Origin of the sequence: Winslowiella arboricola (assembly GCF_025527015.1) — a bacterium.
Lineage (GTDB): Bacteria > Pseudomonadota > Gammaproteobacteria > Enterobacterales > Enterobacteriaceae > Erwinia > Erwinia arboricola.
This window is the reverse complement of sequence record NZ_JAODIM010000042.1, coordinates 288,356-519,041: the sequence shown is the minus strand read 5'-3', so window position 1 is coordinate 519,041 and position 230,686 is coordinate 288,356. Positions and strand designations below refer to the sequence as shown.

221 protein-coding genes, 3 tRNA genes, 10 pseudogenes and 1 riboswitch (1 of these 235 only partly in view) are annotated in these 230,686 nt (G+C 52.8%); of the genes and pseudogenes, 105 read left to right on the top strand and 129 right to left on the bottom strand.

Annotated features, from left to right (window positions below):
- A protein-coding gene (locus N5923_RS16780; protein WP_267142614.1) for a hypothetical protein crosses the window boundary here: on the bottom strand, positions 1–165 show its 5' portion. The gene continues 108 nt to the left of window position 1, outside the view; the window shows 165 of its 273 coding nt (coding positions 1–165); it begins with the start codon at positions 163–165; its stop codon lies off the left edge, out of view.
- Positions 166–350: 185 nt separating this feature from the next.
- On the opposite strand from N5923_RS16780, the gene yedA reads away from it, so the two are divergent.
- Positions 351–1,256 (top strand): drug/metabolite exporter YedA, encoded by a 906-nt coding sequence (gene yedA / locus N5923_RS16775; RefSeq protein ID WP_267142613.1) that lies wholly within the window; start codon positions 351–353, stop codon positions 1,254–1,256.
- A gap of 8 nt (positions 1,257–1,264) precedes the next feature.
- Here the strand turns inward: yedA and N5923_RS16770 are convergent, their stop codons facing one another.
- A complete protein-coding gene (locus N5923_RS16770; RefSeq protein ID WP_267142612.1) occupies positions 1,265–1,732 on the bottom strand; it encodes a very short patch repair endonuclease in 468 nt (155 codons plus the stop codon).
- A gap of 102 nt (positions 1,733–1,834) precedes the next feature.
- Between N5923_RS16770 and N5923_RS16765 the strand changes: the two genes are divergently transcribed.
- Positions 1,835–2,554, top strand: coding sequence for an alanine--tRNA ligase-related protein (locus tag N5923_RS16765; protein WP_267142611.1), 720 nt, complete (start codon positions 1,835–1,837; stop codon positions 2,552–2,554).
- Here the strand turns inward: N5923_RS16765 and N5923_RS16760 are convergent, their stop codons facing one another.
- The gene (locus N5923_RS16760) at positions 2,555–3,352 is read right to left on the bottom strand and encodes an AraC family transcriptional regulator (protein WP_267142610.1); all 798 of its coding nucleotides are present in this window, start codon (positions 3,350–3,352) and stop codon (positions 2,555–2,557) included.
- Positions 3,353–3,918: 566 nt separating this feature from the next.
- On the opposite strand from N5923_RS16760, the gene N5923_RS16755 reads away from it, so the two are divergent.
- The 8 genes from N5923_RS16755 to N5923_RS16720 all read left to right on the top strand — a co-directional run bounded on the left by N5923_RS16755 (position 3,919) and on the right by N5923_RS16720 (position 11,914).
- A complete protein-coding gene (locus N5923_RS16755) occupies positions 3,919–4,749 on the top strand; it encodes a DeoR/GlpR family DNA-binding transcription regulator (protein ID WP_267142609.1) in 831 nt (276 codons plus the stop codon).
- A 74-nt stretch (positions 4,750–4,823) separates the two neighbouring features.
- Positions 4,824–5,807, top strand: coding sequence for a substrate-binding domain-containing protein (locus N5923_RS16750; protein ID WP_267142608.1), 984 nt, complete (start codon positions 4,824–4,826; stop codon positions 5,805–5,807).
- A 3-nt stretch (positions 5,808–5,810) separates the two neighbouring features.
- Entirely contained in the window at positions 5,811–7,316 is a 1,506-nt protein-coding gene (locus tag N5923_RS16745) for a sugar ABC transporter ATP-binding protein (RefSeq protein WP_267142607.1), read from the top strand.
- Entirely contained in the window at positions 7,309–8,298 is a 990-nt protein-coding gene (locus N5923_RS16740) for an ABC transporter permease (protein WP_267142606.1), read from the top strand. The genes N5923_RS16745 and N5923_RS16740 overlap by 8 nt, the downstream gene beginning before the upstream one ends.
- Before the next feature lie 16 nt (positions 8,299–8,314).
- Positions 8,315–9,364 carry an ABC transporter permease gene (locus N5923_RS16735; RefSeq protein ID WP_267142605.1) on the top strand — a complete coding sequence of 350 codons (1,050 nt, stop codon included), beginning with the start codon at positions 8,315–8,317 and terminating at the stop codon, positions 9,362–9,364.
- Complete coding sequence (gene alsE, locus N5923_RS16730; RefSeq protein ID WP_267142604.1) at positions 9,364–10,056, top strand: D-allulose 6-phosphate 3-epimerase; 693 nt, start codon at positions 9,364–9,366, stop codon at positions 10,054–10,056. Before N5923_RS16735 ends, alsE (N5923_RS16730) begins: the two co-directional genes overlap by 1 nt.
- Positions 10,053–10,964: an allose kinase gene (gene alsK / locus N5923_RS16725; protein ID WP_267145248.1), complete on the top strand. Its 912-nt coding sequence runs from the start codon at positions 10,053–10,055 to the stop codon at positions 10,962–10,964. The genes alsE (N5923_RS16730) and alsK overlap by 4 nt, the downstream gene beginning before the upstream one ends.
- On the top strand, positions 10,961–11,914 hold the full coding sequence (locus N5923_RS16720) for a ribokinase (RefSeq protein WP_267142602.1): 954 nt from the start codon (positions 10,961–10,963) through the stop codon (positions 11,912–11,914). Before alsK ends, N5923_RS16720 begins: the two co-directional genes overlap by 4 nt.
- Positions 11,915–11,965: 51 nt before the next feature.
- On the opposite strand, the gene N5923_RS16715 is transcribed toward N5923_RS16720, so the two are convergent.
- The 7 genes from N5923_RS16715 to N5923_RS16685 all read right to left on the bottom strand — a co-directional run bounded on the left by N5923_RS16715 (position 11,966) and on the right by N5923_RS16685 (position 18,975).
- The gene (locus N5923_RS16715) at positions 11,966–13,564 is read right to left on the bottom strand and encodes a lytic polysaccharide monooxygenase auxiliary activity family 9 protein (RefSeq protein ID WP_267142601.1); all 1,599 of its coding nucleotides are present in this window, start codon (positions 13,562–13,564) and stop codon (positions 11,966–11,968) included.
- A 120-nt stretch (positions 13,565–13,684) separates the two neighbouring features.
- Entirely contained in the window at positions 13,685–14,644 is a 960-nt protein-coding gene (locus N5923_RS16710; protein WP_267142600.1) for a lytic polysaccharide monooxygenase, read from the bottom strand.
- 200 nt (positions 14,645–14,844) lie between these two features.
- A complete protein-coding gene (locus tag N5923_RS16705; RefSeq protein WP_267142599.1) occupies positions 14,845–15,825 on the bottom strand; it encodes a nucleoside hydrolase in 981 nt (326 codons plus the stop codon).
- A 383-nt stretch (positions 15,826–16,208) separates the two neighbouring features.
- Positions 16,209–16,895: a D-allulose 6-phosphate 3-epimerase gene (gene alsE, locus N5923_RS16700; protein WP_267142598.1), complete on the bottom strand. Its 687-nt coding sequence runs from the start codon at positions 16,893–16,895 to the stop codon at positions 16,209–16,211.
- A 45-nt stretch (positions 16,896–16,940) separates the two neighbouring features.
- On the bottom strand, positions 16,941–18,203 hold the full coding sequence (locus N5923_RS16695; RefSeq protein WP_267142597.1) for a PTS ascorbate transporter subunit IIC: 1,263 nt from the start codon (positions 18,201–18,203) through the stop codon (positions 16,941–16,943).
- Between the two features lie 28 nt (positions 18,204–18,231).
- Positions 18,232–18,498, bottom strand: a complete 267-nt coding sequence (locus N5923_RS16690) for a PTS sugar transporter subunit IIB (RefSeq protein WP_026111566.1) — start codon at positions 18,496–18,498, stop codon at positions 18,232–18,234.
- A 33-nt stretch (positions 18,499–18,531) separates the two neighbouring features.
- The gene (locus N5923_RS16685; RefSeq protein ID WP_267142596.1) at positions 18,532–18,975 is read right to left on the bottom strand and encodes a PTS sugar transporter subunit IIA; all 444 of its coding nucleotides are present in this window, start codon (positions 18,973–18,975) and stop codon (positions 18,532–18,534) included.
- 315 nt (positions 18,976–19,290) lie between these two features.
- Between N5923_RS16685 and N5923_RS16680 the strand changes: the two genes are divergently transcribed.
- Both N5923_RS16680 and N5923_RS16675 read left to right on the top strand, forming a co-directional pair.
- A complete protein-coding gene (locus N5923_RS16680; protein ID WP_267142595.1) occupies positions 19,291–20,313 on the top strand; it encodes a LacI family DNA-binding transcriptional regulator in 1,023 nt (340 codons plus the stop codon).
- A 56-nt stretch (positions 20,314–20,369) separates the two neighbouring features.
- A complete protein-coding gene (locus tag N5923_RS16675; RefSeq protein WP_267142594.1) occupies positions 20,370–21,023 on the top strand; it encodes an epoxyqueuosine reductase QueH in 654 nt (217 codons plus the stop codon).
- Positions 21,024–21,079: 56 nt separating this feature from the next.
- Here the strand turns inward: N5923_RS16675 and N5923_RS16670 are convergent, their stop codons facing one another.
- Both N5923_RS16670 and N5923_RS16665 read right to left on the bottom strand, forming a co-directional pair.
- A complete protein-coding gene (locus N5923_RS16670) occupies positions 21,080–21,334 on the bottom strand; it encodes a hypothetical protein (protein WP_267142593.1) in 255 nt (84 codons plus the stop codon).
- A gap of 73 nt (positions 21,335–21,407) precedes the next feature.
- Positions 21,408–22,112 (bottom strand): phosphohydrolase, encoded by a 705-nt coding sequence (locus N5923_RS16665; RefSeq protein WP_267142699.1) that lies wholly within the window; start codon positions 22,110–22,112, stop codon positions 21,408–21,410.
- 692 nt (positions 22,113–22,804) lie between these two features.
- On the opposite strand from N5923_RS16665, the gene N5923_RS16660 reads away from it, so the two are divergent.
- From N5923_RS16660 to N5923_RS16650, 3 genes are all read left to right on the top strand, one after another.
- Positions 22,805–23,467 carry an ASCH domain-containing protein gene (locus tag N5923_RS16660; RefSeq protein ID WP_267142592.1) on the top strand — a complete coding sequence of 221 codons (663 nt, stop codon included), beginning with the start codon at positions 22,805–22,807 and terminating at the stop codon, positions 23,465–23,467.
- Between the two features lie 244 nt (positions 23,468–23,711).
- Positions 23,712–24,506: a DgsA anti-repressor MtfA gene (gene mtfA / locus N5923_RS16655; RefSeq protein ID WP_267142591.1), complete on the top strand. Its 795-nt coding sequence runs from the start codon at positions 23,712–23,714 to the stop codon at positions 24,504–24,506.
- Between the two features lie 100 nt (positions 24,507–24,606).
- Positions 24,607–24,682: transfer RNA gene (locus tag N5923_RS16650), tRNA-Asn, on the top strand.
- Positions 24,683–24,739: 57 nt separating this feature from the next.
- Here the strand turns inward: N5923_RS16650 and N5923_RS16645 are convergent.
- From N5923_RS16645 to N5923_RS16625, 5 genes are all read right to left on the bottom strand, one after another.
- Positions 24,740–25,624 carry a sugar phosphate isomerase/epimerase family protein gene (locus tag N5923_RS16645; protein ID WP_267142590.1) on the bottom strand — a complete coding sequence of 295 codons (885 nt, stop codon included), beginning with the start codon at positions 25,622–25,624 and terminating at the stop codon, positions 24,740–24,742.
- Between the two features lie 36 nt (positions 25,625–25,660).
- On the bottom strand, positions 25,661–26,626 hold the full coding sequence (locus N5923_RS16640) for an ABC transporter permease (RefSeq protein ID WP_267142589.1): 966 nt from the start codon (positions 26,624–26,626) through the stop codon (positions 25,661–25,663).
- Positions 26,613–28,121 carry a sugar ABC transporter ATP-binding protein gene (locus N5923_RS16635; protein ID WP_267142588.1) on the bottom strand — a complete coding sequence of 503 codons (1,509 nt, stop codon included), beginning with the start codon at positions 28,119–28,121 and terminating at the stop codon, positions 26,613–26,615. The genes N5923_RS16640 and N5923_RS16635 overlap by 14 nt, the downstream gene beginning before the upstream one ends.
- Positions 28,122–28,145: 24 nt before the next feature.
- The gene (locus N5923_RS16630) at positions 28,146–29,096 is read right to left on the bottom strand and encodes a substrate-binding domain-containing protein (RefSeq protein ID WP_267142587.1); all 951 of its coding nucleotides are present in this window, start codon (positions 29,094–29,096) and stop codon (positions 28,146–28,148) included.
- A 184-nt stretch (positions 29,097–29,280) separates the two neighbouring features.
- Positions 29,281–29,832, bottom strand: coding sequence for an SIS domain-containing protein (locus tag N5923_RS16625; RefSeq protein WP_267142586.1), 552 nt, complete (start codon positions 29,830–29,832; stop codon positions 29,281–29,283).
- A gap of 220 nt (positions 29,833–30,052) precedes the next feature.
- Here N5923_RS16625 and rpiB point away from each other — a divergent pair, with 220 nt between their 5' ends.
- Genes rpiB through dhaL form a run of 3 tightly spaced genes read left to right on the top strand, consistent with a single transcriptional unit; the run spans position 30,053 to position 32,146 of the window.
- Positions 30,053–30,526, top strand: a complete 474-nt coding sequence (gene rpiB, locus N5923_RS16620) for a ribose 5-phosphate isomerase B (protein WP_267142585.1) — start codon at positions 30,053–30,055, stop codon at positions 30,524–30,526.
- A complete protein-coding gene (locus N5923_RS16615) occupies positions 30,513–31,514 on the top strand; it encodes a dihydroxyacetone kinase subunit DhaK (RefSeq protein ID WP_267142584.1) in 1,002 nt (333 codons plus the stop codon). The genes rpiB and N5923_RS16615 overlap by 14 nt, the downstream gene beginning before the upstream one ends.
- A gap of 2 nt (positions 31,515–31,516) precedes the next feature.
- A complete protein-coding gene (gene dhaL / locus N5923_RS16610) occupies positions 31,517–32,146 on the top strand; it encodes a dihydroxyacetone kinase subunit DhaL (protein ID WP_267142583.1) in 630 nt (209 codons plus the stop codon).
- A 228-nt stretch (positions 32,147–32,374) separates the two neighbouring features.
- On the opposite strand, the gene N5923_RS16605 is transcribed toward dhaL, so the two are convergent.
- Positions 32,375–33,001, bottom strand: coding sequence for a hypothetical protein (locus N5923_RS16605; protein WP_267142582.1), 627 nt, complete (start codon positions 32,999–33,001; stop codon positions 32,375–32,377).
- Positions 33,002–33,190: 189 nt separating this feature from the next.
- A riboswitch (TPP riboswitch) is annotated at positions 33,191–33,293 on the top strand.
- A 115-nt stretch (positions 33,294–33,408) separates the two neighbouring features.
- Here N5923_RS16605 and N5923_RS16600 point away from each other — a divergent pair.
- From N5923_RS16600 to N5923_RS16585, 4 genes are read left to right on the top strand one after another with little or no spacing between them, the layout of a single operon-like run.
- Entirely contained in the window at positions 33,409–34,089 is a 681-nt protein-coding gene (locus tag N5923_RS16600) for a TenA family protein (RefSeq protein ID WP_267142581.1), read from the top strand.
- Positions 34,086–34,823, top strand: coding sequence for an ABC transporter ATP-binding protein (locus tag N5923_RS16595; RefSeq protein WP_267142580.1), 738 nt, complete (start codon positions 34,086–34,088; stop codon positions 34,821–34,823). Before N5923_RS16600 ends, N5923_RS16595 begins: the two co-directional genes overlap by 4 nt.
- A complete protein-coding gene (locus N5923_RS16590; protein WP_267142579.1) occupies positions 34,820–35,554 on the top strand; it encodes an ABC transporter permease in 735 nt (244 codons plus the stop codon). The genes N5923_RS16595 and N5923_RS16590 overlap by 4 nt, the downstream gene beginning before the upstream one ends.
- Before the next feature lie 24 nt (positions 35,555–35,578).
- Positions 35,579–36,514, top strand: coding sequence for an ABC transporter substrate-binding protein (locus N5923_RS16585; RefSeq protein WP_267142578.1), 936 nt, complete (start codon positions 35,579–35,581; stop codon positions 36,512–36,514).
- A gap of 41 nt (positions 36,515–36,555) precedes the next feature.
- Here the strand turns inward: N5923_RS16585 and N5923_RS16580 are convergent, their stop codons facing one another.
- A complete protein-coding gene (locus N5923_RS16580; RefSeq protein WP_267142577.1) occupies positions 36,556–37,605 on the bottom strand; it encodes an NAD(P)-dependent alcohol dehydrogenase in 1,050 nt (349 codons plus the stop codon).
- 105 nt (positions 37,606–37,710) lie between these two features.
- Here N5923_RS16580 and N5923_RS16575 point away from each other — a divergent pair, with 105 nt between their 5' ends.
- Complete coding sequence (locus N5923_RS16575; RefSeq protein WP_267142576.1) at positions 37,711–38,139, top strand: winged helix-turn-helix transcriptional regulator; 429 nt, start codon at positions 37,711–37,713, stop codon at positions 38,137–38,139.
- Positions 38,140–38,204: 65 nt separating this feature from the next.
- Here N5923_RS16575 and N5923_RS16570 read toward each other — a convergent pair whose 3' ends face one another.
- Together N5923_RS16570 and pdxR are read right to left on the bottom strand one after the other, a co-directional pair.
- On the bottom strand, positions 38,205–39,290 hold the full coding sequence (locus tag N5923_RS16570) for an ABC transporter ATP-binding protein (protein ID WP_267141966.1): 1,086 nt from the start codon (positions 39,288–39,290) through the stop codon (positions 38,205–38,207).
- 268 nt (positions 39,291–39,558) lie between these two features.
- A complete protein-coding gene (pdxR, locus tag N5923_RS16565; protein ID WP_267141965.1) occupies positions 39,559–41,058 on the bottom strand; it encodes a MocR-like pyridoxine biosynthesis transcription factor PdxR in 1,500 nt (499 codons plus the stop codon).
- A gap of 123 nt (positions 41,059–41,181) precedes the next feature.
- Here pdxR and N5923_RS16560 point away from each other — a divergent pair, with 123 nt between their 5' ends.
- The 5 genes from N5923_RS16560 to N5923_RS16540 all read left to right on the top strand — a co-directional run bounded on the left by N5923_RS16560 (position 41,182) and on the right by N5923_RS16540 (position 46,596).
- Complete coding sequence (locus tag N5923_RS16560; protein ID WP_267141964.1) at positions 41,182–42,441, top strand: 4-aminobutyrate--2-oxoglutarate transaminase; 1,260 nt, start codon at positions 41,182–41,184, stop codon at positions 42,439–42,441.
- A 209-nt stretch (positions 42,442–42,650) separates the two neighbouring features.
- A complete protein-coding gene (locus N5923_RS16555; RefSeq protein WP_267141963.1) occupies positions 42,651–43,682 on the top strand; it encodes an ABC transporter substrate-binding protein in 1,032 nt (343 codons plus the stop codon).
- A gap of 60 nt (positions 43,683–43,742) precedes the next feature.
- A complete protein-coding gene (locus N5923_RS16550; protein ID WP_407704478.1) occupies positions 43,743–45,011 on the top strand; it encodes an ABC transporter permease in 1,269 nt (422 codons plus the stop codon).
- 15 nt (positions 45,012–45,026) lie between these two features.
- Positions 45,027–45,839, top strand: a complete 813-nt coding sequence (locus N5923_RS16545; RefSeq protein ID WP_267141962.1) for an ABC transporter permease — start codon at positions 45,027–45,029, stop codon at positions 45,837–45,839.
- A 19-nt stretch (positions 45,840–45,858) separates the two neighbouring features.
- Positions 45,859–46,596 (top strand): SDR family NAD(P)-dependent oxidoreductase, encoded by a 738-nt coding sequence (locus N5923_RS16540; RefSeq protein ID WP_267141961.1) that lies wholly within the window; start codon positions 45,859–45,861, stop codon positions 46,594–46,596.
- Between the two features lie 8 nt (positions 46,597–46,604).
- Here the strand turns inward: N5923_RS16540 and N5923_RS16535 are convergent, their stop codons facing one another.
- Together N5923_RS16535 and N5923_RS16530 are read right to left on the bottom strand one after the other, a co-directional pair.
- Positions 46,605–47,258: an aspartate/glutamate racemase family protein gene (locus N5923_RS16535; protein ID WP_267141960.1), complete on the bottom strand. Its 654-nt coding sequence runs from the start codon at positions 47,256–47,258 to the stop codon at positions 46,605–46,607.
- Positions 47,259–47,304: 46 nt separating this feature from the next.
- Positions 47,305–47,946, bottom strand: coding sequence for a DUF998 domain-containing protein (locus tag N5923_RS16530; protein ID WP_267141959.1), 642 nt, complete (start codon positions 47,944–47,946; stop codon positions 47,305–47,307).
- 160 nt (positions 47,947–48,106) lie between these two features.
- On the opposite strand from N5923_RS16530, the gene N5923_RS16525 reads away from it, so the two are divergent.
- Positions 48,107–49,549, top strand: coding sequence for an AMP nucleosidase (locus N5923_RS16525; RefSeq protein ID WP_267141958.1), 1,443 nt, complete (start codon positions 48,107–48,109; stop codon positions 49,547–49,549).
- 123 nt (positions 49,550–49,672) lie between these two features.
- On the opposite strand, the gene N5923_RS16520 is transcribed toward N5923_RS16525, so the two are convergent.
- Complete coding sequence (locus tag N5923_RS16520; RefSeq protein WP_267141957.1) at positions 49,673–51,853, bottom strand: TonB-dependent siderophore receptor; 2,181 nt, start codon at positions 51,851–51,853, stop codon at positions 49,673–49,675.
- A 237-nt stretch (positions 51,854–52,090) separates the two neighbouring features.
- Here N5923_RS16520 and fes point away from each other — a divergent pair, with 237 nt between their 5' ends.
- The gene (gene fes, locus N5923_RS16515; RefSeq protein WP_323372714.1) at positions 52,091–53,395 is read left to right on the top strand and encodes an enterochelin esterase; all 1,305 of its coding nucleotides are present in this window, start codon (positions 52,091–52,093) and stop codon (positions 53,393–53,395) included.
- 19 nt (positions 53,396–53,414) lie between these two features.
- Here the strand turns inward: fes and N5923_RS16510 are convergent, their stop codons facing one another.
- Genes N5923_RS16510 through fepB form a run of 4 tightly spaced genes read right to left on the bottom strand, consistent with a single transcriptional unit; the run spans position 53,415 to position 57,295 of the window.
- Positions 53,415–54,233, bottom strand: coding sequence for an ABC transporter ATP-binding protein (locus N5923_RS16510; protein WP_267141956.1), 819 nt, complete (start codon positions 54,231–54,233; stop codon positions 53,415–53,417).
- Positions 54,233–55,267: an iron-enterobactin ABC transporter permease gene (fepG, locus tag N5923_RS16505; protein ID WP_407704477.1), complete on the bottom strand. Its 1,035-nt coding sequence runs from the start codon at positions 55,265–55,267 to the stop codon at positions 54,233–54,235. The genes N5923_RS16510 and fepG overlap by 1 nt, the downstream gene beginning before the upstream one ends.
- A gap of 10 nt (positions 55,268–55,277) precedes the next feature.
- Positions 55,278–56,273: a Fe(3+)-siderophore ABC transporter permease gene (gene fepD / locus N5923_RS16500; protein ID WP_267141955.1), complete on the bottom strand. Its 996-nt coding sequence runs from the start codon at positions 56,271–56,273 to the stop codon at positions 55,278–55,280.
- Complete coding sequence (gene fepB, locus N5923_RS16495; RefSeq protein WP_267141954.1) at positions 56,270–57,295, bottom strand: Fe2+-enterobactin ABC transporter substrate-binding protein; 1,026 nt, start codon at positions 57,293–57,295, stop codon at positions 56,270–56,272. Before fepB ends, fepD begins: the two co-directional genes overlap by 4 nt.
- A 214-nt stretch (positions 57,296–57,509) precedes the next feature.
- On the opposite strand from fepB, the gene N5923_RS16490 reads away from it, so the two are divergent.
- The 4 genes from N5923_RS16490 (at position 57,510) to N5923_RS16475 (ending at position 61,722) form a co-directional block, all read left to right on the top strand.
- The gene (locus N5923_RS16490) at positions 57,510–58,940 is read left to right on the top strand and encodes an EmmdR/YeeO family multidrug/toxin efflux MATE transporter (protein WP_267141953.1); all 1,431 of its coding nucleotides are present in this window, start codon (positions 57,510–57,512) and stop codon (positions 58,938–58,940) included.
- 168 nt (positions 58,941–59,108) lie between these two features.
- Positions 59,109–59,858, top strand: a complete 750-nt coding sequence (locus N5923_RS16485) for a response regulator (RefSeq protein ID WP_267141952.1) — start codon at positions 59,109–59,111, stop codon at positions 59,856–59,858.
- Between the two features lie 185 nt (positions 59,859–60,043).
- Positions 60,044–60,586, top strand: a complete 543-nt coding sequence (locus tag N5923_RS16480) for a TetR/AcrR family transcriptional regulator (protein ID WP_267141951.1) — start codon at positions 60,044–60,046, stop codon at positions 60,584–60,586.
- Entirely contained in the window at positions 60,583–61,722 is a 1,140-nt protein-coding gene (locus tag N5923_RS16475) for an MFS transporter (protein ID WP_267141950.1), read from the top strand. The genes N5923_RS16480 and N5923_RS16475 overlap by 4 nt, the downstream gene beginning before the upstream one ends.
- 4 nt (positions 61,723–61,726) lie before the next feature.
- Here the strand turns inward: N5923_RS16475 and N5923_RS16470 are convergent, their stop codons facing one another.
- From N5923_RS16470 to N5923_RS16455, 4 genes are all read right to left on the bottom strand, one after another.
- Positions 61,727–62,410: a D-lyxose/D-mannose isomerase gene (locus N5923_RS16470; RefSeq protein WP_267141949.1), complete on the bottom strand. Its 684-nt coding sequence runs from the start codon at positions 62,408–62,410 to the stop codon at positions 61,727–61,729.
- Positions 62,411–62,467: 57 nt separating this feature from the next.
- Complete coding sequence (locus N5923_RS16465) at positions 62,468–63,409, bottom strand: ABC transporter substrate-binding protein (RefSeq protein ID WP_267141948.1); 942 nt, start codon at positions 63,407–63,409, stop codon at positions 62,468–62,470.
- Positions 63,410–63,473: 64 nt separating this feature from the next.
- Complete coding sequence (locus N5923_RS16460; protein ID WP_267141947.1) at positions 63,474–64,463, bottom strand: ABC transporter permease subunit; 990 nt, start codon at positions 64,461–64,463, stop codon at positions 63,474–63,476.
- A 10-nt stretch (positions 64,464–64,473) separates the two neighbouring features.
- Positions 64,474–65,988, bottom strand: coding sequence for a sugar ABC transporter ATP-binding protein (locus N5923_RS16455; protein ID WP_267141946.1), 1,515 nt, complete (start codon positions 65,986–65,988; stop codon positions 64,474–64,476).
- Positions 65,989–66,135: 147 nt separating this feature from the next.
- Here N5923_RS16455 and N5923_RS16450 point away from each other — a divergent pair, with 147 nt between their 5' ends.
- Positions 66,136–68,769, top strand: coding sequence for an ATP-binding protein (locus tag N5923_RS16450; protein WP_267141945.1), 2,634 nt, complete (start codon positions 66,136–66,138; stop codon positions 68,767–68,769).
- Here N5923_RS16450 and phnH read toward each other — a convergent pair.
- Together phnH and phnF are read right to left on the bottom strand one after the other, a co-directional pair.
- Complete coding sequence (gene phnH / locus N5923_RS16445) at positions 68,751–69,326, bottom strand: phosphonate C-P lyase system protein PhnH (protein ID WP_267141944.1); 576 nt, start codon at positions 69,324–69,326, stop codon at positions 68,751–68,753. The two genes, N5923_RS16450 and phnH, sit on opposite strands and share 19 nt — an antisense overlap.
- Before the next feature lie 79 nt (positions 69,327–69,405).
- Positions 69,406–70,119 (bottom strand): annotated as a pseudogene (gene phnF, locus N5923_RS16440) (phosphonate metabolism transcriptional regulator PhnF).
- A gap of 229 nt (positions 70,120–70,348) precedes the next feature.
- Between phnF and N5923_RS16435 the strand changes: the two are divergent.
- Positions 70,349–70,789 carry an antitoxin Xre/MbcA/ParS toxin-binding domain-containing protein gene (locus tag N5923_RS16435; RefSeq protein ID WP_267141943.1) on the top strand — a complete coding sequence of 147 codons (441 nt, stop codon included), beginning with the start codon at positions 70,349–70,351 and terminating at the stop codon, positions 70,787–70,789.
- Positions 70,786–71,253 (top strand): RES family NAD+ phosphorylase, encoded by a 468-nt coding sequence (locus tag N5923_RS16430; RefSeq protein WP_267141942.1) that lies wholly within the window; start codon positions 70,786–70,788, stop codon positions 71,251–71,253. The genes N5923_RS16435 and N5923_RS16430 overlap by 4 nt, the downstream gene beginning before the upstream one ends.
- A 14-nt stretch (positions 71,254–71,267) precedes the next feature.
- Here N5923_RS16430 and N5923_RS16425 read toward each other — a convergent pair whose 3' ends face one another.
- The 19 genes from N5923_RS16425 to N5923_RS16335 all read right to left on the bottom strand — a co-directional run bounded on the left by N5923_RS16425 (position 71,268) and on the right by N5923_RS16335 (position 94,184).
- Complete coding sequence (locus N5923_RS16425) at positions 71,268–71,774, bottom strand: Lrp/AsnC family transcriptional regulator (RefSeq protein ID WP_267141941.1); 507 nt, start codon at positions 71,772–71,774, stop codon at positions 71,268–71,270.
- 143 nt (positions 71,775–71,917) lie between these two features.
- Positions 71,918–73,234, bottom strand: coding sequence for a 4-aminobutyrate--2-oxoglutarate transaminase (gene gabT, locus N5923_RS16420; RefSeq protein WP_267141940.1), 1,317 nt, complete (start codon positions 73,232–73,234; stop codon positions 71,918–71,920).
- A gap of 128 nt (positions 73,235–73,362) precedes the next feature.
- Positions 73,363–74,481, bottom strand: coding sequence for a M20 aminoacylase family protein (locus N5923_RS16415; protein WP_407704486.1), 1,119 nt, complete (start codon positions 74,479–74,481; stop codon positions 73,363–73,365).
- A 7-nt stretch (positions 74,482–74,488) separates the two neighbouring features.
- Positions 74,489–75,415, bottom strand: a complete 927-nt coding sequence (locus N5923_RS16410) for a 2-hydroxyacid dehydrogenase (protein ID WP_267141938.1) — start codon at positions 75,413–75,415, stop codon at positions 74,489–74,491.
- Positions 75,415–76,263 (bottom strand): GNAT family N-acetyltransferase, encoded by an 849-nt coding sequence (locus N5923_RS16405; RefSeq protein WP_267141937.1) that lies wholly within the window; start codon positions 76,261–76,263, stop codon positions 75,415–75,417. The genes N5923_RS16410 and N5923_RS16405 overlap by 1 nt, the downstream gene beginning before the upstream one ends.
- Before the next feature lie 9 nt (positions 76,264–76,272).
- A complete protein-coding gene (locus tag N5923_RS16400; protein WP_267141936.1) occupies positions 76,273–77,604 on the bottom strand; it encodes an NAD(P)/FAD-dependent oxidoreductase in 1,332 nt (443 codons plus the stop codon).
- A gap of 69 nt (positions 77,605–77,673) precedes the next feature.
- Positions 77,674–79,338: an ABC transporter ATP-binding protein gene (locus N5923_RS16395; RefSeq protein WP_267141935.1), complete on the bottom strand. Its 1,665-nt coding sequence runs from the start codon at positions 79,336–79,338 to the stop codon at positions 77,674–77,676.
- Positions 79,335–80,186, bottom strand: coding sequence for an ABC transporter permease (locus N5923_RS16390; protein ID WP_267141934.1), 852 nt, complete (start codon positions 80,184–80,186; stop codon positions 79,335–79,337). Before N5923_RS16390 ends, N5923_RS16395 begins: the two co-directional genes overlap by 4 nt.
- On the bottom strand, positions 80,186–81,139 hold the full coding sequence (locus tag N5923_RS16385; RefSeq protein WP_267141933.1) for an ABC transporter permease: 954 nt from the start codon (positions 81,137–81,139) through the stop codon (positions 80,186–80,188). Before N5923_RS16385 ends, N5923_RS16390 begins: the two co-directional genes overlap by 1 nt.
- 20 nt (positions 81,140–81,159) lie before the next feature.
- The gene (locus N5923_RS16380; RefSeq protein WP_267141932.1) at positions 81,160–82,764 is read right to left on the bottom strand and encodes an ABC transporter substrate-binding protein; all 1,605 of its coding nucleotides are present in this window, start codon (positions 82,762–82,764) and stop codon (positions 81,160–81,162) included.
- A gap of 33 nt (positions 82,765–82,797) precedes the next feature.
- A complete protein-coding gene (locus N5923_RS16375; RefSeq protein WP_267141931.1) occupies positions 82,798–84,075 on the bottom strand; it encodes an NAD(P)/FAD-dependent oxidoreductase in 1,278 nt (425 codons plus the stop codon).
- Between the two features lie 19 nt (positions 84,076–84,094).
- Positions 84,095–84,763 (bottom strand): haloacid dehalogenase type II, encoded by a 669-nt coding sequence (locus N5923_RS16370; RefSeq protein ID WP_267141930.1) that lies wholly within the window; start codon positions 84,761–84,763, stop codon positions 84,095–84,097.
- Positions 84,764–84,799: 36 nt separating this feature from the next.
- Complete coding sequence (locus N5923_RS16365; protein WP_267141929.1) at positions 84,800–86,272, bottom strand: aldehyde dehydrogenase family protein; 1,473 nt, start codon at positions 86,270–86,272, stop codon at positions 84,800–84,802.
- A gap of 386 nt (positions 86,273–86,658) precedes the next feature.
- Positions 86,659–88,116, bottom strand: a complete 1,458-nt coding sequence (locus tag N5923_RS16360) for an NAD-dependent succinate-semialdehyde dehydrogenase (RefSeq protein WP_267141928.1) — start codon at positions 88,114–88,116, stop codon at positions 86,659–86,661.
- 250 nt (positions 88,117–88,366) lie between these two features.
- The gene (gene cbl / locus N5923_RS16355; RefSeq protein WP_267145247.1) at positions 88,367–89,326 is read right to left on the bottom strand and encodes an HTH-type transcriptional regulator Cbl; all 960 of its coding nucleotides are present in this window, start codon (positions 89,324–89,326) and stop codon (positions 88,367–88,369) included.
- Between the two features lie 148 nt (positions 89,327–89,474).
- Positions 89,475–90,392, bottom strand: coding sequence for a nitrogen assimilation transcriptional regulator NAC (nac, locus tag N5923_RS16350; protein ID WP_267141926.1), 918 nt, complete (start codon positions 90,390–90,392; stop codon positions 89,475–89,477).
- Positions 90,393–90,696: 304 nt separating this feature from the next.
- Complete coding sequence (locus tag N5923_RS16345) at positions 90,697–91,728, bottom strand: ABC transporter permease (protein WP_267141925.1); 1,032 nt, start codon at positions 91,726–91,728, stop codon at positions 90,697–90,699.
- Positions 91,729–91,743: 15 nt separating this feature from the next.
- Positions 91,744–93,228, bottom strand: coding sequence for a sugar ABC transporter ATP-binding protein (locus tag N5923_RS16340; protein ID WP_267141924.1), 1,485 nt, complete (start codon positions 93,226–93,228; stop codon positions 91,744–91,746).
- A gap of 32 nt (positions 93,229–93,260) precedes the next feature.
- Positions 93,261–94,184, bottom strand: coding sequence for a sugar ABC transporter substrate-binding protein (locus N5923_RS16335; protein ID WP_267141923.1), 924 nt, complete (start codon positions 94,182–94,184; stop codon positions 93,261–93,263).
- 507 nt (positions 94,185–94,691) lie between these two features.
- On the opposite strand from N5923_RS16335, the gene N5923_RS16330 reads away from it, so the two are divergent.
- A tRNA-Asn gene (locus N5923_RS16330) sits at positions 94,692–94,767 on the top strand.
- Positions 94,768–94,900: 133 nt separating this feature from the next.
- Here N5923_RS16330 and N5923_RS16325 read toward each other — a convergent pair.
- The 7 genes and pseudogenes from N5923_RS16325 to N5923_RS16295 form a co-directional block, all read right to left on the bottom strand.
- Entirely contained in the window at positions 94,901–95,830 is a 930-nt protein-coding gene (locus N5923_RS16325; protein ID WP_267141922.1) for an Rpn family recombination-promoting nuclease/putative transposase, read from the bottom strand.
- Between the two features lie 168 nt (positions 95,831–95,998).
- Complete coding sequence (locus tag N5923_RS16320; protein ID WP_456119819.1) at positions 95,999–96,259, bottom strand: hypothetical protein; 261 nt, start codon at positions 96,257–96,259, stop codon at positions 95,999–96,001.
- A 1,320-nt stretch (positions 96,260–97,579) separates the two neighbouring features.
- Complete coding sequence (locus N5923_RS16315) at positions 97,580–97,903, bottom strand: nucleotidyltransferase domain-containing protein (protein WP_267141921.1); 324 nt, start codon at positions 97,901–97,903, stop codon at positions 97,580–97,582.
- Positions 97,903–98,553 (bottom strand): hypothetical protein, encoded by a 651-nt coding sequence (locus N5923_RS16310; protein ID WP_267141920.1) that lies wholly within the window; start codon positions 98,551–98,553, stop codon positions 97,903–97,905. The genes N5923_RS16315 and N5923_RS16310 overlap by 1 nt, the downstream gene beginning before the upstream one ends.
- A 5-nt stretch (positions 98,554–98,558) precedes the next feature.
- The gene (locus N5923_RS16305; protein ID WP_267141919.1) at positions 98,559–99,254 is read right to left on the bottom strand and encodes a hypothetical protein; all 696 of its coding nucleotides are present in this window, start codon (positions 99,252–99,254) and stop codon (positions 98,559–98,561) included.
- A 95-nt stretch (positions 99,255–99,349) separates the two neighbouring features.
- Positions 99,350–99,475: pseudogene (locus tag N5923_RS16300) on the bottom strand (transposase); the annotation flags it as partial.
- 46 nt (positions 99,476–99,521) lie between these two features.
- The gene (locus tag N5923_RS16295) at positions 99,522–99,872 is read right to left on the bottom strand and encodes a DUF1016 N-terminal domain-containing protein (protein ID WP_267141918.1); all 351 of its coding nucleotides are present in this window, start codon (positions 99,870–99,872) and stop codon (positions 99,522–99,524) included.
- A 64-nt stretch (positions 99,873–99,936) separates the two neighbouring features.
- Between N5923_RS16295 and N5923_RS16290 the strand changes: the two genes are divergently transcribed.
- A complete protein-coding gene (locus N5923_RS16290) occupies positions 99,937–100,125 on the top strand; it encodes a YjfB family protein (protein WP_267141917.1) in 189 nt (62 codons plus the stop codon).
- A 243-nt stretch (positions 100,126–100,368) separates the two neighbouring features.
- Complete coding sequence (locus tag N5923_RS16285) at positions 100,369–101,250, top strand: alpha/beta fold hydrolase (protein ID WP_267141916.1); 882 nt, start codon at positions 100,369–100,371, stop codon at positions 101,248–101,250.
- A gap of 163 nt (positions 101,251–101,413) precedes the next feature.
- Here N5923_RS16285 and N5923_RS16280 read toward each other — a convergent pair whose 3' ends face one another.
- Positions 101,414–102,943: an MFS transporter gene (locus tag N5923_RS16280; RefSeq protein WP_267141915.1), complete on the bottom strand. Its 1,530-nt coding sequence runs from the start codon at positions 102,941–102,943 to the stop codon at positions 101,414–101,416.
- 128 nt (positions 102,944–103,071) lie between these two features.
- On the opposite strand from N5923_RS16280, the gene N5923_RS16275 reads away from it, so the two are divergent.
- The 4 genes from N5923_RS16275 (at position 103,072) to N5923_RS16260 (ending at position 107,189) form a co-directional block, all read left to right on the top strand.
- Complete coding sequence (locus N5923_RS16275) at positions 103,072–104,031, top strand: LysR family transcriptional regulator (RefSeq protein ID WP_267141914.1); 960 nt, start codon at positions 103,072–103,074, stop codon at positions 104,029–104,031.
- A 188-nt stretch (positions 104,032–104,219) separates the two neighbouring features.
- Positions 104,220–104,516, top strand: coding sequence for a hypothetical protein (locus tag N5923_RS16270; protein ID WP_267141913.1), 297 nt, complete (start codon positions 104,220–104,222; stop codon positions 104,514–104,516).
- Positions 104,517–104,540: 24 nt separating this feature from the next.
- The gene (locus N5923_RS16265) at positions 104,541–105,134 is read left to right on the top strand and encodes a hypothetical protein (RefSeq protein WP_267141967.1); all 594 of its coding nucleotides are present in this window, start codon (positions 104,541–104,543) and stop codon (positions 105,132–105,134) included.
- A 102-nt stretch (positions 105,135–105,236) separates the two neighbouring features.
- The gene (locus tag N5923_RS16260; RefSeq protein WP_267141912.1) at positions 105,237–107,189 is read left to right on the top strand and encodes a TonB-dependent receptor domain-containing protein; all 1,953 of its coding nucleotides are present in this window, start codon (positions 105,237–105,239) and stop codon (positions 107,187–107,189) included.
- Here the strand turns inward: N5923_RS16260 and N5923_RS16255 are convergent.
- The 21 genes from N5923_RS16255 to N5923_RS16155 form a co-directional block, all read right to left on the bottom strand.
- Positions 107,147–108,550, bottom strand: coding sequence for an ATP-binding protein (locus N5923_RS16255; protein ID WP_267141911.1), 1,404 nt, complete (start codon positions 108,548–108,550; stop codon positions 107,147–107,149). The two genes, N5923_RS16260 and N5923_RS16255, sit on opposite strands and share 43 nt — an antisense overlap.
- Positions 108,547–109,281: a response regulator transcription factor gene (locus N5923_RS16250; RefSeq protein WP_267141910.1), complete on the bottom strand. Its 735-nt coding sequence runs from the start codon at positions 109,279–109,281 to the stop codon at positions 108,547–108,549. The genes N5923_RS16255 and N5923_RS16250 overlap by 4 nt, the downstream gene beginning before the upstream one ends.
- Before the next feature lie 99 nt (positions 109,282–109,380).
- Complete coding sequence (locus tag N5923_RS16245; RefSeq protein ID WP_267141909.1) at positions 109,381–110,166, bottom strand: ATP-binding cassette domain-containing protein; 786 nt, start codon at positions 110,164–110,166, stop codon at positions 109,381–109,383.
- Positions 110,163–111,164, bottom strand: coding sequence for an ABC transporter ATP-binding protein (locus N5923_RS16240; RefSeq protein WP_267145246.1), 1,002 nt, complete (start codon positions 111,162–111,164; stop codon positions 110,163–110,165). The genes N5923_RS16245 and N5923_RS16240 overlap by 4 nt, the downstream gene beginning before the upstream one ends.
- Positions 111,161–112,024, bottom strand: coding sequence for an ABC transporter permease (locus tag N5923_RS16235; RefSeq protein WP_267141907.1), 864 nt, complete (start codon positions 112,022–112,024; stop codon positions 111,161–111,163). The genes N5923_RS16240 and N5923_RS16235 overlap by 4 nt, the downstream gene beginning before the upstream one ends.
- Entirely contained in the window at positions 112,021–112,977 is a 957-nt protein-coding gene (locus N5923_RS16230; protein WP_267141906.1) for an ABC transporter permease, read from the bottom strand. Before N5923_RS16230 ends, N5923_RS16235 begins: the two co-directional genes overlap by 4 nt.
- Positions 112,977–114,545 carry an ABC transporter substrate-binding protein gene (locus N5923_RS16225; RefSeq protein ID WP_267141905.1) on the bottom strand — a complete coding sequence of 523 codons (1,569 nt, stop codon included), beginning with the start codon at positions 114,543–114,545 and terminating at the stop codon, positions 112,977–112,979. The genes N5923_RS16230 and N5923_RS16225 overlap by 1 nt, the downstream gene beginning before the upstream one ends.
- Before the next feature lie 23 nt (positions 114,546–114,568).
- The gene (locus N5923_RS16220) at positions 114,569–115,786 is read right to left on the bottom strand and encodes a M20 family metallopeptidase (RefSeq protein WP_267141904.1); all 1,218 of its coding nucleotides are present in this window, start codon (positions 115,784–115,786) and stop codon (positions 114,569–114,571) included.
- Positions 115,787–115,898: 112 nt separating this feature from the next.
- Positions 115,899–116,678: an ABC transporter ATP-binding protein gene (locus N5923_RS16215; RefSeq protein WP_267141903.1), complete on the bottom strand. Its 780-nt coding sequence runs from the start codon at positions 116,676–116,678 to the stop codon at positions 115,899–115,901.
- Positions 116,678–117,448, bottom strand: a complete 771-nt coding sequence (locus tag N5923_RS16210; protein WP_267141902.1) for an ABC transporter permease — start codon at positions 117,446–117,448, stop codon at positions 116,678–116,680. The genes N5923_RS16215 and N5923_RS16210 overlap by 1 nt, the downstream gene beginning before the upstream one ends.
- Positions 117,445–118,455 carry a taurine ABC transporter substrate-binding protein gene (locus N5923_RS16205; protein WP_267141901.1) on the bottom strand — a complete coding sequence of 337 codons (1,011 nt, stop codon included), beginning with the start codon at positions 118,453–118,455 and terminating at the stop codon, positions 117,445–117,447. The genes N5923_RS16210 and N5923_RS16205 overlap by 4 nt, the downstream gene beginning before the upstream one ends.
- A gap of 189 nt (positions 118,456–118,644) precedes the next feature.
- On the bottom strand, positions 118,645–119,361 hold the full coding sequence (gene cuyB, locus N5923_RS16200; RefSeq protein WP_267141900.1) for a cysteate racemase: 717 nt from the start codon (positions 119,359–119,361) through the stop codon (positions 118,645–118,647).
- Positions 119,354–120,370, bottom strand: a complete 1,017-nt coding sequence (cuyA, locus tag N5923_RS16195; RefSeq protein WP_267141899.1) for a D-cysteate sulfo-lyase — start codon at positions 120,368–120,370, stop codon at positions 119,354–119,356. Before cuyA ends, cuyB begins: the two co-directional genes overlap by 8 nt.
- Positions 120,371–120,557: 187 nt before the next feature.
- A complete protein-coding gene (locus tag N5923_RS16190; protein WP_267141898.1) occupies positions 120,558–121,283 on the bottom strand; it encodes an IclR family transcriptional regulator in 726 nt (241 codons plus the stop codon).
- Between the two features lie 60 nt (positions 121,284–121,343).
- Positions 121,344–122,282 (bottom strand): NAD(P)-dependent oxidoreductase, encoded by a 939-nt coding sequence (locus N5923_RS16185; RefSeq protein WP_267141897.1) that lies wholly within the window; start codon positions 122,280–122,282, stop codon positions 121,344–121,346.
- 11 nt (positions 122,283–122,293) lie between these two features.
- Positions 122,294–123,475 carry an MFS transporter gene (locus tag N5923_RS16180; RefSeq protein ID WP_267141896.1) on the bottom strand — a complete coding sequence of 394 codons (1,182 nt, stop codon included), beginning with the start codon at positions 123,473–123,475 and terminating at the stop codon, positions 122,294–122,296.
- 128 nt (positions 123,476–123,603) lie between these two features.
- Entirely contained in the window at positions 123,604–124,806 is a 1,203-nt protein-coding gene (locus tag N5923_RS16175) for a pyridoxal phosphate-dependent aminotransferase (protein ID WP_267141895.1), read from the bottom strand.
- A 13-nt stretch (positions 124,807–124,819) separates the two neighbouring features.
- The gene (locus N5923_RS16170; RefSeq protein ID WP_267141894.1) at positions 124,820–125,545 is read right to left on the bottom strand and encodes an amino acid ABC transporter ATP-binding protein; all 726 of its coding nucleotides are present in this window, start codon (positions 125,543–125,545) and stop codon (positions 124,820–124,822) included.
- Between the two features lie 9 nt (positions 125,546–125,554).
- On the bottom strand, positions 125,555–126,256 hold the full coding sequence (locus N5923_RS16165; RefSeq protein WP_267141893.1) for an amino acid ABC transporter permease: 702 nt from the start codon (positions 126,254–126,256) through the stop codon (positions 125,555–125,557).
- 1 nt (position 126,257) lies between these two features.
- Positions 126,258–126,956, bottom strand: coding sequence for an amino acid ABC transporter permease (locus N5923_RS16160; protein ID WP_267141892.1), 699 nt, complete (start codon positions 126,954–126,956; stop codon positions 126,258–126,260).
- Positions 126,957–127,130: 174 nt separating this feature from the next.
- Positions 127,131–127,985 (bottom strand): transporter substrate-binding domain-containing protein, encoded by an 855-nt coding sequence (locus tag N5923_RS16155; RefSeq protein WP_267141891.1) that lies wholly within the window; start codon positions 127,983–127,985, stop codon positions 127,131–127,133.
- Between the two features lie 535 nt (positions 127,986–128,520).
- On the opposite strand from N5923_RS16155, the gene N5923_RS24840 reads away from it, so the two are divergent.
- From N5923_RS24840 to N5923_RS16145, 3 genes are all read left to right on the top strand, one after another.
- Complete coding sequence (locus tag N5923_RS24840; protein WP_407704476.1) at positions 128,521–128,817, top strand: type II toxin-antitoxin system RelE/ParE family toxin; 297 nt, start codon at positions 128,521–128,523, stop codon at positions 128,815–128,817.
- A 32-nt stretch (positions 128,818–128,849) separates the two neighbouring features.
- On the top strand, positions 128,850–129,116 hold the full coding sequence (locus tag N5923_RS16150; RefSeq protein ID WP_267141890.1) for a hypothetical protein: 267 nt from the start codon (positions 128,850–128,852) through the stop codon (positions 129,114–129,116).
- A gap of 104 nt (positions 129,117–129,220) precedes the next feature.
- Positions 129,221–129,856 (top strand): TetR family transcriptional regulator, encoded by a 636-nt coding sequence (locus tag N5923_RS16145; RefSeq protein ID WP_267141889.1) that lies wholly within the window; start codon positions 129,221–129,223, stop codon positions 129,854–129,856.
- Position 129,857: 1 nt separating this feature from the next.
- Here the strand turns inward: N5923_RS16145 and N5923_RS16140 are convergent, their stop codons facing one another.
- From N5923_RS16140 to N5923_RS16105, 8 genes are all read right to left on the bottom strand, one after another.
- Positions 129,858–130,352, bottom strand: coding sequence for a tripartite tricarboxylate transporter TctB family protein (locus tag N5923_RS16140; RefSeq protein WP_267141888.1), 495 nt, complete (start codon positions 130,350–130,352; stop codon positions 129,858–129,860).
- Entirely contained in the window at positions 130,340–131,377 is a 1,038-nt protein-coding gene (locus tag N5923_RS16135) for an alpha-hydroxy acid oxidase (RefSeq protein ID WP_267141887.1), read from the bottom strand. The genes N5923_RS16140 and N5923_RS16135 overlap by 13 nt, the downstream gene beginning before the upstream one ends.
- Positions 131,374–132,240, bottom strand: coding sequence for a sulfurtransferase (locus N5923_RS16130; RefSeq protein WP_267141886.1), 867 nt, complete (start codon positions 132,238–132,240; stop codon positions 131,374–131,376). The genes N5923_RS16135 and N5923_RS16130 overlap by 4 nt, the downstream gene beginning before the upstream one ends.
- Positions 132,237–133,211, bottom strand: coding sequence for a Bug family tripartite tricarboxylate transporter substrate binding protein (locus tag N5923_RS16125; protein ID WP_267141885.1), 975 nt, complete (start codon positions 133,209–133,211; stop codon positions 132,237–132,239). The genes N5923_RS16130 and N5923_RS16125 overlap by 4 nt, the downstream gene beginning before the upstream one ends.
- The gene (locus N5923_RS16120; RefSeq protein WP_267141884.1) at positions 133,211–134,026 is read right to left on the bottom strand and encodes a TauD/TfdA dioxygenase family protein; all 816 of its coding nucleotides are present in this window, start codon (positions 134,024–134,026) and stop codon (positions 133,211–133,213) included. Before N5923_RS16120 ends, N5923_RS16125 begins: the two co-directional genes overlap by 1 nt.
- Positions 134,027–134,214: 188 nt before the next feature.
- Positions 134,215–135,153 carry a ketopantoate reductase family protein gene (locus N5923_RS16115; protein ID WP_267141883.1) on the bottom strand — a complete coding sequence of 313 codons (939 nt, stop codon included), beginning with the start codon at positions 135,151–135,153 and terminating at the stop codon, positions 134,215–134,217.
- Between the two features lie 24 nt (positions 135,154–135,177).
- Complete coding sequence (locus N5923_RS16110; RefSeq protein WP_267141882.1) at positions 135,178–135,969, bottom strand: SDR family NAD(P)-dependent oxidoreductase; 792 nt, start codon at positions 135,967–135,969, stop codon at positions 135,178–135,180.
- Positions 135,966–137,483: a tripartite tricarboxylate transporter permease gene (locus N5923_RS16105; protein WP_267141881.1), complete on the bottom strand. Its 1,518-nt coding sequence runs from the start codon at positions 137,481–137,483 to the stop codon at positions 135,966–135,968. The genes N5923_RS16110 and N5923_RS16105 overlap by 4 nt, the downstream gene beginning before the upstream one ends.
- Positions 137,484–137,984: 501 nt before the next feature.
- Here N5923_RS16105 and N5923_RS16100 point away from each other — a divergent pair.
- Genes N5923_RS16100 through N5923_RS16090 form a run of 3 tightly spaced genes read left to right on the top strand, consistent with a single transcriptional unit; the run spans position 137,985 to position 141,118 of the window.
- Entirely contained in the window at positions 137,985–139,367 is a 1,383-nt protein-coding gene (locus N5923_RS16100; RefSeq protein WP_267141880.1) for a D-arabinono-1,4-lactone oxidase, read from the top strand.
- A 24-nt stretch (positions 139,368–139,391) separates the two neighbouring features.
- Entirely contained in the window at positions 139,392–140,243 is an 852-nt protein-coding gene (locus N5923_RS16095) for a glycosyltransferase family 8 protein (RefSeq protein ID WP_267141879.1), read from the top strand.
- Positions 140,243–141,118 carry an NAD(P)-dependent oxidoreductase gene (locus tag N5923_RS16090; RefSeq protein WP_267141878.1) on the top strand — a complete coding sequence of 292 codons (876 nt, stop codon included), beginning with the start codon at positions 140,243–140,245 and terminating at the stop codon, positions 141,116–141,118. The genes N5923_RS16095 and N5923_RS16090 overlap by 1 nt, the downstream gene beginning before the upstream one ends.
- A gap of 160 nt (positions 141,119–141,278) precedes the next feature.
- On the opposite strand, the gene N5923_RS16085 is transcribed toward N5923_RS16090, so the two are convergent.
- The 10 genes from N5923_RS16085 to N5923_RS16040 form a co-directional block, all read right to left on the bottom strand.
- Positions 141,279–142,400, bottom strand: a complete 1,122-nt coding sequence (locus tag N5923_RS16085; protein WP_267143735.1) for a Gfo/Idh/MocA family protein — start codon at positions 142,398–142,400, stop codon at positions 141,279–141,281.
- A gap of 156 nt (positions 142,401–142,556) precedes the next feature.
- Positions 142,557–142,688: a hypothetical protein gene (locus N5923_RS16080; protein WP_267143734.1), complete on the bottom strand. Its 132-nt coding sequence runs from the start codon at positions 142,686–142,688 to the stop codon at positions 142,557–142,559.
- Positions 142,689–142,750: 62 nt separating this feature from the next.
- Positions 142,751–143,182 carry a hypothetical protein gene (locus N5923_RS16075; RefSeq protein ID WP_267143733.1) on the bottom strand — a complete coding sequence of 144 codons (432 nt, stop codon included), beginning with the start codon at positions 143,180–143,182 and terminating at the stop codon, positions 142,751–142,753.
- Positions 143,179–143,655 carry a hypothetical protein gene (locus N5923_RS16070; protein WP_267143732.1) on the bottom strand — a complete coding sequence of 159 codons (477 nt, stop codon included), beginning with the start codon at positions 143,653–143,655 and terminating at the stop codon, positions 143,179–143,181. The genes N5923_RS16075 and N5923_RS16070 overlap by 4 nt, the downstream gene beginning before the upstream one ends.
- A 120-nt stretch (positions 143,656–143,775) precedes the next feature.
- Positions 143,776–144,582 carry an ABC transporter permease gene (locus N5923_RS16065; RefSeq protein WP_267143731.1) on the bottom strand — a complete coding sequence of 269 codons (807 nt, stop codon included), beginning with the start codon at positions 144,580–144,582 and terminating at the stop codon, positions 143,776–143,778.
- Positions 144,572–145,453, bottom strand: a complete 882-nt coding sequence (locus N5923_RS16060) for an ABC transporter permease (RefSeq protein ID WP_267143730.1) — start codon at positions 145,451–145,453, stop codon at positions 144,572–144,574. Before N5923_RS16060 ends, N5923_RS16065 begins: the two co-directional genes overlap by 11 nt.
- Complete coding sequence (locus N5923_RS16055; protein WP_267143729.1) at positions 145,450–146,541, bottom strand: ABC transporter ATP-binding protein; 1,092 nt, start codon at positions 146,539–146,541, stop codon at positions 145,450–145,452. The genes N5923_RS16060 and N5923_RS16055 overlap by 4 nt, the downstream gene beginning before the upstream one ends.
- Positions 146,538–147,623, bottom strand: a complete 1,086-nt coding sequence (locus tag N5923_RS16050; RefSeq protein WP_267143728.1) for an ABC transporter substrate-binding protein — start codon at positions 147,621–147,623, stop codon at positions 146,538–146,540. The genes N5923_RS16055 and N5923_RS16050 overlap by 4 nt, the downstream gene beginning before the upstream one ends.
- Positions 147,596–149,638: a hydantoinase B/oxoprolinase family protein gene (locus N5923_RS16045; RefSeq protein ID WP_267143727.1), complete on the bottom strand. Its 2,043-nt coding sequence runs from the start codon at positions 149,636–149,638 to the stop codon at positions 147,596–147,598. Before N5923_RS16045 ends, N5923_RS16050 begins: the two co-directional genes overlap by 28 nt.
- A complete protein-coding gene (locus N5923_RS16040) occupies positions 149,635–151,713 on the bottom strand; it encodes a hydantoinase/oxoprolinase family protein (RefSeq protein WP_267143726.1) in 2,079 nt (692 codons plus the stop codon). The genes N5923_RS16045 and N5923_RS16040 overlap by 4 nt, the downstream gene beginning before the upstream one ends.
- Before the next feature lie 223 nt (positions 151,714–151,936).
- Between N5923_RS16040 and N5923_RS16035 the strand changes: the two genes are divergently transcribed.
- From N5923_RS16035 to N5923_RS16025, 3 genes are all read left to right on the top strand, one after another.
- Complete coding sequence (locus N5923_RS16035) at positions 151,937–153,415, top strand: Sapep family Mn(2+)-dependent dipeptidase (protein WP_267143725.1); 1,479 nt, start codon at positions 151,937–151,939, stop codon at positions 153,413–153,415.
- A 109-nt stretch (positions 153,416–153,524) separates the two neighbouring features.
- A tRNA-Asn gene (locus N5923_RS16030) sits at positions 153,525–153,600 on the top strand.
- A gap of 161 nt (positions 153,601–153,761) precedes the next feature.
- Positions 153,762–155,012 carry a tyrosine-type recombinase/integrase gene (locus tag N5923_RS16025; protein ID WP_267143724.1) on the top strand — a complete coding sequence of 417 codons (1,251 nt, stop codon included), beginning with the start codon at positions 153,762–153,764 and terminating at the stop codon, positions 155,010–155,012.
- A gap of 324 nt (positions 155,013–155,336) precedes the next feature.
- Here the strand turns inward: N5923_RS16025 and N5923_RS16020 are convergent, their stop codons facing one another.
- The gene (locus N5923_RS16020; RefSeq protein WP_267143723.1) at positions 155,337–156,599 is read right to left on the bottom strand and encodes an MFS transporter; all 1,263 of its coding nucleotides are present in this window, start codon (positions 156,597–156,599) and stop codon (positions 155,337–155,339) included.
- A 151-nt stretch (positions 156,600–156,750) separates the two neighbouring features.
- Positions 156,751–157,758, bottom strand: coding sequence for an aldo/keto reductase (locus N5923_RS16015; RefSeq protein WP_267143722.1), 1,008 nt, complete (start codon positions 157,756–157,758; stop codon positions 156,751–156,753).
- A 240-nt stretch (positions 157,759–157,998) separates the two neighbouring features.
- Here N5923_RS16015 and N5923_RS16010 point away from each other — a divergent pair, with 240 nt between their 5' ends.
- The 3 genes from N5923_RS16010 to N5923_RS16000 all read left to right on the top strand — a co-directional run bounded on the left by N5923_RS16010 (position 157,999) and on the right by N5923_RS16000 (position 161,281).
- A complete protein-coding gene (locus N5923_RS16010) occupies positions 157,999–158,445 on the top strand; it encodes a MarR family winged helix-turn-helix transcriptional regulator (protein ID WP_267143721.1) in 447 nt (148 codons plus the stop codon).
- 152 nt (positions 158,446–158,597) lie between these two features.
- On the top strand, positions 158,598–159,728 hold the full coding sequence (locus tag N5923_RS16005; protein WP_267143720.1) for an alkene reductase: 1,131 nt from the start codon (positions 158,598–158,600) through the stop codon (positions 159,726–159,728).
- Between the two features lie 161 nt (positions 159,729–159,889).
- Entirely contained in the window at positions 159,890–161,281 is a 1,392-nt protein-coding gene (locus N5923_RS16000; protein ID WP_267145245.1) for an NAD-dependent succinate-semialdehyde dehydrogenase, read from the top strand.
- A gap of 206 nt (positions 161,282–161,487) precedes the next feature.
- Here the strand turns inward: N5923_RS16000 and N5923_RS15995 are convergent, their stop codons facing one another.
- Positions 161,488–162,087 carry a LysE family translocator gene (locus tag N5923_RS15995; RefSeq protein ID WP_267143718.1) on the bottom strand — a complete coding sequence of 200 codons (600 nt, stop codon included), beginning with the start codon at positions 162,085–162,087 and terminating at the stop codon, positions 161,488–161,490.
- Between the two features lie 211 nt (positions 162,088–162,298).
- Entirely contained in the window at positions 162,299–162,883 is a 585-nt protein-coding gene (locus N5923_RS15990) for a TetR family transcriptional regulator (protein WP_267143717.1), read from the bottom strand.
- Between the two features lie 406 nt (positions 162,884–163,289).
- Here N5923_RS15990 and N5923_RS15985 point away from each other — a divergent pair, with 406 nt between their 5' ends.
- From N5923_RS15985 to N5923_RS15865, 25 genes are all read left to right on the top strand, one after another.
- The gene (locus N5923_RS15985; RefSeq protein ID WP_267143716.1) at positions 163,290–164,387 is read left to right on the top strand and encodes an alkene reductase; all 1,098 of its coding nucleotides are present in this window, start codon (positions 163,290–163,292) and stop codon (positions 164,385–164,387) included.
- An 80-nt stretch (positions 164,388–164,467) separates the two neighbouring features.
- Complete coding sequence (locus N5923_RS15980; RefSeq protein ID WP_267143715.1) at positions 164,468–165,256, top strand: SDR family NAD(P)-dependent oxidoreductase; 789 nt, start codon at positions 164,468–164,470, stop codon at positions 165,254–165,256.
- Between the two features lie 46 nt (positions 165,257–165,302).
- Entirely contained in the window at positions 165,303–166,289 is a 987-nt protein-coding gene (acuI, locus tag N5923_RS15975; RefSeq protein ID WP_267143714.1) for an acrylyl-CoA reductase (NADPH), read from the top strand.
- Positions 166,290–166,331: 42 nt separating this feature from the next.
- Complete coding sequence (locus tag N5923_RS15970; protein WP_267143713.1) at positions 166,332–166,625, top strand: putative quinol monooxygenase; 294 nt, start codon at positions 166,332–166,334, stop codon at positions 166,623–166,625.
- A gap of 96 nt (positions 166,626–166,721) precedes the next feature.
- A complete protein-coding gene (locus N5923_RS15965; protein WP_267143712.1) occupies positions 166,722–167,186 on the top strand; it encodes a DUF2000 domain-containing protein in 465 nt (154 codons plus the stop codon).
- A 115-nt stretch (positions 167,187–167,301) separates the two neighbouring features.
- Positions 167,302–168,192, top strand: a complete 891-nt coding sequence (locus tag N5923_RS15960; protein WP_267143711.1) for an alpha/beta hydrolase — start codon at positions 167,302–167,304, stop codon at positions 168,190–168,192.
- A gap of 137 nt (positions 168,193–168,329) precedes the next feature.
- A complete protein-coding gene (locus N5923_RS15955) occupies positions 168,330–168,905 on the top strand; it encodes a TetR/AcrR family transcriptional regulator (RefSeq protein WP_267143710.1) in 576 nt (191 codons plus the stop codon).
- Between the two features lie 133 nt (positions 168,906–169,038).
- The gene (locus N5923_RS15950) at positions 169,039–169,854 is read left to right on the top strand and encodes an oxidoreductase (RefSeq protein WP_267143709.1); all 816 of its coding nucleotides are present in this window, start codon (positions 169,039–169,041) and stop codon (positions 169,852–169,854) included.
- A 128-nt stretch (positions 169,855–169,982) separates the two neighbouring features.
- Positions 169,983–170,381 carry a hypothetical protein gene (locus N5923_RS15945; protein ID WP_267143708.1) on the top strand — a complete coding sequence of 133 codons (399 nt, stop codon included), beginning with the start codon at positions 169,983–169,985 and terminating at the stop codon, positions 170,379–170,381.
- Between the two features lie 206 nt (positions 170,382–170,587).
- Positions 170,588–171,598 (top strand): NADP-dependent oxidoreductase, encoded by a 1,011-nt coding sequence (locus N5923_RS15940; RefSeq protein ID WP_267143707.1) that lies wholly within the window; start codon positions 170,588–170,590, stop codon positions 171,596–171,598.
- Between the two features lie 243 nt (positions 171,599–171,841).
- Positions 171,842–172,768 carry a hypothetical protein gene (locus tag N5923_RS15935; RefSeq protein ID WP_267143706.1) on the top strand — a complete coding sequence of 309 codons (927 nt, stop codon included), beginning with the start codon at positions 171,842–171,844 and terminating at the stop codon, positions 172,766–172,768.
- A 139-nt stretch (positions 172,769–172,907) separates the two neighbouring features.
- Positions 172,908–173,102 (top strand): AlpA family transcriptional regulator, encoded by a 195-nt coding sequence (locus N5923_RS15930; RefSeq protein ID WP_267143705.1) that lies wholly within the window; start codon positions 172,908–172,910, stop codon positions 173,100–173,102.
- A 14-nt stretch (positions 173,103–173,116) separates the two neighbouring features.
- A complete protein-coding gene (locus N5923_RS15925; protein ID WP_267143704.1) occupies positions 173,117–173,698 on the top strand; it encodes a DUF2857 domain-containing protein in 582 nt (193 codons plus the stop codon).
- Entirely contained in the window at positions 173,691–173,906 is a 216-nt protein-coding gene (locus N5923_RS15920; protein WP_267143703.1) for a TraR/DksA family transcriptional regulator, read from the top strand. Before N5923_RS15925 ends, N5923_RS15920 begins: the two co-directional genes overlap by 8 nt.
- 355 nt (positions 173,907–174,261) lie before the next feature.
- Positions 174,262–174,495, top strand: a complete 234-nt coding sequence (locus N5923_RS15915) for a hypothetical protein (RefSeq protein ID WP_267143702.1) — start codon at positions 174,262–174,264, stop codon at positions 174,493–174,495.
- Positions 174,496–174,565: 70 nt separating this feature from the next.
- Entirely contained in the window at positions 174,566–175,282 is a 717-nt protein-coding gene (locus N5923_RS15910) for a lytic transglycosylase domain-containing protein (RefSeq protein ID WP_267143701.1), read from the top strand.
- The gene (locus N5923_RS15905) at positions 175,279–175,572 is read left to right on the top strand and encodes a TrbC/VirB2 family protein (RefSeq protein ID WP_267143700.1); all 294 of its coding nucleotides are present in this window, start codon (positions 175,279–175,281) and stop codon (positions 175,570–175,572) included. Before N5923_RS15910 ends, N5923_RS15905 begins: the two co-directional genes overlap by 4 nt.
- A gap of 10 nt (positions 175,573–175,582) precedes the next feature.
- Positions 175,583–178,327, top strand: coding sequence for a VirB4 family type IV secretion/conjugal transfer ATPase (locus N5923_RS15900; RefSeq protein WP_267143699.1), 2,745 nt, complete (start codon positions 175,583–175,585; stop codon positions 178,325–178,327).
- A 20-nt stretch (positions 178,328–178,347) separates the two neighbouring features.
- On the top strand, positions 178,348–179,052 hold the full coding sequence (locus tag N5923_RS15895) for a type IV secretion system protein (protein WP_267143698.1): 705 nt from the start codon (positions 178,348–178,350) through the stop codon (positions 179,050–179,052).
- 11 nt (positions 179,053–179,063) lie between these two features.
- Positions 179,064–179,288 (top strand): EexN family lipoprotein, encoded by a 225-nt coding sequence (locus N5923_RS15890; RefSeq protein WP_133141946.1) that lies wholly within the window; start codon positions 179,064–179,066, stop codon positions 179,286–179,288.
- A gap of 10 nt (positions 179,289–179,298) precedes the next feature.
- Positions 179,299–180,357, top strand: coding sequence for a type IV secretion system protein (locus tag N5923_RS15885; RefSeq protein ID WP_267143697.1), 1,059 nt, complete (start codon positions 179,299–179,301; stop codon positions 180,355–180,357).
- 213 nt (positions 180,358–180,570) lie between these two features.
- Positions 180,571–181,254 (top strand): virB8 family protein, encoded by a 684-nt coding sequence (locus N5923_RS15880; protein WP_267143696.1) that lies wholly within the window; start codon positions 180,571–180,573, stop codon positions 181,252–181,254.
- Positions 181,254–182,159, top strand: a complete 906-nt coding sequence (virB9, locus tag N5923_RS15875; RefSeq protein WP_373876313.1) for a P-type conjugative transfer protein VirB9 — start codon at positions 181,254–181,256, stop codon at positions 182,157–182,159. The genes N5923_RS15880 and virB9 overlap by 1 nt, the downstream gene beginning before the upstream one ends.
- Before the next feature lie 19 nt (positions 182,160–182,178).
- Complete coding sequence (gene virB10 / locus N5923_RS15870) at positions 182,179–183,396, top strand: VirB10/TraB/TrbI family type IV secretion system protein (protein ID WP_267143695.1); 1,218 nt, start codon at positions 182,179–182,181, stop codon at positions 183,394–183,396.
- Entirely contained in the window at positions 183,389–183,775 is a 387-nt protein-coding gene (locus N5923_RS15865) for a hypothetical protein (RefSeq protein WP_267143694.1), read from the top strand. Before virB10 ends, N5923_RS15865 begins: the two co-directional genes overlap by 8 nt.
- Here the strand turns inward: N5923_RS15865 and N5923_RS15860 are convergent.
- Positions 183,706–184,710, bottom strand: a complete 1,005-nt coding sequence (locus N5923_RS15860; RefSeq protein WP_261867621.1) for a hypothetical protein — start codon at positions 184,708–184,710, stop codon at positions 183,706–183,708. The genes N5923_RS15865 and N5923_RS15860 overlap by 70 nt on opposite strands.
- Positions 184,711–184,747: 37 nt before the next feature.
- Here N5923_RS15860 and virB11 point away from each other — a divergent pair, with 37 nt between their 5' ends.
- The 8 genes and pseudogenes from virB11 to N5923_RS15820 form a co-directional block, all read left to right on the top strand.
- On the top strand, positions 184,748–185,767 hold the full coding sequence (gene virB11, locus N5923_RS15855; protein WP_267143693.1) for a P-type DNA transfer ATPase VirB11: 1,020 nt from the start codon (positions 184,748–184,750) through the stop codon (positions 185,765–185,767).
- Positions 185,764–186,162: a cag pathogenicity island Cag12 family protein gene (locus N5923_RS15850; RefSeq protein ID WP_267143692.1), complete on the top strand. Its 399-nt coding sequence runs from the start codon at positions 185,764–185,766 to the stop codon at positions 186,160–186,162. Before virB11 ends, N5923_RS15850 begins: the two co-directional genes overlap by 4 nt.
- Before the next feature lie 48 nt (positions 186,163–186,210).
- Positions 186,211–186,513, top strand: coding sequence for a TrbM/KikA/MpfK family conjugal transfer protein (locus tag N5923_RS15845; protein ID WP_267143691.1), 303 nt, complete (start codon positions 186,211–186,213; stop codon positions 186,511–186,513).
- A 49-nt stretch (positions 186,514–186,562) separates the two neighbouring features.
- The gene (locus tag N5923_RS15840; protein WP_261867627.1) at positions 186,563–186,868 is read left to right on the top strand and encodes a dpoa decarboxylase; all 306 of its coding nucleotides are present in this window, start codon (positions 186,563–186,565) and stop codon (positions 186,866–186,868) included.
- A 61-nt stretch (positions 186,869–186,929) separates the two neighbouring features.
- Complete coding sequence (locus tag N5923_RS15835) at positions 186,930–187,295, top strand: hypothetical protein (RefSeq protein WP_186376608.1); 366 nt, start codon at positions 186,930–186,932, stop codon at positions 187,293–187,295.
- A gap of 352 nt (positions 187,296–187,647) precedes the next feature.
- Positions 187,648–189,387 carry a type IV secretory system conjugative DNA transfer family protein gene (locus N5923_RS15830; RefSeq protein WP_267143690.1) on the top strand — a complete coding sequence of 580 codons (1,740 nt, stop codon included), beginning with the start codon at positions 187,648–187,650 and terminating at the stop codon, positions 189,385–189,387.
- Between the two features lie 8 nt (positions 189,388–189,395).
- Positions 189,396–190,199 (top strand): MobC family replication-relaxation protein, encoded by an 804-nt coding sequence (mobC, locus tag N5923_RS15825; RefSeq protein WP_267143689.1) that lies wholly within the window; start codon positions 189,396–189,398, stop codon positions 190,197–190,199.
- Positions 190,192–190,791, top strand: a pseudogene (locus tag N5923_RS15820) (DNA methyltransferase); the annotation flags it as partial. The gene mobC and the pseudogene N5923_RS15820, both read left to right, overlap by 8 nt.
- Positions 190,792–190,832: 41 nt before the next feature.
- Here the strand turns inward: N5923_RS15820 and N5923_RS15815 are convergent.
- The 4 genes and pseudogenes from N5923_RS15815 to N5923_RS15800 form a co-directional block, all read right to left on the bottom strand.
- A pseudogene (locus tag N5923_RS15815) lies at positions 190,833–191,445 on the bottom strand (IS3 family transposase); the annotation flags it as partial.
- A 188-nt stretch (positions 191,446–191,633) separates the two neighbouring features.
- The gene (locus tag N5923_RS15810) at positions 191,634–192,059 is read right to left on the bottom strand and encodes a transposase (RefSeq protein WP_267143688.1); all 426 of its coding nucleotides are present in this window, start codon (positions 192,057–192,059) and stop codon (positions 191,634–191,636) included.
- 336 nt (positions 192,060–192,395) lie between these two features.
- On the bottom strand, positions 192,396–192,656 hold the full coding sequence (locus N5923_RS15805; RefSeq protein WP_267143687.1) for a hypothetical protein: 261 nt from the start codon (positions 192,654–192,656) through the stop codon (positions 192,396–192,398).
- A 50-nt stretch (positions 192,657–192,706) separates the two neighbouring features.
- Positions 192,707–192,932 (bottom strand): annotated as a pseudogene (locus N5923_RS15800) (IS3 family transposase); the annotation flags it as partial.
- 201 nt (positions 192,933–193,133) lie between these two features.
- Here N5923_RS15800 and N5923_RS15795 point away from each other — a divergent pair.
- Together N5923_RS15795 and N5923_RS24835 are read left to right on the top strand one after the other, a co-directional pair.
- On the top strand, positions 193,134–193,532 hold the full coding sequence (locus tag N5923_RS15795; RefSeq protein ID WP_267143686.1) for an IS110 family transposase: 399 nt from the start codon (positions 193,134–193,136) through the stop codon (positions 193,530–193,532).
- A gap of 18 nt (positions 193,533–193,550) precedes the next feature.
- A pseudogene (locus N5923_RS24835) lies at positions 193,551–194,011 on the top strand (transposase).
- A gap of 277 nt (positions 194,012–194,288) precedes the next feature.
- Here the strand turns inward: N5923_RS24835 and N5923_RS15790 are convergent.
- Positions 194,289–194,546, bottom strand: a pseudogene (locus tag N5923_RS15790) (transposase); the annotation flags it as partial.
- Positions 194,547–195,156: 610 nt separating this feature from the next.
- Complete coding sequence (locus N5923_RS15785) at positions 195,157–195,846, bottom strand: TraX family protein (protein ID WP_267143685.1); 690 nt, start codon at positions 195,844–195,846, stop codon at positions 195,157–195,159.
- A gap of 1,822 nt (positions 195,847–197,668) precedes the next feature.
- On the opposite strand from N5923_RS15785, the pseudogene N5923_RS15780 reads away from it, so the two are divergent.
- Positions 197,669–197,949: pseudogene (locus N5923_RS15780) on the top strand (hypothetical protein).
- Positions 197,950–198,434: 485 nt separating this feature from the next.
- On the opposite strand, the gene N5923_RS24830 reads toward N5923_RS15780, so the two are convergent.
- Complete coding sequence (locus N5923_RS24830; protein WP_407704474.1) at positions 198,435–198,587, bottom strand: DUF3606 domain-containing protein; 153 nt, start codon at positions 198,585–198,587, stop codon at positions 198,435–198,437.
- 619 nt (positions 198,588–199,206) lie between these two features.
- On the opposite strand from N5923_RS24830, the gene N5923_RS15775 reads away from it, so the two are divergent.
- Together N5923_RS15775 and N5923_RS15770 are read left to right on the top strand one after the other, a co-directional pair.
- Positions 199,207–199,386, top strand: a complete 180-nt coding sequence (locus N5923_RS15775; protein ID WP_267145244.1) for a hypothetical protein — start codon at positions 199,207–199,209, stop codon at positions 199,384–199,386.
- A 2,057-nt stretch (positions 199,387–201,443) separates the two neighbouring features.
- Complete coding sequence (locus N5923_RS15770) at positions 201,444–201,581, top strand: hypothetical protein (protein WP_267143683.1); 138 nt, start codon at positions 201,444–201,446, stop codon at positions 201,579–201,581.
- A 356-nt stretch (positions 201,582–201,937) separates the two neighbouring features.
- On the opposite strand, the gene N5923_RS15765 is transcribed toward N5923_RS15770, so the two are convergent.
- Together N5923_RS15765 and N5923_RS15760 are read right to left on the bottom strand one after the other, a co-directional pair.
- The gene (locus N5923_RS15765; protein ID WP_267143682.1) at positions 201,938–202,159 is read right to left on the bottom strand and encodes a hypothetical protein; all 222 of its coding nucleotides are present in this window, start codon (positions 202,157–202,159) and stop codon (positions 201,938–201,940) included.
- Positions 202,160–202,196: 37 nt separating this feature from the next.
- Positions 202,197–202,448, bottom strand: coding sequence for a helix-turn-helix domain-containing protein (locus N5923_RS15760; RefSeq protein WP_267143681.1), 252 nt, complete (start codon positions 202,446–202,448; stop codon positions 202,197–202,199).
- A 605-nt stretch (positions 202,449–203,053) separates the two neighbouring features.
- Between N5923_RS15760 and N5923_RS24740 the strand changes: the two genes are divergently transcribed.
- The 5 genes and pseudogenes from N5923_RS24740 to N5923_RS15750 all read left to right on the top strand — a co-directional run bounded on the left by N5923_RS24740 (position 203,054) and on the right by N5923_RS15750 (position 206,756).
- Complete coding sequence (locus tag N5923_RS24740; protein ID WP_323372741.1) at positions 203,054–203,212, top strand: hypothetical protein; 159 nt, start codon at positions 203,054–203,056, stop codon at positions 203,210–203,212.
- Between the two features lie 152 nt (positions 203,213–203,364).
- Positions 203,365–203,568 carry a GAF domain-containing protein gene (locus N5923_RS24735; RefSeq protein ID WP_323372740.1) on the top strand — a complete coding sequence of 68 codons (204 nt, stop codon included), beginning with the start codon at positions 203,365–203,367 and terminating at the stop codon, positions 203,566–203,568.
- 129 nt (positions 203,569–203,697) lie between these two features.
- On the top strand, positions 203,698–204,222 hold the full coding sequence (locus N5923_RS24825; RefSeq protein ID WP_407704473.1) for an EAL domain-containing protein: 525 nt from the start codon (positions 203,698–203,700) through the stop codon (positions 204,220–204,222).
- 90 nt (positions 204,223–204,312) lie between these two features.
- Positions 204,313–204,908: pseudogene (locus N5923_RS24820) on the top strand (EAL domain-containing protein).
- Positions 204,909–205,166: 258 nt separating this feature from the next.
- Entirely contained in the window at positions 205,167–206,756 is a 1,590-nt protein-coding gene (locus N5923_RS15750) for a sensor domain-containing diguanylate cyclase (RefSeq protein ID WP_267143680.1), read from the top strand.
- 518 nt (positions 206,757–207,274) lie between these two features.
- Here N5923_RS15750 and N5923_RS15745 read toward each other — a convergent pair.
- The 5 genes from N5923_RS15745 to N5923_RS15725 all read right to left on the bottom strand — a co-directional run bounded on the left by N5923_RS15745 (position 207,275) and on the right by N5923_RS15725 (position 214,153).
- A complete protein-coding gene (locus N5923_RS15745) occupies positions 207,275–207,901 on the bottom strand; it encodes a spermidine synthase (protein ID WP_267143679.1) in 627 nt (208 codons plus the stop codon).
- Positions 207,902–210,559: 2,658 nt separating this feature from the next.
- Positions 210,560–210,868 (bottom strand): YciI family protein, encoded by a 309-nt coding sequence (locus tag N5923_RS15740; RefSeq protein ID WP_267143678.1) that lies wholly within the window; start codon positions 210,866–210,868, stop codon positions 210,560–210,562.
- Between the two features lie 58 nt (positions 210,869–210,926).
- Complete coding sequence (locus N5923_RS15735) at positions 210,927–211,421, bottom strand: GNAT family N-acetyltransferase (protein ID WP_267143677.1); 495 nt, start codon at positions 211,419–211,421, stop codon at positions 210,927–210,929.
- A 231-nt stretch (positions 211,422–211,652) separates the two neighbouring features.
- Positions 211,653–212,846 carry an MFS transporter gene (locus tag N5923_RS15730; protein WP_267143676.1) on the bottom strand — a complete coding sequence of 398 codons (1,194 nt, stop codon included), beginning with the start codon at positions 212,844–212,846 and terminating at the stop codon, positions 211,653–211,655.
- A 179-nt stretch (positions 212,847–213,025) separates the two neighbouring features.
- Complete coding sequence (locus N5923_RS15725; RefSeq protein ID WP_267143675.1) at positions 213,026–214,153, bottom strand: alpha/beta hydrolase; 1,128 nt, start codon at positions 214,151–214,153, stop codon at positions 213,026–213,028.
- A gap of 168 nt (positions 214,154–214,321) precedes the next feature.
- On the opposite strand from N5923_RS15725, the gene N5923_RS15720 reads away from it, so the two are divergent.
- Positions 214,322–215,206 (top strand): LysR family transcriptional regulator, encoded by an 885-nt coding sequence (locus N5923_RS15720; protein WP_267143674.1) that lies wholly within the window; start codon positions 214,322–214,324, stop codon positions 215,204–215,206.
- 196 nt (positions 215,207–215,402) lie between these two features.
- Here the strand turns inward: N5923_RS15720 and N5923_RS15715 are convergent, their stop codons facing one another.
- Both N5923_RS15715 and N5923_RS15710 read right to left on the bottom strand, forming a co-directional pair.
- Positions 215,403–216,485 (bottom strand): mechanosensitive ion channel family protein, encoded by a 1,083-nt coding sequence (locus N5923_RS15715; RefSeq protein ID WP_267143673.1) that lies wholly within the window; start codon positions 216,483–216,485, stop codon positions 215,403–215,405.
- 580 nt (positions 216,486–217,065) lie between these two features.
- The gene (locus N5923_RS15710; RefSeq protein WP_267143672.1) at positions 217,066–217,683 is read right to left on the bottom strand and encodes a glutathione S-transferase family protein; all 618 of its coding nucleotides are present in this window, start codon (positions 217,681–217,683) and stop codon (positions 217,066–217,068) included.
- A 70-nt stretch (positions 217,684–217,753) separates the two neighbouring features.
- On the opposite strand from N5923_RS15710, the gene N5923_RS15705 reads away from it, so the two are divergent.
- Complete coding sequence (locus N5923_RS15705) at positions 217,754–218,317, top strand: TetR/AcrR family transcriptional regulator (RefSeq protein ID WP_267143671.1); 564 nt, start codon at positions 217,754–217,756, stop codon at positions 218,315–218,317.
- Between the two features lie 209 nt (positions 218,318–218,526).
- On the opposite strand, the gene N5923_RS15700 is transcribed toward N5923_RS15705, so the two are convergent.
- Positions 218,527–219,477: an AraC family transcriptional regulator gene (locus tag N5923_RS15700; RefSeq protein WP_267143670.1), complete on the bottom strand. Its 951-nt coding sequence runs from the start codon at positions 219,475–219,477 to the stop codon at positions 218,527–218,529.
- A gap of 108 nt (positions 219,478–219,585) precedes the next feature.
- On the opposite strand from N5923_RS15700, the gene N5923_RS15695 reads away from it, so the two are divergent.
- Positions 219,586–220,821: an MFS transporter gene (locus tag N5923_RS15695; protein WP_267143669.1), complete on the top strand. Its 1,236-nt coding sequence runs from the start codon at positions 219,586–219,588 to the stop codon at positions 220,819–220,821.
- Between the two features lie 115 nt (positions 220,822–220,936).
- On the opposite strand, the pseudogene N5923_RS15690 reads toward N5923_RS15695, so the two are convergent.
- Positions 220,937–221,229: pseudogene (locus tag N5923_RS15690) on the bottom strand (transposase); the annotation flags it as partial.
- Between the two features lie 85 nt (positions 221,230–221,314).
- Between N5923_RS15690 and N5923_RS15685 the strand changes: the two are divergent.
- Entirely contained in the window at positions 221,315–221,956 is a 642-nt protein-coding gene (locus tag N5923_RS15685; protein WP_267143668.1) for a TetR/AcrR family transcriptional regulator, read from the top strand.
- 335 nt (positions 221,957–222,291) lie between these two features.
- Here the strand turns inward: N5923_RS15685 and N5923_RS15680 are convergent, their stop codons facing one another.
- The 4 genes from N5923_RS15680 to N5923_RS15665 all read right to left on the bottom strand — a co-directional run bounded on the left by N5923_RS15680 (position 222,292) and on the right by N5923_RS15665 (position 226,937).
- Complete coding sequence (locus tag N5923_RS15680) at positions 222,292–222,654, bottom strand: hypothetical protein (protein WP_267143667.1); 363 nt, start codon at positions 222,652–222,654, stop codon at positions 222,292–222,294.
- Positions 222,655–222,680: 26 nt separating this feature from the next.
- Positions 222,681–222,971, bottom strand: a complete 291-nt coding sequence (locus tag N5923_RS15675) for a hypothetical protein (protein ID WP_267143666.1) — start codon at positions 222,969–222,971, stop codon at positions 222,681–222,683.
- A gap of 296 nt (positions 222,972–223,267) precedes the next feature.
- The gene (locus N5923_RS15670) at positions 223,268–224,698 is read right to left on the bottom strand and encodes a hypothetical protein (protein ID WP_267143665.1); all 1,431 of its coding nucleotides are present in this window, start codon (positions 224,696–224,698) and stop codon (positions 223,268–223,270) included.
- Between the two features lie 796 nt (positions 224,699–225,494).
- A complete protein-coding gene (locus tag N5923_RS15665; protein ID WP_267143664.1) occupies positions 225,495–226,937 on the bottom strand; it encodes an amidase in 1,443 nt (480 codons plus the stop codon).
- Between the two features lie 121 nt (positions 226,938–227,058).
- On the opposite strand from N5923_RS15665, the gene N5923_RS15660 reads away from it, so the two are divergent.
- Positions 227,059–227,637 carry a TetR/AcrR family transcriptional regulator gene (locus N5923_RS15660; protein WP_267143663.1) on the top strand — a complete coding sequence of 193 codons (579 nt, stop codon included), beginning with the start codon at positions 227,059–227,061 and terminating at the stop codon, positions 227,635–227,637.
- A gap of 228 nt (positions 227,638–227,865) precedes the next feature.
- On the opposite strand, the gene N5923_RS15655 is transcribed toward N5923_RS15660, so the two are convergent.
- A complete protein-coding gene (locus N5923_RS15655; RefSeq protein WP_267143662.1) occupies positions 227,866–228,348 on the bottom strand; it encodes a glutathione peroxidase in 483 nt (160 codons plus the stop codon).
- 498 nt (positions 228,349–228,846) lie between these two features.
- On the opposite strand from N5923_RS15655, the gene N5923_RS15650 reads away from it, so the two are divergent.
- Entirely contained in the window at positions 228,847–229,647 is an 801-nt protein-coding gene (locus tag N5923_RS15650; RefSeq protein WP_267143661.1) for a Cof-type HAD-IIB family hydrolase, read from the top strand.
- A gap of 53 nt (positions 229,648–229,700) precedes the next feature.
- On the opposite strand, the gene N5923_RS15645 is transcribed toward N5923_RS15650, so the two are convergent.
- Positions 229,701–230,465 (bottom strand): DeoR/GlpR family DNA-binding transcription regulator, encoded by a 765-nt coding sequence (locus N5923_RS15645; protein WP_267143660.1) that lies wholly within the window; start codon positions 230,463–230,465, stop codon positions 229,701–229,703.
- Positions 230,466–230,686: the final 221 nt, after the last annotated feature.

The following is a 230,686-nucleotide window of genomic DNA, read 5'->3' as shown; positions in this document are numbered from 1 at the left end:
ATCGTGATGCAGATATTTACTCACCGGACTTTCGGTCATTCCGGCGATCTCTTCGGTTGCAATCAGGGTGTCGCCGACATAAATACGAGCCGTTGCCTGGGTCGTCACCAGGCGCTGATCGCGCAATTTATACAGACGTCGAACGGTCAGCTTAATGCTGGACATAGGTTCACCGTGGGCGAGTTAGCAATGGAACGGCAGATCTAAACAATTATGGGTCAGAATGGCAATCTTTGTAATCGTTAACAGTTGATTTAATCGGCAACTTTCCTCCGCAGGGACGTGAATCTCTGGAGGAAAATTAATTTTAGCGGTAGTGTATTGCCCCTGTTAATCCACCGGAATGGATCATGTCACGCCTTACTGCGCCTGCTGTGCTGTTAATCGCTTCACTTTTTACGCTGTATATTATCTGGGGTTCCACTTACTACGTTATTCGCCTCGGGGTGGAAAGCTGGCCGCCGATGATGATGGCGGGCTTACGCTTTCTTACCGCCGGGATTATTCTGTTTGCGGTGCTGCGCCTGCGCGGACATCAGCTTCCATCACGCCGCGCGGTACTGAATGCCGCTGTTGTTGGCGTGTTGCTGCTGTCGGTCGGTAATGGACTGGTCACCATTGCTGAACATCAGAATGTGCCCTCCGGCCTCGCGGCGGTCATGGTGGCAACCGTGCCGCTGTTCGCCCTCTGCTTCAGCCAGCTGTTTGGTATCGCCACCCGCTGGATTGAGTGGCTGGGGATTGCGGTCGGACTGAGCGGGATTATTTTGCTGAACAGCGGCGGTCATCTCAGCGGCAACCCGTGGGGTGCGCTGATGATACTGCTGGCGGCGGTCAGCTGGGCATTTGGTTCAGTATGGGGATCCCGTGTAGAACTGCCCAAAGGGCCGATGGCCGCGGCGGTGGAGATGCTGGCGGCAGGCGTGGTGTTGCTGACAGCCAGTACGTTGAGCGGTGAAAAGCTGCAGGCGACGCCGGATTTACAGGGCTTTCTGGCGCTCGGTTTTCTGATTGTTTTCGGCTCGATTATTGCGATTAACGCCTATATGTACCTGATCCGCAATGTCACACCGGCGGTGGCGACCAGTTACGCCTACGTTAACCCGGTAGTGGCGGTTCTGCTCGGCACCAGCTTTGGCAACGAAACTCTGTCGACGCGCGAATGGCTGGCGCTGGGCATTATTATCTTTGCGGTGGTACTGGTGACGTTGGGCAAATATTTGCTGACGGCAAAATCACGTAATCAGACAGCGTAAACACCCAGCTAACAACGGTGGATGCCCTGATAATCAATCCCGGCATTGCCGTTTCCGGCAATAATCCACTCCTCCAGCCGCGAGGTAATCGCCTCATCATCCAGCCGCAGTTTACCGCGTAATGCACACTCCCAGACAATCAGCACCTGCCAGCCGGCGGCGGTTAACTCAGCACTATCACGTGCATCGCGCGCCACATTGCGGTTAATTTTCTCCAGCCAGAATTCAGTGCGTGTCGCCGGTAGCTTAAACAGATGGCAGTGATGGTGATGCCAGAAACAGCCATGGACAAAGATAATCGTCTGGTGGTTCGGCAGCACAAAATCGGGCCGCCCCGGCAGGCTTTTATCCTGCATGTGATAGCTAAATCCCAGCGTATCCAGCAACGCGGCCAGTCGCTTTTCAATTGCGGTATCCTGGGTACGAATGGCACGCATATTTTTACTGCGGATGGCGGCGGAGTGAACATCAGCCATACTCTCTCCTTCTCTGTCATGGCGCATACTGCAATTTTTTACAAGCCAGCGACCCTGCTGACCGGCATAGTGAATCTATGTTTGCTTACTAAAGAGTACATGATGACTGAACTGATTTGCCGTAGCCAACCCGATGCTGTCAGCTGTCGCGCCAGCGTAATCAACAGCGGCGACGATGAGAAAGGCCACTGGGTGCAGGTCGACCGCACGGTATTTTATCCGCAGGGCGGCGGCCAGATGTCCGATCGCGGCACGCTACAGTTTAACCAGCAGCGCATTAATTGCCAGCAGGTGCTGGTGCGGGATGGTGAAGTGCGCCACTACCTCGACAGCGCTGTCGCATTACAGCCCGGTGACGCACTGGAGCTGACCATTGATGCAGATTTCCGTCTGCTGGCGTCGCGCGCGCACAGCGCAGGCCATCTGATCTCGCATGTGGTGGAAACCCTGAAACCCGAACTGGTGCCGACCAAAGGCCACCATTTTCTGCCTGGCGCATATGTGGCTTTTGCCGGCGAACTTACCGACGATCCACAGACGTTTCTGCAGCAGGTACAGCAGCAGCTCGATGCTGCTATCGCGGCCGCGTTGCCGGTGACCATCAGCAGTGAAAACCTGGCGACTATCACTGCGCTGCGGCCGGAGTTAGCGGGCGCGATCCCTCAGACAGATGAAATTCGCCTGGTAACCATCGGCAATTATCGTCCTTTTGCCTGTGGCGGCACCCATACTGGCGACACCGGCAGTTTGCAGAAGGTAGAACTGACAAAGATAAAGCGGAAAGATGGTGTGCGCATTAGCTATACGCTGAGCGCCAGTTAGTCAGTAAGCTGAAGGGGCCACGCCAAATGCCTGGCGAAACGCGCGGTTAAAGTGGCTTTGATCGTAAAAACCGACGGCGGCAGCCACCTGCGCAATCGGGCTGTCACCGCGATTCAGGCGCTGACAGGCGATTTCCAGCCGCAGGCGCAACAACCAGGCGTGCGGCGTCATTCCCACACGCTGACTAAAGCGGCGTAAAAACTGAAAGCGGCTCATATCGCAGAGCGCCGCCAGCTGCGGCAGGGCGAGGTTTTCGCTGATATTGTCATAGCAGTAATCCCGCACCCGGCGGAAATCCCGATCGGACAAACCGCCCTTCAGCTGCTGTGGCTGCAGGGTTTTCAGCTGCGTCAGCAGTGGTTCCAGCGCATTAAGATAGTGTTCATCCACCAGCGGCTGGCGGGTTGACTGCTGGTGCAGCTGCTGCAGAAAGCGGCTTAATCCGGGGGCGGTCAGTATCGCGCCACCAAACCTCAACTCCACGGTTTTTCCGGCAATCTCATCTGCCAGACTTTGCAACAGCTGCGGCTTTACCCGGAAGGTATAAAGCGTATAGGCGTGCTCTCCTTCACGCGTGCCGGTATGCACTTCGCCTGGCGGCATAATCGATATCCGTCCCGCCGCCAGCAGCTGTGAACTGCCGGCAAAACGCTGACGCTGTACGCCATCCCTAATCACCCCGATGTGGTAATCAAGATGGTAATGCGGCGCAAAGTTAAAGTCAGAGAAGCGCGCCTCACCCAGCACCATGCCAGGCATCTCTGCCGGGTGATAGTAACGCACCTGTTGCTGTTGCATAACGCCGCCCCTGCATAAGACTGATGACTGTCCCAGGGGAGCCGTTTTCGGCTCCCGTCATAACGAATGCCACTCTCGCTATGGTGCACATCCGCGATGCGGGCGGCGAGAACGCCGCCCCTACACAAGCCGATGACTGTCCCAGGGGAGCCGTTTTCGGCTCCCGTCATAACGAATGCCACTCCCGCGATGGTGCACATCCGCGACGCGGGCGGCGAGAACGCCGTCCCTGCGTTTGTCCGTGGAAACTATTGATACTTTACCACAAGCAATAGCTTCACTAAGATAAGCTAAACGGTCAAATCCACACAAACGGTCACTATCGGTCAGTCATTCATTCCCTATGCGACCGCCACGCGCCATATCAGATCGAGTAAAAATCGCGCTTTACCCGATAAAAGTGTGATAAGCATCAATATTTAACTGTAATAACCATTAAATTTCACAATAAATCTTCGTATTTCATCACTTGAAACGGGTATCAGATTTCTTCGTATCAGAGTGCCATGCAGCACACGTTCTTTACGCCTGATTTTCCTTAATCTAAATATCAACCGGAGGTCACCATGATGCCAATTGAACGCCAGCGCCTGATTATTGAAGAACTCAATAAAGATGGCCGAATCCTGGTTGCAGAATTAGTTGAACGGCTCAAGGTATCGCAGGAGACTATTCGTCGTGATTTGGCGGCATTGCAAAAAAAAGGATTACTGAATCGCAGTCATGGTGGCGCAGTAACCGTACAACGCAGCACGGGTAATTTAGCCGCCCCGTCCACCAGACCGGAAGAACATGCTTTATCATTCAGCCAGCGAATGAATGATAATGTGCAACAGAAAATGCAGATTGCTAAACGGGCGCTTGATTTTATCAGTCCGGGCGACTGTATATTACTGGATAGTAGCACCACCAGCTGGTTTCTGGCGCGCCAGCTACCGGATATAGAATTAACCGTGCTGACAAATTCGTTACGTAATGTTCAGACGCTGGCGCCCAAGGGAAATATCCGCACCATCTGTCTCGGCGGCGAATACTCAATACGTTATGAAGATTTTAATGGCTTAGTGGCAGAACAGCCGTTAAAGGATTTCCTGATAAATAAAATCTTTTTTTCCTGCCGTAGTCTGGATAATGATGGCTACTTGCGGGAAGGACATGAAAATAATGCCCACCTGAAACAGCAAATGCTGCTGGCTTCAGAGCGCAAGTATCTGTTACTGGACTCCAGTAAGTTCCTTACTCCCTCATTCGCGCGTATCTGTCATTACCGCGAAGTGGACTTCCTTATTACCGACAGTATGAAAGACAAAGAATTAAAACAAGAATTAGCGTGGAATGGCGTCAATATTATTGACTGTTCACAACGTCCGCAAGCCACGCAAATAATCAATTACTGATCCGTTCTTACAATAACACTATCCATACTACCTGGAGTAGCCACTTCAGGTACGCCGGGTATATCGGAGAGAAAATGAAAACAACACTTATTGCCTGTACCCTTATGTCGCTGTTCGCTGCTGGTTTGGCTCACTCCGCAGATAAATTGCGGATGGGTATTGTGGTTAAAGTTGGCGGTATCCCATGGTTTAACGCGATGGAAAGCGGAATTAAAAGTGAAGCAGCAAAACGCGGTATTGATGCCTGGCAGGTTGGCCCTACTTCGGCTGACCCTGCATTACAGGTACGAGCAATTGAAGATTTAATTGCGCAGAAAGTCGATATTATCGGCGTGGTGCCAAACGATCCCAAAGTTCTTGAGCCAGTATTAAAACGCGCTAAAGAAGCCGGCATCCTGGTGATTACCCATGAATCACCGGATCAAAAATATGCCGACTGGGATTTCGAGCTGGTTGATTCAACCACCTACGGCATCACCAATATGAAGAAATTAGCCGAATGCATGAAAGAAGAAGGCAAATACGCCATGTATATCGGCGGCCTGACTATTCCGCTGCATAACCAGTGGGCTGATTCGGCCATCGCTTATCAGAAAGAACACTATCCAAAAATGCAGCTGGTCGGTGACAAATTTGGCGTCGGTGAATCGCTGGATGACTCCATTCGCACTACCAATGAGCTGATGTCGAAATATCCTGATCTGAAAGGTCTGATGGCGTTTGGTTCCAGCGGCCCGATTGGTGCCGGTCGTGCAGTCATGAACCGCCAGAAAATCGACAAAGTTTGTGTGATTGGCGCCTTCAGCCCGAGCCAGGGCGCGTCACTGGTGAACCGTGGCGCGATTAAAGGCGGTTATATCTGGAACCCACTGACGGCCGGTGAAGTATTTATCCGAATCGCGGATATGGCACATAAAAAAGAAGCATTTACCGACGGTATGACCATCGACGGTTTGGGAAAAGTAAAAGTGGATGAGAAGACCCACACCATCCTCGGTAACAGCACCGAGAGCCTCGATAAAGCTAACCTGCCGAAACTGGTCAAACTGGGACTGTAAGTTATGAAGCCAATCGAACCACGCCAACTTATTGTGCTGGAAAACCTGTCAAAAACCTTTGGCGGCAACCGGGCATTAAGTGAACTGTCACTTTCGTTGATGGCTGGCGAAGTGCACTGCCTGGCCGGCACAAACGGCTGTGGTAAGAGTACGCTGATCAAAATTATCTCCGGGGTGCATGCCCCGGATAGCGGCAGCACCATTACGCTGGCTAATGGTGAAAGCTTTTCACGTCTGACGCCAAAAAAAGCGCGCGATTTTGGTATTCAGGTGATCTATCAGGATCTCTCCCTGTTCCCTAATCTCAGCGTGGCGGAAAATATCGCCTTTGAACATAACCTCAATGGCCTGCTGGGCTGGTACAACGCGAAACAACTGCGCCAGACCGCCCGGCGGGTGATCGACGAATTGCAGTTTAATCTGCAACTGGATGCCAAAGTCTCGGCGCTGTCGATTGCTCAGCGTCAGCAGGTGGCAATCTGCCGCGCGCTGGTCGCCGATGCGCAGCTGGTGATTATGGATGAGCCGACCGCGTCTCTCACCCGCACCGAAGTCAACCAGCTGCTGCGCACCGTACGCTATCTGAAAGAGAAGAATATCTGTGTGGTGTTTGTCAGCCATCGCCTTGATGAAGTACTGGAAATCTCTGACCGCGTCACGGTGATCCGCGATGGCGGTAAAATCGGCACCTGGCCTGCCAGCGAAATCGACAGCCATCGGCTCACCGAGCTGATGACCGGGCTGAAACTCGATTATCAGTTAAAAACCCCCAACGCCGTCGAAGGTCGGGTGCTGCTGGAGGTGGAAAATCTGTCACGTATCGGCCAGTACAACAATGTCAATTTCACACTACGCGCCGGTGAAGTGCTCGGCCTGTGCGGCCTGCTGGGTTCCGGGCGCACCGAGCTGGCGCTGTCGCTGTTTGGCATGACGCAGCCGGATAGCGGCAAAATCTGGCTCGACAGCAAGCCGGTGAAATTCCGTGGTCATGAAGATGCGATTAAAAGCGGCATCGGTTATGTCTCCGAAGACCGGCTGACCCTCGGCCTGATCCAGCAGCAGTCCGTGGCAGATAATATGGTGCTGTCGATTCTCGACCAGTTGCGTAACCGATTCCATATCATCGATGAATACCGCAAAAACAAGTTAATCCTTGAGTGGATTAATCAGTTAGGCGTACGCGTAGCCGACCCGAATAACGCGATTTCCACCCTTTCCGGCGGCAACCAGCAAAAAATTGTGCTGGCGAAATGGGTGCTGACTCAGCCCAAGATTCTGATTCTTGACTCCCCTACCGTTGGCGTCGATGTCGGGGCGAAGGCCAGTATCTACCGGCTGATCCACCAGCTGGCGCTGGAAGGATTAGCCATCATTCTTATTTCCGATGAAGTGCCTGAAGTCTATTACAACTGCGATCGCATTCTGCATTTCCGCGATGGCACGGTAACTGCCGAGTATCAGCCAGGTAGCGTCGGGCAACATACGCTTGCAGAGGTGATCAATGCCTGATTTATCTTTCTTTAAACCGCAGTCCAGTCAGGGCTGGCTGGCATGGGTATTAGTCTGCTGCGTCACTGTTTTCTCTTTCTCCAGTGACCAGTTTCTCACTATCCAGAATTTACTCGATCTGACAGAGACCTATGCGGTCACCGGCATCTTCGCCCTTGGCCTGTTTGTGGTGCTGGTCACCGGCGGCATTGATATCTCCTTTGCCGCCGTGGCTTCGGTGGTGCAGTACTTTATCGCCACGCTGTTTATCCAGTTTCAGTTTGATAACGCGCTGCTGAGCATCGCGCTGGCGATTTTAAGCGGCATGCTGTTCGGCATTATCAATGCCATCCTGATTTACTCGTTACGCATTGTCTCAATCATTATCACCATCAGTATGCAGTCGCTGCTGTTTGGCATGCTGATGTGGCTGACTGATGGCCGCAGTCTCTACTCCCTGCCGGAATGGTGGACGACCCTGCGCAGCGTGCTGCCGTTTGAGGTGAATGGTCAGAGCTTCCAGCTCGGGCTGCCGCTACTGGTGATGTTGTGTATCTCCGCGCTGACCTGGGTCTTACTGAATAAAACCCATCTTGGCCGTCAGCTGTATGCGGTGGGCGGCGATCAGGAGTCGGCGCGCCGTATTGGCATCCGCGTCGGGCTGATCCATATCTTTGCTTACGGCTATCTCGGCGCGCTGGCGGCGATTGGTGGCCTGGTACAGGTTTACCGAATGGGCGAAGTGGTGCCGAATGCCTTAGTCGGTGGCGAACTTGACGTGCTGGCGGCGACGGTACTGGGCGGCGCCAGCCTGATGGGCGGTAAAGGTACGGTGACCGGCACCCTGATGGGCGTGTTCCTGATTGCCATCCTGAAAAACGGTCTCAATCTGATCGGGGTTTCTGACTACTTTATGAATATCGTGATTGGCAGCGTCATTATGTTAGCCATCGCCATTACTCACTATAAAAAGCGTAAAGAGACCGACGTCAGCTTTATCTGACACCGAGGAGAAGTAAATGAAACAACTGCATATGTTTAAACCTGACGGTGTTCAGGGCGGTTTGCTGCTGCTTATTGCGCTGGCGGTAATCACCTTCAGCCTGTTATTACCGGGACGTTTTTTAACTGCGCCGACCTTTATGAGCATTGCGTTTCAGCTGCCGGAAATTGGCCTGCTGACGCTGGCGATGTTTATTGCCATTCTCAGTGGCGGACTGAATCTCTGTATTATCGCCACTGCCAATATCACCAGCCTGTTTATTGCCTGGATGCTGATCAGTTATTTACCGGCTGATGCCAGCATCGCGATGCAACTGCTGTGGCTGACTATCGGTATTATCGGCGCGGCAATTATCGCCACGGTAATTGGCGTGATTACCGGACTGATGGTGACGCGAATTGGCGCTCACCCGATTCTGGTGACACTCGCCACGATGATGACGGTAAAAGGGATTGGTATTTACCTGACCAAAGGCACCTCGATTAGCGGCATGCCGGAGGTAGTACGCATCTTTGGTTCCGGTACCCTGCTGGGCATTCCGCTGCCGCTGTATCTGTTTATTATCGCTGCGGCGGCAATGGCGTTATTCCTTGGCAAAACCCGCGCCGGTAAATGCATTTATATGGGCGGCAGCAATATCAACGCCACCTGGTTTAGCGGCATCAACACTCACCGCATGCTGATTATGGTGTATGTCATCTCCAGCTTACTCTGCGTGCTGGCCGGACTGGTGATGATGGCGCGCTTTAACTCGGCGCGTATCGGCTACGGCGACTCATACCTGCTGCTGACCGTACTGGCGATTATCCTCGGCGGCACCGATCCAAACGGCGGTTTCGGCAAGGTCACTGGCGTGGTGTTATCGCTGATCGTCCTGCAGGTGTTATCCACCGGCTTTAACCTGATGAATATCAGCCAGCACTTTAGTCTCGCCATGTGGGGAGCGGTGCTGATTGTGGTTCTGGCAATTAAATATTTTAATTCTCATTATGCAGCACATCGTGCAATGCGTCGAAGTGCGCAATCTGCCCAACAGACTGCTCTGACTAATAAAAAGGAAATCTGATGCGTACTAAAATCTCCCCTTCTCTGATGTGTATGAACCTGATGGAAATTAAGCAGCAGTTGCATGTACTGAATACGCGCGCTGATTTCCTCCATGTTGATATTATGGATGGGCACTTTGTTAAAAATATTACGCTGTCACCCTTTTTTATTGAGCAGATCCGTCCGTACACGCCACTGCAGATCGATGTTCATCTGATGGTGGAACAGCCGACCGATTTTATCGATGCCGTCGCCAAAGCGGGCGCGGATTATATCTGCCCGCACGCGGAGACCATTAATAAAGATGCATTCCGTGTGATTAACCAAATTCGTGCCTTAAATAAAAAAGTCGGTGTGGTATTAAACCCGGCAACGCCGGTCTCGTTTATCCACCACTATATTCACCTGCTGGATAAGATTACCATTATGACCGTCGACCCGGGTTATGCCGGTCAGCCATTTATCCCGGAAATGGTGGAGAAAGTGGTCGAGCTCAAAGCGCTGAAAGCGCAGCACGGTCATAAATACCTGATTGAAATCGATGGCTCCTGTAACACCAAAACGTACTCCACCCTGCTGGGCGCCGGGGCGGAAGTGCTGATTGTCGGCACCTCCGGCCTGTTTAACCTTGATGATAATCTTGAGACGGCGTGGGACACCATGAGCCACAACATTCAGCAGGCTCAGAATGCGCCAGGAGCGACCGCATGACACAATCCTGGCTGGGTATAGATATTGGCGGTACCAGCACCCGGTTTCAGATTATGGACAGCGATCGCCAGTGGCAGGGATTTGATAAAATTGCCACCCGCAGCTGGGCTACCGCCGATGATGCGCTGTCGACGCTGGCCGGACTGATTCAGGCGGCAGTAGCAAAACAGAATATTCATGGCGTGATGCTCGGCCTGCCCGGCATCCTCAGTCGCGATCGCCGTCAGGTGCTGTCGTTGCCATTTATTCAGGCGCTGGACCATCAGCCCATCGCCCAGCTGCTGAGCGAGAAGATCGGTATTCCGGTGGCGATGGATAAAGATGTTAACCATCTGATGCTGTGGGATCTGATGGAACTGCCACAGCTGCCAGACAATGCCGTCGGCATTTATCCGGGTACCGGACTGGGCAACAGCCTGTGGCTGAATGGCCAGTTTTATCATGGCCATCATGGCAGTTCCGGCGAGTTAGGCCATATTCCGCTGCTGCACAGTGCCAGCGCCGCCGCGCCGCTGCCCTGCCCCTGTGGCAATCACGGCTGCGTGGAGACGGTGACCTCCGGCCACTGGCTGAGCAACTGGGCGCAACAGCATGTGCCGGACACCGCAATGGCACAACTGTTTAGCCGCCATCATGCGCATCCCGATCTGCAGGCATTTGTGCAGCGTCTGGCGCAGGTAATCGCCATTGAAATCAATATCCTCGACCCGGAATATCTGATCCTCGGCGGCGGCGTGCTGGGGATGAACGCTTTCCCGCTGTCCAGCCTGCGCGAGCAGATTATCCGGCATCTGCGCCCGCCCGCCACCCGTGATGGCCTGAAGATTATTTTCAGTAAAGCCACCGATTACACCGGTTGTCGTGGCGCCTGCTACGCAGCAGAACGGCATTTCAGGAGGGCGTTATGAAAGGCAGAGTATGTGTATTCGGCTCCTTTAACCTGGATATTGTCGCCGGCATGGCGCGCTTTCCGCAGCCCGGTGAATCGCTGGTCGCCCATAGCAGCATGATGGGCGCCGGTGGCAAGGGGGCCAATCAGGCCACTGCAGCACTGCGTGCCGGTGCGCGGGTGCACTATATCGGCAAGATCGGTAACGACGATTACGGCATTTTTGCGCGCCGCCACCTGGAAAATACCGGTTTTGACGCGATCACCCTGTTTACCTGTAAAGAGAAACCCACCGGTAATGCGCTGATTTTTGTCGCCGGTGATGATGCCGAAAATATGATTTCGGTCTATCCGGGGGCGAATTTAACCGTCACCGCCGCCGAAACCCAGCGCTGCCAGCCGACGATAGCGGCAGCGGATATTCTGTTATTGCAGCTGGAAAATAATCTAAGCGCCATTCAGCGCATGATCGATATCGGTCGCGACAGCGGCACCTTTGTGATTCTCAATCCCGCGCCATGGCAGAAAGTGAGCGATGTGCTGCTGAATAAAGTCAATCTGCTGACCCCTAACAGTACTGAGGCTTCGCAGCTGAGCGGAGTTGACGTCACTGATGTTGCCAGCGCGCAACGGGCGGCGCGGCTTCTGCACGATAAAGGGGTTGGACAGCTGATTATAACCCTGGGTATGCAGGGCGCACTGCTGTCGGTTGACCGCGTGATGTCGCTGGTGCCGGTTTATCCAGCGCAGCCAAAAGATACGACCGGCGCGGGTGATGCGTTTAATGGCGCGTTAGCGGCACGTCTGGCTTCGGGTGATGCGCTGGAAGCTGCTGCGTTGTTTGCCTCGGCTTATGCTTCGGTTAGCGTAGAAAATATTGGCGCCGCGCAAGGTATGCCGCGTTATGCCGATGTGCTGGAGAGAATGAAACACTATCCGCAGTTAAAGATTATTTCGCTCGGGGAGTGATGTCGGGGGAGGTATTACCTCCCCCGCTATCCTGATTAAGCCTGAAGCCGATCAGGGACAGGTGTTGGTTGCAGCATTTTTAGCACGCCATGCTCCCCACGCACCGCCGGTACCTGGTTCTTCCTGGCCCGGGTTCACATACCACTGGTTCTGCCAGACTTGCCCTTTGTAGCTCACGCTGGTGCATTTTAGCGGATAGCTGATCTTTGAATTATAAGCTTCCGCCTCAACTGGCACAGATACTGCCGGAACCGTGATGCTCTGCGTCAGCTCGCGCGACGGGCTGCCTGCACTGACCTTCACTTTCACTTGCAGATTCTGCGCCTGACTGGTTTTAGCCAGCGTAAATTGCTGCTGTGCTGCGCCCTGACTGCCGTTCTGGGCGCCGGATGGCAGTGTCCACTGGTAAACCGGGGTACTGGTTGGCACAGTATCTGCGGTCACGCCACCACTGAAGGTGACGCTGGCGCCATTATCCGCCGCGTTCATCGCCAGTTTCAGCGCGGCAATAAAGGCCTGGTCATTATTCTCAACGCCTGCCGTGATCTTCACCGCATGTGTGCTGGTCGCAGAACGTTGTCCTCTTTCGCTCCATGCGGTGACTTCTGCGCTATAGTCGCCAGCCGCCAGACCGGAGGCTATTACGCCCTGCTGGCTGATACCGCCGTTTACGACCTGACTTCCGCGCAACAGGCGCCATGTATAACTCTCATTAGCGAAGTTAGCTTTAGCCTGCAGTTGCAGCGGATTCGCAGCAGGCATGCTGTTGCCGCCAGTGATGCTGACAGCCGGTTTCACCACCGTCAGGGTAGCAATAGCCTCACCGGATTTTTGCTGGCCGTTGGTGGCGACCAGACGATATTTCGCGGATACGTTATAAACCTCTTTCGGCACCACAAATTCTACTGATGCGCCATTATGCTGATAATCTCGCAGATAAATGCGTTTATCACCTTCCACATACTCCCATTTCCAGTTCACATTGTTTTGATCGCTGGTGCCGGTGTACCGGTAACCCCATCCCCAATCGCCGGTGCCCACTACGCTCAGTGCGTTGTGATTTAATGTCACTTTTGGCGCCTGAATCACCTCTTCTGGCGGATTTTCACCATCAAACTTCACATCAACCATCTGGTAAAAAGCGTTGCCGGTATCACGTACGCGCCATACCGCATAGATTTTTTGCTCGCCGCTACGCTGAGGTACGTTACAGGTGTGGGTGGTATAGGCCACCGGCATGGATTGATCGAGAGCAGGAGTCGGCGAATACGCATAAATCTTATGGCAGAACGGCTTATCTTCAAACATCTCGCGGGTCAGCCTTTGACCGTAACCCGGTTTAGACTTCCAGTCTGGTTTAGTAATGTAATAGGTGAAGTAGGTGGTTCGGTGTTGCGCCTGGAGATGCCATTGGAATTGTTGCTCACCCGACTTCATCGGGCTCATCCGCCACGGATAGCCTTCATTATCCATTTGTGCACGACTGCCGTTGTTACCACTCGCCAGTTTACCATCGGCGGGAAATTCAAAACTATTTTCATACGCATTCTCGGCCGCCATCGTCCCACCCGCAGGTAATTTCGGCGCTTCAATTTCATTGGCGGGCCACGGCTTGGCATAAAATTGATATGAGCGACTCTCAGGGCTCATCATATAACCATGGGCGCTGGCCGTGACTGAATATCCTGCGCAAAGTGCTGACATTATCGCCAGAGGCAATAATTTTACTTTCATTGTATTCATATTAAATCTACCAAAATAAAAATCGAATTAATTAAAAGAAACTTCCGCATGAATTAACTGACTCTTTTCCCCGACAAAAATAGTGTTAATGCTTTCACTTTCAGGGACAATATCGCCATGCTCATTCAGCACACCGGCGCGGATATCTTTATATTTGTCATTAATCGCGCGGGCGAGATGATATGACCATGTCGTTTCTTCACCAGGTAAAATGGTCAGTCTGACTTCCATTTTCTCCAGTTCACCGTCGTGACTAAAGAAACGGGCGCGAATAACATCGCCAGCTTTAACAGTGACCAGGCCATGACTATCCGCACGATCGATTGTGGCGATCTCTTTTTTCCACGGCGTATTCAGCGCAAGACTCTTTTTAGCCGTGACATTAGCAATATCGACATCAACCACGTTATAGATGCTGCGACTGATACCATCAGCTTGCGGCGCAAGATCAGCAACAGCATAAATCACCTGATAGCCATCACGTTCAGGCAATTTACATTTATGCGCGACCGTGCCCTGCTGCTGTTGCGCATTACCCTTAATTTCACAGAATGGCGCGGCATCGAAACTTTCCCGCGTCAGCTGATGTTGTGCATTTAAGCTTTCGCGCCAGTTTGATTGCGTAATATAATATTTCCAGCTCACCACATTTGACGGTGAGGTAAGCTGCCAGCTGATATTGACTTCACCTTTATTAATCAGGGTCTTTTGCCAAAGCCCCTCATCTTCATTATTAAGTGACTGATAATCTTCAATGCCTCCAGATGGGATTTTGCCATCCTCAGGGAAACCGGATGCATGAGTTGCAGCAATGATATAATCGCTCGCATACAGCGATGCGTTATCACATGTTTTGTTTTCGCCCTTTTTGCAGAGAACATTACGTGCAGGTGGTTCTGAGACATAACCGGTGGCAAGGCACTGGCTCGCCCATATTAAACCAGGCAGCGCGAGTGGGATCATCACGGCAAGTGTTTTTTTACGCATAAATAACTCTTCCTGAAAAAAAATGTAGATTTCAATGCAATATGAAATCACATACCGAAATAATCAGAAATAAGGTTATTCTTCACCCGGTTAAGAATAAAGGAAGCAGAGGCGTATCGGGCAGGGACCAGCATAATAGCTGAGGGGATAATTCACCGGAGAATAATGCGGTATCGGGGCGAAATGCTCGCCCCGATCTGTTACGCCAGTATTGTCGAGACAATATTCTGCACCACCGCCTTACCGTCTATTCCGCTACAGACGCGCATATTCGCCGGTTGATCGCGTTGCGGCACCGTCTGCCCGAGCGTCAGCCTGCCCTGAGTCTCAACGGCAATCGCCATCTGCGTAAACTCACCGAGCGCCGGATCGGCAGCCACCGCAACCGCCAGTGGGTCATACAGCACACATCCCTCGGACCATTCAAACATCGGCGCATCAAGAAACGTGGCGCACACCTGTTTAAACATCGCCGCCAGTGGTGATGCAGTGGCATCGATATCTGCCACCGGCTCTTTTGCCAGCACCAGGCCGGTCGACGGGTTAGTCACGTCAAGGCCGACCATCGTCAGATCGACACCCGAACGAAATACAATATCCGCCGCCTGCGGGTCAAACCAGATATTACATTCCGCGACCGGGGTAATATTGCCGCGGCCATATTCGGCATTAAAACCCAGCGCGCCGCCCATAAACACAATCGAGTGCAATGCCGCGCAAATTTTTGGCTCTTTCACCATCGCCAGCGCAATATTGGTCTGCGCACCGATGGCGACAATCGTTACCTCCCCCGGATGCGCCAGCACGGTCTCTATAATAAAGTCGACGGCGTGCTGATGATTATGCGCATCCTCCAGCGCAGGCAGCGGGATAGAACCCGGCTTACCGCGTGCACCGGCATAAGCCTGTTGCAGCAACTCCGGCAGATCGCCGCCCATGCGCGTCGCCATACCGATCGCCACCGGAATATCACTTCTGCCAGCCGCGGCCAGCACCTGAGTGGCGCAACGCGCGCCCAAATCCGGCGGACAGTTGCCAAAAATAGTGGTGACGCCCAGCAACTCCAGGCGTGGATCTTTCACTGCCAGCATAATGGCGATCGGGTCATCCGCATCCGTGCCGGGAATGCCAATTGCCGGATCGGTATCGAGGATTATTTTTCGTCTAAAGTCTGCCGTCATCGGGTTTAACTCCACTTTTTATCAGGGCGCAGGATCACTGTTTTCAAAGGTTTAAAGTAAGGGGAATCGCGCCGATAAACCGTGAACTGGTCAGGAGTTTCGCAGCGGCAAAACGACAGGCAGATTTAATTAAGACTTTTCACTCACACTGGACTGAAGAATGCGGAAGATAATAAGAAAAGGTGATCTGATACACAAAATTAACGCCAGCCCGGCAGCAACGTCTGTCAGCAAGCCTGTTTTTCAACACCTGAGCAGTGGAATGCGATGACCGGTAATGACCGAATATGCGGTTATGACCGCAAGTGGAAAAAATTTTACCTGGATAATCAGCCCGCAGACGAAGAGTCGTCATGCGGGCCTGTGTCGTGGCGCAGTGAAAATTAACTGACTGCCCGGCCGGTTTCACGCTCGAAAATAGCGGCCATTTTATCCCATGCTAACGTAACATCGTCATCGAGATTAAATAACCCGGATGTACCGACAATAAACACATCCACACCGGAATTAGCCACCTGATTAAAGGTTTTCTCATTACAAGAACCATCAATCTCGGTCAGATAGTGCAGACCATTATCATCACGGTACTTCACCAGCTCAGCAATTTTATTCAGCGTTTCCGGGATAAATTTCTGTCCGGCAAAACCCGGATCAACCGACATAATCGTAATTTTATCCAGCAGGTGAATATACTCTTTAATCGATGCCACAGAAGTGGACGGATTAAGCACTACGCCAGCCTTTTTACCGGCATCATGGATTTCATTAATCAGACGGAAGATTTTATTATTTGCCGTCTCAGGATGAAAACTGATGTAATCAGCGCCAGCCTCCAGACACATCGGAATAATCTCTTCCGGTTTTTCCACCATCAGATGGACATCAATCGGAATAGTGCTGACTTTCTTCAGCTGCTCAATAAAGAACGGCGACAGGGTGATATTTTTAACATAGTGGCCATCCATAATATCCACATGAAAAAAACTTGCCCGGCTGTTTAATGCGGTAATTTGCTCACTGAATTTGGTTAAATCCATACACATCAGTGAGGGATTGAACATGGCGCTCATGACAGATTCCTTAGCTAATTAATTCAGACTTATCGTCAACAACGATTAATTGAAGATCTTGATCATATTGCCCAACACAATGCCCACCACACCGAAATCCGCATCGCCAAAGGTGGTCGAGGCAAAACCAAGGTCGCCCATCAGCGGTAACAGAATCGCGGGCAGGAAGGAGATAATCAGTCCGTGGACAAAAGAACCGATTACCGCACCACGACGTCCGCCGGTAGCATTACCGTAGACACCTGCCGTCGCGCCACAGAAGAAGTGTGGCACCAGGCCCGGCACAATCACGCTCAGGCCCACCAGCGGCAGGATAAACATGCTTAACAGACCGGCGCCAAAACTGCACAGGAAGCCGATAATCACCGCGTTTGGCGCAAACGGGAATACTGTCGGGCAGTCCAGCGCCGGTTTAGCGTCTTTGACTAATTTATCGGCAATCCCTTTAAATGCCGGTACGATTTCCGCAATAACCATACGGACACCGGCCAGAATGATATAGACGCCACCGGCAAAAGTAATCGCCTGAATCAGTGCAAATACCAGGTAGTTCTGCCCGCCACTGACCTGTGATTCGGTGTACGCTTTGCCGGAAACCAGCACTAACACCAGAAACAGAATGGTCATGGTCAGCGAAATTGCCACCGATGAATCACGCAGGAAGTTCAGTGACTTAGGAACGTTAAGTTCTTCCGTCGATGGACTGCCTTTCCCCACCAGCTTGCCGACCAGCGCCGAACACAGATAACCGGTTGAACCAAAATGTCCTAACGCCAGATCGTCGCTGCCGGTAATTTTACGGGTAAACGGCTGCAGAATAGCTGGCGCAATCACCATCATCGCACCGAGGATCAGCGAGCCAATCGCCACCAGCCAGAAGCCGGTCACACCGCCACTGGAGAGGATCACCGCCAGCATCGCCGACATATACAGCGTATGGTGACCGGTGAGGAAGATATACTTCAGCGGGGTGATACGCGCCAGCAGGATGTTGATCAGCATGCCGAACACCATAATCATCGCCGTAGCTGAACCATAGTTCTTCTGCGCCAGTGCGGCCATCGCATCGGTGTTTGGCACCACACCCTGAATATTAAATGAGTGCTCAAATAACTGACTGAAGGTGGTCAGGGTGGTCGCCACCAGCGCGGCACCGGCAATCAGAATAAGGAAGCCCATGATGGTTTTAGTGGTGCCGGAAACCACCTCCGAGAAGGACTTTTTCTGCAGCAACAAACCAATAAGCGAGAATAACCCCACCAGAATCGCCGGGGTGCCCAATACGTCCTGCATAATAAAACTAAGCATTATATACTCCGGTATTTAGCGAAAAAGCTCACAGATTTTCAGCGAGTATTTCTTTAATCTTATTATTATCGAGTAAGTTTTTCAGTCCAAATACCAGACGGCTGCCATCATCAAGCTGCGAGATGATATCCTGGGCGCCAATAAAGATATCGGCCTTTTCAGATTTCGCCGAGGTTAAATCGGTATGGGAAACTTCCGCTTCTTTACCTAATTCTTTAACGATTTTTTTGACATTCATCTCAACAATAAAGCTGCTGCCGAGACCATTACCACAGACGATAAGAATTTTTTTCACAGGAACCTCAGATTACAGGGGTTAACAGATCAATTAATATTTTGCGATTAAGGCATCAATCGCTGACTGATTATCAGCTTTTAACAGCGCGGCCAGATCCTCTTCATTACTGAACAGTTCGGCCAGCTGAGAAATTAATGACAGATGTTCTTCACCGCTAAGCGCACAGAGGAAAATAACCACATACACCGGATCATTTTCATCAGCAGCGAAACTGACACCCTGTTTAATATGCAACAGTGACAGTGCGGTTTTATAAGCCCCCTGCTCCGGCCGGGCATGCGGCATAGCCAGTCCGGGAGCCAGAACATAATAAGGCCCGGTCTCATGATGCGAGCGAATAATAGCGGCGATATACTTTTCACTGATAGCACCATCGATCAGTAAGGGTTCGGCGCTAAGCTTTATTGCCTGTTCCCAATCGGTGACCTGATCAATGATTTTAATTCTTTCTGGTGTAAGCCAATTAGATAACATCGCTGGTCTTCCCTTTTCTCCTGATGCTGTGCATGTTGACGAATTCAGCGGCTAAGATCCGTGACAACCCTCACAAAGTTAGCGCTAACATCGTTTTTTGTTAAAATATTTGTTAGCGCTAACACTTTTAATGTTTAATGACTGTGAGTAAGATTGAGAGGTTATTTCTCCAGGGATAAATAACTGCCCGGCCGTCCGGGAAAAATGCTATTTAAATCATCAGTTTTGTAACGCTATTATCCGGGCGAAATCACCCTATGTTATGCTATGGCGCATTTTGCAAAAATGACTGAATTTTGAAATACGGGAGTGTACATGGAAAGTAAGCGGCGGCCGGGAACCGGAAAAAGCACGCTCGCAGATGTGGCCAAACTTGTCGGTGTCAGTGCGATGACGGTTTCCCGTGCATTAAGAGCGCCGGAAAAGGTGTCGGATCAGCTGCGCGAGAAGATCCAGCAGGTCATCGCCGACCTGGGTTATGTACCCAATCTGGCGGCCAGCGCACTGGCGTCCGCCTCCTCCCGCCTGATTACCCTGGTGGTGCCTTCCCTGAAAACGCCAGGCTGTGCGACGATTTTTCACACCCTGCAGCAGGTATTACTGCCCGAAGGCTATAATATTTTACTTTCCGAAGCCGACAACTCTAATGCCAGCGGCAGCGACCTGATCGAGACCCTGCTGGCTTATAACCCGGCGGCGATTGTGCAGTACAACTTCGATAACTCACCTGGCGCGCAGAAAATCCTGCTTAATGCCGGTATCCCGGTAGTGGAGATTGGCGGCCTTAACAAAACCCCCATCGGCATCAGTGTCGGCTGTGATTATGCCAGCGCGATTAAAATGCTGGTCACTGAGATGGTGCAACAGGAATACCGGAATATCGGCTTACTCTGCTCCCATGATGAGCAAAATATCTTTCAGCAGATGCTGAGCGGCTGGAATACCTCAATGCTGGCGGTAAATCGTTCACCGCACCGGGTGGTCAGCACCCCGCTGCCACCCACCTTTACTACCGGACACAGCCTGTTGCCGGAAATATTACTCACCTGGCCGGAGCTGGATCTGTTGATCTGCACCGCTGATGATGTGGCCTGCGGCGCGATTTTAGCCTGTCACAGTATCGGGGTTGCAGTACCGAAACAGCTGGCGATCGCCGGTATCGGCGGCAGCGAGCTATCGGCCATCTGCTCGCCAGCCTTAACCACCGTGGCGGTGGCTTACAAAGAGATGGCCACTATCGCCGCCGAACATTTATTGTCGTTGTTAAAAGGTAAAGCGGTGGCAGACGTCAGCGCCACGCCTTCCCGTTTAATCCAACGCGCCAGCACCTGGCAGTGACATTTACGGCTCAGACTTCTAAACTTGCCCTGTTTTAGTTTAAGGAGCCTGACAAAATGAGCGTAACACCTCGTACCCCGCTAACGCTGCCTGATGGCGCCAACAAACTGCTGCTGCACTCCTGCTGCGCGCCCTGCTCGGGTGAAGTGATGGAAGCGATCCAGGCTTCCGGCATTGATTACACTATCTTTTTCTACAACCCCAATATCCATCCGCAGAAAGAGTATCTGCTGCGTAAAGAGGAGAATATCCGCTTTGCCGAGCAACACGGCGTGCCTTTTGTCGATGCCGACTACGATACGGATAACTGGTTTGAACGCGCCAAAGGCATGGAGTGGGAGCCGGAGCGTGGCGTGCGCTGCACGATGTGCTTTGATATGCGTTTTGAACGCACCGCGCTCTATGCCTGGGAACACGGTTTTTCCGCGATCTCCAGCTCGCTGGGTATCTCCCGCTGGAAAAACATGCAACAGATTAACGACTGCGGACAACGCGCCGCCGCGCCCTACCCTGATATGGTTTACTGGGACTATAACTGGCGCAAGCAGGGTGGCTCCTCGCGGATGATTGAGATCAGCAAACGCGAACGCTTTTATCAGCAGGAGTATTGCGGCTGTGTCTACTCGTTGCGTGACAGCAACCTGCATCGCAAATCGCAGGGACGTCCGCTGATTAAACTGGGTGTGCTCTATTACGGTGATGAAGAGTAAACGCGGCAGGAAAGATAAAGGCCACCGGTGGTGGCCTGAGAATCACATGATTAAGCTTATTTTTTCTTTTTCTGCTTTTTCAGTAAAGCGCGAATCTGTTTTAATTCGCTGTTGCTTAACTGGACAGAGGTTTCTTCAGCTTCTGCAGTATGCTGGCTGTCAATGGCCGGGTGATCAGGGGCAAGCAAACTACTTTGCAGCCGCTGGCTGACTTCCTGACTGACGGAGACTTGATTTTCCAGCGCCAGGTTTTTTAAAATCTCTTTCAGCGCGGGGTCGATCTTAATCGTTAAGCTAACGTTGCCGGTCATATCTGATTCTCCTGATGATATTCCTCAACACCGTAGCCTGGCCTGCCGTTGTTTAATAGCCTGTCACAAAAATTTAATATTTCAGCGCGTCCGGGGTGAAATCGCGTAATACCGACTGATCCAGCTCACAAAGCTCGCCCTGCAACTCCGCACATAATTTGGCGACAAACGTCACCAGAAAATGCGAGTTATGCTGCGCCAGCCGCTTGCCTTCTGCGGTTTGCATCGTATCGGGCAGCGTAAACAGTTTTTTCTGGAAATGATCCAGCGTCCAGCGGCTGTCATCCAGCTCGCGCTGTATACCTAAAGGATCGTTGCTGTCGAATAACGGACGTCCCAGCGCGCCCGAGGTATAGAATACCCGCGCCAGCCCTATCGCCCCCAGAGATTCCAGCCGATCCGCATCCTGCACAATTTTTGCTTCCAGCGTCTGTGGCGCCACACCAGCGCTAAAACTGTGCGCATGAACCGCGTGGGTGACCGCATCAATCAGGGTCGCCGGGAAATCAGGAAATTCATTCTGCAAAATACGTCGCGTTTCCACTGCCGCCTGACTGGAGGCGAGATGGCGATCGGGGTGATTTTTCGGCAGATTGACCACGTCATGGAAGTAACAGGCCGCCAGCACCACCAGCGGATTCGCATCGCTGTCGCGCATTATACGTTGTGCGGTTTGCCAGACACGTTTCATATGCGCAACATCATGCGCTTTATCATCCTGGGGCCAGCTCTGGTGCAGCCAGTGTTCAAATCGTGATTGCCAGGTTTCGAGGGACATTGATGACATAGACTTCTCCCTGTGTGCTTTTATGACCTTTACAGTCGTTTACACTGAACTGCCGGTCGGGCGCACAGTCAGCTTATTCTGCTGCCCGTAATCCGTTTATAGTCGATGACTGATGATACTTTTATGACATGTATTGAACGCGTTATGCAAGCGATGAAACTAAACCCACCAAAATGAGATCCCCATCAAATTATACCAGCGCATAATGCTATCCGACCGTTGAGGAAATCAAATCAGCCTGTGACCCATCAGATACCGCAGCTTATGAAAGGGAAAAAACATTAGAATAAATTACGATGATATGAGATAAGTCTTAAAGCACACTGCCTGATATTATCTTCGGCAAATTGAGCAGAGTTAAGTAATGGATAAACTCAAATAATCAGTCTTAAGTGATTCCCATACAGCAATTATTGCCATAATATTTTATTAATATCAGTAAGCTATACACCCGATCTTCAGCCCGGCAGGTTGACAGTTCAGTGCCAGCTATTGCCGCAGTTCAGGGTTATCTTTACAACCACTGTAAAGATGTCTGTTCCCGGCAGTATTTGATTAGCTGCTCTCATCATTAGTTGCTCAATACCAGGGTCTGTTGCAAAAAGTGATGTCAGGATTGGTTGAACTGCCGATAACTACTGTAATGAACGGGAATTCCAATAATGAGTACAACGAGGTAATTCATGAAAGAGCGGCCGATTCTTTTTTCTGACCAACGAGTTCGCGCTCTGTTAACAGGCCAGCAGACACAAACACGCCGGATTATGAAATCGCTGGCGTTCACGCCTGGCCAGGATAATCACGAAGGTTGCTACGGTTTTGACGTTATCAGTAACCAGATACGCGGGCGTCATGTGATGGAGATGTCTGACCTGAGTTATCAGTGTCCGTTCGGGCAACCTGGCGACCGGCTCTGGGTACGCGAAACCTGGCGCGGACCGGTGGTGCCCAAAGAGCAGATGGCCGATTATGCCAGATCGCCTGACGTTTATCGCAACACCCGCTATTGCCACTATCGCGCCGACAGCAGTGAGCTGGGATCATCGCTGGATGATGATCATGAACAATCCGGCTGGCAAACCGCTATTCATATGCCGCGCTGGGCCAGCCGTATTAATCTGCAGATCAGCGGCGTGCGGGCGCAGAAAATCCAGGAGATCAGCGACGACGATATTATGGCGGAAGGGGTGCAAACCGACTCGCACTTTCTTAACAACTTTTTCACCATGAAAAACGACTCGGTGGCGCCAAAAGAAGCCTATATGAAAGCCTGGGAAAAACAGTATGGCGGCACCAGCTGGGAAGTGAATCCCTGGGTGTGGGTGATCGAGTTTACCCGTATTTAACACCGGTGCGCCAACACGATTATGGCTGCTTTTCGCTTATATTGCGGTGCTAATCACAGACATTTATAACAGTAAGTGGTTGAATAATCGCATTGAATTCCGCATCTTGCACAAACGGGATGCTGCGCCCCATCGCCATGCTTATTGGTTATCTCTGCTGCTGACCGTGATAATTATTGCGGTCAGGCCCGGGCTGCGGCATGTTAGTAACAGCTGCAGGCGGGCAACCACAGTGAGCAGAATAATGATTAAATGGCCGTGGAAAGCAAATACCGAAGAATCCGTTGCGTCACTCCCCTGGCAGCAAGCGCTGGCGGTGCCGATCTTCGCGCCACTCTCGCCGGCAGATAAACAGGCGCTACAACAGCTGGCCGGACGTTTTCTGCAGCAAAAGCGCCTGGTTCCACTGCAAAACTTCGAACTTGAACCGCTCAGCATAGCCCGTATTGCCCTGCTGTTCTGCCTGCCAGTATTAAAGCTGGGACTGGAGTGGCTGGATGGCTTTTATGAAGTGATGATCTATCCCGGCCCTTTTGTGGTTGACGATGAGTGGCAGGATGATTTTGGCCTGGTGCACAGCGAACGCATGGTGCAATCCGGCCAGAGCTGGCAGCAGGGACCGATTGTACTGAACTGGCTTGATATTCAGGACTCTTTCGATCTCTCCGGCTTTAACCTGGTTGTGCATGAAGTGGCGCATAAACTGGATGCGCGCGGCAGCGGCCACGCCAATGGTATCCCGTCGATTGCGTTGCGTGATGTTGCCGGCTGGGAACAGGATATCCGCATCGCGATGGAACACATTCAGGAAGAGATCGATCTGGTGGGCGAGAACGCCGCCACTATTGATGCTTACGCTGCCAGCGATCCGGCAGAGTGTTTTGCGGTGTTATCAGAGTATTTTTTCAGCGCGCCGGAATTACTGCATGAACGTTTCCCGTCTCTCTATCTGCGCTTCTCGCGCTTTTATGCGCAGGATCCGTTAAAACGCGTCGAAAACTGGCAACAGCGGCGTGATAATGACGCAGCTGTTCATTAAGCGATCGTCTTGCTGAAAACGCAGCCAGTTGAAAGCTAAATGTTTTTTAGCTGTTGACAGTCTGACGGCCACTCGCTAATATTCGCCCCGTTCCAACGATTCCTCTGTAGTTCAGTCGGTAGAACGGCGGACTGTTAATCCGTATGTCACTGGTTCGAGTCCAGTCAGAGGAGCCATATTAGAGAAGCCCGCTCAGGGAAACCTGAGCGGGCTTTTTGCTTTTATGCTGCCGGTCAGCCAGCACTCTTCAGCAGCTGAATCCCCTGCTGCATATCCTGCAACACAAACGCATCGGTCTGCTCAAACGGATAGATCATCTCCAGCAGATAAGTTTGATCGGTTAACTGGTTATCACGCCAGAATGCGCTCAGCCGTTGCGGGGTGACAATCCCCGGCTGGGTAAAACTCCAGTGGCGATCGAGCAGGCCATCGGTTTGCTGGATATGGTAAGCGGCAATATAGTCGCCACATTGCGCTATCCAGTGCTCCATATTGGCGTGCTCGCCGAAAATCGGCGTAAACAGCGCATGACCCCAGTCCACCAGCAGCCGCACCGGCACATCGGTTTCGCCATCCAGATCGGTCATCAGACGTAGCGCATCCTCCGCAGAGGACGGAAACTCGGTAGTAAGCGGCACCGGCTCAATCAGCAGCGTCGACAGACCACGAATTTTGGCATAACGGGCAACATCCACCAGCGATTGCAACGCCCGCTGATAAATCTCCTCACGCCTTGCCACATCCAGCGCATCCTGCGCCGAATATGAACCCAACGGCATTCCTGTTGCCGCCACTTCCATTTCGGCGGTCATATCAATTGCGCGCCTGAGATGCTCCTTGCCGAGATCACGCAGGGTGGCGCTGGGCGCCAGCAAATGGTTGTAACAATAGGAAGCCAGCCCGCCGAAGGTGCTCTCTACGGTTATACCGGCGGCACGAAAGGCATCAGCATACTCGCGCGCAACTGCGTTACGTTCGCGGGCTGGCCACCAGGGATCAACTAAATCCCAGGTAAACTGCACACGATCGATCGCCAAATCCTGGCTGACGACTTTTGCCAGTTGCTCGCCGCCCAGCCAGCGTTTGATGGCAAACGAGAGATTTAATCCGAGTTTCATCTGTACCTCCGCGTAAATGCACGCCACCACGGCGTATCACTCTTCTTTACGGATATAACGCCGCGAAATGGCATCGAATGAAATGGCGACCACCACCAGCACACCGCTGACAATGCCCTGCCAGTATGGCGATACGCCAAACAGCACGATAATATTTTCGATAATGCCGATAATGGTCGCGCCGATAATCGCGCCAAACGGTGATCCGACGCCGCCGGTGGTGGCGACACCGCCAATCACCGAAGCGGCAATCGGCGGCAGCACCCAGCTTTCACCGATCGAGGGCTGGGCGGTGCCGAGGCGCGCCACCATCAAAATGCCGGCCAGCGCGGCGAGAAATCCGGCGCAGGTAAACACCAGTATCCTCACCCGATCAACCTTAATTCCCAGCATACGTGCCGCCGCACCGTTATTGCCGATGGCATACATATAGCGTCCAAACGGCGTCCTGAGGGTGACAAAGCTGGCAATCGCCAGCACCGCCAGCATGATGACAAAGGGCACCGGCAGAGCCAGAATATCGCCGCGGCCAAAATACTGCAGGCCGGGCGGAATACCGGTGATAGCAACGCCCCGGGTCAGCACCAGATTGGCGCCGCCAAAAATACCGGCAGTACCGATGGTCAGCACCAGCGAATGCAGCCGTAGTTTGGTCACCAGCAGGCCATTTATAAAACCGAGCGCAGCGCCAAGCGACAATGCCATTAAACAGGCGATAGCCGGATGAATACCGATATTCACCATCAGCATCCCCGCGGTAACGCCGCATAAGCCGCCAATCATGCCGAGAGAGAGATCCAGTTCGCCGAGGATCAGCAGCATAGATTGCCCGACGGTAATCAGGCCGATAAACGCGAGGGTGCGCGCCACCACCGACATATTGTAAGGCGAGAGAAAGTAAGGTGAAGCGAATGACGACAGGATAAAAATAATCACCAGCGCCACCAGCACCCCGGCCAGCGGACTGGTCGCCAGAATGGCGAAACGGCTACGCCGCATCATGATTCACCGGGGCAAAAATCGCTCTGACCAGCGTCTCGGTATCGGTGGTGGCAGTCGGGAAATCACCGGTAATCGCGCCGTTATGCAGGGTGATGATACGGTTGGCGCATTTATATAGCTCCTCCAGCTCCGACGACACCAGGATAATACCGACGCCGTCTTCGCACAGTGAGCGCATGATTTTGTAGATTTCCACTTTGGTCATCACATCAATCCCTTTGGTCGGCTCATCAAAAATCAGCACCTCTGGTCGGGTGGCCATTGCACGTCCGATAATGGTTTTCTGCTGATTACCACCGGAAAGAAAGGTAATGCGGGTTTCAATATTCGAGGTTTTTACCTCGTAGGCTTTTATCACTTTTCTCACCAGTGATTTCTCTTTACCGGCAGCGATGCCTGACCATGACAGGGTCTGTTTAATCACGGCAATACCGATATTTTCACGTACGCTCAGCAGCGGCAAAATACCGTGGAGCTTGCGTTCTTCCGACAGATAAAGCATGCCGTTTTTCACCGAATAAGGCGGACTGCCCAGCTTCCACGGCTGACCATTCACCGTCACGCGACCGCCGCTCGCGGGCAGATAGCCAAATAAAGTCTGCATCACTTCACTGCGTCCGGCGCCAACCAGTCCGGCAAAGCCCAAAATTTCACCGCGTTTCAGCGTAAAAGAGATAGCGTTAAAGCGCCGTCCGCTAAGCTGCTCAACGCGGATAATCGTCGCCGCCTTATCCGGCTGCGGCGCAGCGATCGGACGAAAATGCGCGTTAATTTTCATATCCGTGCCGGACATCGCTTTAATCAGTCCGGCTTCGCTGGTCTCGTTGATCCTGCCGCTTTCGATGATTTCACCATTGCGCAACACGGTATAATCGTCGCCAATGGCAAACAGCTCATCCAGTTTATGCGAGATAAACAGGATGGCGAGATTGCGCGCCTTAAAATCCGCGATAACCCGGAACACCCGTTCCACTTCGGTGCGGGTTAGCGAAGAAGTGGGTTCATCGAGGATCAGCACCTTCATCTGCTTATTGGTCGATGCACGGGCGATTTGCAGTAACTGCTGATCGGATATCGAGATATTGCGCACCCGCTCCTCCGCACGCGCCTCAATCGAGAATGTATCAAGATAGCGCTGTGCCTCACGGTTGATCGCCTGAAAGTTGATATAACGGCCGCTGAACCCCGAACGGTTATAGGGAATAAACAGATTCTCCGCCACGCTCATGTGTGGAAACAGACTCAGTTCCTGCGGAACATAAGCGACAGCGTTAAACAGCGCGCGCCTGGCCAGCGGATCTTCGCCGTCAATCCTGATAGCGCCACGGCTTGGGCTGTCAGTGCCGGTCAGCAGCTTTACCAGCGTTGATTTCCCCGCGCCATTCTCTCCGGCAAGGATATGCACCCGGCCGGATGCAAATGCCAGGTTAATGTTATTCAGCGCCGTTACTCCCGGAAAGTCACGGCCAAGGTTTTCAACTTCAAGGATCGCCATATTGTGCTCTCCGGGGCTGCGCGCTTATTGCCCGACATTACTCTTATTGATAATCGCAATACCGGTATCGATATATTTCGGCGTGGGGATCCCCATCGCCTGCTGCCACATCGCCATCACCGCCCAGTAGCCCTGCATTTCCGGTCTGGTCGACGAGGAGCTGTCAGCAACGCCGTCGCGGATCAGCTGCAGCATTTCCGGCAAATCATCGAGGCCGACCATAATCACCTTACTGGCTTTATTCGCCTCTTTGATCGCCTGGCCAATACCGACAGGACCGGCGGCATCGCAGGCCACCCAGCCTTTAAGATTGGGATGGGCCTGCATTATCGCGGCAGCCTGTTTTTGCGCGGTTTCAATATCGTCGTTATCGATGCCGGTAGCGACTACTTTGATACCAGGGGACTGAGCAAAAGTGTCCTGATGGCATTTGGCGCGGATCGCATGGTTAGGCGCACTGGGAACCCCCATCATAATCGCCACTTCGCCCTGCCCTTTTAACAATTCAACCAGACGTCGTGAGGCGATTTTCGCCTGCTCACAAAAGTCATTGCCGATGCTGGTCAGGTTCATATCAGCAGGCGGCACCGAGTCAAAAATCGTCACCGGAATCTTCTGACTTACCGCTTCCTCCAGCGAAGCGCGGTTGCCCTTTTCATCCAGCAGATCGATGGCGATACCGTCAGGGCGGGTGGCAATGGAACTCTCCAGAATCTGATTCTGGATCACCACATCAGCCTGCTGCGGCGCACTGTACACAATCTGCACTTCAGAGCCGGTCTGCGCTTTAATCACCGCAGCCGCCTGTTTAGCGCCGTTATTAACTTTGTCAAACCACGGATGAACCACTTTGGGAACAATCACAAAGCGGTAGCTCTCTTTCTTGTTAAGACCGGGCTGCTCGTCCTGTGAAAAAGCCACAAGCGGTAATAACAGAGCGGCAGCGGCGATAATACCCACAGTCATTTTATTCATCATTCACTCCATATTAACCCGATATTTTGCACAGGGCATTACAGGGCCAGTGATTAATTGAATAATAAATATCTTTATCTCTTAGTTTAGTTTTCGCATTTTGGCCGAGTTTAATCTGCGTCCAGGCTCACATAAATATCGCGCGAATTTGCCGGTTCGATTAACCAACACGTTATTAATCTCTTTATTCAAGATTGGTATGATTAGCGGACATCAGCGCAGGGGAAATCGCCAGCGCTTGCTGTAACTGCACAATTATATTTTCGCACAGCAGGAATAACGCCCCTTCATATAACGAACCTAACGGCAATACCGAACTCGTCGCGCCCTCTGCGTCGGCCATGGTTTGCGCTGGCAGCGTAATAATGCGGTCGGCTTTTAATGCACTGACGCCTGCGGGCTGGGCAGTGATACACAGCGTCGCCGCCCCGGCCTGCCGGGCCGTGATTAACAGCGCATCGACGGTAGAAAACCAGCCCGGACCCGCCGAAACAATCAGCAAATCCCCCGGTCCCAGCGGCGGCGTGGTCATCTCACCGACCACCGATGCACGCAGCCCCAGATGGTAAAGGCGCATGGCGAATCCCTTAATCTGCAACCCTTCGCGGCCAACGCCATACAGGCTGATGCGCCGCGCTTGTTGAATCAGATCCAGCCCCTGCTGCACCGTATTTTCATTTAAATTATCCAGCACCACAGCCAGTTCCCGCAGCGCCTGTTGATACACAATCTTCATGGCTGACCTCTTAATTAAATAAACCGTTTATTACTGCGGTGGCAGATTAACTTCAGATAAAGATTAATACGCCTGTTATTGCCTCTGATAATGCGAGTCAGGTATCAGAACGTTTAATTACAGCGATAAATCGCTGTGTTATGCGAAGCCCCTCAAACTTTCACAGCGGCAAATTACTTATAAACGTCCATTTACTGCGGCGCGTTAAGCTGGAGGAGCTATGTTGCCTGTTGCGATCGGCAGCGATGATGCTGCGACAGAATTAAAAGATACCCTGATGGTGTTCCTGCGGAATAAAGGCGTGGAAGTAAAAGACTATAGCGATACGGCAGAGTTATATCCGGATATTGCCGTGCATCTGGCGCAGCAAATTATCAATGGCACGCATCAGCGTGGCATTCTGTTATGCGGTACCGGTATCGGTATGTCGATATCCGCCAATAAAGTGCCGGGTATCCGTGCCGCCCTGTGCCACGATAATTACTCCGCCGAACGGGCACGCAAAAGCAACGATGCGCAAATCATTACGCTCGGCGCGCGGGTGATCGGCCCGGAACTGGCAAAAAGTATTCTCAGCGCCTGGCTGGCATCCGAGTTTGAAGCGGGTGCTTCGGCAGCAAAAGTGGCGCGTATTCAGTATTACGACCATCAGTTCCATCAGCCGGCTGCGGGAGCCGATAATGAGAAAACCTAAAAAATTACTTAATCATCCCGCCGATGTTTGCCAGCAACAGCTGGAAGGACTGATTGCCGCCAGCCACGGCGATATGCAAAAAATCGCCGGGATCAGCGCGGTGGTGCGTAAAGATTTAAACCATGGGCAAGTGCTGATCGTGACCGGTGGTGGCAGCGGGCATGAACCGATGTTCGCCGGTTATGTCGGCGACGGGCTGGCGGATGCCGCGGTACTGGGTGAGATTTTCACTTCCCCTGCGCCTGACGCCATTATGGCGACGGTAAAGCACACGCGGCCCGGTAAAGGGGTACTTTTTATCTACGGTAACTATGCGGGCGATAATATGAATTTTGCTATTGCCGCCGAACTGCTTGAGGAAGACGGTATTACCAGCCGCAGCGTGCGGGTTAATGACGATATTGCCTCGGCTCCCGCCGATCGTCAGCAAGACCGCCGTGGCGTGGCCGGAGATATGATGGTGCTGAAAATTGCCGGTGCCGCTGCGCGTCTGGGACTGGCGCTGGAAGAGGTCTGGCGGCTGGCGGAAAAAGCCCGCCAGCACACCCGCAGCATTGGCGTGGCATTATCGCCCTGCTCACTGCCGCAAACCGGCAAGTTTACTTTTACTCTCGCGCAGGATGAGTTTGAGCTGGGTATCGGCGTTCACGGTGAGCCGGGCGTACGGCGTCAGAAAATGGTCCCTGCCGACCAGCTGGTCAGCGAGCTGGTGGAAAGCCTCTGCGAAGATCTGGCGCTGACAGCTGGCGATGAAATTTGTCTGCTAATCAATAACCTCGGCGCAGCCACATTCAGCGAACTGCTGATCGCCAGTCGTAAAGTCCATCAGTTGCTGGCACAACGCACAGTCGTTGTCCACGACACGCTAATCGGCAGCTACTGCACCTCACAGGAGATGTCCGGCTATTCGATTACATTTTTCCGTCTGGATAAGCCACTGAAAGCGCTGTATGACGCCCCCTGCCATAGTTTTGCCTGGAGGAAATAAGCATGAATGCCAGCGAGCTGTCGCGCCTGCTACGATCTGTCGCCCGCCGTATGATTGCCAGCGAAGCACAACTGACGCAGCTGGACAGAGCTACAGGCGACGGCGACCATGGCGTGGGTATGGAACGCGGTTTTAGCGCCGTGGAAATATTGCTGTCGCAGGAAACTGGCGATGATATCGGCATCCTGCTAACCGATGTGGGCAGCACACTGATGTCCAGCATGGGCGGCGCATCAGGGGCAGTTTTCGGCACTCTGTTTCGTGCGGGTGGTAAAAGTCTGCACGGCGAAATGGTGCTGACGACGCCACTGCTGGCGCGTTTTCTTAAGAATGGGCTGGAGGCGGTAAGCCAGCGTGGCGGCGCTAAACCCGGAGATAAAACCGTGGTCGATGCGCTGGCGGCGGCAGCGGATGCGGCGCAGTCGCTAATAGCCGAACCTCTGTGTGACGCGCTGCCGAAAATCGCACAGGCGGCAAGAGCCGGCAGCGAACAGACCCGCCAGATGGTGGCGGCGTTTGGCCGTGCAAAAGCCCTTGGCGAACGCGCCATCGGCCATCTGGATCCCGGCGCGGCCTCAATGTCGCTGATTCTGACGTTTATGGCGGAAGGGATTAAACGGCAGGAGGAGTAAAGGTATATCTGAGCACGGTTTACCGCCTCGCCAGCAGATTCAGGGCAAGGCAGTGGAAGAAATTATATAATAACCAACCTCTTATGGTTGCCGTGAGGTCTGTTTTGAAAGGCCTCAAGGTCACGCTGTAAAACCAACTCGTCGCTAGCTGAGCGCCCTCGTGGAAGAGGCATTTTGCCAGACTCAGCTAGTAGCGCGCGAATACGCTGAGCGTCCTCAATATCTTTATCAGTTAGTGTGAACATAATTATTCTCCTGGTCTTTATTTGGCTCGCCCTTTAAAAAAGAGATTGCAACATCACCATTTAAATTATAAGCATTTAACAAATGCGGAGCAAGCGGTCTCCCGGTACATGCCAGCACCTCACACATTGAATTAAAAACACGGTCAAAATCTTCGGTTAAATCCAGAATCAATGTCTCCACTTTATAAAGTTTTTTTTGTTGATATACATCGCTGGCGAATAATAAAACTTCGCCAGATATTGGATCAACAAGGCGTGGTTTATGGTAGACAATACAAAGGTTTGACCCGGCTGTTACCCTTACATGCGCAAAACGAGTGTGGTAAGTAAAATAACTAAACAGGTAAGCAGCAGCGCTGATAGCAAATCCACTAAAAACCAGATCAACTTTGATATTTTTCTCGCCAGCCTCATTTATGGCAGCGATAAAATCCCGCATAACATTAATATATCCACCATTGTGAGCGTAAATAGTGATTTTTAATATGACAGATTGATTTTTCTCAATATTTTTGACGAAAGTTTTTAGCCTTATAAGCTCCCGGTCATACCTGCGAAATTGCCATGAAAAAAGAAACTTCTCCTCTCTTAGCGCAACACTCCCTGTCATCGGTTCTCTCCATCGCCGTCTGAAGTTGCGCTATTATCAACCAGCACCAGTTGCGATAATATTTTATTTACCATAATTTTCATTAAGTTAAAGCAACTCGTTACAATACGATCTGCGAGGCAAATCGCAATTAGCGCCTTGCTGCTATCCCCGCAGCCATTGAAATCAAAAAGTGAATACCGTATAAATATCTGCTCCGAGGGGTGTCCTGTAATGGACTGAGATGGCGTAAGCCGGACCCTTTGAACCTGATCTGGGTCATGCCAGCGAAGGGACGGGCTGGTAGTCTGCATTTGCCATTCACCTTATCGCACCCGGATCTCCACGTACTTTTTTGGAGGTCACATGTTTAGCATCACCCTTAAAAATTCTGCTGCATCCTTGCCGGTTACTCTGCGAGGCGCCCTGTGACGACCATTGATTTCGGCCAGGGTCTCTACGGGCGTTTACGTCAGCAGGCGGGCGCCGACTGGCAGGCCTATGTTAATCACTCCTTTATCCAGCAGCTGGGGGCCGGAACGCTGGCGGAAAGCGCTTTTCGCCGCTATCTGACCCAGGATTACCTGTTCCTGATCCACTTCGCCCGCGCGTACGCCCTGCTGGTGTACAAAATGCGCACCCTGCCGGAGATCCGCGCCGCCGCCGCCTCGCTGCAGGCAATTGTTGCGGAGCTGCCACTGCATGTCGGTTATTGCGCCAGCTGGGGACTTAGCGAATCGCAGATGACCAGCGAAGCCGAAGCCATGGAAACGATCAACTACACGCGCTATGTGCTGGATATTGGCCAGTCGGGGGATGCACTCGATCTGCTGGCGGCACTGCTGCCCTGCGTGGCGGGTTATGCGGAGATTGGCCTGCACCTGCTTAATAACCCGGCAACGGTAATCGACGGCAATCCTTATGCGCCCTGGATCAATAACTATGGCGACATGCAATATCTGCATGGCGTGCAGGCAGCAATCGATCTGCTGGAACGTGTCGGCCATCAGCGCGGCGCTGAGAGCCGGTTTGATGCGCTGGCGGAAATCTTTACCACCGCCACCCGACTGGAAGCGGCGTTCTGGCAAATGGGATTGAATGCGCAATGAACCGCTTTTCACCCCCCGGCATCCAGGTTGAAGATTTAACCCTGCGTTATGGCTCCCGTACCCTGTTCGAACGGCTTAATTTCACCATCGAAGGCGGCAGTTTTGTAGCGCTGCTCGGCGCCAGCGGCGTCGGTAAAAGCAGTTTACTGAAGGTTATCGCCGGGCTGGCGCGGCAGAACGCAGGTCGGGTTACCGGCAGCGACGGTCTGCCGATTGCCGGACGTATCGCCTGGATGGGACAAAATGATCTGCTGTATCCGTGGCTGACGGTGCTGGAAAATATCACTCTCGGCGCGCGCCTGCGTGGCGAAAAAGCCGATCGCGCCTGGGCGTTGCATCTGCTGGAACGCGTTGGACTCAGCGCTCAGGGCAATGCGCGACCGGCGACGCTCTCCGGCGGTATGCGCCAGCGCGCCGCTATTGCGCGCACCCTGTATGAGCGCCAGCCCATTGTGTTAATGGATGAGCCCTTCTCGGCGCTTGATGCCATTACCCGCGCGATGATCCAGGAACTGGCGGCTGAGCTGCTGGCCAGCCATACCGTGCTGCTGATAACTCACGATCCGCTGGAAGCCTGCCGCCTCAGCCATCGCCTGCTGGTGCTCAGCGGTCAGCCAGCGCAGATCACCGACAGCCTGACGATTGCCGGTCAGCCGCCACGTGCGCCAGACGATCAGCATCTGCTGCACAGTCAGGGAGAATTGCTACAGCAACTGGTGAGGGCGGCAGGATGAAGGGGCTGACGGTATTCAGCGGTTTTGTCCTGTTATGGTGGCTGATCACGCTGAGCGGTATTCCGGCATTTCTGCTGCCGTCGCCGGCGGCGGTTGCAGAAGCGTTATGGCATAGCCGGTCGGTGCTGGCCTGGCACAGCCTGATCACCGCCAGCGAAATGCTCAGCGGCCTGGTATTGGGCGTCCTGCTTGGCGCACTGCTGGCGCTGGCAATGATCGCCTCTCCACGGCTGCAACGCTGGCTGATGCCGGTGGTGGTCACCAGCCAGGCGATTCCGGTATTTGCGCTGGCGCCGCTGCTGGTGCTGTGGTTTGGCTTCGGTATCAGCGCCAAAGTGGCGATGGCGGTACTGGTGATCTTCTTCCCGGTGGCATCCAGCTTTTTCGACGGACTGCGCCGGGTCAGCAACGACTATCTCGATCTGGCGCGCACCATGGGCGCCTCGCCGTGGGCGCAGCTGCGTCATGTACGGCTGATGGCGGCACTACCGGCATTTGGCTCCGGGCTACGTATGGCCGCGGCGGTCGCACCGATCGGCGCGATTATCGGTGAATGGGTCGGCTCGGCGGAGGGTCTGGGCTATCTGATGCTGAACGCCAACGCCCGCATGCAAACCGATCTCTGCTTTGCCGCGCTGTTTATTCTGGTGCTGATGACGCTGTTGCTATGGAAAAGCGTCGATGCCCTGCTGCGCCGCCTGATTAACTGGGCGCCAGGAGCACCCTCATAATCGTAAAACAAAAAGGTCATTAAAATGATAAGCAAATCCCTGCCCGCACTGACGCTCGCCGCCCTGTTTGCCGCCCAAACCAGCGCTGCCGATAAAATCACCCTGGTGCTCGACTGGTATATAAACCCCGATCATGCGCCGATTATGGTCGCCGAACAGATCGGCGCCTTTAAAGATGAAGGGCTGGAGGTGAAAATCGTGCCGCCGTCCGATCCGGCGCTGCCACCGCGCCTTGTCGCCGCAGGCCAGGCGGATCTCGCCATTACCTATCAGCCACAGCTGCACTTTTTCGCCGATCAGGGTTTACCGTTGATGCGCGTCGGCACTCTGATTAACTCGCCGCTTAATACAGTGATGACACTGGATAAAAGCATCACTTCGCCAGCCGATCTGCGCGGCAAAAAAATCGGCTTTTCGGTTAGCGGTATTGAGGAGGCGACATTAGGCACCATGCTGCGCCAGCAGCAACTCAGCACCCGTGATGTGAAGATGATTAACGTGAATTTTCAGCTGACCAGCGCGCTGCTGGCGGGCCAGGTGGATGCCATTATTGGCGGCTATCGCAATATTGAAGCGGTGGAGCTGGAGTTACAGGGCAAAAAACCGGTGGTATTCAACGTCGAGGATTATGGCGTTCCGGCCTATGACGAACTGATTATAGTCGCCAACAAAGCCGAAGTGAACCAGCCGAAAATTAAGAAGTTCCTCGCCGCGTTGCGAAAAGGCGCTAACTATCTGCAGGCCCATCCTGAGCAGACCTGGAACAGCTTCGCCAGCAGCCACCCGGAGCTGAATACTGCGCTTAACCACCGTGCATGGCAAAAAACGCTGCCGCTGTTTGCCCGCGATCCGGCGCAGCTGGATCGTGCACGTTATCAGGCGTATGAGCAATTTCTGTTTGATAATAAGCTGATCAAAAAAATCACTCCGGTCAGCAACTATGCCACTGAGATAGAGTGATTTTTCGCAGCAGCCGGGGGCAATCCCCCGGCGCTGGGTCGTTACCAGGCGCTGTTTTTAATATCGATCACAAAGCGGTATTTCACATCGCTTTTCAGCATGCGGGCAAATGCAGTTTCAATCTGTTCGCCGTTAATTAACTCAATGTCGGCGGTGATATTGTGCTGACCACAGAAATCCAGTACTTCCTGGGTTTCACGGATGCTGCCAATCGAGGTGCCGCTAATACTCAGACGGCGGAATACCATTGGCGTCACATCCGGCGCCGGATGACGGCTATCCGGAATTCCCACCAGCACCAGATGACCATTGGTCTTCAGTGTGCGCAGATAGGCATCCAGATCGTGCGGCGCCGCCACACAATCAAGAATCAGATCGAGATGGTTTGCCGCATCCGCCATCTGCTGCGCATCGGTCGATACCACCACCGATGTTGCTCCCAGACGTCGGGCATCCTCACCCTTGTGCGCGGAGGTGGTAAACAGCGTCACTTCCGCCCCTAAGGCGCTGGCCAGTTTCACCGCCATATGGCCGAGACCACCGAGGCCAACGACGCCGACTTTATCTCCGGCCTTAACGTTCCAGTGACGCAGTGGCGACCAGACGGTCACGCCAGCGCACAGCAGTGGCGCAACGCCGCTCAGCTCAAGGTTTTCCGGCACGGAAACCACAAACTTACTGTCGACCACCATACTCTGCGCATAGCCACCATAGGTAGTGCCGCCGGTGTACTTATCTTTACCGTTATAGGTGGCAGTAAAACCGGCTTCACAGTACTGCTCTTCGGCGCTGGCGCACGCCGCACAGTGACCGCAGGAGTCGACCATCACGCCGACGCCCACCAGGTCACCCGCTTTAAAGCCAGTGACGTTATTACCGCTTTCCAGCACGCGGCCAACAATTTCATGGCCTGGCAGCATCGGATAGATGCTGACGCCCCATTCATTGCGCGCCATATGCAGATCGGAATGGCATACGCCGCAATAGAGGATATCAATACAAATATCATCAGGTTGCATATCACGCGCATCCAGCGTGGCGGTAGCAAGAGGCAGATGGGCAGCGCTGGCAACAAGGCCTTTAATTTTCATAGGGCATTCCGGGTCAGGTAAATTTGCGGGGAGGCACTATAGACAACTGGCGTCACTATTGGTAGTAGTTACCCTTTTGGGACATAGATACCAAATGGTGACCATATGCCTGTGATGGTGAACGGCAAAATGATGTTTTATGCGGACTCAGAGCCACGCCGCTTAATGGAATTATTCTCAGTAAAATGGACCACCATGGTGATCCATGCGCTGTACCACTGGCCCGGCGGCAAATGTCGTACCGGCGAACTGCAGCGCAGCCTGGATGGCATTTCAAAGAAAATGCTGGTGCAGTCGTTACGCGAAGTGGAACGCCGTGGTCTGGTGACGCGTAATGTATTTAATGTGGTGCCGCCGAAAGTGGAATATGAACTAACTGCGCTGGGACGCACCTTCGCCGAGCCAATCGAGCTGATGTATCAGTGGGGGCAGGATAATAAAGCCGCGCTGGATGCGATGGAAGCCAGCTATCAGGCCAGCGACGAAGCAGCGGGCGGCGAGAACGCCGCCCCTGCAAAATTATGTAACCCGTAGGGGCGGCGTTCTCGCCGCCCGTGCCGATGATTTGCAGAAGTTGTGATGATAACGGCCGAAACCGCTCACTGAATCATCACATCCAGCGCGCGCAGATGGTGTCGCTGCCAGGAGAGCAGCACTTCATCGCCCGGCCGCCAGCGCGGATCGATTTTTGCCGGTGTCAGTTTAACCATAAAATTACCCTGCCCGGCCACTTCGGTCAGCATGCGCACATGGTCACCAAGGTAGATAAACTGCTGAATACGCGCGCGGATTTGCTGGTCGCCCGCTTCCGGTGCATTAACGTTCACCCGTTCCGGGCGAATACTGAGCTGGATCTTTTTGCCCGGTGAGCTGGGACGCACTTTCAGCGCATCAAGCTGGGTGCCGTCATCCAGTTTCACCTGATAATAATCCCCACTAATCCCCGCCTGCGTTGCCAGCAGGGTGTTATTCTCGCCGATAAACTGCGCAACAAAGGCGTTGTTCGGTTCTTCATACAGTTTACTCGGGCTGTCCATCTGCTGGATCATGCCGTCATTAAACACCGCCACGCGATTCGACATGGTCATCGCCTCGCTCTGATCATGAGTGACATAAACCACGGTCAGATTGAGCATCTCATGCAACTGTTTGATTTCCATCTGCATATGTTCACGTAACTGCTTGTCCAGCGCGCCCAGCGGTTCATCCATCAGCACCAGTTTCGGTTCAAATACCAGCGCACGCGCCAGCGCCACCCGCTGCTGCTGACCGCCTGACATCTGCGCCGGATAACGGTCCGCCAGATCGGTCAGTTTCACCATATCCAGTACGCGTTTCACCCGATCCTGCACATCGGAACGGTTCATGCGGCGAATATTCAGCGGAAACGCCAGATTTTGCGCCACGGTCATATGCGGAAACAGCGCGTAGTTCTGAAACACCATGCCAATATCGCGCTGATGCGGCGGCAGGGTATGCAGTGGCTGATCGCGCAGTAAAATCTCGCCGTCTGTCGGGGTTTCAAACCCGGCCAGCATCATCAGACTGGTGGTTTTACCGGAGCCGGAGGGGCCAAGCAGAGTGAGAAATTCCCCCTCTTCCACATCCAGATTGAGATTACGAACCACCAGCTTGTCGCCGTCGTAGCTCTTTTTGATATTGCGGAAACTGACAAATGTTCTCATGGCATTCTCTTCTCAAACGCGTTGGCAATTCACCCGGCATGATTCCTGCATCATCGGGTAATGCGAACTTTCCGGTGGCGGGTCTTTTTTTAGGATTACCACTGAAGATTTGCCGAAACAAGTAGCATCTGACAAAAAATGCGAAAAAAAAGCCTGAGGATTATCGCCTCAGGCTATTGTTTTCTATTGTCTTTTCAAAATATCCTGCAAAACAATAAGGTTATCCCTTTGACAGTATCAGGCAACCCCGACGGCGCAACGCGCCTGCTCATGCCGGTGCCCCGTCACGATGCAAATGCCGCTTCAGGCAGTGCGCAATCGGCGCAAAGGTCTCTGCCATTTGCGCTTCATCAACACAGGCGTAGCCCAGTAACAGCCCACGCCGTTTAGCGCCGGACATATAATATCCCGACAGTGCGCGCGTCAGGACGCCAGCCTGTTCCAGCTCGGCGCTGACCGCCACATCATCGATGGTATCCGGCAGCACCAGCACCAGATGCAGCCCGGCGTTATTCTGCAGATTGAGAAACTGCGGCCCCAGCTCGCGGGTAATCGCCGCCACCAGCGCAGCGCGGCGCTTGCTGTACAGCTGACGCATACGCCGCACATGGGCGGCGTAGTGACCTTCACGAATAAACTCCGCCAGCGTCAGCTGTACCAGACCATTGCCGCCGCGATACAGTTCGGAGTGCGCCATTTTCATCCGCGGCGCCAGCTGCTTCGGCAGCACCATGTAGCTGATTCGGATGCCGGGATAGAGGGTTTTGCTGAAGGTGCCGAGATAGATCACCGGCGCATCCGGCGCCAGCCCCTGTAGCGCCGGAATCGGGCTGTCAGCAAAGCGGAATTCGCTGTCGTAGTCATCCTCCACCACCCAGCTGCCCCATTCGCGTGCCAGACTCAGCAGGCGCTGACGCCGTTCCAGGCTCATCACCACGCCAAGCGGATACTGATGCGAGGGGGTGACGCAAATCAGCCGCGGCGGCGTGAGTGCGTCCTCATGCTGCGGCGGATTCATCCCGCCGTTATCGACCGCTGTCGGAACTATTTTCACCCCGTTCACTGCCAGCACATTGCGGATCCCCCAGTAACCCGGCTCTTCCATCCATGCGCTATCGCCGGGGTCGCAGAGCATCTTCGCCAGCAGATCCAGCGACTGATGGGTTCCGGCGGTGATCACAATCTGATCCGGCGTGCAGACCACCGAGCGCACCACGCGCAGATAGTCCGCCAGCGCCTGTTGCAGTTCAAGGCAGCCACCGTGCGGTGAATAGGTCAGCGAAGCAAACGGCATCCGGCGACTAAGCCGCAGCTGAATTTTGCGCCAGATATCATGCGGCACATGGCTGACATCCGGCACTCCCGGCATAAACGCGCCCCACTGGAACGGGCCGACGCCGCTGCGGCTTAGCAGCGTATTGCCCCGTTTGGAGAGCCGCAACGGGCTGAATGGCGTACTGAGCGGTTTTTTCGCCGCCCCCTCCGGCGTCGGGCACAAATCGGGCAGTGGATCGCTGACGAAAGTACCACTTCCGGCACGGGTCTGCAGATAGCCCTCGGACTGCAACTGTTCGTAGGCCGCCAGCACGGTATTGCGTGATACGGCAAGTTCCGCAGCCAGGTCGCGCGTGGCGGGCAGCCGCGCACCGGGGGCGATAGCGCCCTCCTGAATCGCACTCTGTAACGCGTCGTACAGACGCTTGCTGAGCGCGCCAGTTGTCATCCGGCTTAAGCGGTGGGCGAGCAGGTCGCCAAGTAACGATCGCAAATTGGTACCTCGAAATAATTAAAACTGGCTCTGGATAATACAACCGCCGGAAGGCTAAAAAGCAAGGGCAGCATACGGAATCAACGCGGAATAACCGCAGCGGGAATTGAGTGAGGTAACCCCATGAGCATCAGTGAAGTTCAGCAACGCCGTCTCGATGCCACGCCACGCGGCGTTGGCGTGATGTGTGATTTCTTTACCGCGAAAGCGGAAAACGCCACCCTCTGGGATCAGCATGGCCGTGAGTATATCGATTTCACCGCCGGTATTGCCGTACTGAACACCGGCCATCGCCACCCCAAAGTGCTGGCCGCCGTACGTGAACAGCTGGAGTTTTTCACCCATACCGCTTTCCAGGTGCTGCCATATGAAAATTATATTGCGCTGGCCGAGCGCCTGAACAGGCTGGTGCCAATCGCCGGAAAAGCGAAAACCACATTCTTCAGTACCGGCGCTGAAGCGGTAGAAAATGCGGTAAAAATTGCCCGTGCCGCCACCGGACGCCCGGGAGTGATCACCTTCACCGGCGCCTTCCATGGCCGCACCCTGCTGACCATGGCGCTGACCGGCAAAGTCACGCCGTATAAAACCGGCTTCGGTCCGTTCCCCGCTTCGGTGTTCCATGCCCGCTACCCTAATCAGCAACAGGGTGTCAGCGTTGCCGACGCGATGCAAAGCCTTGAGGATATTTTCCATTGCGATATCGCCCCGCAACAGGTGGCGGCGATCCTGTATGAACCGATCCAGGGCGAAGGTGGTTTTAATATCGCCCCGCCAGAGTTTGTTACCGCCCTGCGTGACCTCTGCGACCAGCACGGCATTCTGCTGATTGCCGACGAAATCCAGAGCGGCTTTGCCCGTACCGGCAAAATGTTCGCCAGCGACTACTACGACGTTAAACCCGATTTGATCACCATGGCGAAAAGCCTGGGTGGCGGCTTTCCGCTCTCCGCCGTTGCCGGTCGCGCCACAGTGATGGACGCGCCGCTGCCGGGTGGACTGGGCGGCACTTACGCCGGTAATCCGGTGGCGATTGCCGCCGCCTGCGCGGTACTGGAGGTGATTGCCGAAGAGCAGCTGTGCGAGCGTGCGCTGCAACTTGGCGCAGAGCTGGTGGAGAGCGTCAAAGGCTGTCATCACCCGGCGGTCGCCGATGTGCGCGGCCGCGGTTCGATGGTGGCAGTGGAGTTTAACGATCCGGCCAGTGGTAAACCCTCGGCGGAGATCGCCCGCAACGTACAGCAGCGCGCGCTGGCCGCCGGGTTGATTCTGCTGACCTGCGGCACCCACGGCAACGTAATTCGTTTTCTTTATCCGCTGACCATTCCCCACGCGCAGTTCCGTGAAGGCCTCAGCCGCCTGACCACCATTCTGCAAAGTTAAGCACCCGCGGTGGGGATTTCGCACCAGGCTGGTGCAGACTCGCCGCCGCTGAATATGCAACAAGGGCTGTGTGCCGCAGGATGCGTGATGGCACGAAAAATGCACTACAAAATCCATGTAAAAACATGATGCATCATACATCTGACCGTTACCCCGTTTTTCGGGCATCGATTATTTCACTTATTACCGGGATACCGAGGAGTCACAGCATGCATAAGAAATTGGCCGCTCTCGCCGTATTAACCACCATGGCCTTTGCCGCGCAGGCGGAAACGCTGACCGTGGTCTCTTTTGGTGGTCTGAATAAGGACGCTCAGGATAAAGCCTTCTATAAACCTTTCGCCGCTGCTGGCAAAGGCAGCGTTGAACCGGGCGAATATAACGGCGAAATGGCGCGGATCCGCGCCATGGTCGAAACCGGTCAGGTTGGCTGGGATGTGGTGGAAGTGGAAAGCTCGGAACTGGTGCGCGGCTGTGATGAAGGGCTGTTCGAACCTCTGGACTGGAGCAAGCTGGGTAACAAAAACGATTTCGTGCCGGGCACCATTGTTGGTGAGTGTGGCGCCGGGATTTTCCTCTGGTCAACGGTGCTGACTTACGATGCGCAGAAACTGAAGAAAGCGCCCACCGACTGGCGTGATTTCTGGAATGTAAAAGCGTTTCCCGGTAAACGCGCCATGCGTAAAAGCGCCAAGCTGACCATGGAAATCGCGCTGCTGGCGGACGGCGTAAAACGCGAAGATATCTATAAAGTGCTGGCGACCCCGGCCGGTGTCGAGCGCGCATTTAAGAAGCTCGATCAGCTGAAACCCAATATTCAGTGGTGGGAATCCGGCGCGCAGCCATTGCAGTGGATGGTTTCCGGCGATGTGGTAATGACCACTGCCTATAACGGCCGTATCAGCGCCGCGCAGAAAGAGGGGCATGACTTTAAAGCGGTATGGAATAACAGCCTGTATGACCTCGACAGCTGGGCGATTGTGAAAGGCAGTAAGCATAAAGCGCTGGCTGAGGAGTTTATCGCCTTTGCTAACAAGCCGGAAAATCAGAAAGTTTTCGCCGAAAACATTCCTTACGGCCCCACTAACAAAAATACCAGTCCGCTGATTGATGCCAGCATCCTGAAAAACCTGCCGACAGCGCCGGATAACCTGGCCGTCTCTTTGCAAGTCAATACCGAGTTCTGGATCGAACACGGTGAAGATCTGGAGCAACGCTTTAACGCCTGGGCGGCGAAATAACCTGCGATGCGGCCTTCACCGGCCGCATCCTGCCGATTTAACCCGTAAAGGAGCCAGCCATTGAGCCAGAATCCCGTGATGAACAACGCCATCAACAACGCCCCTGCCACCGACGGTCCGACCCTGAACCAGCGGTTGCGCAAAGTCGATGCCGCTAAAACACGCCGCTCGCTGTGGCTTATCGCCCCGTTACTGGCTTTTGTGGTGGTCTGCTTTTTGTTCCCGATTGGTTCGATTCTGATAAAGAGCGTGCAAAACCCGGAACTGACCAATACGCTGCCGAACAGCGTGGCGGCGCTGCAAAAATGGGACGGCGTCAGCCTGCCTGACGAAGCGCTGTTCGCTACGGTCGGCAATGAACTGGTGGCGGCGCGCGAACGCGGACAGATTGCCGCCGTCGCCAAACGTATGAGTTATGAAGAGAGCCGCTTTCGTCGCCTGATTGTCTCCACGCCACGCCAGATGCCAAAAGATGGCGCGCCGGTCAAAGAGACCTTAATCGCCGCCCTGCCCGACTGGGGCAAAATCAGCACCTGGCAGGCGCTGCAACGCGCGTCGGCCACCGTTACCCCCTACTATCTGTTGTCGGTCTTTGACCGCAAAGTCGATGGCGACAGCGGCAGAATCGAAAAACTGCCAGCCGATCAGGCGCTCTACTTTAATGTGCTGCTGCGCACCTTATGGATGGCGACGGTGGTCACGCTGTTTTGCGTGGCGCTCGGTTATCCGCTGGCGTACTGGTTAGCAAAGCAGCCGGTGGGGCGCGCCAATCTGCTGATGATTATGGTGCTGCTGCCGTTCTGGACCTCGCTGATTGTGCGTACCGCCAGCTGGATCGTGCTGTTGCAGTCCGGCGGTCTGATCAACAGTTCGCTACAGTGGCTGGGGATTATCGACCATCCACTGGCGCTGGTGTTTAACCGCGTTGGCGTCTATATCTCAATGACCCATATTCTGCTGCCGTTTATTGTGTTGCCGCTGTATGCGGTGATGAAAGGCATCTCGCCAAACTATGTGCGCGCGGCGATCTCCCTTGGCGCGCATCCGTTTAGCGCCTTCTGGCGGGTGTATGTGCCGCAGACTTATGCGGGGGTTACCGCCGGTGCGTTGCTGGTATTTATGATGGCGATTGGCTATTACGTCACCCCGGCGCTGCTGGGCGGACCGGAAGATCAGATGGTCAGCTACTTTGTTGCCTTCTTTACCAATACCACCATGAACTGGGGTATGGCCGCCGCGTTAGGCACGCAGCTGCTGATAATCGTTATCCTGCTGTATATCGTCTATATCCGCGTCACCCGTACCCCGGCTGAAGCCGCGCGTCATTAATCACGGAGAAGCGTAATGAAACAACATGGCTCACAACTGTTACGCCTGTGGAAATATGCCTTTAACTTCTATGGCGCGGCAATTCTGCTTTTTCTTATCGTACCGATTCTGGTGATTGTACCGCTGTCGTTTAATGCCGGATCCTTTCTCAGTTATCCGTTAAGCGGCTTCTCCCTGCGCTGGTATCAGACCTTCTTCCACTCGCAGGAGTGGCTGGGTGCGCTGGGCAACAGTCTGTTAATCGCCCCGCTCGCCACCCTGCTGGCCACCGTACTCGGGGTGCTGGCGGCGATGGGGCTGGTGCGCGGCGAGTTTCGCGGTAAAGGGCTGGTGATGGCGATTATTATTTCGCCGATGGTAGCGCCGGTGGTGATTATCGCCGTCGGTATGTTCTTCTTCTTTGCCCGTCTGTCACTGCTTAACAGCTATCCCGGACTGGTGCTGGCCCATGCGCTGATTGGCGTGCCGTTTGTGGTGATTACCGTCACCGCGGTACTGAAAAACTACGACACCAACCTGTCGCGCGCCGCCGCAAACCTCGGCGCCAGTCCGCTGCTGGTGTTTCGTAAAATCACCCTGCCGCTGATTGCACCGGGGGTATTTTCCGGCGCGCTGTTCGCCTTTGCCGCATCGTTTGATGAAGTGGTGGTAACCCTGTTTCTCGCCAGCCCGCGCCAGCGTACCCTGCCGATTCAGATGTTCGCCGGTATCCGCGAAAACCTCGATCCGACCATCGCAGCCGCGGCCAGCCTGATGATTGGCGCATCACTGATACTGTTAATCGTCATGGAAGTTCTTCGCCGCCGCAGTGAGCGGCTGCGCAGCTAATCACAATGGAGGTCCAGTTATGCAGCAGCAGAAAAAGACCCTGCTTCTTACCGGTGCCAGTCGTGGTATCGGTCATGCCACGGTAAAACATTTCCATGCCGCAGGCTGGAAAATCTATACCGCGTCACGCCAGAGCTGGGTGGAAGAGTGTCCGTGGGCCGAAGGTTTACTAAACCATATCCATCTGGATTTAGAAGATATCGATGAGATCCACCGCAGCCTGCCGATGATTAAAAACCTGCTGGGCGGGCGGCTGGATGCGCTGGTCAATAACGCCGGCATCTCGCCAAAAGATGCCGCTGGCGGACGCCTTGGTATTCGTGCGACCGATTACGCCACCTGGATGAAAGTATTTAACGTCAATCTGTTCTCGTCGGCGATCCTCGCCAGCGGCCTGTTTGATGAACTGAAAGCCTGCCAGGGCAATATTATTAACGTCACTTCGATAGCGGGCAGCCGGGTGCATCCGTTTGCTGGCGCTGCCTATGCCAGTTCGAAAGCGGCGCTCTCCGCGTTAACCCGCGAAATGGCGCACGAATTTGGCCCGGCGGGCATTCGCGTCAATGCCATCGCGCCGGGCGAAATCGAAACCTCCATTCTGTCGCCGGGCACTGCCGAGATTGTTGATCGCAGTGTACCGTTACAGCGTCTGGGGAAACCCGAAGAGGTTGCTGCGCTGGTATGGTTTCTCTGTACCCAGGGTGCGTCTTATATCAATGGTGCGGAAATTCAGGTCAATGGCGGCCAGCATGTCTGACCGCGTTGTCAGGCAAACTGTGTCTGTAGCGCGGCCACCGCGTGACCGGCGGCGATCACCGGATTAATCACCGGTAGTCGGGTAAATGGCGCCACCAGCGCCGCCACATCAGTAGTGGCCATACCGGTACAGGCCAGCGCAATCACTTCAGCGCCATCCGCTTCGCAGGCCAGCACTGCGGCGATAATCGCCGCTTTGCCGGCGTCAGTATGAATATCATGAGTACAGTTCACGCCGTCCGGCTGATGGTAAGCCAGCAGTTTTTCGCCCAGCACCTGATGAAAGGTAGCCGGCGCTTCCGCTTCAATGCCAATCACTCCCACCCGGTCGCTGTGCGTCAGCGCCTGCCGACAACAGGCCTCGCCTGCACCAATCACCGGAATCGTCAGCTGCGCGCGCAGCTGCGCCACGGCCGGATCGGCGGCGCAACTGACCACCAGCGCATCATACTGCTGCTGCTGAAACTGCTGCCCAAGCGCCAGCAGCTTAGGTTCAGCCAGCGCCAGCGTCGCCTGATTATGGATGCCGTTCGGCTGATCCGGCAGACAGCGGGTGGTGAACTGCGTCTGCGGACAAACCGTGGCGATCAGCGTCTGATGCATATCAAGGAAATGCTGATCGGATGAGGTGACAACACGAATAACGGCGACTTTTGCTGGCATAACGAGAGCCTCAGGAAAAAAAATGATGCTGATAACATAACCATTTTTAGCCAGAGGTATAGCGTTTATTTGCTTTCAGCAACAGCATCAACCCGGTCAGGATCTGCCAGCCGGTAATCGGATAGACCGCGGCACGCTCAATCAGGCCAGTTGGCAGCCACGCCAGCGGGATGGTCAGCATACACAGCAAACCTGCAATACCGGCAAGCAGACTTAGCCAGCTGTAAATCCGGCACTGGCGGCGCGAGCAGAGCCATCCGCCGACGCTAATCAGACAAAGGTTGCCGCCGCCGATAGCCATGACTGCGCCGGTTTCATGCAGCGTCACGCCTGCCGCCGCGCCGCCGCTATGAAATAGCGCAATCAGCACGCCGCCGACCGCGTGCAGCAGGCCGGTAAGCAGCATCAGGATGCGTCCCCAGCCGCTCAGCTGCCTGCGCAACAGCCAGCAGGCGCTGAAAAACAGGATACCTTCCAGCGCAAAACCGCTGTTCATTACCGCATGCAGCGGCGAGCAGATCTGCGGGCCACACTGCGGGATCCCCAGATCGCTGATATAGTTCTGGCTGTAGACATAGTGCGGCTGTACCCACGCCAGCGCGCTGACGCTTTCCGCCAGTAAATATTGCAGCCCGCCCAGCGTAAAACAGAGCGCGCCGATTTTGTGCCATCGGTTTTGCAAATTCATCGTTACCGGTTATCAATGAGTGTGCGCTAATCCTGGCTGAAGTTACTGTTTCCTGCCGCTTTTCTGGCGTTGCAGGTGTACTTTCGTCTTCCTCTGATCGCAAATGCTGGCATGATGTCCGGATGATATACTGAGCTGAAACCCGTATTAAGGAGCGAGTATGAACGGATTAACCGTCAACGAGGCGCTGGATAAGCTGGAGTCGATGTACGATGCGGCAGTGAGTGCCCTGCGCGATGCCATCACCGCCTATATTGAAGATGGCCGCCTGCCAGATGCCGCACTGCGTGCCGGCGGGCTGTTTGTCTACCCGGAACTGCGCGTCAGCTGGCAGGGCAACGCCGCCGATCACCGTCTGTCACGCGCCTTTGGCCGCTTTACCCGTGCCGGTTGTTACACCACCACCATCACCCGTCCGGCGTTGTTTCGCGCCTATCTGCAACAGCAGCTGGAGATGCTGCACAGCGAATACCCGATTACGCTGGAGGTGCAGCCGTCCACGCAGGAGATCCCCTTCCCTTATGTGATCGATGGTTCCGGGCTGATGCTGGATCGCACCATGAGCGCCGGTATCGCCCAGCACTTCCCGACCACCGAGCTGTCGCAGATTGGCGATGAAAATGCCGACGGCATCTTCCATCCGGGCGAAACTCTGCCGCTCTCCCATTTTGACGCGCTGCGCAGCGATTTTTCCCTCGCGCGCCTGAAACACTACACCGGCACACCGGTGGAACATTTTCAGTCATGGGTGCTGTTTACCAATTACACCCGCTATGTCGATGAGTTTGTACGCTGGGCCTGTGAGCAGATTGCCGATGCCGATTCGCCGTACCAGGCCCTCTCCTGCGCTGGCAGTATTGTGATTACCGCTGAGACCAGCAATCCGCAGCAGACGGTTTCCGATCTGGCGTGGAAAAATCATCAGATGCCAGCCTGGCACCTGATTGCCAAAGAGGGCCAGGGCATTACGCTGGTCAATATCGGCGTCGGCCCGTCCAATGCCAAAACTATCTGCGACCATCTGGCGGTACTGCGCCCGCACGCCTGGCTGATGATCGGCCACTGCGGCGGCCTGCGCGAAAGCCAGACGATTGGCGACTATGTGCTGGCGCATGCCTATCTGCGTGACGATCATGTGCTGGATGCGGTGCTGCCGCCGGATATTCCGATCCCGAGCATTGCCGAAGTGCAGCGCGCGCTGTTCGACGCCACTAAAATGGTCAGCAATATGCCAGGTGAAGAGGTTAAACAGCGACTGCGTACCGGGACGGTGGCGACCACCGACGACCGTAACTGGGAGTTACGTTATTCCGCGTCAGCGCTGAGATTTAACCAGAGTCGCGCCGTCGCGGTGGATATGGAGAGCGCCACCATTGCCGCGCAGGGTTATCGCTTCCGCGTACCTTACGGCACCCTGCTGTGTGTGTCGGATAAGCCACTACATGGGGAAATTAAACTGCCTGGTCAGGCTAATCGCTTTTATGAAGGGGCGATCTCAGAGCATCTGCAGATCGGCATCTGCGCGATCGATCTGCTGCGCGCCGAGGGCGATCGCCTGCATTCGCGCAAATTGCGTACCTTTAACGAACCGCCATTCCGTTAAGGGTAAAGGGTTGTGAGAACGTATTTAACGCCGCTGCAAATCATTGATACGGGCGGCGATAACGCCGCCCCTACGTTTATATTAATGTAGGGGCGGCGTTATCGCCGCCCGTGCAGATACGGATTACCAGCTGTAGCTAACCGAAGCCACCATCGTACGACCACTGCCATAGAAACAGGCGCTGTCGTTGTTGCACGATGAAACATAGTGCTTATCGGTCAGGTTATTCACATTAAACTGCAATGTGGTGCCTTTCAGTGCCGATGAAGCCTCACCCAGTTCATACTTCGCCATCGCATCATACAGCGTGTAGTGCGGCACGGTCACCCCACCCACCGAGTCACCCCAGGTCACACCGGTGTAACGCACACCACTGCCTAACGTCAGACCGTTCAGTACGCCATCATGGAAGCTGTAACTGCCCCACGCCGATGCGGCATGACGCGGAATGATCGCTGGCGTATTGCCTGCCTGTCCGGCGATGCTGCTCTCTTTGGTCACCGCGTCAGTGTAAGTATATGCCGCCATCACATTGATTTCTGGCGTCAGCTGGCTGTGAATCTCGGTCTCGACCCCTTTCGACTGCACTTTACCAATCTGCTGGTTATAGCCCAGCACGCTGTTGTACTGGGTAATATTTTTCTGCGTAATATCAAAGGCCGCAACTGTAATCACCGTTTCACTGCCTGGCGGCTGATACTTCACCCCGACTTCGGTCTGTTCACCGGTGGTCGGTTTAAACGGATCGCTGCCTGGCGCACCGCTGCTCAGATTCGGCTCAAACGAGGTGCTGTAACTGATATAGGGTGAAACACCATTAGCAAACGCATACAGCAGACCAGCACGGCCGGTAAACTTATTGTCGTTTTGCTGGCTTTGCGTATCCGACGTGCGGTCAAGGGTACGGACTTCCGCCCAGTCATGACGGCCTGACAGCAGCAGATTCCAGTTATGCCATTCCAGCTGATCCTGCAAATAAACGCCAACCTGATCGAGCTTCTTACGGGTATCGGTAGCAATACTCATACTGCTTTCGTCAACGCTGATCCGGGTCGGATTTGACCAGTTCAGATTGTACTCATCGCCACGCACCAGCCACATCTGCGTATCGACATCACTCCACTTATAGTCCAGCCCGCCCAGCACCGAGTGTGTGACCTCACCGGTGTTAAACAGCGCTTTCAGCTGGTTATCAATCCCCAGCTCTTCCGATTCGATTTTATCGTGCTGCGGACGGCGGCCAATAACCCCTGGCGAACCGGCAACATCCGAGGTGTAAACCAGATATTTATACGACTCACTCATATTGCTGTAGCGGAAGTTCTGGGTAAACGACACGCCATCGTTGAAGTTATGCTCGAAGATATAACCTAAAGATGTCTGCTCGCGCTTCGCTTCGTGATAGCTGCTGTCGCTGACGTTAAAATCATAAGGAATGGTATTGCCGTTAACCGGCACCACGGTTCCGGCATATGGCAGAAAGTTGCGGTAGCCCGCTTCCGGCTCATTGGTGTAGCTGGTTAACAGCGTAATGCTGGTGTCTTCGTTCGGCAGCCAGGTCAGCGCCGGTGCAATCGCCATCCGTTGCTGTTTTTCATTCTTCACAAATTCATGTTTAGTGCTGGCGATGCCATTCAGCCGGTAAAACAGGCTGTAGTCGTCATTTAGCGCACCGCCAAAATCAAACGCCGCCTCGGCCAGATGCTGATTGCCGCTGCTGAATTTCACTTTATGGATGCTTTCCGCCGTCGGACGTTTGCTGGTCATATTGATCAGCCCGCCGGGGTTGACCTGGCCGTACAGCACCGAGGCCGGACCATGCACCATCTCCACCCGCTCCAGCAACCAGGGATCCACCTGCCCGGCAGCGCCCGCCTGTCCTGACAGGCCATAGCTCAGGCCATCAAGGAACTTCGGTGCATAACGGAAACCACGGCTGATCACTTCATCGTTACGGTTGGAGTTACCGCGATAATTGGTCATCACGCCGCTGGTGTAGCTCAGTGCATCGGACACCGAAGGCGCCGCCTGATCGTCCATCTGCTGACGGGTGATCACCGAAATAGCCTGTGGTGTTTTGCGCAGCGGCGTAGCGGTCTTGGTGCCTGAAGCACTCTCCTTCGCCACGTTGCCTTTTAACGGGGAAGTGACACTCTCCTGCGCACTGGCAGTGACAGTCAACGTCTCTTCGGTAGCCGCCGCCGCATACGCCAGCGGAACCACCATCAGGGCCGAAGCCAGTATCAGACGCGTGCGCGCGCTGTCGGCGGTTAAGACTTGCTGTTTTTTTAAACGCTTAAACATTTTTTTATAATCCCTGTCGGTACTGAATGCATATCATCAGACGGCATTAGCCACTTCTCCTCCCGCTTGCCACGATAACCCCTTGCCACAGAGGCAAAAAACAGCGTTCAGCGGAATGCCCGGCATGCTATTGCAAACACAAATGCTTCTCAATAACATTCGTATTAGTATTTCTTAAGCGAGGTTTTGACAACAAACTGTTAGTCTCTGTGGCGAAAAGTAACGAAGGACAAGTCGATGATAAAGCGAACAAACCTGATGCCAGCCCTGCAACCGGCGGGGACAGTGGCGCAACTGCTGGCGGCGTCCAATGTCGGCCAGCCAGAGTGGTGGCAACAACTGGCGGAGATCGGCACACCGCTGGTTGAACAGCAGACGGGAAGTGACGTCAGAATGAGTTATTTCTGGCGCGATAGCGGCGGCAGTCAGCCGCAAACGGTGCAGGTCTATATTGATGTCAATGGCGTCACCGATCACCACAGCCAGCAACCAGAAACGATGCAGCACCTGGCGGGCACCGATGTCTGGTACTGGTCAGCCGCCATCGATCCGCGCTGGCGCGGCAGCTACAGTCTGATCCCGGTGAATGCCAGCCAGCTGCCGCCCGATTTTAGTCAGGATGCGGACACTGCGCGCCAGCAACAGCGCGCGTGGTGGATATCGCTGTTCCCGCTGGCAATCGCCGATCCGCTGAATCCGCTACGCCCGCACTTTACCAGCCGCCGTAAAGCGCTCTCCGCCGCGCATATGCCCGACGCGCCTGTGCAACAGGGCTGGCGGACCTTTGACAGCGGCGGCGATATCGACGCCGACGCCGCCCGCCTGCACCGTTTTCACTGGCAGAGTAGATTACTGGGTAATCAGCGCCCGATCTGGCTGTATACCAGCGGTGAAAGCGCGCAGCCGGAGCAGCGGCCGCTGATTATTGTGCTCGACGGCCAGAACTGGGCGCAAAATATCCCGATTTATGCCGCTATCGACCAGCAAACCGCCGCCGGTCAGCTGCCTGCCGCCTGCTGGTTATTTATTGATGTGATCGATATGGCGCATCGCGGCCAGGAACTGCCGTGCAACCCGCATTTCTGGAAGGCAGTGCAGCAGGAGCTGTTGCCGCTAAGTCGTCGCCTCACCCCCTTCAGCGACGATGCGCAACGCACGGTGGTCAGCGGTCAGAGCTACGGCGGCCTCGCCGCGCTGTATGCCGGACTGCACTGGCCGCAGCGCTTTGGCCGCATTCTCAGTCAGTCGGGATCATTCTGGTGGCCGGATGTGAATATTATGCATCATCCTGAAACAGACAATACCGGCTGGCTGACAAAGCAGGTTGCACGCCGCCAGCAGTCGGCGGCGACGCTGAAGATTTTTATGGAGTCCGGCAGTACTGAAGAGGATATAGGCTTTGTCAATCAACAGATGCTGAGCGCATTAACAGCGGCCAGTCTGCAGGTGGCTTACCGCGAATATATTGGCGGCCATGACCCGCTCTGCTGGCGTGGCGGACTGATTGACGGCGTGCAGGCGCTGCTAAAAGATACCCTGTAACTGCACATCCGCCCGGCGCTTAACGCGCCGGTGCCGGATGAAAGCGACCGCAGGGCACAATCAGCGGCGTATGCGATACCGGGTCATCAATAATCACGCTGGTCATGCCAAACACCTGTTGCACCAGCTGCGCGCTGATAATCTCAGCAGGTTTACCCTGCGCCACGATCTGTCCGCTGTGCATCACAATCAGGTTATCGGCATAGCGGCAGGCCTGATTCAGATCGTGCAGCACCGCTATCAGCGTATGGCCCGACTGCTGATTAAGCTGACGGAACAGATCCAGCAACTCAATCTGGTGCGCGATATCAAGCCAGGTGGTGGGTTCATCCAGTAACAGCAGCGGCGTCTGCTGCGCCAGCACCATCGCCACCCACACCCGCTGGCGCTGGCCACCCGATAACTCATCCACACTGCGCGCGGCAAGATCGCTGATATTGGTGGCGGCCATCGCGGCATCCACCGCCTGACGATCGGCGTCACTCCACTGCTTTAGCAGACTCTGATGCGGATAGCGGCCACGCGCCACCAGTTCCGCCACGCTAATCCCCTCCGGTACGATGGCATGTTGCGGCAGCAGCCCCAGCTGGCGCGCCAGCGCTTTGGTGCCCAGCTGATGGATATCTTTACCGTCCAGCAGCACCTGACCGCCGCGCGGCTTTAACAACCGGCAGAGCGCTCGCAACAGCGTCGATTTGCCGCAGGCGTTAGGGCCGATAATCACGCTAAACTGTCGGTCAGGAACGGTGACATTCAGATCGCGGGTAATCACTTTTTGCTCATAGGCCAGCGTCAGCGCGGAGGCCTGTAAACGACTGGTAACGGTACGGTTTATCATTAGCGACGAGACTCACGGATCAGCAGCCAAATCAGATACAGACCGCCGATACTGACGGTCACTGCGCCAACCGGCAGCTGCACGCCGTTGAAGCTGTGTTGTGCCGTAATATCAGCGGCCAGAAGTAACAGCGCGCCGCTCGTCGCCGCCGAAAACAGCGGCACGGAACTGGCGCGCGTCAGACGGCGCGCAATTTGCGGCGCCGCGAGGGCGATAAACGAGATCGGCCCGGCGCTGGCGGTGGCTATGGCGGTGAGGATAATACCCGACAGCATCAGCCACAGGCGGCTGGCTTCGGCGTTTACTCCCAGCGCACGCGCGCTGTCATCACCCATCTCCAGTAGTTGCAGTCGTTTTCCCAGCAGCAATATAACGGTAATGGTCAACGGTATACCCAGCAGCGCCGGTTGCCCTTTCGCCCAGGTCATCCCGTTTAGCGAACCAGCCCCCCACAGCGCGGCGCTCATCGCACTCTCCAGCGAACCGGTGATAATCAGCCAGGTATTCAGCGCCGACAGCAGCGCCGCCACCCCCAACCCGACAATAATCAGGCGAAAGCCGACAATGCCCTCGCGCCAGGCGAGCAGCCACACCAGTGCGGCGGCGGCGATACCGCCGATCAGCGCGCCACTGGCGATCTGATAATAGCTGCCATTAAGCAGGATAATGGTCACCAGCACGCCGGTGTATGCACCGGTATTAAAGCCCACCACATCCGGGCTGCCGAGCGGATTGCGGATCACCGACTGAAATACGGCCCCACTGACGCCCAGACCGGCGCCCAGCACCAGCGCCAGCACAATCCGCGGCGCACGCCACTGGCTGACCACGGTAATCATTCCCGGCTCGCCGCTGCCCTGCAATGCGCGCCACACCTGTAACGGCGTCAGGCTTAATGTGCCGTAGCACAAGGCAAACAGCGCCAGCAGCAATGCCAGCAGCAGTAACAGGCCGTTGGTCAGCATCACCCGCAATGACAGACGACCATTAATCATGCCACGGGGATTCCCCAACAGCACCGTTCTGGCTACCACCCGACTCTCCTTAATATTTATGTTGCCGTACCAGCCAAATCAGCACCGGCGCGCCGATAAAGGCCGTGACAATGGATACGCGCAGCTCGCCCGCCACCAGCAGACGGCCAGTGATATCGGCGGTCAGCAGTAGCACTGGCGCCAGCAGAAAAGAGGCAAGCAGGATCCAGCGCTGATCCGAACCAAACCACCAGCGCGCGACATGCGGGATCATCAGGCCGACAAACGCAATCGGCCCCACTAATGCAGTGGTGGAACCACACAGCAGCATCACCGCCACCACCGCCAGCAGACGCACCAGCAGCACCCGCGTCCCCAGCGCCGCCGCCATCTCCTCGCCCATACTCAGGCTGTTAAGCGCACGCGCCGACAGCAGCGCCAGCAGGCATCCGACAGTAATCGCCGGGGCGATAAAGCGCAGATTATGCAGCGAACGGATATCGAGAGTACCGGCCTGCCAGATCCGCATCTGGTCAAAGGTTTGCGGATTCAGCAGCGCCAGTGAAGTGGTCATCCCGGTTAGCACCGCGCTCAGCGCCACACCTGCCAGCGTCAGACGCACCGGATTGACCCGGCCGCCGCCGAGCGATCCAATCAGCCATACCGCAATACTGGCCAGCAGCGCCCCGCCCCAGGCGAAGCCCAGCCATCCGGCCATACCGCTGACGCCAAACAGACTGATACCGATGGCAATCGCAAAACTGGCGCCAGCGTTAACCCCTAAAATGCCCGGATCGGCCAGCGGATTACGGGTTAACGCCTGAATCACTGCGCCTGCACCGCCGAGCGCCAGTCCGGCGAGGATCCCGGCAATCGTGCGAGGCAGACGCGCATCGACAATAATCACGCTGTCGGCATTTTGCAGCTGCCCGGTCAGACTGTGCCAGACATCCGCCGGGCTGATGGTTTTCGCCCCCAGCAGCATGCTGGCGCCACAGCACAGCAGCAGTAGCAGCAAAATCACGCCGAGCAGGCTGAGCTGGCGTTGCGTGCTGTATTGCGTCATGGTTTTGGCGCAGCAAAATGCTGCTCAATGTTGTTGAGCATATTGCTGGCGCTGTAGTAATCGAGGCGGAAAGTATCCGGCCCCATCGCATAGACCCGCTGTTGCTGCACGGCGTCGAGATGGGTGAGAAAAGGATTGGCGCTGACACGTTGCACCGTCTGCGCATCGGCGGAGAACAGCAGCAGCGTATTGCCATTCAGCCCGGAGGCCATATTCTCGCCGGATAACTGGATAATATCATTGCGCTTACCCATGCTGGTTTGCGCATCAATATTGGCAGGCAGAGTGGCCAGCGTGAAGCCGAGTTCGCTTAACAGCTGCCCCTGCGCCGAAGCGCGGGTCCAGAGATTAACGCCGCGTCCGTCTTCGTAATACACCAGCGCCGAAACGGGCTGCGGCGGCAGAGTGATCGACTGCTTTACCGCCGCCACCCGCTGCGCAAAACCGTCAATCCGGCGACGGGCATCCGCTTCATGGCCGGTGATATTGCCCAGTTCGCTGGCCAGCTGTTGCCAGCTTTTATTGCCGTAATCAATCACCAGCGTCGGCGCGATGGCTGAAAGCTGATCATAGAGTTTCACTGCCGAATCGCCACCGGTGGCGGACATCACAATCAAATCCGGCGCTTCAGCGGCAATCGCTTCAGCATTTGGCTCGGTGATATAGAGGGATTTCATATGACGTGCTTTGGCCTGCGCTCCCCACTGGGTGAAGAAGCCCTGCTCGTCCGCCACGCTGCTGTTACGGCTGGTGGCGCCGGAGGCAATCACCGGCGCATCAATCGCCAGCAACGTTCCGGTAAGCGTCACGCTGGTGGAAACAATCCGCTGCGGCGCGTGATCCAGCGTCAGCGGCCCTTTTGGCGTCGCCAGCGTACGTGGCCAGTCGCCCTGCTGCGCACCCGGCTGGCTGGCCACTGGTTGCTCGCTCTGATTATTGTCACAACCCGTCACCATCAGGGCCAGCGGAAACACAAGCAGCGCAACCATTTGCGATGCGCTTTTTGACAGCAAATTTTTCATTTATTAACGAATTTAATGTAAATGAGTATTATTATCATAGCGCTAATCTTATTGAATTTAAACCTGTTTACCGCCGCCCACGACACCTGAAAAAGCGAATCCGCAACCAAAAAAGGACTTTTTGTGCGGTGCCGGATAAATAAATTGATTATTGTTCAGCCCTTAACCATCCTTGCTTTACTCCCCCCGTATTTCTGATGTTGCCGGAACTCACTTGCAAAAGCTGTACACCAAACTGCTGCACGCCATTCAGGGCACCGCCTGGTATCCAAAACGGCGCTCTTATCATGTTCTGCTGCGGCGGGAAATCACTCCGCTGGCTGTGCCGATCTTTTTCGAGAATATGTGCGTACTGCTGATGGGGGTGCTGAGCACCTTTCTGGTCAGTCGCTTAGGTAAAGAGGCGATGGCGGCGGTCGGGCTGGCCGAAAGCTTCAGTATGGTGATTATCGCTTTCTTTGCCGCCGTCGACCTCGGTACCACGGTGGTGGTGGCTTTCAGTCTGGGCAAACGTAATCGCAAGCGCGCGCGCGCCGCGACCCGTCAGTCGCTAGTGCTGATGACGCTGGCCTCGGTGCTGCTGGCGCTGGTGATTGAATTTTCCGGTCCGGCAATTATTGATGTCATTGCCGGGGCGGCCGAACCGCAGGTAAAAGAGTTAGCGCTGATCTATCTGCGCATTACCGTCTGGAGCTATCCGGCGGCGGCTATCGCCTTAATTGGCTGCGGCGCGCTGCGTGGCGCGGGCAATACTAAAATGCCGATGCTGATTAACGGCGGCATGAATATCCTCAATATCATTATCAGCAGCATTTTGATTTACGGCTGTCTCTCGTGGGACGGGCTGGGCTTTATTGGCGCGGGCATTGGCCTGACGCTGTCGCGCTATATCGGCGCGGCGGCGGTGATTTATGTGCTGATGATCGGCTTTAACCCGGCGCTGAAAATCACCCTGAAAAGCTACTTTACACGTATGAACGGCTCCATTCTGATGGAGGTGTTAAGCATCGGCCTGCCAGCCAGTATTGAATCAGTGTTGTTTAACGGCGGCAAGCTGCTGACGCAGGTATTTGTCGCGGGGATGGGCACCAATGTGATTGCCGGTAACTTTATCGCGTTCTCAATTGCCTCACTGATTAACCTGCCGGGTAACTCGCTGGGATCGGCGTCCACCATTATTGTTGGCACCCGGCTCGGTAAACAGCAGATCGGACAGGCGGAGCGTCAGCTAAAACATATCTTCTGGTTATCGACCCTCGGTCTGTGCTGTCTGGCGCTGATTTCGGTGCCGCTGGCAGGCGTGCTGGCGTCGTTTTACTCCAGCGAACAGGATGTTATTGATGTGGTGAAAGTGCTGGTGTGGCTGAATGCCGCCTTTATGCCGATCTGGGCCGCGTCATGGGTGCTGCCTGCCGGGCTGAAAGGCGCGCGCGATGCGCGTTATACCATGTGGGTATCGATGCTGAGTATGTGGGGTTGCCGGATTGTGGTTGGTTATACCCTCGGCATCGTGCTCGACTTTGGCGTCGTCGGTATCTGGCTTGGGATGTTCTTTGACTGGATTGTGCGCGGCATCTGTTTCTACTGGCGGATGGCCAGTGGCCGCTGGTTATGGAAATATCCGCGGGTGCGGTCGCCGGACTGAACTTCAGCCGCGCCGGTTAACTCCGCGCGCGGCAATTCTGCGGCTGATGCCGAAAAATCCACGCGCCGCCCGCGACCCGTCTCACAGTTTTATCGCCTGCCCCTCACGCCGGTTAGCGGCTCAGATACACTGCTTTTTAACCTGTCTGCAACCTGTGAGGTCGCTGCGATGAAACCCGCCATTCTGGTGGTCGACGACGATAAAGCCATCTGCGAGCTGCTTAACGATGTGCTGAGTGAACATGGGTTTACCCTGTATAGCTGCCATTGCGGCGAGGATGCGCTGGCGTTGCTTGCGGGTCATCGCGAGATCTCGCTGGTGATGCTGGATATGATTTTACCGGATACCAATGGCCTGCTGGTGCTACAGCAGATGCAGCGAACCCGCCCCGATCTGCTGGTGATTATGCTGACCGGCATGGGATCGGAGTCGGATATCGTGGTCGGACTGGAGATGGGCGCAGACGACTATATCGCCAAGCCGTTTAACCCACGGGTAGTGGTGGCGCGCGCCAAAGCGGTGTTGCGCCGTAGCGGTATACTATCGCTGGAAAATCCTTATACCAGCTGGCGTGGCTGGCAATTTAATGGCTGGCGGCTGGATGAAAACCGCTGCGTGTTGCTGAACCCGCAGCGTGAAGAGGTGGTGCTGACGCAGGGCGAATATACGCTGCTGCTGGCGATGATCAGCCATGCGCGCAAAGTGCTGACGCGCGATCAGCTGCTTGAACTGACCCACAGCGAAACCCTCGATGTATTTGACCGCACCATTGATGTGCTGATTATGCGGCTGCGGCGAAAAATTGAAATCAACCCGCACCAGCCGACGCTGATCCGCACCATTCGCGGACTGGGCTATGTGTTTTCCGCTGATGCGGTGCGCCCGGATGCGGCGCTGATTAACAGTCGTATTGCCTGAGACAACCTCTCCCCTCTTACCATACATACAGGCTGCGTATCGCGAAAATCATCCACACGGGCGGCGAGAACGCGGCCCCTGCGGTTTAATGTGGCAGGGGCGGCATTCTCGCCGCCCTTTGCCGCAGCAGACTCTGATTTAAGATAATTATTGCAAAAGTAAAACGATCGGTTTACTTTTTACAGATGCAGAAAAAACAGGATATTATTCAGGCCGCTGAGCAGTTGTTTTATCGCAACGGTTTTCACGCCACCAGTACCGACCGCATTTGTAGCGAGGCGGGCGTTTCTACCCGCACGCTGTACAAATACTTTCCTTCACGCGAGATGCTGACTGAAGCGGTGATGACTGAACGCAAAAACCGCTTCTTCTCCGCCCTTTATGCACCGCAGCATCCGCAGGCAATTAGCCAGCTTTTCACGGTGCTTGAACAGTGGATGCAGGAACAGGGCAGCTCCGGCTGCTTCTTTCTGAAAGCCTGGGGCGAATATGCGGAGCAGGATGTCAGACTGTCAGCGCAGGCGCTCGACTATCGCTATCAGCTGCGCGAGTACATCGCTACCTGCGTCAGACATTCGCATGGCGCAGACAGCGTGGCGATTGCTGATGCGATCTGGATGTTATCCGAAGGCGCTATCACCTCTGCGCTGATTATCGGCCCCGCAGCGGCCAGCCATGCCGCAGCAGCGGTCGCTCTGCTGCTGGCCGGCAGCGGGAAAAAACCGTGAGGGCTTCTGTCGCACTCGGTATCACCGGTTTTTCACTGATTGCGGTCACCTACGGCATGGCAAGATTCTCCTGGGGACTGATGCTGCCTGCGGTAGCCAGCGATATACCCTTTAGTTCCCGGCTGGCTGGTGTGATCTCTGCCTGTAGTTTTGCCGCTTACTGCCTGGCGATTATCGCCGCATCACTGCTGACAGCGCGTTATGGCGCGCGTTTACCGGCGGCGCTGGCAGCGTTATGCGCCGCTGGCGGACTGCTGCTGCTCGCCCTCGCCTTCTCCCCGGCGATGCTGGCCGCCGGACTGTTTATTGCCGGTCTGAGTTCCGGCCTCGCCTCTCCGGCGCTTGCCGCCGCCGTCAATCGGATGATTGCTGCACAGCAGCAGCCTCAGGTAAATACCATGATTAACGCCGGCACCGCGGCGGGCATTATCCTGTCGGTGCCGCTGTTGCAGTGGCTGCCCGGCGGATGGCGGGTGGCCTGCATAGTATTTAGCATCATGGCGCTGGCCTGCCTGCTGCCGGTTCTGCGTTATCTGCCAGGCAAGCATCCGGATAGTCGTGATGGAAAGATAAACTGGCGTAAGACGCTGCTCTGCCGTTCGCTGGCGCGGCTGGCGATAGTTGCCTTTATCAGCGGCCTCGCCAGCGCGGCATGGTGGAGCTTTGGCCCGGAGCTGCTGCAGCATCACTCTGCTGTGGATAAAAAAACCACCAGCCTGTTATGGCTGGTCAGCGGTGGCGCAGGAATAGTTGGCGCACTGACCGGACCGGTTGCGGCGCGTATTGGTCTGCATCAGGTCTGGCGTCTTTCGCAACTGTTTATGGCGCTTCCACTGCTGCTGCTGGCGCACAGTGAAAGTTTCACCTGGGGGTTATTTCCGGCCGTGGCGCTGTGCGGCGCAGGTTATGTCACCGTCTCTGGCGTGCTGCTGGTATGTGGCGCTGCCGCAACTGCACACTCCCCGGCCTCTGGCGTCGGCGTGCTGTTCTTTATGCTGGCAGCGGGCCAGGTGGTGGGATCGGTGATCTTCGGTATGCTGTATGCCGCCGCAGGCGCTGCTACAGCACTTACGCTGTTTGCACTGCTCTCCGCGCTGATGATGATTTTTGTCCCACAGGGAATCCACGGCAAATAACGGCTTATGGCAGATAGCGCCCGTATTCATTGCACAGCAACCAGCGTGGCGCTTCGTCATCTTCAAGCGGATTAAAGCGCGACACCGGCGTGAGAAAATAGTTATCGCGTTCATCATCGTTAATCATCGATACCTCGCCTGTCAGCACATCCCCCAGCCCGGCCTCGCTCCAGAAGCTGTGACAGATGCCGGGCGGCAGCGTAATGCTCTCGCCAGGCGATAAGCGGATCTGCGTACCGGCGGCATGAGTCTGGCGAAAACCGTCAATCGCTACCGTTACCGGCGTGCCAGCCAGCGCTTCACCGTCGCGGTTATACAGCTCAACAATCAGATTGCCGCCCGCGCGATTAATAATATCTTCGCGTTTACGCCAGTGAAAATGCAGCGGCGTCACCTGCGCCTCACGGCAGTGCATAATCTTTTCAGCATAGCATTTGGCATAGGGCACGCCGTCAGGCGAACCGTTACGCAGGGTAAACAGCGTCAGCCCCTGCTGCTGAAAGTTATCACTGCCAAAAGAGGTGACATCCCAGCCCAGCTTCAGATCGAACACTTCCTGCCACTCCTCACGCGCTCTCTGCCGCCACTGCGCCAGCGTGAACTCCGCCCAGCGCGGCAGATGCACATCCTGGCGGGCAAAGAACGCGAGGGTCTGTTGCAAAATCGCGTTGACCTCAGAGCGCTTCATCGGCTTATCTCCTGTTTAATCGGGCAGGCAGCGGTTGCATACCTGCCACGGATGCGCTTATTTCACCGTCCAGCCTTTGTAGTCAGCGATATTGTTGCGGTCGATGGTTTTTACCGGGATCAATACCGTCTCTTTCGGTGCCGGTTTGCCCTGCAAAATGTCATAACCAATTTCCACCGCCCGTGCCGCCATTACCTGCGGATCCTGCGCCGGGGTGGCGACAAACAGGGAATTCTCACGTTTCAGCGCTTCTTCACCATCTGGCGAGCCGTCAACGCCGACGATAAAGAATTCGCTGCGCTGCGCCTGTTTAGCGGCTAAATCCGCGCCGATAGCGGTCGGGTCGTTAATCGCAAATACTGCGTCGAGTTTTGGGTGGGCCGAGAGCAGCGATGTCATCACTTCCAGGCCGCCTTCACGGCTGCCCTTCGCGTTCTGATTAGAAGAGAGCACCTTGATATCCGGATGTTTTTTAAACTCGCGCATACAGCCGGATACCCGGTCCTGAATCGAGGAGACCGGCGGACCGTTGATAATCACCACATCGCCCTTATTCTTCAGCCGCTCAGCAATATACTGGCAGGCCTGGCTCCCGGCCTGGGTATTATCGGAGGTCACCGCGGCATCGGCACCATCGGCAGTAACGTCAACCGCCACCACCACGATACCGGCATCACGCGCACGTTTTACCGCTGGCGCAATACCTTTTGAATCAGCGGCGCCAAGGATAATCATATCCACCTTCGCGGCAATAAAGTTATCGATCTGCCCTACCTGCTGACCAAGGTCATAGCCGCTGGAGACCAGCGTGACATTGACATTGTCACCCGCCAGCTCCCGCGCCTTCATCTCGGCGCCTTTCGCAATCTGCACAAAGAACGGGTTGGCCAGATCCCCCACGGTCACGCCGATGGTTTTTAGTGGCTTTGCCTGCGCCAGCGGCGCGGCCACCAGCATGGTTGCGGCCAGCAGCCCGGTAATAATCGGATTTAAACGCATGGACCTTCTCCTGTATCGGTTGTCGCCAACAGCAGAATGGCGTGTCAGTTGTGTCGGGAAATCCTTAGTTCGCCTGATGATGACGGGTGCGATATTTATCAATCAGTACAGCAATAATGATCACCGCACCTTTGATCACCAGCTGCCAGAAATAGGAGACGCCCATCAGCGTCATACCGTTGTTCAGGGTGGCGATAATCAGCGCGCCAATTAAGGTACCGGTGATGGTGCCGATACCGCCGACAAAACTGGTGCCGCCAAGGATCACCGCCGCAATCGCATCCAGTTCATAGCCGACGCCCAGATTGCCGTTGGCGCTGTACAGTCGCGAAGCGCTCATCAGCCCGGCCAGCCCGGAGAGCAGTCCGCTGGCGGCATAGACAAACAGCAGCACCGCGCCCACTTTAATCCCGGTCAGACGCGCCGCCTGAATATTGCCGCCCACCGCATAGATATGGACGCCCAGCGTGGTGCGCCGCAAAATAAACCAGCAGAGTGCGATCACCGCAAAAGCGATCACAATCAGCCACGGGATCGGGCCGAGATAGCCATTGCCGATCCACTCAAAATTAATACTGGAATTGATTACCGTGGTGCCATCGGCCAGCAGATAGGCGGCACCGCGCATCGCGGTATAGGTGCCCAGAGTGACAATAAACGGCGGCAGCCCGGCCCAGGCGACCAGCACGCCGTTAAACAGTCCCATTAACAGCCCGGCAAACAGCGCCGCCGGTATGGTCAGATTCGCCAGCGCCGGATCGAGCGACGTGACCATCGCCACCACCGCCGTTGCTCCGAGCATCGAGCCGACCGACAGGTCGATACCGCCGGTCAGAATAATAAAAGTCATCCCCGCCGCCAGCACAATATTGATTGAAGCCTGACGGGTAATATTCAGCAGATTTGATTCGGTAAAAAAGTTGGGCGTCGCAAAGCCGAACACCACCACAATCAGGATCAAAATCGGCAGAATACCGATGGTTTGCATCATATCGGCCATCAGTACACGCTTCAGCGCCGGAGTTTTGCTGCGCGCAGGGACAGAGTTAGTCATGGGTGGCTCCTCAGACGTTAACCGGTTGCGGAAGATCAACGCCGGTTGCCAGCGTCATAATATTCTCCTGAGTAATACTGTCGCGTTGCAGCTCACCCACTATCGCGCCTTCACGCATCACATATACCCGGTCACTCATGCCGACCACTTCCGGCAGCTCACTGGAGATCATCAGGATCGCCACGCCCTGCTGCGCCATCTGATTCATCATGCGGTAGATCTCGCTTTTAGCGCCGACATCAACGCCGCGGGTCGGCTCATCCAGCAGCAGAATACGCGGACCAATCGCCACCCAGCGCGAAACCAGCAGTTTCTGCTGATTACCGCCGGAGAGTCCGCCCGCCCGCACCTGCGCATGAGGGACACGGATATTCAGCGAGTGAATGGCGTCGCCGGAGATTTTCTGCCCTTTGCGCCGATCCAGCAGGCCGTAACGGGCATCGCGTTCAATCGTGGCCATCACGATATTTTCATGGGCAGCAAGTTCCAGAAACAGCCCCTGTTCTTTACGGTTTTCCGGCAGATAGCCGATGCCGAGCGCAATCGCTGCACGCGGCGAGGTGATATGAACCGGTCGCTGATCCACCGCCACCGTGCCGTTGGTGGCTTTATGGACGCCGAAAATCAGCTGCGCCAGCTCAGAGCGCCCGGCGCCCACCAGCCCGGCAAGGGCGACAATCTCCCCGGCACGCACCTCAAGGCTACAGGGATGGATTTTACCGCCGTCGGTCAGGCTATCTACCGTCAGCCGCGGCGCGCCGTCGGTAATCGACGGCTCTTTGTTAAACAGATCGCTAAGCGGACGGCCAACCATCATCCGCACCAGTTCGCTGGCATTCAGATTGTCGCGCGTCAGGCTGCCGACATACTGACCATCGCGCAGTACGCTGACGCGATCGGAAAGCTGATAGACCTCGGCCATACGGTGACTGATATAGATAATCGCCATCCCTTCGGCGCGCAGACGTTTAATCAGGGCAAACAGCTGCTCCGTTTCGCGCGACGACAGCGCCGCCGTCGGCTCATCCATCACTAAAATCCGGCTGTTGCGGTGTAAAGCGCGGGCAATCTCCACCTGCTGCTGTTCGGCGATACTCAGTCTGAACACCCGGTCCGTGGAAGAAAAACGGGCATGCAGACGGTCAATCACCTTTTGCGCTTCCTGCGCCATCTGCCGCCGTTTCACCAGGCCGTAGCGCTGGATTTCACTGCCAAGAAAGATGTTTTCAGCCACCGTCAGATTGGGCGCCAGATTCATCTCCTGATAGATCAGCGTAATGCCGGCTTCCAGCGCATCCTTCGGCCCTTTAATCAGCGTCGGCTGACCATCAATCAGAATTTCCCCGCTGCTGGCGCTGTAAGCACCGGCCAGAATCTTCATTAAGGTACTCTTACCGGCGCCATTCTCGCCCATTAAGGCATGCACCTCGCCCGGCCAGACCGTCAGGCTGACATCTTTTAACGCCCAGAACTGACCAAAGCGGCGCGAGATATTTTTCATTTCCAGAATCGCTGTCGCTGCCATGCCATGCATCCTGTTCGCCGGATAATGGCAGCAGTAAAACAGGGTTAAATAAATGGAAAATGTCAGCGCTCATTCATCTTTGTCATAGTGTTAAACCGCACCACTTTTATACTCGCTGCTCAGCCTCAGCGATGTTGCGGAGCCTCTATGATCACCGAAACGGTTTATCCCCGACGACTGGCGGGCGCGCGTGGCCGTCTGCTGATCTTTAATCTGCTGGTGGTGGCGGTGACATTGATGGTCAGTGCGGTGGCAATTATCGGATTTAACCATGCGGGCGCCATTCAGGAGCAGGCACAGGCGCAAACCCTCAGTGATATGACCGGCAGCCTGGCGCTGGCGCGCGATACGGCGAATGTCGCCACCTCGGCGGCACGCCTGTCGCAGGTGGTGGGCGCACTGGAGTATCAGAGTGAATCGGCGCGGCTGCGGCAAACCCAGCGGGCGCTGCAACAGTCGCTGATGCGCATCGCCGCCGCGCCGCTGGCCAGCCGCGAACCGCAGCTGGTTAGCCGGATCTCACAGCGCAGCCAGACCCTCGAACAGAGTGTCAGCAGATTACTGGCACGCGGCCATCAACGCCATCTGCAACGTAATATGATGTTAAGCGGTCTGTATCAGGCCCAGCTGCAACTGCACCATATCAACGACATTATGCGGCGTGACCGGCTCAGTCAGCCGCCACTGCCGCTGCGTCAGCAGATCGATCGGCTGATTACCGTTGCCACCCGCACCCCTTCGCCGTTACCGGCGATCCAGCAGTGGCGCCAGGTGATGCAGCAATGGCCGCAGCACAGCAGCAATCGCCTGCTGAACGATAAGATGCAGCGGCTGCTGGCGACCGGGCGCTCGCTGTTGCCGCTGGCGCAGCAGCTGGCCGACAGCGATCTGGCGATTGCTTACCACACCTACCAAATCAAAGCGCTGGTGGCGATGCTTAATGAGGACATCACGCGGTATGTCGGCAAAGTGGCGCAGGAGACCACGCTGCGCACCGCCGCCACCCATCACGAACTTAACCTGATCATTTTGTTTATCACCCTGTTTGCCCTGCTGTCGCTGGTGATCACCGGATTTGCCGGCTTCTATATTTACCGTAATCTTGGTTCGAATCTGACGGCGATTGCCAGCGCGATGACCCGGCTGGCACAGGGACAGCGCGACGTCAGCGTTCCGGCGCTGCAACGACGTGATGAACTGGGCGATCTGGCGCGCGCCTTTAGCGTCTTTGCCCGCAATACCGCCTCGCTGGAGCACACCTCACGACTGTTAAAAGAGAAAAGTAATCAGCTGGAGTCGACCTTTTTAGCGATGCGTGATGGCTTTGCGCTGTTCGACGGCGGCGGCCATTTAGTGGTATGGAACTCGCAGTATCCGCTGCTGTTAGGTCTGGCGGCGCAGCAGCTGCATCGCGGACAGCACTATCAGCAGCTGCTGCAACAACTCGCGCCGCAGTTAGCGCTTAATCTCAGCCACGACCTGCCGGAGCCGCAGGAGCTGCGCCTGCATGATGGCCGGGTGATTGAGCTGCGTTTCAGCCCGGTGCCGCATCGCGGAATGGTCAATACGGTGCTGGAACGCACCGAACGTAAAGCGCTGGAGGAAGCGCTGGTGCACAGCCAGAAGATGAAAGCGGTCGGCCAGCTTACCGGCGGTCTTGCCCATGATTTTAACAATCTGCTGGCGGTAATTATTGGCAGCCTGGAATTGATTGACCGCGCCAGCCTGGAGGCGCAGAGCGCTCAGCGTATCAGCCGCGCGCTAAAAGCCGCCGAACGCGCCGCCCAGCTGACCCAGCGCCTGCTGGCGTTCTCGCGCAAACAGGCGCTGCATCCGCAGGCGGTGCAGGTCGCCAGCCTGGCGGAAAATCTGCAGGAGTTAATGAGCCATTCGCTGCCTCCCGGCCAGACACTGGCGATCGAGGCGCAACAACCGGGCTGGCTGGCATGGATTGATGCCGGGCAGCTGGAGAATGCGCTGATTAATCTGGTCGTGAATGCCCGCGACGCGCTGGGGGAGAATGACGGCGAGATTAAAATACGCATCTATAATCAGCGGGTTGAAATCAGCCCGCAGGAGAAAAGTGACAGCGTCACGATTGAGGTAATTGACCAGGGTTGCGGCATGTCAGAGGAGATCCGCACGCAGGTTTTTGAGCCGTTTTTCACCACCAAAGCGCCTGGCAGCGGCAGTGGCCTGGGGCTGTCGATGGTGTACGGTTTTGTGCGCCAGTCTGGCGGCAGCATCCATCTGGAAACCGCCCCGGATCAGGGCACGCTGGTTCGTTTGCAGCTGCCGCGCGCACCGGCGCAGCTGCAACCCACCAGCCCTGTAACGGAGCCAGAGCCGGCCGGCCATCAGGATCGACTGGTGCTGGTGCTGGACGATGAGCCGGATGTGCGCCAGACGCTGTGTGAACAACTGCATCAGCTCGGCTATCTGACGCTGGAGTGCGCTACCGGCGAGCAGGCGCTGAGACTCCTGCAGCAAACCGCCGATATCAGCATGCTGGTCAGCGATCTGATGTTGCCAGGAGGGTTAAACGGCGCCGAGGTGATTCGCCAGGCGCAGAGTGTTAATCCGGCGCTGGCCACCCTGCTGGTCAGCGGTCACGACCTGCGTCAGCAGCAGCAACAAGGCACGCTGCCGTTGTGCGAACGGCTGGCGAAACCCTACAGCCAGTCGCAGCTGGCGCAGGCGATGCGCCGGGCCTGGCAGCGCAGTCTGACGGTAAGCCGCCTGCCGCTGGCTGGCGAGTCTGGTCAGCACACTTCCACCTGAGTAGTACGCGGCAGCGCCATCATCGCCTGCCCACAGGTGAAGATCAGGTCGATACCTTGCGGAAAACGCTGCTGGCGTTCGCGTAGCGCCTGCAGCACACGCTGCGGCAACTGCGGCGCAATGGCGCGCGTCTCCATCAGGCCGGCGCCGCGCAGGCGCAGCGTCAGGCCGCCATTCAGTGACGGCACTTCAATAATCACCGTGGTGCTCTTTTCTGCCGCTATATCGTCAGCGGGAGCGAAACAGTGCGGATCGATCTCCGAGCGTGCATGCAGCAAAGCAAAAGGCGCATCGTGGCGATCGGTTACTGTCGCGCCGGTATGAAAACGCAGGCTGGAGAGCAGCACCTCATCGTGCAACGCGTTATCCAGCCACAGTGGGGTTTCAGCATCGACCAGCGTCAACAGTACCGAGGTTGCCGCGGGCGAAATTCCGCCCCAGCTTTGTTGCATCGGCAGCGAGACCATCACGCCAGGCTCGCTCATCGCTTTCAGAATACGGCGGAAAGCGTGCTGCGTATCGGCCAGCGGAGGGTTAAAACTTGCCAGTAAAGTCATTAATGATCTTCCCGAATCAGGATAAAAAATCCACGCCGCTGCTGGCGGTTTCGCTGCCGCATTGTGGCGTGGCCGGTGGCTAATGTTGCAGCGTCAGTTCAATCATATCGGCGCGCGTCAGGCTGACCGAGTACTCCGCCATCGCACCATCGTCCATCACGTTTAAGGTACGCACGCACAGCAACGGCGCCTGCAGACCAATCTCCAGCAGCTTGCTCTCTTTGGCCTGCGCCTTGCGGGCGCTGATACGTGTCTGACGTCACGTAAACTGATGGTGGAGGTGTTGATCAATAAATTCGTGCAGTGAGCCGCTATGGAACTGTTGCAGTTGCGGCCACCATGTCAGGTGGGGAATAAAGTGGTTAATCACACAGACCGGCAGGCCATTGACCCGGCGTAAGGTGCGCAGATAGATCACATTCGCACCTTCCGCACAGGCCAGCGCCGCAGCAACTTCGCTACTGGCCGGACGCAATACCGCCAGCAGGCGCTCGCTGGTGGGATGGCTGCCCTGCTCCAGCAGATTCTGGCTGAAGCGCGTCTGTGAGTGCAGCGGATAATCGTAAGGGCGCATCAGCACCAGGATGCCGACACCGTGACGGCGTTGCAGCAGCCCTTTATTGACCAGTTCATCCACCGCACGGCGCAACGTATGGCGATTGACCGCGTAACGGCTGGCCAGCTGTTGCTCTGAAGGAAGATAGTCACCACAGCGGTAACCCTGGCGCAGCTCTTCTTCAAGTTGCGCGGCGACGGCCTGATAGACAGTGGTCGGATGTCTGGATAAGTTCATCATAAGCATAACCTCCGTAACACGGGGATGGCGAAAATCGCATGCCGGTACCGCTGTTAACTGGCTTATCGGTGGTGGCGTGCGATTACCTTGCCGTTATGGTGTGACAGGGAGGTTAAACTGAGATTGCATGCTGATGAATTTGCCGTGCAGGAAACGGGCAGCAGATTGACTCCTGCTGCCAGATGGCTAAGATAGACTATGACAAATGGCAGCAATGAGGTCGACAATGAAAACCTATTCCCTCCCGCTTAAAACAGAGACGCCCAGCAGTTTATGGGTAGCGGCGAACCTGCCGGATGCCTCCGGCCCGGAGCTGCGTGGCCTGATGTCGCTGGGTTTGCAGGTAGACGTGATCGACAATATCCGCGATATCATCGGATTTAAAAAAGAGGAGTTTCTCTCTACCCTCGGACTGAGCGCCCGCAGTATCGCGCGGCGTAAAGATCGGCTATCGCCGATTGAGAGTGAATCGATCACCCGCTATGTCACCGCTTTCGACCTGGCGTTGTCGATGTTTAACAACGATTATCACAAAACCATCCACTGGATGGACACTCCCGCACGCGTGCTGGGCGGGGAAACGCCAAATCAGGCGATGAAAACCGAAACCGGCGCGCGTGATGTGATGAGCCTGATCGAAGGCATCAAACATGGCGTGGTAATGTGATTCTGTATCGCTTTTGTCAGAAACAGTGGGTGGCAACCGCATGGAGCGGCGTCGGTGCTGTTAATAACAGTCTGGCGCGCTGGAATATGCCGGGGACGCCGATGGTCTATCTGGCGTCATCGGTGTCTCTGGCGATGCTGGAAATTCTGGTGCATGTGCAGGATGAATCGATTCTGGAATGGTATCAGTTGATGAGCATTGAGATCCCGGATGCGCGCATCGTAAAGCTGGATCCAAATGACCTGCCTGCCAACTGGAATTCTGAGGTGCCTGGTCGCGCGACCAAAGAGATTGGCAGCGGCTGGTTCAGCGGAAAATCGAGTGTGGCGCTGATGGTGCCCTCCGCGATTGTGCCAATGGAATACAATGCGCTGCTGAATAACCAGCATCCCGATTTCGCCGCCTGCCTGAAGACAGTAAAAATGCTCGATTTCGCTTTTGATCCACGGCTGACTGCACTATAGGGGAGCGTAATCTACTAATACTCCACCTGCGTATGACGTGAAATCAGTGAGCGCAGCGGCACGCTGCTTTTCATAATCGGCGATTTAATAACGATATAACTGAAGTACTTATCAATACCGAGTTTGGCATCCAGTAAGCCTTCAATCACTTCCTGATAGTGCTCAATACTGCGGGTGATAAAGCGCAACAGATAGTCGTAACCGCCGGTAATCAGATGGCACTCCATCAGCTCATCCACTTCGCGAATCGCATTCTCAAATTTAAGGAAATCTTCGCGGCGATGGCCTGCCAGGGTGACTTCGGTAAATACCGTCACCGAATCGGTAATTTTGGTCAGGTTGATATGGGCTTCATAGCCGGTAATAAAGCCCGCAGTCTCAAGGCGTTTTACGCGCTGTAAGCAGGGGCTGGGCGAAAGCCCAACGGCGTCGGCAAGGTTCACATTGCTGATGCGGCCATCTTTTTGCAGTTGCACCAGGATATTGATGTCGATGCGGTCCAGTTTCATTAAGCCGTTCATAGAACCCCTCATTGTTACACAATTGTGCACGCCTAGTTTGATGGTATAACACGCTTTCTGGTCAGCGCGCCAGCGCTAAGCGGTGTTATACCATCGCGCGGGCAGCCACGATAACTTCAACAATTTCAATGAGGAAACTATGACTAGCCTAAACGACCGGTGGCGCGCGCCAGCGCGATATCAAAGATATGCAACGCCTCTTCCAGCTGCGAATCACTGGTGACCAGCGGCGCGAGGAAACGCACGGTATTGCGGTGCAGGCCGCACTTGATCAGCAATAAACCTTCCTGACAGGCACTGTCGAGGATCTTCTGCGTCAGTGCCGCATCCGGTTTTTTGCTCTCAAAATCGATAATTTCCACCGCCTGCATAAAGCCAATCCCGCGCACTTCACCGATACAGGCGTATTTATCCGCCAGCTGCTGTAAACGCGCATTAAGCTGCGCACCCAACAGATTCGAACGCTCCAGCAGATTGTCATTTTCCAGCAGATCAAGCACCGCCAGTGACGCGGCGCAGGCCAGCGCGTTGCCGCCATAGGTGCCGCCGAGTCCGCCGGGGGTTGGCGCATCCATAATCTCCGCACGCCCCACTACCCCTGAAATCGGCAAACCGCCACCGAGACTTTTCGCCACGGTGACCAGGTCCGGGGTAATCGCGGAGTGCTCGAAGCCAAACATTTTGCCGGTACGGCCAAAGCCGGTCTGCACTTCATCGCAAATCAGCAAAATGCCATGACGCCCGGTGATTTCACGCAGCGCCTGCATAAAGCTGGCGGGCGCCTGCAGGAAACCGCCGTCGCCCTGCACCGGCTCAATAATTATTGCCGCAACGCGCTCCGGCAGAATCTGCACCGCAAACAGATTCTCCAGCGCCGCCAGACAATCCTCTGGCGAAATATCATGGAAAGCATTGGGGAACGGCACGCGATATATATCGCCAGGGAAAGGACCAAAGTTCTGTTTATAGGGCTGACTCATACCGGTCAGAGTAACACCTAATAAGGTACGACCATGAAACGCGCCATCAAACGCAATAATGCCCGGACGATTGGTATAAGCGCGGGCAATTTTCACCGCATTTTCTACCGCTTCAGCGCCGCTGGTAAAAAAAACACTTTTATAGGCTTTATCGCCGCCGATTAATTTATTTAACCGCTTTGCCAGTTCTATATAACCGGGATAAGCCGCCACCTGGAAACAGGCATGCGATACCTGCTGCAACTGCTGCGTCACCGCATTAATCACCGCCGGGTGGCTGTGACCGACATTCAGTACGCCGATACCGCCAACAAAATCTAAATAGCGATTGCCCTCCACATCCCAGACTTCAGAGCCTTTCCCTTTGGCGATCACCACCGGGTGAGCGGTGACCACACCGCGCGGCACATTCTCTTCGCGTGCATTCAGAAATAGTGCGTTATCAGAAAATGTTTGCTGCTCAGCGATTAAATTATGCATCTCTCTACCTCATCGACGTAACGATAATATGGGTCAAGTATCGCAATAAGCCCTTTTGCTAAGCTGCTGTAATTGCCACCGCAGCAGCATTTACTTTCGAATTCAGCGTTAATCAGTTAATTAAATTTTCACCCCAGCGTTTCGCGCACCACTTCGCAAAACCATTTCACGCCGAACGGGATCAGATCATCATTAAAGTCATAAGCGGAATGGTGCAGAGGATGGCTGTCGGCAGAGCCGAGCCATAAATAAGCGCCGGGACGCACTTGCAACATAAAAGAGAAATCTTCCGAGGTCAGCGCGGGCTTGTCGGCGGTGCTGGCCTGCAAACCGGCATGCTGCGCCGCCCGCAAGGCAATCGCCGCTTCCGCTGCGCTGTTAATGGTCGCCGGATAATAACGGTTGTACCGCACTTCCGCCTGTAAGCCGTGGGCGGCGCTGACATATTCCGCCATCTGCCGCAGGCGCTGCTCAATCACATCCTGCACCTGCGGACTAAAGGTGCGTACCGTGCCGGTAATTTCCGCTTGCGCCGGGATCATATTGTGCGAGAAGCCGCCCTGAATGCGTGTCACCGTCAGTAAACCCGGTTCGCAGGGATCAATTGCGCGCGCCACAATGGTATTCAGCTGCACCACCAGTTCACTGGTGGCTAACAGCGTATCGGCACTGAGGTGTGGCTGCGCCGCATGACCACCACCGCCTTTGATGGTGATATCGAAACGGTCGGCGGCGGCCATAATCGGCCCCGCGCGGGTTTGCGCGCTGCCGAGCGGCAGTTCCGGCCAGTTGTGCACCGCGTACACGGCATCGCAGGGAAAGCGGGTAAACAGATCGTCATCGATCATCGCTTGCGCGCCCGCCAGCCCCTCTTCAGCGGGCTGGAAAATAAAATTTACCGTGCCGTTAAAATCAGCGGATTTGACCAGCGCTTCCGCTGCGCCAAGCAGCATTGTGATATGTCCGTCATGACCGCAGGCGTGGCAGACGCCAGCATGGGTGCTTTTCCACGGCTGGCTGCCGCCATCATCCATCGGCAGCGCATCCATATCGGCACGCAGACCGATACTGCGGCTACTGCTGCCACGCCGCAATACGCCGACGACGCCGGTTTTACCGACGCCGCGATGCACCTCAATACCCAGCGCGCTCAGGAACTGCGCGACGATCTCCGCAGTGCGATGCTCGGCAAAACCCGGTTCAGGATGGGCATGCAGATCCCGTCGCAGCGCGACTAAATGTGACAGCGCCATATTAATATCCTCTCTGCCTGTCGATCACCCCGACCATCGGTTCACCAGCCTCAAAGCGCCGGATATTCGCCAGCAGCGCTTCAATCGCGGTGTCCGCCATGCTGTGACTGGCGATATGCGGGGTTAACCAGATGGCCGGATGCGTCCAGAACGGGTGTCCGGCAGGCAGAGGTTCCGGATCGGTAACGTCCACCACCGCAGCGCTCAGCTGCTGGCTCTCCAGCGCACTAAGTAAGTCGTCGTGATTAAGCTGGGCGCCACGGCCAACCTGTACCAGCGCCGCACCGCGCGGCAGCTGGTTAAAGCAGTCGGCATTCAGCAGCCCGCGGGTGCTGTCGGTCAGCGGCAGCAGGCAGATTAAGATATCGCTACGCGCGAGGAAATCCCCCAGCTGTTCAGGTCCGGCCCAGCACTGTACGCCGTCGATATCACGCGGCGTGCGGCTCCAGCCGCCACAATCAAAACCGAACGCCTGCAACGGTTTCAGCACCGCTTCGCCCAGACTGCCCAGCCCCATCACGCCGACACGACACTTTGCCGCCGAACGCATCAGATGCGGCTGCCACTGCTGCGCACGCTGCTGCTGAAAATAGCGCGGCATATCGCGATGCAGACCGAGTACCGCAAAGCTGACGTACTCCACCATGCCGTTAATCAGACCCGGTTCGACCATCCGCACCACCGGCAAATCGGCGGGCAGACGCGCATAGTCAAACTGGTCAGCGCCCGCACCGACGGAGAACAGCACCTTCAGATTGGGGAACTGCTGCATAATATCCGCTGGTGGCTGCCAGGCGACCAGATAGTCGACAGTTGTCGGGTCACCGATATCCGGCCACAGGCGAAAACTGGCGTGCGGCACCTGCTCTTTTACCAGCGCCGCCCACTTGCGCCCGCGCTCGGGTTCAGACTTATAGACAATATTCATCAGGCCATCGCCTGGGTCATTAACCCGAACACCTGCATAGCGCCCGCTGCGGGCTGCCAGGGTGTTCCCTTAACCATGGTGGTTGGCGCATCGACTTTTGCCAGTCCCTGCGCGGTTAACCAGTCACCCAGCCCACTGCTGGCATCAGTATCGATACGCACAAACTGGCCGCTTATTCCGCTAAGTAAATGGGTGACCAGCAGTTGCGCCGACGCCAGGTCGCGGGCAATTACCGGCCCGATAGCGTAGCCATGACCAAAGCGGCGCAAACAGGCGAACCCCTGTGGTTGACCATCCTGCTCCAGCACCAGCAGCGGCTGTTCGCTGCCCAGCAGTGCGGCGATAAGTTGTGGACGATGCTGACCGTGCGCCTGTTGATCAAGCATGGTCAGCAGCGCCGCATCTTGCGGTTGCGCCTGACGCAGCTGCTGATCGGCGGCCAGCGGTATCGCCGCAATCTCCGCCAGTTCAGGGCACTGATGCTGCTCAACGTAGCCAGTGGCGACAAAACCGAGCTTTTCATATAACCCTTTGCCCGCCTCAGTGGCATGCAGCCGCACATGGCTGCCGGAAAGTTTCTCCAGCACCGCCAGCATCAGCTGTTTGCCAATCCCGCGCCCCTGCGCCGCACCATCAACAATCACCAGTCCGAGGGTGGCGTAATCACTGCCCCAGCGCCAGCAGAGCGCCGTTCCAGTCAGCTGCCCCTGCTCTTCCGCCACTACCCCTGCGCCCAGTTGCAGCGCCTGCTGCCAGTCGGCGCGACGATGTGGCCACTTCATCTGCTGCGTCAGCGCAAAAGCGCCGTCCAGATCGCGCTCACTCATCGCGCGTAGTTGGATGCTCATCGCTTCTCCTTACATCATGCCGGGTGTATCAAGACCGGATCCATCGACCAGTCGCGAATAACGATAGGGTGTCGGGTCGACCACCGGTTGCTCATTCATAATCAGGTCGGCGGCCAGCCGTCCGGCTCCCGGCCCGATACCAAAACCATGCCCGCTGTAACCCGCGGAGATCACCAGTCCCGGCAGCTGCGGCACCGTGGAGATCACCGGAATCGCATCCGGCGCGCTGTCGATCATGCCGCCCCACGCCTGCACCATGCGCAGATCCGCCAGCGCCGGATACTCTTTGCGCATGGCGGTGATGCCTTCCTGCACCAGCGCCAGATCGGCATGCGGATCAAGAATGCGCACTTTTTCAAACGGGGAAACCGCGTCGAACTGCCAGCGGCCCAGCGCTTCCGGCCCGCGGTAAAATGGCGCAAGACCGAGGCGGATCTTCAGATTTTTACGCCGTGCTTTAAAAGTGGGATAGAACTGACGCGCATAGCGCAGCCCCTGCGCACCCGGCTCCAGGCGGCCACGCCCCGAAACCGAGACCGTATAGCTGCCATCCAGCTGCGGACGGCAGGCAAAGCCCGGGGTATACAGCGGCATGGCAATCGCCTGCTCAATCGGCGCGGTGCGAAAGGCGGTGCCAATCACATTGCCCAGCGGCAGATCGATACCATGACGGCGACAGAACATAGAGGTCCAGGCGCCACCGGCGCAGATGACGCTGCTGGTTTTGATCAGGCCGCGTTCGGTCCAGACACCGCTGACATGACCCGCAGCGATATCCAGCCCGCGCACCGCGCACTGCTGGATTACGCAAGCGCCGAGACGTTGCGCAGCAATCGCTAAACCGGGTGCTGCCAGCGACGGTTCGGCATGACCATCTGTCGGCGACGAGACGCCGCCCAGCCAGGCGGTGGTGCTACCCGGGGTCATCGCTTTGGCCTGCTCAGCGTTCAGGATATCGCTGCGCACATCATAGCTTTTCGCCATTTTGCCCCAGTTATCCCAGGCATCGATTTCACTCTGATCGCGCGTGGCGTACACCAGCCCGGTACGCCGGAAACCCAGCTCCTCGCCGGTTTCCTCACTCAGCTCCTGCCAGCGGCGCAGGGCATAGATAATCAGCGGTAACTCACGCTCGTCGCGGTTCTGCTGACGGCACCAGCCCCAGTTACGGCTGGACTGTTCACCGCCCACCAGCCCTTTCTCCAGCAAAACCACCTTTACACCCTGTTTAGCCAGTTCATAAGCCGCTGCGGCGCCGGCGATACCGCCGCCGATCACCACCACATCAGCGGATTCAGGAAAATATGCGTTGTCCTGTACATATCGAATCGGTGCTGGCATTGCGTGTATGTCCTCATATGCAAATTTCTGGCACGGGCGGCGAAAACGCCGCCCCTACAGTGGATGTTGCTACAGGGCGATATCGCCCTCTTCATGCTCATCTAACCAGCCCTGACGCAGCTCCGGCACCGCGCGTTTCAGCCGTTCATAGTAAAGATCGCTGGACGGTTTGTCATAATCGGCGCGCGCCACCTGCGCCACCATGCGGCCGCTTTTCACCACAATAATTTCATCACACACCGAACGCACCGCATGCAGATCGTGGCTGATAAACAGCACCGACAGCCCCAGCTCGCGGCGCAGATCGGTAATCAGATCCAGTACCGCTGCCGCCACCACCGTATCCAGCGCGGAGGTCACCTCATCGCACAGAATCAGATCCGGCTCAGCGGCCAGCGCCCGCGCCAGATTGACCCGCTGTTTCTGACCGCCGGAGAGCGCCCACGGCCGCCGCCACAATACGCTGCGCGGCAGACGCACCAGATCCAGCAGCTCATACAACCGTTTTTCCCGCGCCGCGCCGCGTAAACCGTGAAACAGTTTCAGCGGACGGGTCAGAATATTTTCCACGCTGTGCGCCGGATTCAGCGCGGTGTCCGCCATCTGGAACACATACTGAATACGTCTGAGTTCATTTTCCGGCCGCTGCTGCAGCGCCCCGGAGATATAGTGACCATTAAACAGAATATGGCCGCTGGATGGCGTATTAATCCCGGCAATAGCATGAGCCAGCGTGGTTTTACCCGAGCCGGACTCGCCGATAATACCGATCGCCTGACCGCGAAACAGTTTGAAATTAATATCCTGTAAGATACTGATTTCTGGCTGGCCGCGGCTGTCGAGCGGACCGTAACCGGCGGAAAGGTCGCGCACTTCCAGCAGCGGATGAATATCGGCTTCGTCTGCATGCCAGGCGCTGGCGCGGGTTTTCTGCTGCGCCGCCTCCAGCAGCAGACGGGTATATTCCGCCTGCGGCGCCGCCAGCAATGCATCGGTGCTGCCATATTCGGCGATCGCTCCTTTCAGCAACACCAGAATACGGTCCGCCATCTGCGCCACGACCGCCAGATCATGACTGACGTAGATTGCCGTGGTGCCGCGCTGACGCACCACGCGGCGAAAGGCTTTCAGCACTTCGACCTGAGTAGTGACATCCAGCGCAGTGGTCGGCTCATCAAGGATCACCACTTCCGGATCGCCAATCAGCGCCATCGCCGTCATCAGACGTTGCAGCTGACCACCGGAAACCTGATGCGGATAGCGTTCGCCGATGGTATCCGGGTTCGGCAGCGCCAGTTCGCGGAACAGCTCCAGCGCTTTCTTCTTCGCGTCGGCGCGGCTCATCAGGCCGTGGATCACCACCGGCTCAATCACCTGGTCGATTATTTTCATCGCCGGGTTAAATGACGCTGCCGCACTCTGCGCAATATAGGCGATTTTATTGCCGCGAAATTCGCCCAGTTGCCCTGGCGTCAGCGACGTGACATCGGTACCGGCAATATGAATGGTGCCTGCGGCGATATGGCAGCCATGGCGCGCATAACCCATCAGCGCGAGGGCAATCGTGGTTTTACCGGAACCGGACTCCCCGATCAGCGCCAGCACTTCGCCCTGCTGCACGGTAAAACGAATATCGGAAACCAGCGATACTTCATGGCCATCGTCGGCTTTGGCAGTCACCCGCAGGTTTTCCACCGCCACCATCGGCCGTGCGCTATGTGGCGTAATATTCATGCAACCCCCTTCACCCAGTTTATCGGACGCATCGCTTGTAAGCTGTCGATAAACAGGTTCGCGCCAATGGTCAGACTGGCAATCGCCACCGCAGGCATCAGCACCGCCGGTGAGCCATCAAACAGCCCCTGCAGGTTTTCGCGCACCAGCGTGCCCCAGTCAGCATAAGGCGGCTGAACCCCGAGACCGAGGAAGCTCAGGCCACTGAGCATCAGCACGATATAGACAAAACGCAGACCAAAATCGGTCAGCATCGGATGCAGCATATTTGGCAGAATATCGTGGAGGGCGATATACCAGCGGCTTTCACCACGCAGCCGCGACGCCTGCACATAGTCCATCGAGCGCAGGCTGGAGGCCATCGCATAGGCAATACGGTAAGCGCCCGGCCAGTAGGTAAATACCGCAGTGACAATCAGCATCGGCAGCGAGGAGCCGAATACCGCCACAATCATCAGCGCCAGAATTTTACCCGGCAGGATCAGCATCGCATCGTTGATGCGTCCAAGGATCTCCTCCAGCCAGCGGCCGGTCACTGCCGCCAGCAGCGCCAGCAGGGTACCGATAATACTGGCCAGCAGCGCGGCGCTCAGCGCCAGGCCAATCGAGTAGCGGGCGCCAAACATAATGCGGCTGAGAATATCGCGGCCAAGATAGTCGGTGCCGAACCAGTATTCAGCGCTAAAGCCGCCAAACATCGGCCCGCCGCCAATATCCTCCAGATTATGCGGCGCCAGCGCGGTGCCGAATATCGCCATAAAAATCCAGAACAGCGTTATCAGCAGACCGAGGCGGCCAGCGTTATTCAGCGACTGGAAAAACCTTAAGGGCAACAGAAGCGTATTCATCAGCCCCTCCACTTTGGATTAAATGCAATCGTCAGGATATCCGCCGCCAGCAGCAGCACCAGATAGCAGACGGCAAAGAACATCACACACAGCTGCACCACCGGCAGATCGCGGTTGCTGACCGCATCCACCATCTGGCTGGCCAGCCCGGGATAACTGAAGATGCTTTCAATAATAATCACGCCGCCAAACAGATAAGAGAGGCTAAGCGAGACGGCATTGGCAATCGGCCCGACCGCGTTTGGCAGCGCGTGACGCAGCATCGCGCGCAGCGGTGAAACCCCTTTCAGCAGCGTCATCTCCAGATACGGACTGTCCATCTGATTGATAATCGCCGCGCGCGTCATACGCGCCATTTGCGCCACCACCACACAGCACAGGGTCAGCACCGGCAGCGCGTAGGTACGCAGAAAACCGAGCAGATCCTGATCCGGCGAGCCAATCGACATCGCCGGCACCCAGTGCAGCTTCACGGCAAAAATAATCACCGCAATGGTGGCCACCAGGAACTCCGGCACCGCCACCACCGCCATGGTGCTTAATACCAGCGCGCGATCCAGCAGCGAACCGCGCTTCATCGCGGCGGTAATGCCAATCACCAGCGCCAGCGGTACCGAAACCAGCGTGGTGGTGGCGGCCAGCTGGAAAGTGGCGGGAATGCGCTGCGCCACCAGCTGGGTAACCGGTAAATTACTGGCGAAAGAGGTACCAAAATCGCCCTGAAGCATTCCGGCCAGCCAGCTGAAGTAACGTAACACCAGCGGCTGATCAAGCCCGAGCTGCTGACGCAGCGCGGTAATGGTTTCCGGGGTCGCTCCTTGTCCGAGGATCATCTGCGCCGCATCGCCCGGCAGCATACTGGTGATCAGAAACACCAGCGCCGACACAATCAGCAGCGTTAATAAGCCGGAGCCGAGGCGCCGCGCAATCAGTCTGGAAATGGTCCGATTCATCGCCGTTCTCCTTAATCAAATCAGGAAGCGAGCCAGGCAAACTCATGGAAGCGATAGCCCATCATCATGCCCGAAGGCCAGGCCTCAACCCCTTTCACTTTATTACTGTGTCCATCCATCGAGCTGATAAACACCGGAATAATGGTGCCGCAGTGGTCATGCACCAGCGTCTGCATATCGCCATACATCTGTTTGCGTTTGCCCTGATCCTGTTCGCCACGCGCCGCAGTCACCAGCTGGTCAAACTGTGGATTTTTCCAGCCCGATTCATTCCACGGCGCATCGGAGCGGTAGAACTGCGAAAACAGCATATCCAGCGTCGGACGTGGGTTGACCGAACCGTAGCCAATCGGATCTTTCATCCAGTGGGTCGACCAGTAGCCGTCATACGGCACGCGGCGCACATTGACGTTCAGTCCGGCGGAACGGGCGATCTGCTGAATCAGCTGGCCGCCTTCTACTGCGCCTTCGATATTGGGTGTAGTAATAATCTCGACTTTCGCGCCCACCATATTGGCTTTCTTCAGATGGAATTTAGCTTTATCGAGGTCCAGCGGACGCTGCGGGATATCTTTGTTAAACATCGGATGCCACGGCGGCACCGGCGTATCGTTGCCGATATCGCCATAGCCCTGCATCACGGTTTTCTGCATCATTTCGCGCGGCTGCATATATTTCATCGCCAGTACAAAGTCAGGATTGCTGCCCGGCTGCTGATCGGTACGCAGGATCAGGTCGCTGTACATCCCTGATTTGGTTTCCATGATGCCGAACTGTCCGCTCTGCTTCAGGCGTTTAACGTCATTGGCCGACAGAGTGGAAACGATATGCAGATCGCCGGACATCAGGGCATTAACCCGCGCCGCCGGATCGGTCACGCCCATCAGATCCACTTCATCAAGGTGCGGCAGTCCCGGCTTCCAGTAGTTTTTGTTTTTGCTGCCGACGGTACGTACGCCGGGCTGGAAAGATTTCAGCACAAACGGGCCGGTGCCGACGCCTTTACTGAAATCTTTAGTGTTGTTCTGCACAATCAGGAATGAACTGGTGGCGAGAATTGATGGCAGGTCAAAGTTGGCCTGCTCAAGCGTGATCTCCAGTTCGGTTGGGCTAATCGCTTTAAAGGTTTTCATCTGCGATGCCAGAGTGATCACCGTCGACGCCACCGCCGGATCTTTATGGCGGCTCAGCGAGTAAATAACGTCGTCAGTGGTCAGCGCCTTGCCGTCGTGGAAGGTGACGCCGGGACGCAGTTTGAGATGCCAGAGAATGCCGTCGCTGCTGTCAATCGATTCCGCCAGCGCCGGTTGCGCAACCAGGTTTTTGTCGAGTTCGGTCAGGCCGCTGTAGAACATAAACTGACGGCTGTAATCACCGCTGTTGCTGCCTTTTGCCGGGTCCAGCGTATCGGTTGCAGAGGAGTTGGCCAGCGCAGCGCGCAGCTTGCCACCGGCGACCGGGGTTTCTGCGGCATAACTAAACTCAGGGAAGCCCAGCAGGCCGGTACTCATTACCGCACCTGCCGATAATAACTTCATCATGCCGCGGCGGGAGATCGACACATCGTTAATTGCCTGCGTGATCGCAGCATTAACCGGGCTAAATTCTTTACGAAATTTACTCATCTGCACACCCTCAAAAGTAAAACGTTCAGTGGTTCAGGAGAGCCGATCCATAGCCTTGTAGTACAAGCCCGCGACGGGCAAAAACCAGGGTTTACCAAAGTAGCCCGGTACGGCTGGCCAGCTGGTGCGCTGCCATGGATTCTCCGTGCTTTTTTCGGCGATCAGATCCGCCATCACGCTGCCCATCCACACCGACATCTGCGTGCCGTGGCCGCTGTAGCCGAGTGAATAGAACACCCCCTCGTGCTCACCGGCATGCGGCAGGCGGTCAGCGGTCATATCCACCAGTCCGCCCCAGCAGTAGTCGATCACTGGCGCGCTCAGCGCCGGAAACATTTTTTTCATCCCCGCTTTCAGCACATCGCCGCTGCGCGCATCCGAGGTCGGACTGCTGATGGCGAAACGGGCGCGGCCGCCAAAGACCAGACGATTATCCGCAGTAGTGCGAATGTAATTGCCGAGATTCAGCGAGGTGACATAGGTGCGATTTTCTGGCAGCAGCTGCTGCAATAAACCGGCGTCCAGCGGCGCGGTGACCACCACAAAGCTGCCGACCGGAATAATGCGGCGCTGGAACCACCCGAAGGGGCCGAGATTGGAGCAGCCGGTCGCCATCAGCACTTTTTCAGCGATAATCTCGCCTCTGGCGGTGCTGACGCGATGACGATACCCTTCCAGACGGGTTAAGCCGGTCACCGCCGTCTGCGGATAGATTTTCGCGCCGCTGCGCGCGGCGGCACTGGCCAGCCCGATGCCGAACTTGCCCATATGCATCTGGCCGCCATGTTGTTGCAGCAGGCCGCCGTGAAACGCCGGAGAATCGATCTCGCGGCGTACCTCATCGGCGCTCAGCAGTTCGACGTCCGGATCCACATGGCGACGCATCATCTCGCAGGCGGCTTTTAGCGCCGGCAGATGCGAGGCTTTACTCGCCAGTTTCAGCTTGCCGCAACGGCGGAAATCGCAGTCGATCTGCTCGCTCGCCACCAGCTGCTGCACATAATCCACCGCATCGGCAAAGGCGCGGTAGTAGCGGCTGGCCTGTTCAACGCCCTGACTCGCCACCAGCGCGGAAAAGTTCTGCGCCACGCCGGTATTACAGTGTCCGCCGTTGCGCCCGGAGGCCTGGCTCATCACCTCGCCAGCTTCAAGCAGCACCACATTGATGCCGCTGCGCGCCAGATTCAGCGCCGCTGAGATGCCAGTAAAGCCACCGCCAATCACCACCACATCGGCGCTGGCAGGCAGATCGCCTGCGCTGGCGCCGTCAAAAGCGGGCGCCGTTGCCTGCCAGAAGGATTCCAGTTTCATCGCCTGCTCCTGTCTCCGCTTACAGTCCGACAACCGCCGGAAGGCCGCCGATATCGTTAATTTCGCTGTAACCAAAGTACGGGTTACCGGCATCATGACCGCGCGCCACCCAGACTTTATGTTTGATGCCGAGGTCATGGGCGGTCATCAGGTCATAGCGCAGGCTGGAAGAGACGTGCAGAATCTCTTCCGGGCCGCACTCCAGCTTATTCAGCATGTATTCAAAACCCTTCATCTGCGGCTTATACGCGCCGACTTCTTCGGCGGTGATGGTCATATGAATTGGCGCGCCAAGACGCGGCACATGGTTTTTAATCAGTTCGTCGGTGGAGTTGGTCAGCAGCACCAGCGGAAACTCTTCCGCCACTTTTGCCAGCCCGGCAGGCACATCGGCGTGCGGCCCCCAGCTGGCGCAGGCGGTCATCACGTCGGCGCAATCCTGTTCGGTACATTCGACGCGCCACTTATTACAGGTGCGGTACAGCGCATCCGCCACCACCCGTGGATAGAGTTTAAAAGCACCCAGCACCTCATCCATGCGGTAGCGGGCGAAATCGGTGGTAAACGCCGCCATCTGCCCAGGACTGACGCGATCGACGAAAATTGCCGCTGCCGCGCCGGCCATATCAAAGTTGATCAAGGTGCCGTAGCAGTCGAAGGTGATGTATTTCGGTTTAAACACAGCCATTGCGCGACCTCTTCAGATTGTCGGATTACGTTGGGATTAAAAATCGATCAGTACGCTTTTGTAGCGCTGGCAGGCTTCGAACGCCTGACGGCCCAGATCTTTGCCAATGCCGGAGCCGTGGAAGCCGCCGGTGGGAATAATAAAGTCGCCGGAGCGGCCATAACGGTTGATCCAGACAGTACCGGCGGCGATGCCGCGCATCGCGCGCAGGGCGCGGTCGAGGCTACCGGTATGCACCCCGGCGCACAGGCCGTAAGTGGCGTGGGAAGCCAGCGCCAGCCCCTGCTCTTCGTCATCAAAAATCTGCACCGTCAGTACCGGGCCAAAAATCTCCTCCTGCACCGCCGGATTATCGTTACTGACGCCAGCGATCAGCGTCGGCTGCCAGAAGTAACCGTCGCCGGTATCGGCGAAACGTTCGCCGCCCACCAGTATTTCGCCGCCCTGCTGCTGCGCAGCGACAATAATCTGCTGCACTTTCGCCGCCTGACGGGCGTCAATCATCGGCGCATAGCGGCTGTTTTCATCCCAGGTGACACCCGCGCGGAAACCCTGACACAACAGCACCAGCTTTTCGATTAGCGCCTGCGCAATCCCGCGTTGCACCAGCAGACGGGTACCGGCCACGCAGGCCTGGCCGCCATTGGCGGTAAAGCCGCGCAGAATGCGGCCGGCCACTTCAGCAACATCACCCGCATCATCAAATACCAGCTGCGGGCTTTTACCGCCCAGCTCCAGCGTCACCGGCTTCATGCCGTTAAACGCCGCATCGCTCATAATGCGCGCGCCGGTCTGCGTCGAACCGGTAAAGGAGACTTTGCGCACCAGCGGATGGGCCACCAGCGCGCTGCCGGTTACCGCCCCGCCGCCCTGCACAATATTCAGCACACCAGCAGGCAATCCGGCCTGAATCGCCAGCTCCGCCATCCGCACCGTGGAGAACGGCGTCAGTTCAGAAGGTTTCAGTACCACCGCATTGCCAGCCGCCAGCGCCGGGCCGCATTTCCACGACGCCATCGACATCGGAAAATTCCATGGCGTGATTGCGCCAATCACGCCATAAGGTTCCGGCACCAGCATGCCAAGACTGGCATCACGGGTTGGCAACAGATCGCCGCTGTATTTGTCTGCACATTCGGCATAAAAGCGGATGGCTTCGGCGGTAAAAGGGAGTTCGTGATGGATCACATCATGGATCGGACGTGTTGAGCTTAAGGCTTCGAGCGGAGCCAGCGTGTCGGTATCGGCAGCAATCAGATCCGCCCAGCGACGCAGCACTGCACCGCGCTCACGCGGTGGACAGCTGGCCCAGCCGCTCTGTTTCACCGCGCGGTCGGCCAGCGTCACCGCTTCATCTACCAGCCGGGCATCCGCTTCATACAGCTCGGCGGCCGGTTTGCCGTCAGAAGGCCGTTTCACCAGCAAAGCGTTACCCTGACCACGCCGATGCTGACCATTAAGATAATGACCGGCGGGCAACGTCACTTTATCGGGATCGAAACTTAACATGGATAAACCCTTATATTTAGCGGGCCGGCAGAATAAGCGATGCGATCTTTATTTAGCCTGCTAACTAAATAATTTTTTCATCTAACTTATTCACGGTTATTAAAGTAATGCAGAAAGTATGCCAGCCCGTTAAAAAATAAAAATGCGTAAAACAGGCGCGAAAAAAATTTTCTGCCGTAAATAAAGGCAAATTTTTCCAGATAAACCGACTGTGTAAATTGATGATTTACATCACATTATAAGCGCACCAGCATAGAGCAAAGCATGCTAACAGTGCACCAAAACAGCGAGAGGGGAATTTAATCAGGGCGGGACAGATAAATAAAAAAAACGCCAGCGATGTATTTATCGTCGGCGTTTTTCAGCGGATTAACGGTTATTTTTAGTTACAAACCACCGAAATGAAATGCCTTGATTTCGAGATATTCATCGATGCCATGATGAGATCCTTCACGGCCAATACCGGACAATTTAATCCCGCCGAAAGGCGCGACTTCCAGCGAAACAGAACCGGTATTAAATCCGACCATGCCAAATTCCAGCGCTTCGCCGACACGCCATGCGCGGCGGATATTTTCAGTAAAGAAGTAGGCACCCAGGCCAAATGGCGTGTCGTTGGCCATCGCTATCGCCTCATCTTCATGATCAAAAATAAACAGCGGCGCCACCGGACCAAAGGTCTCTTCGGCGGCGATAATCATCTCGCGCGTCACCTCGCCCAGCACCGTCGGCTGCACAAACGTGCCCTCCCCCTGACTGATCCCGCCGCTCAGCAACGTCGCCCCTTTGCTTAGCGCGTCGGCAATATGCGCATTCACCTTATCGACGGCGTTGCGGTTAATTAACGGTCCCAGCGTACTGCCAGCGGCAAAGCCGTCGCCGACCTGCAGTTTCGCCACCCCCGCCAGCAGGCGTTCGGCAAAGCGCGGATAGATATTGCGTTGCACCAGGATGCGGTTGGCACAGACGCAGGTCTGTCCGGCATTGCGGAATTTACTTAGCATCACGCCGCTGACCGCCAGATCCAGATCGGCATCATCAAAGATAATCAGTGGCGCGTTGCCGCCCAGCTCGAGGCTGAGACGTTTAATGCTGTCGGCGCTCTGCTGCATCAGCAGCTGACCGACGCGGGTGGAGCCGGTAAAGGAGATTTTGCGCACCGTGCGGCTGGCGGTCAGCGCGCTGCCAATCTCCTGCGGTAAGCCAGTCACCACCTGCAATACGCCCGCCGGAATCCCGGCGCGCTGCGCCAGTTCCATTAGCGCCAGCGCCGACAGCGGCGTCAGCTCTGATGGCTTAACGATAATCGGGCAACCAGCGGCCAGCGCGGGCGCGACTTTGCGGGTGATCATTGCAATCGGGAAATTCCACGGCGTTATTGCCGCCGCGACGCCCACCGGCTGCTTCAGCACCAGAATACGCCGGTCATCGCCTGGCGCCGGAATGGTTTCGCCATAGATGCGGCGCGCCTCTTCGGCAAACCACTTTACAAAGCTGGCGCCATACAGCACTTCACCTCTGGCTTCTGCCAGCGGTTTGCCCTGCTCGGCGGTCATAATCATCGCCAGATCGTCGGCATGCGCCAAAATCAGCTGATGCCATTGCTCCAGCAGGGTCGCGCGCTGTGCGTTAGGGGTTTTCGCCCAGCTGATCCGTGCGGCTTCCGCATACGCAATAGCCAGTTCAGTCTCGGCTTTACCCAGTGCCGGAATAGTGGCAATTGTCTGTCGCGTGGAAGGATTAGTAACGTCCAGTGTCTCGCCACTGTGCGCGCCCTGCCATTCACCGGCAAAGAAAGCCTGCTGACGCAACAGGCCAGCATCTTGTAAACGTTGTTCGAGCATAGCATCCCCTTTTGTCTGATCACTTCACTGTAACCAACCGGGAAAATCGATGCTGCGTTATGCGGGGGCCTGCTGATGCTGGCGGTAAGGAATTTGGGCGGGAAACGAAATTTTATGCTGTATGCGTCGGGCGGCGAGAACGCCGTTATTGAGATCGCCGCAAATCCTCGACACGGGCGGCGAGAACGCCGCCCCTACCGGTTTTCCAGGGGAGCCGTTTTCGGCTCCCGTAATAACGAAAGCAACCATCTCAGATTTGGAAATCGATCACCGGCAGCTCTTCTTCACCCACCGACAGCGCCTGGCGCTTGATCTCTTCCAGCGACAGATTGGCATTACATAACTCAAGGAACTGCCAGACATAATTACGCTGCAGCTGACCGCGCTTTAAACCCAGCCAGACGGTGTTGGATTCAAACAGATGTTTGGCTTCCAGCCGCGTCAGGCGGGAATGCTCATCCAGTTCGCAGGCCTGATCGGCCAGCACGCCAACCCCCAGTCCCAGCTCGACATAGGTTTTCACCACATCTGAATCCTGCGCACTGAGCACGATATCAGGTTTCACCCCGGCGGCATGAAATGCGCGGTCGACACGTGAACGGCCGGTGATCTCCTGACGATAAGTGATTAAAGGATAACGGCTCAGGGCATTCAGCGTTACTGGCTGCTGCTGCTCCAGCTCGTGGCCTTTCGGCACCAGCAGCGCATGATGCCAGCTAAACCACGGGAATGCCGCCAGCGCCGGGTTGTTCACCACCTGCTCACTGGCAATACCGATATCCGCCTCACCCGCCACCAGCATTGCCACAATCTCCTGCGGTGAACCCTGATTCAGCTCCAGACGCACATTAGGATAGAGCGCACGGAACGCTTTAATCACCCGCGGCAGGCTGTAACGCGCCTGGGTATGGGTAGTGGCAATCGTCAGCACCCCGTTCGATTCATTGGTAAACACATCCGCCAGGCGGCGCACTTTACCGGCCTCATCGAGGATACGTTCAGCAATCGTCAGCAGGGCTTTACCCGGCTCAGTCATCCCTAACAGGCGTTTGCCACGACGTATAAAAATTTCCACACCCAGTTCATCTTCCAGATCGCGAATGTGGCGACTGACGCCCGATTGCGAGGTGAACAGCGCATTAGCGACTTCGGTGAGGTTGAATTCGCAACGGGCGGCTTCTTTGATGATTTTAAGTTGCTGGAAATTCACGCGCTTTTCCCCTCTATTATCTGCTAAGTTGCCTTTATGTTAAGGAGGCAAATTGATAGCAACAAATAATAAAAAAGGGTTTGTTATGCGATTTAGTGATAAGGAGTGAGCCGCTTCCGTGCGCGCCCAGTATCTGGAGGGATTTTTATTAGCTCACTAACATCAGTTCACGATCTTCAACCAGCGGTTTATTCAGCAGCGACAGCAGGATATTTTTCACTGCCTGAGCGGACGGTGAAAGCGGCAGACGTGCGGAGACATTCAGTGACAGCGGCAGACTGAGTGACGGGCTGTTGATTCGCGCCATCCACGCATTGGTTGCGCTAACCAGCGAACGCGCAGCAGATTCAGGCAGTACGGTGACGCCCATTCCGCTGGATACCGCGGCCGTCAGCGTGGCGATAGATTCGATTTCACCGATAATCCGCGCACTCAGGCGACGCAGTGAAAAAGCTTCATCAACCCGTTTACGCACTGCGCTGTAATCGCGTGGCAGGAACAGGTTCATCAGCGCCACATCAGCCAGATCGATAGTCTGGCCCGGGCAGGTGGTCGCGCCAACCAGATACAGCTCTTCTTTCATCAGCGGCATGCTGGTGATACCGGCAGTTGGCGCACGGTCATAAAGTACCGCCATGTCAAGCTGACCATTCATCACTTTTTCGTTTAGTGAAGCGCCGCTATTTTCATGCAGGTAAACCAGCACATCCGGGAATTGCTCACGCACGGTTTGCAATAAAGGCATGGTCAGCGATGAGGCGGCAGTGCCTGGCGCCAGGCCGATAGAAACCTGGCCATTGAGGGATTGTCCGGCATTAATCACTGCGGTTTGCGCCTGTTCACACTGGCGTAAAATGGTGCGCGCATGCGCATATAAAATCTTGCCCGCTTCCGTTGGCGTCACGCCACGCTTGGTGCGGATCAGTAGCTGCTGGTCCAGTTCATTTTCCAGAGTCGCAACCTGCTGGCTAAGCGCAGGCTGTGCAATATGCAACACTTCTGCTGCCTGAGTCAGGCTGCCGATATCGACGATTTTCACAAAATATTTGAGTCGTCTTAAGTTCATTTTGCCTCCGTTACGGATCCCCGAATGCCTGAATGCGGCTGTTAGAATTAGCTTTAACACTGGTGCAGCCATAAGATTGCAATATGCAGGCCAATTATTTATTAAGCGCATAAAGTAAAAAGCGGACCGGGCTAACAGACGGTAAAATAAGCGTTTCTGATTACTGGCTGGCGGATAATCAGTGCCAGTAATAGCGGGCAGGTCAGACGAGTGTGGTATGACGCACCATCCGAGTGCAGAAAATGCGTTAGTGATGTGCGTTACAGGTACAGGGGCGGCGCTATCGCCGCCCCTGTTGCGTCAGTCAGCGTTTCTTACGGTTACGATGCATATCGATAGACACTGCCGCCACGATAATCATCCCTTTAATAATGTCCTGCACATAGGCGTCCACACCAACAAAGGTAAAGCCGCTTTTAATCAGCCCGAGGATCACCGCACCGATCAGCGTACCGGTAATACGACCAACCCCGCCCATCAGGCTGCTGCCACCGATAACCGCGGCGGCAATCGCGTCCAGCTCGTAGGACATCCCCATACTTGACTGACCACTGCTGACGCGCGCCGCCAGCACGACTCCCGCCAGGCCAGAGAGCGCCCCGGCAATGGTATAGACGATAATCAGATACTTATTAACGTTAATCCCGGATACTTTGGCGGAGGTCATATTGCCGCCGATAGCGTAAACATATTTACCGTAGCGGGTATGTTTCAGCGCGATATGGAAAATCACCGCCACCACCAGAAAAATAATCACCGGCATTGCGCCCTGACCGATGGCGGTAAAGCCATCAGACAGGAAGCTGATCGGATTTCCCTGCGTATAGTACTGCGCCAGACCGCGCGCCGAGACCATCATTCCCAGTGTGGCGATAAAAGGCGGGATACCGGTTTTAGTAATTAATACGCCGTTAAAGATGCCGCACAGTAACCCGACGCCAATACCGGCGACTATCGGCACCACTGCGGGCAGATTGACCAGTGACGGAAACATCGGTGACAGGCTGTCAGAGGTTTGCGCCAGACTGGCGGCAACCACCGCACTCAGCGCAATCAACGATCCTGAAGAGAGGTCAATACCGGTGGTAATAATGACCTGTGTCACCCCCACCGCAATAATGCCGATAATGGCGACCTGCAGCACAATCAGCACCAGGCGGTTGGGGTTCATCAGAAAGGACTGATCGCGGACATACCAGCCGGCAATTTCAAAAATCAGCGCAATGCCGACCATCACCACAAAAATGCCGGTATCTTTCGGCAATTTGCTTTTGAGATTGTCGAACACTGAGCTGCGCTCCGCAGGTTGCTGCGAACTGACTTTTACGTTACTCATAGTTTTCCTTACGCCTCACTCGGATGCCAGCGACATAATGGTTTCCTGATCGGCGTCTTCTTTATCGAGAATGCCGGTAATACGACCTTCATGCATCACCATTACCCGGTCGCTCATGCCAAGGATTTCCGGCAGTTCAGACGACACCATAATGATGGCGACACCGCGGTTCGCCAGTTCACTGATCAGACGATAGATTTCTGCTTTCGCGCCGACATCAATGCCGCGCGTTGGCTCGTCAAGAATCAGGATTTTCGGTTGCGCCAGCAGCCAGCGCGCAATCAACACTTTCTGCTGATTACCGCCGCTGAGGTTGTTGATAATTTGATCCATGGTGGGCGTTTTAATATTGAGCCGGCGGATCTGCTCCATGCAATCCTTCGCCATCTGCACATGGCTGACAAAGCCTGCCTTGCCGATATATTCCGGCATATTGACGATGCTCATATTTTCCATCACCGACAGCACCAGAAACAGGCCCGACTTTTTGCGATCCTCAGTCAGGAACGCCAGTCCTTTTTCAATCGCTACCGACGGCGAGTCAATACGGGTTGGCACGCCATCGATCAGCAACTCGCCACTGTCATACGACGCCATACCAAACAGACTTTCCATCACTTCACTGCGTCCGGCGCCGACCAGCCCGGCCACGCCAAGGATTTCGCCGCGTCGCACGCTGAAACTGATATCGTGAAACTTGTCCTTCAGCGTCAGGTTGCGCACCGTCAGCACGTCGCTGCCGATATCGTTATTAAATTTCGGGAACAGCTGGGTTAATTCGCGGCCGACCATCTGGGTAATCAGCGACTGGCGCGTATAACTGGCGGTCTGATCGCTCGCCACCCAGGCGCCATCACGGAACACGCTGACTTCATCGGTAATGGCAAAGATCTCATCCATTTTATGACTGATATAGATGATGGCTTTGCCCTGCGTCCGCAGGTCACGAATAATGGTAAACAGATGCGCCACTTCCCCTTCGGTCAGGGCGGAGGTTGGCTCATCCATAATCACAATGTCAGCATTCCACGACACCGCTTTGGCAATTTCCACCATCTGCTGGGCGGCAATACTTAGCTCGCCGACCATCTGGTGGGCTTTAAGACGAATGTTCAGTTTGCTAAGCAGTTCAGCGGTGATTTTATTGAGCCTGGCGTGGTCGACAAAACCGTACTTCATCGGTTCCCGGCCTAACCAGATATTCTCGGCTACCGTCATATGCGGCACCAGATTAAGCTCCTGGTGGATCATCGAGATGCCAGAACGCAGTGCGTCCATGGTGTCATCAAACTGCACCGGCTCGCCTTTAATGCGGATGATGCCGTCATCGGGACGGTAAATCCCGATGAGGCATTTCATTAAAGTCGATTTACCCGCGCCGTTCTCTCCCATCAGAGCATGAACCGTTCCTGGCTTAACCCGTAACGACACCTTATTCAGTGCTTTTACCCCAGGGAAAAACTTGCTGATGCCTTCGGCTTCAAGCGCATAAGCGGTCATACGTCACCTCCGTACAGCTGGGTCAGGAACGATTATTTAAGGTTCTTGCTGGTGAATTCGACGTAGTTATCCTTGGTGATCAGCTGATAAGGGATCATCACGTTTTTCTGCACTTTCTCGCCTTTTACCAGCTTGATCGCGGTCTGAACCGAACCTTCACCCTGTCCTTTCGCATCCTGGAAGACGGTGGCGACCATTTTGCCGTTCTTGATCATCTGTAATGCGTCTGGTGTGCCATCGACACCGGCAATCAGCACGTTATCGCTGTTTTTACCCAGCGCCTGTAACGCACCAATCGCCATTTCATCGTTGTTGGAGGCAATGGCGTTGATCTCATCACCGGCGGTCAGCCAGTTACTGACCACATCCACCGCATCATTACGCTGGAATTTGGCAGTCTGTTTCTGCACGATTTTGATATCAGGGAATTTCGCTGCTACCGCTTCCACACCTTTGGTACGGTCGCGGGTCGCTTCGTTCGCCAGGTCGCCCAGCAGAATCGCCACGTTGCCTTTACCGTTTAACGCTTTCGCCAGCGCTTCCATCTGCAAGCGACCAGCCAGTTCGGAATCGGAGCCTACGTAAGCCATTTTATCGGTTAGCGGTGCCTGTGGACGGCGGTTAACAAACACCAGCGGAATGCCCGCTTTGGTCGCCTGATCCATAATCGGTTTTACCGCATTGGTATCCACCGGGTTGACGATAATCGCGTCCACACCCTGACCAATAAAGTTCTGTACCTGCTGCAATTGTTGAGCAACGTCGCCTTTGGCGTCTTCAACCTGCCCTTTTACACCATCCTGCTGCATCTCTTTCTGAATCGCGGTGCGCACAATAGTCAGAAAGTTGTCATCAAATAGCGCCATGGATACACCGACCTGAATATCTTTGGCAAAGGCGGCTGTTGGCAACATGCAGGCTAACATCGACGTTACGATCGCTTTTTTGAAGTTCATGGGTAACCCTTATAATCGTTAACATGCGAAGGCTGGGCTGGACGACGAATGAAAAATATCTTTTACATTCACACAACGTCACCGACGACTTTATGAGTAGGTAGAGGTCAGACTCTATGATTCTGCTGCTAAAATTACCGCTTGCATCTTTTAATCAACTTATTGTTAATTAAAATATTTATTTCAAAACTTTGTTTCACTTTTTGCACAAAAGTGACCTGCGCAATTATTTTAGTTCGTTTGTTTCATAATTATCTAGTTTGAAACTTTCATAATAAAAGCACTGAAACACGCGTTTTAAAATCGACAAATAACAAAAATTTGACACACATCTAACATCTGCCCTGAAATCGCTTTAAAGTGGGATCCAGTCAGCAGATTAGATTTCAGCCATATCAGCCGGAAAAACAGCAATTCGCTGTTTTTGCCAGCAAACGCACTGAAAAGGTGAATTCCGCCTTTGACATTCACCAGCGGCATCGCTAATATTCGCCCCGTTCCAACGATTCCTCTGTAGTTCAGTCGGTAGAACGGCGGACTGTTAATCCGTATGTCACTGGTTCGAGTCCAGTCAGAGGAGCCATACATAGAAAAGCCCGCTCAGGGAAACCTGAGCGGGCTTTTTGCATTGTGCGCTTAGCAAATCGGTGGCAGAAGATAAGCAAGGGTACAGGCATACTGACGCAGCAAATAAAATACGACGTCAGCTAAACTGATTAATGACAGAAAAGCTCGACGTCGTCTTGAGTCAGACCGGTCATCGTCATCACTGTGTTGTGATCCATACCATTTGCCAGCATCTTACGGGCGATTTCCAGTTTGGTTTCCAGACGTTCGGCCTGACGACCTTTCTGCTCGCCCAGCAGCATTCCCTCCTTCCGGGCTTTATCCTGAAGTTTTTGCGCGATGGTCATCAGTATCTCCTCGTGTTGCGGTAAACTCTGCGCCAGGCTGCTGATTAACAGGCCAGGATTTTCCGTATCCCCGGCCATCAGCATATAGCTGAATAAAGCCTCTAGCTGCTCGGGTGTAGTGTAATCCAGCTGCAACAGCATGACCAGATGCGGCTCCAGTTCCGCTATATCCCGCTGGCGAATATGCTTCTGCACCAGCTCCAGCGCAGCAACACGCCGGTGCCGGATAATGTCATCGTCGCTGATCACAGTAACATCCACCAGTGGAAAATGGCCGCAGTAAAGCTGCCGCGCCGATTCCGCATCACTGAACGCATCCAGCCAGTTCATGGAGTGCGGGTAGGGGCTATCCCTGCCATGGTAAAACAGGACAGGAATCACCAGCGGCAATTCTTTTTTCTTCCTGTTGTTATCAAGATGCCGCTGCATCGCTGCCAGCGCATAACGCATCAGGCGGAAAGTCATCAGCCTGTCGGGCTTACTCTGATGCTCAATCAGACAGTAAATATAACCCTCACCGCTGTCAGTCTGTAGCGAGTAGAGGATGTCAGACTGAATCCCGCGTAACTCTCGCTCGATAAAGCTGCCAGACTCCAGCTTTAGTGTCTTCAGATCGCAACGTGCCAGCAGCGCTGGCGGCAGATGGATTTCCAGGAAATCCCTGGCAGTCTCAGTGCGGGTAAGGAACTGTTTGAAGACTGCATCGTGCGGTGTGGGTGTACTGGCATTCATTGCCGCTGTCCTGTCGTCCGTTTGACACACGCAGGACTGTAGCACAGCGGTCAGCGTGTTAAAATCATCACAGCTTATATTTTGAACACCCTATAATTAGATAACAGTGATTTTAAATCAGTCAATTGCAGAATAATGTTACGCTTCCCATTGCCTGACTTCCCGTGATTATCTTAGCGTAATACTATGATGTTTTATGCGTGTGTCTCCCGATAACATATCACTGCGCTGCGGATCGCATTCGACCAGAGCGACATAACCTTCATCGAACAGTTGTTGATATTCAGTGCAGATCCCCCAGCCTGTCGTCGTATGCTGCTCCATGCTAGCGCGAAGACGCCCGTCCAGCAGAATGCAGCCTGTGTCGAACGTAGTACCGCAAACCAGGCAAACACGTTGTTCCAGCGAAATGTGCGATTTATCGTTCATAAGATGACCCTCAGATTGCCAGGGCGGAATTGCCCGGCCCCCCGTCAACACAGCGCAGTGCAGACAGTCAAAGGTCAGCGACGGCCTTCAGGCCGCAAGAGTGCTAGCACGCGCAGCCCTTGACTGCGAGAACGCTGTGGTACGATCAGGGGGACAGCAAGACCGCCACACCCACATAGTACACGGGGGTTGGCAAGCGAAGCGCGCAGGCCTGATAAGGCCGGAGAGGTTGGGGTTAAAGGGCGGCATGTGGTACGCAAGAAGCATTATACCGCGCTAAAAAGGGGTTAACCTGGGCTATGCATATCGCTTAGTTGAAGTCCCCACACATCGGACACGCCTATAATGAATGATCCATAATGTCGGTCCGCTTTGTGCCAGACTTTTCTGAAACTATTGCGTGTCAAACAACTGGGCGCAGGTCAGCTATGCAGATTTTATTACGTTGTTTTTACGCTGAGTTTTTGACAAAATGGCTCGCCATTCATTTATTTTATTTAAGAAATGAAGCAGAACGGGAAAGTTTCCGCTTATACTTATAACGTTCCAAAAGCAATACTGCGAGGTTATTTCAGGCACAGTATTCAATCAAGTATAACGGAAGAAATAAAATATTAATACTAATAGATACGAACATATTTTATAATAATTGGAAGATGTCTAGCGCTATGTTTCAAGTTCTATCTAACTTTATTAATAACACAGCAGAAAATCAACTCATCATACCTTTCGTAGTATTCAAGGAAACCAAAAAAACAATGAGGAACTTGAAAAGTTGCAAAAAGTAATAATCCAATTAAAAGGGAGAATAAAGAAACTATCAGAAAATTAGTTTCTCACCGATGATTTAAATGATGAAATCAAAAAATTCAGCTTTCAAAATGAATTGTTAAAAATGTTCCCCAACACACATATTATATCATCATCATACATTGATAATGATCTGTTATTAAAAAAGAAATTTTTCCCAAGCGGCCATTTAGAGACCATGAAAAAGGCTATAGAGATGCGTTAATCTGGAATGGGCTGAACAATATTTACACAAGAGTAAAATGGAAGATATGATTGCTTTTATTACAAATAACTCACATAACTTTATGTCTCCAGACAAACAAAAAAAGAGTTCCATTCTGATTTAAAAAAAGACCTGGCCAATCTTGGTTTACACAATGAATTTTTACTCTATAATTCATTAAATGAATTTATAACTGAGCATGTAGATCAAGAACTACATAGTTTTTCACATAGAAACATTCAGGAAATAGAAGAGATATCGGTAATTCTCAACCTTTCAAGGTCCAGTGTAAGATCAAGTCGCGACTAATACAATTTATCATATACAAAATCAACCTCAACGCTTTTATCAACAACAAGCAGAGAAGCCCCAACGGATTTAATAAAATTCAACTCATACTCTTCAGTACGAGTCATTGAGATAACATGAACTGGAATAAACAAACCCAGATCTCGCAGCTTTCCCTTTAATAATAAACCGTCGACACTATCACCCATCACAAGTATGTCAATGTCATTTGCGCTGCCAAAATTCTTTAATGCTGATCCAAACACATATATATCAACCACATAGAAACTATGACATATAATAACATCACAGATCGATTTAATCGTATTTTTAAAATCCACTACCGTGAAATTCTTCGCAATAAATCACTTAACTTGTAAAGTTCCACCCCAATACTTTCAGCGGCTTCTTTTGCCGGAGTCGTCAACCGCCCATTAGGATTGGAAGAAAAAACAATATCACAATTGCCATGCAGCCCTATAGCATCTCTTACAGAACCCGCTGTCATATCATAATCATTCACAGCAACAATAACCAAATCCGCCATCCCACGTCTTTTAAGTCTATATTTTTTGTTGGTCTCTCGCTCTACAGAGCTTACATGTGAATGTTGTTTGAACACTCGATTAATAAACAAATGTTCTTTGTCAATATGTTCATGTGGATTGTTAGAACTTAAAGAAGATGCAATATGCCCAAATGAATCCACTCCTATTTTTTTTTGCTCAAGCAATTTCATTGCATCCCCAGAGATAAATTCAACACCCCCCTTGACTGATAGCAAATAAATTTCCTTATTCTCTAGATATTCATTTAGCTCGGGGCATGTTATCCGGCCAGTGTTGATTGCTCCAATTGAATAGGTTTCCCCCCCAGTAGTAATAACCACTAAAGTCCCATTATCTGCTACCTCAATATTTTCAACACCTTTGCTTTCTTGTAATTTTCCGACCATCCATGAAATATAGCCTTCACTTGCATTTATGCTCATTGAATTCATCCTATAAATAGTTCTGATGCAGCCTCTGGAAACCTACTACCATTAGCATCGGTTAAACCCAAATGCTTTGATTCAAAGTCATCTATATGAACGCAAAGCTTTGAAAAAACATTCTTTTCATCTTCACTCATGAGATGATAGTTTTGTTCAACTAGTCGCTGTATTTTTCTATTGTTGGGTAAGATGTGAGATTGTATTTTCCTTAACCACACTTCTGCATTTGGATTTTCGGGGTCAACGCTATTCTCTTGGGTTGGCCCATATGTTACAAAAATCGTATTGTTTTCTCTGAAGTATTTTTCTAACTCCTGTCTAACAGATTCTCTGTTCTCGTATGTTTTAACGCCAAAAGTTGCATTAATCTTATCGATATGGTCTTTTTTCCAAGAGCGGATCATTTCATCAGTAAAATGTTCTTCTGCCTTGTCAATTTTCGTATGGCAATTAGCGCATACAAGAATGATGTTATCAAATTGGCCTCGCTGCTCATCAGTTAGATCAGTATTGGTTCTTGGACCATTATCAATGGCGCTGAAAATGTGAGCAAGTTCTCCAATTGTTATGTTTTTGTCACCAGCATCAACAAACAAAGGTTGCAAGCATTGTGGATTTTGGCAAAAACCGCCTGAACTTGCAAAAAGCCGTCTAATTGTATTTGCGTTTGGAGAAGCTTTTCCCCTACTACAAGCCATGAACTAACCTTAAAAGTATAGAAATTAGGATGTTAATTTATTCTTGAACAAACCTATAATCAAGCTTGCTAGTTGGGTTGAGCGCGCTCGTATCCCCGCCACGTGTAAAAATTGGCGTCGGATATACCCAGCTTGCGGCAGACTTCCGGCACTGACGTACCCAGCTCAGCCTGCTTCAGGGCAAAGACAATCTGCTCTTCGGTGAATCGTGATTTTTTCATCGGCACCACCTCCGTTCAGGGGAGTATGCATCATGCCGAAATTCTGTTACGAAATTGAGCAGGATTTCGGGTCAGGGTCAGATTCGCGCACCAGGTCAGACTGCACCAGAGGCAGGCTGATATCGAAGTTGGTCACTGTGGTGCCGCTACGCTGTAACAAGCGACTTTCAATTTGCATTACCAGTACATTGCGCGACCAGTTATGTTCAATAGCCCTGGCGGCATACCAACGGCGATCCTCCTGGTGGGTCAGCTTGTCCAGCAAGGCCAGTTGGTGATACCAGGGCAATTGTGCAAGCACCGCTTGCACAAATTCTGTATCCGGCCAGGCTTCAGCAAACGCACGCATGTATTTGAGGTTTACTTCTGAAGTTTTTGCTGCCAATGCCGATAACACTGCAAGGCTTTGTCACAAAGCCGTTATCAGTCACTTTTTTGGTTGTATCAAACAGGAGAGCAAAATGGATGTCTCGCAAATTGCATCACTGGCTACCAGCCTTGATAGCCTGGATTTGAACAGTAAGGTAAGCACCCTCGTACTGAAGAAGACCCTGGATAACCAGCAGTCTGCGGCAAACGGTATTCTCGAATCGATCCAACAGTTACCTGCTAACCCGGCAATTGGCAGGAATATCAATACTACCGCCTGAATCGCAGTTTAAAAGAAGGTGGCGCGCTGATTGACTCACCGATGTAATAGCCTGCTTCCTTCTGCGGGGAGCGCGATGCTCCCCCCGGTTTTCGACCATGACCCTATATATCAATCCTCAGACGGCCCGGAAATCTGGCAGTGGCAGTTGAATAGCACTTCGCGCCATGTCACCGACAAAAATCTATCTAAGCTTCGCTCTGAAACGCGTTACCCCTATTTCACTACCTTCAGGAGCAGAGCGATGAAATTTAAACCCTTTCTTGCATGGCTGTTATCCTTCTCACTGCTTTCCGGCGCGGTTTTACCCCTCACCGCCCTCGCCACCGAACAGAACGTCAGCTGGGGCCAGCGCTGGCAGCATCTGCCGCCAACCCCTGCGCCGGTCAGCGGCCTGAAAACCGGCTATGCCAAAGTGAACGGCATAGATCTGTTTTACGGCGTCATCGGCAAGGGTTCGCCGGTGATCTTTATTCACGGCGGGCTGGCGAACGCCGATTACTGGGGCAAGCAGGTGCCGGTGATCGCCCGCAACCACCAGGTAATCGTACTGGACAGCCGCGGCCACGGACGCAGTACGCGCAACAGCCAGCCTTATGGCTACGATCTGATGACCGACGATGTGGTGGCGTTAATGGATCACCTGCATCTGCAGAAGGCGGATATTGTTGGCTGGAGTGACGGCGGGATTATCGGTATCGATCTGGCACTGCGCCATGCAGAGCGCATCAATAAGGTATTTGCCTTCGCGCCCAATACCACTACCGCGGGCGTACGCGCCGACGTCGCCGAGAATCCGCTATTTGCCGCTTATATCAGCCGCGCGGGTAAGGAGTATCAGCGGCTCTCTAAAACCCCGGATCAGTACGACAGTTTTGTTGAGCAGATTGGGCATATGTGGGAGACACAGCCCAACTGGAGCGATGCGCAGCTGAAAAGCATCCGTACGCCGATTCTGGTTGCCGACGGCGATCATGATGAAGGGATCCTGCGTCCGCATCTGGAGCATATCGCCGCCACTATCCCGCAAGCCGGGCTGCTGATTATCCCCAACACCAGCCATTTTGCCTTTATCCAGGCGCCAGATGAGTTTAACGATGCGCTGGTTAATTTCCTCGATCGGTAAACACGTCGCCCGCATTAGTTTGCGGGCGTTTTATACTGATATGCCAGGCAGTACGCAGACAGTGAAACTGGCCTGCACTGTAATCTGTTCAGAACGCGACAGCCCGCCGTCAAAATGCTTCACGCCAGGAGCATGCTGATCAGATAAAATCCGTGTCTCCCTGTTATTTTCCCGCCGCGTGCTCTGTCGATACTCGCGCCGCTCCGCGAAGCGCCATAAAAATCACCAAAGACGTGGCTAAAGTCACGACTGCCAGAATGATAAGCAGGCTACTGAAGGCGCTGTTATAACTGTGCGCCAGTGTGTTATGGGCTGACAGGGCAAATAATGACTGCACCGAGGACAGGTCTCCGGCAACGAAACGTTGCGCTGTATCACCTGCCAGCCCGGACGAAACGGGAAAATCCGTACTGATCCTGGAAGCAATCAGGGCGGACAAGAGCGCACTTACAACAGCCAGCGCCACACCTTCGCCAGCAACCCGGGTGGTGTTGAAGATACCCGTCGCCATTCCGGCGTTTTCGCGGGGAACAACGCTTACAGCCAGTCCGTCCATTAATCCCCATGGCAGGCTGATGCCGGTACCAATGACAAGAAGCGGAGCAATTAGCGTTATGCTCGCCGCGCCACCGGGCCAGCAACTCAGCCACAAAAGCCCGCCTGCTGACACGACAAATCCCGTACCACAGAGTGTTGCTGCTGAGAACCAGCGAGTCAGTAAACCAGCAATAAGTGGCAGGAACAAAAGGGGACCGCACAGCGCTACCATAATCCACCCTGCCTGCAAGGCCGTCATACCGTCGATCCCGACAAAACGAACCGGTAACAGAATCAGAAGAACGACAAACGCATAGGCCGGTGCGGCTGCGAGCAGCTGGACAGCGACAAAACGGGGTTCCCGGAAAAGAGAAAGATTCAGCATCGGTCGTTGTGCCCGTAATTCGATAGCGGAAAAGAGTATGAACAGCGCAATACTGAGCGTGAGACAGAAGAGAGTGCCTGTATCTCCCCATCCTTTTTCCGGCGCGACAAGAATAGCCTGGGTAAAAAGCGCCAGTGCCGCGGTGAAACAGAGGCCTCCTTTCCAGTCAATACCTGCGGCTTGTGGATCCCGCGACTCACGAACAAATACCGATCCCATAGCGTAAGCAAAGGCTGCAAGTACCGCGACAAGGACAAAAATCGATCTCCAGCCAAAAGCCGCTATCAGAAGGCCCGAACTGATTGGTCCAAACGCAAGTCCGACGCCGAAACTGGTACCCACCAGACTGAAGGCCCGCATACTGCCAGCGCCCTGAAATTCCTGGGCCAGCGCAGCCATAATGCCAGCAAAAGCCGCAGCGGCAGCGACGCCCTGCCCGGCTCGTAGCAGATCGATAATAAAGATGTTCGGTGCAACACTGAGCGCGAGAGAAAACGCGAAAAGCAGCCCGGCGCCCACAAGAAAAACTCGTCGACGCCCCAGTGCGTCCGCAAGCGATCCGGCAGTTAAAAGGCAACTACCAAACGCCAGCATAAAGGCGTTGGTCACCCATCCCAATTCGACAGCAGTGCCTTCCAGCGTTTGGCCTATAGTGGGCAGCGCTACAGCAGGTCCGGTAAATGCGAGCGGATTGGCGACGGCGACGATACATGCCGCCATCAGCACAAAACCCCTTCGATTAGCCCCTGAGGCAAAATGTGATGCGTTCAAAGTTGCTCCTTCCGGTAAAAACAGGGATAACCTGATGTTGTATCCCACTATGATTCAATAAAAAGATACATGTAATATTGGCGAATAGGTTTCTCCTTACTGAAGACGAAAAGGAAACGGAGTGGTGCATGCGAAGAACAAACATAAGCGATATCATCGCGTTCACGACGACGGTTGAAACCAGCAGCTTTGCGGGTGCAGCGCGCGCACTCGGCCTGTCGCGCTCTGCAGTGGCTAAAGCGGTCGGACGGATCGAAACCCGTCTTGGGGTGCGTCTGTTTAATCGAACAACCCGCTCGCTCAGCGTGACTGAGGAGGGCCGGCGCTTTTATGAGCAGTGCACTGTCATACTGGATGATTTGGCGTCCGCGGAAAACAACATTGCTGGCCGCGATGCGAGGCCAAAAGGCCTGTTACGTATTACGGCGCCAGGCGCCTACGGCCAGTTGCACGTCATGCCCGTTGTTCGTGATTTTCTTACGATGTGGCCGGAAGTGGCCATTGAGCTGAATCTGACCGATCAGACAGTCGATATTGTTGAGGAAGGTTTCGATCTGGCGATCCGTATTGGTGAGACTTCAGACCTGCACCCTGATGTCGTCACCCGGGTGATCGCGCGCTATCGCACGATGTTTTGTGCTGCGCCGGAATATTTAGAAAAATATGGCACGCCGCAAACGCTTGAGTCTTTGCGAAGCCATCTTTGCTTACCTTATATAAACACCCGGACATCTGTTGCACGGGAGCATGTATGGCGCGTTCTTACTTCTGAAGGGACGTGGCAAACGATCCCGGGACGAATTGCCTTTATGGCAAATCGAGGTGAAGCCGTGCTGGATGCAGCCCTGTCCGGTATGGGCATTGCCTGGCTTCCGTCCTTTTTGTCCGAACAACACGTAGCAGAAGGACGGCTGGTGCCTGTTCTTTCCGATTATAAAAGCGCGGAATTGCCTGTGATGGCTTTGTATCCGACAAAGAGATACTTACCCGCCAGGGTCAGAGTGTTTATTGATACTCTCGTGGCAGCAATACGTCTGCAACAAGAAAGCGATGCCAGCCATAAAAACAGCCCGCTCAGAAAATCCTGAGCGGGCTGTTTTGCTTTTCATCCCTGCCTCAACCACTTTGCGAGCCTCCTCGACGTTTTAAACTTTCCTGCTGTGCGCCACCCTCAACGCATAGCCTCCCCTGCTCTGCCGCCGTTAAAATCCTCCGCAATAAATCGCTGCTGGCATATTGCATGTACGCAACAGTTCGTACAAAATAGGGAGGCGTTATGGGATTCAGGGATGTAAAACGGGAAGCGATACGCTGTCTGCTTGAGGGTGCTTACCATCATGAAATCCGTGTCGATATCGCGGTAAAAAATGTGTTTTCCACCGGTCTGATTGATCAGGCCGGGGTTATTGAGCTAATCAGGAAAACCAGCGGAGACGAATACCTCTGCACGCCACACCATCAGGATGCTGACATTGATGTCCATATCCTCAGGCCGTGGAAGGCGGGTTGCCGCTGGTATGTGAAGTTCTATTTTATCCAGCCAAATCTGATCTTTATTAGTGTTCACCTCTGACTAACAAAGGAGTGTTCCGTGAGAATGGTAAAAGAAGGCGATAAACTGACCGTTATCTGTCATCAGTGCGGGAGATCAACAGCCACCCATCGGCTACGCGATGTCAACTTCAGCGATGGCAGCGGCATGGTAAAAAATATTCTTGCCGGCGTCTGTGATCGGTGTGACGACGTGGTCAGCATACCGGCTCAATGCACGCCACAAATTAAGGCCGCGTTTGAACAGCGAAAACTGCCGCTGGAAGTCAGGGTGCCAGCGCACTATCTCGATATTCTGCATGTAGCGACGCAAAAGATAGATGCATCGCTAAATGAGGATTTCAATAAAGCCCTTATTCTTTACTACCTTCATGCCCTGACCACCGGTCACTACCAGCAGGCGCAGCTGAACGCATTGTTAAGCAGCGACTTTGCGCAGGCCAAATCATCAAAACGTATTTCGATGAAAGTCAGTCCGCGGCAGCTGGAAGAGTTAAATGCGATTATGCAGCAGCAAAGCATGAAGAAAAATTCCGATGTGGTAAAAGCGGTGATCCTGAAGATTCATGAAGACATTATTCAGGAGAAAAATCTGGCCGTACTGCCGGAACTGCGCGGAGTTGCCGCCGCATTTGGCTGATACTTTCCGCCAGATGTCCCGCTGTCTTACTTTGTCCAATGTTTGCAGATGCGGATGCGTATGATTCGTGTTTAACATGAATTCTGTGAGAGACGTTCTATCATGCATCCCCATTTTCACCGTCAGCCTCTGGCCATTATTATCCAACTGGCGCTGCTGCTGCCTGCCAGCGCCTGGGCCGATGAAGCAAGTTCTGCCAGCGATCAACCCGCAATGGTGGTAACCGCGGCCGGTTACGAACAGAGCCAGGAAGAAGCTCCGGCTTCGATCACCGTGATTGACGGTGAACAGTTGCGTAAACGCTCTTTCCAGAACCTGGGCGATGCGGTGCGCGATGTCGAGGGGGTAGTGGTTAATGGCGGCGCCAATGAAACCGATATCTCTATTCGCGGCATGCCAGCCGATTACACCCTGCTGTTGGTAGATGGCAAACGTCAGAGCGGGCGCGATTCGCGCGTCAACGGCAATAGCGGTTATGAGCAGAGTTTTGTGCCGCCCGCGGCGGCCATTGAGCGTATCGAAGTGATTCGCGGGCCGATGTCATCTCTGTATGGCTCTGACGCCATCGGCGGCGTTATCAATGTGATTACCCGCAAAGTCTCACGCAAATGGGGAGGTTCACTCTCTTATGATTACTCTGCGCGCCAGCACAGCGATCAGGGCAATGCGGGGCAGACCCAATTCTATCTGAATGGCCCGTTGGTGTCGGACGTGCTGGGATTACAGGTATGGGGACGCTATCTGGATCGCCAGGCTGATGATAATGTCGAAACCACCAATGGTTTCACCAAAGCACAGCATAAAGATATCACCGCGCGCCTGGCGATTACGCCGACCCCTGACCAGGATATTCTGCTGGAAGGCGGCGTCACCCGCCTGAAAAACGGCGACGGCGTCAGCGCCAACTGGGCAACCCGCGAGCAGAAAAATAACCGCGACCACTGGTCGGTATCACATGAAGGACGCTGGGACTGGGCCACCACCAGCCTGAGTCTGTCACAGGAAAAAACCAGTCGTGAAGGGCTGGCCAGCGAAACCCAGACCGACGTGCTGGGCCGTAAACCGGAAATCAAAAATACCGTGTTTGACGCCAAACTGGTGGCGCCGACCGATTATCATGTGATCACCGGCGGGGTGCAGTGGAATCAGAGCGCCCTCACCGACTGGAACCAGGGGCTTAACGATCGGAAAAACTACAAATTCGATGTGGTGCAGAAAGCGATATTCGCGGAAGACGAATGGCGTCTTAGCGAGAGTTTTGCGTTAACTACCGGTCTGCGTCTCGATCACCATGAACAATACGGCAATCATATTAACCCGCGCATCTATGGCGTATGGCACCTGAGTGACGAGTGGACGCTGAAAGGCGGCGTCGCGCGTGGCTTTAAAGCCCCTGAACTGCGCGCCGTTATCGATGACTACGCGGTGCTGCGCCGTAACACTTACGTGATGTTTGGTAATTCGGATCTGAAACCAGAAACCAGCACCAACTATGAACTGTCGGCGTTGTGGAATAATCGCGACGATCTCTCCGCAGGCGCAACCGTATTCTATAACGACTTTAAAGATAAGCTGTCGACGGTGACCACCGACCAGCAGTGGAACGGTTATACCATTATGCAGCGCGTCAATATCGACAAAGCGGTGATTAAAGGGGTCGAGCTGAACGGACGCTGGCAGATTCTGCCTGCGCTGTCGCTGAAGGGTAACTTCACTTATACCGATTCTGAGCAGAAAAGCGGCGCCAATGCTGGCGCACCTCTGGCGTTAACCCCAAAACGTAAAGCCAGCCTGCGCAGCGAATGGGATATCAGCGAAAATCTGCAAAGCTGGGCGGCGGTCAACTACTACGGTAAAGAGTTTGGCACCACGGTGAATAATACCCCGGCGCCGGACTACACTACCGCGGATATCGGCGCATCTTACCAGCTGACCCCGGCAGTGACGCTGAATGGTGCGATTTACAACCTCAATGACAAGCGCCTTGACGACGAAACATACGGCACCGTCAATTACGGTCGTACCTTCTGGTTTGGCAGCACCATCACCTTCTGACCCTCAGGCAGAATCACTATCGCGCACAACCCGGCTGGCGGGCGATTCTCAAGAATCAGCTCGCCACCGTGGGCATGCACAGTGGCACGGGCGATCGACAGCCCCAGTCCCAGTCCGCCGCCAGCGCCCGTATCCTCACGCACCTTCATATGTGACAGCTGCACAAAAGGCTCGAAAGCCTGCGCCAGAGAAGCTGGCGCGATGCCCGGACCATGATCCAGCACTTCAATACGTACGCCGCCCGCCTGCTGATGCAGGCTTAGCGTCGCGTCGCCGGCATACATCAGCGCATTATCGATCAGATTGGTCAGCGCACGTTTCAGTGACAGAGGACGGCAACGAATCTCAGTCGCCTCTCCGCCCTGCCACGTTACCGGCTGCCCGAGGGTGCGATAACGGCGGGCAAGATCGTCCAGCAGGCGGCTAACCGACAGGCTGCTGGTCTGTTCCTGCAAGGCATCGCCGCGCACAAATTTCAGCGTTTCACTGACCATTGAGCTTAGCTCCTGCAAACTTTCCAGCATATCGTCGCGATCCGGCCCTTCCGCCATTAACTCGACGGTCAGGCGCAGTTCGGTAATCGGCGTATTAAGATCGTGGCTGACGGCGGCAAGCATGCGGGTGCGGCCTTCAACATGGCGCGCCAGACGCTCCTGCATCAGATTAAATGCCTGCGTCAGTTCACGCGCTTCCTGTGGTCCGCGCAGCGGCAGCGGCTTGATCCACTCGCCACGGCTGACGCGCTCCGTCGCCTCAGCCAGCGTCTTAACCGGATGCACCACCCGTCGGATAAAGAACATCACCATCAGCAACACCGGCACACTGGTTACCGGCAGCGCATAAGCCAGCAGGCGACGCCATTCATAAGCCTGCATCGGATGCTGCACGCCATTCAGATAGCGACCATCCGGTAATTCGACACTGGTACGCAGACGCAACGGCTGCCAGCCAGCGGCGCGGAACAGGTGCTCACGCGCCACGCCACCATCGGTACGTTCAAGTTGCATCATAATATTGTCGGTGGCGGGCAGCAGTGAGGCTAAATCGGCCGCCAGCCGCTGCTCTTCGCTGCGCATCGGGAAAGCGGGAACGTCGGGGCGCGCGGCAATCCAGAATCGGGCATCGCGGGTATTTATCGCCTGCAATAATGGTTCAGTATCAGCCGGGGCCAGCCGCTGCGCGGCCTGGTAAGCAATACTCAGACGTTCCAGCGCATGCGCGCGCGATACCGGATGGATCAGCGCGCCGGTAAGCTGGATAGCAACAATGGCGATAATATTGGTCAGCAGCAGCGCCAGAACCAGTAACAACACCAGCTGGTTGGCCATCCGTTTTGGCAGCCGTTTTTGCAGCCACGTCATGCCTGTAATTCACTGACATCGGCCGCCAGCCGGTAGCCACTGCCCCAGACGGTAATCAGCACCTCGCTGTCACGCAGAAAATGCGCCAGCTTGCTGCGCAGACGACTAACCTGACGATCGATCGCCCGATCGAAAATATCATTGCCTGGCGACACGCAGAGATCGATTAAGCGATCGCGGCTTAATACCCTATTCGGATGCTGCAAAAATGCCGCCAGCAGCCTCCCTTCCATAGTGCTTAAGGCGATACCAGCCCCATCCTCACCGCTCAGCAGTCCGCTGGCAGGCAGAAAATGCAGACCGGCAAAACGGTACGCCAGCAATCCGCCGCATCGTTCAGCCTGCGCGTCAGCCGCAACTGTGCCGCTGCGCCGCAGCACACTGTTAATCCGTGATACCAGCTCGCGCGGCTCAAAAGGTTTAACCACATAGTCATCCGCACCGAGATCCAGTCCGCGCACGCGGTCGTCGGTAGCATCGCGCGCCGTCAGCAGGATAACCGGGATATTGTTACGCCGTTGCAGCTGCTGACACAGCACCATGCCATCGCCGTCGGGCAGCATGACATCGAGAATAACCATCTCAAAACTAAGCTGTTTTAACAGCAGCCACATCGCAGCAGCATTTTCGGCGGTGCGTACATCAAACCCCTGGCGGCGCAGGTAAACGGCCAGAGGCTCACGGATTTTACGGTGGTCATCGACGACCAGTACACGTGGAGTTGTTACCATGCCAGCTTCTCTTTGCTTTAAATCCCTGTCAGACACTGGCCCCTGCCAGATGCGCAGATAATATAAAGCATTAGAGAATGATTTTCATTTCCATTACCGCTACGCCCCGCGCGGATAAGCGGGCGGAATCGCACTGAGCAGATAACGCGTCCACTGATGCTGCGGCTGCGTAAACAACTGCGCGGTTGCGCCCTGTTCGACGATTTTGCCGCGATACATCACACCAACCCGGTCGGCAATATGGTGTACAACGCTTAAATCATGCGAAATAAACAGGTAAGCCAGCCCGCGTTCACGCTGTAACGACATCAGCAAATTCAGGATCTGCGACTGAATCGAAACATCCAGCGCCGAAACCGGTTCATCGCAAATAATCAGTTTCGGTTCAGGCACCAGCGCCCGCGCAATACCGATGCGCTGCAACTGACCGCCGGAAAACTCGCGCGGATAGCGGCCTGCATCGGCGGCCTGCAGGCCGACGCTTAACAGCATTTTTTCCACCTGCGCCTTACGCCATGACTTATCGTTAACACCGTGGATAATCAGCGGCTCTTCGATGCTGTAACCCACACGGCGCTTCGGGTCGAGCGCAGAGAGCGGATCCTGAAACACCATCTGGATATCTTTGCGCACCGCGCGCCACTCGTTGCTACTGAGTTCCAGCAAAGAGCGGCCATTAAAACGAACCTCGCCCGCGCTGGCCGCCGTCAGCCCCAGCAGGCAACGGCCGGTGGTGCTTTTGCCGCTGCCGGACTCCCCCACCAGCGCATAAGTTTCGCCGGGCATAATGTCAAAACTGACATCATCCACCGCCGTAAAACGTCCCGCACCCCTGGCGGAATACGTTTTACTCAGATTACGTACAGTTAGCAGAGGAGCTGTCATTGCGCTTCTCCTGGTAATTCCGCCAGCCAGCAGCGCACCGCATGGCCGGATACTGGCAGTGAACGCAGTAGTGGCGACTGCTGATGGCAGCGCGCTTCCGCCTGCGGACAGCGCGGCGCAAAGCTGCACCCGCCAGGCGGTGCGTGCAGGTCGGGAACTGTGCCGGATATTTCGCGCAACCGTGATTTTGGCTCGCCCTGCAGTCCGGGGCGCGCGGCCATCAACGCCTGGGTATAGGGATGCAGCGGGCGATTAAACAGCGATATCACATCCGCCTGCTCGACCACCTCACCGTAATACATCACCAGTACCCGCTGACACAGTTGCGCCACCACCGACAGATCATGAGTAATCAGTAAAATGCCCATCCCGTTTTGCTGGTTGATGGTTTGCAACAAGCTGAGGATCTGCGCCTGAATAGTCACATCCAGCGCGGTGGTCGGTTCATCGGCAATCAGCAGCGCAGGTTGTGAGGCAATCGCTATCGCGATCATCACCCGCTGACGCATCCCGCCGGAGATCTCATGTGGATAAGCCGCCGCACAGCGTGGCGCATCATCAATCCCCACCTCTGTCAGCAGCGCTAAAATACGTGACCGTCTGGCATTACGCTTTAGCGAGGTATGCAGCTTCAGGCTTTCATCAATCTGATCGCCGACGGTAAAGACCGGATTCAGGCTGGAGAGCGGATCCTGAAAAATCATTGCCATTTCACTGCCGCATCGCTGCCGCTGCTGGCGCGGGGAGAGTTGATCGAGCCGCACACCGTCGAGCGTCAGTTCGCCGCTAACGGCACTGGTCTGTGATGGCAGCAATCCCATCAGCGCCTGCACCGTGACACTTTTACCGCAGCCGGATTCACCGATAATCCCGACAATTTCATGGCGATTAACGCTAAACGAGAGATCGCGTACCGGTGAAACCACGCCCTGCCCGGTGGCGAATTTCACCTGCAGATGTTCCACCGTCAGCAGCGGAGAGTTTGCTGGCGTTGTCATCGCGAGGGAGTTCCTTTTTTTAGCTGACGCAGTATCGAACGCGGCAGCGGTTTAAGTCCGGGTTGCGAACTGTCGCGCAGCGCATCGCCAATAATATTTAACGCCAGAATCAGTAACACAATTGCCATCCCGGGAAAGAAGGTCATCCACCAGGCGGTAAAGATCACTTTCTTGCCCTCCAGCAGCAGATTACCGAGGCTGGGCGTTGGCGCGGGTACGCCGGAGCCGAGAAAACTGAGCGCGGCTTCGGTAAGAATCGCCACCGAAAACACCCAGCTTACCTGCACGATAAACGGCGAAATCACATTCGGCAGCAGATGAAGCCAGATAATGCGCGCCGATGTCGCGCCCTGCGCACGCAGTGCTTCAACATAGTTTTTCTCTTTAATCACCAGCGCAGCGCCACGGATCACACGGGCAATTGAAGGAACGTAAACCAGCGACAGCGCCAGCACCACATTGGCGATATTCGGCCCGAGGATACCCACAATCGCAATCGCCAGCAGCAACGACGGAATGGCAAACAGACCATCGCAGACGCGCATCAGCAACAAATCCAGCAGCCGATACCAGGCGCAAAGCAGGCCGATAATCATGCCGGTAATCCCGGCAATCAGCGCCACCGCCGCGCCGACCGACAGCGAAACTCTGACGCCCATCACCACGCGTACAAACAGATCGCGACCAAAATTATCGGTGCCAAACCAGTGCACGGCATCGGGCGCTTTCAGGCGCTCTGACGGGTTGATGGCATACGCATCAAACGGACTGAGCCAGGAACCCGATAATGACAATATCACCAGCAGCACTAATACCGCGCTCCAGATAACCAGCGGCTGCTGCCCTGCAAGTCTCTTCATGCCGATTTCCCTGTCACCGAAATGCGCGGATCGGCGAGATAACTCAGCAGATCGACCAGCAAATTAATCAGCACATAGCTGAAGGTAATCAGCAGTACCGTCCCCTGAATCACGGTGAAATCTCGCCGTTCAATCGAGTCCACAATCAGCGAACCGACACCGGGGATCCCGAACACACTTTCAATCACAATGGTGCCGGTCACCAGTGAGGCGAACGACTCGCCGCAGATGGTCAGAATCGGGATCAGCGCATTTTTCAGCGTATGGCGCAACAGCACCCGGCGCTCCGGCACTCCTTTCGCCCGAGCGGTTTTGATAAAGTTTTCCTGCAGCACATCAAGCATTACCGCGCGCGTCATGCGGGCAATCAATGCCGCAATACGGAAACCCAGCGCCAGCGCCGGTAAGGTCAGATACCACAGATTGGCCAGCAGGCTGCCGCCGCTGGAACGATATCCCACCACCGGAAACCAGCGCAGCTGCACGGCAAAAAAGAAGATCAGAAACAGCCCCAGCAGAAAGCCCGGCACCGACATGCCCAGCGTTGCCAGCCAGCGCACCACCCGGTCAGTAAACCGTCCATGCTGCCAGGCGCTGAGAATGCCACCACCCAGCCCCAGCACCAGCGCAATCAGCTGGGCATAGATCGCCAGCGCCAGCGTGGGTTGCAGATGCTGGAAAAACAGCGAGACCACACTGGCGTTCATAAACAGCGAATGGCCTAAATCGCCGCGCAGCACCGCGCCGGACCAGGCGATAAACTGCACCAGCAGAGGTTTATCCAGCCCCATCTGCTGGCGCAGGGCGGCGATATCCGCGGGGCTGGCATCATTGCCGAGCATCACCAGCACCGGATCGCCCGGCGCCAGATGCACCAGGCAAAACACCACCACGGAAATAACCAGCAGCACCGGTAACAGCGCCAGGATGCGGTGACAGCTATACCACAGCATCAGGGGGCGCTAACGCTGATATTCCACAGCACCGGACCGATCAGATCCTGATAGCCGTGGATATTACGCTTGATGGCGATCGGTTCCGGGGTGGTGTGCCCCAGCACGATCACCGGTAAATAGCGCCAGCTCAGTTGGTTGAGTTGATCCACCAGCGGCTTCGCCTCTTTCAGCGACGGCGCCTGCTTAATCGCATCCAGCACGCCATCAATCTCCGGGCTGTTGCTCAGCCCCGGGAAACGCGCACGCGAATCGAGGAACGGATACTGATGCAATACCTGACGCATGGAGAACTCCAGCGCGCAGAGATCGAAGTTATTTGGATCCTGACGACGTTGCAGCACCGTTGGCCAGTCATACACATCCAGCCGCGATTTAACCCCGATTTGCTTTAACACCTGCTGGGCGACAATCGCCAGGTTATACAGTTCGGCATACTCTTTAGTAGCGATAATCACCACTTCTTCACCGTTATAGCCGGACTCTTTGACCAGTTTCCGCGCCTCATCGAGCTTATGCTGATTCCAGAATGGCCGACCAGCTTCGCTATACCAGTCCACCTGCTGCGGAAAGCCCAGCGAAGGATCTTCTTTAAAGAAACGCGGATCGCTGTAGCCCGCCAGCAACACCTGATGAACATCCAGCGCCAGATTAAACGCCTGCCGCAGTTTCACACTGGCGAAAGGGCCACGGTTTTTATTAAACAGAAAGGTAATCAGCGAGCCGCCGCTGTCTGGCTGATAAAGCTGCACCTCGGGCGCGCCCTGCAGGGTATCGATATTGTCCTTTGGCAGGTTAAAGACGATGTCATATTCGCCAGTCATCGCCCCCGCCAGCCGCGTCGACTCATCGGTGATATAACGGAACCAGATATCTTTTACATCGGCTTTTTTCTGCCCGGACAGACCGCTGGCAGGCTCGCTACGGGAAACATAGTTGTCATAGCGGGTCAGGTGCAGATATTCACCCTGTTTAAACTCCGCCAGTTTATAAGGGCCGGTGCCAATCAGCTGGCTCACCGGTTTTTTACTGCTGTTAGCCTCGTCGATAATGCTTTTCGGCATAATCGCCGCAATATTCTTCACATCCGCCAGAATATTCAGAGTAATCAGCGACGGCGTTTGCAGCGTCAGCTGCACCTGCTGCGTATCCACTTTGCTGAACTGCGCCCCGGCAAGGTTCGCTTTGCCCTGCGTCGACACCGCCAGCCAGCGATTCATCGACGCCACCACGTCGTCAGCGGTTAACAGCTGTCCATTATGAAAATGAATGCCGTCGCGCAGCGTGAAGGTGTAGGTTTTGCGATCGTCGCTCAGCGTGTAGCTTTTTACCAGTTCCGCTACCGGTTCAAACTTTTCATTGATGGTGAACAGCTCTTCAAAAATATTGCGGTCAACGTCAGAGGTGGCGTTATTGGTGGTCAGGTAGGGATCGAGCGTGCCAGGACGGTTGCCATAAGCAATGCTCAGGCTGGCGTTACGATCCACGGTGGCGGCCAGTGCGGCATCCCAGGGTAAACTCGCTGCCAGCAGCAGCGCGGCGGCGGAAAAATTAAACAACTTGTTCACGGCAAACTCCCTTATTGTCGGTTTTATGCGGCCTGTGTCGCCGTGTGCGTACCAGCAAACTCATCTTTGGTTTTTTGCAGTAATTCACCGTCAGTCAGTAACCGTAATCCGCTGCGCGCCAGCACCTGCGCGCCGGTAATCAATGCCTGATAGCCCTGTTCTGAATCAGCGGCTTCGCGGAACGCCACGGTATGACCAATCAGATCATCGGGGCCGATTTTGATATAAGGGTGCGCAGTCGGCACCGCATGACTGATATCCCCGGCATCGGTTGACCCTTTGCCCTGTTTCACACTCTGATCGACGATTTCACCAGCGGCGCTAAACTCCTCCAGCAGCAGCCCATTCAGCGTGTGATTAATACGGAAATCACGCGGGCCAACCTGATGTTCAATCTCAACCCGGGTGCCGGTAGCCAGCGCCACGCCTTCGGCAATCGCACGGAAGCGCGGCTCCAGCGCCACTACCTCTTCGCGCGTATCGGCGCGAATATAGTAGTGAGCCGAGGCATACTCCGGGATCACATTGGGCGCCTGCCCGCCATTGGTAATAATTCCGTGCACCCGCACCCCATCCGGCAGCTGCTGGCGCAGCACGCTAATGCCGTTGTACAGCAGCACCAGCGCATCCAGCGCGTTGACGCCTTTATGCGGCGCGCTACCGGCGTGGGAGGGCTTACCATAGAAATGGAAATAGAGATGATTATTGGCCAGTGACGGGCCGGAAAGGCGGGTTTTACCGGCAGGATGCACCATCAGAGCCACATCCACCTCATCAAGGAAACCATGCCCGACAAAGCGCGCCTTAACGTTGCCGTTAGGCCCGCCTTTACCGCGTAAGCCGCCCTCTTCTGCCGGTGTGCCCAGCACCACGACCCGGCCACCGGTTTCGTCAATCACCTCAGCCAGCGCAATTGCCGCCGCCACGCTGGTGACGCCAATAATATTGTGGCCGCAGGCGTGACCAATATCGATCAGCGCATCATATTCCGCCAGATAAGCGATGGTCGGGCCGGGTTTCGCGCTCTCTTTTACCGCATAAAAAGCCGTTTCATGACCGGCGACATCACTGGTGACCTGAAACTGATGCTGACGTAATAACGCAATTAACCGGCCACTGGCATAATATTCATTATTGCCGGTTTCCGGGTGCTGAAAAATATCTTTGGAAATCGACAGATACTCTTCTCGATGCTGTTCAATACTGTTATTCAGTTTTGCTGTTAAAGCGTTAAGGCTCATATATTCTCCCAGGAGATAATTAAACCGAGATAAACAACAGTGCCCCTCCCCGGTAATATAAGAGAGGGGGGCAGTAAGTGCATATTTGCCAGTGATAAGCGTGTATTACCGGTCAGATAAGATGCCGCCTGGCCTCCTGTCGTACGCGGTGTAATACATGATGTTTTATTTCGCGATACTGCTCCTGTTCCGCCAGCGTTTCGATATCGCGCTCGCGGCCAAACGGCAGCACAATTTCATCGACGATTTTTCCCGGACGCGCAGACATAATCACAATCCGGTCAGCGAGAAACAGCGCTTCCTCAACATCATGGGTAACAAACAGCAACGTGGTTTGCGTTGCCAGCCACGCCTGACGCAGCAACTCCTGCATCATCATGCGGGTTTGCGCATCCAGCGCGCCAAATGGCTCGTCAAGCAACAGCACTTCCGGGCCGGGCAGCCAGGCACGCGCCAGCGCCACGCGCTGCTTCATCCCCCCCGAAAGCTGCCAGGGCGCGTGATGTTCAAAGCCCGCCAGCCCTACCCGCTGCAACCACCCCTGCGCTTCCGCATTGATCTGCGCTTTATGGTGTTTCTGTAACCGCGGACCAAAGGTGACGTTCTCCAGTACCGACAACCAGGGAAACAGATTAGGCTGCTGAAAGATCATGCCGCGATCGGGACCCGGCTTTTGTACCGGCCTGCCCGCGCAGCTGACCGTGCCGCTCTGTGGCGTGTTAAACCCGGCCACCAGATTAAGAATGGTGGACTTGCCGCAGCCCGATGGCCCCAGCAGCACGACAAATTCCCCTTTCTCAATCTGCAACGAGATATCGTCCAGCACCGTCAGCGGCTGTGGTCTGGCCGCATAGCGCAGCGAAACATTATCCAGTGAAATATGTGCGTCCATTACTCTTTCCCCGCCCACGGCACCAGCCAGCGTTGCAGGCCAAGCAGCAGTAAATCCAGTAAATAGCCAATCCCGCCCAGCAACAGAATACCGAGCATCACAATATCGGTGCGCAGATAAGAGCTGGCGTTAATCACCATCCAGCCGAGACCAGAACTGGCCGCCACCATCTCCGCCGCGATCAGCGAAGTCCAGCCAATACCTATCGACAGCCGTACCGTGGTGAACAGCTCCGGCAACGCATCCGGCAGCACCACGCGCAGGAAAATCTGCCGCCTGCTGGCGCCCAGCGTCTGCGCCACACGGATGCGTGAACGGCCAATACGATCCACCGCGGCGCTGGCCCCCACCACCACACTGAGAAAAGTGGCGATAAAGATCAGGAAAAATTTCGATGCCTCGCCAATACCCAGCCACACCACCGCCAGCGGGATCAGCGCAATCTTCGGCAGAGGCCGCAGAAACTGCACAAAAGGGTTAAGCACCGCAGCAAGCCCGGAAGACAACCCCATCAGCAAGCCCAGCGGAATACCCAGCAGAATCGCCACCGAGAAAGCGCTTAGCGCGCGCGCCAGACTGACCGCAATATGCTGCCATAACGGCACCTGCCGGTAACCGTCAGCCAGCAGCTCTTCTGTGGTGATGCCAATATCCGTCAGCGAGGGCAACAACAGCGGATCGACCCACTGCCGGGTCGCCGCCACCTGCCAGAGAATAAAAAACAGCGTTACCGAGACGGTACTGATAGCGACATGCTGACCTAATTTCATGGTGCTGGCGTGGCCGCTTCACGGATATAGCGGGAATTAATCGCCTGATCCCAGTGAGCGGGAATATCACGCTGGCGAATTTCACCGATGCCGGCAAGGAAGTTTGCGGTTTTGCTTAGCGCCTTGCCGATGCCACTGTTATCGCTATCGGAACCATCACCCAGCCATAACGCGGTGCCCTGCTCGCTGAGGGTCGGATATTCAAGCCCGCCGAGGGTATTGGTCGCCGTGGCGACCGGTGCGCCCACTTCCTGCGCCACAATTGCAGCAGCGCGTTCCGGGTTGTGGCGGAACTCATCGACTTTTTGCTGGTGCACACGTAGGAACGCGCTGACCACTTGCGGATATTGTTCCGCGAAGGCTTTACGCACCACATAGTTGTTGTAGATCAGATAGCCCTCTTTCTGCAGGTCTTTGGTAGCAAACACCTGATGTCCGCCGTCTGACTCCAGCTGTTGGGCAAACGGTGCCCAGACATAACCGGCGTCAATATCGCCACGTTTCCATGCCGCCACCATTTCCGCGGGGCGTAAAGGGAGTAATGTGATTTTACTGCGGTCGAGTTTATGCACTGAAATGGCGGCTTCCAGCGCATATTGCGCCGTGGAGTTAGGCGGATAAGCCACCCGCTTACCCTCAATATCGTTAATTGTGTTGATGCCCTGTTTGCCGATCAGACGTTCATAGCTGGCAATCACGCCGGATACGCCAATAATTTCGACCGGCAGGCGGCGCACCACACCGGCGGTTGCCGGACTGGAGCCGAAGTTAGCGATATCAATTGCATCGCTGGCAAAATAACTCAGTGCATCCGCACCGGAAGCAAATTGCACCCATTTCACTTTAGTGCCGAGGGTTTTTTCCAGTGAACCGTCAGCTTTTGCCAGCATAATTACCTGCGAACCGCCGCTATAGGCAATACGCACTTCCTGAGGAGTATTTGCAGCCCAGCTGGCGCCGCTCCATAAACTGGCGGCAGCCAGCAACAGGGTGAAACTTTTTTTCATTATTTTCTTCCTGGTAAAATGAGATAAATAATCCTGAATGTGCCCGGGCATTATAGAGAGTTGCTTTGGTTTTATTTAGATGAATAATCGCTAAGCATTGTTATAAAATCGGCTAAGCTAATTCACTCCTGGCATTAACTTATATTAAAAAAAAGCAATGGAATGGTTTAATCGTTTATTTAAACTCTGTTATATCGCGCGCTGCTGCTGCCATAAACGCGCACAGTGCGCCGCCATCGCAGCGGCGGGATCAATAGCGCGCTGAGGCGGCGACCAGCCAATGGCATCCAGCGCCAGCGGCACCTCGGTGCAGGCCAGTATCAGCCGCTCAGCGCCGCGATCGAGCAGCGCCTGCGCCAGTTTTGCCAGCAACGCTCCGCCCTCCTCCACGGCTCCACGTTTTACCGCATAGCAACCTGGCACAAACCATTGCTCTGTCTCCTGAGCCGTCGGCAGCAGCGTGGCAATGTGATGGCGGGCAAAACGCTGCTGGAACCAGCCGGCATGCGCAGTAGCCGTGGTGGCAATCAGTCCGACCTTTTGCGGTGCGGCGCGAAGGTTTAACACCGCATCAAGCGTGGCATCGGCAATATGCAACAGCGGCGCCCTGCTGACTTGCGCCAGCTGCACAAACCAGTGATGGGCGGTATTACAGGCAATCACAATATGGCTCGCCCCGGCGCGATTAAGCGTGGCCGTTGCTGCCAGCAGCTGCGGTAACGGCGAAGGTCCGCTGCCCGCCAGCGCTTGTTGCCGGTCAGGGATTTGCGGCACATTCACGATAACCATCGGGATCTGCTGCTGATCGCTGTCAGCCGTCACCGCCCGCAAAATCTTATACTGAAAATCCACCGCCGCCAGCGGCCCCATACCGCCAAGAATGCCGAGCAGAAAAGGCTCAGACACGCAGCGACCCGGATTCCAGCAGATGCCGGTAGCCAAACAGTCCCGCCGCGCCGCCGGTATGGATAAACACCACATTTTCGTCTTTGCGGAAATGGCCTTTGCGCACCAGATCGATTAACCCCGCCATCCCTTTACCGGAGTAAACCGGATCGAGCAAGATACCTTCATGCTGCGCCAGCAGCGTCAGCGCTTCCAGCATACTGTCGGTGGGTAAACCATAGCCATCGCCGACATAATCGCTGTTAGCCACCACCGCCTCGCGCGGCAGTGCGCCCTTAACCCCCAGCAGTTCCAGCGTCCGCGAGGCGAGCTCCCAGACATTTTGTTGCTGTTTATCCTGCGGCGCCCGCACGCTGATGCCGGTGACCGGAACAGCGCTGTTGCTGGCGGTAAATCCGGCAACCAGCCCGGCCTGCGTGCCGGTGCTGCCGGTGGCGTGCACCACATGATCAATGCGCAGTCGCTGCTGACTGGACTGATACAGCAGCTCTTCGGCACAGGCGACATAACCCAGCGCGCCGGTCGGATTGGAACCGCCACCGGGAATAATATAAGGTTTGCGCCCCTGCTCGCGCAGCTGCTGCGCAAGTTCTTCCATCGCCTGCTGCATATCGGTGCCGCCCGGCAGATGCGCCATCACTTCGCCGCCCAGCAGATGATCCAGCAGCACATTGCCGGAGCGTTGATACTCCTCACCGAAATCAGTGACGCGTTTCTCCAGCAGCACTTTGGCCTGCAACCCAATTTTAGCCGCCGCGGCAATGGTCTGGCGCACATGGTTCGACTGCGTCGCCCCCTGCGTAATCACCACATCCGCTTTTTGCGCCAGCGCCTCGGCCAGCAGAAATTCCAGCTTGCGGGTTTTATTGCCGCCAGTGGCAAGCCCGGTGCAGTCATCACGCTTGATCCAGATCTGCGGCCCACCCAGCAAACGGGTGAGATTGGTCAGGGGTTCAAGAGGCGTCGGAAAATGTCCTAACGTCAGGCGGGGAAAACGTGCCAGATGCATACCTGCTCCTTAATATCATCAGGGAAACGGCGGGCACGCAACAGGCACCCTTATCTGGCGTACTGTATAACTGTTGGTCGGGATTGCTTAAAAAGATATATTGCTATCAATAGCCATATTTTTAATATGGCTTTATCAGCACAATAAACAGCGGCAGTGTGACATCGAGGATTTTGTGGGTGGCATATTACCCGCTAGTCGCCGCGCCCAGCACATGCGACAGGCCCTGCGCCGCCTCCAGCAACAGTTGCTGACTGGCGGTCTCTTCCGGGTCAAAACGACTGGTGGGACCGGAAATACTCAGCGCCCCCGCCAGCTGGTTGCCATGTTTAAACACCGGCACCGTGATCGAGGCGGTGAGCAGACTGTTGGTTTCCAGCCGGTTCAGGCCTGCGCCGCTTGAGGTAAACAGTCCATCCTGATAACGCCAGCGTTCTGGCATACCCTGTTCGAACTGGCGCAGTACGCTGGCGGCAGAGGTATCATCCATGGCCAGCAGGGTGCCGACCGGCACACTGGATTTAATATGTTGCGGCGAGTCTTTGCGCAGCAGGCACATACGAAAATCGCCGTCGCGCACATAAAAGGTGCTGCTTTCCAGCGTTGCGGCGGTCAGTTTTTCCAGCACTGGCATCACATGGCGGTGCAAATCAAAGGTACGTTCGTAGACACAACCGAGCTGAAAAGCGCGTGAGCCTAATTCATAGCATCCGTCCGCGCGCTTAAACACATAGCGTTCGGCTTCCAGTGTCAGCATATAGCGCAGAATCACGCTCTTAAACAGGCCGGTTGCCGCTTCCAGTTCACCCAGCGTAATGCCGCCCGGATGGGGAATAAAAGCATCAAGGATCGCCAGCGTGCGCTTGACCGCTTTGACCGAACGATCAACATCAGTACTCTTTTGTCTCGACATAACTTCCCATTCAGTAAGCCAACATGACGATTACAGCTACGCAGTAATGTACAAAAATTACTATGCCATGCCAATCAATGGACTGCCGGCAAAGTGACGGATAACGTTATCCAGCATCCGCTGCTGCTGCGCCTGCTGTGCTGACCAGGTATTGGCGGCGATATGCGGCGTCAGAATCGCATTTGGCGCGGCGCGCAGGCGGGCGGAGACTTCAGGCTCAAACTCATAGACATCCAGTGCGGCGCCAGCCAGCTGCCCGGACTCCAGCGCATCACAGAGCGCATTTTCATCAACCAGCATGCCACGGGCGATATTAATCAGATGGCCGTCGGCGCCGAGCAGGCGCAACACTGCTGCATCAATAATATGGTAGTTTTGCGGCGTACCCCGGGCGGCAACCACCAGCACATCGGCCCACTGCGCTAACTGTTCAAGACTCTCCAGATAAAGGTAGTCGCCGGGTTTACGCGTACGGCTGTGATAGCCCACCGACATATTAAATGCCTGCGCCAGACGCGCAATCTGCACGCCAATTTCGCCGAGACCGTAGATGCCGATCCTTTTGCCCTGTAAGCCAGCCACCAGCGGATAGCGTTCAACGCTGTTACCTTTCCATTCACCGCTACGCAAAAAGCGGTCGCCGGACAGAATATGGCGGCAGCTGGCGAGGATCTGGCCGATAGCAAATTCGGCGACGCTGCTGGCATTAGAGCCGGAGGCATTGGTCAGGGCGATGCCCTTCTGTTTTAAATAGTCGCTGTCGACAAACTCCATACCGGAGCCATAACAGATCACCAGTTTTAAGCAGGGCAATGCGTCAATCAGCGAGCGTCCGGTCTGAATACTGCTCATGGTTAACAAAACTTCCGCGCTCTCCGCGCCGGCGGGCAGATCGCTGCCGTCCAGCGCACTGACGGGCCCCATCAGATTGCAATGCACGTTTAACTTTTCCACCAGCCCGGCGGGCAGCATGCGTACCATCAATACGTTCTTTTCCATTATTGCCTCATCTATTCGGTTGTCGCCGGATTGTGTTGTTTCCACTTCAGAATGCCCCACTGCCCGCCAAGTAAGACCGCCAGCATCAGTGACATCAGCAGGAAGGTCAGCATGATGTTGCCGAGCGAAGCCAGCAGGCCAACCAGCAGATTGCCGATCGGCATGGTGCCCTGAAATGACATGCCATACAGACCGACCACGCCGCCGCGCAGCTCTGGCGGGCTGTGGTGTTGCAGGGTGGAGTTGATCATGGTGGAGAAAAAAGTCAGTGACAGGCCCAGCCACAGGAAGCAGAAACAGGTCAGTAACGGCGCTGAAGAGCTGGCGATACCGCCCAGCGCCAGCACCGCGGACCAGGGCGCAATTTGCAGCCACTGCACCAGCCGCTGATGGGAGATGCGCGCCGAGATCAGCAGCGCCGCCAGCAGCGAACCGATACCGGCACTACTAAAGAACCAGCCGGTAAAGCGCGCGGTATCATGGAAACTTTCTGCCGCCAGCACCGGGATCAGTGACTGATAGGAACCGGCAAAGATGCCCATAAATGCCAGCATCGGCAAAAAGCGCATGGCGAAGTGATCGTTTTTCACATAGCGCAGCGCCTTGCGCATGCCACCGGCGCGGCGGGTGCCGGTTTCGCTCTCCACCACCCGCATGCTGCGCACCGCAAACCACATGGTGATCAGGCCGCAGAGAGAAATCACAAATCCCGCCGCCGCGCCATAGTGATTAAAACTCCAGGCGGCAATTGCCGGGCCAAACATCCTTCCGAGATTAAAGACCATGGTGTTCATGGCGACCGCGTTATACATCAGCGACTTATCCTGCAGGCTGCTGGTCAGCAGCAGATGCCGCGTCGGCAGCTCCATCGATGAGATACAGCCCGCCAGTGCGGCAATCAGCAAAATAAACGGCGGCGAGATAAATCCCAGCAGCACGCTGGTCAGCAGTAAGCCGCTGATGGTCATCGACAGGCAGAGGATTTTCATCATAATGCCCTTCACCCGCGCAGGCGTCAGGCGGCTGCCAAACAGCAGCGGCACAATCAGCGACGGGCAGTAGAGCAGAAAATTAAGCACGCCAAGCAGCCATGGCGAATGGCTCATCTGCCACAGCAATAAATTCAGGGTGACGTTTTGCGTCCACAGACCAACAATCGATGCCGCCTGTCCCATCAAATACCTGCGTGTCATCGGTTCTTTAAAGACAGGAAAAGTACCAGCCAGAATCATGCGACATCCTTGACGGTGGCGGGATACCCCCCACCGATAAAAAGCGTCAGGCGCCGGGCGAGTCATCTCCCCCGGCGTTGGACAAACCGTTACTGCAGGCTGGCGCAAAAGCGCTGAATACGCGCGCAGGCTTCCTGCAGCTGCGCCATCGACGCGGCATACGAGAGGCGGAAATTCGGCGCGAGGCCAAATGCCGCGCCATGCACTAACGCCACGCCTTCACTGGCGAGCAGCGCCTCGGTGAAATCTTTGTCCGTATGCAGCACCCGTCCCTCAGGCGTGGTTTTATTCAGCACCCCGGCGCAGGAGGGATAAACATAGAACGCCCCCTGCGGCACCTGACAGTGCAGGCCCGGCGCCTCATTCAGCGCCGCCACCACATAGTTGCGACGCTCAACAAAGCTGGCGCGCCACTCAGCCAGAAATTCCTGCGGCCCGGTCAGTGCGGCCACCGCCGCCCACTGAGAAATTGAAGAGACGCCGGAAGTGGTCTGCCCCTGAATGGTCTCCATCGCTTTAATCAGCGGCGCTGGCGCCGCGCCGTAGCCGACGCGCCAGCCGGTCATCGCATAGGCTTTCGAAACCCCGTTAATAATCAGCGAGCGTTCGATTAACGCCGGTTCAACCTGCGGGAAGGTGTAAAACTGGCTGTCGTCATACACCAGCTTTTCGTAGATATCGTCGGCCATCACCCAGACGTGCGGATGGCGCAGCAGCACATCGGCCAGCGCACGCAGTTCCTGATGGCTGTAGACCGCGCCGGAGGGGTTGGACGGCGAATTAAACAGCAGCCATTTGGTTTTTGGCGTAATCGCCTGTTCCAGCGCGTCGGCGGTCAGCTTAAAGCCATGTTCCGCACTGGCGGAAACAATCACCGGCGTACCGCCGCACAGCGACACCATTTCCGGGTACGACACCCAGTAAGGCGCGGGAATAATCACTTCGTCGCCCGGATTGAGGGTCGCCATTAACGCATTGGAGATAATCTGTTTGGCGCCGTTCGAAACGATGATCTGTTTAGTGCTGTACTCCAGCTGATTATCGACGCGAAATTTATTCACCACGGCTTCACGCAGCGCCGGGATCCCGGCAATCGGCGGGTATTTGGTTTCGCCGTTATTCATCGCCTGTAGCGCCGCCTGCTTAATATGATCCGGGGTATCAAAATCCGGTTCGCCGGAGCTGAGCGCGATCACGTCCTTGCCCTGGGCTTTCAACTCACGCGCCAGCTGGCTGGCGGCATTGCTGGCAGAAGGTTTAATACGGTCGAGGGTTTGAGAAAGAATGTTCATATCCGGAGTCCTGTCAGTGACGAATATCGGCAACAAATTTTTGCGCACGAGGATGTTGGGGTTGATGGAAAAAGCATTCGGGGGTAGCGCGTTCAATAATTTCGCCCTGATCCATAAAGATCACGCGGTCGGCGACTTCGCGGGCAAAGCCCATCTCATGGGTGACACACACCATGGTCATGCCCTCTTTGCCGAGCTGCTTCATCACCTGCAACACCTCGCCGACCATTTCCGGGTCGAGGGCGCTGGTTGGCTCATCAAACAGCATCACCGGCGGTTTCATCGCCAGGGCGCGGGCTATCGCCACCCGCTGCTGCTGACCACCGGAGAGCTGATGCGGATAAGCCTGCAGTTTTGCCGCCAGTCCCACTTTCTCCAGCAGCGCCGTGGAGATCTCATCGGCCTCGCGCTTGCTGCTTTTCCGCACCCGCCGCTGCGCAAGGGTGACGTTTTGCAGCACCGTCAGATTGGGAAACAGATTGAACTGCTGGAATACAAAGCCGATATTGCTGCGAAACTGATTTAAATCGACGCTTTCGTCACGGCTGTCGACACCATTCACCAGAATGCGGCCGTGCTGGATCTCTTCCAGCCGGTTGATGGTGCGGATTAAGGTTGATTTCCCCGATCCGGAGGGACCGCACACCACCACCACTTCGCCTCTGGCAACCTGTTCGCTGACGCCGTTCAGCACCTTATGCGCGCCATACCATTTTTCGACATTTTCAAGTGTTAACATTTCAGCTCCCTACAGCTTAATCTGGCGCTTACGTTGAATAACGTTTTCCAGTTTTCCGACTAACTGCGTCAGTGAAAAGCAGACGATAAAATAGATAATGGCTAACACGCCAAATACCTGTAGCGGTTTGGTCAGTTCAAGCGTATTAATCTGATACGCCGAGTAAGTTAATTCGGCAACGCCAATCACATAACCCAGCGAGGTATTCTTAATTAGATTAATAAACTGATTAAGAATACTGGGGATCATGGTAAATAACGCCTGCGGTAAAATCACTTCCAGCATGGTGCGCGAATAACTGATGCCCAGCGTGCGTGCTGCTTCAACCTGACCGCGCGGCACCGACAATATACCGGCACGGACAATTTCACCGAGAAACGCCATCTCATAAATAATTAACGCCACAATCAGGGTCTTTACCCCGGAAATTGAGTGACCCGAAATTAATGGCACCGCAAAATAGGACCAGAACACCAGCATCAGAACAGGTAAACCACGGATCACGCTGGTAAACAGGGTGACCGGCAGATAAATAATTTTAAATTTACTGGTACGCGCTATGCCAATGAATATCGCCAGCGGAAACGCACAGACTAACCCCGAGGCCGCAATAAACAGCGTTAATGCCAGTCCGCCTAAGGGACCATTGGGATAACTGCCGCTCAGCAGTAAATCATGGTAGTTGATAATAATATCGAGCATATCGTGCATCTTATCGACTCCCGGCGCGGAAAATATAACGGTCATAAGCAGAGCCGACGCTGGTAATCAGCAGCGAACCGATCAGATAGATCACCGAGACAATGGCAAACGCCTCAAAGGTGCGGAAGGTTTCATTCTCAATCTGTTTCGCCGCATAAGTCAGTTCCGCCACGCTGATTGCCATCGCCAGACTGGTGGATTTATACAGCGACAGCGACTGCCCCAGCAGCGGCGGAATCGACACCCGAATCGACTGCGGCAGAATGACGTCACGCATCGCCTGGGCAAAGCTCAGCCCCAGCGCGCGACAGGCTTCCATCTGCCCGCTGGCGATTGAACGTAATCCACTGCGAAGATCTTCCGACATAAAAGCAGCGGTATTCAGCGTCAGGGCAACATAAGCAAAAAAGAATTCGCTGCCATGCTGATTCACCCATTCCGATAATGCATAAGGCAAGACCGCGGACAGGCCAAAATACCACAGCAGCAGCTGTACCAGTGCCGGTACATTACGGTGATACTCGACATAACACACTACAAACCAGCGCAATGGCGCAATTCCGGAAATACGCATTGATGCCAGCAGCAGCGCGAAAATAAAACCAGAAAGCAGACAGAGAAAAAACAGTATCAGTGTGGTTTCCAGTCCGGTAATTATCCACTGCAAATATTGCCCTTGCAGCAATGTCATTGGGTCAAAACTTATCATCAGACTCGACTCCCTGGAGCAGGCATAGCTTAAAAACCATGATGCAATCATGTTTTTATTGCGCACCGGGTAGAAAATAAAAAGCATTATTCCGATCGGGTTAATCTGTCATAACCCGTAAATATTACGCCGCGACAGTGGCGACCACGGCGCATAGCCAGCTATCAGAAATAATTACTTAACGCTGCTGCGGACCTGTTCAATCGGCTCTAACTTATGTTCGCGTTTAATCTTATATACCGTTTCGGACCCCATCCATTTATTCCAGATAGCTTCCAGCTGACCATCCTGCTCCATTTTTTCCAGTGCGCCATTGACGGCCGCCAGCAGTTCAGGCTCATTCTTTTTAATCCCCAGCGCATTCGGTTCCCAGCTGATTGCCTGGTCAATAAATGCGTATTTGCCTTTTCCGGCTTGCAGATAACGCATCCCGGAAGTCTGGGCAAACGCCAGGCCATTAATTTTACGCTGCTCCAGCGCCAGGAAACCGGATGGAGAATCGTGGTAAGTCACCACACCGATTTTCGGGAAAGATTTGCGCAACCAGTATTCCGAGGTGGACCCCGAGGTCATACCGACGCGTTTACCATCAAGATCGGCCAGCGTTTTATACCCTGCCGCCACCGGTGCCAGCACTTTTAACGGTACCTGGAAGTGTGAAGAGGAGAAATCGATCTGCTTTTCGCGCTCGGCGGTATAGCCCAGCGCCGCCGAGAGCACATCGACACGGCCAATCTGTAACTCAGGAATACGCGCTTCCACCGACAGACTTTTTTGCACCATCTTCACCCCCAGCTGGTCGGCCAGCCCCTGACAGATATCGACATCAAAGCCGACAATCTTGCGGGTTTTCGCATCGGTAAAGCCCAGTGGTTCGGTGGTGGCCAGCGTGCCGCACACCAGTTCACCGCGCGCTTTAATATCCGCCAGTTGATTAGCGGATGCCGCACCACTGATGGTGAGCAGTGCCAGCACACTGGCGCTGATAAGTTTTCGTTGCAGAGCAGGGTTGGTTACATTTCTGGCCACAGGTAATCCTCCAGGATTAAAAAACAATTGAGAAAGTCGTTCCTGTCAGTCCGGACAACTTCGTTAACACCCAGTCAGTCATATCTGCAGTTTTCATAATGGCATTATGATTTATGCATATTCTCTTCGTAGCATAATCAGTGCCAACTTATGTCAACAGCTGCAGGCAGCAGAAAAAGTCGCCTATATTCAATCAGGTAAATTTTTTATCAATCTGGTTATAAGTAAACACTCTGACCGTCGGGAGGCGCAATGCGCGGTGGAAAAACAGATTACAGAACAATCTGATGCACTGTTTCGGGGAAAGATGATCCATTGTGGGGAGAGAGCATAACGCTTTAAGCATGTTGAAGAATAACTCCGCTTCTTAATAAAATCCTTTCTGACTTACAGAGGTACTGTCTAAAACAAACCGGGCGTAAAGGTGGTGGGTGAACAAAAGCAATCATTTCACAACTTGCACAATGGTAATCTATAAATTACCATTGTGGCATGATAACGGAAATCATTATTAAAGAATACGTGACACCGGAGGGTGTCAGCCCCCCTGGCAAAATGGCGGAAGAAGCATCCCCAGGCCAGGGTTAAGATTGACTCAGCGATAGCCCGACTCACGGCAGGGAATACATCGTCGATTAAATGGCTCAGTGGTCGCGCCGGAATCGGTGAATACCGGATAAACTGGGGACCAGGCATTCGATTGTATTTAATGCAAGATGGCTATGAACTGATAATTTTATTATGTGCTGGTGACAAATCAACCCAGGACAAAGATCTGGATAACGCTCAACAGTATCGTAGTGATTATCTGATTGAAAAGAGAGGTAAATAACTATGCCCGCTGTTTCAGTAAATGAACGCATAGTGCAAGAAATGCGTGAAGATCTGCAATATCGTCAGGCGATGTTTGCGGAAGCCAGAGAGCTTATCGCTGATGGAGAATTCGACGCTGCGGCGGTAATTCTTCGCTGGCTGATACTCGCCACTGGCGGATTCGTCACCATCGGCGAAGATATCGGTAAAAACAGCAAGTCTGTTATGCAAATGCTGAGTCCCGGTAGTAACCCAACCGTACGTAATTTCTTCTCTATCGTCCGTTCCGTCCAGCGTCAGGTTAACGCCGTCGCTTAGCCAGGGGTTAGCCCGAAAGACCTGAGCGCCCCGGTTGTGTCCGCCCGGCAGGAAAGATACTCTATGCTCCCTGCCCTGATTACTACCCGGATGCCATAACCCCTATGCCTGTTGTTGCCAAAAGAAAGAACGATCCTGAAGGACTCAAGAAACGCATTATTGCCGGCGCGCTTAAGGCTTTTGCGGAGTTTGGCATGCAGGGCGCACGGCTGGAGCAGATTGCGGAAAATGCTGAAACCACCAAACGCATGGTGGTGTATCACTTTGGCAATAAAGAAAAGCTGTATATCACGGTGCTGGAGCTGGTATATCAGCAGATTCGCCAGCATGAAACCGGACTGAATCTGTCGGCACTGCCGCCGGAAGAAGCGATGATTAAACTGGCAGAAGAGAGCTTTGATTACCACGCCACCCATCCCGACTTTATCCGCCTGGTGTGCAGCGAAAACCTGCTGCGCGGTCGCTATATCAGCCAGTCGGCACATATTCAGGCGCTGAATAAAAGCGCGCTGGATGTACTGGATGATATTTTAGCCCGCGGTCGCGCCGCGGGCCTGTTCAGCGAAAATGTGGAAACCATCGATGTCCACCGGCTGCTCAGCAGCATCTGTGTGCACTATGTTTCGAACCGCTACACCTTCAGTACCCTGTTTACCCGCAATACCAGCGACGAAGAGAACGCGAGCCGCAATCGCCGCTTAGCGGTGACCGCCACTCTGCGCTATATCCGCCGGGAATAAATTACGACCACGGCCAGAGTGGCAAATACAGATGAAGCATTTTAATAAACACCAGCCACGACAGCAGACTCATGCAACCGGCTATCAGCAGATTTTCCTTTAGCGTGATATCCCGGTTAGCCAGGCCGGCAATAAATGACATCACCAGCGTCGCCAGAAATAATCCCGCCCCGGTAAAAGGCAGAATTTTTCCCGTTCCGCCGATCAGTACCGCAAAACTGACCAGCGCCGCGACAATCAGCGCAATCTGCCGCCACGGCCAGCGGGTGGCGGCCGGTTGCTCAGCCGTCGGCGCGCAGAGCAGTGCGCGCAGGATTATCAGCACCGCCAGCAGCACCAGCAGGGCGCCAAGCAGTAGCGGGAAATAGCCGGAGCCTGGCTCCATCGCATCGCCTACGCCATATTCACGCGCTTTAAACAGATAAAACGTTCCCCAGCCCGCCAGAAACAGGCCAGCAAGCGCATTTTCTCTGCCTGACTGATTTAATCTGGCCAACGAATAGTCTCCTCTGCTACAGGCAGCGCCTGGTGATGAATCTGCTTCAGCGCGGCGCAATCGGCAGCGCCGAGCAGGGTCATGGCAGTGATCATTTCCTGTTCTGTTTCCTCCAGCCAGGCCGTAAGCAGCGCCTCGCCGCCAGCGGCGTAGGGATAGAGATAGCCCCGTCCGATAGCCACCAGATCGGCTCCCAGCGCCAGCGCTTTCACCACATCGCTACCGCTGGCGAAGCCGCCGTCGACAATAATGCGTGTCGCGCCACCCACCCGCCGCACCACCGGCGCCAGTAAATCGATGGCCGCAGGGCCATGATCCCACTGCCTGCCACCGTGGTTAGAAAGATAGATAGCAGCAACACCCGCCTCACAGGCTAATTGCGCATCGCGCTGATCCTGAATGCCTTTAACCATAAAGGGGATATCAGGGCACGCGGCGATCAGCTGCTGTAATCCCTGCCAGGTAAAATTGCGTCGAAATAGCGGTGGTATTTGCTGACTGCGTCGCGCAGCATGATTAGCGCTCGCCGCGTCCCGCCGCCGCACGGGAAACAGCGGCACATCCACTGTCAGGATCACCCCGCTATAGCCGCGCCGTTGTGCCGCGCGGCACTGCTCCTGCAACCACTGCGCATCGCCATTGATATACAGCTGAAACCAGCCGCAGTCACCGCCTTCGGCAACATGTTGTTCGGCGTCAGGCAGTGCCGAGCCGATGGCGTAAGCGATGCCGCGCCGCCGTGCTGCTGCTGCCACGCCGCTGGCAGCCTCCGGATGAATCAGATGCAGCGATCCCACCGGCGCTAATAGTAATGGCGTGCGCAGCTGATGCCCGAGAAAATCAACGCCGGTACTCACGGTACTGACATCGCGCAATACCCGCGGCGCCAGCGTCAGCGATTGCAGCGCCTGCTGATTTCGCCGCAGCACATTTTCCTGCTCCGCGCCGCCTGCCAGATAAGCAAATGTGCCTTCCGGCAGGCAGTGGCGCGCCGCGAGTTGATAGTCGCGCACCAGTGATTTCATACTGATGGCTGACCGGCGGGTTCAAGTGGAAACGCAGGGTCCGCGGCCCACTGCGCCAGAGAAGCGTCATAAATAGTGATCGCTTCCCAGCCCGCCAGCCGGGCGGCAAAAGCGTCGACACTGGCGGCGATACCGGCGCCGCAATAGGTAAGCAGCGGTTTATCGGCGATCGCCCCGGCCTGATAAAAGCGCTCACGCAGGCTGCTGGCCGCCAGAAAACGATGATCATCGCCGATCAGCGTATCCGCCGGGACGTTCAGCGCGCCGGGGATATGCCCACTGCGGCCATATTTCCCGGCTGCTTCGCCGCGATAGTGCTGAGGGCTGAGCGCATCGATAAGCGTGCTGTCGCTGGCGCCAATAGTCAGCTGCACGCGTTCAGCATCAACAAAGATCGGCTGCGGCTTAAGCGTCAGCTCTCCGGCACTGAGCGCTGACGGTGAGGCGTCCCCCTGCTCAAGGGGTCGTCCCTCCTTGCGCCATTTTTGTAAACCGCCGTTCAGTATCCGCGCGCGGTGAAAGCCAATAGATTGCAGCAGCCACCATACGCGGGTCGGCCAGCCATAGCCGTTCTGCGAATAGAGCACCACGGTGCTGCTGTCACTGACGCCAAGTCCGGTAAACACCCGCGTAATCTGCGCCAGCGTGGGTGAAATAAATTTATACGGTGACTGCAGATCGCTGAGCTGACTGGCCTGATCCAGCCAGCGCGCCGCGGGAATATGTCCGGCGCGAAAGCCCTGGCTGGCGGTGATCTCCGCCCCGCCGTTATCCGCAACATTACCGGCGGTCACATCAAATAACAGCACGTCCTGCGCGGCGGCCAGCTCTTCAGTTTCAATTAAAGGGTTAATCCGGGTCATTGCTTTTTCTCTCCACTATTGGCCAGCAGGGCACGCCACTGGGTAATGCTATTGCCAAGCTTCTGTTGAACGGCCTCCGGGCCACCGGTCAGCGGCTGGCCGCCCCATTTTTTAATCAGGCCCGCAATCGTGCCGCGGCGCTCAATCTCCGTCACCGCGCGCGTCAGCCGTTGTTTCGCCGCCGTCGGTATTCCCGCTGGCGCGAACAGCGCAAACCAGGTGGTGCCAGCAGGCGTCAGCGCCGGGTAACCCGCTTCACTGGCCGTCGGCACCGTCGGGAACAACGGCGAACGCTGCTGATCGATCAGTGCAATGGCGCGCAGCGTACCGGCATCGAGGTAAGGCTGGACAAAGGCGGCGGTCAGAAAGCCGAAATTAACTTCGCCGGACATCACCGCCAGCGCCTGAGCGCCGCCGCCTTTATATGGCACATGCACCAGCTGAGTATGGGTTTCACTCATCAGAAACTGGCCCATTAAATGCGCGGCAGTGCCGGGACCCACGCTGGCGTAAGTGACTTTGCGCGGGTGCTGACTGGCGTAATGAATAATATCTGACAGCGTTTTAAACTCACTGTCCGGGCGCACCACCAGCAGAAACGGCTGGGACATCAGCGGGCCGATCGGCTCAAGATCGCGCTGCGGATCAAAACTATCTCCCGGCGTCAGCGCTGCCTTGATAGCCATGCCATCACCGGCCACCACCAGCGTGTAACCATCACTGGCGGCATTGGCGGCATATTTACTGCCGATCGCGCCGCCAGCGCCGGGTTTCACTTCAACAATCACCGGAGTATCCAGCACTTTAGACAGCTCATCGGCATAAGCACGACCAAGCTGTTCAGTAACGCCGCCCTGAAACGGAATAATCAACGTAATCGGTTTAGCCGGATAGTCGTCAGCCACTGCCCCGGCCGCCACAAGCAGCGATAACCACGGCGCCAGCAGTAAAGAGAGGAGAAAGGTCTTCATTAATTGTCAGCCTTATCAGGGAACCAGGCTTCCGGCTGCGGGCCTGCGACGGTGACGCGATTCATAAAGCGTGGATAGTCGCCATAATCGTGGATGGCGAAATGCATGGTGCAGCGGTTATCCCAGATAAGCAGATCACCCGGCTGCCATTGATGGCGATAGCTCAGTGCAGGCTGACCAATATAATTGCGCAGCAGCTGGAAAATTGGCGCGCTGTCTTCACGGCTCAGCCCTTCGATATGCTCGGCATGGGCGCTGAGGTAAAAGACCGGTTTACCGGAAACCGGATGGCGGATCACCAGCGGATGGGCAAATCCCGGCAAATCGTCGCGACTTTCACCGGTGCGCACTTTTACCTGCCCGCGGTTGTAGTGCACCGCCTTCAGCGGCGCAATAAGCTTTTTCAGCCCCTCAGGCAGAAATTCGTAAGCCAGATACTGGCTGGTCCACATGGTATCGCCACCCAGTGGCGGAATATCCACCGCGCTTAAAAATGATAAATAAGGCGGATACTGATCGTAAGTGCTGTCAGCATGCCAGCGCTCGGAAATCGCCAGCGCCTTACCCTTATTGGCTATCGGTATCGCGAATTTCTGCCCCTCCAGCGGTTTGAGAAAATCGCCCAGCCACCCTTCGCCAAAATTCAGCGCCGCGCTTTCCAGCTCATCGGGCGTTAAATGCTGGCCGGGAATATGAATCACACCGTGCTCAGCAATTAGCGATTTCAGTTGTGACAGATCAGTTTCGCTCATTCTTTTAATATTAAAATTGGTAATGCGCTTACCTGTGACAGGCGTCAGAGATGTAATATCCATAATTCCCCCGGTAAAAATAAAATGTAAATTTATAATAAGAACCCATTAACAAATGGCAAACAACAAAAAATAAAAAGCAATGCAAAAATAACAACCATAAAATAACGCAAATAACGCCGCATACCGGTTATATAAATAACCGGTTAATGTTGTGTGCTACCCTGTGTTTCAGCCGTAATACGCTTTATTCAGACATGATATTGCGCTGTGGCACGCGCCCTCTGTTGTAAAAGCGGCAGTAAAATATCCAGTACCGGCGTCGCTATATTTGCCTGTCGCGCCAGCGCCTGCACGGTGAGCAACTGGGCGTCCAGTTCCAGCGGCCGGCCAGCCAGCAGATCCTGCAACATTGAGGGCGCATGCTGGCCGCCAGACAGCCCCGCCAGCAGCGATTCGCCCGGTTCCGTCAGCAGCACACCATATCCTCCGGCCACCGCCCGGGTCTCATCCAGCAACTGAATAAACAGTTCGCGCAGCGGTGCGCGCTGCAATACATCATGGGTAAAAGAGTGAGTCAGTGTGGTAAGCAACGAACTGGCGACATTGATGCGCAGCTTTTGCCAGATCTCATCACGGATGCGCGTGGTGGCAATTACCGGCAGCGCGGGTTCCAGCGCAGAGATAATCTGTTGCAGGCGTGGCGATAACGAATTATCCGGTTCGCCAAGATAATAGCGGCTATGCCCGCTATCGAGTTGTACCACTCCGGGTGCCACCACCGAACAGGGCGCGCGGATAACGCAACCGATGGTGCGCTGAATACCAATCTGGCGCGCTAACTGATGCTCTTCATCACGGAAATACCACCAGGGTATGCCGTTTTGCGCGAAGATCACCGAAGTCTCCGGCCCGAGCAATGACGCCAGTGCGGGCGCCGCCGCTGGCAGGCTGTGTGCTTTAACCGTGCAAATCACCAGATCCTGTGGCCCGAGGGCGGCGGCATCGTCAGTCGCCGTTACCGGGCAGAGCCACTCTTCAGCGGCGATCCGCAGGCGTAGCCCCTGGCTACGCATGGCGTCCAGATACGTGCCACGCGCCACCACGCTTACCGCTTTGCCTGCCCGCGACAGCTGAGCAGCAATCACCCCGCCCACCGCGCCAGCACCAAAAACCGCGATACGTTTCATTCTCGGCTCCTTATCGCCATGCAGTTACACCACCGCCTTCAGACCACCATCTACCGAGACCATCGCGCCGTTGATATAAGAGGCTAACGGGCTGGCGAGGAAGGCCACGGTATTCGCCACTTCCCATGGCGTGCCGTGGCGGCCAAACGGATGAGCGTCATTGTGCAGTTCCTCAGGCAGCGCGGACAGCGACAACAACCCCTCTCCGACGCGGGTTTGCTTATCAATCATTGCCGGATTAACCGCATTGATACGAACCCCTTTGCGGCCATAAGCCCCGGCGAGGCCGATGGTTGCCAGCATCAGCGCCGCATTGGCCGCCCCGCCGCTGATATGTTGCGGCCCCGGAATTTTACCACCGGTGCCAATAACATTGACGATGGCGCGCCGCGCCACCACGCCAGCAGCAACCGACGGATATTCACGCCAGTGGGCCAGTACCGCATCCTGCAAGGTGACACAGGGAAGAAATTTATGGTGGAAGCCGTTAAGCCACGCGTCAGCATCCAGCTGTTCGGCGGGATAGCGCGCGGCGCCCCCCGCGCAGTTGACCAGCACATCGATGTCATCCCAGCGGGCCAGCACCTGCACCAGCGCGGCGCGGCAAGCCTGCGGGCTGGTACAGTCAGCACTCAGTGTCAGCACGCGATCCGCCCAACGTTCCAGCCGCTGCTGCAGTTGCTGCAGTTTGTGGTTGTCACGCGCCAGCAGCGCCACCCTCGCCCCTTCCTGCAACATACGTTCGGCGACGGCGCTACCTATCGCCCCCGAGCCACCGCTGATCACCACCACGGCATTATCCAGATGCAAATTCATTCAGCGTCCTCGACAAAGATTTCAGCACGTTTACGGCGCACGCTGCCCAGGCAAATGGTACACAACAGCAGCAATGAACCCGCCAGCAGGGTTGCTGAAATCGGACGCTGCCACAGTACATCCCATTGACCGCCGGAAAGCGTCAGCGCGCGGCGCAGATACTCCTCCATCTGGCTACCGAGAATAAATCCCAGTAACAGCGGCGCGCCCTCAAAGCCCAGTCGCCGGGCGGCATAACCAAAGAAAATAAAACCGGCAAGCAGCCAGACCGAAAAACTGCTGCTGGCGATGCTGTAAATACCCACGGTGCAAAACAGCACAATGGCGGGGAAGATCCACTTATAGGGAATGGTCAGCAGTTTGACCCAGATATTTATCAGCGGAAAATTGAGCACCAACAGAAACAGATTGCCGATCCACATTGATGCCACCAGCGTCCAGAACAGGTCGCCATGCGTGGTAAGCATCTGCGGGCCTGGCTGGATATCATGAATCGAGAGAGCGGCAATCATCAGCGCCATTGTCGGCGTGGCGGGCAGCCCTAATGTCAGCATCGGGATAAAAGAGGTCTGCGCGCCAGCGTTATTGGCTGACTCCGGCCCTGCCACGCCTCGCAGGTTACCCTTGCCAAGCGGGATCTCCCCTTCTGCCAGCGGCATCTTTTTTTCGAAGGTATAGGCCGCGAACGATGCCAGCACCGCGCCGCCGCCGGGCAGAATCCCCAGCAGGCTGCCAAGCATCGACCCCCGAAACATCGCGGGAAAACTTTCGCGCAGCATCTGCCAGGAGAGTCGCAGTTTCGCCACCCGCGGCGGCGGTGTGGCTGCCTGCTGGTCACGGGTTTGCAGGTTCCAGATAATTTCACCAAAACCAAATAACGCCATCGCCACCACGGTAAAATCGATGCCATCCTCCAGCTCGAGAAAACCAAAGCTGTAGCGCACCACCCCGGTATTGACATCGCTGCCCACCAGTCCCAGCGTCATGCCAAAAATAATCATCGCCAGCGCTTTAAGCAGATCCCCTGACGACAGCGCCACAGAACCGATCATCCCCAGACACATCAAAGAGAAGTATTCCGCCGGACCGAAATAAAAAGCCACTTTCACCAGCTGCGGCGAGAAAGCGGCCAGTAACAAGGTGCCGACGCAACCTGCGAAAAACGAACCGATAGCGGCTACCGCCAGCGCGCGGCCAGCCTGATTGCGCTTTGTCAGCGCATGTCCGTCAAGCGCAGTGACTACCGATGAGGACTCGCCTGGCAGGTTAATCAGGATGGCGGTGGTCGATCCGCCATATTGCGCACCGTAGTAGATCCCGGCGAGCATAATCAGCCCGGTGGCCGGTGGCAGCGCATAAGTCGACGGCAACAGCATAGCGAGGGTCGCCACCGGCCCCAGTCCGGGAAGAACGCCGATCAGCGTACCGAGCAGACACCCGAGCAGGGCATAGCCAAGATTAGTTAATGACATAGCGGCGGCAAAGCCGAGTTCCAGGTGCGATAAAAATTCCATAAATTAATATTGCCCGTAATAGTTTTTTGTACTGTCGCTGCAATTATGGATATACAGTCGACCGGGAAAAAAGAAGGGCAAGTATAGGCATGCGATACGGCTAAGCAAAATACGCAAATTAAATAACCATAGCCTTGATATAGCTATTAAGGCGTATCTTATGCCGGCAGAAATATATCGATAGAATGTTAATAGATATTATTAATTAAATAAGCATATTGCAAACATGCAATTAGCCTGCTTTTCCGTTTCATTTTCTCAGATTAAATAACAGCATAATCTTCGTTATAGTCAGCGAAATACCAGACGATTATACCGGTAAATTAACGCAGAGTTCGATTATCACGTGGCCCTTCCGCCCGTAATCCCCTTCTTCACCACTGCCGCTTAACCAGCAGAAATGCAAATAGTCTACGCTTAAACCAAACGGTGGATTTCAGGACCACCTGTATAGCACTGCTCGTCAGGGCAATTCACAGACCTTAACAAAGGAAAGCAGTAGTGAAAGCAGAGGACGAACAATTTCCGCTCAGACAGACCCAATCTGTGCAGGGTGACACGCAATTATGGAACTGGGCGCAAAATGCCCCACTGGGCGCACGGCAAAACCTGTATATGCCTGCCAGCGAAGCCGAACTGCAACAGCGCGTTGCCAGCCATAACGGCAAAATACGCGTGATCGGCAGTCGTCTGGCGCCTGGCCGCATGCTGAATATCAGCGATGATCGCGATCTGCTGCTGGATCTCAGTCAGTTAAGTGGTCTGCTGGCGCAGTCGGATAACAGCGTCACCTTTGCCGCTGCCACCCCCCTGCACGAGGTCTATCAGACGCTGACCAGAATGGGCCGGATGCTGGCCTCGTCGCCCGGGGTGATCGATATTCAGACGCTGGCAGGCGCGATGGCGACCGGCACCCACGGCCAGGGATTGCAGCAGAGTTCCCTGGCGGATGAAGCGTTATCGATTCGCATGGTGCTGGCCGACGGCACTATCCGCGAATTCGACCGCCAGCATCCGTGGTTTGGCGCGGCTCAGGTGGCGCTGGGCGCGCTCGGCGTGGTGACCGCGGTCACGCTAAAAACCATCCCGTCGCAGATCTATACCTGCTTTAAAAATGCCGTTAGCGCCAGCACGCTGGAAAGCGATCTGTATGACTGGAACCAAAACTATGCCTTAAGCAAAGCCTGGTGGTTTGTCGATGACGATCAGATGCACGTCTGGTGTGCGCGTACAGCGACTGCCGACGAACAGCAGACGTATCAGCTTAATCTCGGCGAACTGGTTAAACAGCCGGACAGCGACAGCTCACTGAATAACACCATTGAGCAGACGCTGGAGCATATGCATAACGACACCCAGATCCGTGGCGAAGGCGGTAAACAGTTTAAAACCGTCACCCGTTTTAAAGATTTCTCGGATGTCACCGGCGATATCTATCAGGTTTTCTGCCGCGGGATTGCCGTACCGCAAATCAATGTCGAAATCGGCATTCCGCTGGCGCGCGCCGCTGAAGTGATTAGCAGGATAAAAAGCTGGTATGCCCGACATCACCCGCATATGCACTATCCCATAATCCTGCGCTGCACCGGCCCGTCCACGGCCTGGCTGAGCCCGGCATACCAGCAAGCCACCTGCTTCTTTGGCTTTGTGGTCTATTACGCCGATGACGGCACGCTGTCAGAGGAAGGCTGCCATTTCCTCAGGGAAGTGGAAAAACTGCTGGCGCAGGCAGGCGGACGCCCGCACTGGGGGAAATATTACCATCAGCCGCTGTATCAGTGGCAGCAGGTCTATCCGCAGTGGAATGCCTTTCGTGATGTACGGCGCCAGCTTGATCCCAGCGGTAAATTCAGCAACCACTATCTTGCCCAACTTTTTGACTGACTTATCTTACCAGGGGGACACGCTATGTCAGCATGGATCACACTACTGACTCAGCCCGACTATCTGACGGGCGTGCAGACGCTGCACAAATCTCTGCGCCAGAGTAAAACCGCTTATCCGCTGCTGGTGATGGTGACAGAAAATATCGCTCCGGCAATTTGCGCGCAGCTAAAAGAGGACGGCTGCGAGGTGGTTGCCGTCGCGCCACTGAATCCGCATCCTGATCTGACGCACCATTATGCTTCCGCGCAGTTCGTCGAGGTGTGGACAAAGCTGCGCGCCTGGCAGTTAACCGATTATCAGCGGCTGGTCTTTCTCGATGCGGATATGCTGGTGGTACAGAATATGGATGAGCTGATGACGCTCGAACTGCCGGAAGACGGCATCGCCGCCTGTCACGCCTGCCGCTGCAATCCAAACAGCATCGCCAGCTACCCGAAAAGCTGGGTGCCGGAAAACTGCTTCTATAGCTGGCAGGATCGCCAGCAACCGGCGCCCGCACAACTCGATGCCTATTTTAATGCCGGTTTTCTGGTGCTGACGCCGGACGCGGAGGTATTCAGTGCGCTGGAAAGCCGTATCGCTGCGATTGACGATCTGTCCCGTTATCAGTTTTCTGAACAGGATTTGCTGAATGAGCACTTTCACGGACGCTGGAAAGCATTACCCTATATCTATAATGCGCTGAAGACGCTGTCAGTGCAGCACGCGGCAACCTGGGATATAACGCAGGTGAAAAATATTCATTATATCCTCGCCAAACCCTGGCAGCGTGACTGGCAGCAACCGGCGGCGCAACGCGACCGTTATTATGCCCTCGACGAATTATGGCAGCAGATTGCCGGTCAGGAATTACCTCAGAAAAGGAACACGTGATGCGTATTGGATTTATCGGTCTCGGATCAATGGGCCAGCCAATGGCGGAAAACCTGCTTCAGGCCCACTACTCCCTGAACGTCTGGAACCGCTCTGCCGCACCGGCAGAAGCGCTGGAAAAACTGGGGGCTACCGTCTGCGAGTCTCCGGCGGAAGCGGCGCAGTGTGATGTGCTGATCAGCATGCTGGCGGACGATGCGATTACCCGCCAGGTGATTGTCGGCCATGGCGCACTGGAGTCACTGGGTGATGGCGCTATCTGGATCAATATGGCGACGGTTTCCGTCGACTTTACCCATGAGATGCAGACCCATGCGGCGGCCAACGGCGTAAGTTATCTGGCGGCGCCGGTACTGGGGCGCAACGATGTGGCGGCTGCCGGTAAGCTGAATATTCTTACTGCTGGCGACAAAGCGCTGATTGCCCGTGTGCAGCCGATTTTCGATATTCTCGGCCAGCAAACCTGGTATTTTGGCAGCGAGCCGAGCCAGGCGGTGACCGCCAAGCTGGCAGCAAATTTTATGCTGGGCAGCGCCATTGAGGCGATGGCGGAAGCCTCGGCGCTGGTGCGCGCGCACGGTATTCCGGCTGCAGATTTTCTTGGCATGCTCACCAGCACGCTGTTTAACGCCCCGGCGTATAAAGGCTATGGCGAGTTAATCGCGCAGGAGCGCTACTCGCCACCGGGGTTTAAACTGCGTCTGGGGTTAAAGGATATCCGTCTGGCGCAACAGGCCGCCGAGGCGAAAAACGTGCCGATGCCGTTTGCCAGCGTGATCCGCGATAACTGCGTCGATGCACTGGCGCATAATGAAGGTGATCTGGAGTGGGCAGCACTGGCGAAGGTCGCGGCGCGGCGTAGCGGACTGAAATAATCCGCCCCGGGCGGTGAGAACGCCGTCATCAATATCGTGCAAATCCGCGACCCGGGCGGCGAGAACGCCGCCCCTACAGGCGATTTGTTGCAGGGGCGGCGTTCTCGCCGCCCGGGGGCTATATTGGTGCAGGAATGATATTATCGCCGCCCACAGATGATTAAACCTTAATCCAGCGGCGTTCCACGGCGGACACCGCAATGGCTTCCAGCACTTTCGACACCTGCAAACCTTCGGCAAAATCCGGCCACATCCGATCGCCAGCGGCGATGCCGTTAATCAGATCGCGAATTTCGACGGTTTTCTGATCGTTAAAACCGATGCCGTGCCCGGCGGAAATGCAGAAAGCGGCATAATCCGGGTGCGCAGGCCCGGTCAGAATGGTTTTAAACCCCTGACGCCCGGCCGGATCATCATGCAGATACAGCTCCAGCTCCGCCATCCGCTCCTGGGTATAGCGCAAAGCGCCTTTGGTGCCGGTCACCACATAGGTCAGCCCCATTTTACTACCGCAGGCGATACGTGAGGTTTCAACCACGCCATGCGCCCCCTGGGCAAAGCGCAGCAAGGCGCTGGCCTGATCTTCATTTTCTACCGGCAGTAAACGCGTGGCATCTTTGGGATCCGGGCGCTGTCTGATTACCGTCAGCATATCGCCGCTGACTTCTTCAATATCACCGACCAGATAGTGCGCCATATTAACGATATGCGCCGCCAGATCACCCAGAGCGCCCAGCCCGGCCAGCGCTTTCTGGCAGTGCCAGTCGAGCGGCGTTTGCGGATTCGCCAGGTAATCTTCATTGTGCGTGCCGTAGAAATGCACCACTTCGCCAATCTCGCCGCGCGCAATAATCTCACGCGCCAGCTGGCTGGTCGGGTTCTTCATATAGTTGAAGCCCACCAGCGTTTTCACCCCGGCCTGCTGCGCGGCGCGGGTCATCTCTTCGGCATCGGCTACCGACAGCGCCAGCGGCTTCTCGGAATAGACATGTTTGCCATGGCGAATCGCTTCCAGCGCCATCTCTTTATGCAGAAAATTGGGCGCGCAGATATCCACCACATCAATATTGGGATCGCTCACCAGTTCACGCCAGTCGCCGGTAGCACGGCTGAAGCCAAATTCATCCGCTTTGCTGCGCGCCAGCTCCGGCGTGACCTCTGCCAGCATCTCGCGCACAATTTCACCTTTCAGCTTAAATACGGTGGATGCCTGGGCATAGGCGATGGCGTGACAACGTCCGATATAACCCGTACCAATAAGTCCGATTCTTACCTTTTTCATGCCGGTTTCCTGTGCGCAGATGAACGATTTATTTGGAATGTATATTTCAAAATAAGCGTACACAATCAGGAAATGAAATAAATGTGATCATTTTGCAGAATGAAGGCAGTTAAGATGCAACGCTGCCGTTGGGTTGCATAACAGCAGCGATAAAGATCACAGTATTTTCACCAAGCCGATGGTTTTCTCAATCACCATCAGAATCAGTACCGCAATCACAATAAAAATCACCGAGATAGCATTCACCGTCGGATCAAAGGTCTGGTCGACATAGTTAAAGATGCGCACCGGAACGCTGATGGTGTCTGGCGCACTGAGAAACAGACTGACGGAGACTTCACCGAAGGAGATTAGTTCGAATATAAACGTCGATATATCTGCACAAACACCCCTTTTTGAGAGTGAATATTACCGACCGTAACCTCATCCTTAGTCGCATGACTTTCCCAGCATTCGGCTTCTACATCACATGATGCCTGGAGTTCATACCCCTCTGCTTTTAAGTAATTCCTGATATCCTGAGTTTCAGCAACACCATAAAACTTCACGGTAAAAACATTAGCTTCCGTGCCTGTAATCCTGCCGAACTCAAATTCATAATCGCCTGATATTCTGGGCATTTTTTTTAACAATTCTGGAGTGTAATATTCATACGCCCGTTTATCTTGCTCGGAATAATATGCGCTGCTGGCAAACTCCATCCTCACATACGGCCAGCCAATGGCCAGCGCAATACCAGCGATGACAATCACACCAATCAGGACGGCGATAGCTTTCCTCATAATCCCATCCTGCCGTTGCCGGCACCAAGTATCACAAACGACCCGTCATGCTGCGGTAAGATTACGTTCCCGGACAGAAAATCGTTATAGGGAACAACCGTCCGCATGAACGGTGGTAGCAGCCCTTTACGAGGCCTTGAGTGCGGGAATTTTTCCGGGTCGGGGAACAGCAGCGGCAGGAACGTCTCGTTTTTCCAGCTGCCGATCTCACCGTAGTAGTCCCAGCGCTTCAGAGCTTCGGCCTTGCTCACCGGCCGGAGTAACCCAAAGGGTGACGTCATCCCCTGTGAATACCTGATATCATAAAACTCCTTGCCCGATGATTCACCCTGCGCCATCAGCCCCAGAAGAGTACGAATATCCGTCCCCTGTGCGTGGCCCAGATCCACCCAGCCAAGCACCTCCGTGTAAACTATCCCGTATTTAGCTGTGCTTGCATCCCTACCATCAATAATGTCTGATCGCTTACTCATCCTGAGTATCCCGTCCCGTATTGTTTCACTGCGGCTTAATTTACCATATCCCCCCTTAACCGTGAAAAGATGCTGCTACGGCGTCACTTCCGTCAGTTTGCATAGCGAGAGCGATAAAGATCACAGTATTTTCACCAGGCCGATGGTTTTCTCAATCACCATCAGAATCAGTACCGCAATCACAATAAAAATCACCGAGATAGCATTCACCGTCGGATCAAAGGTCTGGTCGACATAGTTAAAGATGCGCACCGGAACGCTGATGGTGTCTGGCGCACTGAGAAACAGACTGACGGAGACTTCACCAAAAGAGGTTACAGCGGCAAATACCGCCCCGGCCAGCATACCGGGCTTGATCAGCGGCAAAGTGACATGGCGGAAGGTATACCAGCGTCCGGCGCCAAGGCTCATCGCCACCGCTTCCAGCCGCCGATCCATCGCCGCCAGGCTGACGCTAACCGTGCGCACCACATACGGCAGCGCCACCACAATATGACCAATCACCAGGCCACTGATCATGCCGGCAATCCCGGCGGCGGTCAGCACATACAGCAGCGCAATGCCCAGTACTACCTGCGGGATCATCAGCGGAGACAAAATAAACGCCTGCAACGCTTCGCGATAGCGAAACTCCAGCCGCGCCAGCGCCCAGGCGGCAAAGGTGCCAAGCACCACCGTTACCGGCGTCACCACCAGCAACAGAATGACGCTGATATTCAGCGATTCGCGCCAGCCTGCGTCATCCAGCAGCGCACTGAACCAGCGCAGGGAAAAGCCCTGCGGCGGAAATTGCGGGTATGCCTCGGGGCTGAACGCCGACAGCACAATCACCAGCACCGGCAGTGCCAGAAAAGCGTAAACCGCGATGCCTGCCAGCGTCACCAGCCAGTATCCCGCACGTAACCAGCCGCGACCATCAGTGACCATGATTTTTCTTCTCCCAGCGTTTAAGAAAACCGCCGCAGATCCCGGCGACTGCCAGCGTCATCACCAGCAGCGTCAGCGACAGCGCCGCCGCCAGCGGCAGGTTGGCGATCTGCATCGCTTGTTGATAAATGGCGATCGGCAGTAACGGTTGCAGACGACCACCAATTAACAGCGGCGTAATATAACTGCCTGCCGCCAGTGAAAAGACGATAATAAAACCGGTCAGCATCCCGGGCAGCGTCAGCGGCAACACCACCCGGCGAAAAGTTTGTACCGGCGTGGCGCCCAGGCTCATCGCCGCCAGACGCAGCGACGGCGCAATCTCATTTAATGAGGTGATTAACGGCAGCACCGCAAACGGCAGCATCACCTGCACATAAGCAATCACCACCGCATTCATATTCCATAACAGGCTGAGCGGCTGCGGGATCAGGCCGGTAGCCAGCAGAAAGCCATTAATCAGACCGTTTTGCGCCAGCAACACAATCCAGGCAAAGGTGCGGATCACCACGCTGGTTAACAGCGGCGAGATTAGGATGATATACAGCAACGTGCGCCAGCTGCGTCGTTTCATCGTCACCAGCAGCCAGGCAGCCGGCCACGCCAGCAGCACGGCGATCGCTGCCGTCAGCAGCGACACCCACAGGGTAGTCCACAGCGCATACCAATAGTGCCGCTCGCCAAACACCGTCAGGTATTGGGCAAAACTGTAGCCTGGCAATGGATTAAGCAGGCTGTCGACCCTGGTCAGGCTCTGATCAAACAGCAACAGCAGCGGCACCAGCAGAAACAACACTAAAAACAGCAGGCATGGCAGCAGCATCAGCCATGGAAAGGCGTTCTGCCGCAGTCCCGCCCTCAGGCGACTCATAGCGCCGCCCCTGCCGCAGGCAGCACAATCACATCTTCCGTGCGCCATGTCAGCAGCAGCGTTTCGCCCACCGCAGGCAACTGCCGGAAATGCTGCTCCGCAGGCTGGACCCGCAGCTCGCCGCCGCCGGGTAACTGGCATAACAGCCGCAGGGTCGATCCGGCAAAACTGACCTCTTTAAGTACCGCAATAGTGCTGTTAACCGTCTCCGCGGGTTGCTCTTGCGCGATGCGAATCCGTTCCGGCCTGACAATCAGCAATGTGGCGTGCGAATTAAACTGCGCGGCGGCCAGCAGCAGCGGTTGTGCGTCAGCGCTGAAATGTTCGCTGGCAATATAGCGGCCCCGGCTGCTGTCGGCGGTCACCTGAAACAGATTCGCCTGGCCGACAAACTCGGCGACAAAGCGATTTTCCGGCATCCGGTACAGCTGCGGCGGCGTACCCACCTGCTGCAACTGCCCCTGACCGAGAATGCCGATGCGATCTGACAGCGTCAGCGCCTCTTCCTGATCATGGGTAACCAGCACGGTGGTAATGCCGACGCGTTTTTGCAGTGCGCGTAGCTCATCCTGCATCTCCTTGCGCAGACGGGCATCCAGATTCGACAACGGTTCATCCAGCAGCAAGACCTGTGGCTCTATCGCCAGCGCACGGGCAATCGCCACCCGCTGCTGCTGGCCGCCGGAGAGCTGATGCGGCATCCGTGTCGCCAGCCCCTCCAGCCGCACCTGTTTTAACGCTTCCTGCACCCGACGTCGCTGCTCATCGCGCTTCACTTTGCGCACCTTCAGTCCGAAGGCGACGTTTTCCCCGACGCTAAGATGGGGAAACAGCGCATAGTTTTGAAATACCATGCCGATATTGCGCCGGTATGGCGGTAAAGCGGTCACATCCTGACCGCCAATCAACACCCTGCCCTTATCCGCCGCCAGAAAACCGGCAATGATATTCAGCAGCGTGGTTTTGCCGCAGCCGCTCGGTCCCAGCAGGGAGAAAAACTCCCCCTGCTTAATCTCTACAGAGACGCCATCCAGCGCGCGGTGTTGCGCAAAATTACGCTCAACCGCTTCAATAACCACTGAACTCATTGCGCTCCTCCCAGCGCCTGGCTCCAGCGACGAGTCCAGTCCGCCAGCTGTGGCGTGGCGCTGGCGTAATCGATCCAGATCAGCTTGCTGTACGCCTCTTCGCCGACTTTGACCTGCTGCTTCATACTGTCGTTATACTGCACATCTTTATTGGTCATGCCGTACAGCGACTTGTCGGCGAAAGATTTCTGCACCTCCGCGCTGGAGAGCGCATTAACCACTTTGTACGCATTAGCCAGATTCGGCGCGCCTTTCGGGATCACCCAGTTTGCCGCGCCGACTACCGGACCATCGGACGGATAGACAAAATCAACTTTCATCCCCTGCTGCTTTAGCGCGAACACGCGACCATCCCAGTACGGCACGATCCAGGCGTCGCCTCTTTCCAGTAAGGTCTGAATCGCTCCCGGGCTGTCAGGGAATGCCACCGCATTGCCACGCAGCTGTTGCAGCTTAGCAAAGGCTTTATCCACATCCGCCGGTTTGTTCAGCTCGCCACCTGTCGCATGCACCAGTCCGGCAAAGAATTGCAGTCCGGCGGCGTAAGTTGGTGAAGAGATCGCCACATGGCCCTTATATTCCGGCTTCCATAAATCAAGCCAGCTTTTCGGCGGATTGGCGACTAAATCGGTGCGGTATGCCAGCCCCAGCTGCCCGAGGCTAAAGGCGGCGGCATAAGTCTGGTTATCGGTGACAAAACGCGTCTGCACGCTGCGATAGAGTTTATCGAGATTCGGGATATCCTTTGCTTCCAGCGGTTGCAGCAAGCCCGCCGCCTGCGCGCGCTGCACGGTATCGGGCTGGAATACCACGATATCGTACGGTGAACGCCGCCCTTTTGCCGCCCGCAGCTTGGCGAACCACTCCGCATCGGCGCCGGGCACCACCGTCAGTTTGATATGGTTATCTTTGGCAAACTGTTCCAGCCCGGATGCACGGATATTTTTCTCCCAGTCGCCGCCGTAAACGCCCACTACGACCGCGTCGGTCGCTGCTGGTGTGGTTGCGCCACTGGCGACGCTGCTGAATAAAATGGCTGATAAGGCGGAAAGCACTACCCCTCGGCTGATTGTGGTGCGCATAGTGAGTTATCTCCTGGCGATGATGGGTTAACAGTGAAAAGATGCTGTTCCAGCGTGGCGACAGCCTCAGCAAAATAGTGGCGAGCAGTCTCAGTGGTGGTATGGGTTTCCCGTGGAAAAGCGTGCGGTAACTGGCTTAGCGCAGCAGCAAACGCCTGCTGGCGATAACGCCGCCGTTCGGCGCTGGTCAGCGGATAGAGCAGCTGATTGAGACGGGTCAGCAGCGCGGGGTCAAATACCGCCTGCCAGTTTTCCCGTGCGCTTCCCAGCGACGACGGCGTAGTGCGCTGCTGACGCAATAGCGCGCTGGCGGCCAGATCGACGCCCTGCGCAGTAATCACCACGCCATACTGCTGCGCCGCGGCATCAGTGCTGATTAGCTGATTATCCACATCACGTTTTACCGCTGCCGGATCGCGCAGGAAAGGGTCGCCCCAGCCGCCGCCGCCCGGAGTTTGCAATAGCAGCTCATCACCGGCTTTAACGCTCAGCAGATCGATTTTGCCCTGCTGCCTGCCGCCGTTATCGGCGGGGTTGAGCGTCATGCGGGTGGGTTTGCCCGGCAGGCCGCCGTTGACACCCCATGGCTGGAACAGCATGCGTTCCATGCCGCGCGCCAGCAGCGTGGTGTCATCCTGCAAAATACGGATATGAATCTGCTGCCCCATCCCGCCGCGCCACTGCCCGGCACCTGCGGAGTCCGCGCGCAGAGCATATTGCAGAATCTGAATCCGGGTTTCGGCTTCCACCATCTCCACCGGATTATTGGCGAGGTTGGAAATACTGTTATCGCGTCCGTCGATGCCGTCACGGCCAAAACGCCCGCCGCCGCCGCCGACCATCGGCTCAATCACCTGCACATTTTGCTCCCGGCCACCGCGTGCGGTTTCGGCCACTACCAGCGGAATAATGGTGCCGCCGCTGGCAGCGGGCATCACCTCCGGTAACGCCTGACCCAGCAGGCCATTCAGCAGATCGTTGACGCGTACCGCAGTGGCGTGCCTGACGCCTACCGCCGCCGGAAACTGCGGATTTACCAGCGATCCGACCGGCGCAAACAGCGAGATGGGTTGCAGTAAACCGGCATTCAGCGGCACGCTCTTGTCCAGCGTGCAGACCAGCGCCAGCACTCGCAGCGTCAGCCAGGCATGCGGATCGCCATGACTGGGAATATTAATCGCCGCCGCCACCTGCGCATCGCTGCCGGTGAAATCGAGATGTACGCGGCCATCGGTAAAGGTGGCGCTCAGTGCCAGCCGCACCGGCAATCCGCTGCCTGCCTCATCATCAAGATAATCTTCAAACTGGTAAGTGCCGTCGGGGATCTGCCGTAATACCTGACGGGCGCGCAGCGCCGCATACTCCTGCAGATCCTGTTGCGCCTGCGTCACCCCGGCCACCCCATGCTGAGCAACAATCTTTTGCAGGCGCTGACGCCCGGCACTCAGCGCCGCCAGCATCGCCTGGATATCGCCGGCATTGGCATCCGGCGTGCGGCTGTTAGCGGCGAGGATGCGCATCACATCCTGATTCAGCACCCCGCCCTGCACCAGTTTTACCGGCGGAATTTGCAGACCTTCCTGCCAGATATCGCTGTTGGTCGGCGAAATGCTGCTCGGCACACGGCCACCGACATCGGAGGCGTGTAAAAATGCCCAGCCCCAGGCGACAATCTCGCCGTCAATAAACCACGGCTCCAGCACCTGCAAATCGGGAAGATGCGTTGCCAGGCCGCGTGAGCGCCAGGGATCGTTGGTAAGAATCACATCGCCCGGCTGTAACTCACCGACCGCCTGCATGGTGGTCAGCGAATTGAGGCCGACAAATCCCGATACGCCAATACCGCGCGGATACGCGAAGAACTTGCCCTGATGGTCAGCAATCGCGCAGCAAAAGTCGGCAGTCTCTTTGACATACAGCGTGCGCCCGGTGCGTTGCAGGATATGGCACATCTCTTCAGTCAGCGCCGTCAGTTTGTGATTAAGGATTTCCAGCGTTATCGCATCCAGCTTCATAAGGTTTCTTCCTGCGGCTGACGGCTGATAAGCAGATTGCCCGCACTGTCCAGGCGCGCCTGCCAGCCGGGTAAAATCAGCGTGGTGGTGTCGTCCTGTTCAACGATTGCCGGTCCGTTTAGCCGGTCTTCAAACTGAATGGACGCACGTTGCCAGACGTCGGCCTGCTGCCAGCGCTGATCAATATAGAGGGGACGTTGCCTGTGGGCTGTGGCGCGATCCGGCGTAAAAGGCTTCTCTTCTGGTCGCGGCAATACTGCGGTAAGCGACAGACGCAATGTGGTTAACTCCACTGCCGCATCGGCATTGCTGAAACCGTAGCGTTGCTGATGCAACTGCTGAAAACGGGATAGCAGATTCGCCAGACTGATCTCTTCGGCACTCTCCAGCGTAACGCTCAGCTCATAAGCCTGCCCGCTGTAGCGCATATCCGCTTCAACCCGCGTGCGCGCTGCGCTGCTCAACGCGGCGGCCTGCTGGCGGAACCACTGCTGCGCCAGATGATTAAGTTCATCGACAGTGTATGTAATCCGGCCAAAGCTGGCGGCATTAACCGTAACCCGCAGGCTGCGCACAAAATCGCGCCGGATATCGGCGGTAATCGCGCCCTGCGCGCAGAACGTGCCGGGGCGTAAAGGCACCAGGATGCGGTCGATGCCAGCCTCGCTGGCAAACAGATTGGCATGCGTCGGTCCGGCGCCGCCAAACGGAATCAGCGTCAGCGAATCAGCCGTCACGCCGCGCTGCGCAAGGGCTTTATTCAGTTCGGTCGCCATTTGCGTGGTGGCGACAGCAAGCGCGCCACTGGCGACCTGCTCTGCCGCATCATTGCCGGTAATACCCAGTTGCTGCGCCAGGCCGTTAAGCGCGGCACGCGCGGCCTTGATATCGAGTGGAATAGTGCCCGCCAGCAAAGCATCAGCCGGTAAAATACCGCTGACCAGATAGCAATCGGTAATGGTTGGCGCGCTGCCGCCGCGGTTATATGCCACCGGCCCTGGATCGGCGCCCGCGCTCTCCGGCCCCACTTTTAAAATGCCGTATTCATCAACATGGATAATCGAGCCGCCGCCAGCGCCAATCGCCGACACCCCGACCACCGGCAAGATCAGCGGCAGACCGCCGATATCGGTTCGGTTGACACGTTCCACTTCGCCATCGGCTGAAAGAGAAATATCACTACTGGTGCCGCCCATATCAAATGAGACGTAGCCGCCACTGCCACGGCTGGATGCCAGATGCGCCGCCGCAATCACGCCGGAAGCCGGACCGGATAACAGCGTATCGACCGGACGCTGACGCGCCGAGGCCAGCGGCAGCACACCGCCGTTAGAGGCGGTAATCAGTAACGGCGCGCTGATTGCCTGCTGCTCCAGCAGACTATTGAGGCGGCTAAAATAGTGCTGCATCAGTGGCTGGATATAAGCATTCAGACCGGCCACCAGCGTGCGTTCATATTCGCGGATTTCCGGCCACAGTTGTGCCGATGAGAGCACCGGAATATCGGTCAGCTGGTCGCTAATCAGCGTCGCCAGTTCAGCTTCGCGATCAGGATTGCTGTAACCATTGATTGTCACCAGCGCCACCGCACTGATATCCAGCGCAGTGATCTCTGCTGCCAGTCGGGTGAGTGCGGTTTCATCGGGCCACTGCACTACGCTGCCTGCCGGACTAAAGCGAGCGGCAACTTCCAGCACCCGTTGTCGTGGCAAAAACGGCGGCTCGCGATCGGCATGAAAATCAAAAGAGGACGGCATACGCGCGCGGGCAATTTCCAGCACATCGCGGAATCCTTCGCTGATCACCAGCGCGATGTTCGCCCCGCGACGCTGAATAATGGCGTTAAGCCCCAGCGTGGTGCCATGCAGCAACAGCGAGAGCGCGCTGGCCGCCAGCTGACTTTTCGCCAGCAGCGTCAGCAGGCCATCGCTGACCGCCAGCGCCGGATCCTGCGGCGTGCTGGGCTGTTTATGGAAGAAATAGCGCTGACGTTGCGGATCAAACAGGACAAAATCAGTAAAGGTTCCGCCGACATCCACTCCTACAGTGACCCCGGTTTCGGCAATGTTATTCACCTTATTTCTCCTGATTTAGTCGTAAGTTGCGAAAATAATTGATGAAAACTGCTGATAATCTTCCCTGGTTACCACGACAATACGAATAACAAATATCACTATCCTTTGCCGGAAAACGCATTAGCCCGGCGTATTGCTGCTGAGCAGCTATCGATGGGTAAAATCCATCTAAGCCATCACTCCGCGATGCTTTATTTTGAGCAAAACCCACAGGAGAAAACTGATGCCTGCACCGCTTAACCCACAGGAACACGCACTGCTGCCATTAATTGAGCAGTGGATTGAGACACAGCAAGAGCAACTGGTTAGCGAGCTGGCCGACTGGATTGCGATTCCCAGCGTCAGCCGCGCCGATCTGGCGCAACCTGGCGCGCCCTTCGGCCCGGAATGCGCGCGCATTCTGCAACATGTGCTGGCGCTGGCCGAAGGCGCAGGACTGCGGACGGAAAATCATCAGGGTTATGCCGGATCGGTGGTTTACGGCGATCATCAGCGCGATATCGGACTGATCAGCCATCTGGATGTGGTGCCTGCTGGTGATAACTGGACTTATCCGCCCTTTGCGCTGACGCGCCGCGATGAGTATTTAATTGGCCGTGGCGTGGCAGACAATAAAGGTCCGGCGATTATGGATCTTTATCTGCTGAAGCTGGTGCGTGATCTGGCCATTCCGCTGCATCACAATCTGCGTATTGTTTATGGTCTGGCGGAAGAGACCAATATGGCCGATATCGCCTGGTACGCTGAGCATGGTCCGCGCCATGAGATTTCGATTGTTACCGATGGTCGCTTTCCGGTGAATTATGCGCAAAAGGGGCAGCTGACCTTTAATCTTGAAGTGGCTGATGCCGGGTTGCTGTCAGGTTTGCAGGCCGGCACCGCCAGCAACAGCGTGCCGGAGTTTGCCCGGCTTGCACTGACCGGCGCCGATTATCCGCGGCTCAGGGATAAAATCGCCGCGCTACAGGGCCTGGCCGCCGGAAAAGTGACGCTTATCGACAGCGCGGACAGGCTGATTTTACAGGCGCGCGGTAATGGCGGACATGCCGCCTTCCCCGACGGCACCCTGAGTGCGGCATGCGTGCTGCTGAGCGCGTTACAGGAGCTGGAGATACTCTCTGCAGCTGAACAGCAGCTTGCCAGCCAGCTGGAACGGCTGTTCTCTTCCGCTTACGGCGAAACGGCTGGCGTCGGTATCGAAGACCGTGAGTCAGGAAAATTAACCCTCAACGCTGGCGTCTGGCAGCGCAGTCAGTCCGGCGCGCTGACCATCACCTGCGATATCCGCTATCCGGTCTCGTATCGCGGTGCGCAGATTGTCGAGCGGCTACAGCAGCAGCTGGCCGATAGCGGGATTCAGCTTGCCAGCCAGTGGCGCGATGTACCGCCATTCTTTCTGCCGGAAGAGCATGAGGTTATCCAGTTATTACAGCAGAGCTGGAATGATGTCAGCGGGCGCGACGATCGTCCTTATGCAATGGGCGGCGTAACCCATTCCAAAGTGCTGCCCAACGCGATTACCTTTGGTCCGGGATATGCGCGTGATGCCAGCAACAGCGCCGATTTTCTGCCGCCAGGGCATGGTCTGCCCCATGGCGCCGATGAGGTGATTCACCTGCCTTCACTGCTGGCCGCGTTGCCGCACTATGTGATTGCGCTAATCCGGCTGGATAACTATTTGCTGCAGAAACGTGCAAATTAACGCCACTGGCTGGTGAATCGCTGCTTTATTCGGCAGTCAGCAGCATCAGGTGAAAACAGGCTTTGACAACCCAGGGCGCCCTCGATATCATGCGCCCCGTTCCAACGATTCCTCTGTAGTTCAGTCGGTAGAACGGCGGACTGTTAATCCGTATGTCACTGGTTCGAGTCCAGTCAGAGGAGCCAAATTCTTGTTTTCATGCCGCTTTGCGAATCCCTATGTGATTCAGATTCAATAAGTTAGCGTGAAAAATCTTCCCGATGCATTTTCAGTTTACCCTCCGCATCGGGAGAATTTGGTGGTCAGATTTGGGGTCAAGTTGGTTCGATGACGGAGTGACCCCCACATGTCTCTTAACGACTCAAAAATCCGCAATTTAAAACCATCCGAAAAACCCTTCAAAGTCTCCGACTCTCATGGTCTATACCTTTTGGTCAATCCAGGCGGTTCGCGTCTCTGGTATCTCAAATATCGCATCAATAGAAAGGAATCACGCCTCGGCTTAGGTGCCTACCCTGATGTCTCTCTGGCTGATGCTCGTCAGCAACGTGATGGTATCCGCAAGTTGCTGGCGCAGAATATAAATCCAGCACAACAGCGCTCTGCTGAAAGAACCACTTCCTCACCAGAAAAAACCTTCAAGCATGTGGCATTGGAGTGGCATAAAAGCAACCGCTCATGGTCAGAGAACCATGCCGCCCGTCTGCTTGCCAGCATGAACAATCATATCTTCCCGAAAATTGGACACTTGCCAGTCACAGAACTGAAAACTCGCCACTTCATCGATCTGCTGAAAGGGATTGAGAAAAAAGGTTTGCTGGAAGTGGCGGCTCGTACCCGGCAGCATATGTGCAACATCATGCGTCATGCCGTACATCAGGAATTAATAGAGCACAACCCGGCGGCCAATCTGGACGGCATTATCGCTCCGCCCGTTAAACGCCACTACCCTGCCCTTCCGCTGGAGAAACTACCGGAACTGTTGACTCGCATTGAAGACTACCAGCAAGGGCGAGAATTAACCCGTTTGGCAGTATCACTTACTCTGCATCTGTTCATCCGTTCCAGTGAGTTACGCTTTGCCCGTTGGTCTGAGATCGATTTTAGAAACAAAATCTGGACCATTCCTGCTACCCGTGAAGCCATCCCTGGTGTGCGTTATTCTGGGCGTGGTGCCAAAATGCGCACGCCACATATCGTTCCCCTCTCTCGTCAGTCCATCACTATTTTGAAACAAATACGGGCTATATCCGGGCATCAGGAACTGATATTCCCCGGTGACCATAATCCGTATAAACCAATGTGCGAAAACACGATTAACAAGGCGCTGCGCTTGATGGGTTATAACACAAAAGATGAAATCTGCGGCCACGGATTCCGCACAATGGCCTGTAGTGCCCTGATGGAATCAGGCCTATGGTCGCAGGATGTGGTTGAACGTCAGATGAGCCATCAAGAACGTAATAGCGTGCGTGCAGCTTATATCCACAAAGCAGAATATCTCTATGCCCGAAAAGCAATGATGCAATGGTGGTCAGATTATCTGGATACTAACCGAGAAATATATGTTGCACCTTACATTTACGCCCAAGAGTAAAAGATGGCTTGAGCTGCCAAATCGGTAATTCTTTTAAAAGCAGATCTTGGTAAAAAATATCTGCTTTCTTTGGCCGTCCACACAGGCTGGATACACTCTTTTTACAATGTTTTTCATACTCCACATACACAATGTATGGCATATCCCCATGCCTGTGTTAAGTGCGGCTAAAACAGGCTATCCCAGTGTCCTGACTTTGAGATCTACTACAACTTGCCTTATAGGTTTGCCAAGAAGATAAATTCTTCTAATGGAAACCCAATAGGAGTAGAACCCTCTCGGAAAAATATGTTATTCAGTCGAGCATGTTTAATATGTACAAACTCATTTCCCTGCCATTTTCATATAAGGCGCTAACCGAGGTTCGTGAACAGGCAGATTGATCAGTGCCGCGGCGACGGCCAGCGCAATATCTAAATACCACATACAGTTGTAGCTGCCAGTTAACTGGACCACTCTCCCGCCCATGTAGGCTCCGAAAAATCCCCCTATCTGGTGGAGCATCATCAACACACCAAATAACATTGCCAGGTTTTTTGGACCGAACATTTTTGCAACCAAGCCTATTGTTGGAGGCACTGTCGACAGGAAGGTTACTCCCATGATGGCAGAAAAAATAAGAACGACTGTGGGAGTCATGGGCGACAGCACAAATATCACCACAGCCAATCCGCGGATACTGTAAAGCAGCACGAGTAACGACTTCATTCTCCAGCGCCCGACTGCCCACCCCATGAATAAGCTTCCAACGATGTTGAATAAGCCGATGAGCGCCAGAGACCAGCCACCAATGGACGAAGACATGCCGCACATTGCAATAATGCCTGGCATATGTGTTACAAGAAAAGCAACGTGGAAACCACACACCATAAAACCTGCAGCCACAAGACAATAACTTGGCGTCTTAAACGCCATAATCAGGGCCTGAATTGTCGTTAACTCATCTCTGGTTGAGTCCATTTCCATCGTTACAGTCAGGTTCCGCGCATTTCCTTTTAATATCCACGCTGCGGGTAGCGCAAGCAGAACAAGCACACCCAGCCACTGCATTGAGGTAACCCAGCCGTACGCCGCCGTCATCCAGATAGCCAGAGGGGCCATAACCACCTGACCGGTCGAACCACCAGCATTAACGATACCCGTCGCCATGCCACGTTTACTGGCGGGTAGCAACCGCGCACTGGATGCCATCATTACTGAAGGGCCGGCCATTCCACAGCCGCCTGCCGCCAACACAGCCATGGTAAATATCAGGCCAGAGGTTGACGTCATGTAAGGGGTAAGTATTGTACCGGTAACCACTAAGATAACCGCGACGAAAATCACGCGCCCTGACCCGATGCGGTCGGCAACAGCGCCCGCAAAAGGCTGCGTCAGCCCCCAACAAAGTTGCGCAAAAGCAAAAGCCAGGCTGATATCTTCAATACTCAGGCGGGTGGAAGTACTTAATGATGAAAGATAAACCCCCATCGATAAACGTACGCCATTCGTGAATGCCAGTCCACCCGCGCCGGCCAGCAACACCAGCCAAATCAAAGGACTTGAAAAGCTAAAACGCCGCCGGGCTGACCGTTTGTTATTGCTCATTAATAGAGTCCAGCCGAACCCGCCGCACGACTGGCCCGCAACGCATCATCGTCATATATCCACCACTTGTACTCTGAAAAAGCCATCAATTTCGTGATGGCTCCATACACTACCTGTTAATGCGAAAAATCATTGAGCGGGTATCAGACACTCAGGCAACAATACGAGGGGTATTACCGCTTGCCCAGTCAATGACTTTTCTCTCAGGAGCCTTGAGGTTTAGGGTGCTGACAGTGTCCAGTCGGTTTATTTGCTCAGTAGACAGTTCCACAGAGAGAGCACCAAGGTTATCGTTCAGTTGATCAAGTGTACGCGGACCAATGATAGGGACCGCCCCGTGAGTGCCCGCCCAGGCGATGGCCACCTGACCTGCGCTGACACCGATCTCAGCGGCTATATCAAGTACAGTGTCAAGGATCTGTGTACGGTTGATCGAGTCTTCTGGCTGGAATACCCTTCCACCAAATCCTTCAGCGCGGCCTTTCTCGCCTTGCCGGTATTTTCCCGTCAACATACCTCCGCCCAGTGGAGACCATGTGACGATACCAAGTCCCAGTGCGTGCGACGCAGGAAATAGATCACCCTCAGGTTCACGGTGAACCAGGCTATGCTCAAACTGGACAGCTGCGATTGGAACCGTGCGGGTAAGCTCTGCGAAAGTCACCGCCCTGGCGAGTCGCCAGGCGGAGAAATTCGACAGGCCCGCATAAAGAATCTTACCCGCGCGCGCGAGATCCTCAAAACCACGGATGATTTCTTCCATAGGGGTGACACCATCAGGATGATGCGCCCAGTAGATATCGATCCTGTCCGTTTTAAGTCGTTTGAGGCTGGCCTCAACAGATGCCACCATTGCTTTTCGACTGTTACCTGTGACCAGCCGGTCTGGACTGGGAACTGCACCATTCGTGAACTTAGTTGCAAGGACGAAATCCTCGCGACGTCCTTGCAGTAAATTTCCCACCTGCTCTTCCGACTGCCCAAACTGATATACATCCGCAGTATCAATGAAGTTGCCACCCGCTTCAGCATAAGCCTCAAAGACAGCTTTACTACCATCTGCATCGGACCCATATCCCCAGCCAGTACCAAAGTTGCCAGTGCCGAGCGCCACCTGTGATACGCGAAGACCCGTGTTACCAAATACGGTGTATTTCATCATTTGCTCCATACATTGAGTTAAAGCAGAAGTGCCAATCCTCTCCTGCCGTAGAACAATCCAAAAGCAGATTCAGGTTGACGCACAAAGCAATAACTTTGACGTCATACCGAACCTGCGCCCTGACCCCAGTTTTCATCGAACTAACTGACATTCCCTGATGCAAACATCCGATCATTGCTATCTGACAGGCATTACTATAAAGTTGCATATACAACATTTGTAGATACAGTATATTATATGAAGCGGTTCATCAAGCCAGAGGGATGCACCAACCTGAAGCTTCGCCAGCTTAATCGCATGGTGACGCGACATTACGATCATTTTGTCGCTCAGGTTGGCTTAAAAAATACCCAGTATGCATTGCTGTCTCACGTGGTCAGATTGGGGCCGATAAGACCAGCTGACCTGGCAAAGCATATGCAGTTAGATGCCTCAACGTTGACACGCAATTTGCAATCCCTCACTGCACAGGGGTGGGTGACAATCAACGCGGGAGAAAACGCTCGCAGCCGATTAGTGATAGCAACCGAGTCTGGACATGAAAAACGCATAGAGGGGCAGCGTGCCTGGCTGGCTGCGCAGGAAGCACTGAATGAACGACTGGGTATTGAGCGGGTCGCCGAGTTGCATACTTTACTGGATTCATGCATTCAGAGCCTTGATGACGAACCCTCTTTGCCCTGAAGTTTTGATTTAACTTAAATTCTGATTATGCCATAACCCAATATGCATGCGATCGCATACGCTCTGACTGACGGGGTTTAAGGGGAGTTGCAGATGCTGTTTCTACTTATGCCTGTTGGTATAAATCAGCGTGGACGAACTTTGCTAAACAGATGTGGAGTGTTCTAGTGAACCAACGCCTTTTTTCCCCTTTAAAAATTGGAGCCCTTAAACTGTCCCATCGCGTTGTGATGGCTCCGTTAACACGTATGCGTGCTGCTCAGCCGGGCAATATACCCCAGTCACTCAATACAGAGTACTACCGGCAACGTGCTTCCCAGGGCGGACTCATCATTACCGAAGGCACCCAGATTTCCCCTACCGCGCAGGGTATGCCGGCGACGCCGGGCATCCATAGTGCAGAGCAAATCGAAGTGTGGAAGGCAATAACACAGGCAGTTCACGCCAGAGGCACTTTTATCGTGATGCAACTGTGGCATGTTGGTCGCATTTCTCACTCCAGTTTATTGGGCGGGCAACGGCCAGTGGCTCCGTCAGCTATTTCTGCACCGGGTGACGCCTTTACTGCCACATTTTCCCGCGCGCCTTTCGAGACGCCGAATGCGTTGAGTACAACAGATATCCCCTTGGTTATCGAGGATTACGCTCAGGCCGCACGCAATGCATTGCTGGCGGGCTTTGACGGGGTGGAAATTCACGCAGCAAACGGCTATCTCCTGGAACAATTCTTACAAAACCGCAGCAATCATCGTACTGATAATTATGGTGGGTCGATAGACAATCGCTGCCGTCTTGTGCTGGAAGTTGCCACAGCCGTTTCACAAGTGTTTGGACCCGATCGGACGGGTATCAGGCTGTCCCCCTTTGGCATCGCCAACGGCAGTGGAGATGATAACCCCTTACCGCTTTACTCTTACCTCATAAAACAACTGGCCACATTAGATTTGGCATATTTACATCTGATCGAACCACGCGCCAGCGGTGCTGGACAGGCGGAAGTGAACCACCAGAATGTGCCATTTGCTTCAGAACTCTTTCGCCCGCTCTGGCCTAATGCATTGATTGCAGCCGGCAATTATTCCCCTGAGACAGCAGAAGCAGCAATAGGAGCAGGCCGAACCGATGCAGTGGCATTTGGTCGGCTTTTCATTGCAAATCCTGATCTCCCCGAGCGTATAAAAATCGGAGGAAGTCTTAACTCTTATGATCGGACAACATTTTATGGTGGTGGAGCAAGTGGGTATACCGACTATCCTGAACTTGGTACATGTGACGCCGGGTAAGCAACCCGACAACACTTAATGCTTTCATAGCGCGTCCATTAATACCCAACTCATGCTCAATAACGCATTCTGGCAAAGTAATTAGTATCTTGTCTGAATCGCTCCCTGACAGATTCAACGTTCACAAGTCAGAGGCGCATTCATTTAACCGAGGAATAAAAATGGCTTACGCAACGACCAATCCCTATACGGGTGAAACGCTGAAGACTTTTCCCAACGCGACAGATGAAGATGTTTCTCTCGCACTCAATCAGGCAGATACTGCTTTTCATCAGTGGAAACTCACGTCAATATCCGATCGTGTCAAAGTCCTGAAAAAAGCGGCTGACTTGCTCCGCGCCAGACATACGGAATATGCAAAATTTCTTACATTGGAAATGGGTAAGCTCCTGAGTGAAGCCGAGGCTGAAGTGGAATTGTCTGCCGCAATATTCGAGTATTATGTCGAACATGCCGAACAACAGCTTGCCCCAGAAAAACTCCCTTCTAAAGACCCGGCCGTAACCGAGGCGTGGCTGGTGCATGAACCTTTAGGGATCATTCTTGCAATTGAACCCTGGAATTTTCCGTACTACCAGATCGCCCGTATCATCGCACCACAACTGGCTGCCGGTAACGTGTTGGTACTAAAGCATGCATCCAATGTACCGCAATCCGCTGACCTTTTTGAGAAGCTCATGCTGGAGGCGGGATTACCTGTGGGGGGGTTCAGAAATATTTACGCGACCCGCAAGCAAATAGAGACAATTATCAACGATCCCCGTGTACATGGTGTCGCGCTGACGGGGTCGGAAGGTGCGGGTGCCGTGGTAGCTTCACAGGCAGGAAAGGCATTGAAGAAGTCCACGATGGAACTGGGGGGAGCCGATGCTTTTCTGGTGCTGGAAGATGCTGATCTAGATAAAGCTGCCAGGTGGGCCGTATTTGGTCGTCACTGGAATGCCGGCCAGGTATGCTGCTCGTCCAAACGTCTCATCGTCATCGAAGCAATCTATGAAGCTTTTATTGAACGCTATATTGCCGGCGTCGCAGCACTCAAGGCAGGCGATCCACTAGATCCCGAAACGTCGCTGGCTCCACTGTCTTCACAGGGGGCCGCTGATGATGTTCGCAGACAAGTAGAAGAAGCTGTAGCGCATGGCGCGTCCGCTACCGTCATTGGTTCTGAAGTACCTGCTCGCGGTGCCTTCGTACGTCCGGTTATGCTCACGAATCTGACGAAAGAAAATCCGGCTTACTACCAGGAATTTTTTGGCCCGATATCACTTGTCTTTAAAGCTAAAGACGAAACAGAAGCTATCCAGATAGCCAACGATTCTCCTTTCGGACTTGGTGGCTCTGTTTTCACTCAGGATATAGAACGAGGTAAGAGAGTTGCCAGACAAATATCGACAGGAATGGTCTATATCAATCATCCCACTGCGGTGAAAGCCGACCTGCCATTTGGAGGCATTCGTCGCTCAGGTTATGGTCGCGAATTAATCGGTCTTGACCTGAAAGAATTTGTCAATCACAAGCTGATCGGCGTAACTGATATTGATGGCAATTTTTAAGATGTGAAATACCGGCCCGTGATGTATTGCCCGGGTCGGTAACTTATCTTATTTCCTCTTCTTCTTTTAGTAAAAAAATAATCGAAGCTGTACCCTTTCAGGAAATATTCCGGGACTGACATCCCTGATTAAAGCGTCAACTGACTTGTATTTATTGAAATAAAACCCATTGGATCAACGACTTATTTATCAGATCTGACAAATCATTACAATGAAAGATAAATATGTTCATAGAGAATCATTATGCCACTGTACAGTAACATCACTCCCATGAAACCGTTCACAATGAATTGCGATTTCAGGTCAGAGAATTTTCTGGAAAAACATCTCCCCGCAATGTTATAAGCCACTGATGAGCCACCGCAAATCAGGGCTAAAACGGTTGAAATAAATAAAAGATACCATCCTGTTATATCATTCTGTGGATAGTAGATAAATACTAGAGGAAAAGCTGCCAGCCATGCTTTCGGATTGAACAGATGAATAACGAAGCCACTAATGAAACCGACATCCTGAGACTGACCTGATAATGGTTTATTGACAAAAGAAGTGAGGATAACCTTTACGCCAAGATAAATAATGTAAATCCCACCAATACTGCTTATCCACGGTAGTAAGCGGTTATTCAACAGTCCCTGCCCGGAAAAGCCCAGGACAAGTAGTATCAGATACATAGCGACTGCGACTCCGATTGCAAAAGCAGTGCGAAACGGTGCTTTTTGATCCATCCCGGCGCTGAACGCTATCGTCGTCACAGGACCGGGGGTATACATAATGCTAAAAGCATAAATGAACAGTGCAATCATTTTTGTCTCTGCGTGATAGTATTTTTATTCATCAAAGCAGTATCATTGCCTGAAGCATACAGGCATTGCCCCCTACTAATCCGGATACTTCAGGTCATTAAAAAACTCAATGACCCTATCTGCCAGTTGATAAAGATTATCGCTTACTCAGCATGTCTGTTTTCTTCATAAACTGAAGTTTGCCGTTTATCACTGCCAGGAATGCCTCCTGTCAGCAATTGGTAGGATCAGAATGAAGTGATTTGAGTAGCCCTGTACGGCAGATATCGAGGATTTCATCAGCCAGAGGTGAGTCATCAGGGCAAGCACGTGAAAGCACAACAGCACCAACCATATGGGCAAGCATATTTAGAGTGGCAAGGCGAGCCTCCTGACACTCGGGATCTACAGTCTTGTGCGTACCCTGCCCCAACCCTACGAGTAATTGTTCAATCCCCTCAGCAAACGTGACCTTAACCTCTTCCGGCTGGCGTGCCACATCTCCGCACAAAGCAGCAAAGGTGCAACCGTCACCGCGTTGATCACGATGTTTTCGGGAAAGATAGTGGTTAATAAATGCCAGCTTATCCGTTTCGGCACTCAATTCCGATGATCGAGCCAGAGAACATGCCGCTGACTCTGCCATTAGATCTACCTTCGAGCGGAAGTGTTTGTAAAAACCGCCATGGGTAAAACCTGCCGCAGCCATCAAATCGGCCACCCCCACACCGTCATAACCACGCTCACGAAACAGAACCGAAGCTGTTTCGACTATGTGCGCCCGATTGGCCTGTGCCTGAGCTTTTGTGACCCTCATTTCAAATGCCCCTGTCCGTTTATGACAATACTCGCTAACAATATACATTGATGTTAATCGTCATCAAAGCCCTTGACGACAAAGATTATGATCATCATCATAATGATTCATGCTTTTATGAAGGGCTTTACGTTATGAGCGATAACCACCAGACCGCAACCACACGTTTCGCTTGTCATCGTTGTGATAACACTTCCTGTACTGAAGCGCCCTGGCTCCCGGCCCCATCAATTTTCGCCTGGCATCTGGCAAAAAAAATATCTGACACTCAGCTTTTATTTTCCCCGATGCCGGTCATGGTGTGCAATTTCAGTTTCCGGAACGATTTCTCCGGCATGCCATCCAGCTCTTTGCTGAGTAAAACGTGTTCCCCTCTTTCCTCAATGTATTAAACGGAGATATAAACATGGCCGACAAAACGTTATTTGAACCCTATACACTTGGCTCACTGCTGCTCTCTAACCGCATCGTTATGGCTCCGCTTACCCGTAACCGCGCTGGAGCTGGTCTGGTCCCTGGTGAACTGGCTGCAACTTATTACAGTCAGCGTGCGACAGCAGGTCTGATTATCACAGAAGCAACCCAAATTTCTGCCGGGGCGCAGGGTTATCAGGACACTCCCGGTATCTATTCACTTGAGCAGATCACCGGCTGGCGCAAGGTAACACAAGCTGTACATGTGAGAGGGGGCAAAATATTTCTGCAAATCTGGCATGTCGGCCGCATCTCCCATGTTGATTTACGCCCGGATGGCTCCGCACCCGTCGCACCTTCAGCCATTCGCGCCGATGCTAAAACATTCGTCAACAATGGATTCGCTGATGTTTCCGAGCCTCGGGCGCTTGAACCCGATGAAATCACGGGGATAGTTGAAGACTTTCGAAATGCAGCAGCCAACGCCATCGCAGCGGGTTTTGATGGCGTGGAGATTCATGCGGCCAACGGTTACCTGCTTGATCAGTTCCTGAAAGAAACCGCTAACGTACGCACAGATGCTTATGGTGGTTCGGTAGAGAATCGAGCACGCCTGGTCCTGGAGGTTGCGGCAGCTGTCTCAGATGAAATTGGCGCTGAACGCACCGGCATCCGCATTTCGCCAGTAGGCCCTCTGAATGGGATCGTGGTGAATACCTCACAGCAGGCACAGTACAATTATCTCGTCGAAAAACTGGACGCGCTGGGCCTGGTTTATCTGCACGTCGTTGAAGGTGCGCCTGGCGGTCCCCGCGACATCGCCCCTTTCGATTATGACGCGCTGCGTGAACGCTTCAGTAATACATATATCGGTAACAACGGCTACACCCTGGAACTGGCTACTTCACGTCTCAGTGCAAACCAGACCGATCTGGTCGCTTTTGGTCATACCTTCATCGCCAATCCCGACCTAGTCGAGCGCCTGAGGACGGGTGCTGAGCTGGCTCAACTGGATCCAACCACGCTTTATGGTGGCGGAGCGAAAGGCTATATCGATTATCCAACACTTTCTGATACCCCAACGAATTAATCCCACTAGGGCATACCAGGTGCTCCATACACCCTCGCCGGTCATCCCGGTGAGGCTTATTTAAAGCAAGAGGAAACAACATGGCTATCCTTCCTACCGTCCTTATCACCGGTGCCTCCACGGGTATTGGAGCCACCTATGCCGATCGTTTCGCACACCGTGGACACGACCTCATTTTGGTCGCCAGAGACAAAAATCGCATGGAAGATCTCGCTGCCCGTCTGCGATCTGAAACAGGCGTCACCATTAATATTCTCCCGGCCGACCTGACACAACCTGATGACCTGGCAGTAGTTGAAGCGGCGTTGCACAACAACGAGAAAGTGGGGATCCTGATTAATAACGCAGGCATCGCGCAGTCCGGTGGCTTTATCGGGCAAACTGCCGACAGTATTGAACGGCTGATCACGCTCAACACCACAGCTCTGACCCGACTTGCCAGTGCCATTGCCCCACGGCTTGCACAGACCGGCGAGGGTGCAATCGTCAATATCGGTTCGGTTGTCGGGCTGGCACCTGAGTTTGGTATGTCGATATATGGCGCGACCAAAGCCTTTGTACTGGCACTCTCACAAGGACTTAGCCTCGAACTCACACCTAAGGGCGTCTACGTTCAGGTCGTGCTACCGGCAGGAACCCGTACCGAAATTTGGGAACGTGCCGGCATTGATGTCAATGCATTGCCTGACCTAATGGATGTCGGCGAACTGGTGGACGCCGCTATGGTGGGTTTTGACCGCCGAGAAACCGTCACCATTCCGCCACTGCATGTTGCTGAACGTTGGGAAACTCTGGAGTCCGCACGCCAGGGACTCTTGTCCGATTTGCGCCAGGCACACGCCGCAGATCGTTATCGCTCAGACAGTTAAAAGCCAATAATCCTTGTATCCCTCTCCCTCGAATGAGGCCTCAAACATGACATTTAAAGCACTGCTGGCAACCAAAGAAAACGGAAAATTTTCGGTGGATTCGGTCGACATTAATGAGCAGGACCTGATGCCCGGAGACGTGACGATTGCCGTTGATTATTCTACCGTAAACTATAAGGATGGTCTGGCGCTCAACAACCGTTTTGACATCATTGAACAATTTCCCTTGATCCCTGGTGCCGATCTTGCCGGTACGGTAGAAACATCATCCTGGCCAGGCATTAAGCCTGGTGACAAGGTGGTCGTCAACTGCTGGGGCCTTGGCCAGACCCATCATGGTGGTTTTGCGCAGAAGGCACGCGTGCCAGGTGCATGGGTAGTCAGGTTACCCGATCAGTTTACAACAAAAGACGCCATGGCCCTAGGCACTGCCGGCTACACAGCTATGCTCAGTGTGCTTGCTCTGGAGCATGGCGGACTTAACCCTGACAGCGGCGACATTCTGGTGACCGGAGCCAGCGGTGGAGCCGGATCAATCGCCATCATGTTGCTGTCATCCCTTGGTTACCGGGTCGTAGCATCAACCGGGCGTCCCGAAGAGGCCAATTATCTACGCAGCCTGGGTGCTGCGGAAGTTATAGATCGCCACACCCTGTCCGAACCAGGCCAGCAAATTGCCGCTGAGCGCTGGGCAGGGGCTATTGATACCGTCGGAAGCCATACGCTGGCCAATGTTCTGGCTCAGATCCGCTATCGCGGCGTTGTGGCCGCATTTGGTATGGTCCAGGGGATAGATCTACCTGCCTCGGTACTGCCTTTCATTCTGCGCAATGTGACCCTCGCAGGTATTGATGCGGTTAACGCCCCCCATGACATCCGTGTTCAGGCATGGGCACGGCTGGCACGTGACCTGGATTTAAATAAACTGGCACAAACAATTCAGGTCATTGGGTTGAATGACGTGGTGGCTGCCGCCAGTGATATTCTCGAAGGCAAAGTCCGGGGACGGACGATAGTCGACGTCAATGCCTGAATGCCAGTCTAGGCCTGTTAATCTGCATCAATGGAGGAAGTCATGTCTGATCCCTATGCACTGTGTGTGATCCTGAAGGTAAAACCTGAGCATGTTGCTGAGTTTTCTGCTCTGGTTGAAGAAAACGTAACCGGTACTCGTAAAGATAAAGGTGTGATTACTTTTAATTACCATCAAGTCGTGGGAGAACCCACTTGGGTGCTTTATGAAATCTGGGAAAGCAAAGCAGACTCTGATGCCCATCAGCAAAAACCCGATGTTCAGGCATTCTTTGCTAGAGCTCCCTCGTTACTGGCGGGCGAACCGACGATCCTGCAACTCGGGGCCGTGATTTAGCCCACCATCACGACCCGTATCACAGAGCGCATGAAAGGTCACTGAACACTGCGCTCTGTTCCATTTTATTTCGAGCCCATCGACCTGGAGGACCTGATGACAACCGAAGCAGAAACCCAGCAGGCCGTCATGACGGAGAGTGAATATCAGTCTGCCCTGCCGCGCATGAGAATTACGGTCGTACTGAGAGAAGATCTCGAACCGTGGCAACGGTTGAATGTCACCGCGTTCACCATCAGTGGCATCGCTATTAATGAAGAGGCTCTCGGCGAGACTTACCATGATGCTTCAGGGAAACAATATCTCCCGATGTTCAGAGATCCTGTACTGGTCTTTGGTGCCAGTGCTGAGACTATCAAACGTACGGCCGAACGCGCCCGCAGCCGAGGTGTTGCGTTCTCGGTGTTTACCCGGGAACTTTTCGATACCTTCAATGATGATGATAACCGGGCTGCGGTGGCTGCAGTAGCAACTGAGGATCTTGACATTGTCGGGCTGGCATTCCGGGCCGGGCGCAATACCGCAGATAAAATCCTAAAGGGACTCAAGCTGCTGCAATAACCTGTTCACAAATAAAAAGCACATCCTTACTGACAATCAATGTAGCGGGATAAACCGGTAATGTTATTCGCCTCTATCCCAAGCAGACTACCGCATCTTTGAGGCTCATATCATCATGTTTGAAGATTTTACAACTCATCGCATCAATACGGGTTCGCTGAACATCGCCTGTGTCACCTTAGGCACGGGCGAACCGGTTCTGCTTTTACACGGTTTTCCACAGACCATGGCAATCTGGGCACGGATCGCACCCGCCCTGGTAGCCCGTGGTTATTGCGTCATTTGTGCCGATCTACGTGGCTATGGTGCATCGGATAAGCCGCCAGCAGAAACCGGGTTGATGAATTATGGATTTCGCGCCATGGCCAGAGATCAAGTCATGTTAATGCAGGCATTAGGGCACTCTCACTTCCATGTGATCGGTCATGATCGCGGGGCACGTACCGCCCATCGTATGGCTCTCGACTATCCGGATACAGTGAAAAGCGTGACACTTCTGGACATCGTGCCGACGGTGGTGATGTTGAAGGATTTACGTCATGACGTTGCGAAAAGTTATTGGCATTGGTTCTTCCTGTCCCAGCCAGCCCCTTTTCCGGAGCGGGTTATTCAGACCGATGCTGATTTTTTCTTTGAGAATTGCCTGTTCGGTTGGGGAGCGGCTGGACCGGAAGATTTTGATCCCATCCAGTTGGAAGCCTATCGAGCCGCCTGGCGTGATCCGGAGACAATCTCAGGATTTTGTAATGACTATCGCGCCACCCTGACAGTCGATCTGGTCGATGATCTGGCTGATGAGGGGCGACTAATTGAGGCTCCGGTACTGGTTCTCTATGGTGACAGCGGTGTGATGGCCAGACTCTATGATTTGCCTGCTACCTGGAACGCTCGCTGCAGCCGGTTGACGTCTTCCCCAATATCCGGCGGGCATTTCTTCCCGGACTCACAACCAGACGAAGTCATAGAACACGTGACACGTTTTTTATTAAACCACTCGTTCGCATGACTCAGAATCTTGAGTATTTAAAATTGTTTCGATACCTGACAGGGAAATACCCACTCAGGCTTCCCACCCCCGAATTGTAGAAGGTTAGAAGAGTTTATCTTGCCGTTTACTTAAATTTAGATTATGGTCATAATCATATGAAGAAACACACTACCCATACAAAAGAAGCAACACATGACAGGATCGTTGAAGCCGCAGCGCGCGCTATCCGACGTACTGGTTATAACGGTACTGGTGTTGCAGACATTATGAAAGACGCTGGCCTGACGCATGGAGGTTTTTACGCCCACTTTGCATCCAGGGACGCCATGCTTGCTGAAGCTGCCGATCGCGCCGGTGCCCAGGCGGTGACCTCAGCCTCAAAAGTGGCGTCATCTGCTCCTCATGGCCAGTCGTTGGAGTACATGGTTCGAGCCTATCTTTCACCACAGCACCAGGAAGACATCGAATCTGGCTGTCCTATTGCTGCGCTGGGCTCAGAAATGCCACGGCAGGCACCTGAAGTTCGCCATGCAGCGACTTGTCGAATCAAAGAAATGATCGAAGTCATTGCCGGGCAAATACCAGATCCTGACCTGATTAATAAGAACAGACGGACTCTGATGACCATTTCCAGCATCGTAGGTGCACTGATATTAGCCCGTGCCGTTGGTGATCCTCAGCTTGCCGAATCAATAAGTCATGCTGTGATCGAACAATTTACAACCGGGTGATTTTTTTCGCCCAGCAATATGATGGTCGTCATATTTGTTGTATGTAGGCGGCATACAAAATTCCGTTAAAAGATATACAGCCTTAACTAAACCATCCTGATCGAAGTTTATGGATCACATTGAAGGAGTTTTCATGACAAGCATTAAACCTGTAGCGCTGATCACTGGCGCGTCTTCTGGTATTGGTGAGGCTACTGCTATCAGGCTGCTTGCAGCCGGCTATAAAGTATACGGTACGAGCAGACGCGGTGAGCAGGCAGGACAAGGGCAATTTCCTTTAATTGCACTCGATGTCACCGATGACAGCTCTGTCACAGCGGCAGTGAGTGAATTGCTTCAACGAGAGGGGCATATCGACCTTCTCATCAACAATGCAGGTTTTGGCGTCGCGCCAGGTGCTGCAGAAGAGAGTTCGATCGAACAGGCTAAGGCTATTCTGGACACTAACTTCCTCGGTATCGTGCGCATGACCCGCGCGGTAGTGCCCCATATGCGTCAGCAAGGCAGCGGCCGGATTATCAACATCAGTTCAATTTTGGGAGTGGTGCCGATGCCATATGTCGCACTCTACGCAGCCAGTAAGCATGCTGTTGAAGGATACTCTGAAGCGCTCGACCATGAACTTCGTACTCGTGGGATTCGCGTCTCCGTCATCGAGCCGGCTTACACCAGAACACAGTTCGAGGCCAATAACATGCAGCCCGATACGAAGCTGGAAGAATACAACCAGGTACGGAATAACCTGGCAAAGGTCGTTGCTCAGGCAATGGAGAAAGCAGATGCCCCTGCGGTGGTGGCAGAAGTGGTGCTGAAAGCGGCGCAAGCGACACAACCAAAGTTGCGATACACAGCAGGCAAGGCAGCTAGACAATTGCAGTTTCTACGTCGTTTTGCACCTGCCAGTGTACTGGATGCGGGCATCCGCAAAAGCCTCCAACTAGATGCATAATTTAACAGACAGACAAATAAAAAAATGCGGATCGAGGCAATGCTTACTGGCATGCAGAGCAAAGTAATTTCAGATTTTGCGATGGGTACAGTAAAGAATATTTACCGCTATATCGCAAGGAAGTCACAATGACAAATGCGGCAACTCCACTTTTCCGTCGTCTGGCGACGATAACTGCTTTACTATTTTATTTACTGTCAGTCTCATGGATGTTTATTCCCGAACAGATGCTGTCTGCCTGGGGGGTCATTTATTCCTCCGGAGCTGGGTTGATGAGTCGCCGCGTCGCAGCAATGTGTGCCGGTATCGGTACGATGTTCTGGCTGGCCAGATACGCTGGGCTCTCCCCTGCCCGCTCGGCGCTTATTCTGGGTTTTTCTGTTGCATGTCTGCTGCTTGCATTTCTTGGCATATTTGAACTAAAAGTCAATCACGTCAGCCCGGGGATTTTGGTGTCCGTCGGGATTGAAATTACGTTATCGCTGGCGTTTTTGTATGTTGCATGGGCTGATGCAAAACGGTCATGAAAGAAGAATTGTAAACTCTGGTTTTAATTCTGAATTATTATATCAGCTTTGTATGCTGTGAATAAAACCATGGCCCATAGATTTATCCAAAGGACACCATCCAGGAATGAAATCATATAAAAGTCAGCTGACAACATTCAAAATTTAAACCGTGTTCCTCTGTGAAAATTGATCATTAAACCTGTGGTAATAATGAAATGAAAACAATGAAAGCTCTGACCTTCTCGCGCTACGGTAAATCACCCGATATCAAAATCACTGATGTCCCACGCCCAACGATAAAACCTGATGAACTCTTGGTTGAAATATATGCAGCAGGGTTAAATCCCATAGATAATATGATCTTAAAAGGTACCTTCAAACCTATTTTAAAGTTTAAACTTCCGGCTACGATAGGAAGTGATTTATCCGGGATCGTAACAGAGGTGGGGAGACACGTTACGCGCTTTAAACCTGGAGATGCCATTTTCGCAAGTATTTTCGACCTTGGCACAGGCTCAATAGCTGACTTTGCAGTCGTTCCAGAGCATGCAGCCGCACTCAAACCTGAGAATCTGGATTTTGTGCAAGCTGCTTCTATTCCCATGGTGGGACTAACCTCATGGCAGTCAATTGTCGAGCGTGCAAATCTTCAACCGGGTCAGCGGTTGTTTATTCCGGCAGGCTCCGGTGGTATTGGTACATTTGCCATTCAACTGGCCGGACATCTGGGGATAAAAGTCGCTACAACAACCAGCACTGGCAATCTTAAATGGGTCAAAGATCTTGGTGCCGAGAAGGTCATCGATTACCGGAAAGAGGAATTTGATGAATTACTTAAAAACTATGACATGGTACTCGGCACAGTTAGAGGGAACTTTATAGAAAAATCGATTAAAATCGTGAAACGCGGCGGAATTATCGTTTCTCTTATTGGCCCATTGGATGAAGCGTTCGCGCTTGCAAGAGGTTTAAATTTTGGTCTGAGGATTATATTTAGGTTAATGAGTTTCAAAATCAAGCGCCTTGCAGCGAAACAAGATATAGCGTACTCCTTTCTGTTTGTACGACCCGATGGAATGCAACTCACCGAAATAAAAAAACTTATTGAGGAAAAGCATATCAATCCTGTCATAGATAAAGTATTTACTTTCGGACAGGCTCAGGATGCACTCAACTATCTTGCTGAGGGACATTCAAAAGGTAAAGTCATTATTAAAATCAAGGAAATAAAGTAAGGGATATTATTAAAGTCAAAAACGAGTTTTTATCTATAAACATTCCTTTACTAGCCATATATAACATAAGAAAAACTTGGTTAGTAGAGGAAAAACTATTTTTTATTTCATTTGTTTTCAACAAAAATCATCCCCCCCCCCTTCCTTAATAATTATTAACTGTAAATATATTTCAGCATTCAATTCCCTCTCTTATATAAATGAGAAACAAATAAAAATATATTAAACAGAAGGAGGTGTGCCATGCAAAACAAACAATCGCCATCAAACATAACTCATAATTCTCCTGACTGGTTCACTATAAGCGAAGCAATCAAGTTAGCGAACAAGAAAAAAGACTTAAATTTAAAAGAAAGCGATATATATAGGCATGCTCTGCATGGGGAAATATCTCTTTCAATATACTTTCAATCCCCGTTCGCACTTCGCAAAATCAATAGAAAAGAATACAAGGTTAAGCTCAAGTCGATAGGTCAATCACTTATTGATAAATTATGCTTTCTTGATAAAAACTGTTTCCTTAATGAAAGAGACTTGATTGTAAGCACTGATGGTAAATACATCACCCCCCGACAGCGAGTGATTGATACAACATTATTTGGCTATGAGTATGTGCTCATACAAAGATTACTTGCCCGCTCCTTAAAAATACCGTTACCTGTAACAGGTGCAACTGAAACTAATTATGGTATAACTGTCAGTTATCATGGGGAAGTTTTTCTTGTTTTCGATAGAATCACATGGAAAAAACGAATAAAACAAAAAATTACGGAACTACCAAAAAACATCGCACAAGATGTCAATAACGATATCTCTTTGCAAAGTATGAATAATCACCGAGAAAAGGCATATTTCCCGGTTCATGATTTACCGCAAGATGCCTGGTTTGTGATTAGATACGCTGAACTTGATAAACTACTCAACTTGACGATTAATAAAAGAAAGAATCCATTGTCGTCAACACGTATTTCAACACCTCTATCTCGTCTGTTCTGGCTTGCCTGCCAGCATAATGAAACCATCAGCCCCTTGATTAAGCAACCTTATAAGCTCTTATCTATTTTTGAACAATGGGCAAGAACTGATGGTATTACCGATCATTTGAGTGGCGATACGTTGAAAACAGCGCTTGAGCGGGGTTCTCCCACTTTCATTTCATCAACTAGTTAATTAACCGTAATTCATTATGTTAAAAGCCCGTATTAAGCACAATGTAATCCTTAATACGGACTTACTAACTTTATTTAGCCGCATTTTAGTGTTTTCTTGTCATCTCCGGGCACATCCCATTTCTGCACTGGAGGTATCAATGACATCTCATCAGTTATTACGCCTGAAACAAGTGGAAGTAAAAACCGGGCTGAAACGCTCACAGATCTACCTGTATATGAAAGAAGGTACCTTCCCCTCTTCAATCAAGATAGGACCCGCCAGTGTAGCCTGGCTCGAATCTGAAATTGACGAGTGGATTAACCTCAAATTGGCTGACCGCTCAACGCGTTGAAGGGAGGTGTAAATATGTTCCACTCTCTGAATTATGCGGTATTAACAAATGCCCTTACCGAGATCAAAGATGGCAATTTTCTTCGTTGTGAAACGTTAGGATTCACACTCGACGAAGTGAATGCCCTCAATCAACTATCCCTCGACGAACTCTTCATCATCAGTCGTACATCCACACAGTTTATGTCGATCACCATCCATCACGACGTTTTAAAACAGATCCTAACATTGTCACGTGAGGAAGCACACCGTCAGCAACAGATTAATCGTGCCATAAGATTAAGAGGCTCCATTGCGCTCCTCAATCACTTTTTTGGCATCACCTCAAATGAGGTTTGTAGTCGTCGACGTTTGCTAGGTGTCGCCATCCCTTATGGCCGAACACCTATCCCTGATGAAACTATCGATGCCGAAATCTGGCTATCATGGCAAAAGAATCGCTATGAAAACCTTGATACTTATGAAGCACTGGAAGCGATGATGCAGGTCACTGAGTCATTGTCCTCTCGGGAAAAAGGTCCTTCCCTCACCACTGTCTGGAACCGCATCACCCTTTGTGAGAAAGAAGCACTGAACAGGAGGGCATCGCATGCCTGATGAGATAGACCGCGATCAGGAGTTTAATGAGCAGCGACTCGAAGAAATGATTGAACAGAGCCGTTTCAAACCAGCTGCCACTCCCTCAAGATCCCACTGTCATTTCTGCGGTAAGCCCATTCCAGAGAAGCGAAGGCAGTCATTGCCGGGGGTGACAACCTGTATTGAGTGTCAGTCCATACTTGAACGCCGCAATCGTTGTAAATAATCATAAAGACGTGTGGGGAAATTATTTTCTTTGCGCGTCTTTATATTCCCTCATATATAAAGTCGCATTCCAATAAGTACTTTTATTAATTTTATCTCTCACCAACCTTTTGATTTTTTCGTTTCCACTCTCTGACTGAAATAGCATCCTAAACACATCAGTATTCGATGATCCACCTGATGGTCGTTTATTCGTCCAAGGCGAGTATTGCTCTTTAACAATGTGCATCGGGCTGTCACGCAACCACAATTCAGGATGCCGCTGAATGTTCTCGCTGACCCGTTAAAACCGGAATGCAGAATCGGGATGTGACCCGTTAATTTCATTCGTTGTAGTTCTGATGAGAGGATAATTCATGAGAAAACCCATATATCACGTTTTTGTCACCCAGGAAAGTCCACCCGATACGCAGGGCGAAAAAAACACATACTGGACCAGGGTTGGCGTGGCATTTGCCCATAACGGCAAGCCCGGCCTGAATATTGTCCTGACGCCCGGTATCGCGGTTTCCGGCAAACTGGTCCTGCTCGAGCCTCGGGAGGATAATATTCCGCCACAGAGTGCGGAACCCATAGAGTCGGCGCTTTAACCCTTCTTTATTACTTAACAGCGTGCGGGGTCTGCTCACTGTGCACGCTGCCTGCAATACCGAGGTCATCATGCTTTCCATCACTGCTTTTCTGGCGGCGGCCATGCAGTGTGCCGCCAGCATTCATCCATCTACCGCGCTCGACGTGGCGCGAGTGGAATCCGGTTTAAATCCTTATGCCATCGCCGAAATAGTCCCTAGGAGCAGAAGAACCTCAGGTGACAACCCTGTTATCTCCCATCAGCCTGCCAGCCAGGAAAAAGCTGAGCAGATTATCCGCCGTCTTATGGCACAAGGACGCCGTTACTCTGTGGGGCTGATGCAAATCACCAGCACCAACTTCCGTCATTACAAGGTGACTGCCAGCGACCTGCTTGATCCCTGTACCAATTTGTCCATCTTTGAACGCATTCTCAGCGACTGTTACCAGCGTGGCGGTTCCCTGAAAAGAGCGTTGAGTTGCTATTACTCCGGCAATTTCCGTACCGGACAACAGCCGGAAGCGGCGTTTTCCGGAACCAGCTATGTGCAGCGGATTGGTTACATTGCGGCATCTCCTAGCTATACCGTACCCAGCACCCAAGAGGATGAATCCACAGCCTCGCCGTCCCTGAAAACTGTTCCTGCCACTAACATGTACCGTCCCCGAGTGATCTGGCCGGGGAGCGTCGTCCGTGGTGTCCCCGAGAAACTTCGCAAGAAAATAATTGCTACCTCACAACTCTCCGCATTATCAGCGCGCAGGGATATCTCCAACTCCCTATCAACATATGAGGAAGAACAATGACACTTTTCCGCAAAGTAAATGGTGCGGCCTTCCCTGTTTTTACTTATGTGTTGAGCTCGTTATCCGCGAGTCCCGCGTTTGCCGATGGTTTCACTCGCGCAAATACCGTGATGGAAAAGGTCTCCACCGGTCTTCATGGTCTGGCGGCCATCACCATCACAGTGGCCGTGATCTGGGTGGGCTACAAGACGCTCTGGAAAGGCGAAAGCCTGTCCCAGTGCGCCTACATCATTATTGGCGGGATCCTGATTGGTGGAGGCAGTGAGATCGGCGCACTGCTGATGAGCTGAGAGGTCATCTATGGCAAAGCTGCTCAAAGCAATGAAACGCCCGGCGGCATTGTGGGGGGTGCCGATGGTGCCCCTGCTGGGTGTCACCGGTATCACCATCATCGTCGCTGTCTGGACTTCCGTCGCTTTCCTTGCCCTGCTCCCGGTTGAATTTCTGGTGATGAAATCCGTCACCCGAAATGAACCCATGCGGTTCAGCCTGATTGCCGTCTGGCTCAGGGCAAGAGGAAAACCGGCAGCAAACCGTCTGTTTGGCGCAATAACATTTATGCCCGTTGAGCATAATGCTGTTGATATCACGGAGTTTCTCAACGCCATGAAACTGAATCAATGTGCCACGCTCAGGAAGTACATTCCGTATTCATCGCATATTCATCAGCATGTTGTGCGCTCTCCAACCAGTGACCTCTACTGCACCTGGGAACTGACGGGCACCCCATTCGATTGCGAGTCAGATCAAACCATCAGTATTGATAGCAACCAGTTGCACGGACTCATCCGCTCATTCGAGGGGATGCCGGTCACTTTTTATGTTCATAATGTGCGGGAGCCCTTTACCGATTCACTGTACAAATCGTCCGGCAACCCTTACGCCGATGAAATCAGCCGTCTGTATTATGCCTCGCTGACAGCGGATCCGTTTCGCCGTAACCGTCTGTTCCTGACTGTCTGTTACCGTCCGTTCGTCAGCCTAGAAAAAGCCGGACGCAGACGCATGAATGACGGCAAGAAGCTGAAAGAGCTGGACGCTGCACTACGGGAAATGCTGGAAATCAAAGGTTCGCTCGATACCGCACTGTCACGCTACGCCGCACGTTCTCTTGGCACGTTCACCGAAGGTCACGCAGTATTCTCCTCCCAGTTATCCTTTTATGAGTACCTGTTGACGCACCAGTGGCGCAAGGTGCGCGTCACCCGCGCTCCGGCGTATTCGATGATGGGGTCGGCGGCGCTGTTCTTTTCCGGGGAGTCTGGGCAGATAAACCACGCCAGCGGTACAGGGTATTTCCGGGGGCTGGAAGTGAAGGAGTTCCCGGAGGAGACCGCGACAGGGATGATGGACTCGCTGCTGTATGCCCCCTGCGATTATATAATCACCCAGTCGTACACCTGCATGTCACGTGAAGAAGCCCGCAAGGCCATCAAACGTACCCGACGTCTGTTAATGAGTGCAGATGATGATGCGGTGTCACAGCGACTGGATTTGGATGTGGCGCTTGACCTGCTGACCTCGGGGAAAATCGCCTATGGAAAACACCATTTCTCCATCATGGTGTTTTCCCGCTCGCTGGACAATCTGGTGGCCGATACCAGTGAAATCAGCAATGCCCTGAACAACCTCGGCATTACACCGGTTCCCGCCGCGCTTTCACTTTCAGCAGCGTTTATGGCGCAACTACCCGGCAATTATCACCTGCGTCCCCGCAAGGGCGAGCTGAGCAGTCAGAACTTTGTTGAGCTGGCCGCGCTGCACAATTTCTATCCCGGCAAGCGCGATAACGCACCCTGGGGGGATGCGATGGCCTTACTGCGCACCCCGTCAGGGGATGGCTACTATCTGAACCTGCATAACACGCTGGCGGACAAGGACGAGTTCAATGAGAAGAACCCGGCCAGTACCTGCATTCTTGGCACCAATGGTTCGGGTAAAACCATGCTGATGACTTTCCTTGAAAACATGCAGCAGAAATACGGCCGTACGGACAGTTTTTCTCCGGATGCGAAAACCAAACGACTAACCACCGTTTATCTGGACAAAGATCGGGGCGCGGAAATGAATATCCGGGCACTGGGAGGCCGTTACTACCGCATCACACATGGCGACCCCACGGGGTGGAACCCGTTTTCGCTGTCCCCCACCAAACGCAATATCAGTTTCATCAGTCAACTGATGAAAGTGCTGTGTACACGTAACGGCGCGACCATCACGCCCCGTGATGAACGCCGTCTGAATGACGCCGTGCTCGCGGTGATGAGTAATGAACCACAGTATCGCATCTATGGGATCACCCGTTTACTGGAGAATCTGCCAGAGCCTGCCACCCGGGAGGCGCAGGAGAACGGTCTGAATATTCGCCTGTCGCAGTGGGCGCAGGGTGGCGAGTTTGGCTGGGTGTTTGATAACGCCTCAGACACCTTCGATATCAGCCACTGCGATAACTTCGGCATTGACGGCACGGAGTTTCTGGATGATGCAAACGTCTGTGCGCCGATCTCCTTTTACCTGCTGTACCGCATCACCACTCTGCTCGACGGCCGACGACTGGTTATCTTCATGGATGAGTTCTGGAAATGGCTGCGGGATCCGATCTTTAAGGATTTCGCCTATAACCGGTTGAAAACCATCCGTAAGCTCAACGGTATGCTGGTTGTGGGCACCCAGTCCCCGGCGGAGATCATCAGGGATGAGATTGCGCCCGCCATCATTGAGCAGTGCGGAACACAGATCCTGGCAGCCAACCCCAGTGCGGACCGGGCGCACTATGTTGACGGGATGAAGTTTGAACCGGAAGTGTTCGATGTGGTGAAAAATCTGGATCCGCAGGCCCGTCAGTATGTGGTAGTGAAAAATCAGTTCAGGCGTGGCGACACAAAACGTTTTGCTGCACGCGTGACGCTCGACCTCTCCGGTATCGGCAGATACACCCGGGTCATGAGCGGCAGCGCCGACAACCTCGAAATCTTTGATTCCCTGTATCGCGAAGGGATGCAGCCCCATGAATGGCTTGAATCCTACCTGGCTCAGGCACTCTGATAACCCAAAGGAGATCCATGATGAAAAGGCGTTTTCATGCCCTGATTTTCGCGTGCGTCATTGCCAGCCCGCTGGCGCACGCCGGTATTCCGGTCCTTGTTGATGCTGACCCGCTGCGTGAGCTCGAATGGCTGAAAGAAGCGCAGCGCTGGATGCAGACCGCGCAACATTACCAGAGCCAGATCCAGGCGTATAAAAATCAGTTAGCGACAGCCACCGGCGTCCGGGATATTGCAGATTTTGTGGATCAGGCGAAGAGTCTGAAATCGGATCTGGAAAAACTGCGCAAGCCGGGCCAGACACTCAATGATCTGCTACTTTCAGGCGGCACCTCAGGACAGTTCGATGCGCTTTACGCGAAGTACCGGGTTTTCGATACCTGCAATGCGGAACAGTCAGGAAGTTATGCCAATACCTGCAAACAGCTGGTCATCAATAAAGCGATACAGTTTGAGCAGACTGGCGAGATCCAGGAGCAGGTCAGCCAAACGCTGGGCGAGATTAACGGCCTCTCGAACCGTATCGCACTATCCAAAGACTCAAAGGAGTCTCAGGACCTTGCCAACAGTATTCAGCTAAAATCAGTGATGCTGAACACGCTCACTGACCAGTGGGAAATGAGCGTGAAGGCAGCAGAAAAGCGCGAAAAAGTACTGGAGGATGTGCGTATTAAACAGTGGAATCAGCAACAGTTAACTGCGCCAACCCCTGATTTAAACGGCTAAAGGAGTCTCACATGCGTTTATTAACCCTCTCTTTCCTGTCCTTAGTATTCATCATCAGTGGCTGCAAAGAAGAAGCCAAAACCACTCAGTGGTACAAAGATCATCCCGATGAGCTAAAAGCGGTGTATGAAAAATGCCAAAAAACCGGCGATGCCTCAGATAACTGTAAAAACGCCAATGAAGCCCATTATCAAATTCAGCAGTTAAATGCCCCCACTCCCGACCTGAACTCATAGTGAGGTTAATATGCCCGGTGGTGTATTTATCGGTGTTGAAAAACACCTGATAGGAGGAGTTACTGACGCCACAAAGGGACTGATGATGTCATATTCCTCGATGATGGTGGGGCTGGCGGCAACGTCAGCCACGCTTTATATCATGTGGCGTGGATACCAGACCCTGGCAGGTAAGCTGTCCACGCCAATGGAGGATGTCATGTGGGACATCATGAGGATGGCAATCATCCTGTCCTTTGTGGCAAATGTCAGCGGTTATCTCGATGGGGTGATTGATGCCATTAATGGCCTGAAAGAGGGATTTTCCGGCAGCGATAATATCTGGCAGTTACTGGATAGCTTATGGGGTACAGCGAAGGTATTAGGTAAAACGTTACATGACATGGATAACTCAACGTACATAAAAGATGAGGGAATGACCGCTCAATTTTATGTCTGGCTCGGGATATTCGTATTAATGATTATCACCGCCTTTATTTCAATGATCGCGGAAGTCATGATTTTACTGCTCAGTATTACCGCACCCGTATTTATCTTTTGTCTGCTGTATGGCTTTTTACGCCCCATGTTTAACAACTGGCTGCAAAATGTTTTCGCCGCCATATTAACGGTTCTGTTTTCTGCGTTGTCACTGCGCATTGTCGTTAATTATTTAAACTCGCGGTTAGATATTGCAACACAACTGTCTGCACAATCCAACATTGTGGAGTTAGGCGCACAGGTCTGTCTGGCCGGTGTCTGTGCAGCAATACTGGTCTACCTCTCCGCAAAATTGGCCAGCGCACTGGCCGGGGCCAGTGCAACCGTGTCCATGCAGGGGCTGGCGGCGGTGGGTATCGGCGCGGCGGCGTTTGGTGCCGGGAAACTGGCAGCAGGAGCCGGTAAGCAGACTACCCTTCAGGACAATATCCAGGGCTGGAGAGATGCCAGTGCAGGTAAACCCGGCAGCGGTCCGGGATACAGCGCAGCTCAGGCACGTAAAAATGCAATTGAACAGATGATTGCCCGCAACGAAGCCCGGAGACTGGCGCGATCAAGAGAAACGGCCGTTCAGAAATTCCATCATTAAACCTGTCATCCCTGCTGAAATACTCACGTTAATTCCTCCGATGAAAACATAAGCCTGTCTTCATCTCACTAAGGAAGCACCTCATGAAACGCTTGATTGCGCTGGTTTTGCTGTGCGCGCTTTCCGGATGCGCGCAGTCCCCCCGTCCCCCTGCCTTTGGTGGTCAGGGCATCCCGGTGAACCCCCCTCAGATAATGGAGGAGTTAAACAGTCATGAGTGAACAGACCCTCATTGCGGATTCCCGCACCTTTGAGCAGCAGATGATTGAGCGGGACAAACGTGCCACAAAAGCCGGGTTTATGGTGGGTGGTGCGGGCCTGCTCACCGCCCTACTGGCACTCATCGCCGTGGTGCTGATGCTGCCCCAGAAACAGACGGTCGTTGAACTGTACACCGTGGATAATCATACCGGACGGGTGGAGCACGTCACCCGTGCATCGAAAACCAGTCTGACGGCGGAGGCAGCTTATCAGAGGGCGATGACGTCCGGTTACGTCAGGCTGCGTGAACGGTACGTTTACCCTTCCCTGCAGGACGATTACGCCACGGTACAGGTTTATAACAGTCCTCAGGTCAATGATGACTATCTGGCGCTGTATGCCGGAAAAGACGCCCCGGACAAGGTGTACCAGAATGGGACAAATACCGTACGCATCGACATTCTGTCAAACCAGATCACCTCAGGCACGGATCCCGATAAAGTTGCCACCCTTCGTTACAAAAAGACCATCCGCCGCCTCGCAGACAACAGCACCCGCACCGAATACTGGGATGCCCGTCTGACATTTCACTCCGACCCCGGCCGAGAAATGAGCGATACGGAACGAGAGGTTAACCCGTTCGGTTTTATCGTGACCAGTTGGCAGGCAGACCGTGAAATCCGGGGAGGTGAATAATGAAAAGCATCTCTCTTATCCCGCTGGCGCTGATGATGTGTGGCACGGCATGGTGCGCGGCCATCCCGCAGGCGAGCCGCTATGATGCCCGCGTTCAGCAGGTTGTCTATAACCCGCTGAACGTTACCGTCGTCAATACCCGTCCCGGTTTCATGACCACACTGGTCTTTGATAGCGACGAGGCGGTTATCAGCGCCAGACCCGGTTTTGAAGAAGCGTGGGAAGCCACACCGGACGCCAACCGGGTGAACGTCCGCCCGGTGGCGCTCGTTCAGGGTGCGCCCGGCGCGGACGGTAACACCACGCAGGTGGTGATCCCCCCTAACAGCCAGGACTGGCATACCAACCTGCTGATCGTCACCACCCGTCGGCTGTACAACGTCGAGCTGAATGTCATCGATGATAAGTCACAACAGCAGCCCGCTTTCCAGGTGAGTTACCGTTATCCGGGCGAAGACCGGGAGAAGGTCAATCGTGAGACAGCGGCCAGAGTGCTGGAACGGGAGCAAAAACAGCAGCAGACTGACATTCAGCAGGCCCTGAATGCCGCGCAGACGCCACGCAACTGGGACTACCTCAAATATCCGGGGCGCGACAGCACCCGTATCGTCCCCGATTTTGCGTATGACGATGGCCGCTTTACGTTCGTGGGCTTCTCACCGGCCAAATCTATTCCCTCCGTGACAAAAGCGCTGAACGGCCAGGAGCATGTGGTTAACAGCAGTATCCGCAGAAAAGGCAACTTCACCGTATTGGTCATTCAGGAGGTCACGCCCCGTCTGGTCCTGCGTTCCGGTAACGCCGTGGTCGGCCTGGAAAATCGCGGTTTCGGCAGAGTCCAGACCGCTGATGGTGCCACGGTTTCACCGCATGTTGACCGGGTGGAAAAGCCCGCAACCCACTGACAACTGAGGAGTCATGCAGATGAACGATGAACACCCGCATCCGGTGCCTGATGGTGCAGAGCCTTCTCCTTCGCAACAGGATGACGATATTGCCGCGCTGGAGCGCGAAGCCCGTGCAAGGCGTGAAGCGACGCTTCTCACCGCGCAGGACGATGAAGAGAACGACCCGCTACAACCCGCCGTCAATAAACTGAAAAAGCGCAGGCGCGGGAAAGCCACCGCGTTTCTGGCGATCGCCGCCGTTGCGCTGATTGCGCTGGCATGGGCGGGCAACTGGGTATATCGCAATCTACTCTGGCAACCCGGTGAAGAGAAGCGGCAGGATGCTACGCCACAGCCGAACCGCAGCGATTACCGGCAGCGTACCGATCTGGGTACGCAAGATACCGGGGCCGAAGCATCCGAACCGGCAGAAAACAACCCGCGCATGACGACAGCCCCGGAGCCTGAGATGCCGCCTCAACTTGATAAAGCCCATTTTTTGGTTCGGCGTGATGGTTCAGCCGCTGCGGCTCAAAACCCGGTCCGGACCAGGCAGCAGGAGATGACGCAGGCAGCCTCTGCCGGACAGCAACCAGACACCACGTCGCCACCGTCGGAACTCTCCCCGGCAGCAGTCCGGCGTATTCCTTACAACCCGGACCTGTACGTCCCGGAAAATATCGCTATTCCCTGTTCACTGGATTACCGCTTTGTCTCGGACCGGGCGGGGAAAATCCGCTGCACGATCGCCGACGATATCTGGAGTGCCAGCGGTAATACGAAGCTGATTGAAAAAGGGACCACGGCTTCTGGCGTTTACCAGACTGGCGCAGAGACAGGAATGACGCAAGGACAGGGACGCGCCTTTCTCATCATCACAAAACTGCGTACCCGCCAACCTCCTTATCTTGATATTCCGCTGGTCGATACACATGCTGCCGGAGAACTGGGCGAGGCTGGCGTTGACGGCTGGATCGACACACATTTCAGAGAGCGCTTCGGTGGCGCATTACTTGTCGGGATGATCCCTGATATTGGTGCATGGGCATCTAACAGTGCTGGCCAGAAAGATCGTAACACGGACTATACCGAAAACAGCCGTCAGGCCATGGCGGATATGGCACGTACCACGCTGGAAAACAGCATCAATATCCCGCCTACCCTCTACAAAAATCAGGGGGAGATCATCAATCTGATCACAGGGCAGGATATTGATTTTTCCGGCATCTATACACTGAGGATGAAGAATGAATAATCGAAAGTTTCTGTTTGGCGTCACCGCGACAGACGTCATCGTCAGGGACGATTACAACAATGTTGTAGTCAACGACGTAATGTCACACCTTACCGGGATCAGGAGAATAGTCATGACATGTTATCGTGCCGGGGGCGCATTGACAGAGTTCATCATTGACTTTGGGGAAGAACAAACGTTCTGCCTCACCATCGGTGAAGGTTCTCTGGATGTAGCGCCTTTTACCTCAGACGATATCCGGCTGGCACATAAGCAGATATCGCTGCCTGACGTCACCGATATTATCATTCTTGCGACGACATTAGCCCGCTATGCCGGACTGTCCCCATCCTTCTCCGGTGATGGAGAATCATCTGCCTTGCTGGAGTTCAGCTCGTAGTAAATCGCCAGTTGACGTAGTTTTGATATTTCAAGGTTGATAACAGATTTTCCTGCGCTGTTTTCCCGTTCAGAAACAACCGGATTGAGCAGAAACACACGGAAATATCTGACGTTTTCTGTGTCCAGTATTTCATCGATATAATGACCAAACCGGCCTTTCGCCATCAGATCTTTACTGACATACAGGCGAACAGGTTTACCCTCATGTTTATCAAAGAAATTAAAAAGAAAACCCCGTCCATACCGATGCATTAGCGTCCCGCCGCCATAGATGACGCCCGCGTACGGGTTAGTCAATCCTCGCTGAATATGCGTTATATATTCATGAAGATAGATCTGACCGTAGTTCATGATCCTGAGTCTTAACGCCCAGAACTCATCAGGCAACGTTTCTTTCGCTTCCTGCCATGTGTCGATCAACCGCTGCAGCTGGTTGGTTCGCGTATAGCGACTCCAGCGTGGCTCTTCACCTGCACCGGGCTCTTCATCATCCCCGAGAGGTTTTTTTACATAAGCTGGAGTAACAAGCTTAACGGGATCGGCTGGTTCACCCTCAGGATCATCAATCGAAGGATCAAAGCAGTTGATATAGTCTGTCAGCTTTTGCTTTGCTTTTCTTTCCGTGAAATCAGCCTCTGATTCATCCGGCCGTCTGTCCTGATCGACATCCTCGGTGAACGCGATCCATTCACATCCAAACTTGTGAGGATGGGGAGAGCGGAAGTGTGCAGCCTTGAATTTTTCGCCATCTTCAGCTTTGACGTGATAGTTAACGCCGCTAATGGTGACATTACAGTTGCGATCGCTACAGGAAAAAGTGAACCGCTTTCTTTCTTCCGGCTTTCTGGAAAAAAATTCCGTTCGCGCTTCATCAATGGACAAGCAGCGCCCCAGTTCATGGCAATAAGCGAACAGTACCTTCGTCTTCGACATACTCCCTCCACACATTTATCCGATTAAAGGATATCACATGAAAAACCTCTCTCTCGACCGCTATAAGCAGCGATTTTTTGGCGATTTTCTGGATCGCCGAGGACTGACAGAGATCGCCGTCAACCGCCCGGGTGAGCTATTCACCAAAATTGATGGCATCTGGGAACAGCATACTGTTCCGCTGGATTATGAGGGCTGCTACAACTTTGCCAGATGTCTGGCTAAGCATCACGGCGACAATATCGAAGATATCAAGCCGGGGCTGTCAGCCACGCTGGAATCCGGCGAACGTTGTCAGGTTATTGTGCCCCCGGCCTGCGAGCGTAACACGGTGTCCATCACCCTGCGTAAACCCTCACAGGTGCAAATCCCGCATCAGGACTATATCGCCGCCGGGTTTTATAACAGAGTGACGGGCACGGAAAAAATACAGACGCACGATCAGGAATTACTGGCCCTGTATAACGCAAAAGACATTCCACGCTTTATGGAAAAGTGCGTGGAGTACGGCAAAACCATCGCAGTGGCCGGGGAAACCAGTACCGGAAAAACCACCTATATGAAGATGCTTATTGGTTTTATTCCGCGCCATCTTCGTATTACGACCATTGAAGATAATCCAGAAATCACCTTATTTATTCATAAAAACTACGTCCACCTTTTTTATCCGTCGGAATCGGCAGATGAAAAAGGGTCAATTGTGACGCCCGCCAGCCTGCTACGCTGGAATTACCGCATGAATCCCGACCGCATACTATTAACCGAAGTGCGCGGCGGTGAGGCCTGGGATTTTCTCAAGATAACCGGTTCCGGCCATGAAGGCAGTATGACCTCTATCCATGCCGGTTCGGCAATGGAAGCGGTAGACGGCTTTATTACCCGCTGTTATGAAACCCCGCAATGCGCCCGACTCCCTTACACCTTTATGTTACGCAAGGTACTGGACAGTCTGGACGTTATCGTGAGTATCGACCTGGACGGTAATGTGCGTCGGATGAATGATATTTATTTCCGGCCACTGCACCGCAGCGCCTTTTTTGAGGAGATGAAAGCATGATAAAAGTTATCCATATGCTGTTATTTTCGCTGGTGCTTTCAGGCTGTTCATCACCCCCGCCACCGGTTCCTGTTGAATGGGATAAACCGGGTAAGTCAGTCAATACCGGTTTACCGCAATGGCGAGACAACCCGGTTATTATTCCTTCTCCGGTGGTAAAAGATACATGGTTATTAACCATTCACGCACGGAATTTTAATGAGACTCGCTGGACGCCCTCCATATTTTACGCGGTCGCCCACTCTGCGCGTATTGTTGTTGCTACACCATCAGGCGCAGAATTCTTTACTGCAAAAAACTGGCTACGGCGATATGGCGCTAAAGGCGTTATTGAATATCAGCCTGTCTCTGGCAGCCTGACATGCAGCGACACCCGAATTTATTTCTCGCATTAAATCTTCCCCCTCACATCCTGAAATTCACCTCACCGTAAGGAGGTCATCATGGAATATTCCGCTATTGCGGCGGCAATGCTGTGCATTGTCGCCGGAACGCCTGTTTATTCTTTGGCTGCCGACCCGTGCGAAGTTGTGCTTTGTATGTACGGTAAAACAACCGGAAACAATGGAGGAAGTCAATGTCGTTCTGCGGAGCGTGCTTTCTTTAATATCGTTAAAAAGAATAAACACGGTTTTTTACCCAACCACACACTGAATGTCAGAAAAGCCTTTTTGGGAGAATGCGCCAGTGCTGACCCGGAGACGGTGAATAAAATCCTGTCCAGATTTGGCAGGGTCAGAGGGTAATAGAACCCTGGCCGTTATCTTAATATATTCCCTGCATGGAGAAACAAAAGTGAATAAAGAAGACCTGTTTATTGCCAACATTCACTCAACGCATCACGACAGAATATCTGTCACATGTATCTATGATTCCCTGTCAAAAGAAGCCAATCAGGGATGCGGGCTTTATTACGAAATCTATGAAAGCCGATTTACCGGTTTATTGCGACATCATCTGTCACAGCTTAATGAATCGGACGCCGAGAAGCTCAGGCGGTATGCCGAAAGTCAGGGAACGAAAGTCGATGATGACACCTATCATGCGGTATTAAACGCGGAACGAGAATGCCGGGCTGAAATAGCCCGCGAACAGATGTGAATAACAAACATTGATAATGTCTCGAATGACGCCACAGACTGACAGACGGCGGTTTTAAAGCATGCTTATTTTGGCTTCAATTTCGGAGAAATTGTTAAGCCGTAAAATAAGTATGTGGAGCGCGGACAGAAAATTTAATTTCGCAGAAATTGCTAATTTTCAGGCACCGCGCCCACCTGCGAACATTCGCCCAAAGCGAATTGAGCAGGCCGGGGGGAGCCGAATAAATTTCGCCGCCCCAGCGAGCGAAAAGCTGTCGCCCACGACAGCGGTTTATTTGGGGGGCAAAGCCCCGCACACCGTCAAGCCAGGTAATATTTCCCGCCCCAGCGGGGAATATTGCCGATCAGGCGCGACCAACCCCTTTAAAGCAGCGTTCCCGTTTTTTGGAGCTTGCGAGAAAAAACAGGCGAAACGCGCGTCTTAAAGGGGTTGGTCGCGCGTAGCGGGCGACGGTGTGCCGCCGTTGACCCTGGGGGTTTTGGCGCGGCGTCCAGCCACGACATTACCCCCATGTGACATGCAGGGAGAGCGTCCAGCCCGAGCGAAATGCCACACGCCGTTTCCCGTCATTCGGGCGTTTCAGGAGACTGACGACCACTGGTCGGCTGTTTTCTGAAAGCTTAAATAACGGGCATGAGCGTCGGAGACGTTCAGTACTTTTCATCCTTTTATGGGCGTCATCAATAGGCGTAGCGTATGGGCGTGGGGTTTAACGTCCATCGGTGACGCCCATGTGATGCGCCCTTCACACCGAAATCAGACCGGAGATCACTGCAATGGGAGCTCATCTGATGCAAAGGCTGAATGCCTTTTCGGGTGCCTTTTCTTTTTTTCTGCTCTGGCTGCAACATAACCCGGTAATACTGTCCATATTTGCCGGGCTGACACTGCCATTTATTTTTCATCTGCCACGTGAAGAAAGAAAAAATGCCCCCATCTGGTTAAAACTGATGGCGGGTGTATCCACCTTCTTTCTCATATTTGGCACCTTGTCACCACTGACCATTCAGGGGCTGAGTTTTTTCTTCAAAGTACTCGACAATAACATTCTGCTCAGATTATCACTCTGGATACTGACTGTCGGATTTACGCTTGCCGGTCTGGCTTTTCATATTACTGCCCGAAGGCTGCTGGCCGGAGAAATCGACAGCCTCAAACACCGGATGATTAAAAAAAGCAAACTGGAAAGAAATGTCAGAACAGATGTTCGTGAAGTCAGAGACATGTTACCAGACAGCATTGCGTATAATCCGCTGGATTATATTGACCTGAGTAACGGTATTTTTATCGGGCTTGATAAAGACAACCAGCCGCAATATATCACCCCCGAAGAATTTCAAACTCAACACGCCGACCTTATCGGCACCACAGGTTCTGGTAAAGGTGTCAGTGCCTGTGTTCTGCTTTATCAGGCAATACTTTCAGGTGAAGGCGTATTTGTCGAAGATCCTAAAAATGATGAGTGGGCACCGCACGTACTGCGGGAAGCCTGCCAGAAAGCGGGAAAACAATTCGTCCTCATTAACCTGAATGACCTTAATTTCCAGCTTGATTTACTGGCTGATATCTCTCATGAACAACTGGAGGAACTGTTTAATGCCGGTTTCAGCCTGGGTAAAAAAGGCGAAGGTGCTGACTTTTACCGTATCGCCGACCGTCGCGCAGCCAGAAATACGGCAGCTATTTATGAAAATGGCATGACATTACGTGATTTATTTAACACTGACTTTGTGAAATTTCTCAGTGAAGATGTGCCTGCTTTTTATGGCGAGCTTGAAGAAATCGCTTTAGTGAATTCCATTAATGCTCGCAACGGATTTTCCTTAAAGACCATTTTTGATGAAGGCGGATGCTGCTACATCATCGGCTCGATGCGTAACCAGAAAATCATATCGGCTCAGCGCATGATTTTAACTCGCCTGATTCAGATAGCCGAAACGCGTGATCGGATAAAAGGCAAACCTCGTCCGGTCGCTATTTTCCTTGATGAACTCAAGTATCACCTGTCCCGCCCTGCACTCGAAGGACTTGGCGCAGCGCGGGACAAAGGTGTGCATATCATCATGGCCCACCAGTCGGTAAAAGATTTGTATGACTGCCCGGCAGACCTGGAGGGTGATGCCGTTGCCGGTTCGGTGATTGAGAACTGCAAGTTTATGCTGGTTTATCGCCTTCGCGATCCGGACACTGCCGACTGGGTGGCAAGGATGACCGGCTCTATTCTGGTAGACGATGAAATGAGGAAAGTTAAAACGGATATCTCCCTGACGGAGAAGATGGAAACAGACAGGATGATCCGCCAGGCTGAGAGATATTATATAGACAGCAATATGTTGCTCAACCTCCCCCAATTTGTTGGTTTTGTTTTTACCCAGAATGATCTGGCGAAGGCAACCAAACTATTCCACATACCAGCGAAAAAGCAGTATATCGACCTGTTTTCATTTGAACATAAAAACCCTCCGCTACATGTCAAAACCGAAAATCAGGTTCACAAACCTTCCATTAACCTGTGAGGCTATCAATGCTTGTCCATAACGTTGCTGAAAGAAATGAGGCCGCAAAACGGAGAATGCGGGCATTACTGTATTTTCTCAAGGAAGAAACATTCTCTGATTTGCGGACCTTAAAAAAAGTTGTCGGCTATAAAGGAAAACATAACCATGCGATGTATAACCTGCTTAATAAAGCAGTTGCAATCGGCCTCCTGAACAAACATGAATACCCGGTATTGACGGGGAAAAAATCATTGTGGGGGATCACCATGCAGGGACTGGCGATGGTGGTTAGCGCTAATGACAGGGTTTTCCCCGCCTATTTTGAGCCGGGAAAACTTAAACACTGGACGCTGGAACATCGCCTGTTAAACCAGCGGGTGAGGATCGCCCTTGAGCAAAAAGGTGGTAAAGACTGGCTTAACGGCGATCGGGGAGAGTTTATGGCGCGATACCCGGGTGTCCGGCACCGACCCGACGGCATTATTACCTCAAGCAGCGGTGCCATCGTCGCAGTGGAAACAGAGCGGTCGATGAAAACCCGCGCCCGTTACATCAGCATTATTAGCAGTCATCTGGCCGCCAGCGACTCTGGACGCTGGCACTATGTGATGTATGTTATGCCGGATGATAAAACCAAAGAATCGCTGGTCAGGCTGTTTGACAGCATCAGGACAGTGATGAGGAACAGCGTTCCGGTTCCGTTTGATGCGAAGAACCGGGAGATGTTTCTGTTCCGCACCCTTGATGAACTGGAAAATAGTGTCAGTGATAAGCAGGGGGCCCCCTCTTCATCAGTTGGTGGCGATGACGGGAGGGAACGCCATGCATGACATTTTGACTCATGGCGAATGCCTTGACGTTCTGCGCAGTATGCCGGACAACGCTGTGAACAGCATCGTGACCGACCCGCCGTATGGTATTAAATTCATGGGGAAGACGTGGGACTATGATGTCCCTTCACCGACCATCTGGGAAGAATGTCTGCGTGTACTCAAACCCGGCGGTCATCTGCTGTCGTTCGCGGGCTCCCGCACTCAACAACGGATGGCAGCGCGTATTGAGGATGCGGGATTTGAAATACGTGACATGATCGTATTTCTCTACGAGACCAGCACTGCTGCTCAGGTCTTCATTGAAAGTTTATCGCCGGATCAGCTCAAATTACTGGACGCGGCATTTGGACGTGACGGAATGCTGGGCTGGGTATATGGCTCGGGTTTTCCTAAATCTCACCACGCGTTAAAGCCCGCACTGGAGCCGATTATCCTTGCTCGTAAGCCATTCAGGGGATCCATAGCATCCAACGTATGGGTGTATGGTACCGGCGCTCTGAACATCAGCGAATGCAGGATCCCTCTGGCAGAAGGAGAATACTCCTATGATTATCCAAATGGACCGAGCGGTTCCAATCCAAACCACATGTGACGAGGCAGAAATAAAGGTGATGGTGTAAGCGCCCCGTTTTAGTTCCACGCACTTTTTGAGATTTCCGGGGTTTCAGTCATCAGCCGGTACTCTTCCGGCTTCAGGTTATTCAGGGATTCATGCGGGCGCTCGCTGTTATATTCAGCCAGCCAGCGCTCTGTAATTTCCCGTGCTTCATTCAGCGTTCTGAACAGATAAAAATCCAGTATTTTTGTCCGGTACGTCCGGTTGAACCGTTCGATAAAGGCATTCTGCGTTGGCTTGCCGGGCCTGATAAATTCCAGAATCACGCCATGCTCTTCTGTCCATTGTGCCAGCGTCAGCGAAACCAGCTCCGGGCCGTTGTCCATCCGCATCTTCAGCGGATATCCGCGGTTTGCCACGATCCTGTCCAGCACTCTCACGACCCGCTGCGCCGGGATATTCAGGTCAATTTCGATCGCCAGTGCTTCCCGGTTAAAATCATCCACCACGTTGAAGGTCCGGAAGCGTCTGCCGCACACCAGCGCATCGTGCATAAAATCGATGGACCAGCTACTGGTTCATCGCTTCCGGCGTCGCCAGCGGAGCCGGATTACGCACCGGCAGGCGCTGTTTTCCCTCACGGCGAAAATTCAGTTTCAGCAGGCAGTAAATCCGGCGAACGCGCTTATCGTCTAATCAGTCAATATCAGATGGAGTCTTTGTCGTCTTCGTAGTCACTATTCAATGCTACAACATGTTGCAAGACGTCGCCTTCATTCCTATATGATTCCCGCGAGGCTGTAGCCCGGCAAAGCGAGTCCCGGAATTGAATTTTGAGGCGGTCTCAGTCTGATTTGATTATGATTTTCTACTTCTTAATTTACCGCTTTAAACCGTTCATTATAAAAAATCTCTGATTTCCACATACTCAGCATTAATGTTGTCAGTTTTCTCGCCAGGGCAACAATAACTTTTTTGTAGCCCATCCTGTGCCTGAGTTCATTTGTCCATATAGCCAGACTTATATCTGTGCCATAGCGAGTCAGCAAGCAGGATGCTGCTTCATAGACAAGAGTACGCGTCATTCTGTTGCCCTGTTTTGAAATTCCCCCATTCCTGTCCACCTCACCGGATTGGTACTTTTTGGGCGTTAACCCGAGGAAAGCGCCAGCATCACTGACACGTCTGAAGCGCGAGGGGGCATCAATTGAGGTTTTAAAGCTTAATGCCGTCAGAACGCCCCCCCGGGATAGATTGTAATATCTGACAAAGAGATCGTTTCGGGCAAGTTTTTCCAGCATATAGTTAAATTTTCTTACCTGGCCGGAAAGATGTTCCCATGTATCCAGTAGCATCATAATTGCAGGTTTAATGGTTTCCAGAGTAGGTGATGACTCAAGTACAACACGCTCAAAAACACTGTTTTCCCCTGAGGAAGAACAACGCCGAATGTTTCAGGAGCCCGCGGATCTGATTCGTGACAGCAACCCTGAGTTGAACCAGTTTTTCCCGGCTGGTCAGAATGAGTCTTTGCTGATGGCATTCAAGGCTTTTAACATGTACCGGCTTGTACCATCCAGAAAGAACAGCCAGGCAATACCAAAAGCATCATTTTGATCTGTTTTATTCAACTGCATCTACAATGCTGCATGAACATGATGGGCATGGATACAGTCAATGTCTAGGCCAAAACTCTTGAGTGAATGGTAAAGCCAGATGCAAAGCGGCCCTGTTTCCAAACAGACTTTTGACTTATCAAATCCTTCAGAAAAGAGATAATCAGCGATAACCCTAGGATGTGTATCGAGGTTAGCCATACGAATTTTATTGCCATTATGGTTTATAACGCAGACGCTTGTTTTCTTTTGAGAAACATCAAGCCCAACGAAAGTTTTCATGACAATTACCTCAGATATCACAGACACGGATCGCTTTAAGATTACAGCATGTGGTTCCAGCTGTTGCCCTGCCTGCCCAGCACCTGAAAAAGCTTTTTAAATCCGTATCGCGGATAGAGTTCAGTCGCCACGGTCAGCCTCATCCCGTCGCGAATCCGGCTGATAACGAAATACCGTTCTGCTCAGCGACAATGTCCTGCATGCCTGACGTAAGCTCATGGCAAACTGCGCGGTCAGATAGCTGACCAGCTCACGCTTTATCGCTGGTTTTAAAGCTTATGGAATGGTTCGCTCCCACCCTGCTTGCTAAAATTTCACTTAATGTCAGTCCTTATAGTGGAGGTGTGTCATGTCGAGAACAAAAGCACAGTCCCTGAGCAGAATGGGTATTGATATCGGTAAAAATACATTTCATACAGTAGGGATTGACGATGCAGGAAACGTCCTGATTCGGCGATATTTTTTGCCCGCGATAAATTGATTGAGCTTCTGCCCCACTCACCCCAGACGACAATTGGGATGGAGGCTTGTCCGGGATGCCATTGGTTGGCCAGAAAAGCTAAGTCATTTGGGCATACACCCTGCATTGTCCCGGCACAATTTGTGAAGCCTTCCGTTAAATCAAACAAGAATGACCTGTTTGATGCTGAAGCAATAGCTGAAGCTATTTCTCGTCCAACAATGCGAACAGTGATACCGAAAACAGCGGCACAAATCGATCTACAGGCATTGCATCGGATCAGAGAACATATTGTGTCTCATAAAACAGCGGTGGTTAATCAGACCAGGGCATTTCTCCTTGAATACGGGCTGACTATTCACAGTGGGATTGTGAAATTCACACATGATATGCCTTCACTGCTAGCTGACGAGTAAAACGGGTTGAGCCCATCGATGAGGGATATAGTCACTGAGCTCTGGCAGGAATACCGCGCCCTTGAAGAAAAGCTTTTGCACTTACGTCACCAGATTGGATCTATCGCTGATGCCGATGGAACAGCTAAAAGACTGACGTCTATTCCCGGTGTAGGAAAATTGACAGCGACAACAATGACGGCGTTTGTCAGCAATGGTCTGCAATTTAAATCAGGGCGAAATTTAGCAGCCTGCTTGATCTGGTCCCCCGGGAATACTTAACAGGAGGCAAACAACGTTTATTAGGGATGAGTAAGCGTGGTAATGCATATCTGAGAAAATTGCTTATCCCTGGTGCACGAACCTGTGTTCTGCATTTAAACAGAACAACAAATTTTCTGTGGCAGTGGATACAAATTATAGAAGAGCGCGGGGTGCACCGCAATAAGGTTGTTGTCGCACTGGCTAACCAGATTGCCCGAATTATCTGGCTGTCATGACATGACCAGGCACTTTTTATTTACAACAACGAGATATCTGAAATCGCTTAAAATCTTACCAGTTTGCGGTATGTGATGACAAAACTGTGCAATGGCGTCTTGTAAACCCGGGACAAAAAAAGCGGCTTTAACAACCGAAGAAGCTTATTGGGAATCTGACGCGCATATTCCATCATGGCCTTGCTTCCAAAATCAGCTGACTTGCAAGAGGCCGGATACATTAACGCAAACAGCTTTTATCATCGCGTGCTTGCAAAACGGGAGCGAACCATACATTTTTTTTAATAACGTCTTTCAGTGCGCGGCACTCGAGACTCAGTTCCGCAAACATCTGTTTCAGCCGGCGGTTATCATCCTCGAGGTCTTTCATCTTTTTGGTATCATAGGCTTCCGTACCGCCGAACTTCGCTTCCCAGTTATAGTACGAGGCCTCAGAGATCCCGGCCTCGCGGCAGACATCTTTAACGGTACGTCCGGCTTTGACGGACTTCAGAACGGCGATAATCTGGTGTTCGGTAAATCGGGCTTTGCGCATGGCGATCTCCTCCAGGGACATAATCAGTATGCCGGAAGATCTCTAAAAATGAATGGTTCGATTTATCGGGATGCTTACAGCTCCAGCGCCTGTACGTACCCGGGCTGGCGTCGCCTTTTACCGTTACTCATGGCAAACTGCCAGGAGTCGCGCAGGATAACCTCTCTTTCCCCTTCCACCTCCATGTCCTAGGCTCCGAAGATGACTTTCATATCGTTGTGATCGATGAATGACCAGCTCCGCGTCCAGTTTGCGCAGGTCGCGCCTTTCGATAAGATAAACTGCTTTCTGTTCATACCCTGTTTCCCATTGCAGCATGCCTGTCAGGCCAGTAAACGACCGTTTCGGACGAAGATCACCAGCCCCTATGACAGTAAAATGAATCAGCCACTGCGTCTTGTAAGCTCCATAAATACCTGCTGCCAGCTTGTTTTTCCGGCATTCCCCCGGTTTCCCCTGATAAAATCCGCATGTTGCAGTAATTTTAGCAAAATCTCCTGAGTGTCCATTGTGTGCTTTTTTTTCAGCGCATCAGTCCATGATCCATCGCGCCCAGTAATAACAGATGCCCTGCATAAGCGTGAAAAAAAAGCGTCGTGGGAAAAAACGCTTATTTCCCGCGCTGAAAAAAGGCACCATATACACCACGGTCACGGGAAGCAGCAGCGTAGGAATAATGGTGTAAAGGGTTGTCCGCTCCGTTGATGCAAGCGTATCTGTATAGACGCAGAATGAGGCGATTAACAGGCCACTGATTATGAAGGTGTGGGCATATCGCTGTAGCCCGACAAAGCAGAAAATCGCCAGCATCAGACTCGCAAAAAACAGTCCTGTCAGGCCATAGCTGGCGGGAGCCAGAGGCCAGGCAAGGATGAGTAACAGTGTCAGACCAAAAAAGGGCACCGCTTGTACCTTTCTGATAAGTCCAGCTCAGAGCCTGTGTACAACCTGCAAAAACAAAGAAGATATTAAGAGCAAGCCAGGATTGTCCGCTTTCCGCAAAAGCAAGCCAGAACAAAGGCTGAGAGAACAACGCCCATAACCACAGGCGACGTGTCAGTTGCCGGAGATCGCCCAGAGCTGACGCGGTATGGCGAGCCCACAGGATTACGAAAACCGGGAAAGCCAACCTGCCAATAGCATAGAGTTCAGAACTGTGAGAGTGAAGATAAATAATGTTTATATGATCTGCAACCATTGCCAGAAATGCGTAAACCTTTACCAAATCGGTTTGAAGGGGAGAAAGGTTGTTTATAAGAGAAATAAGGCCCTGTGATTTTTTTATTTCCTCTGCCAGCATGGCATCCCTCTTGCTGCTGATGGCTGTTTTTTGTATCTGTATGAATGAACTATTTGATTAAAAAAACATATCGTGTTTGTGGATATAGCCCGTCTGGCGGGAGTTATTTGTTGAATTTTTGGTTATATTTCTCGGGTAGGATCTTGTTTCAGCAAAACCGCAGGGCAGATTCAGTAAACGCACCTACCGGAAATGGTATTTACCATATCACGCAAGTGAAGGACCTGAAAAGTCCCCTTTTATTGTAGATGGCATCACACTCCGGGGAAAAAGTCTCAGCTGGCGCGCATTCAGGGCTACAATTTACGTGCAGGCTGCAGCTTTTTTAATCAGAAGAAGCCTGTTATTTCCCTTACACCCACTTCTGTTTCGCCCACACCCGCGTGTGGGCTTTTTTACCCCCAAGCGCACAACCACAAGCTATGACTATAAATCATTTGGTTTAAAATAATCACTGATGATACTGTACGTGCGCGATTTCACTCGTCGCGAATTTCATGTATATCTGTCATTTTTTAACCGGCGACGTCGGGTTGCCGGTTCTTTTTGAAGTCGACAGCACGATGGGCCAGCCGCAGACCCGGCTCTCAGAACATTTTTTTCCCGCTGCGTGTACGTATATGTCTGCCCACCGGGTCTGAAATATCGCGGCCCAGACAGGGTCAGTCACGCAGCCATGGTGATTTGACAGTGAATTAAAACCGGCAATACAGTAGCTAAGGCAGTCTCTCTGACCAGCCATAAACTCGACACGAGCTTAGCCCGCCCTCTGCGGGCTTTTTTTTGTAAGCCGGTCTGATTAAGATGACATTATTGCATGCCGCAGAGGATTATTCAGGCCGAGGATGTAAAGCTTATACGGCCTGATGGACCGCCACAATTTCCCCTGCTTTCCAACGACGTTACGAATTGATACGAGCCTCAGTTTCACATCGTTATCGATATTGATATTGATATTGATATTGATATTGATATTGATATTGATATTGATACAAAAATTCTCTTCCCCTGTCGTCAGCTAGGCACCATAAGAGATCTTTATCCATTCTGAATCCAGAAAAAAAGCGAAAATGAATTGTTTCCGGTTCCATTTTGTAAACGTGATAATTATCCAGCCAGAGCTGGACATAATTATAAAGGATCCTGATCCTCTCATTTCCCGGTGAAAATATGCTTTTTTCGTTCCCGTCGACCTCAAGAATGAGAAATTTCATGCTTGATAGTTTATGAAGCAGCGCACGATCTCTCAGCAGTAAATTCATCTGAATAACATCTATCTTTACATGAACTTCAATTTGTTCTTTTTCAAAAAAAACCGGAATATAAAAATAATTATTCTAACTGCGATGAGATGATTTTTCCTTCAGATTCTTTGTCAGATTACAGAAAAATTCGTGTTCTTCAAAAAATGGATAATCACGTGATGGCTTCAGACTCACCGTCATTTCCAAAGAAATAATGTTATTATTCAGGTTGATAACCGGGTAATAGTTAAACCCCAAGACCAACCTTTCATTAATAACCATGTAACCTCCTGCCAATAAAATATAATCACGCCCCGTTTAATGTTTATTTAATACCATTAAACCCTAACATGGATAATGTTTATCTGATTATGATTGCTTATTCTTATCAGGATACAGTGTTATTCTATTCTATCCTTAAATTATAAGCACGCCTGTGTCAGGGATCCTTTTCTGACAACTTCGTCAGTGCAAGCGAACAGCAGAACATGCGAGGATGGCCTATAATAATAACGCTCTCTCATAAATGGTGAACTATGCTGTGGATGGAATAAGGCCTTTATCTACGCGTGCAGCAAATGGAGAATGGCCCCAGCCTCTTCTCATGGAAAATGGATTTTTATCTGGTACGGCATATCGTGCCCTGGGGTGTTTTAATACTTCGGAAACTTCTGACGCTTACTATATTCTGTCGAATGACAGAAATGAAATATGGTTCATATGCAACAGACACTTGCGTACAGTGGGGTTTCCAGAAGAAGTACGGCAATCCATCAGGCAGCCCCTTCCCATCTGTAACGACCCTATACTTGACAGCGTGGCGTTAAAGTCACCAGTCAGCCCGAAGGAGAATAATTAACTCTGTAGGCACCGGTATCGCCTGCACAACCCGGATCCTAAGTTGCAGAAATCTGTATTGACAGTTTTCCCCCTTAAATTATAGCACTCCGGTGCTTTAGTGCTTTAGTGCTTTTCGCACGGCGCGAAGGCACTGTGCGAAAAAATAAGGGGTAATGGATCAAAGTGTCAGGGTGAGAATGTCAAGTAAATAACCTGGCAATGCGACGATGGATGGGTAGAAGTTCTGTCTCAATAACTGGTGACTTAACCTACTTCCGTCAGGAAAAATACACCGCCAGATTACATTAAACCTTACCGATGCAAAGTAAAAATAGAATGTTAATTATACTGGACTGCGGCTTAAATGTTTTCAACAGACTTATATTTAATAGAACAGTTGATTATGATGCCATCTTCTTCGATGTATAATTCGAACACGCGACAAGATAGTGAAAAAAAACGTATAAGTATGGAAGAGTTCTTTCAGGAATATTGGGCAGCTGATCAACTGGATAAGTAACGCTGCACCTCCTCTGCATCGGCACCCACCATTTTTATAGCTTTCCCCAACCTATCCTGTGTCGTGTTAAAATATAGCATCCAGTGGGTTATTTGCCATTGCTCTTGTATAACGATGGTTTTTATTATCGAGCTCACGACGATGGAAAGTTCTTTTCATAAAACAACCTGAGATATATTCACATAACATTTAATGATTCTGAACGTAAGTTTTAATCCTATCACTTTTATAAAAAGATCATAAGTGAATTAATTTAATCTTTATGATAAACAGAAATACTGAACGGACTTGTTGTAACTTTGCGACAACATTTATAAACAGCCTTATAATAGAAAATATAAAAAACATAATGTAACTTCCTAAAAGAAAATTAAGACAGATGTTGATAACCACTAGAAAAAGAAGGGATTTATTTTTCCTGTGAAAATATTTTTTTAAAAAAGACTACATTATAATTAATGCTTATGACATGGTGCCGGTCATCAGAACTATCGGATCAGAGGCAATAGGGTGCACATAAAATCGGAAAATATCAACATTTCAGTCGGGTTATTGACTGCCATCAATGGCTTTCAGCGTTAATAGCCTGGATCTAATCCTGTAATTTTACACCGGCAGACTCCTGAGAATGGAATAAATTTGAGAGATGGTCTCTTAAAACCATTATTAACGAGACAAGAGATTACGATGAAGGCCTGTAAGATTAATGTAAAAGCAGTAAATACGGATTTTTCTCATACTGATCACCAGTAGAAGTTGATTACATGCCCAATAAAAAATAAAAATCCTGTTGGTGTTGGTGTTGGTGTTGGTGTTGGTGTTGGTGTTGGTGTTGGTGTTGGTGTTGGTGTTGGTGTTGGTGTTGGTGTTGGTGTTGGTGTTGGTGTTGGTGTTGGTGTTGGTGTTGTGATTGGCATCTTGCTGCAACAAAGTTAATTCGAAAAATGACTTTTTCTCGATACAACTTAACCGGCTATTAATTAAAATATAAATATCAGCATGACAAAGCCACTTTCAGAATTAAAACCAACCTTCCGTGAGAAAATTAATTATTTCCTCCAGCTCACTATGTTACATGTGCTGTGTACAGATGGCCGTAGAATTATTTGGTTTCAAGCCAGGTTTCAAGCCCCCCTACCGACGGGAAGGTGGCTGTCATTATAAGAGTGACTACCAGAGCTGCAGCAAGGATGATCTTAATGATGTTACTTCTGTCCGGCGGAAGAATCATTTTAGTACCTCATAAAAAAAGACCGTGGATAAGGATGCATCATAACAAAGAATATCAACTTACCTCTGCCAGTGTTACCTGCGACTCAGCTAAGAGGTGTGTTCGTTAGGTAAGTTATCATGTTACTCATGCTGCATTATTCTGCCATTATAATCCATGAAATAAAAAAACACTAACTTATATTTTTCTTACCATAAAGCATAATAATCTCATTATTTTTCTTACGGAGGTTTTTGTTGCGGGCGTAAATAAAATACTTAATGAAAGCCCTTATTCGCTTAGAGGGAGTGGACAGAAATCAGATTTACTCGATTAGGCCACCATAAATAATAGGTGCTTACTAAAAATGTCTGTTTCCGATCTCTTTTTTTATTTTCTGCAATGCTTAACTGATTGTTTTCTTTAATTTAATTTAATTTTTTTATTTATATTTTATTCATAAGTAAAGTTCATGCATTTTTTAATTATTCAGGTTTTTTTACACTAGATTCAATCTCCGTATTTAAAGGGAGTGAAAAAACCGGCTGAGGCTATCATTAAAGTGCATTTTTTAACCCCCATTAATAAAATCACACAAACTTATGAGATACAGAATGCAGAACACTACGGTTATCTCTGACGATATCCCCGGGATATAGGAGCTATATGGCCAAGGATTCCCGGGCAGGTTTGACGCAAAACGTGCGTCCCGGCCCATTTTTGAAGTTCGATGGAAAGCCACAGCGTAAAGTAAGAGAGCCTGTGCAGTTCAATGCTTACAGTGTCCGCCTTCCCCAATTGGCGGATCGTCAGCCTTGGAGGCCGGGCTATTCGCCTGAAAGGACACATGATGTGCTCCAGCCCAATTTGCGTATCAATATATAGTTTTTTCCTGAACGGCACGGATCAGCAGAGGAGCTGAATCCGATTGTCCTGATGTCCGGTTTTTGGAAAAAAATAAGGAAACCCGGACATTTATTCCTGTTCTCCAATCCGACTTTAAGGTATTTTTTTTGCTGGCTAATCGGATAAGTACAGATGAAAATTTCATTAATTATTGTCCTGTTCGTTCGATTCAGGCCGTAGCGTGCTAACGTTGCGTACATGAAAAATGGCAGTGTTTGTTTACCTTCTGTCTGTCTTCCGAATTCACTTAGTGCAACATGTAATAATTCAAGGTCTACTATGTCACCGATGTTACCGGCTTCTGCCAGCACTGGTGCGCGTGCCCCAGACATGAATCTGCCTCAGGCCATGAGCCTGCGCCGTATAACCTATCCACGACGGCCGCCTGCCGCGCTACCTTCTGGCACCCGAAATTGCAGCTCTTATTTCTTATATTTCGGATCTTCAGCGCACAAACGTGATTGTCACATTATGGGACACCTGTGCGAGGATTAATGAAGCGCTTGCATTGACGCCTGCGGACTTTATGTTAGCTGATGTCAGCCTTACGTGGTTTTACGTGCTCTTAAGCAACGCTCACGCGGCCAGGGAAGACAAAGAAAAGGTCAAAGCTATATTCCTGAGCGTATTGTCCCCCTGACTGATGCGGGATACTCAAACGGCTGCGCAAGCATCTGGCGACTTTCAGGCCAAAAAGACATGATCCCGTCTGGACGGTAACGGAGCGGACCGTCCGTCGCTGGCTAAATGAAGCGGTTCAGATAGCGTCGGTTGACGGGGTTACTTTCCCGATGGTTATCTGCCCCAAAGCATTGCGTCACTCTTTTACCATGCATTTTTTCTATAATCACACCATAAAAAAGTGGTGCAGGCTCTGATGGGGCACAAAAAAGAGAGGACTACTGATATCTATATGCAGGTATTTTCCCTCGGCGTGGCAGCCGATGGACAGGTGCAGTTTTCGTGGGATCCCGGCAATGCACGCCAGCTACTGTGCAAGGCTGCCTTCCCGTAAGATCCGCCGCTGGATCCGCGAGCCACTGAGTGAGCTTTGTCAGGCGAAAGAAAATCAGACTTTAACCCTGCTCACTTCGCCGTTCGTGACATTGATGCCCTGACACAGCTGCCAGAACAAATCATCCTCCTGGCAAGGAGACGCCGTGTAATATCATAACTGACTTTATTTAATCATAATGGAGAAAAATTATCGCCGATCTTGCCTCAGGAGAGAGATTTAATATTTTCATGGCGAGCTGGTGCTAAGAGGTGTGGAGTCAGGAACGCCGCTTGCCTACTGGCAGGCTACTCATCCTGTGCCCTGTGGTCGCAAACCGTGTGAGCATAACGAATGTACCGAATGAGCCGGCACCATTATTGCTTAATCAGGGAGCGCTGTTCGTTAAGAGCGCAATCCACGCACCCTTCCCCGATACCGAGATGGATGAGGGAATATTGTTTTGCATAGCGAAGTGAATTGAACGTGCCTATAAAGCGAACGTTGCTGCAGGTATCCAGTAGCGGACAACCTTTATGGTGGACGCGCACAATTCTGAGTGGCGCAGCATGCGTGGCAATGAAATAGCGTTGTTGCATGGTTCTCCCGTGGTCCCATTAATGATGCTGAGATTATTCAGGTTTTTATGCCTGATTTTGTTTCCAACGCGGTGAGTAAAAATGCCGGGTGATGCCCGGCCAGAAGCAGTAACAGTTCGTATTCTCCCTGCCGTAAATTCGACGCTTTATCCGGAGAGCACTCCTTCGTCTGCCAGACGCGAAGACTGTAATCAAATCTTTCTGCCGCCTGCTCCTGTGACAGCCCTGCAGCCCTGCGAAGCTCTCTAATCCTGCCCGGAGTGGGAACAGGTAGATTCAGTATTTTCATTTACAGCTCCTTTATCGCAGACAGTGGCGCCATAAGAAGGATTCTGTTGCGAATATGTATATATTAACCTAGGCATATCCCGGGCTGTATCTGAATTATGGGACGCCTTACTTTCTGAAAGCTTAGGATATGTTTACCTGCCTGAAAACTTATTTTTTTTCCGGCATTGCAATAGTCACAGCCTCATTCAGTTTCTCATTATCTTATCATTCGTTTCCATTCAGTAAACACTGGCAGGGGACTAATCTGCGGGGTGGGCTCAGTCAGAAACGTTGAACATGTGAACGTACATCAGTGCATCACCTTTGCAGGTTTTAAAGAGGACTTCACATGTAAGGGTGTATTTCGATCTCAGTCGTGGATGGCACTCCTGAAAATGACATATATATCAATAGCATATATTAATTTCATTAAATAAATGCACATGACAGCGAAGCCGCACAGGAGTACAGTTATCATGACGGATCGCTTTTTTTATTGGCAATATCCTGCTTCTTAAATGGCTGTAAAATTAATAATTTAATGTAAATTCATTCTTGTTACTTTTTCTTTTACCCCCTTTTCCTGTTCTCTCCGTTGCGCCCCGTATCGGGGAGGAGATACACATGCTGATTAATCTTACCGGTGAAGAAGCATCGCGCCTCAAGGCTCAGGCCGCATTACGGACCCTTGACGAAAGTCGCGATGTGATGCTTGATAAATTTGTCCTTCTGACCGCAAAGTCACTGGGTATTCCGGGCGGCTTTATTTCAGTTCATCGATGATGAAAAAAAGCATGTTACGGCCTTGCGAAATTTTATCCTGTGTGAGTCAATCCGCGAGGAGGCTTTCTGCCAGCACGTGGTTGACAGTAGAGAGGCTTTGGTAGTTACCTGATACATTCCTTGATGCCCGTTTATCAGGCCATCCATTAACGGTGGCAGCCCCTTTTATCCGGTTTTATGCCGGAGCGCCGCTCAAAAACAGGGAAGGGATTATTCTGGGTACGCTATGCGTGACGGACACTTTCCGTCATTTCACAGACGATAAGCTGCAAACGCTGAAGCTGCTCGCTGCACTTGTCATGTCCTTTCTGGAGGCCTGGCATTCTGCCGATTTTGTTGACGCCGCCACCAATTAACCTAACCGCCTGCGTGTGATCCGCTATTTTCAGCTGCTGGCAAGTGCCCGGCATGATGAAACCTCCTGTCTGGTCATCATAGTCTGCATCAACATAACGGGTGCTCATGAACCGGACCGTTCACTGAGCATGGAACCCGTCGAAGACATGGCCACCTTGCTACGGTTGCGGCTCAGGCTGGCACTGGAACAGGTCATTTATACGGTTGCCACCGGACAATATGCAAGTCTTACTAGTTCTGAACCACGTTATTCTGCCACGCCCGTCAGTGAAAGACTGCATGATGTGAGCGCTCATGTTGACGAGGGGATCTCCGTTGAGCTCACGGTTCGGGCGGGAGAGGTAAGCTTTTCGCCCGCTACGGTCACCACTCATGAAGTCGTTCGCCACGCGGTCAGTGCGCTTCATGAACCTATTACTCGTAAAGCTCGGACTTGGGCTTTTGATGAGCAGACTGACGTTTTACGCACTGGCGACTTTCGGATGATGAATGAGCTGTCACATGCCATGCGTGGCGACGGTGGATTATATCTCGTATATCAGCCCAAAATGTTCTTGGAAACCGGGAAGCCTGTCGGACTGGAAACACTTATTCGCTGGCGCCATCCGGTGCTGGGTGATTTGACGCCCGGGCATTTCCTTCTCATGACGTAACATACCAGCCTGAGTGCTGCACTCACGGACTGGCACTGATGCGGCCATCAGACTCTGAGAAAATGGCAGAGTACGCCTTTCTGTCTACCAGTGTCGGTTAACGTCAGCATAAGCGATCTTTCCCGAAAAAGTTTTGCAGCACGACTTGAAGATAAGATGAAAAAAACCCGCTTGTCAACTTCACTTCTTGGGGTTGAGTGTCTGCAAACAGAAGAAGTAACCGGCAACACCGAGGCGCTTCACAGCCTTGAAATACTTAAACTCCGGGGATTAAGCATATCAATAAATGACTTTGGGCGGGTTACAGTAAACTCAGTTACCTCAGACGCATGCCAGTAGACGTCATCAAGCTTGACAGCGGGCTTATTCGCGACCTTTCCACGAACATTGCAAGAAAAGTTATTACAAGAAGCGTAATCCGGATGCTGAAGAATCAGGATTACGTGGTAGAGGCTGAAGGCGTTGAGAATGCACAGACCCTTTCAGCTCTTAAAGAGTATGACTGTGATCAAGTGCAGGGCTATCAATACCCACCCTTTGGAACCAACCGCGCTGGAGAACTGGCGACGCTCACAGCTTCTGCCCGTGCCCCTTCAATGATCGAGCCGGTGCGTCAGAATGGCTTTGTCGCACCGGCGTCTTTGCCGTACTCGTTTGCGAACATACTATTATCCTCTTCAGCCTGAGCACCTCCGCAAAAGGAGAGAATGATCGTCTACGGTAAATGACCTTGCAGGAACAGTCGCTTCATGTGCAGCTTTTTGAAATAACAGAATAGATGGTCGCAAAATTAAAAGGTTACCCCCCCTCTCATACCTACCGCACAAATCTTAACAGTAATCACCCGCATAAAATGTTAGCATTTATTATCTGTACATTTCACGTTCAGCCTGCACTGAGATGCGGATGAACACCATTATGCAAAGCTCTGGCGGCAGTCCTTCATGCAGAAAAACAAAATTAAGTTAAGAACACTTCTAGTCGTCCTTTCAGCGGGTGGCGTGCTGCTTACGTCTGCGCTTCTGCTGACCGTATTATATGCGTATCAAAAATCTGATATTGAGAACAGCATTCTCAGCAGTAATATTGCCTATGCGCGTAAGCTGGCTGACGTTACTGACCGGTATTTCAGAATGGCAACTATGGAGCTCTCTTACAGTGCCGGCACGCTACAGGATTTTGGCGATCAGGCCCGGCTTTCAGGCGAAGCGGATCGCTTAAGGGGACAGTCAGGCCTTTTTAATTCAGTGGTTGTGGTAAACAACAAGGGGGTGGTGCAGGCGGCGTCCCCGGAAAGCCTTTCCCTGAATGGATTGACCCTTACTTCAGAGTCCAACCGCATAGCGCTGGCAGACAAAAAAACCTATATATCCTCCCCTTTCACCTCAGCGGCAGGTAATTACGTGGTCTTCCTCTCGCACCCCGTCTTTTCTGCGTCAGCCGAATATCTCGGGTATATTGGCGGAACAGTATACCTGAAGAAAAAAAGTATTCTGAGTGATATTATCGGTCAGCATTTTTATCTGGATAGCTCTGAAATTAGCATCGTCAGTAATGAAGGGGATATAATTTACAATCACAATCCCGGCCTGGTGGGCAGCAGAATTGCACTGAGCCCGGAGCTGAAAAGCCATCTGGCGCATTCTGCAAGTGGTCGGGTAAATTACCGTAATAATGGACGCGATTACCTGCTGGGATATGCAGATATTGGACTTACCGGATGGAATATTTTTATATACGGTAACGAAGAAAACGTCAGCTCAGTACTCTGGAAAACCATTAAACGCTCATCACTACTGGTTATCCCTGTTATCGGTTTTATGCTGATATTGATGACCGTGCTTTCCTATTGCATAGCCTATCCCCTCCGGACTCTGGCGGAACTGGTCCGTTCGGGTGACAGTGATTCAACCCTGCGTTCCATTAAGGGGATAAATACCTGGTATGATGAGGCAGAGAAGCTGAAATCAGCTGTTTATCATCACATCCTGCTGATGGTAAATAAGATGAGCAGCCTGAATGACGAGGCCATGACAGATCCGCTTACCGGTACTTACAACCGCCGGGGGTTTGACTCTCTGGTTCAGCCTTATCTGTACTCATCGGATCACAGCCTGATTTTGCTGGATGTTGATCATTTTAAAAAGATAAATGACCGCTACGGACATAAGACGGGAGATGCAGTACTTGTCAGGCTGGCCCAACTGATCATGCACACGTGCCGTAGTTCTGACATTGTGAGCCGTTTTGGTGGAGAGGAGTTCATTGTTTTTCTGCCTGATACCGGAATAGAAAAAGCTTTATTTACGGCTGAAAGGATCCGACTCTCGGTCGCTGCAACAGCATTTCATATCGCCGGTCAGGTCACAATATCGGCTGGCGTGAGTGCTTTTGGCGAAGATGCCGATGAGCTTTCACGCCTGATAGGTGAGGCGGACAGTGCGTTGTACCATTCTAAGGGGGCTGGCCGCAACAGAACCTCTGTCAGCCATCGCGGGAAACTTTTTGCAGCAGACGTGAGCGGGGGCATGTAACTTTACCTGCATGGTTACAGGTTTTGCTCAGGAAGGCCCGACCCGTATTTTTTTTGCGGCGCACGAGGCACATACCGGTATTTGCTAATCACTGTCTTAATAAGCAGGTAATGATAAAAATCGCCCCCTCCGTGCAGAGGGGTGTCTTACAACTCTCCACGTACAGGCATTCCAATGATACCCCATGTTTTTGTACTATACTTACCTCTTATGAGGAAGGTGAGTTGAGTTTAAAAGACGGCTAAGTATTTCATCCACAAATAATACACGTGGCGTGGTGTCTGCTGATATCCCTGCACATTACTTACCAGGATTGTATTATCACTTTTTGTTATCAGGAGAATATTTATATTATTCTCGGGCTTACGAGAGCCTAGAAAAAGAAAGCTTTTCCTAAATCAGCGATTACAGACGTATTATGACTGTAATCGCAGGTTAAGCGTCAGGGGCAGTGCGCGGTTAAGTGAAAATTCGAATATATATGGGCTTTCGGGACAGGCTATACGACTAAGACAGAGTTATCTACTGTGTGTCTCACCCTTTCTGCGTGTCCTGACGCTGCTGGGGTGGCCGGCTGCCTCGTCTGCCAGTTGCTGTAACGACGGCAACCCTGCTTCATTATGATGCCTCCGGGCGTAAACGATGATATTACCGTTGGCCGCCCGGCCGAATAATACGCAGGAAAAAATCCGGTATAACGCATTGTAAAGCAGGCTGCCGGGCACCGGCACCTGGTGATAATTAAGAACCAGCCATCCGTGTGGGGTCAACTTGCGGCGGCATCTTAACAGAAATTCTTCTGTCTCTTGGCAGGGGGCAACAGCATGGGCAGAATACAGATCAGAGAAGATGCAGTCATATTTTCTATCCCCTTCCTTTGCCAGAAAACATGCGGCATCCTCGGTATATACCGTGATGAGTGGGGAATCGGGTAGTGGAAAATAATCTCGGGCGATAGAAACCACCGCCGCCCGAAACTCAACGATGTCGGGTATTGTTCCGGGGTTACGCGCATATAAAGAGCGAACCAGGCAGCCTCCACCCAGGCCGAGGACTAACGCTTGCGATACCGATGTCCAGTCCGCGGCCATGAGCATGCCTTTAACATAACTGTGAATGGGGGTGAGTGGTGAACTGATTTTCATTTTACTCTGCTCATAGAGGCTGCCAAAACTCAATATACGGTATCCCTTCCGTTCCGATACAATAATATATCCTTATTTATCTTGTCTTCTGTCTATTTCCCGGTGGCGGGAAAAAAAATTAAAGTTCGACAGGAATTCATCAGATAATGTCATAGTAGCTCCGGGAATTAATGCTGGTTACAGCATCGTTTTTTCTTTCCTTTTGAAAGTATTTATTGTCCAACCACCTCATCTTACGCCGGCAGGCCTCTCAAAAAAAGTCTCGTACTTCAGTACTATGGGGGGATGCAGCCTTGCAGCCTGAAAAATTGAAACAAAAATTGCAGGGCTGCCCCGGCCAGCAGCTTCCTGCGATTCTGTGCGCAGGGATACACCCGTGGTTCTCGCCTTTTCTGGTGGAGCAGATTCGGCCCCCTGATAAGCGGTGTCAAATGACGCTATGCCATTTACCGTGTAACAGCGTACAGCAGCTATTCTGCGCAAAGCAGCGTGCAGCAGGCGCAATACCAACGGAAAACGCCGATGGTCGTATCAGATAATACCGTGGCGCATGCAGATCCGCAGCTCCTCAGAGCTCTCTACTGACGTACGCAGAAGTGAAGGAAAACTGAAAAATAAGATGATTCCGTAATGCCGACCGCGCTATACTATCTTTCTGTTTTAATGAAAATATTCTACTCCTGCGTATGTAAGACCTGAGTGTAAATAATAATTATTTCTTATTTCTTATTTCTTGTTTTATCGTGTTCTGTCATAAGCTTACCGTGCACATAAGCGCGCACTAGGGGGCAGTCAGCTCAGGGGTAAACCGGCTTCGTTTTCGTATTACTCTCTGAGATATAAACTGGCAGCCCTAGCACACAGAGCTACCGGTGCCGCCAGAAAAGACTAATTTTGAATATGTCACCGGGCTGATGAGTAAAACCTGCCTCCCCTAGAGCTATATTTTTATTTCAAATGAAATTATAATATTCAGCCAGTTTTTGTGCGTCAGTACTCCTGCGATTGCCGAATTCCGTGTGCGTTTTCCTGTGATTAATTAGACGTAAATAAAGAGTGCGGGTATGACTTGCTGTCGGAAAGAGACATGCGGACAGAGTCTGCATATTCACCCTGTCCGCATGATTTCCTTATGATTCCTTGGCATGTCTTATGCTCAAATACTGTCCTGGCTGCGATATCGTTACTCAGCCAGAGGCTGATGACTTCAAAGAGCAAAGGCTACTCAAACTCAAACGTTGTTCCGCAACTCCTACCCGGCAGGTGCGATGAACTGCCGGCGATGTTACACCCGCGCTCGTACGCGAGGCCGGTGAACACCGTTACATCTCTGGCAAACATGTTCTGCAGGGGCTACACTGGTAGCCCTTCATTCTTGCGGTCAGCGTTGCATCCTTCTGCGAATAAAATGTACCAATAAAAATACGCTTCCTGTAAGAAGGAAGGTACGAACACCCATCACGGTGTAAAAGGAAACGACCGCTTGCTTTTTTTTCTACATAGTAAAAAAGGCCTTTATACATATCATTACTCCATTGGTGAAAAGGAAGAATGATATGAAGGAAGAGCTTATATGAAACAACGAATGTGTACATTTTTCAATGCGGCTTTCTCTTAATTTAACATACTCCCTGTTGAATAGGAATATTTCTTGCTGGTATTTATTCTAAATCCTGGCGGGTAAATTTATTGATCTCTGCATGGTTAAGGTTAAGTGATGACGGGACTGTTTTTTACTTTACCTCAGTGAATAAACATTAAAGATGGCTAGGTTTATTTGTTTTATTGGTCATACAGCAGCAGATAGTGATATCTTTAGGTGCCATGTATAATTATTATGTAACGTTATTATTATTGTTTTTTTCGGCTATTTTTTTGATAATTTGCACAGGTGGTGCCCCCTCTCATCTGATTAAAAAAATACCAGATAGGTTTTTCTTAAATATGTCTGTCATTTTTCCCGTGGCGCCGCATACGATTTATCTGTAAAGCGTTTGAAAAAACAGGGATTTATTCCACGTTGCTGCCGTCCTTTCCTTCCGCCCTCATCTTTGCTCCCCTGGCTGCTGTGCAAATCGGTGCAACGTTTCAGTCACGCCAGAAGAGGCCGACTTGAGGATGTTAGGTATAAACCGCGCCCCCAGAAATAGTGATGCGTGTGATTATCACCTCTTTTCAGGGGGCCAAATTCAGTGTGCCACTTCAGTGGCCAGTTTTAGTTGACCACTTCAATGCAATGTAACGGGAAGCGGTGAGACGTCAAAGAGTCGGTTATCGACCTCTATGCCCATAACGTGATGGGCTGGTCAATGAAACCGACGCATTCATGAGAGATGGCGCTGGATACGCTGATATCCTCGATTACATTCAAGTCTTTTACAACCGAGTCCGGCACCACAGCCATGTCAGTGGTTTCAGCCCGGACGCCTTCGTACAAACCCCGTCGTGTGGGGAGTAAAATTTCTAGTGCCGTAGGATCAGTCCACCATATGCAGAGCGTGGAGCTCAAACCAGATTTATGTAACCCGCAACTATTGGTGGTCATTATGGTGGTCTTGACAACTCCCCTCTTCAGCGATAGCCTATTTTTTAGCCAGTTACTGGCAAAGGCGATCCCAGTCAGAGGAGCCATACATAGAAAAGCCCGCTTAAGGAAACTTAAGCGGGCTTTTTGCTTTCTTCAAGCATGTCCTCAAAAGCCAGGCTCCAGGATAAAACTTCAACAGATGCCCGCAAGCCATAGAGCCAAAACGGATCATCGGAAAATATGGATAAGGCATCTTCTTCATTTTCAGCGTCAACGACCCATAGTGCCCCGACAGGTTGATCGCTGTGCTTTTCACGTAATGACCCGGCAGCCTTAATCACATCACGTTTTTGCTTCAGCCACTCAAGGTGGGGATGCAGATACTGTTTTCTGACGTTGAACGCAGTTGGGTGGTCGGTAAACCTTATTGCGAAAAGCATAGCGAGTCCTTTTAAAAGGCTAAAAGTATTTATCCTGATAATTGGGTTATGAACCGGGTTACAATTCCCGTCTCATCAGAAATTCGTCATAGAATACGCCATCAACGCATAGCGCGGCAGTATCAGTTGCCCACTCAGTAAAGCCATAAGATCGATAAAGAGCACAGGCTGCATGATTGGTAGTAACCACTGAAAGCTTAACGATTTTGGCTGGGGCTGCTGCATTCAGTGCCACCTCCATAAGTCCTGATGAAAGCCCCGAACCTCGCATTTCGGTACGGATATACATTCCCCAGACATTGGCGACATGGCTAAATTTGGGTAAAGTACTGCTGCTTACACCAATAATGCCTTGCAAGGTATTGTTAAGATCAAATCCACCAAAAACCTGACTGGTGCGTAACTGGTCAGCAAAGAACTGCGCTGGCTTCTGGCTACAGTCTTCATAAGACGCACCGAAAGCATCTGGATGAAGCCGCAAAGCCTCTAATCTCACCGTTCTGAATGCGTCCAAATCATTCCCGATAATCCGGCGTACCGTAAATGCTTTCACATCATGTTCCTTGCCATCGTCAATTTGTAAGGGGCGAAATAAAAATTAACATGAGATTCATACAAGGCATATTTGAAATTATGCAAAGAGGCCAGATCCGCTCCTGTCACGAAGCAGCCATATTGAAGGCCCGCCAGGTCTGGAGCGGACGTCCCCTCTTTGCCGCTTACGGTCATACAGTGCCCTGATTAACAGCCCTGACAGAAAGGAGCAATCTGTAAAGAGAATGCATTAACGTTTGTTGCTGCTTTGACGTGATGTGAAAATTGTCAGCACTACGGCGCTGAGGAGTAATATACCACTCAGCCCAAAAGAGCTCTGCCAGCCAAGATGGTCAAATACAATGCCTCCGGCCGTCGAACCAAGCGCAATAGAGAGCTGGATGACAGCGACCATTAACCCACCTCCTGCCTCTGCATTCTCGGGCAGAGTACGTGCGATCCATGTCCACCATCCGGTTGGAGCAGCAGTCGCGAGCATCCCCCAAAAGCCTAACAGCGGCGCAACAATCCACACGTTGTGCCCGGTCAGCATTAACATGCCGGCAATGGCGGCCATGAGAAAAGGGAGAGTAATTAACGTCTGATAAAATCTGGCGTTCAGAAATGTAGTGATGATCAGTGTGCCAATAAAACCCGCCACACCGATGGTTAGCAGAATCAGTGATAAATCAGACGTATTTACCCCGGTGACGGCCTCCAGAAATGGCCGTACATAGGTAAATAACGCAAACTGCCCCATAAAGAATAGTCCGCAGGCCAGCATACCTGTTGAGACAACCGGTCGTCTGAACAACTGAAAAATCACACTGCGGGACTGGTGGCCATTATTGCTACGCATGTTGGGCAGGCTGAACCACTGCCAGATGAACGCCGCTATCGCAACTGGTACCAGACATAAAAAGGCCCCACGCCAGCCGATGGTTGCGCCAAGATAGCTGCCAAGCGGCGCTGCTACGACAGTCGCCAGTGCATTACCTCCGTTAAAAATGGCTAACGCGCGGGCGACCTGGTGCCGGGGCACAAGACGAATAGCCGTTGCCGCGGACATCGACCAGAATCCACCGATAGCGATACCAAGCAGGGCTCGACCAAACATATAAACCAGATAGCTGTGAGCCAGGGCGACAACCATCCCCGATATTGCCATCAACACTGTCATCACCAGCAGAAGATATTTACGATTCACACTTCCGGCAAGGCCAGAAATTGTCAGACTGACCAGAACCGCCAGCGCACCAGAGATGGCAATTCCCTGACCAGCCATACCCTGCGTTACGTGTAAATCTCTGGCTATCGGCGTCAGCAGGCTGACCGGCATAAATTCCGATGCAATAAGGACAAAAACGCACAAGGTCATGGCAAAAACGCCGCTCCAGAGTGCGTGCTCTTTATCGTGTGGTGTATTACTGCTCTGTGTGGACATATTATTAGCATCTCTGAATATCGCCCCAACCTGTGGAGAAAAACACGAGACCGGCGCTATTCATGGAATAACAATTAAAAAAAGAGTGAGAGGAAATGCGATAGCAGGCTGGGCTGAGGCCAGAATAAAAGCCACCTGCCTGTTACAGGCGGCTTTTTAAACGTTTCTGGCCCAGGGTTTTATTTTAAGCTGGATTTGAAAAACTGTTCAAAGCTGGCAAAAGGTATCTTACCGGCAACATTGTCATATAAGTCCACATGGTTAGCGCCCGGTACAATCACCAGTTCTTTCTCTTTGCTACCAACAGCTTTGAATGCATCTTCTGCAAAATAGCGTGAATGCGCATTTTCACCCGTCACGATGAGCGTTGGGATAGTGATTTCATTTGCATAGCTAAGAAGCGGCATATTCATAAATGATAAGGGCGTTGTCGCAGTCCATGCACCATTAGAGTTAACTGAGCGTTCATGGAAACCACGCGGCATCCGGTAATAATCAAAGAATTCTTTCAGCACTGGGTTCGGATCCGCGGGTAACGTTTCCGGCAGAATACGCTCAGAGGTACTCACCTTCCCATTCTGATCAACATAAATATCATGGCTCGCATGTGTGATAGTGCCTTTTTCTACATCCTTCCAACGCTGCTCGTTCAGATACTGCAAAACGGCACGGCGATCGGCTGTTGAATAACGGTCTTTTCCCTCTCCAACACCATGCCCCATGGCTCGGCTCATGTCATACATTACGCTGGTCGCGACCGCTTTAACGCGTGTATCCATTGCAGCTGCATTTAGCGCCATCCCTCCCCAACCGCAGATGCCCAGTAAGCCGATACGGTTGCGATCCACCTCTTTTTGTAATCCAAGGAAATCAACCGCCGCACTAAAGTCCTCGGTGTTGATATCCGGTGAAGCCACATTGCGTGGATAGCCGCCGCTTTCCCCCGTATAGGAGGGATCGAATGCCAGCGTGACAAACCCCTGTTCAGCCAGGGTCTGCGCATACAGACCGCTGGATTGTTCTTTGACCGCCCCAAAAGGACCACTTAATGCGACGGCAGCAAGCTTGCCTTCACCGCGATGTTTGGGAATGTAGAGATCCCCGACTAAGGTAATCCCGTATCGGGTCTGGAATGTCACCTTACGGTGATAAACTTTATCGCTTTCAGCGAAGGTTTTGTCCCATTTTTTTACCACTGAAACGGGAGCATTCGGGTTGGTTGTATCTGCATGACTCATTGCTGTGACTCCACTTAATGATGCACATAGCAGCATCGCGACTGTCAGGTTGCGGGTGAAAAAATTCATAAACGATCCCCTGAAAAACAAGAAGTAGGTACAGGCTTCTTACGGACAACACTGCTGTGCTCTGTTTCGATGAGTACATTATATTCAGCAGCAATAGTGATTATTAGAGGGGTATTTATGCTAGATTTAATATCATATTGTTATATATAGATGTTTGAGGGCACGTTGATGGCGAAACGGGAAAACTATAATGAGCTCTACTTGTTTATGCTGGTGGTGCGTGAAGGCAGTTTTACTGCAGCGGCGCAACGGCTTGGACTTGCACAGTCAGGGATCAGCCGCTCTGTTCGGGAACTTGAGGAAAGATTAGGTGTGCAGCTTCTGGTTCGCACCACGCGCAGGCTGTCGCTGACCCAGGCGGGTGAGCAACTCTACCAGACGGCTGAGTCCGGATTTGATGCTTTAGATATGGGGCTTGCCACACTTGCACATTACCGTCAAACCCCCTCCGGCACTGTACGTATCAATGCCAGCCTGCATGCCATTGATAAAGTTCTTCTGCCAAAGCTCGCGATATTTAAACAACGTTACCCAGACATCAGGTTAGAACTGATCAGTGAAAGCCGGTTCGTCGATATTATCGCAGAGAGATTCGATGCTGGCATACGCCTTGGACCAGAAGTTGGAAACGGCATGATCGCAGTACGAATTACCCCCGATATGGAGATGGCTGTTGTTGCCACACCTGAACATTTTCGTCGCTACGGTTTTCCACAAACTCCGGCTGATTTAGTGGTACATCCATGTATTTCGTATCAGTTTGCTGACGGCAGTCTCTACCAGTGGGAACTTATTCAGGACGAGAAAAAAATAACACACCGACCGCAGGGGCAGTGGGCCTTTTCGGACAGCTATATGGAAGCAGAAGCAGCGAGGTTAGGTCTGGGGCTGGCTTATGTACCGGAGGAGCTGGTTTCTGATGATTTAGAACGTGGCAGTCTTATCAGAGTGTTGCAACGTTTCAGCCTGCGGCTGGAAGGTTCATTCCTTTATTATCCTCATCGCAATGTGTCACCCGCATTAAGAATAGTCATTGATACTTTAAAAAACTGAAGCTGAGCCAAATAATAATCCTGTTTGTTCAGGACATGACTATTTGAGTCATGTCCGTTTATGGCACACAGCTGGATCATGCTTACCCACGTTCTGCTATTAACAAAAAGTGGAGGTTCAGTTTTCCTCAGGCTTATTTAACACCTTTACGGGATCTGAACGCTCCAGTTTATATCTGCAAAAAAAGAGCGCTGAATTACTGACCTGCCGGACGACTTAACACCGGATCAGTCAGTGTAGCCCTCACGCGAGGAAGGCTCTGCGGATAGTTTTGCTGAATAAACTCAATCATCTTTTCCCGCACGTGGCAGCGTAAATCAAAGGCCGTGGGGGAATTCTGTGCAGTCATCAATAATCTGATAGTCATGGTTTTGTCAGTCGTATCGGTAACCTGCAGCACCTGGGTCTGCTGATCCCAGAGCTTTGTTTCACTGAGTATTTTTGCAAAATGCGTTCGCAGAGGATCTAATGGCATAGAATAATCCAGGTAAAGGAAAACAGAGCCTAATATTTGTGCGTTATTTCGCGTCCAGTTCTGGAAGGCATTTTCTGTAAAGTAGGTAATGGGCAGAACCAGTCGTCGCAGGTCCCAGATACGCACAACAACATAAGTCAGGTTTATTTCCTCGATCCAGCCCCATTCATTTTCAACCACCACTGCGTCATCAATTTTAATAGGTTGCGTAAAGGCTATCTGTATTCCTGCAAACAGGTTGACCAGCGACTTCTGCAGGGCAAATCCAATGATTATTCCTGCAACCCCGGCACCAGCAAGGATGGTGGTACCGAATTTTCGCACCCCAGGAAAACTGAGCAAAATCAGGGAAAGACAGAATAACACAAGGAGTACAATCGCGACCTTTTTAACATATATTATCTGCGTGCGAATTTTACGGGCACGAAGGTTATTTGAGAGGTTTATGTCATAGCGTATAAAAAGCATATCCTGAGCGACGTTAGTCATTCTAATTAAAACCGAGCATAACGACAGGATAATAAACACATTAAGACTTGTTGTAATAAATGAAAGGGAGTCAGGGTGAATGTTAATATAATTAACCCCTACATTTATTAACAGCAAAGGGATGAACAGAAACATTGATCCTCGAAGATGCTTTTCAAGTGATTTGAATAGCTTTCTGTCACGACTCTGCCAGTAGCGGATAAATCTGAAAAGTAAGAGTCGGGCCAGAAAACCCGCTACTAATGAGAGGGTGACGAGCAATACAGCAGGCACCCAAGATGGAGCGCCAGATAAATCACCAAAAATCAATGACATTATTTTCCCTTATATTCAGCTGACAACCTTAGTTGCCAGATAATTCACAACATTCAGTAACCGTTGTCTTCCCGGTTATCTGCGGATTACATGATTCACACCCATTAGTTTATGAAAAATTATGTTAACTGACCTGTTTAATACAGAAAAAACTCGAAAAGAACCTGGAAACTTAGGGGTTGGAAAAAATCAATACATTGATATATATAGGAAATTTTAGCGTATTCTGCCAGTCAAAAGGATGGCCATACCTGTACCGATCTTATGCCATCTGTCCATGGCACAGGTAGAGGATTTGGGATCAGGTTACTTTCAGATCAAACAGCCGGTACATTGCCCCCCTGCCACCGTCGGTCACGTTCACTTCACGATATCCCGGCGTACGCGTTACGATTTTTGCTCCACGGCGACGTGCTCACAATCACATCTCCTTCGGCACAGGAGGTTTTATTATGGTTGTCTCTCAAGAGTGAGGAGTGGAAGTTGCTGCGTTTATATTCATGTCAGAAAATTGACTATTTATCAGCCCAAAATACAAGCGGTAAATAGTCGGTTATTACTTCTAAAATAAACCGAACGCCTAATCTTCGAGGGCTTTAATGACGGATGGGTGTGCGGCAATCCTGTGTGAAAAATCTGTATAGACTGGATATTCATCTTTCATGTTAAAACCAATCTCGTTACCCCAGTTGAAAAAAACCAACAAATAAGGATCAACGATGGTTAACGATTTTCCAACCGCAAACGCTTTGCCTGATTGCGACTCAATGGCTTTAAAAGCGTCAGCCACCCGTTGCTTTGCTTTTATTTGAATGGATTCATGATGGTCAGGCTCTTCAGTGAAGCGCTGTGGCCTGAATAATCCGCCAAATGCCTGACCATGAACCTCGCCTGATAACCAGCACATCCATTCCAGTACGCGTACTTTGTCCAACTCACTCACCCCGAGGAGGCCTTTCTTCGGAACCCATTGCGATATTGCAAACGCTATAGCAGGCGTTTCGGTAATAACCGCATCATCGAAAGACAGTACAGGAACACGCTGTTTTGGGTTTATCCTGGAGAACGATGCGCTCTGAGTCTCCTGCTTCTGAACTGATGTTTCAATAGAGGTGAACGGTAGCCCGGACTCATAAAGAAGGGTATGTGTAGCTAACGAACATGAACCACGTGAAAACCAGAATTTGATGTTATGCATACAAAACTTCCATTAGTAGGTAGACTGGTCTATCATGGTTACAGGTTGTCACATTGTCAAGAGTGCTAAAATGAAAGAGAAAACACGCAGAGGCGCAGGGAGAGAGATCTTAGTTTCCTCGGCTAAACATTTGTTTATAAAACATGGCACAGCCAATGTGGGTATAAATGATGTTACAGCTGATGCAGGCTTAGCTAAGATGACTTTGTATAACAATTTTTCATCTAAAGATGCGCTAATAGCAGAAGTTTACCAGCTGGTTGCGGAAGAGATTCTCGAGATGTGCCGAGACGCGATATCGAAACTGGACAGCGAGCAGGGAAAAATAATTTCATTGTTCGATAATGCTATTGCGCAAAAAGAGTATCAGCGCGGTTGTCCAATGAACCATGCCGTATTTCAGTCTGCTGAGCCAGATGGCGAAATTTTTCACATCGTGCAAAGCTATAAGCGACAATTAAGGCAGGTTATTCTTGATTGTCTGAGTGTTAGTCGCATCAATCGACAACAGCTAGCAGATCAAATTTTAATTTTATTGGATGGTTTTGCTCTGCAACAATATATCAAAGCCGTAGATTCACCTGTTGAATCAGTAAAGGTTTTGATAAAAGCCATTTTGAATGAAAAAGAGTAATACCGGTGAGAATGGGATTTTAACACACTATTTCATAATCTAAAGATTCGCCTGATATAGCGAGTCATCTCCGCTGTTGGCACAGAGCGGACAGCTAAAGGTCCGCCGCTGTAAGCGAAGAGTGGACGTCAGACCTGAAAAATTGTTATTTATCTCTGATTCCGCTTTCAGCGCTGTTTTGACCGCAATTATCAGGTAGCCGACGGAGATTATCGAATCATGCGCATGGCCCCGGGAGACTTGCCCGTCACGCGTTTAAAGGCCCGGCTGAAGGCTGCTTGCGAGGAATATCCTAACCGCTGCGATGCGATGTCGACGGTGATTTTCTCTGACGACAACCAGCGAACAGCCAGGCACATCCGCACTTCAGTTGCATACCGCAGCGGTGGTATGCCGATCGTTGCCTGAAACCGCTCTGCGAATGCAGATCGGGAGATATGCGATTCGGCGGCGAGTTCAGCCACGCTCCAGTCCCGGCTCGGTTCGCGGTGAATCGCCAGGATGGCGCGAGCCAGGCGCGGATCACGCAGGGCTGCCGCCAGTCCAGGGCGGTTATCGCAACCGCTTTCCACCCAGCCCCTGATAAACATTGCGGCAACCACATCAGCCAGCCTGGCGAGAATGCCAGCATAGCCTATGCGTCCGGAACATATCTCACTCTTCATCGCATCAAGTATATGCATAAGTCCCGGCCAGTTCGTACCATTCGCATCGGCAAGCATGATTTCAGGCATCACGCCCGCCAGCCGTTGCATGCTTCCCAAATCAATTTCCATGCAGCCAAAAAACAGCACAGCACCTGGCGTTTCCTGGGTGCTCGGGCAGGTATCAAGCCCACTCACCTTTTCATCCAGGGGTGCCGTCTCAAAATCATCGATATCCAGTACGTCAACGGCGGTTGCCGACAAAAGCTGGTGCTTTTCGCCGTGGGGAATAAATACGGCTTCCCCGGCCGAAAGCGAGAGACAATCTCCCTTTGCAGTCTGAAGCACCACATCCCCCACAGCGACATAGTGCAGGTAAGCATGACCGGGTCGGCTGGCGAAGTTCAAACCAAAAGTATTGCCAGTCTGAATACGCTGATACCGCACGCCGTGAAGCCGCAGGCCGGAAAGCAGCTCGCTGATAAGTTCTGATGAGAGGGCAAAAGGTGAATTCATAAGCACATTCGGGTTTTGGGTTAAAAGGTGAGGGTTTTAGAGCATAGATCATCCAGGCTCGCCTGAATAGACTTCGTCTCTTAAAACCACTTTTCAGGAAACTCAGTAATGACTAATGAAGCCTCTATCAGGGTTCGCAAAAAAGTATTTAACAGCGATGAGCAAATCCGGCCTGCCTGGCGGGCGGTGTTTTCGTTAACCATGGGTGTTTTTGGTTTACTCACCGCAGAGTACCTGCCTGCAAGTTTATTAACGCCCATGGCTCAGGATTTGGGTGTGTCAGAGTCTCTTGCAGGACAGGCCGTAACGGTTACGGCGGTGATTGCGTTATTTGCCGGATTACTGGTGCCGCGATTAACGCGTGCGCTTGACAGACGCGCCGTGCTGTTGAGCTTCACTGCCCTTATGATCTTTTCAAACCTGCTCGTGGCGCTCTCTTCAGGCATTGTGATGCTGCTGGCAATGCGCGTCTTGCTGGGTATCGCTCTGGGTGGATTCTGGAGCATGGCAGCGGCGGTAGCGATGCGGCTGGTGCCTGAGAGGCTGGTACCGCGCGCGCTGTCGATCATTTTTAGCGGTATCGCGGCAGGCACTGTTGTTGCCGTACCGCTGGGGAGTTATCTGGGGGAGATTTTTGGCTGGCGTAGCGCCTTTATTGCCGCCGCCGTGGTTGGAGCAATCACTTTGATTTTTCAGTGGTTCACGCTGCCCGGGATGCCGCCGGTAATTCGGGTAAAGACAGCATCGGTGTTTTCCCTGCTGCAGCGGCCTGGTGTTAGCGTGGGTATGCTGGGGTGCGTGCTTGCACACACCGGCCAGTACGCGCTATTTACCTATATACGGCCTGCGCTGGAAGGACTCGCACACGTAGACGCAGAAGGACTCGCGTTAATACTGCTAGGGTTTGGAGTTGCTAACTTTTTTGGGACGCTGACGGCAGGATGGCTGATGGAACGCAGCTTGCGCTTTACGCTAATTGTCATGCCCGCTCTGGTGGGAGCGGCGGCACTGGGCATGATCACCCTGCCATTATCGATAGCTGGGCTTACGATGCTGGTCATGCTTTGGGGGGTGGCATTTGGCGGCGTACCGGTGGCGTGGTCAAGTTGGGTCGCACGGACTCTTCCAGATGAGGCAGAGAGTGCGGGAGGTATGGTGGTCGCCGCCGTTCAATCCTCAATTGCCGCAGGTGCGGCAATAGGAGGCCTGATATATGGCTTCAACGGGGTGACGGGCGTATTCATCACTGCGGGATGCATCATGCTAAGTGCCGCGCTGATTATTGCATTCCGGGTCAGAGTCTCTTCATCAACTGAAGGAACTCAAAGCAGAACATTTCACTGACACGTTAACCCCACCGGGACATCTCCGTCGGTCAGCTTATTAATAACGCGGCTTTCGCTTAGTTGCCTGATAAAGGCTTCAAGCGTAGCCGCTATGTCATTACGCAGGTGAGATGGATAAAGGCATACCTCAGTCGGACAGCTTTGCGATGTACGCCGTGGCTTTTTTTAGTATGTCTCTCTCGTCGGTAACCCGCTTCAGCCCTTTCTGAAGCCGCCGGATCTCAGACTGGGCATCAGACTGCGTTTTAGTAGCTGATGAATCAGGACCATACTTTTTTACCCAGGCATAGAGACTGTGTGTGGTGATACCAAGCCGGGTGGCGACACTTGAAATAGAATGACCACGATCAACGACCTGTTTGACCGCTTCAATTTTGAACTCTTTGGGATAACGTTTACCGCTCATGGGCACCTTTCTTTTAAGTCATTCCAAAGTGCTTTAAATTGTAGATTGATCGATCTACAATCAATCATCAGTACAGGAGAATGAAATGAAATCATCTGCAGGCAGACCCCGAGAGTTCGATCCACAGAACTTCCTGAACACTGCACTAGAATGCTTCTGGCAGAAAGGTTATCGGGCAACCTCAATGGCCGATCTCATGAAAGCATCAGGCTTAGCTAGCGCCAGTATCTATAAGCTCTACCCGGATAAGCGAGCAATATATCTTGCGGCGCTACACCAATACATGGATGAAGGCGTTGCCAGAGGAGCGAAGCACGATGTGGAATTATCACCAGAAGCTGCATTGCGCGAAACGCTCGAATTTGTGGCGCTTTTCTCATCCTCTCCTGATGGAGAGAAAGGCTGTTTTACCATTGCAGCTGCCAGCGAACTTTTACCGGGTGACGAAGAGGTAAAAAGAAAGGTTCATCATAAATTCACCTCCATAATCAATCGGTTGGAAAGAATTTTATCTAAAGGTCAGACTCAGCAGGTCTTCCGGCGCGATGAAAGCGCGCGAGTAATGGCCCTGAGCATTTTTATGATGCTGGAAGGGATGCGAGTTTACGGAAAAATTCAGCCTGATGTTGAGGATCTCAAAAGGTGTAACGATTTCATTGTCAGATCGGTGCTCTTAAACAGAAATGTTGATGAGAAAGAGCTTTCATTAAGGCATCAACATGGTTGAAGTGGGTACAATCGTTCGGCGTCGAAAAAGAAGACAAACAATGGTTGTGCTCGAATGCGAAAATGGCATGGCCTTATGCGGTTGGGCCGATAAAGGAAAGTTTTTCATAAGACGCTTTCCACTATCTCAGCTAAAGATATGTGTGCCTTATTCAAACTTTTGGCCTCTTACTTGAAGTGCCGTGATCTCCCTTGCGGGTTGTTTGGTACAGACGTCTGCTTCAGGCACAGGGCGAACAGCTGAGTTGAACACTGTCCACAATGAGCGATCTGCAGACATTCAGAATACATGCTTTCATCGTCCAGTCTTATAGATGGGGATCGTTCAAAAAAGTATTAGTAAAAAGTGGCTAAACTAACTATCTTGGAATTGTCACCTGTTATGGCTATTACCCTGTAATTTAAGCTATTTCTCTTAGAAGTTTCCACCAAGTATCCACCGCCTTCAAACTGCTTGAGTTGAACTTTATTCCCCAGTAAATCGATACCATTTTTATAATAGCAAAATCTTACCTTGCCAAATGTTTCATTTTTAAGTTTGGTGGATTTACTTGTTTTAAAGCAGGAGGAAACCCCCTCGTTATAATAAATTGGGATGTTTATTTGTAGTTCTATTTTTTTAACTGAGTGGTCTGCGATAGTAGTAGGGGTAAGTAAATTGGCTAATGTTTTTTTGTCTAAAGGGTTAAACATACTCATGTAACTCACAGCAGCACCGTCCTTAACTAATTCAACGTCGATTTTTTTATTGTAACAGGCCTGCTCATGTTATTTGATACTTCGAGAGTTATCGAGGCGGGACCAGTAAATCTAGTACTATCCCCATATAGTGCTTTAGGTACAGCAATATCTTTGTTTAATTCTAATTCGGAACTGGCTACAAAACCTGTATTGACGGCCATCTCAAGCTTATCTGTTTCTGGTTTAAATTGATTGTAAAAGCTACATGCAGCAAGAACTAGCCCCGACAAGGCTATGATAGTGTTTATATTTTCACGTTTAATTAATTTCTTCATGATTTATCAAGTTCTAATAATTGATTTTTAAAATCCATTATATATCAAAGCTATAACTTTCCTAGGTGAGATGTCCACTCATGGCACCAAACTGCTGAAGGTGGGCCAACGAGGCTGCTCCGAGCGAGGTACTTAAGTGCATTCTCAGGTAACATACTCCATATGCAAGAGGGCCTCTAAAAGAGAATGAGGCGTCTAAGCCGGATACTTAAAGTCTCTGATTCCCAGGTGAGTCTAACGCCGCGCTCATCTGCTAAATGAAGCGCAGCGTAATTTAGTCCGTATGAAGCGCTTTGTTAGCCGAAAGTGATGTGATTCTTAGTTAGATCTCTATATCTCTTATCATTGTGTACTTTATGGAGGATCGTTTGGTTGGCAATCAAAAAATCTATAATTTCTTGAATTCTTTCGCTACGGGCATTGGCTCTTAACAAAGTCAAAACCCTTACCATATGTAGCTGGCAGTGTTTATTGTCTAAATTCACTCGTACTTCATTAGAGTGCATTGCTATAACTGTATTGATAATATTTTGATCGCCAAGCATGCCAAAAAACTGATCATACATAGGTCGCCCCGCCGGAGAAACACCAGAATTATATGGTATTCCTTTACCAATACGGCAAATTAAAACTGTTTTAATAAGCTTATTAACCCTCTCTGATGGGATGTCGTTTTCAGTCTTCAAATACGAAAGAATCTTCTGCATATGAGGGGGTTCATTATAAAAATTATCCCAAGCATACCTAGCCTCTAAGAGATCGTCGGCATGGCCATCCAGTGATATAATTCTAGAGTCTAATGATTGATAACGATTACCATCACAAAACGTAAAAAACTCAATACCTAAAGCATGTTTCTCGTTATGAAGGTTATTCTTGTATCCGTCTAGTGTCACACCGAGCTTGTATTTGACGTTCTCACTGCTTTTGTTCCAGATGTGCGGAGCAAAAAGAGCGATATTTTTTCGGATAACATTTCCTGTTGAATCAGTTGTATATATACCGAAAATACTATTGAGTAGATTGTCAGTATTCTGAAGCGACAGATCATTCAAAGGTCTTTCCATGCTTTGAATTGTGGCTTCATCAAGGACATTAGTGGATCTTTTTAGATTCTCAATGAATGATTTTATTTGTATGGCAGATGCAGAAGGTTTGTCGTTCAAAATATCTTGAACGCATGTTTGGAGCCAGCCAAGAAGTTCAAAAGCATTTATGGAGTATGAATTGGGGTGCGACGCACCAATGTCATTCCTCATAGTCAATATATGATTGAGCTTGGTGTAAACAATGTCAGATATTAATTCAAGTTTGCGGCATGTATTAATAAGGGTGTTATCTTTTAAACCAGAAAGATCTTCTTCGGTAGAATATAACTCTCTACGTCCTCCGCCGACTGCGGCATCAAAGAACATATCGAGACCATAAACTACCACTTTCTCCCTTAAATTCAGTACAACTTCATTCCAAACATAATTCAACGATGCGTCAAATAATCCTATAGCCGCACCAGCAACGAACTTTGATAAATATCGCGCATCTCTTTTTACCTCAGCAGGTAAAGATTCTATGAATGCGGGGAGATTATTTTCAATAATTTGGCGTTCAGGGAGAGGGGCAATTATATTTTCGGTCGGCAAACCAAGATATGCTAAATATACTTCGAATTTTGTTGTATCTGTGGAAAGCAACCCTGTTCCGGGTTTTGCAATCAATTCTGAACTCATACAATTATTTCCTTATCTGATTGAGGGCTAGAGAACGGCTAACGCTTTTAGCAGGGGCGCGACGTCAGGAGCGTCCCTTGCCTAAACTTGGTAGGGATTTGCGAACAAACGCCACCAGTATTTGGGTTTATAGCCAATACAATTTTTATATGAACACAACCGATCCCGAATCAAGCAGGAGCCATCCAAGATTGGCATAAAAGGTACATTTAACCTTTTTACAGCATCCCAATGGTGGGCGTATTCGGTTTTGCAACTCGGGCACTCTAGGTTTGCTCCAGGAACAAACCTGCCGCCACAAGGACAATTTGGAAGAGTTGCCGCTATTAGATCTTAAAGCTCATAGTTAGCTTCATGCTCATAGAGCAGTGCATGATCTTGTTCTCTGTGGATTATATTCGAGCAAGTATCACAGAAAAATGTGGGCAAATATCGCTCAGACCGCTTGATTGCTAAGCAAGAGCTTCCCTCCCACACTTAGGGGTTAGACATTTCATTTGCCCTACCCATGGTGCATTCGATTCGTAAAGTACGATCTTCATAAAGCCGTAACAATTTAATAGAAGGCTTTTTAGCCCGCAAGTCAAACGTTTTTCTGCCTTCTTCCCTGATTTTTACTCATACCAAACTAACGCTGATGTACCTCTATTTTAACCAATGCCCGCTTTTGGCACACAGAAGACCGACAAAATGTACAGCGCTCATAAGCGAGCAGCGGTTGCACAATAAGTCAGTCTTTGTGCAACGCGCCACTCCAGTTGGGGCTATCAGTCTTTTAATTAAGAAGATTGCGCTTTCAGTCTGGCAACCTGCCTGCCCAGATCTCTGGATGACGGTCATTCCAGAGATTTGCTCGTTCAAGCTGACCGGCAAGGCTCAGTAGTGCATGCTCGCGGTTGTATCCTGCAAAGAACTGCATCCCGACTGGCAGATGTTTTGATTCGCAGAAACCCAGTGGAACCGACATTGCCGGCGTTCCGCACACATTGGCCAGTGCGGTAAAGGGTGACTGATTGAAAATATGATGCAGCCAGTCGCGGCCATCCATTTTATTCTGGTCGAGGTTGAAGGAGCCAAGTATCGACGGAACATCAGGCAGAGTCGGGCAAAGCAACATATCGTATTGCCCAAAGAACACCCCCATTTTTTGCGTGACGGCGTTTCTCATGTGCATTGCCCCGACTAAATCAGTTGCCTTAAGCTCATGACCAAGCTTCCACAGAGCAAGGTTAGAAGGTTCGAGCGTTTCAGTATTGACGGGCTTGTTGTTCACAGAAGCCAGCGCATCGATCCATCCCGCAGAGTTTGCAGCCCAGTAACGGGTATTCATCTCAACAAAAGCTTCCCAGCTCAGCCCAATGTCCAGCGTAACTTCTTCAACGTGATGACCGAGTGCCAGCAGATGCTTAACGGTTTGTTCCAATACTGAAATTACATCCGATGCAGTTCGCTTGCCGTTAAGGGGATGAGCCAAAACGCCAATTCTGAGTTTGCCCGGATCCTTATTAACGCTGGTAATCAGCCCAGGCGTGGAGTGGTCAGTGATAAACGGATCGCCCGGCACATTTCCCTGTACGGCTTCCAGGAGCGCAGCGCTGTCGCGTACCGAACGGGTGACAAAACCATGAACAGCCAGTCCCGACCAGACTTCATCGACATCAGGTCCCATACTGATCCGCCCCCGGCTGGACTTTAATCCAAACAGGCCGTTAGCGGATGCAGGGATACGGATAGATCCGCCGCCATCGGTAGCATGCGCGGCAGGAACAATACCGGAAGCGACGGCGGCAGCTGAACCGCCACTCGAACCACCGGCACTATAATCGGTATTCCACGGGTTACGTGTTCCCCCATTGAACTGCGGTTCGGTCGTAATGCTGGCTGCTAACTCAGGCGTGGTGGTTCGCCCCATAATAACCAGTCCTGCCTGCCTCATTTTTACGGTCAGATTAGAATCATGAGGCGAAACACTGCCAGCTGCGAGACGGCTGCCGAGCTCATTAAGTCGCCCGGCGACGGAAATTCCCAAATCTTTAACGAGCATCGGGACGCCAGCCATTGGCCCGGTCTGATTATATTGCTCACTTTCCCAGCATTCTATAACAGCCCGAACATCACGGTTTACGGTCTGATAAGCCTGCATGGCTGCGGAGGACACTTCGGCATGTGTGACTTCCTTTTTAGCTATCAGCTCAGCAAGACCGACAGCATCAAAAGAGGTGTATTCAGATAAATTCATGTTCATTCCGGTGTGTTTGAATAAGACATAGATGCCCGCATGGCATATACTGGGTAGTATCCATCGATACTTACCAGTATCGTATGATACTGCCCAGTATCATTGCAACCAGGAATTTACTATGCCCAGAGCCAGTGAACCACGTTTACCCCCTCGCGACCGCATTCTGCTGGCGGCTGAAGAGCTGTTTTATCAGGAGGGAATAGTCCGGGTTACCGTTGATGCCATTGCAGAAAAAGCCCAGTCAACGAAGATGACGCTTTACCGCCATTTTGAATCTAAGGAAGTGCTGGTTTGGGAATGGATCGGATTATTAATCGAGGATTACAGCCACGTGTCAGATCAGCTGGCGAAAAGTCATGCTGATAATGCGGCTGAGCAAATAAAAGGGTTCGTCCGTTTCGTTATCGATAACCTCTCCGGCACGTCCCGGAGAGGATGCCCATTTACCAACACGCTGGCAGAAATTGGTGACCAGTATGCTGATGTTCGCGCACTGATTATCGGTCATAAACAACGGCAATATCAGCGTCTGGAGGCGTTATGTTCCGGGGCTGGAGCAAATGCTCCAGAGATGCTGGCTAAAGAGATCACGCTCATTCTTGAAGGGATTCAGGTGGTTGCTCAAAATGGCAGTTTTGAAAAAGCATCAGAATTCACCCTGGAGATTATTGAAGCCAAACTTGCGAACCTTAAATGATCTATTTATGAGCCTTGAAGCCAGTCAGGTCAGAAACCGGTACGTACCCGTTGTGACCTGAAACTTTGAATATGTTTGGCGATAGCCATCATGTCCGCTTCTGGCACTAAGCGGACCGTTCAAAGCGCCGCAAGGTCCGCTATGAGCGAGGGGCAGAAGTTAGCCTCCCACGGAGAATGAGTTTTTCGGAAATGCTCTAAAACGGAATGGTTCGAATTACCGAAAAACTCAGATTTCAAGTGCAGCAAGGATTGCGGCTTCCATTTTCCCCGGGGTGGTGATCGATGCAAAACGCTTGAGCGGTTTACCGTCGCGTCCGATCAGAAACTTAGTGAAGTTCCACTTGATCCGCCCACCCAGCACGCCGGGCAATTCGTTTTTCAGATAACGAAACACCGGGTGCGCTGCGGTTCCGTTGACCTCCACTTTCTCGAACATCGGGAAGCTCACACCGTAGTTAATGTGGCAGGTCCGCGCGATTTCGTCGGCGCCGCCGGGTTCCTGTTTACCGAACTGGTTGCAGGGGAAACCAAGCACCACCAAACCCTGGCCGGCGTATTTCTTGTAGAGCGCTTCAAGGCCGCCGTATTGTGGCGTGAAGCCACAATGGCTGGCGGTATTAACTACCAGAACTACCTTACCAGCATAGTCGACCATAGAGATAGGCTGGCCGCCAAGGCTGGTGGCTGTAAATTGATGAAAGGTGGTCATATCGGAATCCTCAAAGCGGCACCAGTTCGACGTCGACATTGCCACGTAGCACGATGCTGCCGGGGAACAAGTTATGGGGCGTGGAGAGTCGATCCTGTTCCTGATTGCGTGGCAGATCTGGAATAGTGTGCGATATATCTTTGCAAAGTCGAACGAAAAGAACAACAAACAGGCGATCGTTGACCTGCCTCCCGTTGATTAACACACCATGATGTTAGTTGTGTGCATTTTGGCACGAAACCAAACATTGCGTCATCATTGGACAGGTATGAGCGAGGTATAGTCATTCGCACCCTGACAATTACACTTTCACAGGCTAACGACTTTTCCCATGTGTTTGTGTTACCTTTTGCACACTTATGTTCAATTCACTCAGGCTAAGTGAACACAACATTGCATGGCAGAGCGCGCAGTGTTAATTTGGGCTGTCCTCAGGCTGAAGACCAAAGACATTCCCTGATAACCGACAATTGCTGCAAAGCACGCAAGGTGAAAAACATGATAAAGCTGATTATTTCTGATCTTGATGGAACATTTTTAAACAGCCATGGTGACTATGACCGTGAGCTTTTTGCGAAGACGTGGGGAAATATGTCGGCCTGTGGTATACATTTCGCGGCATGCACAGGAAAGCAGTGTGAGCGCGTTGAAGAGCTTTTTGGAGAATACAGCAAAGACATATGGATTGTTGGCGACAGCGCCACGCGAATTAAACATAACGGTGAATTTGCCTTTCAGTCATTGATTGAGAACGCTTCAGGCATGGCAATCATCAACACGCTTCAGGAAGTGAGTTCATCGCATGTTATTATTGCCTGTACGCCAGAGGGCGCAGTGGTTCGTTCCGACATTTCCCCACACCTCAAGGACAAAGTCAGACGCTCCTACACGCGTATGATTGAGACCGAAGACTTCAGTACGGTAAAAAGTGACTTTGTAAAAATCACGGTTTTCGATGAGCAGGGAAATTGCCCGCAGACTCGCCCACATCTCAGTCCTTTTGAGGATGAAGTCTATATCGTGGTGTCCGAAGCCTCATGGATAGACATTGCAGGGTATGGCGTGCATAAGGGCAGTACGGTTCAGAAACTCCAGGAGATCCTCGGAGTGACAGCAGATGAAACGATGGCATTCGGTGACGGATATAACGACCTGGAGCTACTGGTGCAGGCGGATTATAGCTTTGCTATGCGTAATGCGTTTGAGGAAGTAAAAACGGCGGCGCGTTTCGTCACCGGTACTAACGATGAGAGTGCGGTGATGGAAACAATTAACCGCATAGTCGTATTGCAGTCATGATGACGAAGCAGGAAGACTAAATTTTCTTATCTTCCTGCCAGCCAGTGTGCTGGTCAGCCTGCAACGACCAGCCTGACACTTGTGTGAGCCAGTGAGTCGGTTTCAGTCAGACTGCTGGCCACAACGATATCAATGTCCTCACATGACGCGACCTTATATCGCGCGACCTGAGGCATCTTGTCGGCAATCACTGCGGCAATAATCTCATTGCTCTGACGCATCACCTCTTTCTTGAAGCAGGCATCTTCATAGTAAACCGCAGTCAGCCCTGCCTGAATATCTAACCCGCAGACCCCGATAAACATCTGGTCGAACAACATTTCCCTGACTCCCTCCAGTGGCTGTGACCCCAGAACACTGCCTGTCTGCGCATTGAGTTTCCCGCCGAGCATAATGACTTCACCCTTCAGGCGTCCACTCAGCGCAGCGGCTATTTGCGGAGAGTTAGTGACAATTGTCAGCTCATACTCAGGGGGAATAAACTCCACCATCGCCAGGTAAGTTGACCCTCCATCTATAAAGATGCAGGTTCCGGGTTTGATGAGCTCAGCACAACTTTTAGCAACACTCGTCTTTTCTTCAATACTGTGCATAACCCGCGTCTCAAAGCTGGCTGATTGCTTGAACTGACTGACGGCCCCCCCGTAGACCTTTTTACACATTCCCTTACGCACCATAGCCTGCAGATCCCTGCGTATTGTATGTTCAGACACTCCCAGTTGTCGGGCAATGTCTGCGCCAATAACTCTCCCGGTCTGCTGCAGCATCTGATAAATCACTTCCTGTCTTTGTTCAGGCAACGCGTCGTAGTCAATCATTTCTAAACCTTACAATGAACACAATATTGCATAATTATACACAATGAAGCATATCAATCTTACCTTTATCATACACAGATGACGAAACAGATCATGCACCATTTAACAGTCTTCATCAGGAGAAGAGAAGATGTGTGAGATTATGAACGGAGCGGACTTTGAACAAAGGATGTCTGACCTGGCTAATTAGAGTTCAACCTGGTTCAGGAGGCATCAGCATA

What these genes read in the sequence shown, in the direction of transcription:
- yedA (WP_267142613.1), top strand. Translation starts at nt 351, where the DNA reads ATGTCACGCCTTACTGCGCCTGCTGTGCTGTTAATCGCTTCACTTTTT.
- N5923_RS16770 (WP_267142612.1), bottom strand. Translation starts at nt 1,732, where the DNA reads ATGGCTGATGTTCACTCCGCCGCCATCCGCAGTAAAAATATGCGTGCC.
- N5923_RS16765 (WP_267142611.1), top strand. Translation starts at nt 1,835, where the DNA reads ATGACTGAACTGATTTGCCGTAGCCAACCCGATGCTGTCAGCTGTCGC.
- N5923_RS16760 (WP_267142610.1), bottom strand. Translation starts at nt 3,352, where the DNA reads ATGCAACAGCAACAGGTGCGTTACTATCACCCGGCAGAGATGCCTGGC.
- N5923_RS16755 (WP_267142609.1), top strand. Translation starts at nt 3,919, where the DNA reads ATGATGCCAATTGAACGCCAGCGCCTGATTATTGAAGAACTCAATAAA.
- N5923_RS16750 (WP_267142608.1), top strand. Translation starts at nt 4,824, where the DNA reads ATGAAAACAACACTTATTGCCTGTACCCTTATGTCGCTGTTCGCTGCT.
- N5923_RS16745 (WP_267142607.1), top strand. Translation starts at nt 5,811, where the DNA reads ATGAAGCCAATCGAACCACGCCAACTTATTGTGCTGGAAAACCTGTCA.
- N5923_RS16740 (WP_267142606.1), top strand. Translation starts at nt 7,309, where the DNA reads ATGCCTGATTTATCTTTCTTTAAACCGCAGTCCAGTCAGGGCTGGCTG.
- N5923_RS16735 (WP_267142605.1), top strand. Translation starts at nt 8,315, where the DNA reads ATGAAACAACTGCATATGTTTAAACCTGACGGTGTTCAGGGCGGTTTG.
- alsE (WP_267142604.1), top strand. Translation starts at nt 9,364, where the DNA reads ATGCGTACTAAAATCTCCCCTTCTCTGATGTGTATGAACCTGATGGAA.
- alsK (WP_267145248.1), top strand. Translation starts at nt 10,053, where the DNA reads ATGACACAATCCTGGCTGGGTATAGATATTGGCGGTACCAGCACCCGG.
- N5923_RS16720 (WP_267142602.1), top strand. Translation starts at nt 10,961, where the DNA reads ATGAAAGGCAGAGTATGTGTATTCGGCTCCTTTAACCTGGATATTGTC.
- N5923_RS16715 (WP_267142601.1), bottom strand. Translation starts at nt 13,564, where the DNA reads ATGAGCCCTGAGAGTCGCTCATATCAATTTTATGCCAAGCCGTGGCCC.
- N5923_RS16710 (WP_267142600.1), bottom strand. Translation starts at nt 14,644, where the DNA reads ATGCGTAAAAAAACACTTGCCGTGATGATCCCACTCGCGCTGCCTGGT.
- N5923_RS16705 (WP_267142599.1), bottom strand. Translation starts at nt 15,825, where the DNA reads ATGACGGCAGACTTTAGACGAAAAATAATCCTCGATACCGATCCGGCA.
- alsE (WP_267142598.1), bottom strand. Translation starts at nt 16,895, where the DNA reads ATGAGCGCCATGTTCAATCCCTCACTGATGTGTATGGATTTAACCAAA.
- N5923_RS16695 (WP_267142597.1), bottom strand. Translation starts at nt 18,203, where the DNA reads ATGCTTAGTTTTATTATGCAGGACGTATTGGGCACCCCGGCGATTCTG.
- N5923_RS16685 (WP_267142596.1), bottom strand. Translation starts at nt 18,975, where the DNA reads ATGTTATCTAATTGGCTTACACCAGAAAGAATTAAAATCATTGATCAG.
- N5923_RS16680 (WP_267142595.1), top strand. Translation starts at nt 19,291, where the DNA reads ATGGAAAGTAAGCGGCGGCCGGGAACCGGAAAAAGCACGCTCGCAGAT.
- N5923_RS16675 (WP_267142594.1), top strand. Translation starts at nt 20,370, where the DNA reads ATGAGCGTAACACCTCGTACCCCGCTAACGCTGCCTGATGGCGCCAAC.
- N5923_RS16670 (WP_267142593.1), bottom strand. Translation starts at nt 21,334, where the DNA reads ATGACCGGCAACGTTAGCTTAACGATTAAGATCGACCCCGCGCTGAAA.
- N5923_RS16665 (WP_267142699.1), bottom strand. Translation starts at nt 22,112, where the DNA reads ATGTCCCTCGAAACCTGGCAATCACGATTTGAACACTGGCTGCACCAG.
- N5923_RS16660 (WP_267142592.1), top strand. Translation starts at nt 22,805, where the DNA reads ATGAAAGAGCGGCCGATTCTTTTTTCTGACCAACGAGTTCGCGCTCTG.
- mtfA (WP_267142591.1), top strand. Translation starts at nt 23,712, where the DNA reads ATGATTAAATGGCCGTGGAAAGCAAATACCGAAGAATCCGTTGCGTCA.
- N5923_RS16645 (WP_267142590.1), bottom strand. Translation starts at nt 25,624, where the DNA reads ATGAAACTCGGATTAAATCTCTCGTTTGCCATCAAACGCTGGCTGGGC.
- N5923_RS16640 (WP_267142589.1), bottom strand. Translation starts at nt 26,626, where the DNA reads ATGATGCGGCGTAGCCGTTTCGCCATTCTGGCGACCAGTCCGCTGGCC.
- N5923_RS16635 (WP_267142588.1), bottom strand. Translation starts at nt 28,121, where the DNA reads ATGGCGATCCTTGAAGTTGAAAACCTTGGCCGTGACTTTCCGGGAGTA.
- N5923_RS16630 (WP_267142587.1), bottom strand. Translation starts at nt 29,096, where the DNA reads ATGAATAAAATGACTGTGGGTATTATCGCCGCTGCCGCTCTGTTATTA.
- N5923_RS16625 (WP_267142586.1), bottom strand. Translation starts at nt 29,832, where the DNA reads ATGAAGATTGTGTATCAACAGGCGCTGCGGGAACTGGCTGTGGTGCTG.
- rpiB (WP_267142585.1), top strand. Translation starts at nt 30,053, where the DNA reads ATGTTGCCTGTTGCGATCGGCAGCGATGATGCTGCGACAGAATTAAAA.
- N5923_RS16615 (WP_267142584.1), top strand. Translation starts at nt 30,513, where the DNA reads ATGAGAAAACCTAAAAAATTACTTAATCATCCCGCCGATGTTTGCCAG.
- dhaL (WP_267142583.1), top strand. Translation starts at nt 31,517, where the DNA reads ATGAATGCCAGCGAGCTGTCGCGCCTGCTACGATCTGTCGCCCGCCGT.
- N5923_RS16605 (WP_267142582.1), bottom strand. Translation starts at nt 33,001, where the DNA reads ATGACAGGGAGTGTTGCGCTAAGAGAGGAGAAGTTTCTTTTTTCATGG.
- N5923_RS16595 (WP_267142580.1), top strand. Translation starts at nt 34,086, where the DNA reads ATGAACCGCTTTTCACCCCCCGGCATCCAGGTTGAAGATTTAACCCTG.
- N5923_RS16590 (WP_267142579.1), top strand. Translation starts at nt 34,820, where the DNA reads ATGAAGGGGCTGACGGTATTCAGCGGTTTTGTCCTGTTATGGTGGCTG.
- N5923_RS16585 (WP_267142578.1), top strand. Translation starts at nt 35,579, where the DNA reads ATGATAAGCAAATCCCTGCCCGCACTGACGCTCGCCGCCCTGTTTGCC.
- N5923_RS16580 (WP_267142577.1), bottom strand. Translation starts at nt 37,605, where the DNA reads ATGAAAATTAAAGGCCTTGTTGCCAGCGCTGCCCATCTGCCTCTTGCT.
- N5923_RS16575 (WP_267142576.1), top strand. Translation starts at nt 37,711, where the DNA reads ATGCCTGTGATGGTGAACGGCAAAATGATGTTTTATGCGGACTCAGAG.
- N5923_RS16570 (WP_267141966.1), bottom strand. Translation starts at nt 39,290, where the DNA reads ATGAGAACATTTGTCAGTTTCCGCAATATCAAAAAGAGCTACGACGGC.
- N5923_RS16560 (WP_267141964.1), top strand. Translation starts at nt 41,182, where the DNA reads ATGAGCATCAGTGAAGTTCAGCAACGCCGTCTCGATGCCACGCCACGC.
- N5923_RS16555 (WP_267141963.1), top strand. Translation starts at nt 42,651, where the DNA reads ATGCATAAGAAATTGGCCGCTCTCGCCGTATTAACCACCATGGCCTTT.
- N5923_RS16545 (WP_267141962.1), top strand. Translation starts at nt 45,027, where the DNA reads ATGAAACAACATGGCTCACAACTGTTACGCCTGTGGAAATATGCCTTT.
- N5923_RS16540 (WP_267141961.1), top strand. Translation starts at nt 45,859, where the DNA reads ATGCAGCAGCAGAAAAAGACCCTGCTTCTTACCGGTGCCAGTCGTGGT.
- N5923_RS16535 (WP_267141960.1), bottom strand. Translation starts at nt 47,258, where the DNA reads ATGCCAGCAAAAGTCGCCGTTATTCGTGTTGTCACCTCATCCGATCAG.
- N5923_RS16530 (WP_267141959.1), bottom strand. Translation starts at nt 47,946, where the DNA reads ATGAATTTGCAAAACCGATGGCACAAAATCGGCGCGCTCTGTTTTACG.
- N5923_RS16525 (WP_267141958.1), top strand. Translation starts at nt 48,107, where the DNA reads ATGAACGGATTAACCGTCAACGAGGCGCTGGATAAGCTGGAGTCGATG.
- N5923_RS16520 (WP_267141957.1), bottom strand. Translation starts at nt 51,853, where the DNA reads ATGTTTAAGCGTTTAAAAAAACAGCAAGTCTTAACCGCCGACAGCGCG.
- fes (WP_323372714.1), top strand. Translation starts at nt 52,091, where the DNA reads ATGATAAAGCGAACAAACCTGATGCCAGCCCTGCAACCGGCGGGGACA.
- N5923_RS16510 (WP_267141956.1), bottom strand. Translation starts at nt 54,233, where the DNA reads ATGATAAACCGTACCGTTACCAGTCGTTTACAGGCCTCCGCGCTGACG.
- fepD (WP_267141955.1), bottom strand. Translation starts at nt 56,273, where the DNA reads ATGACGCAATACAGCACGCAACGCCAGCTCAGCCTGCTCGGCGTGATT.
- fepB (WP_267141954.1), bottom strand. Translation starts at nt 57,295, where the DNA reads ATGAAAAATTTGCTGTCAAAAAGCGCATCGCAAATGGTTGCGCTGCTT.
- N5923_RS16485 (WP_267141952.1), top strand. Translation starts at nt 59,109, where the DNA reads ATGAAACCCGCCATTCTGGTGGTCGACGACGATAAAGCCATCTGCGAG.
- N5923_RS16480 (WP_267141951.1), top strand. Translation starts at nt 60,044, where the DNA reads ATGCAGAAAAAACAGGATATTATTCAGGCCGCTGAGCAGTTGTTTTAT.
- N5923_RS16470 (WP_267141949.1), bottom strand. Translation starts at nt 62,410, where the DNA reads ATGAAGCGCTCTGAGGTCAACGCGATTTTGCAACAGACCCTCGCGTTC.
- N5923_RS16465 (WP_267141948.1), bottom strand. Translation starts at nt 63,409, where the DNA reads ATGCGTTTAAATCCGATTATTACCGGGCTGCTGGCCGCAACCATGCTG.
- N5923_RS16460 (WP_267141947.1), bottom strand. Translation starts at nt 64,463, where the DNA reads ATGACTAACTCTGTCCCTGCGCGCAGCAAAACTCCGGCGCTGAAGCGT.
- N5923_RS16455 (WP_267141946.1), bottom strand. Translation starts at nt 65,988, where the DNA reads ATGGCAGCGACAGCGATTCTGGAAATGAAAAATATCTCGCGCCGCTTT.
- N5923_RS16450 (WP_267141945.1), top strand. Translation starts at nt 66,136, where the DNA reads ATGATCACCGAAACGGTTTATCCCCGACGACTGGCGGGCGCGCGTGGC.
- phnH (WP_267141944.1), bottom strand. Translation starts at nt 69,326, where the DNA reads ATGACTTTACTGGCAAGTTTTAACCCTCCGCTGGCCGATACGCAGCAC.
- N5923_RS16435 (WP_267141943.1), top strand. Translation starts at nt 70,349, where the DNA reads ATGAAAACCTATTCCCTCCCGCTTAAAACAGAGACGCCCAGCAGTTTA.
- N5923_RS16425 (WP_267141941.1), bottom strand. Translation starts at nt 71,774, where the DNA reads ATGAACGGCTTAATGAAACTGGACCGCATCGACATCAATATCCTGGTG.
- gabT (WP_267141940.1), bottom strand. Translation starts at nt 73,234, where the DNA reads ATGCATAATTTAATCGCTGAGCAGCAAACATTTTCTGATAACGCACTA.
- N5923_RS16410 (WP_267141938.1), bottom strand. Translation starts at nt 75,415, where the DNA reads ATGAATATTGTCTATAAGTCTGAACCCGAGCGCGGGCGCAAGTGGGCG.
- N5923_RS16405 (WP_267141937.1), bottom strand. Translation starts at nt 76,263, where the DNA reads ATGAGCATCCAACTACGCGCGATGAGTGAGCGCGATCTGGACGGCGCT.
- N5923_RS16400 (WP_267141936.1), bottom strand. Translation starts at nt 77,604, where the DNA reads ATGCCAGCACCGATTCGATATGTACAGGACAACGCATATTTTCCTGAA.
- N5923_RS16395 (WP_267141935.1), bottom strand. Translation starts at nt 79,338, where the DNA reads ATGAATATTACGCCACATAGCGCACGGCCGATGGTGGCGGTGGAAAAC.
- N5923_RS16390 (WP_267141934.1), bottom strand. Translation starts at nt 80,186, where the DNA reads ATGAATACGCTTCTGTTGCCCTTAAGGTTTTTCCAGTCGCTGAATAAC.
- N5923_RS16385 (WP_267141933.1), bottom strand. Translation starts at nt 81,139, where the DNA reads ATGAATCGGACCATTTCCAGACTGATTGCGCGGCGCCTCGGCTCCGGC.
- N5923_RS16380 (WP_267141932.1), bottom strand. Translation starts at nt 82,764, where the DNA reads ATGAGTAAATTTCGTAAAGAATTTAGCCCGGTTAATGCTGCGATCACG.
- N5923_RS16375 (WP_267141931.1), bottom strand. Translation starts at nt 84,075, where the DNA reads ATGAAACTGGAATCCTTCTGGCAGGCAACGGCGCCCGCTTTTGACGGC.
- N5923_RS16370 (WP_267141930.1), bottom strand. Translation starts at nt 84,763, where the DNA reads ATGGCTGTGTTTAAACCGAAATACATCACCTTCGACTGCTACGGCACC.
- N5923_RS16365 (WP_267141929.1), bottom strand. Translation starts at nt 86,272, where the DNA reads ATGTTAAGTTTCGATCCCGATAAAGTGACGTTGCCCGCCGGTCATTAT.
- N5923_RS16360 (WP_267141928.1), bottom strand. Translation starts at nt 88,116, where the DNA reads ATGCTCGAACAACGTTTACAAGATGCTGGCCTGTTGCGTCAGCAGGCT.
- nac (WP_267141926.1), bottom strand. Translation starts at nt 90,392, where the DNA reads ATGAACTTAAGACGACTCAAATATTTTGTGAAAATCGTCGATATCGGC.
- N5923_RS16345 (WP_267141925.1), bottom strand. Translation starts at nt 91,728, where the DNA reads ATGAGTAACGTAAAAGTCAGTTCGCAGCAACCTGCGGAGCGCAGCTCA.
- N5923_RS16340 (WP_267141924.1), bottom strand. Translation starts at nt 93,228, where the DNA reads ATGACCGCTTATGCGCTTGAAGCCGAAGGCATCAGCAAGTTTTTCCCT.
- N5923_RS16335 (WP_267141923.1), bottom strand. Translation starts at nt 94,184, where the DNA reads ATGAACTTCAAAAAAGCGATCGTAACGTCGATGTTAGCCTGCATGTTG.
- N5923_RS16325 (WP_267141922.1), bottom strand. Translation starts at nt 95,830, where the DNA reads ATGAATGCCAGTACACCCACACCGCACGATGCAGTCTTCAAACAGTTC.
- N5923_RS16320 (WP_456119819.1), bottom strand. Translation starts at nt 96,259, where the DNA reads ATGAACGATAAATCGCACATTTCGCTGGAACAACGTGTTTGCCTGGTT.
- N5923_RS16310 (WP_267141920.1), bottom strand. Translation starts at nt 98,553, where the DNA reads ATGAGCATAAATGCAAGTGAAGGCTATATTTCATGGATGGTCGGAAAA.
- N5923_RS16305 (WP_267141919.1), bottom strand. Translation starts at nt 99,254, where the DNA reads ATGGCTTGTAGTAGGGGAAAAGCTTCTCCAAACGCAAATACAATTAGA.
- N5923_RS16290 (WP_267141917.1), top strand. Translation starts at nt 99,937, where the DNA reads ATGGATGTCTCGCAAATTGCATCACTGGCTACCAGCCTTGATAGCCTG.
- N5923_RS16285 (WP_267141916.1), top strand. Translation starts at nt 100,369, where the DNA reads ATGAAATTTAAACCCTTTCTTGCATGGCTGTTATCCTTCTCACTGCTT.
- N5923_RS16275 (WP_267141914.1), top strand. Translation starts at nt 103,072, where the DNA reads ATGCGAAGAACAAACATAAGCGATATCATCGCGTTCACGACGACGGTT.
- N5923_RS16270 (WP_267141913.1), top strand. Translation starts at nt 104,220, where the DNA reads ATGGGATTCAGGGATGTAAAACGGGAAGCGATACGCTGTCTGCTTGAG.
- N5923_RS16265 (WP_267141967.1), top strand. Translation starts at nt 104,541, where the DNA reads ATGGTAAAAGAAGGCGATAAACTGACCGTTATCTGTCATCAGTGCGGG.
- N5923_RS16260 (WP_267141912.1), top strand. Translation starts at nt 105,237, where the DNA reads ATGCATCCCCATTTTCACCGTCAGCCTCTGGCCATTATTATCCAACTG.
- N5923_RS16255 (WP_267141911.1), bottom strand. Translation starts at nt 108,550, where the DNA reads ATGACGTGGCTGCAAAAACGGCTGCCAAAACGGATGGCCAACCAGCTG.
- N5923_RS16250 (WP_267141910.1), bottom strand. Translation starts at nt 109,281, where the DNA reads ATGGTAACAACTCCACGTGTACTGGTCGTCGATGACCACCGTAAAATC.
- N5923_RS16245 (WP_267141909.1), bottom strand. Translation starts at nt 110,166, where the DNA reads ATGACAGCTCCTCTGCTAACTGTACGTAATCTGAGTAAAACGTATTCC.
- N5923_RS16240 (WP_267145246.1), bottom strand. Translation starts at nt 111,164, where the DNA reads ATGACAACGCCAGCAAACTCTCCGCTGCTGACGGTGGAACATCTGCAG.
- N5923_RS16235 (WP_267141907.1), bottom strand. Translation starts at nt 112,024, where the DNA reads ATGAAGAGACTTGCAGGGCAGCAGCCGCTGGTTATCTGGAGCGCGGTA.
- N5923_RS16230 (WP_267141906.1), bottom strand. Translation starts at nt 112,977, where the DNA reads ATGCTGTGGTATAGCTGTCACCGCATCCTGGCGCTGTTACCGGTGCTG.
- N5923_RS16220 (WP_267141904.1), bottom strand. Translation starts at nt 115,786, where the DNA reads ATGAGCCTTAACGCTTTAACAGCAAAACTGAATAACAGTATTGAACAG.
- N5923_RS16215 (WP_267141903.1), bottom strand. Translation starts at nt 116,678, where the DNA reads ATGGACGCACATATTTCACTGGATAATGTTTCGCTGCGCTATGCGGCC.
- N5923_RS16210 (WP_267141902.1), bottom strand. Translation starts at nt 117,448, where the DNA reads ATGAAATTAGGTCAGCATGTCGCTATCAGTACCGTCTCGGTAACGCTG.
- N5923_RS16205 (WP_267141901.1), bottom strand. Translation starts at nt 118,455, where the DNA reads ATGAAAAAAAGTTTCACCCTGTTGCTGGCTGCCGCCAGTTTATGGAGC.
- cuyA (WP_267141899.1), bottom strand. Translation starts at nt 120,370, where the DNA reads ATGCATCTGGCACGTTTTCCCCGCCTGACGTTAGGACATTTTCCGACG.
- N5923_RS16190 (WP_267141898.1), bottom strand. Translation starts at nt 121,283, where the DNA reads ATGTCGAGACAAAAGAGTACTGATGTTGATCGTTCGGTCAAAGCGGTC.
- N5923_RS16185 (WP_267141897.1), bottom strand. Translation starts at nt 122,282, where the DNA reads ATGGAAAAGAACGTATTGATGGTACGCATGCTGCCCGCCGGGCTGGTG.
- N5923_RS16180 (WP_267141896.1), bottom strand. Translation starts at nt 123,475, where the DNA reads ATGACACGCAGGTATTTGATGGGACAGGCGGCATCGATTGTTGGTCTG.
- N5923_RS16175 (WP_267141895.1), bottom strand. Translation starts at nt 124,806, where the DNA reads ATGAACATTCTTTCTCAAACCCTCGACCGTATTAAACCTTCTGCCAGC.
- N5923_RS16170 (WP_267141894.1), bottom strand. Translation starts at nt 125,545, where the DNA reads ATGTTAACACTTGAAAATGTCGAAAAATGGTATGGCGCGCATAAGGTG.
- N5923_RS16165 (WP_267141893.1), bottom strand. Translation starts at nt 126,256, where the DNA reads ATGCACGATATGCTCGATATTATTATCAACTACCATGATTTACTGCTG.
- N5923_RS16160 (WP_267141892.1), bottom strand. Translation starts at nt 126,956, where the DNA reads ATGATAAGTTTTGACCCAATGACATTGCTGCAAGGGCAATATTTGCAG.
- N5923_RS16145 (WP_267141889.1), top strand. Translation starts at nt 129,221, where the DNA reads ATGCCTGTTGTTGCCAAAAGAAAGAACGATCCTGAAGGACTCAAGAAA.
- N5923_RS16135 (WP_267141887.1), bottom strand. Translation starts at nt 131,377, where the DNA reads ATGAAATCACTGGTGCGCGACTATCAACTCGCGGCGCGCCACTGCCTG.
- N5923_RS16130 (WP_267141886.1), bottom strand. Translation starts at nt 132,240, where the DNA reads ATGACCCGGATTAACCCTTTAATTGAAACTGAAGAGCTGGCCGCCGCG.
- N5923_RS16125 (WP_267141885.1), bottom strand. Translation starts at nt 133,211, where the DNA reads ATGAAGACCTTTCTCCTCTCTTTACTGCTGGCGCCGTGGTTATCGCTG.
- N5923_RS16120 (WP_267141884.1), bottom strand. Translation starts at nt 134,026, where the DNA reads ATGGATATTACATCTCTGACGCCTGTCACAGGTAAGCGCATTACCAAT.
- N5923_RS16115 (WP_267141883.1), bottom strand. Translation starts at nt 135,153, where the DNA reads ATGAAACGTATCGCGGTTTTTGGTGCTGGCGCGGTGGGCGGGGTGATT.
- N5923_RS16110 (WP_267141882.1), bottom strand. Translation starts at nt 135,969, where the DNA reads ATGAATTTGCATCTGGATAATGCCGTGGTGGTGATCAGCGGTGGCTCG.
- N5923_RS16105 (WP_267141881.1), bottom strand. Translation starts at nt 137,483, where the DNA reads ATGGAATTTTTATCGCACCTGGAACTCGGCTTTGCCGCCGCTATGTCA.
- N5923_RS16095 (WP_267141879.1), top strand. Translation starts at nt 139,392, where the DNA reads ATGTCAGCATGGATCACACTACTGACTCAGCCCGACTATCTGACGGGC.
- N5923_RS16090 (WP_267141878.1), top strand. Translation starts at nt 140,243, where the DNA reads ATGCGTATTGGATTTATCGGTCTCGGATCAATGGGCCAGCCAATGGCG.
- N5923_RS16085 (WP_267143735.1), bottom strand. Translation starts at nt 142,400, where the DNA reads ATGAAAAAGGTAAGAATCGGACTTATTGGTACGGGTTATATCGGACGT.
- N5923_RS16075 (WP_267143733.1), bottom strand. Translation starts at nt 143,182, where the DNA reads ATGAGGAAAGCTATCGCCGTCCTGATTGGTGTGATTGTCATCGCTGGT.
- N5923_RS16070 (WP_267143732.1), bottom strand. Translation starts at nt 143,655, where the DNA reads ATGAGTAAGCGATCAGACATTATTGATGGTAGGGATGCAAGCACAGCT.
- N5923_RS16065 (WP_267143731.1), bottom strand. Translation starts at nt 144,582, where the DNA reads ATGGTCACTGATGGTCGCGGCTGGTTACGTGCGGGATACTGGCTGGTG.
- N5923_RS16060 (WP_267143730.1), bottom strand. Translation starts at nt 145,453, where the DNA reads ATGAGTCGCCTGAGGGCGGGACTGCGGCAGAACGCCTTTCCATGGCTG.
- N5923_RS16055 (WP_267143729.1), bottom strand. Translation starts at nt 146,541, where the DNA reads ATGAGTTCAGTGGTTATTGAAGCGGTTGAGCGTAATTTTGCGCAACAC.
- N5923_RS16050 (WP_267143728.1), bottom strand. Translation starts at nt 147,623, where the DNA reads ATGCGCACCACAATCAGCCGAGGGGTAGTGCTTTCCGCCTTATCAGCC.
- N5923_RS16045 (WP_267143727.1), bottom strand. Translation starts at nt 149,638, where the DNA reads ATGAAGCTGGATGCGATAACGCTGGAAATCCTTAATCACAAACTGACG.
- N5923_RS16035 (WP_267143725.1), top strand. Translation starts at nt 151,937, where the DNA reads ATGCCTGCACCGCTTAACCCACAGGAACACGCACTGCTGCCATTAATT.
- N5923_RS16025 (WP_267143724.1), top strand. Translation starts at nt 153,762, where the DNA reads ATGTCTCTTAACGACTCAAAAATCCGCAATTTAAAACCATCCGAAAAA.
- N5923_RS16020 (WP_267143723.1), bottom strand. Translation starts at nt 156,599, where the DNA reads ATGAGCAATAACAAACGGTCAGCCCGGCGGCGTTTTAGCTTTTCAAGT.
- N5923_RS16015 (WP_267143722.1), bottom strand. Translation starts at nt 157,758, where the DNA reads ATGAAATACACCGTATTTGGTAACACGGGTCTTCGCGTATCACAGGTG.
- N5923_RS16010 (WP_267143721.1), top strand. Translation starts at nt 157,999, where the DNA reads ATGAAGCGGTTCATCAAGCCAGAGGGATGCACCAACCTGAAGCTTCGC.
- N5923_RS16005 (WP_267143720.1), top strand. Translation starts at nt 158,598, where the DNA reads ATGTGGAGTGTTCTAGTGAACCAACGCCTTTTTTCCCCTTTAAAAATT.
- N5923_RS16000 (WP_267145245.1), top strand. Translation starts at nt 159,890, where the DNA reads ATGGCTTACGCAACGACCAATCCCTATACGGGTGAAACGCTGAAGACT.
- N5923_RS15995 (WP_267143718.1), bottom strand. Translation starts at nt 162,087, where the DNA reads ATGATTGCACTGTTCATTTATGCTTTTAGCATTATGTATACCCCCGGT.
- N5923_RS15990 (WP_267143717.1), bottom strand. Translation starts at nt 162,883, where the DNA reads ATGAGGGTCACAAAAGCTCAGGCACAGGCCAATCGGGCGCACATAGTC.
- N5923_RS15985 (WP_267143716.1), top strand. Translation starts at nt 163,290, where the DNA reads ATGGCCGACAAAACGTTATTTGAACCCTATACACTTGGCTCACTGCTG.
- N5923_RS15980 (WP_267143715.1), top strand. Translation starts at nt 164,468, where the DNA reads ATGGCTATCCTTCCTACCGTCCTTATCACCGGTGCCTCCACGGGTATT.
- acuI (WP_267143714.1), top strand. Translation starts at nt 165,303, where the DNA reads ATGACATTTAAAGCACTGCTGGCAACCAAAGAAAACGGAAAATTTTCG.
- N5923_RS15970 (WP_267143713.1), top strand. Translation starts at nt 166,332, where the DNA reads ATGTCTGATCCCTATGCACTGTGTGTGATCCTGAAGGTAAAACCTGAG.
- N5923_RS15965 (WP_267143712.1), top strand. Translation starts at nt 166,722, where the DNA reads ATGACAACCGAAGCAGAAACCCAGCAGGCCGTCATGACGGAGAGTGAA.
- N5923_RS15960 (WP_267143711.1), top strand. Translation starts at nt 167,302, where the DNA reads ATGTTTGAAGATTTTACAACTCATCGCATCAATACGGGTTCGCTGAAC.
- N5923_RS15955 (WP_267143710.1), top strand. Translation starts at nt 168,330, where the DNA reads ATGAAGAAACACACTACCCATACAAAAGAAGCAACACATGACAGGATC.
- N5923_RS15950 (WP_267143709.1), top strand. Translation starts at nt 169,039, where the DNA reads ATGACAAGCATTAAACCTGTAGCGCTGATCACTGGCGCGTCTTCTGGT.
- N5923_RS15945 (WP_267143708.1), top strand. Translation starts at nt 169,983, where the DNA reads ATGACAAATGCGGCAACTCCACTTTTCCGTCGTCTGGCGACGATAACT.
- N5923_RS15940 (WP_267143707.1), top strand. Translation starts at nt 170,588, where the DNA reads ATGAAAGCTCTGACCTTCTCGCGCTACGGTAAATCACCCGATATCAAA.
- N5923_RS15935 (WP_267143706.1), top strand. Translation starts at nt 171,842, where the DNA reads ATGCAAAACAAACAATCGCCATCAAACATAACTCATAATTCTCCTGAC.
- N5923_RS15930 (WP_267143705.1), top strand. Translation starts at nt 172,908, where the DNA reads ATGACATCTCATCAGTTATTACGCCTGAAACAAGTGGAAGTAAAAACC.
- N5923_RS15925 (WP_267143704.1), top strand. Translation starts at nt 173,117, where the DNA reads ATGTTCCACTCTCTGAATTATGCGGTATTAACAAATGCCCTTACCGAG.
- N5923_RS15920 (WP_267143703.1), top strand. Translation starts at nt 173,691, where the DNA reads ATGCCTGATGAGATAGACCGCGATCAGGAGTTTAATGAGCAGCGACTC.
- N5923_RS15915 (WP_267143702.1), top strand. Translation starts at nt 174,262, where the DNA reads ATGAGAAAACCCATATATCACGTTTTTGTCACCCAGGAAAGTCCACCC.
- N5923_RS15910 (WP_267143701.1), top strand. Translation starts at nt 174,566, where the DNA reads ATGCTTTCCATCACTGCTTTTCTGGCGGCGGCCATGCAGTGTGCCGCC.
- N5923_RS15905 (WP_267143700.1), top strand. Translation starts at nt 175,279, where the DNA reads ATGACACTTTTCCGCAAAGTAAATGGTGCGGCCTTCCCTGTTTTTACT.
- N5923_RS15900 (WP_267143699.1), top strand. Translation starts at nt 175,583, where the DNA reads ATGGCAAAGCTGCTCAAAGCAATGAAACGCCCGGCGGCATTGTGGGGG.
- N5923_RS15895 (WP_267143698.1), top strand. Translation starts at nt 178,348, where the DNA reads ATGAAAAGGCGTTTTCATGCCCTGATTTTCGCGTGCGTCATTGCCAGC.
- N5923_RS15890 (WP_133141946.1), top strand. Translation starts at nt 179,064, where the DNA reads ATGCGTTTATTAACCCTCTCTTTCCTGTCCTTAGTATTCATCATCAGT.
- N5923_RS15885 (WP_267143697.1), top strand. Translation starts at nt 179,299, where the DNA reads ATGCCCGGTGGTGTATTTATCGGTGTTGAAAAACACCTGATAGGAGGA.
- N5923_RS15880 (WP_267143696.1), top strand. Translation starts at nt 180,571, where the DNA reads ATGAGTGAACAGACCCTCATTGCGGATTCCCGCACCTTTGAGCAGCAG.
- virB9 (WP_373876313.1), top strand. Translation starts at nt 181,254, where the DNA reads ATGAAAAGCATCTCTCTTATCCCGCTGGCGCTGATGATGTGTGGCACG.
- virB10 (WP_267143695.1), top strand. Translation starts at nt 182,179, where the DNA reads ATGAACGATGAACACCCGCATCCGGTGCCTGATGGTGCAGAGCCTTCT.
- N5923_RS15865 (WP_267143694.1), top strand. Translation starts at nt 183,389, where the DNA reads ATGAATAATCGAAAGTTTCTGTTTGGCGTCACCGCGACAGACGTCATC.
- N5923_RS15860 (WP_261867621.1), bottom strand. Translation starts at nt 184,710, where the DNA reads ATGTCGAAGACGAAGGTACTGTTCGCTTATTGCCATGAACTGGGGCGC.
- virB11 (WP_267143693.1), top strand. Translation starts at nt 184,748, where the DNA reads ATGAAAAACCTCTCTCTCGACCGCTATAAGCAGCGATTTTTTGGCGAT.
- N5923_RS15850 (WP_267143692.1), top strand. Translation starts at nt 185,764, where the DNA reads ATGATAAAAGTTATCCATATGCTGTTATTTTCGCTGGTGCTTTCAGGC.
- N5923_RS15845 (WP_267143691.1), top strand. Translation starts at nt 186,211, where the DNA reads ATGGAATATTCCGCTATTGCGGCGGCAATGCTGTGCATTGTCGCCGGA.
- N5923_RS15835 (WP_186376608.1), top strand. Translation starts at nt 186,930, where the DNA reads ATGCTTATTTTGGCTTCAATTTCGGAGAAATTGTTAAGCCGTAAAATA.
- N5923_RS15830 (WP_267143690.1), top strand. Translation starts at nt 187,648, where the DNA reads ATGGGAGCTCATCTGATGCAAAGGCTGAATGCCTTTTCGGGTGCCTTT.
- mobC (WP_267143689.1), top strand. Translation starts at nt 189,396, where the DNA reads ATGCTTGTCCATAACGTTGCTGAAAGAAATGAGGCCGCAAAACGGAGA.
- N5923_RS15810 (WP_267143688.1), bottom strand. Translation starts at nt 192,059, where the DNA reads ATGCTGGAAAAACTTGCCCGAAACGATCTCTTTGTCAGATATTACAAT.
- N5923_RS15805 (WP_267143687.1), bottom strand. Translation starts at nt 192,656, where the DNA reads ATGAAAACTTTCGTTGGGCTTGATGTTTCTCAAAAGAAAACAAGCGTC.
- N5923_RS15785 (WP_267143685.1), bottom strand. Translation starts at nt 195,846, where the DNA reads ATGCTGGCAGAGGAAATAAAAAAATCACAGGGCCTTATTTCTCTTATA.
- N5923_RS15770 (WP_267143683.1), top strand. Translation starts at nt 201,444, where the DNA reads ATGGGGCACAAAAAAGAGAGGACTACTGATATCTATATGCAGGTATTT.
- N5923_RS15765 (WP_267143682.1), bottom strand. Translation starts at nt 202,159, where the DNA reads ATGCAACAACGCTATTTCATTGCCACGCATGCTGCGCCACTCAGAATT.
- N5923_RS15760 (WP_267143681.1), bottom strand. Translation starts at nt 202,448, where the DNA reads ATGAAAATACTGAATCTACCTGTTCCCACTCCGGGCAGGATTAGAGAG.
- N5923_RS24740 (WP_323372741.1), top strand. Translation starts at nt 203,054, where the DNA reads ATGCTGATTAATCTTACCGGTGAAGAAGCATCGCGCCTCAAGGCTCAG.
- N5923_RS24825 (WP_407704473.1), top strand. Translation starts at nt 203,698, where the DNA reads ATGGAACCCGTCGAAGACATGGCCACCTTGCTACGGTTGCGGCTCAGG.
- N5923_RS15750 (WP_267143680.1), top strand. Translation starts at nt 205,167, where the DNA reads ATGCAGAAAAACAAAATTAAGTTAAGAACACTTCTAGTCGTCCTTTCA.
- N5923_RS15745 (WP_267143679.1), bottom strand. Translation starts at nt 207,901, where the DNA reads ATGAAAATCAGTTCACCACTCACCCCCATTCACAGTTATGTTAAAGGC.
- N5923_RS15740 (WP_267143678.1), bottom strand. Translation starts at nt 210,868, where the DNA reads ATGCTTTTCGCAATAAGGTTTACCGACCACCCAACTGCGTTCAACGTC.
- N5923_RS15730 (WP_267143676.1), bottom strand. Translation starts at nt 212,846, where the DNA reads ATGTCCACACAGAGCAGTAATACACCACACGATAAAGAGCACGCACTC.
- N5923_RS15725 (WP_267143675.1), bottom strand. Translation starts at nt 214,153, where the DNA reads ATGAATTTTTTCACCCGCAACCTGACAGTCGCGATGCTGCTATGTGCA.
- N5923_RS15720 (WP_267143674.1), top strand. Translation starts at nt 214,322, where the DNA reads ATGGCGAAACGGGAAAACTATAATGAGCTCTACTTGTTTATGCTGGTG.
- N5923_RS15715 (WP_267143673.1), bottom strand. Translation starts at nt 216,485, where the DNA reads ATGTCATTGATTTTTGGTGATTTATCTGGCGCTCCATCTTGGGTGCCT.
- N5923_RS15710 (WP_267143672.1), bottom strand. Translation starts at nt 217,683, where the DNA reads ATGCATAACATCAAATTCTGGTTTTCACGTGGTTCATGTTCGTTAGCT.
- N5923_RS15705 (WP_267143671.1), top strand. Translation starts at nt 217,754, where the DNA reads ATGAAAGAGAAAACACGCAGAGGCGCAGGGAGAGAGATCTTAGTTTCC.
- N5923_RS15700 (WP_267143670.1), bottom strand. Translation starts at nt 219,477, where the DNA reads ATGAATTCACCTTTTGCCCTCTCATCAGAACTTATCAGCGAGCTGCTT.
- N5923_RS15695 (WP_267143669.1), top strand. Translation starts at nt 219,586, where the DNA reads ATGACTAATGAAGCCTCTATCAGGGTTCGCAAAAAAGTATTTAACAGC.
- N5923_RS15685 (WP_267143668.1), top strand. Translation starts at nt 221,315, where the DNA reads ATGAAATCATCTGCAGGCAGACCCCGAGAGTTCGATCCACAGAACTTC.
- N5923_RS15680 (WP_267143667.1), bottom strand. Translation starts at nt 222,654, where the DNA reads ATGAGTATGTTTAACCCTTTAGACAAAAAAACATTAGCCAATTTACTT.
- N5923_RS15675 (WP_267143666.1), bottom strand. Translation starts at nt 222,971, where the DNA reads ATGAAGAAATTAATTAAACGTGAAAATATAAACACTATCATAGCCTTG.
- N5923_RS15670 (WP_267143665.1), bottom strand. Translation starts at nt 224,698, where the DNA reads ATGAGTTCAGAATTGATTGCAAAACCCGGAACAGGGTTGCTTTCCACA.
- N5923_RS15665 (WP_267143664.1), bottom strand. Translation starts at nt 226,937, where the DNA reads ATGAATTTATCTGAATACACCTCTTTTGATGCTGTCGGTCTTGCTGAG.
- N5923_RS15660 (WP_267143663.1), top strand. Translation starts at nt 227,059, where the DNA reads ATGCCCAGAGCCAGTGAACCACGTTTACCCCCTCGCGACCGCATTCTG.
- N5923_RS15655 (WP_267143662.1), bottom strand. Translation starts at nt 228,348, where the DNA reads ATGACCACCTTTCATCAATTTACAGCCACCAGCCTTGGCGGCCAGCCT.
- N5923_RS15650 (WP_267143661.1), top strand. Translation starts at nt 228,847, where the DNA reads ATGATAAAGCTGATTATTTCTGATCTTGATGGAACATTTTTAAACAGC.
- N5923_RS15645 (WP_267143660.1), bottom strand. Translation starts at nt 230,465, where the DNA reads ATGATTGACTACGACGCGTTGCCTGAACAAAGACAGGAAGTGATTTAT.